The 230686-nt window shown below is 35.8% G+C and carries 186 protein-coding genes, 2 tRNA genes and 1 pseudogene (1 of these 189 only partly in view); 89 read left to right on the top strand and 100 right to left on the bottom strand.

All coding sequences use genetic code 11. The annotated features are described in order from the left end of the window. Nucleotides 1-23 precede the first annotated feature (23 nt). From F1003_RS09300 to F1003_RS09280, 5 genes are all read right to left on the bottom strand, one after another. Nucleotides 24-2192, bottom strand: coding sequence for a prolyl oligopeptidase family serine peptidase (locus tag F1003_RS09300; RefSeq protein ID WP_155089135.1), 2169 nt, complete (start codon nt 2190-2192; stop codon nt 24-26). Between the two features lie 185 nt (nt 2193-2377). Then, nucleotides 2378-3367, bottom strand: coding sequence for an aspartate-semialdehyde dehydrogenase (locus F1003_RS09295; protein ID WP_155089134.1), 990 nt, complete (start codon nt 3365-3367; stop codon nt 2378-2380). Between the two features lie 189 nt (nt 3368-3556). After that, nucleotides 3557-3958: a large-conductance mechanosensitive channel protein MscL gene (gene mscL / locus F1003_RS09290; RefSeq protein ID WP_155089133.1), complete on the bottom strand. Its 402-nt coding sequence runs from the start codon at nt 3956-3958 to the stop codon at nt 3557-3559. An 82-nt stretch (nt 3959-4040) separates the two neighbouring features. Further along, complete coding sequence (gene alr / locus F1003_RS09285; protein ID WP_155089132.1) at nt 4041-5150, bottom strand: alanine racemase; 1110 nt, start codon at nt 5148-5150, stop codon at nt 4041-4043. Next, on the bottom strand, nt 5143-5790 hold the full coding sequence (locus F1003_RS09280; RefSeq protein ID WP_155089131.1) for a thymidine kinase: 648 nt from the start codon (nt 5788-5790) through the stop codon (nt 5143-5145). The genes alr and F1003_RS09280 overlap by 8 nt, the downstream gene beginning before the upstream one ends. Before the next feature lie 171 nt (nt 5791-5961). Here F1003_RS09280 and F1003_RS09275 point away from each other — a divergent pair, with 171 nt between their 5' ends. After that, nucleotides 5962-6708 (top strand): DUF8457 domain-containing protein, encoded by a 747-nt coding sequence (locus F1003_RS09275; protein ID WP_155089130.1) that lies wholly within the window; start codon nt 5962-5964, stop codon nt 6706-6708. On the opposite strand, the gene F1003_RS09270 is transcribed toward F1003_RS09275, so the two are convergent. Further along, nucleotides 6705-10124: a DUF7933 domain-containing protein gene (locus F1003_RS09270; protein WP_155089129.1), complete on the bottom strand. Its 3420-nt coding sequence runs from the start codon at nt 10122-10124 to the stop codon at nt 6705-6707. The two genes, F1003_RS09275 and F1003_RS09270, sit on opposite strands and share 4 nt — an antisense overlap. Before the next feature lie 92 nt (nt 10125-10216). Here F1003_RS09270 and rsmI point away from each other — a divergent pair, with 92 nt between their 5' ends. Beyond that, nucleotides 10217-10885, top strand: a complete 669-nt coding sequence (gene rsmI, locus F1003_RS09265) for a 16S rRNA (cytidine(1402)-2'-O)-methyltransferase (protein ID WP_155089128.1) — start codon at nt 10217-10219, stop codon at nt 10883-10885. After that, the gene (locus F1003_RS09260; RefSeq protein ID WP_155089127.1) at nt 10885-11454 is read left to right on the top strand and encodes a uracil-DNA glycosylase family protein; all 570 of its coding nucleotides are present in this window, start codon (nt 10885-10887) and stop codon (nt 11452-11454) included. The genes rsmI and F1003_RS09260 overlap by 1 nt, the downstream gene beginning before the upstream one ends. Nucleotides 11455-11922: 468 nt before the next feature. Here the strand turns inward: F1003_RS09260 and F1003_RS09255 are convergent, their stop codons facing one another. Then, a complete protein-coding gene (locus F1003_RS09255) occupies nt 11923-12525 on the bottom strand; it encodes a carboxymuconolactone decarboxylase family protein (RefSeq protein ID WP_155089126.1) in 603 nt (200 codons plus the stop codon). 66 nt (nt 12526-12591) lie between these two features. Here F1003_RS09255 and F1003_RS09250 point away from each other — a divergent pair, with 66 nt between their 5' ends. The 19 genes from F1003_RS09250 to argH all read left to right on the top strand — a co-directional run bounded on the left by F1003_RS09250 (nt 12592) and on the right by argH (nt 36036). Beyond that, nucleotides 12592-13020: an OsmC family protein gene (locus F1003_RS09250; protein ID WP_155089125.1), complete on the top strand. Its 429-nt coding sequence runs from the start codon at nt 12592-12594 to the stop codon at nt 13018-13020. A gap of 215 nt (nt 13021-13235) precedes the next feature. Then, nucleotides 13236-14915 carry a dihydroxy-acid dehydratase gene (ilvD, locus tag F1003_RS09245; protein WP_155089124.1) on the top strand — a complete coding sequence of 560 codons (1680 nt, stop codon included), beginning with the start codon at nt 13236-13238 and terminating at the stop codon, nt 14913-14915. A 56-nt stretch (nt 14916-14971) separates the two neighbouring features. Further along, nucleotides 14972-16708, top strand: a complete 1737-nt coding sequence (gene ilvB, locus F1003_RS09240; RefSeq protein WP_155089123.1) for a biosynthetic-type acetolactate synthase large subunit — start codon at nt 14972-14974, stop codon at nt 16706-16708. Next, nucleotides 16708-17238, top strand: a complete 531-nt coding sequence (gene ilvN / locus F1003_RS09235; protein WP_155089122.1) for an acetolactate synthase small subunit — start codon at nt 16708-16710, stop codon at nt 17236-17238. The genes ilvB and ilvN overlap by 1 nt, the downstream gene beginning before the upstream one ends. A gap of 19 nt (nt 17239-17257) precedes the next feature. After that, entirely contained in the window at nt 17258-18757 is a 1500-nt protein-coding gene (gene ilvC, locus F1003_RS09230) for a ketol-acid reductoisomerase (protein ID WP_155089121.1), read from the top strand. A gap of 60 nt (nt 18758-18817) precedes the next feature. Beyond that, nucleotides 18818-20086, top strand: coding sequence for a threonine ammonia-lyase IlvA (gene ilvA, locus F1003_RS09225; protein ID WP_155089120.1), 1269 nt, complete (start codon nt 18818-18820; stop codon nt 20084-20086). Nucleotides 20087-20108: 22 nt separating this feature from the next. Further along, a complete protein-coding gene (thrA, locus tag F1003_RS09220; protein WP_162306942.1) occupies nt 20109-22556 on the top strand; it encodes a bifunctional aspartate kinase/homoserine dehydrogenase I in 2448 nt (815 codons plus the stop codon). A 4-nt stretch (nt 22557-22560) separates the two neighbouring features. After that, nucleotides 22561-23502 carry a homoserine kinase gene (locus F1003_RS09215; protein ID WP_155089119.1) on the top strand — a complete coding sequence of 314 codons (942 nt, stop codon included), beginning with the start codon at nt 22561-22563 and terminating at the stop codon, nt 23500-23502. Between the two features lie 36 nt (nt 23503-23538). Continuing rightward, nucleotides 23539-24837, top strand: a complete 1299-nt coding sequence (gene thrC / locus F1003_RS09210) for a threonine synthase (protein ID WP_155089118.1) — start codon at nt 23539-23541, stop codon at nt 24835-24837. A gap of 11 nt (nt 24838-24848) precedes the next feature. Beyond that, nucleotides 24849-26438, top strand: a complete 1590-nt coding sequence (locus tag F1003_RS09205) for an NADP-dependent glyceraldehyde-3-phosphate dehydrogenase (RefSeq protein WP_155089117.1) — start codon at nt 24849-24851, stop codon at nt 26436-26438. Nucleotides 26439-26863: 425 nt separating this feature from the next. Continuing rightward, nucleotides 26864-27487: a GNAT family N-acetyltransferase gene (locus F1003_RS09200; RefSeq protein WP_162306941.1), complete on the top strand. Its 624-nt coding sequence runs from the start codon at nt 26864-26866 to the stop codon at nt 27485-27487. Next, nucleotides 27484-28677, top strand: coding sequence for an argininosuccinate synthase (locus tag F1003_RS09195; RefSeq protein WP_155089116.1), 1194 nt, complete (start codon nt 27484-27486; stop codon nt 28675-28677). Before F1003_RS09200 ends, F1003_RS09195 begins: the two co-directional genes overlap by 4 nt. After that, nucleotides 28674-29648 carry an N-acetyl-gamma-glutamyl-phosphate reductase gene (argC, locus tag F1003_RS09190; RefSeq protein ID WP_155089115.1) on the top strand — a complete coding sequence of 325 codons (975 nt, stop codon included), beginning with the start codon at nt 28674-28676 and terminating at the stop codon, nt 29646-29648. The genes F1003_RS09195 and argC overlap by 4 nt, the downstream gene beginning before the upstream one ends. Nucleotides 29649-29728: 80 nt before the next feature. Then, on the top strand, nt 29729-30529 hold the full coding sequence (gene proC, locus F1003_RS09185; RefSeq protein WP_155089114.1) for a pyrroline-5-carboxylate reductase: 801 nt from the start codon (nt 29729-29731) through the stop codon (nt 30527-30529). Next, entirely contained in the window at nt 30526-31662 is a 1137-nt protein-coding gene (locus tag F1003_RS09180; RefSeq protein WP_155089113.1) for an aspartate aminotransferase family protein, read from the top strand. The genes proC and F1003_RS09180 overlap by 4 nt, the downstream gene beginning before the upstream one ends. Nucleotides 31663-31797: 135 nt before the next feature. After that, complete coding sequence (locus F1003_RS09175; protein WP_155089112.1) at nt 31798-32733, top strand: Rossmann-fold NAD(P)-binding domain-containing protein; 936 nt, start codon at nt 31798-31800, stop codon at nt 32731-32733. A 91-nt stretch (nt 32734-32824) separates the two neighbouring features. Then, a complete protein-coding gene (argB, locus tag F1003_RS09170) occupies nt 32825-33601 on the top strand; it encodes an acetylglutamate kinase (RefSeq protein ID WP_155089111.1) in 777 nt (258 codons plus the stop codon). Next, on the top strand, nt 33598-34659 hold the full coding sequence (locus F1003_RS09165) for a M20 family metallo-hydrolase (protein ID WP_155089110.1): 1062 nt from the start codon (nt 33598-33600) through the stop codon (nt 34657-34659). The genes argB and F1003_RS09165 overlap by 4 nt, the downstream gene beginning before the upstream one ends. A gap of 102 nt (nt 34660-34761) precedes the next feature. After that, nucleotides 34762-36036 (top strand): argininosuccinate lyase, encoded by a 1275-nt coding sequence (gene argH / locus F1003_RS09160; RefSeq protein WP_155089109.1) that lies wholly within the window; start codon nt 34762-34764, stop codon nt 36034-36036. 126 nt (nt 36037-36162) lie between these two features. On the opposite strand, the gene F1003_RS09155 is transcribed toward argH, so the two are convergent. Beyond that, entirely contained in the window at nt 36163-37629 is a 1467-nt protein-coding gene (locus F1003_RS09155; RefSeq protein ID WP_155089108.1) for a glutamate synthase subunit beta, read from the bottom strand. A 3-nt stretch (nt 37630-37632) separates the two neighbouring features. Then, nucleotides 37633-42129, bottom strand: a complete 4497-nt coding sequence (gene gltB, locus F1003_RS09150; RefSeq protein ID WP_155089107.1) for a glutamate synthase large subunit — start codon at nt 42127-42129, stop codon at nt 37633-37635. 440 nt (nt 42130-42569) lie between these two features. Between gltB and F1003_RS09145 the strand changes: the two genes are divergently transcribed. The 3 genes from F1003_RS09145 to F1003_RS09135 are packed head-to-tail and all read left to right on the top strand — an operon-like array spanning nt 42570 to nt 45221. Then, nucleotides 42570-43589, top strand: a complete 1020-nt coding sequence (locus F1003_RS09145; RefSeq protein ID WP_155089106.1) for a porin — start codon at nt 42570-42572, stop codon at nt 43587-43589. 55 nt (nt 43590-43644) lie between these two features. Then, entirely contained in the window at nt 43645-43983 is a 339-nt protein-coding gene (locus F1003_RS09140) for a P-II family nitrogen regulator (RefSeq protein WP_155089105.1), read from the top strand. Between the two features lie 5 nt (nt 43984-43988). Continuing rightward, a complete protein-coding gene (locus tag F1003_RS09135; protein WP_155089104.1) occupies nt 43989-45221 on the top strand; it encodes an ammonium transporter in 1233 nt (410 codons plus the stop codon). 121 nt (nt 45222-45342) lie between these two features. On the opposite strand, the gene F1003_RS09130 is transcribed toward F1003_RS09135, so the two are convergent. The 5 genes from F1003_RS09130 to F1003_RS09110 all read right to left on the bottom strand — a co-directional run bounded on the left by F1003_RS09130 (nt 45343) and on the right by F1003_RS09110 (nt 52293). After that, nucleotides 45343-47925, bottom strand: a complete 2583-nt coding sequence (locus tag F1003_RS09130; RefSeq protein ID WP_155089103.1) for a phosphoenolpyruvate carboxylase — start codon at nt 47923-47925, stop codon at nt 45343-45345. Nucleotides 47926-47928: 3 nt separating this feature from the next. After that, nucleotides 47929-49047 carry a 3-isopropylmalate dehydrogenase gene (leuB, locus tag F1003_RS09125; RefSeq protein ID WP_155089102.1) on the bottom strand — a complete coding sequence of 373 codons (1119 nt, stop codon included), beginning with the start codon at nt 49045-49047 and terminating at the stop codon, nt 47929-47931. A 6-nt stretch (nt 49048-49053) separates the two neighbouring features. Then, on the bottom strand, nt 49054-49644 hold the full coding sequence (gene leuD, locus F1003_RS09120) for a 3-isopropylmalate dehydratase small subunit (protein WP_155089101.1): 591 nt from the start codon (nt 49642-49644) through the stop codon (nt 49054-49056). 87 nt (nt 49645-49731) lie between these two features. Further along, a complete protein-coding gene (leuC, locus tag F1003_RS09115; protein ID WP_155089100.1) occupies nt 49732-51117 on the bottom strand; it encodes a 3-isopropylmalate dehydratase large subunit in 1386 nt (461 codons plus the stop codon). Then, nucleotides 51118-52293 (bottom strand): 2-isopropylmalate synthase, encoded by a 1176-nt coding sequence (locus F1003_RS09110; protein ID WP_155089099.1) that lies wholly within the window; start codon nt 52291-52293, stop codon nt 51118-51120. A 143-nt stretch (nt 52294-52436) separates the two neighbouring features. Here F1003_RS09110 and F1003_RS09105 point away from each other — a divergent pair, with 143 nt between their 5' ends. The 3 genes from F1003_RS09105 to F1003_RS09095 are packed head-to-tail and all read left to right on the top strand — an operon-like array spanning nt 52437 to nt 56971. Next, nucleotides 52437-53999, top strand: coding sequence for a hypothetical protein (locus tag F1003_RS09105; RefSeq protein ID WP_155089098.1), 1563 nt, complete (start codon nt 52437-52439; stop codon nt 53997-53999). Nucleotides 54000-54001: 2 nt separating this feature from the next. After that, complete coding sequence (gene recJ, locus F1003_RS09100; protein WP_155089097.1) at nt 54002-55693, top strand: single-stranded-DNA-specific exonuclease RecJ; 1692 nt, start codon at nt 54002-54004, stop codon at nt 55691-55693. A gap of 3 nt (nt 55694-55696) precedes the next feature. Next, nucleotides 55697-56971: an MFS transporter gene (locus tag F1003_RS09095; RefSeq protein WP_155089096.1), complete on the top strand. Its 1275-nt coding sequence runs from the start codon at nt 55697-55699 to the stop codon at nt 56969-56971. On the opposite strand, the gene F1003_RS09090 is transcribed toward F1003_RS09095, so the two are convergent. The 4 genes from F1003_RS09090 to F1003_RS09075 form a co-directional block, all read right to left on the bottom strand. Next, entirely contained in the window at nt 56968-57723 is a 756-nt protein-coding gene (locus F1003_RS09090) for a UDP-2,3-diacylglucosamine diphosphatase (protein WP_162306954.1), read from the bottom strand. The two genes, F1003_RS09095 and F1003_RS09090, sit on opposite strands and share 4 nt — an antisense overlap. Nucleotides 57724-57733: 10 nt before the next feature. Beyond that, the gene (locus tag F1003_RS09085) at nt 57734-58186 is read right to left on the bottom strand and encodes a 6-pyruvoyl trahydropterin synthase family protein (RefSeq protein ID WP_155089094.1); all 453 of its coding nucleotides are present in this window, start codon (nt 58184-58186) and stop codon (nt 57734-57736) included. A 114-nt stretch (nt 58187-58300) separates the two neighbouring features. Continuing rightward, complete coding sequence (locus F1003_RS09080) at nt 58301-59635, bottom strand: MATE family efflux transporter (RefSeq protein WP_155089093.1); 1335 nt, start codon at nt 59633-59635, stop codon at nt 58301-58303. Next, nucleotides 59632-60132: a GNAT family N-acetyltransferase gene (locus F1003_RS09075; RefSeq protein ID WP_155089092.1), complete on the bottom strand. Its 501-nt coding sequence runs from the start codon at nt 60130-60132 to the stop codon at nt 59632-59634. The genes F1003_RS09080 and F1003_RS09075 overlap by 4 nt, the downstream gene beginning before the upstream one ends. Before the next feature lie 36 nt (nt 60133-60168). Between F1003_RS09075 and F1003_RS09070 the strand changes: the two genes are divergently transcribed. Then, nucleotides 60169-60966 (top strand): universal stress protein, encoded by a 798-nt coding sequence (locus F1003_RS09070; RefSeq protein WP_155089091.1) that lies wholly within the window; start codon nt 60169-60171, stop codon nt 60964-60966. A gap of 103 nt (nt 60967-61069) precedes the next feature. After that, a tRNA-Ala gene (locus F1003_RS09065) sits at nt 61070-61143 on the top strand. Nucleotides 61144-61179: 36 nt separating this feature from the next. Here F1003_RS09065 and F1003_RS09060 read toward each other — a convergent pair. From F1003_RS09060 to F1003_RS09040, 5 genes are all read right to left on the bottom strand, one after another. Beyond that, entirely contained in the window at nt 61180-62019 is an 840-nt protein-coding gene (locus tag F1003_RS09060) for an alpha/beta hydrolase family protein (protein WP_155089090.1), read from the bottom strand. Then, on the bottom strand, nt 62019-64781 hold the full coding sequence (locus tag F1003_RS09055; protein WP_155089089.1) for a PD-(D/E)XK nuclease family protein: 2763 nt from the start codon (nt 64779-64781) through the stop codon (nt 62019-62021). Before F1003_RS09055 ends, F1003_RS09060 begins: the two co-directional genes overlap by 1 nt. A 63-nt stretch (nt 64782-64844) precedes the next feature. After that, nucleotides 64845-66242, bottom strand: a complete 1398-nt coding sequence (locus tag F1003_RS09050; RefSeq protein WP_155089088.1) for an OmpA family protein — start codon at nt 66240-66242, stop codon at nt 64845-64847. 127 nt (nt 66243-66369) lie between these two features. Further along, nucleotides 66370-67563 carry a glycine C-acetyltransferase gene (kbl, locus tag F1003_RS09045; protein ID WP_155089087.1) on the bottom strand — a complete coding sequence of 398 codons (1194 nt, stop codon included), beginning with the start codon at nt 67561-67563 and terminating at the stop codon, nt 66370-66372. A 42-nt stretch (nt 67564-67605) separates the two neighbouring features. Further along, the gene (locus F1003_RS09040) at nt 67606-70737 is read right to left on the bottom strand and encodes a UvrD-helicase domain-containing protein (protein ID WP_155089086.1); all 3132 of its coding nucleotides are present in this window, start codon (nt 70735-70737) and stop codon (nt 67606-67608) included. 113 nt (nt 70738-70850) lie between these two features. On the opposite strand from F1003_RS09040, the gene F1003_RS09035 reads away from it, so the two are divergent. Further along, on the top strand, nt 70851-71459 hold the full coding sequence (locus tag F1003_RS09035) for a superoxide dismutase (RefSeq protein WP_155089085.1): 609 nt from the start codon (nt 70851-70853) through the stop codon (nt 71457-71459). Nucleotides 71460-71938: 479 nt separating this feature from the next. Here F1003_RS09035 and F1003_RS09030 read toward each other — a convergent pair whose 3' ends face one another. The 4 genes from F1003_RS09030 to purN form a co-directional block, all read right to left on the bottom strand. Continuing rightward, nucleotides 71939-73837 (bottom strand): amidophosphoribosyltransferase, encoded by a 1899-nt coding sequence (locus F1003_RS09030; RefSeq protein WP_155089084.1) that lies wholly within the window; start codon nt 73835-73837, stop codon nt 71939-71941. 44 nt (nt 73838-73881) lie between these two features. Continuing rightward, entirely contained in the window at nt 73882-74808 is a 927-nt protein-coding gene (locus F1003_RS09025; protein WP_155089083.1) for a PfkB family carbohydrate kinase, read from the bottom strand. Nucleotides 74809-74887: 79 nt separating this feature from the next. After that, entirely contained in the window at nt 74888-75529 is a 642-nt protein-coding gene (locus tag F1003_RS09020) for a ribonuclease H1 domain-containing protein (RefSeq protein ID WP_155089082.1), read from the bottom strand. A gap of 56 nt (nt 75530-75585) precedes the next feature. Further along, nucleotides 75586-76149 (bottom strand): phosphoribosylglycinamide formyltransferase, encoded by a 564-nt coding sequence (purN, locus tag F1003_RS09015; RefSeq protein ID WP_155089081.1) that lies wholly within the window; start codon nt 76147-76149, stop codon nt 75586-75588. Between the two features lie 182 nt (nt 76150-76331). Between purN and F1003_RS09010 the strand changes: the two genes are divergently transcribed. The 5 genes from F1003_RS09010 (at nt 76332) to pyk (ending at nt 80616) form a co-directional block, all read left to right on the top strand. Then, a complete protein-coding gene (locus tag F1003_RS09010; RefSeq protein WP_008269813.1) occupies nt 76332-76565 on the top strand; it encodes an acyl carrier protein in 234 nt (77 codons plus the stop codon). Between the two features lie 13 nt (nt 76566-76578). Beyond that, the gene (gene fabF / locus F1003_RS09005) at nt 76579-77829 is read left to right on the top strand and encodes a beta-ketoacyl-ACP synthase II (RefSeq protein ID WP_155089080.1); all 1251 of its coding nucleotides are present in this window, start codon (nt 76579-76581) and stop codon (nt 77827-77829) included. Nucleotides 77830-77836: 7 nt separating this feature from the next. Next, a complete protein-coding gene (gene rnc, locus F1003_RS09000) occupies nt 77837-78580 on the top strand; it encodes a ribonuclease III (protein ID WP_155089079.1) in 744 nt (247 codons plus the stop codon). A 121-nt stretch (nt 78581-78701) separates the two neighbouring features. Then, on the top strand, nt 78702-79178 hold the full coding sequence (locus F1003_RS08995; protein WP_155089078.1) for an IPExxxVDY family protein: 477 nt from the start codon (nt 78702-78704) through the stop codon (nt 79176-79178). A 4-nt stretch (nt 79179-79182) separates the two neighbouring features. Then, nucleotides 79183-80616 (top strand): pyruvate kinase, encoded by a 1434-nt coding sequence (gene pyk / locus F1003_RS08990; RefSeq protein WP_412559501.1) that lies wholly within the window; start codon nt 79183-79185, stop codon nt 80614-80616. A 14-nt stretch (nt 80617-80630) separates the two neighbouring features. On the opposite strand, the gene F1003_RS08985 is transcribed toward pyk, so the two are convergent. Together F1003_RS08985 and dinB are read right to left on the bottom strand one after the other, a co-directional pair. Further along, nucleotides 80631-81608: a TolB family protein gene (locus F1003_RS08985; protein WP_155089076.1), complete on the bottom strand. Its 978-nt coding sequence runs from the start codon at nt 81606-81608 to the stop codon at nt 80631-80633. 46 nt (nt 81609-81654) lie between these two features. Beyond that, the gene (gene dinB, locus F1003_RS08980) at nt 81655-82767 is read right to left on the bottom strand and encodes a DNA polymerase IV (RefSeq protein ID WP_155089075.1); all 1113 of its coding nucleotides are present in this window, start codon (nt 82765-82767) and stop codon (nt 81655-81657) included. Between the two features lie 43 nt (nt 82768-82810). Here dinB and F1003_RS08975 point away from each other — a divergent pair, with 43 nt between their 5' ends. Together F1003_RS08975 and F1003_RS08970 are read left to right on the top strand one after the other, a co-directional pair. After that, on the top strand, nt 82811-83287 hold the full coding sequence (locus F1003_RS08975; RefSeq protein ID WP_155089073.1) for a CYTH domain-containing protein: 477 nt from the start codon (nt 82811-82813) through the stop codon (nt 83285-83287). Continuing rightward, on the top strand, nt 83284-83790 hold the full coding sequence (locus F1003_RS08970) for a YciI family protein (protein WP_155089071.1): 507 nt from the start codon (nt 83284-83286) through the stop codon (nt 83788-83790). The genes F1003_RS08975 and F1003_RS08970 overlap by 4 nt, the downstream gene beginning before the upstream one ends. Before the next feature lie 61 nt (nt 83791-83851). Here the strand turns inward: F1003_RS08970 and F1003_RS08965 are convergent, their stop codons facing one another. The 4 genes from F1003_RS08965 to F1003_RS08950 all read right to left on the bottom strand — a co-directional run bounded on the left by F1003_RS08965 (nt 83852) and on the right by F1003_RS08950 (nt 93168). Next, on the bottom strand, nt 83852-85768 hold the full coding sequence (locus F1003_RS08965) for an OmpA family protein (RefSeq protein ID WP_155089069.1): 1917 nt from the start codon (nt 85766-85768) through the stop codon (nt 83852-83854). 20 nt (nt 85769-85788) lie between these two features. Beyond that, a complete protein-coding gene (locus F1003_RS08960; RefSeq protein WP_155089067.1) occupies nt 85789-86700 on the bottom strand; it encodes a PorP/SprF family type IX secretion system membrane protein in 912 nt (303 codons plus the stop codon). A 26-nt stretch (nt 86701-86726) separates the two neighbouring features. Then, nucleotides 86727-92006 (bottom strand): FIDD domain-containing protein, encoded by a 5280-nt coding sequence (locus F1003_RS08955; protein WP_155089065.1) that lies wholly within the window; start codon nt 92004-92006, stop codon nt 86727-86729. A 211-nt stretch (nt 92007-92217) separates the two neighbouring features. Next, the gene (locus tag F1003_RS08950; protein WP_155089064.1) at nt 92218-93168 is read right to left on the bottom strand and encodes an endonuclease/exonuclease/phosphatase family protein; all 951 of its coding nucleotides are present in this window, start codon (nt 93166-93168) and stop codon (nt 92218-92220) included. Between the two features lie 73 nt (nt 93169-93241). Between F1003_RS08950 and hflX the strand changes: the two genes are divergently transcribed. After that, nucleotides 93242-94462: a GTPase HflX gene (hflX, locus tag F1003_RS08945; protein WP_155089062.1), complete on the top strand. Its 1221-nt coding sequence runs from the start codon at nt 93242-93244 to the stop codon at nt 94460-94462. Beyond that, a complete protein-coding gene (locus F1003_RS08940; protein ID WP_155089061.1) occupies nt 94462-96729 on the top strand; it encodes a transglycosylase domain-containing protein in 2268 nt (755 codons plus the stop codon). The genes hflX and F1003_RS08940 overlap by 1 nt, the downstream gene beginning before the upstream one ends. Nucleotides 96730-96789: 60 nt before the next feature. On the opposite strand, the gene F1003_RS08935 is transcribed toward F1003_RS08940, so the two are convergent. The 17 genes from F1003_RS08935 to F1003_RS08850 form a co-directional block, all read right to left on the bottom strand. After that, entirely contained in the window at nt 96790-97698 is a 909-nt protein-coding gene (locus tag F1003_RS08935; protein ID WP_155089059.1) for a DUF3078 domain-containing protein, read from the bottom strand. Nucleotides 97699-97837: 139 nt separating this feature from the next. Then, nucleotides 97838-98344, bottom strand: a complete 507-nt coding sequence (locus F1003_RS08930) for a DUF2480 family protein (RefSeq protein WP_155089057.1) — start codon at nt 98342-98344, stop codon at nt 97838-97840. A 1-nt stretch (nt 98345) separates the two neighbouring features. Continuing rightward, nucleotides 98346-98672, bottom strand: a complete 327-nt coding sequence (locus F1003_RS08925; protein WP_155089054.1) for a DUF59 domain-containing protein — start codon at nt 98670-98672, stop codon at nt 98346-98348. Between the two features lie 77 nt (nt 98673-98749). After that, complete coding sequence (locus F1003_RS08920; RefSeq protein ID WP_155089052.1) at nt 98750-99172, bottom strand: SufE family protein; 423 nt, start codon at nt 99170-99172, stop codon at nt 98750-98752. A 43-nt stretch (nt 99173-99215) separates the two neighbouring features. Beyond that, entirely contained in the window at nt 99216-99713 is a 498-nt protein-coding gene (locus F1003_RS08915; protein ID WP_155089050.1) for a hypothetical protein, read from the bottom strand. Between the two features lie 101 nt (nt 99714-99814). Further along, nucleotides 99815-100882: a zinc metalloprotease gene (locus F1003_RS08910; protein WP_155089048.1), complete on the bottom strand. Its 1068-nt coding sequence runs from the start codon at nt 100880-100882 to the stop codon at nt 99815-99817. A 150-nt stretch (nt 100883-101032) separates the two neighbouring features. Continuing rightward, nucleotides 101033-102247: an aminotransferase class V-fold PLP-dependent enzyme gene (locus F1003_RS08905; protein WP_162306953.1), complete on the bottom strand. Its 1215-nt coding sequence runs from the start codon at nt 102245-102247 to the stop codon at nt 101033-101035. 19 nt (nt 102248-102266) lie between these two features. Next, complete coding sequence (locus F1003_RS08900) at nt 102267-102578, bottom strand: hypothetical protein (protein ID WP_155089046.1); 312 nt, start codon at nt 102576-102578, stop codon at nt 102267-102269. Nucleotides 102579-102592: 14 nt separating this feature from the next. Further along, entirely contained in the window at nt 102593-103906 is a 1314-nt protein-coding gene (sufD, locus tag F1003_RS08895) for a Fe-S cluster assembly protein SufD (protein WP_155089044.1), read from the bottom strand. 76 nt (nt 103907-103982) lie between these two features. Further along, a complete protein-coding gene (gene sufC / locus F1003_RS08890) occupies nt 103983-104735 on the bottom strand; it encodes a Fe-S cluster assembly ATPase SufC (protein ID WP_155089042.1) in 753 nt (250 codons plus the stop codon). 1 nt (nt 104736) lies between these two features. After that, nucleotides 104737-105156: a hypothetical protein gene (locus F1003_RS08885; RefSeq protein WP_235898306.1), complete on the bottom strand. Its 420-nt coding sequence runs from the start codon at nt 105154-105156 to the stop codon at nt 104737-104739. A gap of 8 nt (nt 105157-105164) precedes the next feature. Then, nucleotides 105165-106613, bottom strand: a complete 1449-nt coding sequence (sufB, locus tag F1003_RS08880; protein ID WP_155089040.1) for a Fe-S cluster assembly protein SufB — start codon at nt 106611-106613, stop codon at nt 105165-105167. A gap of 55 nt (nt 106614-106668) precedes the next feature. Beyond that, nucleotides 106669-106998, bottom strand: a complete 330-nt coding sequence (locus F1003_RS08875; RefSeq protein ID WP_155089039.1) for a HesB/IscA family protein — start codon at nt 106996-106998, stop codon at nt 106669-106671. Nucleotides 106999-107490: 492 nt separating this feature from the next. Next, nucleotides 107491-108504, bottom strand: coding sequence for a cytochrome-c peroxidase (locus F1003_RS08865; RefSeq protein ID WP_155089035.1), 1014 nt, complete (start codon nt 108502-108504; stop codon nt 107491-107493). Between the two features lie 54 nt (nt 108505-108558). Then, nucleotides 108559-109326, bottom strand: coding sequence for an MbnP family protein (locus tag F1003_RS08860; protein WP_155089033.1), 768 nt, complete (start codon nt 109324-109326; stop codon nt 108559-108561). 1 nt (nt 109327) lies between these two features. Then, nucleotides 109328-110662 (bottom strand): hypothetical protein, encoded by a 1335-nt coding sequence (locus F1003_RS08855; protein WP_155089031.1) that lies wholly within the window; start codon nt 110660-110662, stop codon nt 109328-109330. A 1-nt stretch (nt 110663) separates the two neighbouring features. Continuing rightward, entirely contained in the window at nt 110664-112118 is a 1455-nt protein-coding gene (locus F1003_RS08850) for a choice-of-anchor B family protein (RefSeq protein ID WP_155089029.1), read from the bottom strand. Between the two features lie 108 nt (nt 112119-112226). On the opposite strand from F1003_RS08850, the gene thiL reads away from it, so the two are divergent. Continuing rightward, nucleotides 112227-113273 carry a thiamine-phosphate kinase gene (gene thiL, locus F1003_RS08845; RefSeq protein ID WP_155089027.1) on the top strand — a complete coding sequence of 349 codons (1047 nt, stop codon included), beginning with the start codon at nt 112227-112229 and terminating at the stop codon, nt 113271-113273. Here thiL and F1003_RS18460 read toward each other — a convergent pair. From F1003_RS18460 to F1003_RS08840, 3 genes are all read right to left on the bottom strand, one after another. Then, nucleotides 113270-113497 (bottom strand): DUF1660 family phage protein, encoded by a 228-nt coding sequence (locus tag F1003_RS18460; RefSeq protein WP_235898305.1) that lies wholly within the window; start codon nt 113495-113497, stop codon nt 113270-113272. The two genes, thiL and F1003_RS18460, sit on opposite strands and share 4 nt — an antisense overlap. A gap of 81 nt (nt 113498-113578) precedes the next feature. Continuing rightward, nucleotides 113579-113818: a DUF1660 family phage protein gene (locus F1003_RS18455; RefSeq protein ID WP_235898304.1), complete on the bottom strand. Its 240-nt coding sequence runs from the start codon at nt 113816-113818 to the stop codon at nt 113579-113581. Nucleotides 113819-113897: 79 nt separating this feature from the next. After that, nucleotides 113898-114674 (bottom strand): alpha/beta fold hydrolase, encoded by a 777-nt coding sequence (locus tag F1003_RS08840; RefSeq protein WP_155089025.1) that lies wholly within the window; start codon nt 114672-114674, stop codon nt 113898-113900. A gap of 209 nt (nt 114675-114883) precedes the next feature. On the opposite strand from F1003_RS08840, the gene F1003_RS08835 reads away from it, so the two are divergent. The 5 genes from F1003_RS08835 (at nt 114884) to F1003_RS08815 (ending at nt 120663) form a co-directional block, all read left to right on the top strand. Then, nucleotides 114884-116434 (top strand): serine hydrolase, encoded by a 1551-nt coding sequence (locus F1003_RS08835; protein ID WP_155089023.1) that lies wholly within the window; start codon nt 114884-114886, stop codon nt 116432-116434. Then, complete coding sequence (gene brnQ / locus F1003_RS08830) at nt 116435-117742, top strand: branched-chain amino acid transport system II carrier protein (RefSeq protein ID WP_162306940.1); 1308 nt, start codon at nt 116435-116437, stop codon at nt 117740-117742. Continuing rightward, nucleotides 117739-118443 (top strand): DNA adenine methylase, encoded by a 705-nt coding sequence (locus tag F1003_RS08825; RefSeq protein ID WP_155089021.1) that lies wholly within the window; start codon nt 117739-117741, stop codon nt 118441-118443. The genes brnQ and F1003_RS08825 overlap by 4 nt, the downstream gene beginning before the upstream one ends. A 123-nt stretch (nt 118444-118566) precedes the next feature. Continuing rightward, on the top strand, nt 118567-119895 hold the full coding sequence (locus F1003_RS08820; protein WP_155089019.1) for an aspartate kinase: 1329 nt from the start codon (nt 118567-118569) through the stop codon (nt 119893-119895). 78 nt (nt 119896-119973) lie between these two features. After that, a complete protein-coding gene (locus tag F1003_RS08815) occupies nt 119974-120663 on the top strand; it encodes a DNA adenine methylase (RefSeq protein ID WP_162306939.1) in 690 nt (229 codons plus the stop codon). Nucleotides 120664-120672: 9 nt separating this feature from the next. On the opposite strand, the gene F1003_RS08810 is transcribed toward F1003_RS08815, so the two are convergent. Genes F1003_RS08810 through F1003_RS08785 form a run of 6 tightly spaced genes read right to left on the bottom strand, consistent with a single transcriptional unit; the run spans nt 120673 to nt 127211 of the window. Continuing rightward, nucleotides 120673-121497: a protein NO VEIN domain-containing protein gene (locus F1003_RS08810; protein ID WP_155089016.1), complete on the bottom strand. Its 825-nt coding sequence runs from the start codon at nt 121495-121497 to the stop codon at nt 120673-120675. Then, entirely contained in the window at nt 121497-123257 is a 1761-nt protein-coding gene (locus tag F1003_RS08805) for a DEAD/DEAH box helicase (RefSeq protein WP_155089014.1), read from the bottom strand. Before F1003_RS08805 ends, F1003_RS08810 begins: the two co-directional genes overlap by 1 nt. Then, entirely contained in the window at nt 123250-124536 is a 1287-nt protein-coding gene (locus F1003_RS08800; protein WP_155089012.1) for a hypothetical protein, read from the bottom strand. The genes F1003_RS08805 and F1003_RS08800 overlap by 8 nt, the downstream gene beginning before the upstream one ends. Before the next feature lie 4 nt (nt 124537-124540). Continuing rightward, nucleotides 124541-124996, bottom strand: coding sequence for a BglII/BstYI family type II restriction endonuclease (locus tag F1003_RS08795; RefSeq protein ID WP_155089010.1), 456 nt, complete (start codon nt 124994-124996; stop codon nt 124541-124543). Next, nucleotides 124993-125901 (bottom strand): DNA-methyltransferase, encoded by a 909-nt coding sequence (locus F1003_RS08790; protein ID WP_155089008.1) that lies wholly within the window; start codon nt 125899-125901, stop codon nt 124993-124995. Before F1003_RS08790 ends, F1003_RS08795 begins: the two co-directional genes overlap by 4 nt. 20 nt (nt 125902-125921) lie before the next feature. Further along, nucleotides 125922-127211 carry an aminopeptidase P family protein gene (locus tag F1003_RS08785; RefSeq protein ID WP_155089006.1) on the bottom strand — a complete coding sequence of 430 codons (1290 nt, stop codon included), beginning with the start codon at nt 127209-127211 and terminating at the stop codon, nt 125922-125924. A 276-nt stretch (nt 127212-127487) separates the two neighbouring features. Between F1003_RS08785 and F1003_RS08780 the strand changes: the two genes are divergently transcribed. From F1003_RS08780 to F1003_RS08755, 6 genes are all read left to right on the top strand, one after another. After that, nucleotides 127488-130340, top strand: coding sequence for a VPS10 domain-containing protein (locus F1003_RS08780; RefSeq protein WP_155089004.1), 2853 nt, complete (start codon nt 127488-127490; stop codon nt 130338-130340). Between the two features lie 132 nt (nt 130341-130472). Next, nucleotides 130473-131708 (top strand): hypothetical protein, encoded by a 1236-nt coding sequence (locus tag F1003_RS08775; RefSeq protein ID WP_155089002.1) that lies wholly within the window; start codon nt 130473-130475, stop codon nt 131706-131708. Nucleotides 131709-131807: 99 nt separating this feature from the next. After that, on the top strand, nt 131808-132494 hold the full coding sequence (locus F1003_RS08770; RefSeq protein WP_155089000.1) for a succinate dehydrogenase cytochrome b subunit: 687 nt from the start codon (nt 131808-131810) through the stop codon (nt 132492-132494). Between the two features lie 13 nt (nt 132495-132507). Next, nucleotides 132508-134505 carry a fumarate reductase/succinate dehydrogenase flavoprotein subunit gene (locus F1003_RS08765; protein WP_155088998.1) on the top strand — a complete coding sequence of 666 codons (1998 nt, stop codon included), beginning with the start codon at nt 132508-132510 and terminating at the stop codon, nt 134503-134505. A 9-nt stretch (nt 134506-134514) separates the two neighbouring features. Beyond that, complete coding sequence (locus F1003_RS08760) at nt 134515-135261, top strand: succinate dehydrogenase/fumarate reductase iron-sulfur subunit (protein WP_155088996.1); 747 nt, start codon at nt 134515-134517, stop codon at nt 135259-135261. A gap of 134 nt (nt 135262-135395) precedes the next feature. Further along, entirely contained in the window at nt 135396-137168 is a 1773-nt protein-coding gene (locus tag F1003_RS08755; RefSeq protein WP_155088994.1) for a MutS-related protein, read from the top strand. A 159-nt stretch (nt 137169-137327) separates the two neighbouring features. Here the strand turns inward: F1003_RS08755 and rpmA are convergent, their stop codons facing one another. Continuing rightward, a complete protein-coding gene (gene rpmA / locus F1003_RS08750; RefSeq protein ID WP_155088992.1) occupies nt 137328-137588 on the bottom strand; it encodes a 50S ribosomal protein L27 in 261 nt (86 codons plus the stop codon). 41 nt (nt 137589-137629) lie between these two features. Beyond that, a complete protein-coding gene (gene rplU, locus F1003_RS08745; protein ID WP_155088990.1) occupies nt 137630-138334 on the bottom strand; it encodes a 50S ribosomal protein L21 in 705 nt (234 codons plus the stop codon). Nucleotides 138335-138631: 297 nt separating this feature from the next. On the opposite strand from rplU, the gene F1003_RS08740 reads away from it, so the two are divergent. Further along, nucleotides 138632-139951 carry a M16 family metallopeptidase gene (locus tag F1003_RS08740; protein ID WP_155088988.1) on the top strand — a complete coding sequence of 440 codons (1320 nt, stop codon included), beginning with the start codon at nt 138632-138634 and terminating at the stop codon, nt 139949-139951. A 19-nt stretch (nt 139952-139970) separates the two neighbouring features. Then, nucleotides 139971-142049, top strand: a complete 2079-nt coding sequence (locus tag F1003_RS08735; protein WP_202913889.1) for a M16 family metallopeptidase — start codon at nt 139971-139973, stop codon at nt 142047-142049. Between the two features lie 49 nt (nt 142050-142098). On the opposite strand, the gene F1003_RS08730 is transcribed toward F1003_RS08735, so the two are convergent. Further along, entirely contained in the window at nt 142099-142977 is an 879-nt protein-coding gene (locus F1003_RS08730) for a DMT family transporter (protein WP_155088986.1), read from the bottom strand. Nucleotides 142978-143073: 96 nt separating this feature from the next. On the opposite strand from F1003_RS08730, the gene F1003_RS08725 reads away from it, so the two are divergent. Beyond that, the gene (locus tag F1003_RS08725; RefSeq protein ID WP_155088983.1) at nt 143074-143586 is read left to right on the top strand and encodes a cation transporter; all 513 of its coding nucleotides are present in this window, start codon (nt 143074-143076) and stop codon (nt 143584-143586) included. 485 nt (nt 143587-144071) lie between these two features. Here the strand turns inward: F1003_RS08725 and F1003_RS08720 are convergent, their stop codons facing one another. Beyond that, nucleotides 144072-145493, bottom strand: coding sequence for a DUF5689 domain-containing protein (locus F1003_RS08720; protein ID WP_155088981.1), 1422 nt, complete (start codon nt 145491-145493; stop codon nt 144072-144074). Between the two features lie 35 nt (nt 145494-145528). Continuing rightward, the gene (locus tag F1003_RS08715; RefSeq protein ID WP_155088979.1) at nt 145529-148414 is read right to left on the bottom strand and encodes a TonB-dependent receptor; all 2886 of its coding nucleotides are present in this window, start codon (nt 148412-148414) and stop codon (nt 145529-145531) included. A gap of 135 nt (nt 148415-148549) precedes the next feature. Here F1003_RS08715 and F1003_RS08710 point away from each other — a divergent pair, with 135 nt between their 5' ends. Beyond that, nucleotides 148550-149629 carry an endonuclease/exonuclease/phosphatase family protein gene (locus tag F1003_RS08710; protein ID WP_155088977.1) on the top strand — a complete coding sequence of 360 codons (1080 nt, stop codon included), beginning with the start codon at nt 148550-148552 and terminating at the stop codon, nt 149627-149629. A 51-nt stretch (nt 149630-149680) separates the two neighbouring features. Here the strand turns inward: F1003_RS08710 and F1003_RS08705 are convergent, their stop codons facing one another. Beyond that, on the bottom strand, nt 149681-150112 hold the full coding sequence (locus F1003_RS08705) for a hypothetical protein (protein WP_162306952.1): 432 nt from the start codon (nt 150110-150112) through the stop codon (nt 149681-149683). A gap of 49 nt (nt 150113-150161) precedes the next feature. Next, nucleotides 150162-152513, bottom strand: a complete 2352-nt coding sequence (gene pbpC / locus F1003_RS08700) for a penicillin-binding protein 1C (protein ID WP_155088974.1) — start codon at nt 152511-152513, stop codon at nt 150162-150164. Between the two features lie 145 nt (nt 152514-152658). Here pbpC and F1003_RS08695 point away from each other — a divergent pair, with 145 nt between their 5' ends. Further along, nucleotides 152659-154887, top strand: coding sequence for a T9SS type B sorting domain-containing protein (locus F1003_RS08695; RefSeq protein WP_155088972.1), 2229 nt, complete (start codon nt 152659-152661; stop codon nt 154885-154887). On the opposite strand, the gene F1003_RS08690 is transcribed toward F1003_RS08695, so the two are convergent. The 4 genes from F1003_RS08690 to F1003_RS08675 form a co-directional block, all read right to left on the bottom strand. Beyond that, nucleotides 154884-155195 carry an antibiotic biosynthesis monooxygenase family protein gene (locus F1003_RS08690; RefSeq protein WP_155088970.1) on the bottom strand — a complete coding sequence of 104 codons (312 nt, stop codon included), beginning with the start codon at nt 155193-155195 and terminating at the stop codon, nt 154884-154886. The genes F1003_RS08695 and F1003_RS08690 overlap by 4 nt on opposite strands. A 126-nt stretch (nt 155196-155321) precedes the next feature. Then, nucleotides 155322-156182, bottom strand: a complete 861-nt coding sequence (locus tag F1003_RS08685) for an SH3 domain-containing protein (RefSeq protein WP_155088968.1) — start codon at nt 156180-156182, stop codon at nt 155322-155324. Between the two features lie 206 nt (nt 156183-156388). Further along, nucleotides 156389-161977: an alpha-2-macroglobulin family protein gene (locus F1003_RS08680; RefSeq protein ID WP_155088966.1), complete on the bottom strand. Its 5589-nt coding sequence runs from the start codon at nt 161975-161977 to the stop codon at nt 156389-156391. Between the two features lie 122 nt (nt 161978-162099). Then, entirely contained in the window at nt 162100-163167 is a 1068-nt protein-coding gene (locus tag F1003_RS08675) for an isoaspartyl peptidase/L-asparaginase family protein (protein WP_155088964.1), read from the bottom strand. A gap of 122 nt (nt 163168-163289) precedes the next feature. Between F1003_RS08675 and amaB the strand changes: the two genes are divergently transcribed. The 3 genes from amaB to F1003_RS08660 all read left to right on the top strand — a co-directional run bounded on the left by amaB (nt 163290) and on the right by F1003_RS08660 (nt 167520). Next, on the top strand, nt 163290-164843 hold the full coding sequence (gene amaB, locus F1003_RS08670; RefSeq protein WP_155088962.1) for an L-piperidine-6-carboxylate dehydrogenase: 1554 nt from the start codon (nt 163290-163292) through the stop codon (nt 164841-164843). A gap of 113 nt (nt 164844-164956) precedes the next feature. Then, a complete protein-coding gene (locus tag F1003_RS08665) occupies nt 164957-166330 on the top strand; it encodes a DUF1800 domain-containing protein (protein ID WP_155088959.1) in 1374 nt (457 codons plus the stop codon). A gap of 2 nt (nt 166331-166332) precedes the next feature. Beyond that, nucleotides 166333-167520: a DUF1501 domain-containing protein gene (locus tag F1003_RS08660; RefSeq protein WP_155088957.1), complete on the top strand. Its 1188-nt coding sequence runs from the start codon at nt 166333-166335 to the stop codon at nt 167518-167520. A gap of 210 nt (nt 167521-167730) precedes the next feature. On the opposite strand, the gene F1003_RS08655 is transcribed toward F1003_RS08660, so the two are convergent. From F1003_RS08655 to F1003_RS08645, 3 genes are all read right to left on the bottom strand, one after another. Further along, entirely contained in the window at nt 167731-168864 is a 1134-nt protein-coding gene (locus F1003_RS08655) for an ATP-binding protein (protein ID WP_155088955.1), read from the bottom strand. A 28-nt stretch (nt 168865-168892) separates the two neighbouring features. Continuing rightward, nucleotides 168893-169525, bottom strand: a complete 633-nt coding sequence (locus F1003_RS08650) for an HD domain-containing protein (protein WP_202913888.1) — start codon at nt 169523-169525, stop codon at nt 168893-168895. 100 nt (nt 169526-169625) lie between these two features. Next, nucleotides 169626-170489 (bottom strand): aldo/keto reductase, encoded by an 864-nt coding sequence (locus tag F1003_RS08645; protein ID WP_162306937.1) that lies wholly within the window; start codon nt 170487-170489, stop codon nt 169626-169628. 104 nt (nt 170490-170593) lie between these two features. On the opposite strand from F1003_RS08645, the gene F1003_RS08640 reads away from it, so the two are divergent. The 16 genes from F1003_RS08640 to F1003_RS08570 all read left to right on the top strand — a co-directional run bounded on the left by F1003_RS08640 (nt 170594) and on the right by F1003_RS08570 (nt 186954). Continuing rightward, nucleotides 170594-171157 (top strand): DUF4382 domain-containing protein, encoded by a 564-nt coding sequence (locus tag F1003_RS08640; RefSeq protein WP_162306936.1) that lies wholly within the window; start codon nt 170594-170596, stop codon nt 171155-171157. A 166-nt stretch (nt 171158-171323) separates the two neighbouring features. Beyond that, complete coding sequence (locus F1003_RS08635) at nt 171324-172130, top strand: DUF4382 domain-containing protein (protein ID WP_155088952.1); 807 nt, start codon at nt 171324-171326, stop codon at nt 172128-172130. Between the two features lie 151 nt (nt 172131-172281). After that, complete coding sequence (locus F1003_RS08630; protein ID WP_155088950.1) at nt 172282-173283, top strand: AAA family ATPase; 1002 nt, start codon at nt 172282-172284, stop codon at nt 173281-173283. Nucleotides 173284-173382: 99 nt separating this feature from the next. After that, entirely contained in the window at nt 173383-174249 is an 867-nt protein-coding gene (locus F1003_RS08625) for a DUF58 domain-containing protein (protein WP_155088948.1), read from the top strand. 38 nt (nt 174250-174287) lie between these two features. After that, nucleotides 174288-174947: a hypothetical protein gene (locus F1003_RS16935; RefSeq protein WP_235898303.1), complete on the top strand. Its 660-nt coding sequence runs from the start codon at nt 174288-174290 to the stop codon at nt 174945-174947. 56 nt (nt 174948-175003) lie between these two features. After that, a complete protein-coding gene (locus F1003_RS08620) occupies nt 175004-176014 on the top strand; it encodes a hypothetical protein (protein ID WP_235898302.1) in 1011 nt (336 codons plus the stop codon). Then, on the top strand, nt 176014-177018 hold the full coding sequence (locus tag F1003_RS08615) for a vWA domain-containing protein (protein WP_155088946.1): 1005 nt from the start codon (nt 176014-176016) through the stop codon (nt 177016-177018). Before F1003_RS08620 ends, F1003_RS08615 begins: the two co-directional genes overlap by 1 nt. After that, nucleotides 177011-178048, top strand: a complete 1038-nt coding sequence (locus F1003_RS08610; protein WP_155088944.1) for a vWA domain-containing protein — start codon at nt 177011-177013, stop codon at nt 178046-178048. Before F1003_RS08615 ends, F1003_RS08610 begins: the two co-directional genes overlap by 8 nt. 73 nt (nt 178049-178121) lie before the next feature. Further along, nucleotides 178122-178949, top strand: a complete 828-nt coding sequence (locus F1003_RS08605; RefSeq protein WP_155088942.1) for a tetratricopeptide repeat protein — start codon at nt 178122-178124, stop codon at nt 178947-178949. A 48-nt stretch (nt 178950-178997) separates the two neighbouring features. Further along, a complete protein-coding gene (locus tag F1003_RS08600) occupies nt 178998-180767 on the top strand; it encodes a BatD family protein (protein ID WP_155088940.1) in 1770 nt (589 codons plus the stop codon). A 1-nt stretch (nt 180768) separates the two neighbouring features. Further along, nucleotides 180769-181527: a tetratricopeptide repeat protein gene (locus F1003_RS08595; protein WP_155088938.1), complete on the top strand. Its 759-nt coding sequence runs from the start codon at nt 180769-180771 to the stop codon at nt 181525-181527. 99 nt (nt 181528-181626) lie between these two features. Further along, a complete protein-coding gene (locus F1003_RS08590; RefSeq protein ID WP_235898301.1) occupies nt 181627-181872 on the top strand; it encodes a hypothetical protein in 246 nt (81 codons plus the stop codon). Between the two features lie 101 nt (nt 181873-181973). Further along, complete coding sequence (locus F1003_RS08585) at nt 181974-183566, top strand: SulP family inorganic anion transporter (protein ID WP_155088935.1); 1593 nt, start codon at nt 181974-181976, stop codon at nt 183564-183566. Nucleotides 183567-183569: 3 nt separating this feature from the next. Next, nucleotides 183570-184346, top strand: coding sequence for a universal stress protein (locus tag F1003_RS08580; protein WP_155088933.1), 777 nt, complete (start codon nt 183570-183572; stop codon nt 184344-184346). A gap of 89 nt (nt 184347-184435) precedes the next feature. Next, nucleotides 184436-186298: a SulP family inorganic anion transporter gene (locus F1003_RS08575; RefSeq protein WP_155088931.1), complete on the top strand. Its 1863-nt coding sequence runs from the start codon at nt 184436-184438 to the stop codon at nt 186296-186298. A 26-nt stretch (nt 186299-186324) separates the two neighbouring features. Then, on the top strand, nt 186325-186954 hold the full coding sequence (locus F1003_RS08570; protein WP_155088929.1) for a carbonic anhydrase family protein: 630 nt from the start codon (nt 186325-186327) through the stop codon (nt 186952-186954). Between the two features lie 73 nt (nt 186955-187027). Here the strand turns inward: F1003_RS08570 and F1003_RS08565 are convergent, their stop codons facing one another. After that, entirely contained in the window at nt 187028-187546 is a 519-nt protein-coding gene (locus F1003_RS08565; RefSeq protein ID WP_155088928.1) for a CvpA family protein, read from the bottom strand. Nucleotides 187547-187664: 118 nt separating this feature from the next. Between F1003_RS08565 and F1003_RS08560 the strand changes: the two genes are divergently transcribed. Next, complete coding sequence (locus tag F1003_RS08560) at nt 187665-188021, top strand: hypothetical protein (RefSeq protein WP_155088926.1); 357 nt, start codon at nt 187665-187667, stop codon at nt 188019-188021. An 88-nt stretch (nt 188022-188109) separates the two neighbouring features. After that, nucleotides 188110-189129, top strand: a complete 1020-nt coding sequence (gene pheS, locus F1003_RS08555) for a phenylalanine--tRNA ligase subunit alpha (protein WP_155088924.1) — start codon at nt 188110-188112, stop codon at nt 189127-189129. Nucleotides 189130-189230: 101 nt separating this feature from the next. Here pheS and F1003_RS08550 read toward each other — a convergent pair whose 3' ends face one another. After that, the gene (locus F1003_RS08550; protein WP_155088922.1) at nt 189231-189632 is read right to left on the bottom strand and encodes a hypothetical protein; all 402 of its coding nucleotides are present in this window, start codon (nt 189630-189632) and stop codon (nt 189231-189233) included. Nucleotides 189633-189766: 134 nt separating this feature from the next. On the opposite strand from F1003_RS08550, the gene F1003_RS08545 reads away from it, so the two are divergent. Next, nucleotides 189767-190162 carry a hypothetical protein gene (locus tag F1003_RS08545; protein WP_155088920.1) on the top strand — a complete coding sequence of 132 codons (396 nt, stop codon included), beginning with the start codon at nt 189767-189769 and terminating at the stop codon, nt 190160-190162. 5 nt (nt 190163-190167) lie between these two features. Here the strand turns inward: F1003_RS08545 and F1003_RS08540 are convergent, their stop codons facing one another. Together F1003_RS08540 and F1003_RS08535 are read right to left on the bottom strand one after the other, a co-directional pair. Further along, nucleotides 190168-190611 (bottom strand): nucleoside deaminase, encoded by a 444-nt coding sequence (locus tag F1003_RS08540; protein WP_155088918.1) that lies wholly within the window; start codon nt 190609-190611, stop codon nt 190168-190170. Nucleotides 190612-190622: 11 nt separating this feature from the next. Beyond that, nucleotides 190623-191624, bottom strand: a complete 1002-nt coding sequence (locus F1003_RS08535) for an NAD(P)H-dependent glycerol-3-phosphate dehydrogenase (RefSeq protein WP_155088916.1) — start codon at nt 191622-191624, stop codon at nt 190623-190625. Between the two features lie 190 nt (nt 191625-191814). Here F1003_RS08535 and F1003_RS08530 point away from each other — a divergent pair, with 190 nt between their 5' ends. Next, nucleotides 191815-192759 (top strand): nicotinic acid mononucleotide adenyltransferase, encoded by a 945-nt coding sequence (locus F1003_RS08530; protein WP_155088914.1) that lies wholly within the window; start codon nt 191815-191817, stop codon nt 192757-192759. 81 nt (nt 192760-192840) lie between these two features. Here the strand turns inward: F1003_RS08530 and F1003_RS08525 are convergent, their stop codons facing one another. From F1003_RS08525 to mfd, 3 genes are read right to left on the bottom strand one after another with little or no spacing between them, the layout of a single operon-like run. Then, complete coding sequence (locus tag F1003_RS08525) at nt 192841-194142, bottom strand: TlpA family protein disulfide reductase (protein WP_155088913.1); 1302 nt, start codon at nt 194140-194142, stop codon at nt 192841-192843. 46 nt (nt 194143-194188) lie between these two features. Beyond that, nucleotides 194189-195052: a DMT family transporter gene (locus tag F1003_RS08520; protein WP_155088911.1), complete on the bottom strand. Its 864-nt coding sequence runs from the start codon at nt 195050-195052 to the stop codon at nt 194189-194191. After that, nucleotides 195045-198476 (bottom strand): transcription-repair coupling factor, encoded by a 3432-nt coding sequence (mfd, locus tag F1003_RS08515; protein ID WP_155088909.1) that lies wholly within the window; start codon nt 198474-198476, stop codon nt 195045-195047. The genes F1003_RS08520 and mfd overlap by 8 nt, the downstream gene beginning before the upstream one ends. Nucleotides 198477-198588: 112 nt before the next feature. On the opposite strand from mfd, the gene F1003_RS08510 reads away from it, so the two are divergent. Next, nucleotides 198589-199020: a tellurite resistance TerB family protein gene (locus tag F1003_RS08510; RefSeq protein ID WP_155088907.1), complete on the top strand. Its 432-nt coding sequence runs from the start codon at nt 198589-198591 to the stop codon at nt 199018-199020. A gap of 48 nt (nt 199021-199068) precedes the next feature. On the opposite strand, the gene fbp is transcribed toward F1003_RS08510, so the two are convergent. Then, on the bottom strand, nt 199069-200082 hold the full coding sequence (fbp, locus tag F1003_RS08505; protein WP_155088905.1) for a class 1 fructose-bisphosphatase: 1014 nt from the start codon (nt 200080-200082) through the stop codon (nt 199069-199071). A 226-nt stretch (nt 200083-200308) separates the two neighbouring features. On the opposite strand from fbp, the gene F1003_RS08500 reads away from it, so the two are divergent. The 3 genes from F1003_RS08500 to F1003_RS08490 are packed head-to-tail and all read left to right on the top strand — an operon-like array spanning nt 200309 to nt 203893. Beyond that, entirely contained in the window at nt 200309-200785 is a 477-nt protein-coding gene (locus tag F1003_RS08500; protein ID WP_155088903.1) for a GNAT family N-acetyltransferase, read from the top strand. Next, nucleotides 200785-202035, top strand: a complete 1251-nt coding sequence (locus F1003_RS08495; RefSeq protein WP_155088902.1) for an aspartate kinase — start codon at nt 200785-200787, stop codon at nt 202033-202035. The genes F1003_RS08500 and F1003_RS08495 overlap by 1 nt, the downstream gene beginning before the upstream one ends. Nucleotides 202036-202054: 19 nt before the next feature. Next, nucleotides 202055-203893, top strand: a complete 1839-nt coding sequence (locus F1003_RS08490) for a GNAT family N-acyltransferase (protein WP_155088900.1) — start codon at nt 202055-202057, stop codon at nt 203891-203893. Between the two features lie 48 nt (nt 203894-203941). Here the strand turns inward: F1003_RS08490 and F1003_RS08485 are convergent, their stop codons facing one another. The 12 genes from F1003_RS08485 to F1003_RS08430 form a co-directional block, all read right to left on the bottom strand. Further along, nucleotides 203942-204388 (bottom strand): TM2 domain-containing protein, encoded by a 447-nt coding sequence (locus F1003_RS08485; protein WP_155088898.1) that lies wholly within the window; start codon nt 204386-204388, stop codon nt 203942-203944. Between the two features lie 61 nt (nt 204389-204449). Then, complete coding sequence (locus tag F1003_RS08480; protein ID WP_155088895.1) at nt 204450-204836, bottom strand: VOC family protein; 387 nt, start codon at nt 204834-204836, stop codon at nt 204450-204452. Between the two features lies 1 nt (nt 204837). Beyond that, complete coding sequence (locus F1003_RS08475) at nt 204838-205296, bottom strand: DUF1801 domain-containing protein (protein ID WP_155088893.1); 459 nt, start codon at nt 205294-205296, stop codon at nt 204838-204840. Between the two features lie 28 nt (nt 205297-205324). Further along, nucleotides 205325-206320, bottom strand: coding sequence for a 2-hydroxyacid dehydrogenase (locus tag F1003_RS08470; protein WP_155088891.1), 996 nt, complete (start codon nt 206318-206320; stop codon nt 205325-205327). Nucleotides 206321-206411: 91 nt separating this feature from the next. After that, nucleotides 206412-206777 carry a cupin domain-containing protein gene (locus F1003_RS08465; protein WP_155088889.1) on the bottom strand — a complete coding sequence of 122 codons (366 nt, stop codon included), beginning with the start codon at nt 206775-206777 and terminating at the stop codon, nt 206412-206414. Between the two features lie 71 nt (nt 206778-206848). Beyond that, a complete protein-coding gene (gene mgtE, locus F1003_RS08460; RefSeq protein WP_155088888.1) occupies nt 206849-208237 on the bottom strand; it encodes a magnesium transporter in 1389 nt (462 codons plus the stop codon). 87 nt (nt 208238-208324) lie between these two features. Continuing rightward, a complete protein-coding gene (gene rsmA, locus F1003_RS08455; RefSeq protein ID WP_155088886.1) occupies nt 208325-209098 on the bottom strand; it encodes a 16S rRNA (adenine(1518)-N(6)/adenine(1519)-N(6))-dimethyltransferase RsmA in 774 nt (257 codons plus the stop codon). Between the two features lie 161 nt (nt 209099-209259). Beyond that, entirely contained in the window at nt 209260-209580 is a 321-nt protein-coding gene (locus F1003_RS08450) for a DUF4286 family protein (protein ID WP_155088884.1), read from the bottom strand. A 46-nt stretch (nt 209581-209626) separates the two neighbouring features. After that, on the bottom strand, nt 209627-211414 hold the full coding sequence (locus tag F1003_RS08445; RefSeq protein ID WP_155088883.1) for a tetratricopeptide repeat protein: 1788 nt from the start codon (nt 211412-211414) through the stop codon (nt 209627-209629). A gap of 405 nt (nt 211415-211819) precedes the next feature. Next, nucleotides 211820-213091 (bottom strand): serine--tRNA ligase, encoded by a 1272-nt coding sequence (gene serS, locus F1003_RS08440; protein ID WP_155088880.1) that lies wholly within the window; start codon nt 213089-213091, stop codon nt 211820-211822. 78 nt (nt 213092-213169) lie between these two features. After that, nucleotides 213170-214477 carry an HTTM domain-containing protein gene (locus F1003_RS08435; RefSeq protein WP_155088877.1) on the bottom strand — a complete coding sequence of 436 codons (1308 nt, stop codon included), beginning with the start codon at nt 214475-214477 and terminating at the stop codon, nt 213170-213172. Next, the gene (locus tag F1003_RS08430; RefSeq protein ID WP_155088875.1) at nt 214470-215378 is read right to left on the bottom strand and encodes a bifunctional riboflavin kinase/FAD synthetase; all 909 of its coding nucleotides are present in this window, start codon (nt 215376-215378) and stop codon (nt 214470-214472) included. Before F1003_RS08430 ends, F1003_RS08435 begins: the two co-directional genes overlap by 8 nt. Before the next feature lie 103 nt (nt 215379-215481). On the opposite strand from F1003_RS08430, the gene F1003_RS17245 reads away from it, so the two are divergent. Together F1003_RS17245 and F1003_RS08390 are read left to right on the top strand one after the other, a co-directional pair. After that, nucleotides 215482-220431, top strand: a complete 4950-nt coding sequence (locus F1003_RS17245; RefSeq protein WP_306461427.1) for a thrombospondin type 3 repeat-containing protein — start codon at nt 215482-215484, stop codon at nt 220429-220431. Between the two features lie 29 nt (nt 220432-220460). Then, nucleotides 220461-221363 carry a PorP/SprF family type IX secretion system membrane protein gene (locus tag F1003_RS08390; protein ID WP_162306935.1) on the top strand — a complete coding sequence of 301 codons (903 nt, stop codon included), beginning with the start codon at nt 220461-220463 and terminating at the stop codon, nt 221361-221363. A gap of 44 nt (nt 221364-221407) precedes the next feature. On the opposite strand, the gene pth is transcribed toward F1003_RS08390, so the two are convergent. The 3 genes from pth to F1003_RS08375 form a co-directional block, all read right to left on the bottom strand. Then, a complete protein-coding gene (pth, locus tag F1003_RS08385) occupies nt 221408-222040 on the bottom strand; it encodes an aminoacyl-tRNA hydrolase (protein ID WP_155088872.1) in 633 nt (210 codons plus the stop codon). 75 nt (nt 222041-222115) lie between these two features. Continuing rightward, a complete protein-coding gene (locus F1003_RS08380; protein ID WP_155088871.1) occupies nt 222116-222784 on the bottom strand; it encodes a 50S ribosomal protein L25/general stress protein Ctc in 669 nt (222 codons plus the stop codon). A gap of 207 nt (nt 222785-222991) precedes the next feature. Further along, nucleotides 222992-223933: a ribose-phosphate pyrophosphokinase gene (locus F1003_RS08375; protein WP_155088869.1), complete on the bottom strand. Its 942-nt coding sequence runs from the start codon at nt 223931-223933 to the stop codon at nt 222992-222994. A gap of 253 nt (nt 223934-224186) precedes the next feature. Here F1003_RS08375 and F1003_RS08370 point away from each other — a divergent pair, with 253 nt between their 5' ends. The 3 genes from F1003_RS08370 (at nt 224187) to F1003_RS08360 (ending at nt 226060) form a co-directional block, all read left to right on the top strand. After that, on the top strand, nt 224187-224444 hold the full coding sequence (locus tag F1003_RS08370) for a GIY-YIG nuclease family protein (protein ID WP_155088867.1): 258 nt from the start codon (nt 224187-224189) through the stop codon (nt 224442-224444). Nucleotides 224445-224447: 3 nt separating this feature from the next. Further along, nucleotides 224448-224529: transfer RNA gene (locus F1003_RS08365), tRNA-Leu, on the top strand. A 145-nt stretch (nt 224530-224674) separates the two neighbouring features. Continuing rightward, nucleotides 224675-226060: a tetratricopeptide repeat protein gene (locus tag F1003_RS08360; RefSeq protein ID WP_155088865.1), complete on the top strand. Its 1386-nt coding sequence runs from the start codon at nt 224675-224677 to the stop codon at nt 226058-226060. On the opposite strand, the gene metF is transcribed toward F1003_RS08360, so the two are convergent. The 4 genes and pseudogenes from metF to F1003_RS08345 all read right to left on the bottom strand — a co-directional run. Further along, a complete protein-coding gene (gene metF, locus F1003_RS08355) occupies nt 226057-227013 on the bottom strand; it encodes a methylenetetrahydrofolate reductase [NAD(P)H] (RefSeq protein ID WP_155088863.1) in 957 nt (318 codons plus the stop codon). The two genes, F1003_RS08360 and metF, sit on opposite strands and share 4 nt — an antisense overlap. 124 nt (nt 227014-227137) lie before the next feature. Next, complete coding sequence (locus F1003_RS08350) at nt 227138-229237, bottom strand: vitamin B12 dependent-methionine synthase activation domain-containing protein (protein WP_438695860.1); 2100 nt, start codon at nt 229235-229237, stop codon at nt 227138-227140. Between the two features lie 207 nt (nt 229238-229444). Beyond that, a pseudogene (locus F1003_RS17835) lies at nt 229445-230236 on the bottom strand (dihydropteroate synthase); the annotation flags it as partial. After that, a protein-coding gene (locus tag F1003_RS08345; RefSeq protein ID WP_155088860.1) for a homocysteine S-methyltransferase family protein crosses the window boundary here: on the bottom strand, nt 230236-230686 show its 3' portion. Its footprint extends 563 nt past the window's final position; 451 of the gene's 1014 nt are visible here — the last part of the coding sequence; its start codon lies beyond the right edge, outside the window; its stop codon occupies nt 230236-230238. The pseudogene F1003_RS17835 and the gene F1003_RS08345, both read right to left, overlap by 1 nt.

The following is a 230686-nucleotide window of genomic DNA, read 5'->3' as shown; positions in this document are numbered from 1 at the left end:
TTTGGTTAATAGCTAAAACGGTGTTACCCTTTTACTTTCTCTTTGGTTTTGCTCGGCAATACATCAAATCCCATATTGTAAAGTGTAAAACCGTAAATATCAGCATACTGCTCTATAGTCTTGCTGACAGGAGTTCCTGCGCCATGGCCAGCATCTGTTTCTATTCTTATTAAAACCGGATTGTCTCCAGCTTGTTTACTCTGTAATTCTGCTGCAAATTTAAAACTGTGAGCAGGTACAACCCTATCATCATGATCGCTTGTTGTAACCATAGTTGCAGGATATTCGACACCTTCTTTTACATTATGAACAGGTGAATAACCTTTAAGATAATCAAACATTTCTTTACTGTCTTCTGAAGTGCCGTAATCATAAGCCCATCCTGCACCTGCTGTAAACGTATGATAACGTAGCATATCTAAAACGCCAACTGCAGGTAATGCCACCTTCATTAAATCTGGTCTTTGGGTCATAGTGGCACCAACCAACAAACCTCCATTAGAACCACCTCTGATAGCTAAATAATCTGATGAGGTATATTTTGAGTCTATGAGATATTCCGCTGCTGCAATAAAATCATCAAATACATTTTGTTTTTTCATTTTAGTACCTGCATTATGCCATGCTTTTCCATATTCTCCACCTCCACGTAAATTGGCTACAGCATATATACCGCCTTGTTCCATCCATACGGCATTAGCAATACTAAAGCTTGGTGTTAGAGATATATTGAAACCACCATACCCATAAAGAATAGTTGGATTTTTCCCATTAAGCTCTATACCTTTTTTATGGGTGATTATCATTGGTACTTTTGTTCCATCTTTTGAAGTATAAAAGATTTGCTTACTCTCATAATCATTTGGGTTGAAATCTATATCTGGTTTACGATATAATTCTGAAGTACCATTTTCTATGTCGTATTTGTAAATGCTTCCTGGGGTTACATAATTGGTAAACGAATAATATAATTCCTTTTCTTCTTTTTTGGCACCAAAGCCACCAGCGCTTCCAACACCTGGTAATTCAACCTCACGAACTAAGTTCCCATCATAATCATATTGTAAGACTTTAGAAACAGCATCTACCATATATTCCGCAAAAAAGTAACCACCACCTGTTGACGGGCTTAAAACATTCTCCGTTTCAGGAATAAAATCCACCCAATTTTCTGGTGTAGGATTAGATGCATCTACCGTGACAATTTTTTGATTAGGAGCGTTAAGGTTGGTCATAATATATAGCTTAGAACCAACATTTTCTATAATATTAGAATCAGAATCGGTATGTCCTAAAATCTCAACTAAAGGTGCGTTTGGTACAGTTAAGTCTTTAATGTATAACTTGTTTCCAGAAGTTGAAACCCTTGGAGTAATCACTAAATAGCGATCGTCTTCAGTGACACCTCCATAAATATAACGGTGTTTTTCTTCAGGAGTTCCTCCGTAAATTAATTTGTCTTCAGATTGTTTAGTGCCTAATTTATGATAGTAAACCTTGTGCTGGGCGGTTTTAGCAGACAGCTCACTGCCTTTAGGCTTATCATAGCTAGAGTAATAAAAACCGTCATTTTTATACCAAGACATGCCACTAAACTTTATATCAACTAAAGTGTCTTCGACAATCTCTTTGGTTTCAGCATTCATTACCAAAACTTTTCTCCAATCGCTTCCTCCCTCTGATATGGCATAGGCTAAAACCTTTCCATTTTTTGAAAAGCTTACTCCTCCTAATGAAATGGTACCATCTTCTTTAAACGTATTTGGATCTAAAAACACTTCAGCATTTTTTGGGTCAGATCCTGTTTTATAACGATAGATGACATATTGGTTCTGTAACCCATTATTTTTATAGAAATAGGTATAATCTCCTTCTTTGAAAGGAGCACCTATTTTTTCGTAATTCCACAGTTTAGAAAGACGTTTTTTTAATTCTTCACGATAAGGGATATTGTCTAAATACCCAAAAGTTACTTCGTTTTGAGCTTTTACCCAAGCTTCAGTTTCAGTACTTCTATCGTCTTCTAACCAACGATATGGGTCTGGGACTTCTTCGCCAAAGTAATTGTCAACAACAGTATCAACTTTTTTTGTTTCAGGATAATCTACGGAAATTGGTTTCACCTTTTCAGTTTCGTTTTTACAAGAAACAAAAATACTTAGCACAACAGTAATTAGAAGTAATTTTTTCATAATTAGGTTTTTTGAATGATAACAATGTTAAATTCAAAGATAAGTATTTAACAAAACTGAATTTATCAAATTTTCTTAAAACTTAGGTAAAATGGAAGGCCAATATATAGATATTTACAACTAAAAAATTAATTAATTAGTTGAAATACAAAAAATTACTGCTGTTTCGAAAGACTTAAAAGATATTAAACCAACCCTTCTTTAACTAAATACTCCGCAATTTGAACAGTATTGGTCGCTGCACCTTTTCTTAGGTTATCACTAACCACCCAAAGGTTTAATGTGTTTGGCTGTGAACCGTCACGCCTAATACGTCCAACAAAAACATCATCCTTTCCGTTGGCATACATTGGCATTGGATAAACATTAACGTCTAAATTATCTTGCACGGTAACACCTTCGGTTTCACTAAGAAGTTGGCGAACCTCGCTTAAATCAAAATCATTTTCAAACTCAACATTAACAGCTTCACTATGTCCACCTGCTGTTGGTATTCTAACTGCTGTAGCAGTTACAGCAATGGTTTTGTCATCAAGGATTTTTTGGGTTTCTCTAACCAATTTCATTTCCTCTTTGGTGTACCCATTTTCTTCAAAAACGTCGCAATGAGGAATAGCATTCTTATGGATAGGATAGTGGTAAGCCATTTCGCCTTTTACACCAGCCATTTCATTTTCCATTTGTTCAACAGCTTTTACGCCTGTACCAGAAACCGATTGATAGGTAGAAACAACAATACGCTTAATTTTATATTTTTTATGAAGCGGTGCCAAGGCCATTACCATTTGTATAGTGGAACAGTTAGGGTTAGCAATGATTTTATCATTTTTGGTTAGTTGATTGGCATTAATTTCTGGGACTACTAATTTTTTTGATAAGTCCATTCTCCAAGCAGAGGAATTGTCAATTACCGTTGTACCAACTTCAGCAAACTTTGGAGCCCACTCTAAAGATGTGCTTCCACCTGCTGAAAACAAAGCAATATCTGGCTTTTTTTCGATAGCTGTCGGTATGCTAATAACCTCATAATCTTTTCCTTTGAAGTTTACTTTTTTACCAACAGAGCGCTCAGAAGCTACCAATAATAATTCATCTATTGGGAAATTACGCTCTTCTAACACTTTGAGCATTACATTTCCTACCAAACCAGTTGCGCCAACTATTGCTACTTTCATAATCAAAAAATTTAAACCACAAAATTATAGCATTTCTTCAACTAAATAAGGCTGTTTACCTATAAAAATATGATAAAAATTTACGTTTAAAATTATGGGTTTCATAAAAGAGAAGACTATAAAAGAAAAACCCAGACAAAATGCCTGGGTTTGGTTAATAATATATAATATAGCGGTGACGCTAATTTCTTATTTCTTTAGGGAATCTCTAATCTCTTGAAGTAGTTCAATTTCTGTTGGACCCGCTGGCGCTTCTGGTGCTGGCTCCTCCTTTTTCTTTGTTTTATTAACACCTTTTACTACCATGAACATTACAAATGCTACGATAATAAAATCGATTACGTTGGTTAAGAATGTACCGTATTCCAAGAAGACTTCTCCTGCCATTTCTCCTGCATCGTTTAGTTCGCCATCTTTTAGTTTGTACTTTAAATCCTTAAAGTCGGCATCGAAAATTAAACCGATTAAAGGAGAAACAATTCCTCCAGTGAATGAAGAAACTACTTTATTAAAAGCAGCACCCATTACAAAACCTACAGCAATGTCTACAAGGTTGCCCTTCATTGCAAATTCTTTAAATTCTTTCAACATAATTTAGTGTTTTTAAAATAGTTAGTATTTATGTTAATCTGACACTAAAGTAATTAAAAAGTCACAATATGTTAAAAAAACCTTAATCTGCGATTATAATCCGTTTAACTCGCTGAGATATGGCGGTTAAAATTTCATAAGAAATTGTTTGTGCAGATTCTGCTAAATCACTGGCTTTATACCCAGAATCAAATACCACGACCTCGTCACCCTCCTTACAATCAATATTAGTGATATTTACCATAACCATATCCATACATACATTGCCAATAATAGGAGCTTTTTTACCATTTATGAATACAAACCCATTTCCGTTTCCATAGATACGGCTTATACCGTCTGCATGTCCAATAGGTATGGTTGCTGTTTTTTCAAATCCTTTTGATTTGTATGCTCTATTATAACCAACAGTTTCGTCTTTCTCAATTTTATGTATTTGAGAAATTACAGATTTAAGCCTAGCAACAGGCCTTAAACTTTCATCCTCTTTTGCAGAATTACCAAATCCGTAAAGCCCTATACCACAACGCACCAAATCCAAATGAGCATCAGGATAGTTAATTACACCAGAGGTATTGCATAGATGTAACCAGGGTTTATAACCTATCTTATTTTCAAATGCTTTAGCTGTTGACTTAAAAGATTCAATTTGCTTATTTGAAAAGGAGACTTCATTCTTGTCTTCACTAGCCGCTAGATGAGAAAAAATGGATTTCACTATAACGGATTTTGTTTCTTGTAGTTTTGAAACAATATAATCCACATCATTTTCCCAAAATCCCAGACGGTTTAAACCTGTATTAAATTTAATGTGTACAGGATAATTTGATTGGTTATGCGCTTCTGCAGTTGCGATAAATTCTTTTAAAACCTTAGCGTTGTAAAGGCTAGGTTCTAAGCAACGCTCAATAATTGTCTCAAAACTTGTTGGCAAAGGGTGAAGCACTAAAATAGGTCTTGTGATGCCAGCGTCGCGTAACACAACACCTTCAGAAGCATAAGCTACAGCAAAATAATCTACATCTAAAGTTTGAAGATGTTTGGCTACTTCTACAGAATCACTTCCATACGCAAAAGCTTTAACAACGGCTAAAAACTTTGTACTTGGTTGTAGTTTAGATTTTAAATAATTGAAGTTATGGGTTAAGGCACCTAAATCAATTTCAAGAACTGTTTCTTTAGCTTTAGGCATTAGACTTTTTTTCTTTAGAATTTACTTCTTCAGCATCATTCACCTTCATTTGTCTTACTTTATCACGTAGCATGCTTTTATAGTAAGCGGCTCTACTTAATGGCTCATATTCATCGACTTCGCCAAGCAATACTAAATCGTCGCTTTTTGCTTTTCTGTAACTGTACTGCGCCAAATTTCCGGTTTTGGTACAAATAGCATGGACTTTGGTCACATATTCTGCAGTAGCCATAAGATAGGGCATTGGCCCAAAAGGATTGCCTTTAAAATCCATATCCAATCCAGCGACTATAACCCTTATGCCTTTATTGGCAAGGTCGTTACAAACCCTTACAATTTCATCATCAAAGAACTGTGCTTCATCAATTCCGACCACATCACAACCATCGGCTAAAATAGGAATATTGGCTGCTGCAGGTACAGGCGTAGATCGAATTTCATTAGCATCATGAGACACAACCATATCATCATCATAGCGCACATCTACGGCTGGTTTAAAAATTTCAACCTTCTGCCTTGCAAACTGAGCGCGTTTTAATCTGCGAATCAACTCTTCGGTTTTACCAGAGAACATCGATCCACAAATCACTTCAATCCACCCAAATTGTTCTTTATGATTTACCGTATTTTCAAGAAACATTTCGTAATTTTAGCACTAAAACGTAGTAATAATTCGTTTGTATAAAGGTCACGCAAATTTATTAAAAAACAAAAGTAAAATTCATGAAACATCTATGATTTGTTTACAAACGCTGTAAAGCAAAGATTAGGATGTTTCATGTGACTTTAAAAAATCAATAAAAATAAGCACATGAAAAAGAAATTAGAATCAGAATTGGTTAGCATAGCGCACAGGATTCTAAAACTAAAAGGCAGAGAAGATGTTGATAGAATGCACGAAGAAGTGTCTAAACTCTACGAAAAGCTTACGGTTTTAAAATTTGCTCAAGAGAATTTTGAAGATGATATGCCAACTATTGGCAACGACTCCTCATTTTTTGATATGCTAGACACGGCATTTAATAATAAAGTAAGCGACAATATTGAGGTTGGTAACAAGACCTATGTCAATTTAGATGAGGTAGAGGATGATGGCATTATGGAACCCGTAATGGAGAAAATTAAGGATATGGTAGCACAGATGCCCGAAGAAACCCAACAAGTTGATGTTATTGTTGAGGAAGCTGTTGCAAAGGAAAACCCAAATACGGTAGAATTTGAAAACATAAGCTCAGATTTTGCTGAAATCCCAGAGTTTGAACCTATTGAAGACGCAAAAAAACGTGAAGCAGAACAAGGGAAAAAATCTCTTAATGACAAGCTTAAGGGTAAAGGTTTAAAAATAGGCTTGAATGACAAAATCGCGTTTATAAAACACCTATTTGAAGGTAAAAACGAAGATTACGAGCGCGTGGTCTCTCAAATAAATACCACCAAATCATTTAGTGAGGCCAAAGCACTCATTCTAGATATGGTAAAACCAGATTACAACAATTGGGAAGGCAAAGAAGAATACGAAGAACGCTTTATCGAAATTGTTGAGAGCAGGTTTAATTAATAGTTGAGATAGACATATCCTTGTAACGGTTTTTCAAAATCCATAATTTCTAAAATATAGAAATAGGTGCCAACTGGCAATAATCTAGACGAATTTGGAACTCCCATATTTGCTCTCCCGTTCCAGTTGTTTATATAATTTTTTGCCTGATATACTTGCGTACCATAGCGGTTGTATATTTTAATAATGTTATTAGGATAAGCTTCAATACAAGGAATTACCAAGAAATCATTTTTTCCATCACCATTTGGTGAAATTCCTTCAGGAATAGATAAACAGTTAGAAATTTCAACAAGCGCACTGTCTTCATTATTGGTAGCGTCTCTATCAATTTCATTTACGCTATTTAAAAGAGCAACATTTAATAAATCGTTAGATGCTACCACTCTTGCAATCAAGCTTAGTGTAGCTGATTCGCTTGGGAATAGAGTTGAAATTGTCCATATAAAAGTACCCTCATCAAAAACACCCAAGTTGGTTGTGGCTGAAATAAATTCATAACCAATAGGTAGTTGATCCAAAGCTTCGATATCAGTTGCGTTGGTTGTTCCTAAATTAGTTGCTGTAATAGTGAAGATAACTTCCTCTCCAATAATAACTTCTGCTGGCTCGACTATTTTAGTAATTTCAATATCCACATTAGACGTGTCAGCTAAAACGTTTAATGCGGCATTGGTTTGAGAGGCATCAATATTATTGGTGTCCGAGAAATTCTCAAAGTTATTAAGATAATTTCCGGCGACATCAGCAGTTACCATCACCGAGAATGTACAACTTTCAACACCAGCTGGGAAAATTAAATCCGTAACACCTATGAAATCATCTCCTGGATCACCAATAAAATTAGCAGTACAGCCATTGGCCTCTACCCAATTTGGTACTTGAGTTATTACAACTCCAGTCGGTAAATTATCTGTAAACGAAATATTATTCTGTGTTGGGTTGTTAGCAATGTTATAAACGGTGAAAATCAACTCACTTTCGCCACCTTCAAAAATAGTGTCTGGAGAAAACATTTTTTCCAGAACGGGAGAAATAACCTGAACGCTATTAATGGAAATATTAGTTTCTGGCGTTAATTCTTCATTGTTTATAGCACTCGGAGTTGCTTCTGCAATATTATTATATGCACCTCCTAAGTTTGGAGCGATTACAGGAATACTAATCCTTACAGTAGAACCAGCTGCCATTGAAGGAATGATTCCAGAGATAAAATTACCATTGATGTTAAAATTGGTTATACACGTAGCATTGCCCGATGTAACAGTGCAGGTTGGTGTTCCGGCAATGTTGAAAACAGAATTTAGAGTATTTTCAAAAAGTACATCAACGGCATCAGCGCTTGTAATGCTATTACTAATATCTACAATCCAGTTAAAAGCTTGGCCTGTATCAACTTGAGTAAATTCAGGATACGTTTGAACCACCAAATCCACACATGGTGCAAAAAAAGTAGTTACATCATCAGCAATGAAAGAACCTACTTCATTTTCAGGGCCATCAGCATAACCAGCAAGAGCAGCATTAGAACCTGCCATAGGTTGATCTATGGAACATTCTGGAAGCCAGTCTACAACAACATGAAACGTTACAGAACTATTTGCGGGCAATACCCAATTGTCTTCCGGTAGAATTTCCCAAAACACATCTGACTCACCATCTTCAGGAACACCATCATAGGACACTCCTATATTAGCATTTTGAATGCTAAAACAAGATGCGGTTCCTGTAGTGCTTACGCAATCAACCGAAACCAATGATGCCATAATTGGAGCATAATTAGTTTCCAATATAGCCATGTAATCTTGTAAAAATAACATGCCATCATAGTCTCCTGTATTGGTTGCCGTTATTTCGTACGTTATCAAACCCCATTCTGCAGTGTTTTCTTCAGAACTTCCTATGGGTAACTCAGGACTTATTTGAGTTTTAGAGATTTCTAAACCAGAAAGACTAGGTCCATCACAGTTTTCTGGATCTGGAGCAGGAAGTTGTAAATGATTAAAAAACTGATTGTTATCTAAGTTGATATCTATGATCTGACTGTCTAAAATATTAATGGCACTACGATCAATGGCTTCAATTGGCACAGGGTTTTGAACACATTGAGGTTCTATGAATTTCAATATAGTTTCAATATTAATAGTTGTATTGCCTTGTAAAACAAAATCACTACTAACCCATAGCTGCCCATTATCTGAGGCGTTAATGTCAAAGTCAGTACAAGAAACAGGCCCTAATGTACTTGTGCAGTTTACAGATTCTAGCTCCCAAAGTACATCTCCAGCCGTTATATTCTGAAAAAAGAACCTTATAGGTGTTGGTGTAGAACTTGTGTTGCATACCGTTGTATTGAATGTAATCTCCTGGTCATAATCGAGAGTAGCGGATATATCTGGATTGGTTTGTACCGTTTCAATACAGATATCGGTTTCCGGACATGGATCTGCATTAAGCAAATTGGTAATAATGGTATTCGAGTTATTTGATGAAGCGTTATCATGCTCTAGCTCTATTTCTATAATACTATCAACATCTATAGGCATGGGATTTGGCGAACACGAGAAGTTGGAGTATTTGTAAACCATTTCAAACGTAATACTTCCTCCAGAAGTGATTTCAGTATCTATTTCAAAAATAAATACAGGAGTTGGCTGCGAGGCTACCACAACAGTTGTTCCTGTAAGGTCTGTTAAATCTGGGCACAATGTTCCATTGGTTGTCGCTATACATTCTAAAGATATAAATTGGGTAATTGGCTGACCATTATTTGGCAAAGTGTTTAATTTAATGTTTCCAAAAATTGTACTTACAGGAAAATCTACATCACTATTGTTGGTGATTGTAAATTGATAAGTCACTTCATCTCCCCAAGCGTTTATTGGAGTTCCTAAAGCTGGTTGTATTTGGGTTTGCGTAACTGAAAAATCTATAACGATATCCAAAACATCAATAGATATAATAGACTGATTGTTATTCGAGTTTGTGTCTGTCGTTCCTGTAGGAGGACTTATGGTTCCATTGGCTGCAATTCCACCTAGGTTTGTAGGAGCGGTAACTAAAACCAATAACTCAACACTAGAGTTGTTGGGCATATTATCAATAGAAGCGGTTAAGACATTTGCGACTACATTAATGTTAGAAATATCTGAAGCGCCATTAATGTTGTTCTGGGAGTTTGTTGAAATCAGGGCTAAATCGTCATCAAAATCAATAGAAATTGTAGCATCATTTACGGCATTACCAGAATTAGAAATGGTAATTAGATATTGAAAATCCTCATAAATATCAACCTGAGACACAGTAGTGCCATTTAAATCTTGAGCCTCAATAGTAATGGATAAGTCTGTAGTTTGCGCAGATAGCAGGCATGCGTTTACACAAAAAACGAACAAAAGGCAGATTGATTTTAACATTGATTGGTTTTATACTATAGATGTAGATTCTTACAAATGGTTGCGTAAAGAAATGCAAAAGATTGTAAATTTGAGGTGTAACAAACGCAAATATGAAGTTATTTCTGGTACCAACGCCAATAGGAAATCTAAAGGACATGACCTTTAGAGCTGTTGAAGTTTTAAATGATGTCGATTTGATTTTAGCCGAAGACACCAGAACTTCAGGAAAACTCTTAAAGCATTTTGAAATTTCCACCCAAATGCAAAGCCATCACATGCACAATGAGCATAAAACAGTGAAGGGTTTAGTTGAAAAACTAAAATCTGGAATGTCCATTGCGGTGATAAGCGATGCTGGCACTCCTGCCATTTCTGATCCAGGGTTTTTATTGGTAAGAGCTTGTATAGAAAATAATATAGAGGTGGAATGTTTGCCTGGAGCAACGGCTTTTGTACCAGCATTGGTCAATAGCGGATTACCTAATGACAAGTTTGTTTTTGAAGGCTTTTTACCTGTAAAAAAAGGGCGCCAAACTCGATTGCTATTATTGGCAGAAGAAAACAGAACGATGATTTTTTACGAAAGTCCTCATAAACTCATAAAAACATTAGGTCATTTTTGCGAGTATTTTGGCGAGGACCGATTGGTTTCAGTCTCTAGAGAGTTGACTAAGCTCTATGAAGAAACTATAAGAGGAACTGCAAAAGAGGTTTTAGATCATTATACCACCAAGCCACCAAAAGGAGAGATTGTTATTTGTGTTGCTGGGAAAAAGTGATGGAAGAACTATTCCACAACATAAGTCAATGCACTATTTGCAAAGCTCATCTTCCGCTAGGCCCAAGACCTGTTGCAACGGCACATCCAAATTCGAAAATTGTGATTATTGGTCAAGCACCAGGAACTAAAGTCCACGAATCTGGAATTCCTTGGGACGACCAAAGTGGAAAGAAACTAAGACAGTGGCTAAATGTTACAGACGAACAATTCTATAACACAGAAAATTTTGCCATTATACCAATGGGCTTTTGCTATCCAGGAAAGGGAAAAACAGGAGACTTACCTCCAAGACCAGAATGTGCTCCACAATGGCATGAGCAATTACTGGATAAAATGCCGAATGTTGAATTAATTATTTTAATTGGAGCTTACGCGCAGAAGTATTATTTAAAAGACAAGAAAACTTTGACTGAGCGTGTTAGCGATTACAAATCCTATTTGCCAAAGTATTTTCCGATTCCGCATCCATCACCAACCAACAGATTTTGGCGTGCTAAAAACCCTTGGTTTGAGGAATTGGCGGTGACCGAATTAAGTAATAGAGTAAAAACTATCCTGAACCTGTAATTGGATTATAGACTGTTTTTAAAATCGACATTATTTTCTCTGTTTGAAAGATAATTAAATAAAAAGTGATTAAGATTAAAGGAATTACTACAGTATAGACTAAAAACTTTAAACATTTTAGAGTATGTTTCCCTTTTAACTTTATATCAATAAACCCCATATTTCTAATATTTTCAACTTAAGTAAATCGCTATGCCCTTTGTTGCTGATGGTTTGCGCCATTCAAATAACTGTTATAAGTTTAAGAATCAGATTTGGCTATTTTACTTTAACTATAATAACGGTAACTAAGCTATTACAAAGGGTTAGAATAAAAAAGGACAGTAATAATAGAAACATTATTTCACTACTATTAACAGTTGTTTCAAGATGTTTTTATAAAAAAAACCTCACCAATTCTGGCAAGGTTCAATCTAATTTGTCTAAAAGTCTAACTATCTAGATTCCTCCCTTCGCAGGAATGGCAATCTAATACTGGCTTCCATCATGTTTACCTACTTCATAACCATGTTTTCCTAAGTATTTGTTTCCACTTTCCACAGCACCTTCTTCAATATCGGTTCCCATAGAGTCATTCCAACGGTTAAGATATCCGAAGAGCGAAATCACACCTAGCATTTCTACGATTTCACCTTCATCCCAATGCTTGTATAAGCGATCTTTAATTTCAGCATTAACGGCATTTGGTACTTGGCTTGCTGCCAAACTAAAATCCAATGCGGCACGCTCGGCATCTGAAAACGCAGGATGCGTTCTGTATTCCCAAATGTTGTCCAATTGTTCTTGTTCTGCACCATAGCGTTCTGCAGCTCTAATGGCATGTGCTTGGCAATAACGGCAACCTGTAGCATTGCTACTTACCCAAGCAATCATACGCTTAAGTGCTGAGGTCACACGACCTTCATTAGCCATTACGGCTTTATTTAAGTTTATAAATGCCTTACTTATTGCTGGTCTGCGCTGCATGGTTAATACTGAGTTTGGACAAAATCCAAGTGTCTCGTTAAAGAATTCTGCTAACGCTTTGGTTTCTAAATCATGCTCGGGAGATAATGGAGTCACTAATGCCATGGTTGTATTTTTAGTAGTATTTTTGAATGTACAAGATAGGAGTTATAACGTTTAATTTAAAAGAATATGGATCATAAAATCACAACACATTGGAAAGGCGGATTGACTTTTGAGTCGGATAATCCGAGTGGAAAATTTGTAACTATGGATACAGATGTTATGGGAGAAGAACGTAAAGGTCTCTCGCCAAAAGCCATGATGTTATCGTCCTTAGCAGGTTGCTCGGCAATAGACGTTATTTTAATGTTGGAGAAAATGAAAGTTGAAATCGCTGACCTTAAGATTGAGGTGTCTGGAGAGCTGACTGATGAACATCCAAAATATTACCATTCCGTTTTAGTTGATTATCATTTTTATGGTTCAGATTTAAATAAAAAGAAGTGTGAACGCGCAGTAAACTTATCCGTTGAAAAATATTGTGGTGTTATGGAGATGTTTAGACGTTTTGCAACAATCAATTTTAATATTCATTATCACATTGTGCTTACAAAATAATGACTTCACTTTATTACAAAAGCACTTTATGTGACTTTTTCTAATAAAATAAATTATTGGGCATCATAACAAATTTCATATAAATAATTGATTTTCAAACAATTAAAAAATTAACTCTACAATTGAATTTAGAGGTTAACCTATCTAACCTACCCTAAAGCCTTGCTCAAAAAGTAACTTTATCACTGCAATTGAGATTTTTGCACGATTTAGTTATGAGGCAATTAAACAAATACAGTAAAACCGTTACCCAAGATCCAACGCAACCAGCGGCTCAAGCCATGTTACATGCTATTGGATTAACAAAAGAAGATTTTTTTAAACCCATAGTAGGTATTGCTAGTACAGGTTACGAAGGTAATCCTTGTAATATGCACCTGAATGATTTGGCAAAACTTGTGAAGCAAGGCACACAAAACGAAGATGTGGTTGGGTTGATTTTCAATACCATTGGAGTAAGCGATGGTATATCTATGGGAACACCTGGTATGCGCTATTCATTGCCATCACGAGATATTATTGCAGATTCTATGGAAACGGTTGTACAAGCTATGAGTTATGATGGCTTGGTGACTGTGGTTGGATGTGATAAAAATATGCCAGGCGCATTAATGGCAATGATTCGTCTGAATAGACCAAGTATTTTGGTGTATGGTGGAACCATTGACTCGGGTTGTCACGAAGGAAAAAAATTAGATGTCGTGTCTGCTTTTGAAGCTTGGGGAAGCAAGGTTGCCGGAACCATGTCTGAGAATGAATATCAAAATATTGTTGAAAAAGCGTGTCCTGGTGCAGGTGCCTGTGGTGGTATGTACACAGCAAACACCATGGCATCAGCAATTGAAGCTTTAGGAATGGCTTTGCCATTTAATTCGTCCAATCCAGCATTGAGTGACGCAAAAAAGCAAGAGTCGGTGAGAGCTGGTGAAGCATTGAGAACATTGTTAGAAAAGGATATAAAGCCTTCAGATATTATAACAAAGAAATCCCTTGAAAACGCAGTTAGGTTAGTAACTATATTAGGAGGTTCGACCAATGCTGTTTTACACTTTTTAGCTATTGCTAGAGCAGCACAAATTGACTTTACACTTAAAGATTTTCAAGACATAAGCGATAACACACCGTTTTTGGCAGATTTAAAACCAAGCGGAAAATATTTGATGGAAGACGTTCATGCTGTTGGAGGTATTCCTGCGGTATTAAAATACCTTTTAAAGAAAGGATTAATTCACGGCGATTGCTTAACCGTTACAGGAAAAACAATTGCTGAAAATTTACTGGAAGTTGAAGATTTAGCCGAAGGACAGGACGTCATTAAACCTATAGAACAACCCATTAAAATTTCTGGGCATTTGAGAATGCTCTACGGCAATTTAGCAACTGAAGGATCTGTCGCGAAAATCACAGGTAAGGAAGGGCTGTCGTTTAAAGGAAAAGCTAAAGTTTTTGAGGGTGAATATGCTGCCAACGATGGTATCAGAGATGGGAAAGTTGAAAAAGGAGATGTCGTGGTCATAAGATACGAAGGTCCAAAAGGTGGACCAGGAATGCCAGAAATGCTCAAACCAACAGCTGCCATTATGGGAGCAGGTCTTGGAAAAGATGTGGCATTAATTACAGATGGAAGATTCTCAGGAGGCACACATGGATTTGTTGTTGGACATATCACGCCAGAAGCACAAGAAGGTGGAACCATCGCACTTGTAAAGGATGGTGATATGATTACAATTGATGCTGAGACCAATTCAATTTCATTAGAGGTTTCGGAAGATGAACTTCAAAAAAGAAGAGAAAAATGGAAAGCACCAGAACTCAAGTTTGAACGTGGTATTTTATATAAATATGCCAAAACAGTTTCCTCAGCATCTAAAGGATGTGTAACGGATGAGTTTTAAAATTGAAATGAGAATGTCACTCTGAGCGCAGTCGAAGAGTATTGAAAAATTAAAACATGAAAGAAGCTCAAACCATAAACAAGCAAGAAGAACAAGTGTTAACAACACAAAGAATCTCAGGAAGTGAAGCCGTAGTTAAATGTTTATTGGCAGAAGGTGTCGATATTCTTTATGGTTATCCAGGAGGAGCGATTATGCCTGTATATGACGAATTATATAAATATCAAGATCAATTACACCATGTATTAACACGACATGAGCAAGGCGCAACCCATGCAGCACAGGGATATGCTCGTATTTCGGGCAAGGTTGGTGTGGCGATTGCAACCTCTGGTCCAGGTGCCACAAACCTAATTACTGGAATCGCAGATGCCCAAATTGATTCTACTCCTATGGTTTGTATTACTGGTCAGGTCGGCTCGCATTTATTGGGAAGCGATGCCTTTCAGGAAACAGATATTGTTGGTATTTCTACACCTGTAACAAAGTGGAACCATCAAATTACCAAAGCTTCAGAAATACCAGAAGTTTTTGCTAAAGCGTTTTACATCGCAAAAAGCGGAAGACCAGGACCTGTGCTTATTGACATAACTAAAGATGCTCAATTTGAGGAATTTGATTTTACGTACAAAAAATGCGAAGGCATTAGAAGTTACAAACCCGTTCCAGAAACAGATGAAAAATCTCTTAAAGTTGCAGCAGACCTCATTAATAATGCCAAAAAGCCATTAATAGTTTTGGGACAAGGTGTCATTTTAGGAAAAGCAGAAGAAGAGTTTAAAGCAGTTATTGAGAAAGCGGGAATCCCCTCTGCATGGACTATTCTTGGAGCCTCAGCAATTCCGTCATCACATCCTTTAAATGTTGGTATGGTTGGTATGCATGGTAATTACGCGCCTAATGTTTTAACTAATGAATGTGATGTGTTAATCGCCATAGGAATGCGTTTTGATGATAGGGTTACGGGAAATTTAGCCACTTATGCCAAACAGGCAAAAGTGATTCATTTTGAAATTGACCCAGCTGAGGTTAACAAAAATGTAAAAGCAGACATTGCAGTTCTTGGTGATGCCAAAACGAACTTACAAGCTTTATTGCCATTACTGAATCCAAATTCGCATAGCGATTGGCATCAAAAATTCAAGGATTTATACAAAATCGAATATGAAAAAGTCATTAAAAACGATTTGCACCCAACCAAAGACGGTTTAACTATGGGTGAAGTGTTAAAAGAAATTAACACACAAACCAAAGGTGAAGCAGCGATTGTTACAGATGTTGGTCAACATCAAATGATTGCGTGTCGTTATGCAGATTTTAAGGTATCAAAAAGTAATATCACCTCAGGCGGACTAGGCACTATGGGATTTGCGTTACCAGCAGCCATCGGAGCAAAAATGGCCGCGCCAGATCGCGAAGTGGTGATGATTGCTGGTGATGGTGGCTACCAAATGACAATACAAGAGCTAGGTACTATTTTTCAACAGAAAGTTCCTGTAAAAATCGTGGTTCTGAATAATGAGTTTTTAGGAATGGTACGTCAATGGCAGCAACTATTTTTTGATAAACGCTATGCTTCAACAGAAATGGTAAATCCAGATTTCGTTGCCATTGCAAAAGGCTATGGTATTAAAGCGCAAAAAGTTTCAGAAAGACAAAATTTAAAGGATGCGGTAAAAGAAATGATAGACACTGATGGGCCATATTTTTTGGAGGTAAGAGTAGAAAAAGAAGACAATGTTTTCCCGATGATTCCTACAGGCGCAAGTGTTTCAGATATAAGATTAGAATAATGGAGGATCAAAAAAAACAATTCACGGTTTCGGTATATACAGAGAATAATATAGGGTTGCTGAATAGGCTTTCGGCAATTTTTCAAAGACGCCATATTAATGTGGAAAGCCTAAACACTTCGGCTTCAGAAATTGAGGGTGTTTCACGATTTACAATTGTCGTAAAAATAACGGAATCCCAAATGAAGAAAATCATTGGCCAGATAGAAAAGCAAGTTGAGGTGATAAAAGCTTATTACCATACCGAAGACGAAATCATTTATCAAGAATCGTGCTTATTCAAATTCAAATCAGATTTGTTATTTGATGAACGACAGATTCAGAATATCATAAAAGAAAGCAATGCTAGAATTGTGACCGTTAACAAAGAGTTTTTTGTGATAGAAAAATCAGGAAGAAAAGATGAAATAGATTTATTGTACAGAGAATTAAATGTTTTCGGGATAGGGCAATTCACACGTTCTGGACGAGTGGCAGTGACCAAGGATAAAATGAACATATCAAAGATGCTTGAAGCATTTCAGAATTAAAAAAATAAACTAAAAAACAATGGCAAATTATTTTAACACATTACCATTAAGAACACAATTAGAACAATTAGGAAAATGTAGATTTATGGATGCTTCAGAATTTGAAGATGGCGTAGATGTATTAAAAGGGAAGAAAATCGTAATTGTTGGTTGTGGTGCTCAAGGATTGAACCAGGGTCTTAATATGAGAGATTCTGGCTTGGATATCTCTTATGCATTAAGGCAAAATGCCATTGACGAAAAACGTGCATCCTATAAAAATGCAACCGAGAATGGTTTTACAGTTGGTACGTACCAAGAACTTATTCCTTCAGCTGATTTGGTATTGAATTTAACACCAGACAAGCAACACACCAATGTTGTAAAAGCGGTCATGCCTTTAATGAAAAAGGGAGCCACACTAAGTTATTCACATGGGTTTAATATTGTAGAAGAGGGTACAAAAATCCGTGAGGATTTAACCGTAATTATGGTAGCACCAAAATGTCCGGGAACTGAAGTACGAGAAGAATATAAAAGAGGATTTGGTGTACCAACGTTAATTGCAGTGCACCCAGAAAACGACCCTGAAAGTAAAGGTTGGGCACAAGCAAAGGCTTATGCTGCTGCAACTGGAGGACATAGAGCTGGTGTGTTGGAATCGTCTTTTATCGCAGAGGTAAAATCGGATTTAATGGGAGAGCAAACCATTCTTTGTGGTTTGTTGCAAACTGGTGCAATCTTGTCATTTGATAAAATGGTTGAAGAAGGTATTGAGCCAGGCTATGCAGCAAAATTAATTCAGTTTGGTTGGGAAACGATTACCGAAGCTTTAAAACATGGTGGTATTACCAATATGATGGATCGTTTATCGAATCCAGCAAAAATCAAGGCTTTCGAATTATCCGAAGAATTAAAAGATATTATGCGCCCACTTTTTGAAAAGCACATGGACGATATCATTTCTGGCCATTTCTCAAAAACCATGATGGAAGATTGGGCAAATGACGATAAAAATCTATTAAAATGGCGTGAAGCTACAGGCGAAACTGCGTTTGAAAAAACAGCATTGACATCAGACCATATAACAGAACAAGAATATTTTGACCATGGAGTATTGTTGGTAGCTTTTGTAAAATCAGGTGTGGAACTGGCCTTTGAAACCATGGTGAGCGCTGGTATAATTGAAGATTCTGCATACTATGAATCTTTGCACGAATTACCATTGATCGCAAACACCATTGCAAGAAAAAAACTATTTGAAATGAATCGTGTTATTTCAGATACTGCAGAATATGGTTGCTATCTATTCGATCATGCCTGTAAACCTTTGTTAATGGACTTTATGGAAAATGTTGACACGTCCGTTATTGGAAAACCATTTTCAAAATCAAACGGAGTAGATAATGTAGAATTGATTGCAATAAACGAGATCATTAGAAATCATCCCATAGAATCAGTTGGAAAACGATTACGTGCAGCCATGACTGCAATGAAAGCAATAAAAACTGAAGAAGTAAAAGAAACTACTTTAGCTTAAAAAGCCGACAAGTCTTTTAAGAAAAGAAAGAAGAAAGTCCCCTTAAGGGATTTTAGAAAAATGAACGAAACAAAAACAATATATAAGCCAACACTAAAAGCTGTTAAAGCTGCAGCAGAAAAACTTAGTGGAGTATCATCAGTAACTCCGTTAATTAAAAATGCGCAGTATTCAAAACTGTTTGGAGCCAACATCTATTTTAAAAGGGAGGATTTACAAGAAGTCCGTTCTTATAAAATCCGTGGTGCTTATAACAAAATCTCATCATTATCGGAAACTCAGGTTGAAAATGAAATTGTTTGCGCCAGTGCTGGAAATCATGCTCAAGGCGTTGCTATATCGTGTAAGCTTTTAAAAATAAAAGGTACCATTTTTATGCCTGCACCAACGCCAAATCAAAAGATTGAGCAAGTACAACTATTTGGTGAAGACTATATAGATGTAGTTTTAATTGGTGACACTTTTGATGATGCTTATGATGCCGCAATTGAAGAATGCGAACGATTGAACAAAACATTTATCCACCCATTTAACGACAAGAAAGTGATTGAAGGACAAGCTACGGTCGGACTGGAAATAATAAATCAGGCCAAGGTACAACCAATTCACTATGTGTTTGTGCCTGTTGGAGGAGGTGGTTTATCATCTGGATTGTCTTCAGTGTTTAAAATTTTATCTCCTCAAACTAAAATAATTGGAGCAGAGCCAAAAGGAGCACCATCTATGCGCACATCACTTAAGAACAATCGGGTTACAGAGTTGAAATCGATAGAAAACTTCGTTGATGGAGCGGCTGTAAAGCGTGTGGGTGATTTAAATTTTGAGATTTGTAGAGAAACATTACATGACGTAATTACGGTTGATGAAGGCAAGATTTGTCAGACTATTTTAGACCTTTATAATAAAGATGCCATTGTTGTAGAGCCTGCAGGTGCATTGAGTGTTTCCGCTTTAGAACAGTACACTGAGGATATCCATGGAAAAAATGTGGTTTGCATAATTAGTGGTAGTAACAATGATATTACAAGAACACCAGAAATTAAAGAGCGCGCCTTATTATACGCCAATTTAAAACACTATTTTATCGTTAAGTTTCCGCAACGTGCAGGTGCGCTGCGTGAATTTGTCAGCACTATTTTAGGTCCAACGGACGATATTACCCATTTTGAATACACTAAAAAAGTCAACCGTGAAAACGATGTTGCAGTCGTTGGTTTAGAATTAAAAAAACCAAGTGATTTAGAACCTCTGATTACAAAAATGAAACTTCATAATTTTTATGGAGATTATCTCAATGACAAACCAGATTTGTTTCAATTTTTAATATAATTGCTAAAAAGAATACAATCAGGTGAAAGTACTTAAGTTTGGCGGCACGTCAGTTGCAAATGCCGAAAATATATCAAAGGTTATAGTGATTCTTGTTCAAGAATCCAAAAAGCAAAATGTCGCTGTAGTGGTGTCTGCACTCGGTGGTGTTACTGATGCTCTAATTAAAACAGGAGAACTTGCTACTGAAAAGGATGTATCCTACATCACGGTTTTTGAAAATATTAGAGAAAGACATTTAGAAACCATACAATCTTTAATGTCAAAAGCTCAGTCAAATGCAGTAATTAAAACTGTTGAAGCAAAGCTAGAAGAGCTGAAAAATTTACTTCATGGCATTTATTTGATTAATGAATTTTCAGATAAAACTCGAGATAAAGTTTTAAGTTTTGGAGAGTTATTGTCCTCCTATATTATCTCTAAAGCCTTAAAATTAAAAATAGAAAAATCGTCTTTAAAAGATAGCCGAGAACTGATTGTAACCGATAACTTGCATTCACAAGCCAATGTAAACACTAACGAAACCAATATTAGAATTTCAAGTTTTTTTAAATCCAATAAAGATAAGGTGGTTGTATTACCTGGATTTGTTTCTAGAAGTGAAGAAGGAGAAACAACAACTTTAGGTAGAGGAGGCTCTGATTATACGGCAGCACTTATAGCATCTTCCTTAAAGGTTTCCGACTTGGAGATTTGGACAGATGTAAGTGGTATGTTTACTGCTAACCCTAAATTGGTAAAACAGGCATTTCCGATAGAAGAAATCTCATATCAAGAAGCTATGGAATTATCACATTTTGGAGCCAAGGTTTTGTACCCACCAACAGTACAGCCCGCTTTGCAGAAAAATATTCCTATATATATAAAAAACACATTTCAACCGGAAGCAAAAGGCACTTTAATTTCAAAAAAAGCAGCTTCAAAAAATGGACCAGTTAGAGGGATAAGCCATGTAGAAAATATAGCACTCGTAACGTTAGAGGGTAATGGTATGGTTGGTGTTCCTGGGTTTTCAAAGCGCTTGTTCTCTACATTATCCACAGCACAGATCAATGTGGTTTTAATTACCCAAGCATCTTCAGAACATTCCATTTGTGTTGGTGTTTATAGTGAAGATGCCAAGTTAGCTAAACGCATTTTAGACAATGAGTTTGCTTACGAAATATCACTTAAAAAAATAAAGCCATTATTGGTTGAGGACAACTTGGCTATAATTGCGGTTGTGGGAGACAATATGAAAAACCATCAAGGTATTAGTGGTAGAATGTTTAGGTCCCTAGGGCAAAATAATGTAAATGTTAGAGCCATTGCCCAAGGAGCATCAGAACGAAATATTTCAGCAGTAATCGCTCATAAAGATATTAAAAAAGCTCTTGTTTCACTCCATAATAGATTCTTTGAAAAACAAGTAAAGATCTTAAACTTATTTCTTGTTGGTGTTGGTAACGTAGGCTCAATATTACTAGATCAAATACTGCAACAACAAGAATATTTAAACGAAAATTTGTTGTTAAATATTAAAGTCGTTGGAGTTAGTAACTCTAAAAAAATGGTTTTTGATGAGGAAGGTATTAATTTAAGACACTGGAAAGACCTTATTAAAAAAGGACAACCGAGAACAAATCAAACATTTTTTAACGCAGTTAAAGAGTTTAATTTAAGCAACAGTATTTTTATAGATGTAACAGCTAACGAAGATGTTGCTAAAACCTATGCATCATATTTAAAGGAAAGTATATCAGTAATAGCGTGTAATAAAATAGCGTGCTCATCAACTTATAAGTCTTATAGAGAATTAAAGGACTTGTCTAGAAAATACGGAGCGTCCTTTCTCTTTGAAACCAATGTGGGCGCAGGATTACCAGTCATATACACACTAAACAATTTGATTAATTCAGGTGATAAAATTACTTCAATACAAGCTGTATTATCAGGAAGCTTAAATTTCATTTTCAACAATTTCAATGAAAACAATAGTTTCCACGGTGTTGTAAAACAAGCCCAAAAAGAAGGCTATACCGAACCAGACCCACGTATAGATTTAAGTGGAGTGGATGTTGCTCGTAAAATTTTGATTTTAGCAAGAGAAGCTGGTTATAGAATGGATTTAAAAGATATTAAAAACGAATCTTTTTTACCTAAAGGCAGTTTAGAAGCAAAGACCACAGACGAGTTTTACAAAACCTTAAAGGCAAATGACTCCCATTTTGAAACTATCTATGCAGAAGCAAATGAAAAGGATTGCCAATTAAAATACGTGGCAGAATTTAATGAAGGTAAAGCGGCAGTAGGATTGAAAGCTGTAGACAAAAATCATCCTTTTTACAATCTTGAAGGCAAGGACAATATCGTATTATTTTACTCAGAACGTTATGCACAACAACCTTTAATCATAAAAGGCGCTGGTGCTGGCGCAGAAGTGACTGCGTCAGGGTTGTTTGCAGATATCATTACCTTAGGAAGAAATTAAGACAATGAACCAAGTTAAAATATTTGCTCCGGCAACAGTAGCGAACGTATCATGCGGTTATGATGCTATGGGTTTTGCTTTGCAAGCTCTTGGTGATGAAATGGTTTTTACCAAAACGGATTCTAATGTGGTTACAATTTCAAAAATAGAAGGCGCCGAATTGCCTTTTGAAGCCGATAAAAATGTAGCAGGTGTTGTTGCAAAATTAATGCTAGAAGATAGTAAGTCTGATTTTGGAGTAGATATTCAAATTTTTAAAAAATTTATACCAGGCAGTGGTTTAGGAAGCAGCGCTGCCAGTGCATCTGGTAGTGCGTTTGCAATCAACCAATTGTTAGGAAACAAGTATTCAAACCTAGAGCTCACAAAATTTGCAATGCATGGGGAAGTTGTTGCTTGCGGTTCAGCTATTGCAGACAATGTTGCAGCAGCAATTTATGGAGGTTTTATTTTGGTGAGAAATTACCAACCTTTGGATATCGTTGAGATTCCATCACCTTCAGAATTAGTGGCTACAATCATTCACCCACAAATTGAAGTCAAAACAGAAGATGCTCGTAAGGTTATAAAACCAGAAATACCTATAAAAACAGCTATTGCACAATGGGCAAATGTTGGTGGACTCATTAGTGGATTACATACCTCAGATTTTGATTTAATAAGCCGCTCATTGGTAGATTATGTAGCAGAACCGGCAAGAAAACATTTAATACCGCACTTTGATGCTGTAAAAAATGCAGCTATAGAACAGGGTGCATTGGGAGCAGGAATTTCGGGTTCAGGACCATCAATATTCGCTTTGAGTAAAGGGGTAGAAACAGCAAATAATGTTGCAGAGGCCATGAATAAGATATATAAAGACAAAAACATAGATTACAAAATCTACATCTCTAGAATTAGCACTCATGGAGCAAAAATTATAAATTCAGTTAACGCTAGTTTATAATACATACACTAATCAATCTAGCTTAAAAAGTATCGAATGAACTATTATAGTTTAAATCATAAAGCACCTAAAGTTTCATTTGAAGAAGCTGTCGTCAAAGGTTTGGCACCAGATAAGGGCTTGTACTTTCCTGAGTCGATCACAAAATTACCAGACACCTTTTTTCAGAATATTGAAAAGATGGATAATGTTACGATTGCTTATGAAGTGATTCAGCAATTTATAGGCAATGAAATCCCTAAAAATGAATTAAAAGCTATTCTTGATGATGTATTGAATTTCGATTTTCCTATTGAAAAAGTTGAAGACGATATTTATGCATTGGAATTATACCACGGACCAACAATGGCGTTTAAGGATGTTGGTGCAAGATTTATGGCGAGATGTTTGGGTTATTTTAATAAAGACAAAAAAGAGAATAATGAGGTAACGGTTTTGGTGGCAACGTCTGGAGATACAGGTGGCGCAGTTGCCAGTGGGTTTCTTGGAGTAGATGGTGTTGAGGTTGTCATTTTATACCCAAGTGGAAAAGTAAGTGACATACAAGAAAGACAACTCACAACTTTAGGTCAGAATATTACGGCTTTGGAGGTTGATGGAGTTTTTGACGATTGCCAAGCGATGGTCAAACAGGCGTTTTTGGATTCTGATTATGAAGGAAAACGCGTATTAACTTCGGCAAACTCTATAAACATTGCACGTTGGTTGCCACAAATGTTTTATTTTTTTATTGCTTATAAAGCATTAAAATCTAAAAACAAAAAACTGGTATTTTCTGTTCCAAGTGGCAATTACGGAAATATATGTGCAGGAATGATGGCACAAAAATTAGGATTACCAATTCATCATTTTGTAACTGGCACCAATGCCAACAACGTAGTACCAAACTATTTAGAAACTGGTAAATACGTAGCAAAACAATCAGTACAGACCATTTCCAATGCTATGGATGTTGGTGACCCAAGCAATTTCATCCGAATAAAAGAATTGCACAACAATAATTTTGAAACATTGCGTAATAATCTTTCGGGTTACAGTTATTCCGACGCAGAAACAACGGAATCTATTGAGAACCTATATTCAAAATTTAATTATATCGCAGATCCTCACGGCGCTATAGGATATTTAGCATTAAAAGCTTATTTGAAAGACAAAACCCATACTCTGGGAGTGTTTTTAGAAACCGCACATCCAATAAAATTTTTGGATGTTATGCCTAAAACCATTGCTAAAGAAATTAAAATGCCACCTCAGATCGAAGCTGTTCTGAACAAGGATAAGAAACGGATTAAAATATCCAATTACAATCAACTAAAATCATATTTGTTGAGCTAAATAAAGTAATTATGAGTCTTAAAGTAAATATTCCAAAAGAATTTCAAATTGAGAAACCACTACACCAGGAGACCTATTTGGTTAATGGTGAATTACGGATATGGAGAGGACAAACTTCAGAAGTGTACTCTACGATTTCATCAACTGATGACTATAAACCAACACTGTTGGGCACTATCCCAACCTTAGGAAAAAAAGAAGCAATCAGTGCGTTGGACGCTGCGGTCAATGCCTATGACAACGGTCAAGGTTTATGGCCTACAATGAAGGTTGAAGACAGGATTGCTTGTATGGAAAAGTTTGTTTCACAAATGAAAACCAAACGAGAGGAAGTGGTTAAGCTTTTAATGTGGGAAATTGGTAAAAACCTGCCAGACTCTCAAAAGGAATTTGATAGAACGGTAGAATATATTTACGATACAATTGAAGATTACAAACAAATGGATCGCGATAGTGCAAAGTTTCATAAACATGATGGAGTTAGAGCACATATAAGAAGAGGACCATTAGGTGTTGTATTGTGCTTAGGACCTTATAATTACCCTTTAAATGAAACCTTCGCTTTATTGATTCCAGCTATCATAATGGGAAACACCACAATTTTTAAACCAGCTAAACATGGTGTATTGTTATTGTCTCCGTTATTGGAGGCGTTTCAAAATAGTTTTCCAAAAGGGGTAGTGAATATTTTATATGGAAGAGGTAGAACAGTGGCCGCACCAATTATGCAAACCGGTAAGGTTGATGTATTGGCTTTAATAGGAAATAGTAAATCTGCTAACGCGTTGCAAAACCAACATCCAAAAAGTAACAGATTGCGTTTGGTGTTAGGTTTGGAGGCTAAAAATCCTGCAATTGTTTTACCTGATGCAGACTTGGATCTTGCAATTACCGAATGTATTGCAGGCACCACATCATTTAATGGTCAACGCTGTACAGCATTGAAAGTGCTCTATGTGCATGAGGATATTGTGGAGGAATTCAACAAGAGGTTTTCAGCAATAGTAGATGCACTTAAGTTTGGAAACCCATGGGAGGAAGGTGTAAAACTTACGCCTTTACCAGAACCAGATAAGCCTGCTTATATTCAGGGCTTAATAGATGATGCTCTTGCGAAAGGTGCTATAATTATCAATGAAAAAGGTGGAGAAACTAGTGAAAATTATATTTTTCCTGCTGTACTTTATCCAGTGTCAAAGGATATGAGAGTATTTCAAGAGGAGCAATTTGGACCAGTAATTCCCGTAATTTCATTTAGTGATATCGAAGAACCTTTGGATGATATGGCAGAATCTAATTACGGACAGCAAGTCAGCTTATTTGGTAAAGATGTTAATACATTGGCGCCATTAATTGACACTTTGGTGAATCTGGTTTGTAGAGTTAATCTCAATAGTTCTTGTCAGCGTGGACCAGATGTTTATCCCTTTACCGGTAGAAAGGATTCTGCAGTAGCAACGTTAAGCGTTCATGATGCATTACGTTCGTTCTCCATAAGAACGTTTGTGGCTTTAAAAGACAATGCCTATAATAATGAGATTTTACAAGATTTGTTGGATTCTAAAGCCTCAAACTTTGTTAACACGGATTATATATTGTAAACGAAATAGCTTAAAAATGAGATATTTATAATTTATAGGCTCATAATTCATAAATTCATAAAAGTTCTAAGAAACTGATTTTTAAAGGTCTTTAATAGAAAATTAATTTATAGATTAGCCTCATGTTCACACTAAGACATAAATATAGAAGACCCAGACCCACAGAACTGAATCTGGAGAAACGCCGTCGCTAATTCTTCATTTTAGCAACAAACTCTATAGTCAATTTTATTTCTTTTACTGTGTACAACTCAATTTTCAATACCAATTTTTTATCACTAATTATCTCAACAGATAATAACAGTGCAGAGCGTCGCTTTTTTCCACGTCGCCCGTAAGGGTACATTTCTATTTACGGAACCTAGGTGAGTCCGGTTCTACTTTCAAAAACAACTTCAAAATTTTAATTTTTTAAATCGATTACAGTGAAAATTATCATTGCTGATAAGTCACATAGTATATATGCAGATATCATCTGCAAAACCATAGAAGATGCTGCGCAAGTTAGAGGAACTGGTATTGCCAAGCGTCAGCCAAAATACATCATCTCTAAGATGGAAAATGGTAATGCGGTTATTGCTTTAAACGGAGATGAATTTGCTGGTTTTTGCTATATCGAAGCATGGAGCCATGGCAAATTTGTAGCAAATTCTGGTCTGATTGTGCACCCAAATTATAGGAATCAAGGTCTTGCGAAAAAAATTAAGAAAGTAATTTTCGACCATTCAAGAACTAAGTTTCCAGAGGCCAAAATCTTCAGTATCACAACTGGTTTAGCGGTTATGAAAATGAATAGCGAGCTAGGTTATAAACCCGTTACGTTTTCAGAATTAACCGATGATCAATCCTTTTGGAAAGGTTGCCAAACCTGTAAAAACTTTGATGTTTTGACAAGAACAGAACAAAAAATGTGCTTGTGTACAGGTATGCTCTATGACCCAAATAAAAAAGAGATTTCAAAATCGAAAGAAAGAAAAATTGATAAAAAAGCTTGGACAAGATTGAAAAACATAAAGCAATCCATGTTCTTGAAAAAAGATAAAAAATGAAAAATAAAGGAAAACTTGTTATTGCCTATAGTGGCGGATTGGATACATCTTACTGTGCTGTTAGTTTAAGCAAAGCAGGATACGATGTTCACGCAGTGAGTGTAAATACAGGCGGTTTCACAGCTGAAGAAATAAAAACTATTGAGAACAATGCCTACAAAATGGGTGTTTCAACCTATAAAAATATTGATGCCATTGCTTCCTATTACGAAAAAGTAATCAAGTATTTAATATTCGGAAATGTGTTGAAGAACAACACCTATCCTTTATCAGTGAGTGCAGAACGTATCATCCAAGCCATTGAAATTATTCAATATGCAAAAAGTATTGACGCAAAATTTATCGCACACGGCAGTACAGGAGCAGGAAACGACCAAGTGCGTTTTGATATGATTTTTCAAACTTTGGCACCAGAAATTGAAATTATAACACCTATTAGAGACCAAAAATTAACCCGACAACACGAGATTGATTATTTAAAGAAAAACGGTATCGATATGTCTTGGGAAAAAGCGCAGTATTCTATAAACAAAGGACTTTGGGGAACAAGCGTTGGTGGTGCGGAAACCTTAACTTCAGAGAAACCTTTGCCAGATTCAGCTTACCCTTCACAATTGAAAAAAGAAGGTAAGGAACAAGTAACATTGACTTTTGAAAAAGGAGAACTAACAGCAATTAACGGAAATAAAAACAGACCAGAATTAAATATTGAGATATTGAACAATAGAGCATCAGCTTTTGCCATCGGAAGGGATATTCATGTTGGTGATACCATTGTGGGCATTAAAGGTCGTGTTGGTTTTGAAGCTGCTGCTGCTTTAATCATTATCAAAGCACATCATTTGTTAGAAAAACATACGTTGACCAAATGGCAATTACAACACAAAGAATACTTGTCTAGTTTTTACGGAATGCATTTGCACGAAGGACAGTATTTAGATCCTGTAATGCGAGATATGGAAGCCTTTTTTCAGAGTAGTCAGGACAAGGTTTCAGGTGATGTTTTTGTGACGCTAAAACGGTATCATTTCATTTTGGAGGGTATTGAGTCCAATCACGATTTAATGAATGCCAAATTCGGGAGTTATGGCGAGGAAAATAAAGGCTGGACAGCTAACGAAGCCAAAGGCTTTATAAAAATCCTAGGCAATCAAAACAAAATATATCAACAAGTAAATCAAAACGCATGATACAAGTAGGAATTATTGGTGGAGCTGGTTACACGGCAGGAGAGTTAATCCGATTGTTGATTCATCACCCAAAAGTGAATATCGATTTTGTTTTCAGTACATCAAATGCAGGAAACCACGTTGCTGAAGTGCATCAAGACTTAGTGGGAGAAAACATTAAGTTTTCGAGCGAAATCAATCCGAAAGTAGATGTGTTGTTTTTGTGTTTGGGCCATGGCAATTCAAAAGCATTTTTAAATGAAAATGAATTTTCAGACAATACAAAAATCACTGATTTGAGTAATGATTTCAGATTACAAAAGGATGAAATATTCAATGGTAAAACGTTTGTTTATGGTTTGCCAGAACTGAATAAAGACGCTATTGAAAATGCAAATTATATTGCTAATCCAGGTTGTTTTGCCACAGCCATTCAGCTGGCTTTACTACCATTGGCAAAGTCAGATTTGTTAAAAGATGATGTTCACGTCAATGCCGTGACAGGTGCAACAGGTGCAGGAACATCATTATCTGCAACCACACATTTTACTTGGCGCGACAACAATTTTTCACATTACAAAGCTTTTACACATCAGCATTTGGATGAAATAAATCAGACTGTGAAAAAATTACAAAGTGATTTTAAATCAGACATCAACTTTATGCCTAATCGCGGTAATTTTTCCAGAGGAATTTTTGCTACCCTTTATACCAAGTTTAGCGGTAGTTTGGATGAAGCAAAATGGTTGTATTCAGAATTTTATAATAATGCTGAATTTGTTGTGATTTCAGATGAAAATATTCATCTAAAACAAGTGGTAAACACCAACAATTGTATCCTTCATTTGCACAAACACAAAGATAAATTATTGGTAACGAGCATTATTGACAATCTCTTGAAAGGTGCTTCAGGACAAGCAGTTCAAAACATGAATTTAATGTTTGGTTTTGCAGAAACTGAAGGCTTACAATTGAAGGCGAATTACTTTTAAAAACGTCATTGCGAGGAACGAAGCAATCTGCTTAAAAAGATTATTTCAGTAACCTTCGTAATGACACAGAACATAAAAAGATGAAAATAGCAATCATAGGAACAGGAAACTTAGGAAAGTCCATCGCCAAAGGGCTTATAACCAATAATGCCATAACCACACTTTATTTAACCAAAAGAAACTTGAGTGATATTCAGGAATTAGATGGTTATAAAAATGTGATTTTAACAACAGATAATATCGAAGCCGTAAAGCAATCCGATATTTTGATATTTGCCGTTCAACCAGCGCATTTTGAAGCAATTTTAAATGACATCAAACCGCATTTGACCGAAAATCATGTCCTAATTTCAACGATTACAGGATTCCTGATTCCAAAAATTGAAAAAATTGTTGGAGAAGATATTTTCATTATTCGCGCTATGCCAAATACAGCCATAGCAGTTGGTAAATCCATGACCTGTTTATGCTGCAATGAAAAAGGTGAAAAGCGTATTAAAATTGCAGAGGCTATTTTCAATCGTTTGGGACATTCGCTGAAAATTCCTGAATCACAAATGCAAGCAGCTACTGTAGTTTGTGCTAGTGGAATTGCCTTTTGGATGCGGTTGATTCGTGCTACAACACAAGCTGCAATTCAATTGGGTTTTGATGCCAAAGAGGCTCAGGAATTGGCCATGTACACTAGTGAAGGAGCAGCAAATTTATTAATCACAAATGGTGATCACCCTGAAGAGGAAATAGACCGAGTCACCACACCAATGGGTTGCACCATTGAAGGTCTGAATGAGATGGAGCACAAAGGATTGAGTTCGTCGCTAATTCAAGGAATGGTGGCATCTTTTAAGAAAATAAATAGCATTAAAAAAGAACAGATATGAGCTTGTTCAACGTTTATCCATTATTCGATATTACACCTGTAAGAGCTAAAGATATCTACGTTTATGATCAAAACAATGTAGAATATTTGGATTTATATGGAGGTCATGCCGTCATTTCAATCGGACATTCCCACCCAAAATATGTTAAGGCAATTTCGGATCAAGTTGAAAAATTAGGTTTTTATAGTAACTCTATTCAAAATCCATTACAAGTTGATTTGGCCAATAAACTAGTAACTCTATCTAGTTGCAAAAACTATCAATTGTTTTTATGTAATTCTGGTGCAGAAGCTAATGAAAATGCTCTAAAACTAGCCTCTTTTCATAACGGAAAGAAAAAAGTTATAGCGTTTAAAAATGGATTCCACGGACGAACGTCTGCTGCAGTCGCAGCAACAGATAACCCTAAAATTATTGCACCAATAAATGCACAACAAGAAGTTGAAATTTTAAGACTAGGTGATTTGGACACATTAGAAAAAGCACTTGCTAAAAACGATGTTTGCGCTGTGATAATTGAATGTATCCAAGGTGTTGGTGGATTGGACGAAAGCACAACCAAATTTTATCAAGGCTTAGAAAATCTTTGCAGAAAATATAGCGCCTGTTTTATAGCGGACGAAGTCCAGTCTGGTTTTGGTAGAACTGGAGATTTTTTTGCCTTTCAAAAACACAATATTACACCAGATATCATATCAATGGCAAAGGGCATGGGTAATGGTTTTCCTGTGGGGGGAATATTGATTCACTCAAACATCAAACCATCTTATGGATTGTTGGGAACAACATTTGGCGGTAATCATTTGGCATGTGTGGCATCTTCAATCGTTTTGGGTGTTATTAAAGAAGAAAACTTAATGCAAAATGTAAAAGACATTTCAGCATATTTTATGGATAAAGCTAAAGGTATTTCAAAAATAAAACAGGTAAAAGGTAGAGGGTTAATGTTGGGTTTGGAGTTTGATTTTCCGGTTGCAGAATTACGAAAAAAGCTCATTTTTAACCACTATATATTTACAGGAAGTGCAAAAAATCCTAATGTGTTGCGGATTCTCCCACCTTTTACGATTCAGAAAAAACATATTGATGTGTTTTTTGAGGCTTTAGAAAAAGAATTAAAAATGAGAAAATAAATGATTTGAAAACACCCCTAAAGTCCCCTCAAGGGGACAATAGTACCTAAGTTGATTTGAGGATTGTCCCCTTGAGGAGACTTTAGGGGTGTAAAACGAGTTAAAAAAGTTAATCCTCTTTCGTGAGAAATAAATATGAAAAGCTACACCAAAATAAAAGACATACCCAACCTTTCAGAAACCATAAAGGATGCTATTTTATTAAAAATGAACCCTTTTGAATTTCAAGATTTGGGCAAAAACAAAACCTTAGTAATGCTCTTTTTCAATTCGAGTTTAAGAACACGATTAAGTACTGAAAAAGCAGCAAGAAACTTAGGAATGGAAGTAATGATTTTGAATGTAAACGACGCGTGGCAATTAGAATTTGAAGATGGAACCATCATGAATGCCAACACCCCAGAACATATCAAAGAAGCTGCGCAAGTAATTTCACAGTATGCCGATGTTATAGCTGTTAGGGCATTTTCAGCTTTAAAGGATAAAACAAGGGATGAAAGCGAATATGTTTTAAAAAGCTTTAAAAAATATGCAACAGTACCAATCGTAAATATGGAAAGTTCTACAGCGCATCCACTACAGGCTCTGGCAGATGCCACTACGATTTCAGAACTAACAGAAAAGGCAACACCAAAGGTAGTATTGTCCTGGGCACCTCATCCAAAAGCTTTGCCTCAAGCCGTGGCAAATTCTTTTGTAGAAATGATGCAATACTTGGAAGTTGATTTAACCATTACACATCCCAAAGGTTACGAGTTAAATAAAGAAATTACCAAGGAGACACCCATAAATTACGATCAAGAAGAAGCGTTAAAAGATGCCGATTTTGCATACGTTAAAAACTGGAGCAGCTACAATGACTATGGAACAGTATTGCATCAAGATGAAAATTGGATGATGACGAAAGCAAAGCTGGGAAATGCAAAATTCATGCACTGTTTACCTGTGAGAAGAAATGTTGTGGTTGAAGATGCCGTTTTGGATAGTGGCCAATCTGTGGTTATTCAGCAAGCTAATAACAGAACTTATGCGGCTCAAGTTGTTTTGAAGCAGATATTGGAAAATCTGTGATCATATTTCATTGTCATTCCTGCGTAGGCAGGAATCCATCTTAAATAATTGTGGATTCCCGTTTTCACGGGAATGACAAAAAAGGCAAAAAATGAAAACACTAAAAATCATAAAAATAGGAGGAAACATCATCGATGATAACGAAGCATTGCATTCATTTTTAAAAGAATTTGCCTCCATTGATGGACCAAAATTATTAGTGCACGGAGGTGGAAAATCAGCCACAAAACTCGCCAACCAAATGAAAGTTGAGGTTAAAATGATTGATGGAAGGCGTATTACTGATGCCGAAACACTAGATGTTATTACAATGGTTTACGCAGGGAAAATCAATAAAAATATAGTTGCTCAATTACAAGCAAGTAATTGTAATGCTATTGGGTTTTCTGGTGCAGATGGGAATGCCATTGTTTCAGAAAAACGACCAATTAAAACCATAGACTACGGTTTTGTTGGCGATGTAAAAAAAGTAAACACAAACGCTTTAGAGATTATACTAAACAACGCAATCATACCTGTTTTTTGCGCTATAACACATGATGGAAACGGACAATTACTTAACACAAATGCAGATACTATTGCATCAGCTTTGGCAATTGATTTATCAAATATTTTCAATACAGAACTGTATTATTGTTTTGAAAAAAATGGTGTTTTGGTCGATGTAAATAATAACGATTCTGTTATAGAACACATCAACTCACAGACCTATCAAGAATTAAAATCGAATGGAATTATTTATGAAGGTATGTTGCCAAAAATTGACAACTGTTTTCATGCCATAACCCATAATGTGAACAAGGTTTGCATTGGAAAACCTGAAATGCTTTTCAATGCAAAAACAAAATATACAACGATTACAAAATGATAGAAAGATTAACTACAAAGGCAATAAAATTGCTGAAGACACTCATTGAAACTCCCTCGTATTCTTCAGAGGAAGACCAAACGGCAACTTATATCGAGACGTGGTTTCGAGAACTGAACATGCCCTGTAAACGGATTAAAAATAATGTTTGGGCAACCAATAAATATTTTAAAGAAACCAAACCTACATTGCTTTTAAATTCGCATCACGATACCGTAAAACCAAATAATGGTTACACCAAAGATCCTTTTAAAGCTATTGTAGAGGATGGAAAATTATACGGTTTGGGTAGTAACGATGCTGGTGGTTGCTTAGTAAGTTTGTTGGCTGCTTTTGCGTATTTCTATGATAAAAAAGACTTAGCATACAATCTCGTAATTGTTGCTTCTGCAGAAGAGGAAAACAGTGGAGATAATGGTTTAAATAGTATGTTAAGCATTATTCCAAAAATTGATGTGGCCATTATTGGCGAACCAACATTGATGAATTTAGCCATCGCGGAAAAAGGTTTGGTGGTCTTTGATGCCGTTGTTAAAGGTACGCCAAGTCACGCAGCACATCCCAATGAGAATAATGCGATTTACAATTCCATTTCGGTATTGGATTGGTTTAAGAACTATACCTTCAAGAAATCATCAGAAGCTTTGGGAGATGTAAAAATGACCGTTACCCAAATTAATGCAGGGAAGCAGCATAATGCGGTTCCCGCAGAAGTAAATTTGGTCGTAGATGTTCGTGTTAATGACAAATATTCCAACCAGGAAATTGTTGATATTTTAAAGGATGAAGCACCATGCGATAGTATCATTCCGCGAAGTATAAAATTAAATTCGTCGTTTATACCAATTGACCACCCTTTGGTAGTCGCTGGTGTTGAAATAGGAAGAAGTACCTATGGTTCACCAACATTATCGGACCAAGCGGTTTTGAGTTGTCCATCGTTGAAGTTAGGACCTGGTGATAGCACGCGTTCACATAGTGCTGATGAATTTATTTATATCAATGAAATTGAAGAAGGGATAAAGATTTATATTGAATTGTTAGAAAAGATACTATAAACACTAATAAAAATGTCATTTTGAAGGTGGTGAAGCAATTTTATAATAAATAGACAGATTGCTTCGTCATTTTTCCTCGCAATGACAGTAAAATTGATAATTATGAAACTTTGGGATAAAGGATTTTCAATCGATAAAAAAATAGAACAGTTCACTGTTGGTAACGACAGGGAAATCGACCTACATATTGCAAAATACGATGTTCAGGCATCATTGGCACACGCGATAATGCTAGAATCAATTGGCATTATTACGTCGGAAGAATTACAGAAACTCAAAAGCGGATTAGGAGTAATTGCAGAAACCATTGAAAACAGAACTTTTGTAATTGAAGATTCGTTTGAAGATGTACATTCTAAAATCGAGTTTGAATTGACTAAAACCCTTGGTGAAGTTGGAAAAAAAATTCACACTGCAAGGTCTAGAAACGATCAAGTTTTGGTGGCGCTTCAATTATATTATAAAGAGAGTCTACAAATCATTAATGATAAAACTAAAACGTTTTTCGATACACTCTTAAGTCTAGCCGAAACACATAAATCAAAATTATTACCAGGTTACACACATTTGCAAGTTGCTATGCCGTCATCATTTGGATTGTGGTTTTCTGCTTATGCCGAATTGTTGATTGATGATGTTTATGTGCTGAATGCCGTTTCAAAAATAGTAGATCAGAACCCATTGGGTTCAGCGGCTGGCTATGGGAGTTCATTTCCCATTGATAGAAATATCACAACTGAGGAATTAGGATTTTCAACTTTAAAATTTAATGTGGTTGCAGCTCAATTGAGCAGAGGTAAATGTGAACGTGTTATTGCAAATGCTTTAGGCGGCTTGTGCAACACCATGTCACGATTCGCCATGGATATTTGTCTCTATATGAGTCAGAATTTTGGATTTATTAGTTTTCCAGATAAGCTGACCACAGGTAGTAGTATCATGCCACATAAAAAGAATCCTGATGTGTTTGAGTTGATTCGTGGGAAGTGCAATAAAATTCAAGCCTTACATTCCGAAATGTTGCTCATCACCAATAATCTTCCAAGTGGTTATCACAGAGATTTTCAATTGTTGAAAGAAAATATTATCAACGCTTTTGAAGATGTAAAAGACATTTTGGATATTTTCAATTATGCCATTCAGCAAATCATAGTAAAAGATATTGACTTGAATGACGAAAAGCACCAATACCTCTTTACGGTAGACAGTATTAATAATTTGGTAGTTGAGGGAATGAGCTTTAGGGAAGCATATCAAAAAATAGGAAACGAAGTTCAGGCAGGGACTTACAAACCAGATTTAGGAAAAGAACATTCCCATATGGGGAGTATTCATAATTTGGGTTTGGAATATATTAGGAAAAAGTTTCCTGAATAAATGTTCAAAACCTAATGTGATTGCTGCGAGACCATAAGAAATAAAAAAAGCATCTTAAACAAGATGCTTTAAATATTGCCACCAGAATTAATCCCCTAACCCTAAAACTAGCGACTTTTTTTAATTTTATATTCTCGGCAAATCATTGTCATCTTTTAATGGCAAATTGGATTCACCCATTAAATAGGCATCGACGTGATGAGCGGCTTGGCGGCCTTCTGAAATTGCCCAAACAATTAAGGACTGTCCTCTACGCATATCACCAGCAGCAAAAATGCCAGGCACATTAGTTGCATAATCCTTTGTTGATGCTTCAATATTGGTTCTAAAATCCATATTGAGACCAAACTGGTCTGCAAGTGTTTTTTCTGAGCCTGTAAAACCAAGTGCTAATAAGGCCAATTCACATTTCCATTCTCTTTCTGTGCCTTCAATTTCTTTCAGTTGTGGACGCTCACCGGGTTTAAAAATCCATTCTACCTCAACAGTTTTCAACCCTTTTAGATGACCATTTTTATTTCCTAAAAATTCTTTGGTCGAAATACTAAAAAAACGTTCTACACCTTCTCGATGAGACGATGTTGTCTTTAACTTCATTGGCCAATAAGGCCAAGGCTGATGTGCTGGGCGACCTTCTGTTGGCTTGCTTAAAATTTCAAAATTGGTAACCGATTTCGCTCCGTGCCGATTTGAGGTTCCAATACAATCACTTCCTGTATCTCCGCCTCCTATAACAATTACATTTTTGTCTTTTGCTGAAATAATATCTTCAAAATCCTTTAGGCCATCCACATACTCATTGTTCTGTTTTAGAAAATCCATGGCTTGAACAACACCTTTTAAATCGGCTCCAGGAATTGGGATCTGTCGCCTTACAGTTGCTCCTCCACATAACACTATAGAATCAAACTCATCTTTCAACCTATTGGCATCAATATTTCCACCAACATGAGCATTTGTTTTAAAGGAAATGCCCTCTTCTTCTAGTACCTTGAGGCGTCTGTCGATGATATGTTTTTCCATCTTAAAATCAGGAATGCCATAGCGTAATAAGCCACCGATCTTTTCGTCGCGTTCAAAAACGGTAACCGAATGACCTGCTCTGTTCAGTTGCTGAGCAGCTGCTAATCCTGCTGGTCCAGAACCAACAACGGCCACAGTTTTACCAGTTCTTGTTTTGGGAGGTTGTGCAGTAACCCAGCCTTCAGCAAAAGCTTGTTCAACAATATTTTTTTCGATGTTTTCGATGGTTACAGGATCTTCATTAATGCCTAGCACGCACGCTTCCTCACAAGGCGCAGGACATAAGCGACCCGTAAATTCTGGGAAATTATTGGTTTTGTGTAAAATCTCTGCGGCTTCTTTCCACTTGCCTTTGTAAACTTTGTCGTTAAAATCTGGTATTAAATTTCCAAGCGGACAGCCACTATGGCAAAATGGAATACCACAATCCATACAACGCGCACCTTGATTTTTCAACTTTTTTTCTTCAAGCGGAATGGTGAACTCCTTATAATTTGTAACGCGCTCTTGTGGCTTTACATAACTTTCGTTCTCTCGCTTATACTCTAAAAATCCTGTTAACTTTCCCATAATCTAAGCAGTTTCTAATAGTTCTTGTTCTAATCTCAACAAAGCTTGTCTATATTCCTCAGGAAGTACTTTTTTAAATTTTGATAGGCTGTTTTTCCAGTCATCTAAAAGTCGTCTTGCCAAAGGGCTTCCTGTTGCCAGGAAATGATTTTCAATCAATTGTTCCAACTGTACCTGATCTTCAATACTCTTAACAGGATCAATGTTTAAGTCCGCTCCATTGCAGTATTGCTCAAATGTGTTATCGCTATCCAATACATAAGCGATACCACCACTCATTCCAGCACCAAAATTTCGACCTACTTTCCCTAAAATAACAGCAACACCACCAGTCATGTACTCGCAACCATGGTCTCCAATGCCTTCTACAACGGCTTTGGCACCAGAGTTTCTCACGCAAAATCGTTCACCAGCTTTACCATTGATGTAAACCTCACCAGAAGTTGCTCCATAAAGTGTCACGTTTCCGGTAATAATATTGTGTTCAGGAATGATGGTGCATTTTTCAGGTACCTTTATGATTAGCTTTCCACCAGAAAGTCCTTTTCCTAAATAATCGTTTGTGTTTCCATGCACCGTAAATCTTAGTCCTTTAGTTGCAAAGGCACCAAAACTCTGACCAGCTGAACCAGTGAAATCTATATTTATAGTGTCTTCTGGTAACCCATCGGCACCATAAATTTTTGAAATTTCGTTACTCACTATGGCTCCAACAGCTCTGTCTATATTTGTGATTGGAAGCTCCAAATGTGTGTTTTGTCGTCTGAATAAAGCTTGATGTGCCTGCTTTATAATTTGAAAATCGAGATGTGATTCGAGAGCATGGTCTTGTAGCTCTGTATTATATAACTTCACATCTTCAGCTACTTTAACTTTATGTAGAATTGGAGTTAAATCAATTCCTGATGCTTTGTAATGCTCAATAGCTTTATTGCGATTTAGCTTTTGCACTTGACCAACCATTTCATTAACGGTTCTAAATCCAAGTTTTGCCATAATTTCTCGCAGTTCTTGAGCTACGAAATACATGTAATTGACTACATGCTCTGGTTTACCTTTAAACTTTTTACGCAACTCTGGATTTTGTGTAGCAATCCCAACAGGACAAGTGTTAAGATGGCACACTCGCATCATAATACAACCTGAAGCGACGAGTGGTGCTGTGGCAAAACCAAATTCTTCTGCACCTAACAAGCAAGCAATGGCTACATCTCGACCAGTTTTTAATTGACCGTCACATTCTAATACGATTCGGTTTCTAAGGTTATTCATAACCAACGTTTGCTGTGCTTCTGCAATACCAAGCTCCCATGGTAAGCCAGCATGTCGCAACGAAGTTAATGGTGAGGCACCTGTTCCACCATCGAAACCAGAGATTAAGACTACATCTGCCTTGGCTTTTGCTACACCAGCAGCGACTGTGCCAACACCAACTTCTGATACTAATTTCACATTGATTCTTGCGTCTCTATTGGCGCATTTCACATCGTAAATTAATTGTGATAAATCCTCAATGGAATAAATATCGTGATGAGGTGGTGGAGAAATTAATCCAACGTAAGGAGTGGAATTTCTTGTTTTGGCGATTTCAGGATTTACTTTTGGTCCAGGTAACTGACCACCTTCACCTGGTTTTGCTCCTTGAGCGATTTTTATTTGAATTTCGTTAGCGTTGGTCAAATAATTAGATGTTACACCAAAACGACCCGAAGCAACTTGTTTAATGGCAGAATTACGCCAATCTCCTTGCGAACTTTTATAAAAGCGTTCTTGGTCTTCGCCACCTTCACCCGAATTGGATTTTCCTCCAATTCTGTTCATGGCAATTGCTAAGTTTTCGTGCGCTTCTTTACTTATGGAACCGTAGGACATTGCACCTGTTTTAAATCGCTTGACGATTTCCGTCCAAGGCTCAACTTCATCAATCGGAATTGGGTCGAATTGATCGAATTCGAAAAGACCTCTAATAGTCATTAGATTTTTAGATTGGTTGTTTACCAACTCTGAATATTCTTTAAATGTTGAGGCCTTATTTGTTCTAACGGACTCTTGAAGTTTAGCCACTGTCAATGGGTTGAACATATGTTTTTCCTGGCCTCGTCTCCATCTATAATCTCCACCAATTTCAATATTAGGCTCAACGTTTTGGTTGAATGCTTTTTTGTGGCGCTTAACGATCTCCTGTTCAATTTCTCGTAATCCTATCCCTTGAATACGGGTTGGTGTATTCGGAAAATACTTGTCTACCGTAGCTTTATTGATACCAATACACTCAAATAACTGTGAACCTCTGTAAGAATTCAATGTTGAGATCCCTATTTTGTTCATCACTTTCAAAATGCCTTTTCCGATGGCTTTGTTGTAATTCTTAATGGCTTTGAGATATTCTAAATCTGTGACATCCTTATTATTAACTTGTTTCTGAACAATCTCATTAACGATATATGGATTCACGGCACTTGCTCCATATCCAAACAATAAGGCAAAGTGGTGGACTTCACGAGGTTCTGCCGACTCAATAATCAGGCTAATTTGTGAGCGTTTTTTTAATTTGTGCAAGGCATGGTTTACATAGGAGCAGGCCAAAAGTGCTGGAATCGGAGCGTGGTTTTCATCGACATATCGGTCTGAAAGTATAATGATGTTTGCTCCTTCATCAATAGCCTTGGACGCTTTTGTAACCAAATTTTCCAATGCTATTTCCAATTCATTTAAGCCTCGATTCACTTCGTATAACATGGAAATCGATTCGATTTTAAAATCTGGATTGGTATCATAATTCCTGATTTTATCTAAATCATGCTTAGATATTACAGGATTTTGAATTTTCAATTTTTTGCAATGCTCTGGACTTATATCAAACAGGTTAACATCGCTACCAAGTGTTAGACTGATGTCTGTAATCAACTCTTCTCTAATTCCATCTAAAGGCGGATTGGTAACCTGAGCAAACAATTGCTTAAAATAGTTATAAACTAATTGCGGACGTTCTGAAAGTACGGCAATTGGAGCATCGCTTCCCATGGAACCTATTGGTTCTTTGCCCAATTGGGCCATTGGTCTAATGATGGTATTTAAATCTTCTTCCGTGTAACCAAAAACTATTTCGCGCTTTTTTAATTCAATTTCATCATAATTTATTGGTCCTTTTTTGGCAGAAAGATTCCTTAGGTGTACCATATTCTCATTAAGCCATTTTCTATACGGATGCAAGGAGGCGATTTCCTCTTTTATTTCTTCGTCATTTACAATCCGGCCTTCATTCATATCCACTAAAAACATCTTGCCAGGTTCTAGCCTGCCATGGTGTTCTACGTTTTCTGGTTTTATATCTACCACTCCAGTTTCTGAAGACATGATAACATTACCCGATTTTGTAACTGTGTATCGAGAAGGTCGCAGACCATTACGATCTAGTACTGCACCTATATAATTACCATCTGTAAATGGAATAGAGGCAGGACCATCCCAAGGTTCCATTAGGCAAGAATTGTACTCGTAAAACGCTTTTTTGGCATCCGACATGTTATCGTTTTTCTCCCATGCTTCTGGTACCAACATCATCATAGCTTCTGGCAAGGAACGACCTGTCATCAATAATAATTCCACAACCATATCTAAAGTAGCAGAGTCTGATTTCCCTTTTAATACCGTTGGGATAATTTTCTTGATATCCTCGCCAAATAGAGGACTTTTCATTATTTCTTCTCGCGAAAACATTCGAGACACATTTCCTCTTAAGGTATTGATTTCGCCGTTGTGGCAGATGTATCTAAAAGGTTGAGCTAAATCCCATGTAGGAAATGTATTGGTTGAAAATCGCTGATGCACTAATGCTAATCTTGTATCTAATGCAGAATTGAACAAATCCAAATAATACTCATTAATATGTTCTGGTTTTAGCAACCCTTTGAAAATGATAATTTTTGTGGACAGACTTGGAAGGTAAAAGAATTTAGACTCTGATAATTTAGATTCGTAAATAGTATGCTCAGCAATTTTGCGCGCGGCAAATAATTTTAGATTAAAGTCTCTATCGGATTGATTTTTATCAGACTTGCCAATAAATACTTGTTTTATGGAAGGCTCAGTGACCGTTGCGATGGCACCTAGTATATCACTGTTAACAGGAACATCTCTCCAGCCAATTAATTTAAGCCCTTGGTTTTCAATTTCTTTTTCAAAAACATCTATACAATATTGACGCTGATTTTCCTTTCTGGGCAAAAAGACATTACTTACTGCATATTCGCCAGCTTCAGGCAATTCAAACTCACAGAAAATTTTAAAAAACTTGTGTGGAATATCTATTAAGATACCAGCTCCATCTCCTGTAACACCATCTGCACTTACGGCACCACGATGCTCTAGCTTCACTAAAATTTCTAGTGCTTTGTGTATAATGTCATTAGAGCGTTTTCCGGTTAAACTACAAATAAATCCAGCTCCACAATTATCGTGTTCAAATTCCGGTAAATAAAGTCCTTGTTTCTTCAGCATAATTCCAAGTGTTTTAGAGCCTTCTGTGCTCTATTTGAAAGGGTAATATATACTCTAATTATTGATTAAGAAAGAAGTGAAAAAACTTTTCACAAATCGATAATTCAAGGCTTTCTAAATGAAAATTCGATAAATGTACTGGGTATTATTTGCGAAATAAACAATGAAAAAAATTCAATAAAACTAAGATTGTATTGCGAAAACGTTTGCGAAAATATAGTTTAATTAATAATAATTTATAAAAAAGTAAAAAATGCAACAATAATTAAATTTTAAAATTACTGATTTGTCAAAATTTGATAATAAATAAATTTAACCCCTAAAAAAATGGGGTATAAATTTACAAAATGATAAAAATATATTTTTCACCCTATTTAATTAGGGGGTATTTTTAAAGTTTATATAGATTTGGCTCGTCTAACTAATAAAATAGATTTTTTATGAAACGATTATTTACTTTAATGTTATTATTAATGGTAGTAGTAACTAACGCGCAAGAAGACGAGGAAAAAAAGTCATTTGAGATAAGCGGAAGTATAGATGCTTATTATAGAGCAAATTTAACGGCTCCAAACGATGAGAACGCTATCGCACCTGGATCGTCCTTTGCTAACTTACCTGGCTTTGCATTGGGTATGGCAAATGTAATTGCCTCTTATGAGGGCGAAAAAGTTGGTTTTGTTGCGGATTTAGTTTTTGGCCCTAGAGGAACTGATGCCATATTTGCTTCTCCAATGTACTCCGCAACAGGAAACATTGTTAACCAGCTATATGCGTATTGGAATGTTAGCGAAAGTGTTACCCTTACTTTAGGAAACTTTAATACCTTTTTAGGCTATGAAGTTATATCACCAGTAGCCAACTTTAATTATAGTACTTCTTATTTATTTTCATATGGACCGTTTAGTCATACTGGATTTAAAGCTGACTTTGCCTTATCAGACGATTTAAGTTTAATGTTGGGTGTTTTTAATGACACTGATTTAACTGAGTTTAATCCAACAGGAGATTATGCAGCTGGAGCACAATTAGGCTATGCTGGTCAATATTTAAATGTACTCTACGATCCATCATTTTTTGAAATTGATTTTACAGGTGGGTTCGATTTATCGGATGAGTTCTTCTTGGGTATCAATGCCGCTTATTTGGCAGTTGAAGATGATGGTCCAGGATTCATGGGTGCAGCGCTTTACCCTCAATACACAATTTCTGATGATTTTACACTTGGCTTAAGAGGAGAATACTTCGCTGAAGACGGCAATTTTGGGGCGATAGGATCTGGCGTTGCAGATACTAGTGTAATTACCGCGACACTTACCGGAAGCTATACTGTGGATAATTTAATCATTAAACCAGAGTTAAGACTCGACAGTGCATCTGATGATGCCTTTATAGATAATGACCTAGCAGCAACTAAGAGTTTGGGGTCATTTTTAATAGCAGCTATTTATCAATTCTAACTAAATACTAATTAATAAAGATTTCCACCTGAGTGGAAACCAAAAACCAATTTTTATGAAAAAAGTTGAAGCAATTATCAGAAAATCCAAGTTTTCTGCAGTGAAAACCGCACTGCACGAAGTTGGTGTAAACTTCTTCTCGTATTGGGATGTTACCGGACTCGGTAATGAAAAAGAGGGACATGTTTACAGAGGTGTTACTTACAGCACAAGCGACATACAACGACGCTACCTTTCTATTGTAGTTAACGATGATTTTGAAGAGGTTACTATAAAAGCCATTCTAGAATCTGCTGCTACGGGAGATGTTGGAGACGGAAAAATATTCGTCTCTCACATTGAGGAAGTCTATAGAATACGAACGGGAGAAAAAGGAGGACAAACTTTAAAATAACTAACATGGAATTATTAACTACAAATAATGTATGGATGATGATCTGTACAGCACTCGTTTTCTTTATGCACTTAGGATTTGCATTTTTAGAAATCGGATTAACACGTCAAAAGAATACGATTAACATATTATTTAAAAATATATTTATTATCACAGTAGGTTTACTATTGTATTGCTTGGTTGGCTTTAATTTAATGTATCCAGGAGACTTCAATGGATTTTTAGGATTCGCAGGGTTTGGATTGGACTCACCACTTACAGATGCAGGCGCTTTAGATTTGGCCTATAATGAAGGTTATACCTACTGGACAGATTTCCTTTTCCAAGGTATGTTTGCTGCAACAGCTGCAACAATAGTATCTGGTGCCGTTGCTGAGCGTATTAAAATTGGTCCATTTATGTTATTTACAGTACTATATGTTGGATTAATTTATCCAATTGCAGGTTCATGGAAATGGGGTGGAGGCTTTTTACAAACTTTGGAAACTCCGTTTTATGATTTCGCTGGTTCTACGTTAGTTCATTCCGTTGGTGGTTGGGCTGCCGTTGTGGCCGTTTGTTTATTGGGCTCTAGAATAGGAAAATTTAAAGATGGAAAATTACAAGCTATTCCTGGTCATAATATTCCTATGGCAACAGCGGGAGTTTTAATCCTTTGGTTAGGATGGTTTGGTTTTAATGGTGGTTCTGTTTTGTCGGCAGATCCTGAACTAACCTCACTAACTTTAGTCACCACATGTTTAGCTGCTGCTGCCGGAGGCGTTGTAGCCGCTCTAGTTTCTACATTACGGTATAAAAATTTAGATTTAACTATGTTTCTTAATGGAATCTTAGGTGGCCTTGTTGGTATAACAGCAGGAGCAGACCAAATGAGCCCTACAGATGCGATAATTATTGGAGCAGTAGCTGGTGCGATTATCGTTTTTGCTGTGTCTCTAATTGACAGACTTAAGTTAGATGACCCAGTAGGTGCCATAGCCGTACACTTAGCTTGTGGTATTTGGGGAACTTTAGCAGTAGGTATTTTTGGGAATTTAGCGAGTGGAGCACAATTTGTTAGTCAGTTAATAGGTGTTGCCTCTTATGCTGCCATTTGTATTGTCTCATCTTTTATAATCTTATTTGTATTGAAAAAGACTGTTGGTATTAGAGTTTCTGAAAAAGAAGAATTAGAAGGGCTAGATGCCCATGAACATGGTATGGATGCATACCCGGATTTTAGACTAAACGAACATTGATAGATTGTTTTAAATTTGATTGTTTAGATCATTAGTTGTTAGTTAAAACCCTCTGAGCATTTGCTTAGAGGGTTTTTTATGTAGTAGATTCCTGCCTACGCAGGAATGACAAGTTTATGAATTAAGCCGAATTACGACTGGCATTAATATTTCCAAATAATGAACGTGTTACCATACTAGCATAGACCTTCATTTGTTCGTCATCTGGTTTTGCTCCAGATTTTTCTAGCTCTTGGATTTTCTTTAAAGCATATTGCTGAATGGTCAGTAGTGGCAACACAATTGATTCCCTCATGGCAATTGACGCCTTACCTGTAGGCTCTTCTTGCATCAATTCTTTATAGCCTGTAAGCTTTAAAATTAATCGTTTTGAAGTTTCGTATTCGTTATAAATAATTTTCCAGAATTCTCCGTATTCAGGATCTTCTGCCATATATCGTGTTAAATCAAAAAAGGATTTAGATAATGACATCATACTGTTTTCAATCAGTGTTTTAAAGAAATCAGAGGTTTTGAATAAATTTTTGACTTGTTCAAAATTCCCAGTTTCTTCATAATGTTTTAAAGCGGTACCAACTCCAAAAAAGCCTGGTACGTTTTGCTTTAATTGACTCCAAGAGCCAACAAAGGGAATCGCTCTAAGGTCTTCAAAAACTAAACCTTTGGATTTACCTCGTTTAGAAGGTCGGCTTCCTATATTGGTTTTTGCATAATATTTTAAGGTACTCATATGCTCCAAATATGAAATAAATTTTGGATGCGCTTTAAAGTCTGAATACGCCTTATAGCTTCTTTCGGAAAGATCTGTCATTACCTCTCGATTTTCTGGAGTCATGCTCAAATCCTTATTGCTAATACTGTTGTAAATTCCAGAACTTATGAGTTGCTCTAAGTTATATTGCGAAGATTCCAAGGTGCCAAAATTAGAACTAATGGTTTGCCCTTGTATAGTAAGCTGTACTTCTTTGTCCTCAATTGTAGGTCCAAGCGAAGCATAAAAATTATGGGTTTTTCCTCCTCCACGTGCAGGTGGCCCTCCACGTCCATCAAAGAATATAACTTTGATACCATGTGCTCTTGAAACTTTGGTCAGATTTTCTTTAGCTTTATAGATAGCCCAGTTTGCCATTAAATAACCACCATCTTTGGTGCCATCACTAAAACCAAGCATTATGGTTTGCTTGTTGCCACGAGATTTTAAATGCGCTGCGTATTCTGGATTGGTATATAGTTCTTCCATCACAGCAGGAGCATTTTCTAAATCGGTAATCGTTTCAAATAAGGGTCCGATATCCACGGTTAATTTATCATGAAAAGCTACCAATTTTAACATGGCAAACAATTGCATGACGTTTAATGTTGTTTGGTTATTACTGATTATATAACGATTTGCAGCCTTTTCTCCATTTGTACCTTGAATGGTTTTAATAACCTTCATGGTTTTTAGGGCTTTTAAGGTTTCATCATCCTTAATTATACCTAAATCAATTTCCCCTTCAACTTTAGATAAAATTTTTATCTGTTCTTTTTCTGATAAATCGTGATAGTTTTTTGGGAAAATTGTGCTGCCATTTTCAATCAATGCATTCACCATATCGTTGAAGAATTGGTTGTGCTTTCTACTATCTTGGCGGATATCTAAATTTGCAAAATGAAAACCGAACAGATGAATTTTGTTCAATAAACTATTGATTTCGGATACATAGAGCGACTGATGTTCTTTTGTAATGACATTTTTAATTACCTCTAATTCTGAAGCAAAGCTTTCTGCTGTTAAGTTTGAACTCTTGTTGGTAATAATTTTATAGAGCTCTTTTTCTAAAACATTTATTCGTTCTTCGACTCCGACAAAAGTCAATTTTCTTTTTAATCGACGTACGTCTCTATAATAGTTTTTTATAACTGTATCATGCAAACGTTTTGCGACATTCAATGTTATTTCTGGTGTTACAAATGGGTTACCATCTCTATCTCCACCTGGCCAAAAACCGATATTAATAATATCGTTATCAATCTGTTTCCCATCAAAAATATTTTGTTGAATGTAATCGTAAATCGTTCCGAAGGATTTGTAGAACACATTTTCCAAATACCATATTAAACTCACAGCTTCGTCAAAAGGTGTCGGTTTTTTATGTTTGAAAAAAGGTGTCTTTCCCAATTGTGCCAATAAATCATTTATTCTCAACAAATCGTTTTCGCGAATGGCCTCGGTTAAATCCGTTATTATACCCAAAACAGAACCAGGATAAAACTGGGTTGGATGTGCTGTAAGTACTATTCTAACCTTAAACTCCTCAAGATATTTTCTGAGTGTATCTAATTTATTTTCAGCCGTAACGGATTCCTTTAAACTTCTTAAGGTCCCGATACCATCCATGTTATTGACAATAGGAAATGCCGCATCCTCAATAGCATCAAACAATACAACTTGCCGCTCTATATATTGTATAAACCGAAACAATAAGTTAATCTGACTTTCTTTAGAGCGTCTCCCTTGATACTTCTTAAAGAATTCATTTACAATGGTCGTGGGATCTTCTTGATTAGCAAAACCCTTCTGACATGTTTCATGAAATAAAGGCAAAAGAGCTCCCGTCTTTGTAACATTATCAAAAGGCAAGGTCATAAATATACTGTTGTATATCTGATATTTTGACAATACATTTTGATTAAATCTCGTAAGCTTTGGCTGTGTAGGCATCAATTAAATAATTGTAGATTGTCCTAAGTGGATGTTTGTAAAATTCATGTTGGTGTCATTAGGGTTTAATATAAAATCCTCAATGAAATCACCAACCTTATCAGTTGTAACATTATCATATTTACTATTGATATCTGGTGTTGAAATGTTGAGTTTTAATGACTTGTCAACCGCCTCTTTAATTAACTCGGCTTCTTCAAATAGACCGAAGTGTTCTAATAGCATGGTTGCAGATAAAATTGATGCTATTGGGTTGGCTATTCCCTTGCCTGTGGCTTGCGGAAAAGATCCATGAATAGGTTCAAACATGGCATATTTATTTCCGACGGAAGCAGAAGCCAATAATCCTATGGAACCACCGATGACACTCGCTTCATCACTGATAATGTCACCGAACATATTCTCAGTTAAAATAACATCAAACTGTTTTGGGTTTAAAATCATTTGCATGGCTGCATTGTCTACAAACAAAAAATCCAATGTTACATCTTTATATTGCTCAGCTACTTCTCCAACCACTTTTCTCCATAATCTAGAGCTTTCAAGGACATTGGCCTTATCTACCAAGGTCACCTTTCTGCTTCGGGTTTTAGCAGCCTTAAATGCTAAATGTGTAATTCGCTCAATTTCTTCACGGGAATATTCGCATAAATCTGAAGCCACATTGCCGTCTTCACTCAAGTGCTTTTCTCCAAAGTATATTCCACCAGTAAGTTCTCTATAGATACTGATATCAGTGCCTTGAATAATGTTTTGTTTTAAAGGAGATTTATCTAAAAGTGTATCGTAAGCCTTTACGGGTCTTATGTTAGCAAACAGGCCAAGCTCTTTTCTTAGCTTTAACAACCCTTGTTCTGGACGTACTTTTGCCGTAGGGTCATTATCATATTTTGGATGCCCTATGGACCCAAATAAAATGGCATCACAGGATTTACATAAATCCAATGTAGCATCTGGCAAGGGGTTATTGTGCCTGTCTATGGCTACAGCACCTACATCAGCCGTTTTAAATGTAAACTTATGATCAAACATCAAAGCTATAGCTTTTAAAACTTTAATAGATTGATTTGTAACCTCTGGACCTATACCGTCACCTGGCAATACTGCAATGTTTAATTTCATTTTTATTTAGTATGTTTTTTGAGCCTCAAAAGCTTCAATTTGTTTTTTATTATTCACGAGATAATCAATATCGTCGTACCCATTAAGCATGCATGTTTTTTTGTAAGCATCTATTTCAAAATGTTCTGACAAATCTGAGTCCTGAATTGAAATGGTTTGGTTTTGAAGGTTTACCTCTATTACCGTCTTTGGATTGGACTCAATTTTCTGCAACAGGTCACTTAAAAACTCTTCAGAAACCTGTACTGGAAGAAGCCCGTTATTTAAAGCATTTCCTTTAAAAATATCAGCAAAAAAGCTAGAGACTACGACTTTAAAACCATAACCCACAATTGCCCATGCGGCATGCTCTCTACTAGATCCACATCCGAAATTATTGCCTGCAACCAAAATGCTACCAGAGTACTCTGACTTGTTTAATACAAAATCTGAATTTATAGAACCATCTTTATTAAATCTCCAATCTCTAAAAACATTGTCACCAAAGCCTTTTTTGTCCGTTGCCTTTAGAAACCGTGCTGGGATGATTTGATCCGTGTCAACATTCTCAATATTCAATGGAATTGCAGTTGACTTTAATGTTGTGAATTTTTCCATATTATTTACTGCGAAAGCAGGAATCTGTTTTTATTATCGTTCAAGACCTCACAGGTTTTAAAAACCTGTGAGGTCTCCTATCCAAAGTTAATTTAAATGTTTAGTAATATCTATTATTTTTCCTTCTACTGCAGTAGCCGCAGCCACCAAGGGGCTGGCTAAAATGGTTCTAGAGCCTTGTCCTTGTCGTCCTTCAAAATTTCTGTTGGATGTAGATACACAATATTCTCCTTGAGGTATCTTATCATCATTCATCGCTAAACACGCTGAGCATCCTGGTTGACGCAGTTGAAATCCTGCATTATCAAAGATGTCCTTCAGGCCTTCTTCAATGATTTGAACTTCTACTTGTTTGCTTCCTGGAACCAGCCAAGCCGTCACATTTTGGGCTTTTTTCTTTCCTTTTATATAATTGGCCGCCGCCCTAAAGTCTTCTATTCTAGAATTGGTACAACTTCCTATAAACACGTAATTAATGGGTTTGTTTATTAGACTTTCACCAGCTTCAAAATTCATATAAGCCAATGATTTTTTAAATGATGCATTCTCTTCTACAGGAATGTTTTCAGAAATTTTGATGCCCATTCCCGGATTGGTACCGTAGGTAATCATAGGCTCAATGTCTGAGGCATCAAAATGGTATTCTTTGTCAAAAACAGCACCTTCATCGGTTGGTAATGACTTCCAATAAGCTACTTTCTTTTCAAATTCTTCTCCTTTTGGAGCAAATTTTCGGCCTTTTATGTATTTAAAAGTGGTTTCATCCGGTGCAATCATGCCTCCTCGTGCTCCCATTTCAATACTCATATTGCAAACCGTCATACGACCTTCCATGCTCATTTCTTCAAATACATTACCTGCATATTCGCAGAAATATCCTGTACCTGAATTAGTGCCCAATTTTGAAATTATATAAAGTATGACATCTTTTGGCAAAACGCCGTTTTTGAGCTTACCATTTACTGTGACCCTTAAACTTTTGGGTTTGGTTAGCAACAAACATTGACTAGCAAATACTTGTGCAACTTGACTTGTGCCAATACCAAATGCAATGGCTCCGAATGCACCATGGGTTGATGTGTGACTATCTCCACACACCATTGTAATACCTGGTTGTGTAATACCCAATTCTGGAGCCATTACATGGACTATTCCATTATATTTATGTCCTAACTCATATAATGTAATATTGTTCTTTTTACAGTTTATAGAAAGTTGCTTTAACTGTTGCCTTGATAACGCATCTTTTACCGGCTGATCTTGATTTAAGGTTGGTGTATTATGGTCAGCGGTTGCCACAATTTGGTCTGGTCTGAATATTGGAATGCCACGTTCTTCCAATTCATTGAAAGCTTGTGGGCTTGTGACTTCATGGATTAAATGCTTGTCAATGTATAGAACCTGTGGCCCATTTTCTATTGTACTTACCACATGCGAGTCCCAAACCTTATCGAATAATGTTTTTTTTGACATCTAAGCAGAAATAATTTGTTGATAGACTTTGCTTGTTTCAATAATCTGATGAATATCATTATCATCAATCTCCTTCTTTCTATCTGCAAAAGTTAAGAAGTTGGCATAGACTTCATCTAGCTGAAGTTTGGTTAGCTCATATCCAACATTTTTGGCACGATATGCTAAAGCTGCTCGTCCACTTCTTGCAGTTAAAACTATTGCTGATTCTGTAACACCGACATCTTTTGGATCTATAATTTCGTAAGTTTCTCTATTCTTTATCACACCATCTTGATGTATCCCTGAGCTATGAGCAAAAGCATTTGCACCCACAATCGCTTTGTTAGGTTGGGTGTAAATACCCATACTTTCACTAACCAACTGACTCATACCATAAAGCATTGAGGTGTTAACATTGGTATCTAGATTAAGGTATGGATGTTGTTTTAAGACCATAACCACTTCTTCTAGTGCTGTGTTTCCCGCACGTTCACCAATACCGTTAATGGTACACTCTATTTGCCTTGCACCATTAATTACGCCTTCAATAGAATTAGCCGTAGCAAGACCTAAATCGTTATGGCAGTGACAAGATAAAATCGCCTTTTCAATACCTTTTACATTTTCCTTTAGGAATTTAATCTTTGCTCCATATTCACTTGGCAAACAATAGCCTGTGGTATCGGGAATGTTTAGAACTGTTGCTCCAGCTCTAATGGCTGCTTCACAAACTCTTGCCAAATATTCATTATCTGTACGACCAGCATCTTCCGCATAAAATTCCACATCTTCCACAAAGGATTTAGCGTATTTAACAGCTGCACAGGCACGCTCTAAAATGTCTTCTTGAGTAGTTTTAAATTTATGTACAATATGAGACTCTGAAGTACCAATTCCTGTATGGATTCTAGGCTTTTTTGCATACTGTAACGCTTCTGCAGCAACTCTAATATCATTTTCTACGGAACGCGTTAAGCCACAAACCGTTGCATTCTTTACTATTTTTGAGATGGACTGGACAGATTTAAAATCCCCTGGACTTGAGACCGGAAAACCTGCTTCGATAACATCAACACCTAAAATATCTAATTGCTCAGCAATCACTACTTTTTGTTTTGTATCTAGTTTACAGCCCGGAACCTGTTCACCATCACGTAGGGTTGTGTCGAATATTTGAATAGCGTTATTTGACATTTAACAAAATAAAGATTAGTATTGTCTAACGAAGTTATACTTTGATTTTTTCAATGACTTAAGCGTTAATTTGATTTTACGATGTTCAAAATCAAAAACATATATTAAAACGCATATAGTCAAGCAATTAAGACAAATTTGTATTGACAACTAAAGACCAAAAAGATAATCTATTTTCACTTGTTAAATCGCTGACTAAATCAGAGAAAAGGCAATTTAAACTCTATGTGGGTCGGTTAGGTGTGAATGCGGATTCTAAGTTTTTGAATCTTTTCAATCTTCTTGATAAAGCCAAAACCTACAATGAGGAGACTATTTTGCAGAGTAAAATAGTTAAGAAACAACAATTGGCTAATGTTAAAGCGCACTTGTACAAGCAAATACTAATAAGCCTAAAACTTAATCCATCACATCAAAATGTGCGCTCTCAAATAAGAGAGCAGTTAGATTTTGCTTCCATTTTATATCATAAAGGACTTTATAAACAAGGTCTGAAAATTTTAGACAAAGCAAAGGATCTAGCCATTGCTAATGAAGAAAAGAACTTGGCTTTTGAAATTGTTGAGCTCGAAAAAATAATAGAATCCCAATACATTACTAGAAGTATAAGCAATAGGGCTGATGAATTGGCAATACAAGCGCGTGATTTAAGTTCGCAAAATGTTATAGCGAGTAAGCTCTCTAATTTATCGTTACAGCTTTACAGCATTATACTAAAAACGGGTTACGTTAAGAACGAAGAGGAGGCTAAAATTGTCACAAAATATTTTAATGACAGACTTCCTAAAATTAAAAAAAAGAAATTAGGTTTTAGGGAGAAGCTATGGTATTATAAAGCACATTTATGGCATAGCTTTTTACTTCAGGATTTTTTGAACTGTTACAGATATGCTTCAAAATGGGTGGATTTATTTTATCAAAATCCCAAAATGATAAACGTAAACCCAGTGTTTTTCTTAAAAGGCAACAATTATCTTCTCGAAGCCATATTTTTTATAGGAAACAAACCAAGATTTGTAGAAAAGTTAAAGGATTTTAAAGCTACCGTTGATAATAAAAAATTCATACAAGACGAAAATGTTTCCACCTTAGTGTTTCTTTATACAAATTTTCATAGTATCAACCAACACTTCATTGACGGTAGTTTTGAAGAAGGGCTAGAGCTCATCCCTAATATTGAAAAAGAACTCGTTCAATTTGAAAGTCGTATTGATCCTCACCACAAAATGATATTTTATTACAAGTTTGCCAGCTTACATTTTGGTGCAGGAAATAATAAGGTGTGCATTGCCTATTTGAGCAAAATTATATCAAACAAATCTTTATCCATGCGTGAAGATTTGCTCTGCTTTTCTAGAGTATTAAATCTTGTTGCTCATTATGAAGCAGGATTGGATTATCATTTAGATACCCTTCTACGTAGCACTTATAAGTTTTTAATAAAAATGAACGATCTGCACGAAGTGCAAAAAGAAATGATAAAATTTATACGTGGGTTACAAGACATTTACCCTCATGATTTAAAGAATGCTTTTAAGGATTTACTTGAAAGGCTTAAGGTTTATGAAGATCACCCTTTTGAGCGTAGAGCTTTTTTATATCTCGATATTATTTCTTGGTTGGAAAGTAAAATTGAAAATTGTACTGTTCAAGAGATAATTAAGAGGAAATATTTAGTGTCTCAAAACAACGGAAGACTATTTTAACTATGCGTTGGACACTTAAACCAAAACCACAAATTTCAAAAGTTGAAGAGTTGAAAAAAGCACTTCAAGTCAATGATATTGTTGCCACATTATTATTACAACGCGGTATAGAATCTTATGAAGCTGCAAAGACGTTTTTTAGGCCAAGTTTTGAAGATTTGCACGATCCATTTTTAATGAAGGATATGGATAAAGCTGTTGCTCGCATTGAAAAAGCAATTGCAGACGGTGAAAATATCTTGGTGTATGGAGATTATGATGTGGATGGTACAACATCTGTAGCTTTAATGTCTTCGTACTTAAAAACAAGGTTGGATTCCGTTGCTACTTATATTCCTGACCGCTATGATGAAGGATATGGAATTTCATATAAAGGGATTGACTTTGCTCACGATAATGATTTCAGTCTCATTATTGCTTTAGATTGTGGAGTCAAAGCAGTTGATAAAGTCAAATATGCTAAAGACAAGGGTATCGATTTTATTATTTGCGATCACCACAGACCGGGAAACAAATTGCCTGAGGCTATAGCGGTTTTAGATCCAAAAAGAGATGACTGCGACTACCCTTTTAAGGAATTATGTGGCTGTGGAGTTGGTTTTAAACTGATTACGGCTTTGGCCTCCAAGGAAGGTCAAACGGTTGAAGATTTAGTAGAATATCTCGATTTGGTGGCAACAGCGATTGGTGCGGATATTGTTCCGATAGTTGGCGAAAACAGAGCTTTGGCACACATAGGCTTACATGTTATCAATACTGCACCAAGACCAGGAATGAAAGCCATTATAGCTGAGGTTAAAAAAGAGGAACTGACCATTACTGATGTGGTCTTTATCATCGCACCTCGCATTAATGCAGCAGGAAGAATGAAACATGGCAACCATGCCGTTACATTATTGACAGAAACTGATTTTAATCTCGCTGCAGAATATGCTGTGGATATCGATCAATTCAATACAGACCGAAAGGAAACCGACAGACGTATTACAGAAGAAGCATTGCTTCAAATTGAAGAAAACAATGAACAAGAAGGCTTTACCACAGTGGTCTATAATGAAAACTGGCACAAGGGAGTAATTGGGATTGTCGCATCAAGATTGATAGAAACCTATTATAGGCCAACTTTAGTGTTTACTAAAAGCCGAGAGAAACTAGCGGCTTCAGCACGTTCTGTAAAAGGCTTTGATGTTTATAATGCTTTGGAAGCCTGTTCAGAATATATCGAGCAATTTGGTGGTCATAAATATGCAGCAGGATTAACGCTACTACCAGAGAATTACGAGGGTTTTAAAACTAAATTTGAATCTGTTGTTAAAGCCACTATCGATCCCAAACTTTTGACACCAGAACTTAAAGTGGATTTAGAAATAGAGCTAAGTCAAATAGACCACAAACTATTTCGCATACTAAGACAATTTGCACCATTTGGGCCTGGCAACATGTCCCCAACATTTATGACGCAAGGAGTGAAAGATACAGGTTGGGGAAAATGTGTTGGAGAAGATGATAAACATTTAAGGTTTACAGCAACACAATCACCTCATGACAATATGGTTTGTATAGGTTTTGGTTTAGGTGACAAAATCGACTTTATAAAAGCCAGACAGGCTTTTAGCATAGCCTATTCAATTGATGAAAACCATTGGAACGGAAATACAAGCTTACAGTTAAAACTAAAAGACATAAAACCATAATCTTTGGCAAAAAACGACCCATACGCAGCACTTCGGTTTAAAGAGTTCAACATCTTTCTATTGTTGCGTTTTGCATTGGTTTTAGGTTGGTCTATGCAGTTTGTAGTTATCGAATGGCAGGTCTATGCATTAACTGAAGATCCACTTTCATTGGGTATCATTGGGCTTTGCGAATTTTTACCTGCATTTCTTTTAGCTCCTTTTGCTGGGCATATCGTAGATAAAAAAGAAAAACGTAACCTGTTTACCCTTTGTATTGCATTGTTTTCTTTAATAAGTTTTGGGCTGTTCTGGTTAACTTCAGAATATATAGAAGCTAATTGGGAAACGGGTTCCATTCTCTTAGGTATTTATGCGTTGGTGTTTTTTGGTGGTGTATTGAGAGCATTTTTCGGACCGACTATTTTTTCACTTATTGCACTTTTGGTACCAAAGCGAGCTTATCCAAATGCTGCCACTTGGAGCAGTAGCACATGGAAAGGAGCCAATGTTTTTGGAGCCTTGTGTGCTGGATTTTTGATTGCATGGATTGGAGTGCATTACACCCTTGGAATTATCTTTATATTGGTAATGTTTGCCTTATTGTTGGTGTTTAGAATTGGAAAAAAGCCTATTCTATACAAGGGAAATAACGAATCAGTAAAAGAAAGTTTAAAAGCCGGACTTAGTTTTGTCTTTAACGATAAAGTCATTTTGGGTGCATTGACCTTAGATATGATTGCTGTCCTATTTGGTGGTGCCGTAGCGATTTTTGCTGTTTTCGCCAAAGATATTTTAGACGCAGGACCTAAAGGATTTGGGCTGCTGAATGCAGCGCTTTCGTCAGGTAGTATTATAACTATGCTGGCCACCACATATCTGCCAATCACAAAAAACACAGGAAAAAAACTACTTGTTTCGGTATTTGGTTTTGGTGTCTTTATGATCATTTTCGGAGCTTCAAAATTGTTATGGTTGAGTGTTGTAGCATTATTCTTTTCTGGTGTCTTTGATGGTGTTTCCATGGTGATTCGTCAAACAATCCTTCAACTTAAGACACCAGATGAAATGCGAGGTCGTGTAGGGGCGGTCAATTCTATGTTTGTGGGATCTTCCAATGAACTTGGTGCGCTAGAGAGTGGTATAGCCGCAAAATTGTTTGGAGCTCCATTAGCGGTTGTGCTTGGAGGCACTGTAACATTGATAATAGCTGCAGTAATTGGAGTTAAAAATAAACCGTTACGAGAGTTGGATTTGCGTAAAGATATTGAGGAACACGAATTGGAGGAAATTCTCTAATATTCTTTTAATTTGAGAGTATCACCATCAAAAACACCATAGGTATAATACTGAATCCAATCTCCAAGGTTGATGTATTTAGATGACTGATTCAATTGTATTTCTAGTGGTAAGTGTCTATGGCCAAAAACAAAGAAATCGCGGTGCTTTTCTTCAAGTTTACGTTTGCAATAAAGTGCTAGCCATTCGTTGTCTTCACCCAAGAATTTAGCATCATCATCTCCGGATATCATTTTGTTTTTTACAGACATATAATGTCCAATCCGCATTCCAAAATCTGGATGCAACAAACGCCTAAACAACCATTTACACACACGGTTGGTGAAGACTTTTTTCATGCGTTTGTAGCCTTTATCTCCTGGACCCAATCCATCTCCATGACCGATAAAAAACGCTTTATTTCCAAGTTTGAATTCTTGCGGCTTATGATATACAGGAATGTTAAGTTCTTCTTCAAAATAGCCATCCATCCACAAATCGTGATTACCTACAAAATAATAAACAGGAATGCCAGAGTCCGTAATTTCAGCAAGCTTACCTAAAGTCCTTGTAAAACCTTTGGGGACAACTCGGCGATACTCCATCCAAAAATCAAACAAATCACCCAACAGAAAAATCGCTGCAGCATCTTGTTTAACGTCATCCAACCATGCTACAAATTTCTTTTCTCGAGGTAAAGAATCTTCGCGTGTAGGTGCACCAAGATGGTTGTCTGAGGCGAAATAGATTTTTTTTCCGTCAGGAATTTCTATGTGATGATTATTATTCATTATCCGAAGCGTACCATTCTGCAAAGCTGGTCGCTGTTTCTTGTAATTTTAGAGAATGCAGTTTGATATTATTGGGTAAGCGTTGCTTTATTTTTTCGGCAAAATCAATCACCATCATTTCACTGGTCGGTTGATAATTTACAAGGAGTACGTTGTGACCTCTGTCTTCCAATTCCTTTGCCAATTCCACATGTGGTGTATTTTTATTAAATACGGTTGCATGGTCGAACACTTCAACAATTTCTTCTTTCACAATTTTTTTTAAGTCACTAAAATCAATGACCATCCCATATTTTACATGAGAAGTGTCTGAAATAGGCTCGCCAATAACGGTCACATCCAATTTGTAACTATGACCATGTACGTTTTTACATTTGCCGTCATAGCCGTAGAGTGCATGGCCAGTTTCAAAAGAAAATTGCTTTGTTATGCGTATGTTACTCATTAACGTCTTTTATTTCTATTAACAAAATATACAATTATCAAAACGATTGCAAGAATTAAAAAAAGCATGTTTCCCATCATAGTTGCTAATGTTTACATTTTTGATGCAGTAAATTTAAGCGTTTTGAACTAGTGGTTTAAATGTTTTTCTGAATTTTATGATTAAAGGCAGTCCTCTTGCAATAATCCAAAGTGTAAAAGCAGTGAAGACTCCGAATAATTTGTAGTTTAGTTCATCCGTAATGAAAATTACCGGGACAAATACCAAAAGGGTCGAAAACAAGAGTACATTTCTAAGATAGCGCATCTTTCCTAAACCTTTAAAAACACCATCAAAGATAAATGCTAAAGCACATAAGGGTTGCATGGCCAATATAATCCAAAAGGTACTGTAGAACTCATCTAAAACCGCTTTATCGTCGGTAAATATGTTACCTATTGGGTAATACATAAGAGCACCAGCCAAAGCAATGACCAAGCCTACAATAATGCCATATTTAATAAGCTTATTACTGAGGTCTAAAAGTGTTTTATACTGTTTTGCACCAAATAGTTTGCCTGATAAAATATTACCAGCACTAGCATAACCATCTATTAAAAAAGCCCCTAAAAACCATAGGTTAATGGCAATGGTATAAGCGGCAATATATGTAGTACCATACTTTGTGGCATAACTGGTTCCAAAATATAAGGCAATGTTAAGAGCAATAGTTCTGATAAATAAATTGAGTATCATCAATACAAATCGCTTTATCTCTGGATTAAATGGAAATTTCACCAACAACGGAATATCAGTTTTTTTAAGGATATAAAATGCAGAAAGAACAGCCATTATGATTTGTGCCAATACACTGGCATAAGCTGCACCCTTTATGTGCATAGCAGGAATTACACCCTCTATACCATATACAAAAACAATATCTAGGATGATATTAGCAACTGCACCTGTAATGGCTATTAACATAGGATAGTATGTGTTTTGCAATCCTCTAAATGTGCCAAAAACTGCAATGGTAAATAAGGTAAACGGAAAACCAAAAACACGTATTTGATAGTAATCTACACTCAAATCTAAAATTGGGCCTGATGCATTATACAATTTGAAAATTTGAGCTGCAAAGGGAAATGTGACCAATATGATGAGTATACTTAAAGAGGTAATTAAGAAGATAGCTTGAGCGGGAAGGTTTTTAACTTCACTCAATTTATCAGCACCTAAATATTGTGATACAATGGATGAAATGGCACTGCGTGTTTGTCCTAAAACCCAAATGAGCATAGACAAGAATGTAGTAACAATACCAACAGCAGCTAGAGATTCTGTGGCATTGTAATCCATATTACCAATAATTGCTGCGTCGGTTAAAGACAATATAGGCTCAGACACACCAGAAATTAATGCTGGTATAGCAAGTTTATTGATTTGTTTTAATGTGATTGCTGCACTCAAAGGACTAACTCATAACAATGAAACGGAAATTCACTTTGTTTCGGAAAGTAAATATCTCCGAATCTTTTATAGCCGCGAAGTTCGTAAAACTTTTGATTTCTTTTGTTCTGCGAGAACGTATCTAATCGAATAGAACTATAGCCATTTTCTATAGCATAGCGTTCTGCAAAGTCCATTAATTGCTGCGCGTAGCCTTGCCCTTGTATATCTGGATGAATAGCTAAGCGATGGATATAGATATTGTTGTCATTTTTAGTCAACCATTTAATAGGGATATATTCGTTATCCATAAATGAAGAAATTACAATTGTGCCTTTTACCTGGTTGTCAATTTCTAGAACATACAGTTCGTTTCGCTTTACATCATTTATAAATGCAGATGGCTTGGGGTAGTGCTCATTCCATTGATAAATACCATTGGCAATCATGGCCTTAGCACAAGCCTTGGTTAAATTCATTATACTGTCTATATCTTCTAAACTACCTTTTCGAATCATTTATAATGTTTACTTTTGCATTTAAATGCATGTCTGATGAAAACAATACTAGTTCCTGTTGGATCCTCAAAAAACGCAAAATCGCATTTACAATATGCTATTGATTTTGCCAAAGCTTTTGGCGCCAAACTTTATGTGGTTCAAATATATAATGTTTACACCAAAGCAGGAACCATGATAAAGGTCGATCATATAATAGAACGTGAATCGAAACAGTTTTTGAAAGATCATGTGGCTTCGGTTGATACCAAAGGCGTGGAGGTGCATACCAAAACCTTTAAGGGAAAACTTGTGGATACTCTAGAAAAAGTTTGTGAAGCACTCGATGTTGACCTAATTATTTTAGAACCTCGTACCAATTCTATAAAAGACGAAGTGTATTTGGGCAAAACCTCAGGCAAAATCATTAAACAGACACAAATACCAGCCTTGATTGTGCCAGAAGGGTATACTTATAAGCCTATAGTGAAAATCTTGATGGCCGTTAAATCTGCCATTACCAAAAAGGAAGGCGTTTTAAGGCCCTTGCTGAATATAAAGAATCATTTTAAGGCAGTTGTTAATATTCTTTTAGTAAAAACTCCATATCATGTTGAGGCTGATTTTGAACTTAATGATGAGTTGAAAGACTTGGTAACAAATATTAAGTTTGCCGAGAGTCCAACAACGTTTCAGGCAGTTTTAGAACATTACAAATCTGATTATCCGGATTTATTATGTGTAGTGCGAAGAAAAAGAGGGTTTTTTAATAAGCTTTGGGAAGACGACACTATTTTGAAAAAAGACTTTCACAGTTCTAAAATGCCAGTTTTGGTATTGAGCGGATTAAAATAAAAAACTATATTCACGTCACGAAATGAAATTTCATTCCAGTGGTTGAAGACGGTAATACGGCAATGTTGGAATTTGTATTTTTACATATTAAATATTTTTGTTTGGGGCATTAGCTCAGCTGGCTAGAGCGCTACGCTGGCAGCGTAGAGGTCATCGGTTCGACTCCGATATGCTCCACAAAACTCGCCATAGTTTTAAACTACGGCGAGTTTTTTATTTCAAAAAGTCAATTATTGAATCAGTTACAATTTTGAGTTCGGGTGAAAGATTTTCTTGCTCCCAAGGATGCTTGGTGTTGAATACATGGTCAGCACCTTCAATTATTTTGAGTATACTGTCGGGATTCCATTGATGTAGTGAATAGGCTTCATCAACCTTTACTGAAGTGTCGTTATCTCCATGAATAATGAGATGTGGTATTTTAAGTTGTTTTTCGACTGGTTCTATATGAAGTCGCTTTTCATTAGCTTTAAAATCTTCATAGAATTGATAATAGTGTGGCATTTGTTGCTTGGTTCTACCATTGAGAACATACTTTACACCATTTTTTTTCCACTCTTCAAGATTACCAACAGTATAAGTCCTGGTGCCAAAATCACTGACACTGGCCAAAGTGATAAGTTTTGAAATTCTTTCGTCTTCTGAGGCTTTTATTATGGCAATACCACCACCACGACTATGGCCAATTAAACAGATTTGAGATGTGTTTACCCATTTATTGTTTTTGAAATGGTTTTGAGTCCAGTTGAGAACATCGTTTAAATCATCAAGTTCCTTAGTATAATTGTTATTCCCGAAGGCCTCTAAATCTGGAAAATCTATTGGATTTTCCATGGTGCCACCATTATGTGAAAAATTGAATTTTATAAAACAAAAACCTGCTTCAGCAATAGATTTTGCCATTAAATTCCAAGCTCCCCAATCCTTAAAGCCTTTATAACCATGACAAAAGATTATTATAGGTTGATTTTCTTTTGATTCAGGATAAAACGAGTCTAAAAGAATTGGCTTTTTGCCACTTCTTTCAATAACTATATTTTTATTGATGATCATTAATCTAGTTCTTTTTCAACAAAGTCAATATTTGGGTTGCAGATCTCTAGGATGAGTTTTTTAAGTTCAATTTCAAAATTCGCCAATGTTTCCTCTGTAATTATTTGAATTTTTGTTCTACTATAAGCCGATTCTTTTTTGCCAAATTTTAAAAAGCCGGCATTTAGATTTTTAAAAGATACAATACCAGCTTCTATAGGTAAATGTATCTTATTTTTTCGGTGCATCATATAGGCATAGCATAAGATCTGAAAGGATTTACTATACTTTTCATAATCAGTGGTTAAATCATTCCAATCTACTATCTCAACTTTATTTTGCTCAACCTTTCCAGATTTATAATCGATTACTCTGGTCACTCCATTAAACTGATCAATCCTATCAACTTTACCTGTAAGTTTAATAGAAAAATCCAAGCCATCAATTTTAAGTTCTACGTCTTCCTCTGTTTCGATAGCAATTATTTTAATTTGGTTACCGTTATTTAGATTTTTAATTTCTGAATTAATGAAATTAGAAATATAGCGCTGGGCAATTTCAAAAATAATGAGGTTTTTACCTTTGGAAAAATCACCTTCCTTGTATAAAATTTTAAAATGCTTGGTGACCGTTGCTTTTGTTTTAGTTTTAAATGTACTCAGATGCTCCACGGTCAAAAACTCACCCTCTAATGGTTTGTAAAAATCTTCAAGTGTATCATGGATAACAGAACCTAAGGTATTTGCCGCAATGTTTTCTTCTACGTCTTCAAACTCTTTTATACCAAGAATCTTTTCATAATAAAAATCAATAGGGTTTCTGATATAATTTGTTAAGGAGGATGGTGAAAATCCTTTAGAGGATAATTGTTTTAGCTTTTCTTGTACGGAATTTGTTTTTGTAATCTGTTTTAGCTTTTTTTCAATAGCGGGAACTTCTGGTGAAATAATGGAATGTTCAATATCATGAATACCTTCAACTTCTAACTGTGTAATAAACCTACTTTTTTCACCTCCCTTTAATGCGTCAACTTCAGTATTATATAATATATAGACATTTTTAGCACGCTGTAGTAGTCTATAGAAATGATACGTATAAACGGCATCTTTTTCTTTAAAAGTGGGTAAATTGTTTTCAATTTTCACATCAAATGGAATAAATGAATTGTTTGTCTTCCCAGACGGAAGAATGCCTTCGTTAACTGAACTTATAATTACAGTTTCAAAATCTAAAACACGAGATTCTAACATACCCATAATCTGTAAACCTTCTAAAGGCTCACCCTGAAAGTCTAAGGTTTCTGTGTTTAAAAGTTCTTTATAGATGCCATACAGCGCATTTACAGAATCAAGATATTTATAATTGGAGTTGAGCTCTGATAATTGGTTGAATAATGTGTTGAATCGATAGAGATATTCCAATTCTAAGTTATTAAGACGTTTATTTTTAGTGAGATTATCTTTTATTGCCAAAATAAGTTGAGAGCAATTTTCTAACGCTGTTTTTGGATTGTCTTTCCAAGAATTGAATAATAATCCTATAATGTTTTGATTGGGCTCATCAACAAGTCCTTTTAAATTTGATGGCGTTAAGTAAATTAAGTTGTTTTTTTGAATATGGTTTACAATATCAGTTGAGTAATTTGTTGATTCTAATTGAAATAGGCCATAAATTGACGGGTGTGAAATAATATCAACGACATCTTTATAGTAATACTTTTCAGGATTATTTTTATGGGTTGAAAATAATAGTTCGAACAATGAAGCTAAAGGCACAAACCTTAAAGGCGAGCCCATAGTAACATTAATATCGGTTATTGTTTTAGGGATAGAATTAATAACAGGAATTAATAGGTTTTCCTCACCCAAAACAACAGCAACATTAGTCAGTTTTGCATTATTTTTACTTAGCTTATCTAAAATTTGACCTATATATTTTGCCTGACCTATAAGTTTAGGAATTCCTACAGCTTTGATATTCTTCTTTTCGTTGTAGTGAGTCGTTATCCAATTAAAAGGGTTCTTTTTAAAATAATTCCAGTTGTTTTTATGCTGCCTGGTAAACAAACCAGCATCATGAATGTTATCCTCAATAAATGTTTCGTCAATATCCCAATAGATATTTGCTAAGTCACTTTGAAGCAACCCTTGTATGATTCTTGACTCTGATTCGTTTAGGGCGTTAAAACCTAAAAAAATGTGTTTTCGGTTGGTATTATTCTCTATGTAATATTCGAGGTTGTTGGCTGCCTCTCGGTAAATAAGACCTTGGTAGCCTTGTTTAGATTTGAGCAACTTTTCTGTAAAGACTAAATAATAGTCTTTTAACTTTCTCCAGAATTTTAAATGATTTTTAATTAAGTCCGTTTGCTGCGACTCGAGTGACCAATGATCTAATTCCTTTATGGCGCTTAAGTAATCGAATATTTTTTCATGCTCAACTAGATACCTATCAATTTCGTTAAAGTCTTGTAATAGGATTTGAGCCCATTTAGAAAACAACTCAAATGATTCGGTTTCAGATTTGTTAGTTAGAGATTTATAAGCTTCGTATAATTTAAAAAGCAATTCAGAGTTGGGTAAACTCTTTAATCCGGATAATTCTTCTACAAATTCTTCAATACTAAGGATATGAGGAGAAAATATAGGTTGGTTTAATACAGAAGATAGTTGGTGTTTTAAAAAAGTTCCAGCACGTTTACTGGGAAGGATAAAGTGTAAATCTTCGAGATTAAGGTTTTTTTTCTTAAGATTAACTAATACCGTTTGTATAAAACTTTCCATTATATAAAAATAAAAAACGCTCCGAATTTCGGAGCGTTTTTTAAATCTATTTTAGAGTATAAGTTAGTTTTTCAACTTAACTTCTACACGTCTGTTTTCTTTTCTTCCTGCTCTTGTTTTGTTGGTTGCAATAGGATTATCTTCACCAAATCCTTTAGCTTCTAATCTGTCAGCATCAATTCCATTGGCAATTAAATAATCTCTAACTGCATTTGCACGTCTTTCTGACAATGCTTGGTTCATTGAAGCAGAACCAGAGCTATCTGTATGACCTTCAATAGTAAAGTTAGCTCTAGGGTAATCCTTAAAGATAGCTACCATTGCTTGTAATACTTGGTCAGTCTCTTCTCTAAAAGAAGCTTTACCAACATTAAATAAAATAGTTCTAGCATAACTATTTAATTCTTCCATCACTTCTGCAGTTGGCTTAACTTCTGGACAACCGTTATTTGCAGCTGTACCAGCTTCGTTAGGACACTTATCATCTTTGTCTAAGATACCATCACCATCAGTATCTGGCCAAGGGCAACCGTTGTTTGCAGCAGGACCTGATTCGTTAGGACAGTTATCATCACCATCAGCAACACCGTCACCATCAGCATCTGGACAACCCATTAATGATTTTAAACCAGCAACAGTAGGACACTTATCATCCTTGTCCATTACACCGTCACCGTCACCATCAGGACAACCGTTGAACTCAGCTAAACCAGCAGTGTTAGGGCAATCATCTTTAGAATCTTGGATACCATCATTATCTGAATCTGGGCAACCATTAAAGATTTCTAAACCAGCTTCTTCAGGACAAGCATCATCTTGATCGTAGATACCATCGTTATCAGTATCAGTACCACCAAACTTAAAAGAAAGACCAACTGTGTGTTGGAAATGCTTAGGTAAAACATCCTCAAAAGAGTGCTTGTAAGTAGATTGAATATCTAAACCTAACTTTTCAGTAATCCAATATTTGAAACCTAAAGTTCCGTTTAGAGTTCCGGCACCTAAATCATCTAACCATGAATAACCACCACCAACACCTAAATAAGGGTCGAATTTGTTAGAGTTAATTAAATCCATAAGGCTGTATGAAACTCTACCGTCAATTCCAAAATATGTTAAATCTTCAACTCTATTTATTGACTCTTCACCAGTTAAAGGGTCAAAATTAGTACCAAATTTGTCGATTTTGTTTATAGAACCAGAAGCAGTAAAAGTAAAACCATCACTAAGATATCTAGAAACAGAAATCGTAGATAGTGAAGGATAAATATTCCAATGGTCTGTTACATTAAAGTATTCGTCAAAATAATCTCCTTGAGGCGAATCTTCTCCCACAGGGTAAAAATCAACTGCGTTTGCTCCAATTGTAAGAGCCCATGGATTGTTCTTGTCTTGAGCATGTGTAGTGCTAAAGCTTATAAGAAGCACTGCAACAAAAAGTAATCTGCTAAGATTTTTCATATTCTAATTAATTTTAATTTTTTTAAGTGTTAATTGTTGGCAAAAGTAAGTTGTTAAATGTTATTAACAAAGACAAATATATAAAAATATTGTTATAATGCCCTATAATAGTATGTTTGGAACGATTTTAAATAATTTCTAGCTCTTTACCAACTTTTATAAATGCCGCAATAGCTTTATCTAGCTGTTCTTTAGTATGCGCGGCCGATAACTGAACACGGATTCGGGCTTTATCTTTAGGAACAACAGGGTAAAAGAAACCTATCACATACACCCCTTCCTCTAATAGCATATTAGCCATGGTTTGAGAGAGCTTGGCATCATACAACATTACTGGTACTATAGCAGAATCACCATCCACAATGTCAAACCCAGCTTCTTTCATTCCCTTTTTAAAATATTTAGTGTTCCAATCAACTTTATCTCTTAGTGAAGTGTCGTTTTTTATCATATCAAAAACCTTAATAGAAGCGCCCACTATTGCTGGTGCTAAAGAGTTTGAAAACAAATAAGGTCTAGAGCGTTGACGTAAAATTTCTATAATCTCTTTTTTTGCTGTGGTGTAACCACCCATGGCACCACCCATTGCTTTACCAAGGGTTCCTGTGATGATATCTATTCTTCCTAAAACCCCTTTTTCTTCAAGAGTTCCTATTCCTGTTTCTCCAATGAAACCTGTAGCATGGCATTCATCAATCATTACCAAAGCATCATATTTGTCTGCTAAGTCACAAATTTTGTCTAAAGGAGCAACTAAGCCATCCATAGAAAACACACCATCTGTAACTATAATCTTAAATCGTGCACCATTTTCATTAGTTGCGATAAGCTGCTTTTCTAGATCAGCCATGTCATTATTTTGATAACGATAACGCGCAGCTTTGCATAACCTTACGCCATCGATAATAGAAGCATGGTTTAATGAGTCTGAAATGATAGCATCTTCTTTTGTTAACAGTGGTTCAAACACACCTCCATTTGCATCAAAAGCTGCTGCATAGAGTATAGTATCTTCTGTGCCATAAAAATCTGCAATTTTTTGTTCTAACTCTTTATGAATGTCTTGTGTGCCACAAATAAATCGTACTGAAGACATTCCAAAACCATGAGAATCTAAAGTATCTTTAGCTGCTTGTATTACATCTGGGTGAGAGGATAGTCCTAAATAATTATTGGCACAAAAGTTTAGAACTTTTTCACCTGTATTCAGTGTAATTTCTGCTCCTTGAGGAGAAGTGATTATACGCTCTTCCTTGTAAAGGCCTGCGTCTTTAATGGATTCTATTTCTTGTTGTAAGTGTGATTTTATACTTCCGTACATGTAATTTGATATTAGTTGTTGCGCAAAGATACTATCAATAAATTATACTTCAATGACTTCGACAGCATCATTTATATAAACAATATACTTGTGCTTTATGGAATAATTCATGACTTCAAGAATTGAAGCATAACTATTTAGCTGGGATTTATATGAGGTTTTTTGCTCACCAGTTTTGTAATCTATAATGATGGCTTCATTATTGGAATGAATATTTATACGGTCTGGTCTTAGGATTTGACCAGTATTGGTAATAATATCTCTTTCGTTATATATTTCGAATTCACTTGTAAAATATGGGCTTAATTTTTGGTGTTGTATTACTTCCATTACTAAATCTCTTAATTCTTTCTCCTCTGAGCTTAGAATATCCCCAGATACCACCAAGTCATTGATTGCGAAATCTACATCCTGGCTTGTTTTAATCTTAGATAGAATAAGATGCACTAGGTTACCACGTTCCATCGCTCTTTCTTGTTTTGTGTCCCAAAGTTGACCAGACTTGGTAATAATATTTAGGTTGTGATCTTCTTTGGGAACAGAAATGAGTCGAAGAGGCTCATTTTTATCTTCTGACTCTGGTCTTTCATGATTATTAATGAGTGAGCCGAAACTATAAGTTGATTGGTTATCGGACCACTTTCCTAAAGTCTGTAAATAAGAAATGAACATTCCAGCATAGGTGTTTTCAGCAACCACACCTTTATTATTTATGTCTTTTTTTGAAATTACATAAAGCTGCTCTACAGCTCTAGTAAGTGTAACGTACAACAGGTTTAAATTATCGAGTTCTAATTGTGATTGATGTGTGTTATATATGAGTTGTCCTATTTCTCCAAAATGCTCCGTGTCCTTATTGTAATTGAGCAAAAGAGTTTCAAAGCCATTATAGTCATTTTCCTCTACTGGAAACCATGTCTTTGGGTCTAACTCTCTGTAAATATTTAAATCCGCAAATGGAAATATGACCACAGGAAACTCTAACCCTTTAGACTTATGAATGGTCATTATCTGAACTGCATTCATGTTTTTTGGGGAAACAACACTAAGACTGTCCTTTTTCTTATCAAAATAGTCAATAAAAGCAGCTAGATCTGAATTTTGCTTTTGAGTAAATTCTAAAACAACATCTAAATAAAACATAAGATAGGCATCAGATGAATTATGAAGATTGAAGGTTCTTATGAGTTGCTCAACCAGCTCATAAAGCGACATGCGCAAAAGCTCGTTTTTTTCTAGAAATATATCTAAACTCTTTAAGCTTAAAAACAATTCTTCAATACTTGGTTTAAGGTGTGTTTCAAAAAACAAATGTTTATCATTGACGCTATGTTGTTCGGCTATGAATGATAAAATTTCAATCTTTAAGCTGTCATTATTAGGCTGTAGCAACAAGCGTAAAAACGAATCGAGAAAATTAACCTTATCAGAATTCTTTAAAAGCAAAGTCTCTGAAGATGTAATTTCTATACCATTTTCACTGAGATGGTTAGCAATGGCTACGCCTTCTTTTCGCTTTCTAACAATTATACAAATATCATTAAGTGAATAGCCATTGTTTTGACACTCTTTTATTCTGTTGAGCACCTGGCTTGCGTATAAATCAGTAGCATCATCATCTTTAGAAATATCTAAAAATTCGATTTTTACATAGCCTTCAATTTCATTATTTAAGTTTTGATTTGAGTTTTCGTAAAGTTCTGCATAACGGTTGTCGGTAAAATAATTTTCACTTAAAAACTTAAAAAAACCATTATTAAAATTGATAATTTCCTTTGCGCTTCTGTAATTGGTGTCGAGGGTTAAGACTTCAGCCTCTACCTGAAATGGATTTTCGGTTTTGTTATAAAGATCAATAAACTGTTCCGCTTCGCCACCACGCCATCTATAAATAGCTTGTTTGGCATCGCCAACTAACATCACAGAACCATGTGAAGTCGATAAAGAACTGTCTAAAAGCGAAATGAGGTTTCTCCATTGCATTTTAGACGTATCCTGAAACTCGTCAATAAAGTAATGCTTAAATTTCTCTCCCAGCCGTTCATAAATAAATGGTGTAGGTTGGTCTTTAATTTCGTTGCTTATGATTTTGTTAAACTCCGAAATGAGCAATTTATTCTGCTCTTCCTTGAGCATATTTAGTTCATTTTGAATAGCATTGAGAACTGATAAAGGCGTAATATTTTTATAAAATCCTTTTTTTAGCTTTAACTCTATAATTAAGGCCTTAGTTTTGAGAAAAGCCTCGGCCAAATCGGGTTGAACACTTTCAATCGTAGAGGCAATAATTTCTGTAACTCGTTTAGGGTAAAGTGTATTGCCCTCTGTTAAGTCGCTCTGCCAAGAAGAATCAAAAGACACATTAAAATTTCTAGAACTTAAATTCTCAAAATAATTTGGAAGTGATTTTCTGCTGAAATCATCAAACTGTAAACCACATTCATCTATTAAGGCTAAGGTTGTTTCTGCAATTTTTAAAATATCAACTTCAAGTTTAGTAATTTGTTGGCTTAAGCTAGATTTTAAAATTTTAAAATCAGCAATGGTTTTGTCTTTTAGGGTTTCTATAGCCGGCAAATCATTTTCACTGACCAAAAGCTTCGCTATTTTATTAAAATCGTAACTGATGTCCCAACTTTTGTCATCATCAGCTTTTTCAATGGCGAAATCTACCAGTACTTTTGTGAGTGCTTTATCTGTTCCTGCTTTGGCAATTAGACTGTCAACGGCTTCATTCAAAAGGCGTTCTTGGTCTAGTTCCACTTCAAAATTTACAGGTAATTTTAAATCGTGGGCAAAAGTTCTAATAACCCTATGCGTAAATCCGTCTATAGTAGAAATATCAAACGCACCATAATTATGGATAATATGTTTGAGTATGTGCTTAGACTTATTATGAAGGTTTTCAGCTGAAATGGACAACTCTTCACAGATAGCAGTAAACATAGGGTGCGGTTCTCTAAGGCTTTTTTCTTGAGAAAACAGCTTGAGCATCTCAATAATTCTTTCTTTCATCTCACCAACCGCCTTATTGGTAAATGTAATGGCTAAAATGGATTTAAACTGATCGTAATTTTGGGATTGGACCAATATTTTAATATACGATTTGGCTAACGTGAATGTTTTTCCACTACCAGCAGAAGCATTGTATATTTTAAAGGGTGAATTTGACAAAAGATAAATTTTATACCAAAATAGGGAATCTTAATAATTTATTTAGAACTTCTTGTTTTCAAAATCGTAAATTTGTTAGAATTGAAATATTAACCATTAAAAATAAATACATTATGGCTTTTGAATTACCAAAATTAAAATACGCTTATGATGCTTTAGTACCACATATTGATGCTCGCACAATGGAGATTCATCATTCTAAACATCATCAAGGTTACACTAATAAATTGAATGGCGCAATTGAAGGCACCGATCTTGAAGGAAAAACAATTGAAAATATCCTTATTAATTTAGATATGGATAACAAAGCAGTTAGAAATAACGGAGGTGGTTTTTACAACCACTCATTGTTTTGGGAAGTTATGAATCCAGAGGATAAAGGTTACCTTTCAGGGGATTTAAAGGATGCAATTGAGGCAGAATTTGGATCCAAAGAGGCTTTTGTCGATGCGTTTTCTAAAGCTGCTGCAACACAGTTTGGTTCTGGTTGGGCTTGGTTATGTGTCCATAAAGGAGGTAAGGTTGAAGTTTGTTCAACTCCTAACCAAGATAATCCATTAATGCCAGGAGTTGGTTGTGGTGGAACACCAATATTAGGTTTAGATGTTTGGGAACATGCATATTATTTAAACTACCAAAACAGAAGACCAGATTATATTGATGCCTTTTTTAAGGTAATTAACTGGAATGAAGTTGAGCGTCGTTACGCAGAAGCGAAATAAGTAGTGGCATAACACAAATAAAAAATCCAGGCTTGTCGAGCTTGGATTTTTTATGAATTAAAATGAAAAAAGGTGAACGAGAGTTCACCTTTTTTGCCCCAAATCTACCATAAACTTAACCTACTTATGTTATGGTGAGTCAAATATAAGTTCACATCATTTTAACTTCTGAATTTTTTGGATAAACGACCTATATATTAGTCTAAGCGTGGAAACTACTTTGATTACTTAGCTTTTAGTTAATAAATAACCCCTGGAAATTAAAAATTCAAGGATTTTTATTTTAATGGTATCCATAAAAAAAGGTGAACAGTGTTCACCTTTTTTTGCCCCAAATCTACCATGAACTTAACCTACTTATGTTATGGTGATACCAAAGTAAATGTTATTTGTTAAAAGAGTACATATATTGGACGAAATGCATCTTTCTTAGATTAAATACACATTTTTTCGGATTAAACGTTAATTTTGAGCGATAATTAGTAAGCACGCTCTTTATTTCCTTCGTAGAAATTTATAAATGCTCTATTCACTACTCTATTGCCTCCATCTGTTGGATAGTCTCCGGTAAAATACCAATCTCCTAAATTCTTTGGACAAGCCTTATGAAGGTTTTCAACTGGCTGAAAAATGATTTTCACTTCTGCGTTCACGTCTTCATCACTCAAAAGCTCTGCGATTTTATCAGAAATTTGCTCGTCAGTAAAATTGTTATAGATCTCTTTTACATAATTCACTACATTTTTATCATTTAGATGGACCTGCTCAAGACATTTTTTGTAAACGTCCTCTACAATGTGGTATTGGTCATTATCTCTTAATAATTCTAAGGCAGCTCTAAAAGCCACAAGACTTTCTAGGTTTGCCATATCTATACCGTAGCAATCTGGGTAGCGTATTTGAGGAGCAGATGATACCACAACAATCTTTTTGGGATTCAAGCGGTCCATCATTTTTATGATACTTTTCTTAAGTGTAGTGCCTCGTACTATACTATCATCTATAATCACTAAATTATCTGTGGACTTTATAACTCCATAGGTTACGTCATATACGTGGGCAACTAAATCATCCCTACTACTATCTTCAGTAATAAATGTTCTTAGCTTAACATCTTTAATGGCAATCTTTTCTATTCGCGGTCTTTCTGATAATATTTCTGTAACTCTTTCTGCTGAAAGTTTTCCGTTTCCATCTAAGATGGATTTAGTTTTTTTAGCATTAAGATGTTCTTCAACCGTATCAATCATTCCATAAAATGAAGTTTCAGCGGTGTTTGGTATAAATGAGAATACTGTGTTTTCAGTATCATTGCCAATAGCTTCAAGAACCTTAGGCATCAATAAACGACCTAATTCTTTTCTTTCTTTATAGATTTCTGCATCACTACCTCTAGAGAAATAAATACGTTCAAACGAACAAGCTTTACGCTCTAAAGGCTCTAGTATCTTTTTAATTTTAGTTTCACCAGATTTTTTTGTGATAATGGCATGTCCTGGATCTAATTCTTTTACATCTTCAAAAGCAACATTAAAAACGGTTTGTATTACAGGTCGCTCAGAAGCAACAACCACAACTTCGTCATCTTTATAATAATATGTAGGCCTGATGCCTGCAGGGTCTCTTAAAACAAATGAATCTCCATGACCTAATAAGCCAGCCATAGCATAGCCGCCATCCCAATTTTTAGCCGCGCGTTTTAATATTTTGCTCAGTTTTAAACGCTCAGCTATTAATGGCGAACATTCAATTTTTGAATAGCCTTCTTTTTTTAAGTCTTTATAAATTTTAGCGACAGCGTCATCTAGGAAATGACCAATTTTTTCCATTACAGTTATGGTGTCCGCTTTTTCCTTGGGATGCTGTCCCAAATCTATCAAATTATCGAAAAGCTCATTAACATTGGTCATGTTAAAGTTGCCAGCAACAATCAGATTTCGGTGCATCCAATTGTTTTGTCTCAGAAAAGGATGAACACTTTCAACACTGTTTTTCCCAAATGTGCCATAGCGTACATGACCCAATAACAATTCGCCAACGTAAGGAATATGCTTTTTTTGAAGTTCAGTGTTGTCTTTATACTCTGGGTGCTTTGTAATTTCCTCATTAATACGCTCATTAATCTGAGCAAATATATCTTGAATAGGCTGTTGCGCAATAGAACGCACTCTACTGATATAGCGCTCACCAGGGCTTGTGTCTAATTTAATACTTGCAAAACCAGCACCATCTTGTCCACGGTTGTGCTGCTTTTCCATCATTAGGTACATTTTATTGACACCATAAAAGGCACTCCCATACTTTTTCTTGTAATAATCTAATGGTTTTAAAAGTCTAATAAGTGCAATACCGCACTCATGTTTTAAAGCATCACTCATATTCTATAATAAAAAAACGCACTCATTTTCAGAGTGCGCTAGATTTAAGTTAATTCTATATCAAATTGTGTTAGACTCTTAAATTGGCCTAATCGTTTATGTACTTCACTTGCAGTGAGATTAAGCATTCGCTCCGTACCAAATTTTTCTACACAAAAGGATGCTAAGGTAGAACCATAGATCACAGCATTTTTCATGTTCTCAAAGGAGTAATCTTCAGTTTTGGCTAAGTAACCTGCAAAGCCACCGGCAAAGGTATCACCTGCTCCTGTTGGATCAAAAACTTCTTCTAAAGGTAATGCAGGCGCATAGAATACATTATCGTCATGAAACAATAGCGCTCCATGCTCACCTTTTTTAATCACTACATATTTTGGGCCCATCTCATGAATCTTTCTAGCAGCAACAACCAATGAATATTCTCCGGTTAATTGTCTTGCTTCCTCATCATTTATAGTGATAACGTCTATATGTTTTATAGTATTGTGTAAATCATCTAGGGCACAATCCATCCAAAAATTCATAGTATCTAGTATGGCCAACTTTGGCTTGGTCTCCATCTGGTTTAGAACACTCATTTGGGTTAGTGGATGTAAATTGCCGAGCATTACAACTTCAGCATCCTTATAATCTTCAGGAACTTTAGGTTCAAAATCGGCAAGTACGTTTAATTCGGTAGCTAAGGTGTCTCTAGAGTTCATATCATTATGGTACTTACCACTCCAAAAGAAGGTTTTGCCGTCTTTTACAATTTCAACACCAGAAATATCGATATTTCTGTCTGTCATTAAATCTAAGTACTCTTGTGGAAAATCGCCTCCAACCACAGACACAACTGCGGAATCAACATTAAAATTTGACGCAGCCAAACCTATAAAAGTCCCAGCACCACCAAGAATTTTATCGGTTTTGCCAAAAGGTGTTTCAATAGCATCAAAAGCCACTGTTCCGACAATTACTAATTTACCCATTAAAGTAAGTTTGAATTAAGGTGCAAAAGTACATAAAATATCTTCCTTGTGAAATAGCGTCCTAACCTAATAACAGAAATTATTTTCTCCCAAAATCTGCAGGAATTTCTCCCCAAGCCTTTGTTTCCCATTTTACTATGGTAGTAGAATAATTATTGATTTTCAACCATTTTACAGCTCTATCAACCAACTCAAACAAATCTTTGTTTTTGTTATTCCGCTCAAGTTTAGTATTGCAAGTTTTTTTTCGCACCCAACTCATGGCAGTTTTAGAATCTGTGTAGATAATCCTGTCACTTTTATGTTGTTTTAAAAAAGCCAAACCATGAACAATGGCCAAGAATTCGCCTATGTTATTAGTGCCTTCCTCAAAAGGACCTTGTATAAAAAGTTGTTTTTTGGACTTGGTATCTACACCACGATATTCCATTTTACCAGGATTGCCAGATGATGCTGCATCAACTGAAATAGAATTATAATTCGGTTGACCAATTTTTTTCAGTTGTTCGTTAGAAAGGTCACTTTTAAAACTTTTCGATTTTCCTATATAGTCTTTTGGTCCATCTCTATACGCTTTCTTTGCTGCGTCAAAAGTTGTGAAGGATTTATACTGTGCTCCTTTAAAGTCTTTGATTTGAGCCTTGCAATCGTCCCAAGATTCAAAGACTCCTGTGTTATGGCCTTTCCAGACGGTGTAATATTTTTTTTTATTTTTTGACATGAATTATTTTGACACGGATTTCACAGATCGTTTTGGAATTTAGTTTTTGAAATTTGTTAATTAATTAATTGCTGTACAACCTTCGGAAAATGTTCCATCTCCAACTCATGAATCTTTTTAGCCACATCTTCAGCAGAATCCGATGGTTCAACCTCACATTTAGCCTGAAAAATTATAGCTCCTTCGTCATAATTTTCATTTACGTAATGAATTGTTATCCCAGTTTCAGTTTCTTTATTTGCTACAACAGCCTCGTGAACAAAGTTTCCGTACATCCCTTTTCCGCCATATTTTGGTAGTAAAGCAGGATGGATATTTATCACTTTATTTTCAAAATCCTTGAGAATAAATTCAGGAAACTTCCAAAGAAAACCCGCCAAAACAATAAGGTCTGGTTGAGACGCTTTTAGAATATTCAACACGTCTTCAGATTTTGAAAAGGCAATTCTATTAAAGGATAAGGCGCTCACTTTCAATTTTTTACATCGTTCTAAGACTTTGGCATGAGGATTGTTAGTCAATACTTGAATAACAGACGCATTATCGCTGTTGTGAAAAAACTTAATTAAATTTTCAGCATTACTTCCACTTCCGGACGCAAAAATTACAATTCGTTTCATATACTTGCCATCATGTTCAAATTATTCAAACAAAAAAAAGAATAATAATTAACAATTAGGGCAAAACGGAATACTTCTATTTTATTTTTACTAAATTAAAAGCACATTTTATCGGTAAAGATGATTTTTAACGTAAAGTTTTTTATTTTTGCCATCTAATTAAAACTTAAAATTAAAAGATTATGTCAGACATTGCATCACGAGTAAAAGCGATTATCGTAGACAAATTAGGTGTTGATGAAAACGAAGTTGTAACTGAAGCGAGCTTCACTAACGACTTAGGTGCAGATTCATTGGATACTGTAGAATTAATAATGGAATTTGAAAAAGAATTTGATATTCAAATCCCAGATGATCAAGCTGAGAACATTGCAACAGTTGGTCAAGCTATCTCTTACATAGAAGAAGCAAAATAAGAACTTTATTTTTATGGAATTAAAGCGAGTCGTAGTTACTGGTCTAGGTGCTCTTACGCCAATTGGCAATACCAAAGATGAATATTGGAATGGTCTTGTTAATGGTGAAAGTGGTGCTGCTCCAATTACACATTTTGATGCTGAGAAGTTCAAAACACAATTCGCTTGTGAAGTAAAAAACTTTGAAGTTACTGACTTTATTGACAGAAAGCTGGCAAAGCGAATGGACAAGTTTTCGCAGTATGCAATGGTTGCTTCGGATGAGGCAATTGCAGACTCAAAACTAGATCTAGATTCATTAAACAAATATAGAGTAGGAGTTATTTGGGGAGCTGGTATTGGTGGTTTAGAGACATTTCAGGAAGAAGTGTTAAACTATGCTGCTGGTGATGGCACACCTCGTTTTAACCCTTTCTTCATTCCGAAAATGATTGCTGATATTGCACCAGGGAACATATCTATTAAATATGGTTTCATGGGACCAAACTACACAACGGTTTCTGCTTGTGCTTCTTCTGCTAATTCAATGATCGATGCCTTAAACACGATACGTTTAGGTCATTGTGATGTTGTAATTACAGGTGGAAGTGAAGCTGCGGTTACCATTGCTGGTATGGGAGGTTTCAACGCTATGCATGCTATGAGCACTCGTAACGATAGTCCAGAAACAGCTTCTAGACCTTTTGATGCTAACCGAGATGGTTTTGTATTGGGAGAAGGAGCGGGTTCTATTGTTTTAGAAGAGTATGAGCACGCCAAAGCAAGAGGAGCAAAAATCTATGCAGAAGTAGTAGGCGGAGGCTTATCTTCTGATGCTTATCATATGACAGCACCTCACCCAGATGGTATAGGAGTTGTTGCGGTAATGAAAAATTGTTTAGAGAATGCTGGTTTAAATCCTGAAGATGTAGATCATATTAATACACACGGTACATCCACACCACTAGGTGATGTTGCCGAACTTAAAGCTATATCTGAAGTATTTGGCAGCCATGCTAAAAACATAAATATTAATTCTACCAAGTCTATGACTGGTCACTTGTTGGGTGCTGCTGGAGCTATTGAAGCTATTGCTTCGATTTTGGCTTTAGAACATGGAATTATTCCACCGACAATTAACCACGAAACTCACGATGAGAATATAGACCCAGAATTAAATTTAACGCTCAATGAAGCGCAGAAACGAGATATAAAAGTCGCAATGAGTAATACATTTGGATTTGGCGGCCACAACGCTTGTGTATTATTTAAAAAAATAGATTAAATCCCGAATGACTTTCATTCGTAACATATTAAAAAATTCCCGTTCTCAAGGAGACGGGAATTTTTTTTTACAACTAAAAAATATTCTTGGCTTTAAGCCAAAATCTAAATCACTTTACATAAAAGCTTTTACCCATCGTTCTATGAATATTAGGGACAAAAAGGGCAACCCTATTAACTATGAACGTTTGGAGTTTGTTGGTGATGCCATGCTGAGCTCCGTTATTGCAGCTTATTTATACGAAAAAGTGCCCCATGGTGACGAAGGCTATCTTACAAAGATGCGCTCTAAAGTAGTAAGTAGGGAGCACTTAAATGAGCTTGGTAAAGAACTCAACCTCATTGACTTGGTGCAAAGTAGAATACCAAAGTCTAATTTTGGTAACAATATCCATGGTAACCTTTTTGAAGCTTTAGTAGGGGCCATTTATTTAGATAAAGGTTATAAAACTTGCGAAAACTTTATTTACAAACGTGTTATTAATCCTCATGTAGATATAGAGACCTTAGAAGGCAAAGTTATTAGTTATAAAAGTCTGTTGATTGAGTGGTGCCAAAAAGAAAAAAACACATTCGATTATGAAGTCTATGAGGACACAGGCAAAGATGAGTTAAAGCACTTTTCTGTTAAACTTAGTATTAATGATAAAGTGGTCTCAAAGGCCAGGGCAACTTCAAAAAAGAAAGCTGAAGAAAAGGCATCCAAACGCGCTTTTTTTGCATTTCAGAAGCAAATTACCAAGCTTATTTAATTCAAGAATTTAATTTTATTAAACTACAACGTTTTCGTAGATTTTAAGGGTTAAGATTAACCAAAAGTTAATAAATCTAAGGCATTTATATTCTATATTTACATTTCACAGTTATGACTATATGGCTTTACACAAACTTCTTGTTGACGATTTTTATGACGACACCTACAAACTCATTGCTATTCATTGTGGGCTAGAAGACTATCGTTTGGCTTATTTACTTAACCAAAGTTTAGAACTAAACTTAAAGCGTAAATCCAAAGATCTTGATTTTGAATATTTAACATCTTCGTACAGTATTTTTGAGTGGAATAACGTTTCACAATTTGTAACATGGAACTTGGTTTCTAACGTATGCAAAAAAGAGGAAGAGAGTCTATATAGTACAGGCTTATTTCAAACTAATGAAAAAGTATTAAAGACTTTTAATTTAGTCCCAGAGTACAAAAGGGTAGATTACTTTATAAAGATTTCTGATGAGATACAGAATGTAAACGAAAAATTAATCTTGGATAAACTGCAGAATATTCCGCAGATTGTAACAAGTTATTCTGTTAATCCGATACAATTAAAATCAAAAGACCATTTAATTTTTTGAATTGATGCTAAACAAAAAAACCAAAATAGTAGCCACATTAGGCCCAGCAACAAGTAGCAAGGACGTTTTAAAAGCCATGCTCGATGAAGGCGCCAATGTTTTTAGAATAAACTTTTCGCACGCGAATTATAAGGATGTTGAGGAGCGCATAAAAATGATAAGAGAGCTCAATGACGAGTTTGGATACAATGCTTCGATCTTAGCAGATTTACAAGGTCCCAAACTACGTGTTGGCACCATGAAAGGCGAAGTTGTTGTTAATGAAGGGGACGAAATTATTTTCGCAACTGGCAAACGATTTGAAGGAACTAAAGAACGTGTCTATATGACTTACGATAACTTTCCACAAGACGCTAAAAGAGGTGAAAGAATTCTACTGGATGATGGAAAATTAATTTTTGAAGTCGTTTCCACAGACGGAAAGTCTGAAGTAAAGGCAGAAGTTATACAAGGCGGTCCTTTAAAATCTAAAAAAGGGGTAAACCTTCCAAATACAGATATCTCTCAACCTGCTTTGACAAAAAAGGATATAGAGGATGCCATTTTCGCTATAGGACAAAAGGTGGATTGGATCGCTTTATCCTTTGTTAGGCATGCTGAGGATTTAATGCAATTGGAAGAATTAATTAAAGAGCATAGTGATCATAAAATTCCGATTATTGCTAAGATAGAAAAGCCAGAAGCTGTTGAAAACATTGATAAAATTGTTGCTTACTGTGATGGTTTAATGGTAGCGCGTGGTGATTTAGGTGTTGAAATACCAGCTGAGGAAGTGCCATTAATTCAAAAGAAATTAGTACTAAGAGCCAAACGCGCAAGAATTCCTGTAATCATAGCTACGCAAATGATGGAAACCATGATTACAAGCTTAACACCAACACGTGCTGAGGTCAACGATGTTGCCAATTCGGTAATGGATGGTGCTGATGCGGTAATGCTTTCAGGAGAAACCTCTGTTGGGCAATATCCTGTACAAGTGATACGCCAAATGGCAAATATTATACGTAGTGTAGAAGATTCTCCCTTAATTGAAGTGCCACAATCTCCTCCTCATATACGTACCAAACGGTATATAACTAAATCTATTTGTTATCACGCTGCTAATATGGCAAATGAGATCAATGCCAAAACCATTTCTACGTTAACCAATAGTGGTTACACGGCTTTTCAGATTTCTGCATGGAGACCACAAGCCCATATTTTAGTGTTTACATCTAACAAGCGTATTTTAACACAACTGAGTTTACTTTGGGGAGTAGAAGCTTTTTTCTATGATAAGTTTGTAAGTACTGACGAAACGGTTGGTGACATTAATAAAATTGCTAAAGAGCGAGGTTATCTTAAAAAAGGCGATATGGCCATTAGCTTAGCTTCCATGCCAATTACGGAAAAGGGGATGGTGAATACCTTACGTGTTAGGGAGATTACTAATGATTAGAGGTTTAAAAGTATTTAATTTCTAAACTCTACATGATAAATCCGGCTTGCGCCATTATCATATTTATTAATTTCAGAGATTAACTCCTCTGTATTGGTAAAACCATTTTCTTTTGATTCTATGCTACTTCTTCGGCTTGTAAAATAAAGTGTTCCGTTGTTTACAAAAGGACAAAATTCCATATACTTGGAATTAATGGGCTCTCCTAGATTTTCAGCAGTTGTCCATTCACCGTTTACGTTTCTGCTGATATACATATCACCAGATCCCAATGCATCTGGTCGTCTCCAACCTCCGAAAATGATATAAGATTCATCTGGTGCAATAAAAGCATTATACTCAGCACCTTTGGTGTTCACTCCCTCTCCTAAAATTGTTGGCTCTGCATAAGCGTTGTTTTCCCATTTGCTTACAAAGATGTCGTCTGCAGATTCTAGTTCTTCTTTAATAAGAGTAAAATATAGATTGCCATTTGCAGCCACAGCAGGATAAAACTCATCACCATCTGTATTTATTGGTGCACCAATATTTTTTGGTTTAGACCATGCCTCAGCTTTAGAGGAACGCTCCACATACCAAATATCCATATCTTTTGTGTTGGTGCTATCTTTTGAAACAGGTCTGTTAGATACAAAATAGAGCTTTAAATTATCGGGAGATAAAAAAGGTTCAAGATCTGTATATTGGCCTGAAAATCTACTAATTTCAGGATCTTGCCATTCATCATTTTTCTTTTCAATTTTCATGATTACAGAAAGCTCTCTTGCTGGACTTTGCAATGAAAAATAAGCCTCGGTTTCGTCATTATCCATTGTAAAATCCCTAACATTAGTAAACTGTGAAAAGATATGTTCTGCAAAGGGTTGTACACCGCCTTTTTCTTGGTTTTCCTTTTCTGGTTCAGAAGTTACTTCTTTTGAAGCTTCATTATCTTTACATGAAGAAATTGAGAGTAATATGACTACAGCGATTAGTACATTTAAGAATTTCATACGTGGTTGATTTAGTAGTTGACATAAACTTAACAAATTCAACGGATCAAAATTCGAACTTTAACTGAACGCTAACAGATTTTTTTTTGTCTTCCGAAGGCTTTGCTTTGACTGACTTATCTGTATTTAAGTTAGAGAGAGAAATTCCTAAAAGTCTCACCGAATTTTTTAGTTTGTCTTGATATAATAAATCTTTTGCAGTCTCTAAAATAACAACCTTATCGCTTACAAAATAGGGAAGCGTCTTACTTCGGGTCTGTAATGTAAAATCAGAGTATTTTATTTTTAATGTTATGGTTTTTCCTGCAACGTTACTTTTTTCAAGTCGCTTGGCGACTTCTTCTGCAATATGGTCAAGCTTTTCTAGCATAAAAATTTCAGAAGACAAATTTTCACTGAATGTGCGCTCGGCAGCTAGAGACTTGCGTATGCGATTAGGTTTTACTTCACTATTGTGAATGCCTCGCACTACATAGTAATAATACCGACCTGACTTTCCGAAGTTTTCGTCTAAATACTCAAGACTTTTAGCTTTTAAATCATTACCGGTAAAAATGCCTTTTTGATACATCTTTTCTGCGGTGACTTTACCAACACCATAGAATTTTCTAATGTCCAAATCTTCTAAAAATTGAAGCACGTCCTCAGGATTTACCGTTTTTTGACCATTGGGCTTATTGTAATCGCTCGCAACCTTAGCAATAAACTTGTTGATTGAAATACCTGCGGAAGCCGTTAAGCCAACTTCGTCAAAAATGCGTTGCCGTATCTTTTGGGCAATTAAAGTCGCACTAGGCAAGCCTATTTTGTTTTCCGTTACGTCAAGATAGGCTTCATCTAGCGATAAAGGCTCTACTAAATCTGTATACTCGAAAAAAATTTTCCGAATACGATTGGAGATGTCCTTATAACGTTCAAAATCTGTTCTAACAAAAATTAGTTCTGGGCATAGTTTTTCTGCCAAACGACCAGACATGGCGCTTCTTACACCATATTTGCGAGCTTCATAACTTGCCGCACTTATCACGCCTCTTTTTCCGCCACCTCCAACAGCTATTGGTTTGCCTTTAAGTTCAGGGTTGTCCATTTGGGCTATGGAAGCATAAAACGCATCCATATCCACATGAATTATCTTTCTTATTGGTAAATCGTTTAGCATGCAGTAAATTTAGGGATTAAATATAGTTTAAGTAGTATCGATAATGGCCGTAGAAATTGAGCGTAAGTTTTTAGTGACATCTGATGGCTTTAAAAAAGAAGCCTCAACGAGCTATAGTATTCAACAAGGTTTTTTAAACAGTCATAAAGAACGAACTGTACGTGTTAGACTGAAGGAGGATAAAGGCTATTTGACTATAAAAGGAAAATCTTCTAACGATGGTTTATCTCGATTTGAATGGGAAAAAGAAATTACTAGGGTAGAAGCTGAAAATCTTTTAGAACTATGTGAAGAATCCATTATAGATAAGAAACGCTACGAAGTCAAATATGGCAGCCATACGTTTGAAGTTGATGAGTTTTATGGTAATAATGATGGTTTAATTATTGCTGAAGTTGAACTACAATCTAAGAATGAAACTTTTGAAAGACCTAACTGGTTGGGTAAAGAAGTTACTGGTGATATAAAATATTATAATTCGCAATTAAGCAAACAACCATTTAAAAACTGGAAAGAATGAAAAATATACTAATAATTCTATGTGTATTTAGTTTACTATCATGTAAAAACGAAACAAAATCCAATGAGAAAACTTCAGAGTCCCAAGAAGAAAGTATTGAAACTATTAAAGAGCAATCTGTTGCTGAAATAAAAGCTAAACTTGTAGACGAGGGTTATGAGGTCTTTGATTATGTTGATGAGAAGACAAAGGATACTACATTAATGCAGCAATACTTTATAGCTTTTTTAAAACGCGGACCAATTAGAAATCAAAATGAAGAGAAATCCGCGAGACTTCAAAAAGAGCATTTAGCGCACTTAGGTAAAATGTACGAATTAGGTTATGCGGATATCTCTGGACCTTTTGGTGATGACGGTGATATTAGAGGTATCACAATTTACAACGTGCCAACTTTAGAAATGGCAGACAGTTTAGCAAATGCCGACCCAATGGTTAAAGCTGGACGATTAGTTAGAGAACTGCATCCTTGGTGGGCAGCTAAGGGATTTCCATTACGATAAAACAAAAACGCTCTGATAAGAATCAGAGCGCTTTTTATTATAATCTTAAACTCAATAAGACTTACTTCTGAGTCTCAGGAGAGCCACTCACTATTAAAAACTCTGAGCGTCTGTTTTGTTGGTGCTCTTCTTCAGTACAGTTTTGACCACATTTTACCTTAAGGTTACTTTCTCCTTTACCTTCCGCAGAGATTCGAGATTCGTCTATACCTTTGGAAATAACATATTGCTGTGTGCTCTTTGCTCTACGTTGAGAAAGCTTTTGGTTGTATGGCACAGATCCTCTACTATCTGTATGTGATGTAGCATTAATTACTAGATCTGGATATTTGTTCATTATCTGTACCAATTTATCCAATTCAAAAGCAGCTTGTGCTGTGATGTTGGACTTATCGAAATCAAAGTAAATAGGGTTTAATACTATTTCCTCTGGTGCAATAATTTTTTCTATTGGGTCTAACGAAATTTGAACCTCTAACTCTTCCTCACTTGTTCCGTTAACAGTGACTTTTTTGCTTTCAAAATCTTCCATCACTACTTCAAGCTCGGTATCTTGCTCACACTCTATTATAAATTCAGCAATACCCTCAGCATTAGTAGTTTTAGTTGCCATTTTGTTACCTTCCGCATCGTACAATGAAACAGAAGCACCATTTAAAGGATTTCTTGTTTCGTCATCCAATACTATTGCAGTAATTAAAACATCACAAAGCGGTTGTAGTTTTTTGAATGCATAAATATCATCACTTCCTTGTCCACCATCTCTGTTTGAAGAGACAAAACCTTCTTCAGCTTCTTCATCAATGGTAAATGCAAAATCGTCACCATTACTGTTAATAGGAATACCTACATTTCTTATTGGTGCCATTTTCCCATCTATTTCCCTAGTGTAGAACACATCCATTCCTCCGAGGCCTAAATGACCTGTAGAAGAGAAGTAAAGCGTATTGTTGCTACTTATAAAAGGAAACATTTCTTGACCTTCAGTATTTACTTTTTGACCTAGGTTTTGAGGCTCTCCAATAGTCCCATCATCATTAATTGGCGCTTTATAAATATCATATTTTCCAAAGCCACCAGGCATATTAGATGCGAAATATAAAGTAGAACCATCAGGACTAACCGAAGGGTTCTTTACAGAGTAATTTTCGCTGTTTATTGACAGGCTTTCTACATTATCAAAATCATCACCCAATTTAGTAGCCTTATAAAGATATAATTGACTGTAACGCACCTTACTTATGGAGTCTTTTTCAAAATCCTTTTCGAAATAGCTTTCCCTAGAAAAATACATAGTGTTACCATCTGGTGTGATTGAAACTAAACCTTCGTGATGTCTAGTATTTATCTGATCGTTCATTAAGGTCGCCTCAGAATATGACCCATCAGAATTTTTGGTCAGAGTGTAAATATCTAAAAATGGTTGCTCGTTCCAACCATAAGTTTTTCGGTTATCATTTCTGGCAGAAGTAATATAAAGTTTACCATTATGCATGGTTCCTCCAAAATCTGATTGAGCCGAATTAAAACCACCATCTTGTACATTAAACTTTTTACCTTGTTCTAAAATTTTAGGAAGGTAATTAGGGTTTTTTCTAAAGGCTGTTGCTCTATCATCGGATGGACGCATAGAAGCAAATTTTTCCATTTGCTGGTTAGATTCTTCATATTTTCCATTAGCCTTTAGCATTTCGGAATATTTGAAGATCATTTCTGGATCATCCATAGATTCTAAAGCTTTTGCATACCATTTCTCAGCCTCAACAGTATTGAAAATGTTATAATTGCTTTCTGCCAATTGAGCATAAACATAAGGAGATCCCTTACCGTTGTCTACGAGTTTTTTATAGCTTTCAGCAGCATCAACATATTCAAATCTGGCAAATTCCTTGTCAGCTTTCTTGGTGTCTTTGTTCTGAGCAGTTAAGCATAAACCACTCATCAACGTGATAAATAATAGTATTTTTAAGTTTTTCATAATTTGTTTAGCTTAACGGATTAAAAGTATCTAGGTGAACGAGAAACACGTTTCGGGAAATTAAGGTCAAATAACAGCATGACTTCATGCGATGCTGGCGCAAAAGCCTTAATGTCAGATGATACAGCATCATACGCATAGCCAACCCTTAATGATGGCGACAATGCAAAGTTAACCAATCCAGAAAATGAGTCATCCAATCTGTATGAAGCACCAATTTCAAATTTCTTAAAGAATCTTGCATTAAGGTTGACATCAAAAGATGTTGGTGCGTCAAAAGCAGACTTAACCATAAACGAAGGCTTTAATTCTGTGTTAGGTGATAAATCAAAAACATAACCACCTGTTACGAAATAATGTTGAGTTTCTGATCCAATTTTATTTCCGTTTGAGTCTAAATGAACAGATGACAAAAGATTGGGAACGGATAAGGATAAATAATATTTATCAGTATAATAAAAGAAACCTGCACCAATATTAGGTGTCGTCTCATTGATTCCGATACCGAAGAAAGGGTCATTCATATCTATTACATCTACATTTCCGCTGGTTAAATTTATATCATGAAATGTAGCTCCAGCTTTAACACCAAATGCCAAACGGTGCTCACCACCTAACCTAAGTGTATAAGATAGGTCAACATATGCGTTGGTTTCTTTTACAGGACCTATTTGATCTGCAATTAATGATACACCAAGGCCAAGGTTATTGCCAATTGGCGCGTGACCAAAAAATGTACCAGTTTCAGGTCCGCCATCTATTTTAGCCCATTGATTTCTGTACAATAATCCAAAAGATAGATTTTCCCTAGAACCTGCATAAGCTGGGTTCATAATATTCATATTGTACATGTACTGTGTGTACTGAGGGTCTTGTTGCCCATGCATTTGAAATGCTAAAAGCAAAACCGCTATTATCGAGAGTTTTTTCATTATAATAAGTTGATTCTGTTAGTTGATTATCTGTTAATATATACCCAAGCGCTCTTTTGTTTAGCACCGCCTTCATAGATCACTGTATAAAAATAAGTACCTACCGGAAGTTCTTCACCATCATTAGTTTGACCTTCCCATTCATCTGTATAGTTACTCTTAGAATATACAAGTGTTCCATTTCTGTTGAAAATTTCTAGTTTAACAACATCAAAGCTGCTTAAATCAAAACGGTCATTTTGTCCTGGACTAACACCTGGTGAAATTCCCTCTGGGAAAATACAATTATCGAGTTCTATTACAGTAGTTGTAACTGTATTGCTACAACCCGAAGCACTAAAAGTAATTTCAGCTGAATAGTCTCCCGAAACCAAAACGGTATCTAACATTAAACCACTAGCGCCAGATATTAGAGTTCCATCTAAGTACCAATTAACTGACACGTCAGCTGCTGAGAAGTTATCAGGAATTATCGCAATTGTAATAGGAACCGTTGCGTTTGGACAAACTTCATAATCTATGCTTTGATCAAATGTCGCTAGAGGAATAAGATTAACCACAAGATTGAATGATGTGGTCTGATAACATCCTGTTGCATTGTCTTCAGCTCTTACATATATGGTCTCTCCACCACTGTTGTGAGGGCTCGACAATGCAGCTGTACCACTCTCGGCATCCGCCTGAGATGAATGATAAGTAATTGTAACATCTGGATCTGTGCTTACTTCAGCATCTATTGAAGTTAAATCAAAATCTGTCATACCGTCAACAGCTCCATCCATATCATCGCAGACAACAAAATCTGCTGGTTGATTTACATCTGGTCTGGTATTAACAACCAATTCTACTTCAGATAATTGACGACACCCTAAGAAACCATCATTAGCCGCGTCTGCATCTTCTACTCTAATTATCAGTGTTTCACCAGATGAGGTATATGGAGAAGATACTGCATTCATTGCTTGATTTGCATCTGCTGTATTTGTATAGTATGACACAGTAAAATCAGCGCCAAAACCTAGAGAGGCAGTTAATGCATCTAAGTCAAATGCTTCAGAACCATCAGCTTCAGGGCCATCACAGACTGTTATGTTCTGTGGGTCAACCGTACCTGCATCGTCGTAAAAGTTTATTTGAACTAATGCTGAAAAATATTGCTCACTTTGGTCACAAATACCTCCTAAGACTTGAACTTGATAGGTTCCAGATTCAGTTGCAGTTAACATAGGGTCATTATAATCAGGAATAACGAAACCGTCTTTATACCACACATACTCATCTACATCGTAAAACGTTGTTGCCTCTAACTGAACGCTAGGGAAACCACAGTAATTAAAAGTGCCATCTGGTGTTCCAGGATCTTCAACAGTGTCTTCAACAGGACCACCTTCAAGGTTTAAAGTAACGTCGCAAACAACTTCACAATTGGTACCATCTGCAGGTCCAGAATCTTGCGTAAAGGTATAAAATCCTGGTTGTTGTGAGAAGTTTGTGATAAGGATAATATAAGTTGAATTCGCCGGGACATTGGTTAATGTTATAGTCTCACTTGCGGTTGCTGAATAACTACAATCTGCAATATTTTCAGTGAGTAATTCATAACAACCTTCTTGTTGATCTACAAAAGGGCCCCAAACTATAAAGTCAATATCCAATGGTGCTCCACCTGTACTGGTTTGATCTAAACTAAACTCATAATCTCCCGCGTCATCAAATTGTATTGTGTTCCATTGAGGGTCTGGTTGTGAGAACAGGCAGTCATAGTCCAAATAAGGAGGTGCTACTTGATCACCAACTATACTTTCGTATTGGATACTTGGATCAGCACAAATTGGTAAGGCATCTAAACAATAGGTTGGTGTTCCTAAAGTGCTGATACATAAATCAAAGCTACTTGTTTCACTCGTTGAACCAGCTGAGAATATTCTCACGTAATACGTATTGCCAACTACTAGAGAAGGTGTTAGGCTAAAAGTATCATCAGAGCAATATAGTTCTGTAAGACTACCACATGCACCTTCATATACTGCATGGTCTAAATTTGTGGTCCCACCAGTTATGTTTTGAATATCTATAATTTGCTGTTCTCCTAGTGCCGTAAATTGAAACCAAACGTCATCATCTGGTGAACCAGAACAACTACCGTTTGGTACACCAGACGGTGTTGCAGCTAAAATAGTACCTGAATTTACACTATCACATGATTCGTCTGCATTAACTACAGCAACGGTTGCCATATCACACTCATCATTTGCTGGTGGACAAGCTAATACTTCAAAGAACTCACTACTGATAACACAATTATTATCTTGTTCATTGGTTACAAATACTTTTACTGAATTGCCAAAAGGGAAAGGTCCAGCTTGATAAACTCCAACTGCAGTAGCTTGTACTGTAGAGGCATCAAAATCATTAGATATTTCTAGTGAAGTAGCATCACCTAAACTGGTAACATCAACATCAATAAAGAATTGATCGCTATTACAGTCAGTAGTAACAGAATAATTGGCTTCAGGTAACGTACAGGTTAATTCCTCAACATTTACTGTAAAGTCTAATGTTACACCCCAAGTACCATTGTAACAAGGGTTAGGTGTAGCTTGTCCTGAATCTGCTGTACCAATTCGCATTCTATGTTGGCCTAATGGTGCTGTTGCTGGCATAACAAAAGAGGCATCTAAAGTGGTTGGGTTTGCATTGGTAGATTCCCCTTGAAAAACTAATTCAGTTGCATTGTCAAAAACCAGATCGTCATTAAAGTCAATCCATATATTAGTACCATATGTAAAACCGGTCGCAAAAGTAACGGCCACATTTGTATTTATACCTTGAAATACGTTTACTACTGTGCCTGTATGGTTTTCATAAGTAACATCTCCAAAACTAGGAAAATCAGTAACTCCAATAGTTACGTTCGTTACACCATCACCATCATTACTGGTTGGTTCAGAAGCACAATAACCCGTGTAGAATGTACCAGGTCCGGTCCATGAACTTAAGTTTAGAGGGTCACAAACAGCCTGAACATAAAACTCATAATTAGTATCTGATGTTAATCCTGTAATCACATAAGGATTTGTTGTTACATCTGATACAACAGTTCCTGTACCTTGTACGAAGCCAGCAACTCCATATTCAATATTCCATGTTGTAGCTGTACCTGTTTCTGTCCATCCAACCTCTGTAGAGGTTAAACTTAAGTTAGTAGATGTTAAATCTGTAGGTTCAGGACAAGTAGGAATATTTCTTACTTGAAAATTATCTACAAATATATCATTGTCCTCAGGATCATCAATAGTACCTTCAGAACCTAAAATACCAAACTGTACGGTTTGACCAGCATAGGCCTCTAGCGTAACAACAGGATGTTCACCTGTAGGAGAAACTACAGATGTGCTGTCATAAACCAAAAGAGGTATCCATGTAGTACCACCATCATTGGTAATTAAAAGTTGAACAGTATCATCTGAACCTAAAGTGCCAGCTGTTGTAGAGCTACCAAATTGCATTATCCCAAAATCGAACTCAACTTGGAAAGGACCACCAGTTAAATCAAATTCTGGTGAAAGAATCCAGTCACTTTTAGAGGCTACCCATAAATTTATTTTATAAGCACCAGTAAATCCATTATTGAGAAAACCATCGGCTGTCCAAGATCCAGCTCCTAAATCTCCTGGCCCTGTAGTAGCATCGCCACTATCTGCTTCATCCCAACAGTTAGGAATGATGGTAGTAAAATCTTCTAAATAATCTGGCACAAAGACATCACAAGCTGTGGTGAAAGTAAAAGGACCATTGAAATCACTAGTATCTCCACCTCCACAATCTGCTTGAACATAAAAATCGTAATCTGTATTGGCCATAAGACTAGTCGCCGTATAAGGATTAGAAACTCCTGTAGCTGTTGGTGTTCCGGTAGGCGTATCACCAGATGGCACTATTTCAACATTCCACATAGTGGCGGATCCATTCTCTGTCCAACTTAAATCAGCTCCATCTATTGTAAAGTTATCTGCGGCTAAATCTGTAGGGAATAAACAAGTAGGGCCTTCCTCTATACATACGTCTGCGGTTCCGTCTTGTCCATCTCTCCATATAACTGCAACATATGTGTTGCCAGGAGTTAATCCACTTATAATATCAGAACTATCTCCAGCATCATAAATATTATTATCGCAATTTCCTATTGTAGTTCCTCCGCACATGTCTAATACCTCTAGTCCAATGCTATCTGCACCACCGCTGAAGTTAAAGACTACAGATCCTATTGCAGGTGCTGTAAAACTTACCCAATAACCCCAATTTCCGAATGCATCACAAGATGGATTCTCGTCAGCAGCATCTAAATCTTCAGCTATTGAAAAATCTAGAGTAACAGGTGTTGCTGCACTACAGTCTGTCTCTACAGTCATAGGAAATGCCGCAACACAACTTCCACCTGGTACAACAGTATTGAAAGTTGTTGGGCCAACGAAATTTGATGTTCCTGAACCTCCACAATCCGACTGGACGTAAAAATCATATGATGTACCTTCAGTTAGCCCTGTTAAATTAAATGTAGTAGACGTTAGACCAGATTCTAAAGTACCTGAGCCTGGAGTAAATCCAGCTATTCCCCATTCTAAATTCCACATAGTTGCAGATCCAGTTTCATTCCATTGCAAATCTGCACTGTTCTCTGTAACATTAGCAACAGTCAACATATCAGGATCTGGGCATGTAGGTGGAGATTGCGATGTAATGGTAGGAGAATCAAAACAAAAACCCCATTCATAACCTTCAGCACCACCTGGGCCATCATCATAAAAAGCAATTCTATACTGAAAACCAGAAAGCTGTGTAGGCGTAAAACCAGCTATATTTAGTTGGTTACTTGTAAAACTATCTCTAGTACCGCTACAAAAGTTATCAGTAGGTTGATCTGTACTGGCCGTAAATTGTTGCCATACCTCCCAAGTACTTGAATCAGCATCCCAATACTCTAAGTTAAGTACATCGGCCAAATCATTATAAGTATAGTCAGCATCAACAAATAACCATGTCTCACCAGCGGCAAAAGCAGCTGAAAGATCTATTATTGTTGACTCTGCAGCGATGTCATCATCACTACCAAATCCGGCGTCGTCGTCATCAAAGGCAAAGTTGCTAGTGACCGTAGGATCTGCTTCAAAAGCAGTAGGATCCGTGTTGTAAGTTCCTGTAACCGTCCAATTGGTATTTGGCCATGCTGCAGACTGATTTAAAACTTGAGCACTTAAGGAAAGAGTTAAGCACAAAAGAAATAAAAATAGAGTAATCTTTTTCATTATTAATCGGTTTGTTAGAAATTATTTAACCCTTTGTAACACGTTGATTACAAAGGATTTATTTTGTTTTAAATAAAATGAGGCTATTGCGAGCATTAATTACGTTGGTTGGTCGTTTTTTTTATGCCTATTCGAATATATAAAAAATGCCTATTAACATGATGTTAACATTGTTATAATAGACTAACTACATTATTAATCGACAAATGGTTTATGGGTTTTTGAGTTGTATATAAACTGGGAAATGATCACTATAACCACCTTTATATTTTTTACCCACATAGGTTCTAAATGGCTGTCCTTTATACTTACCATGATACTGAGTTAAATTCTTATTGTTGAAGACATTTGCACCATTAAAAGACAATGAAGATTTTGAGGATTCGAAAAAGTTTGTTGAAATTAAAATTTGATCAAACAGATTCCAGCCAAAATTATGATTCAAACTTCCTTTATCTCGAGACCAAACTGTTTTAAAGGGATTGTACAAACTGCTTTCCTTTTCGAGCAAAGAAAGACTCTTACTGTTAGGGTTGTCATTAAAATCACCCATAACAATAATCCTTGCATTTGCATCTTCCTTTTTTAGCATTTTAACAACAGAGTTTACAACGTTAGCTGCGGTAATACGTTTGTACTCCGTTTCTTTTTCACCTTCTCTTCTAGAAGACCAATGATTAACTATAATATTTAATTTTTCATTATTTAATTTACCTTGTACCAAAAGAATATCTCTTGTATAATCTTGCACTCCAAATTCATTTTGTAAATAAACTGAAAAGGTCTCTGAATTTTCAACTTTAAAGACATCACTTTTATAGAGTAATGCGACATCTATTCCTCTTTCATCAGAAGAGTCGTAGTGAACATAGCTATAGTTTTCTTCAATAAGATTTTTACTTCTTACTAAGTCAGACAGTACGGTTTTATTTTCTACCTCTGCTAGCCCAACAACTACAGGTGCAGCATCTGTATTTTCTTCACCTATTTTTGAAATTACAGAACCTAACTTTCGCAATTTGTTTTCGTAACGCTTGGATGTCCATCTTTTTCTTGAAGTTGGTAAAAAGTCATCATCATTGGTTAAAGGATCATTTTCAATATCAAATAGATTTTCAATATTATAGAAAGCTAAAGTGTAAGTTTTGGAATTGTTACTCATGGCAATAAATATAGGTTTTTAAAACATTATTAAGAAAAATCCATTTGCTTAACTTTGTACTTTAATAGTATATATGATAGAGAAAAAAGATATCAATTTAGAGAGCGTTGTTTTGATAGGGATAATTACGCAAGACCAAGATGAGGAAATGTCGAAGGAATACTTGGATGAGCTCGAATTCTTAACCTACACGGCAGGTGGTGATGTTGTTAAACGGTATACCCAAAAGATGACTATGCCAAATCCCAAAACTTTTATTGGTACTGGTAAAATGGAAGAGGTAAGGGAATTTGTGACTGAGAACGACATTGGTACGGTAATTTTTGATGACGAGCTTTCACCTGCCCAAGAACGAAATATCAGTAAAATACTCAATTGCAAGATATTGGATAGAACTAACCTTATCCTCGATATTTTTGCGCAACGTGCACAAACCAGTTATGCAAGAACACAGGTAGAACTGGCACAATGCGAATATTTACTACCGCGATTAAAAGGTATGTGGACTCACCTCGAAAGACAAAAAGGAGGTATTGGTATGCGTGGACCTGGTGAAACGGAGATTGAGACCGATAGACGTATCGTAAGAGATAAGATAGCATTGCTAAAGTCTAAGATTAAGACCATAGATAAGCAAATGGCTGTGCAGCGTGGCAACAGAGGGAAGCTGGTTCGTGTAGCACTTGTAGGTTATACCAATGTAGGGAAATCCACACTGATGAATGTCATTAGTAAAAGTGAAGTGTTTGCTGAAAATAAACTCTTCGCTACTTTAGACACTACGGTTAGAAAAGTAGTGATTGGTAATCTGCCATTTTTGGTTAGTGATACTGTTGGGTTTATTAGAAAATTACCTACTCAACTTGTAGAATCCTTTAAAAGTACTTTAGATGAGGTTAGGGAAGCAGATTTGTTGCTTCATGTCGTCGATATTTCGCATTCTAATTTTGAAGAACATATTGAATCCGTAAATCAGATTTTAGATGAAATTGAAAGTAAGGATAAACCAACCATTATGGTGTTCAACAAAATTGATGCTTATAAAGCCGTACCTTACGATGAAGATGATTTAATGATAGAACTCACTAAAGCTCACTATACCCTAAAGGACTGGAAAAAAACCTGGATGGCAAAACTCGGAGATAATGCCTTGTTTATTTCCGCTATTAATAAGGAGAATATGGATGAATTCAGAAAACGCGTCTATAAAGAAGTAAGAGAAATTCATGTCACACGTTTTCCGTACAACAATTTTCTGTATCCAGACGTTGAAGACCCGAACCTTTCTATTTAATGAAAACGTATTGGGAACATTTTAAAACTTGGTCTGCCAAGAGATGGCAAAACAAATGGGTGAAAACTGCGATCATTTCACTTTTAGCCGTTTTTATTTTTCTCATAGGACTGTACATCAGCATCTATTTCGGACTATTCGGTAAAATTCCAACAAAAGAAGATCTCAGTTCCATAAAACAGGAAGAAGCTACACAGTTATTAGATAGAAATGAAAAACTCATCGGTAAATATTACATCTTCGATAGGCAACCTGTGGCATTTGATGACTTCCCTAAACATTTAATCAATGCGCTCGTCGCAACGGAAGATGTTAGATTTTACGAACATGATGGTGTGGACAACATGAGCTTGATGCGCGTATTTATAAAAAACCTTTTAATGGGTGATGCATCTGCAGGTGGTGGAAGCACAATAACTTTACAACTAGCTAAAAATCTTTATGGTAGAAAAGATTATGCTATGTTCAGTATGCTCATCAATAAGTTTAAGGAATCCATTATTGCTAAACGCATCGAAACCGTGTATTCAAAGGAAGAAATTCTAACCCTTTACTTAAATACAGTTCCATTTTCTGACAATACCTATGGTATTGAAAGTGCTTCAAGAAAATTTTTCAATAAATCTGTAAATGAACTTTCTCAGCTTCAAGCCGCTACACTTGTTGGTACACTAAAGGCAAATAATTATTATAATCCAAGGTTGCATTTAGAAAGAAGCAAGGATAGACGTAACGTAGTGTTGGATCAAATGGTAAAATACGGTTACTTAGAAAAAGATTCATTGGATGTATTTAAGAATTCTGAGGTTGAATTAGACTATCGCTCCTTTAATCATGATTTAGGTATAGCGCCATATTTTCGTGAAACGGTTAAGAAGCAGTTGGCAGAAATTCTGGATTCCATCAAAAATCCCAATGGAGAAAAATACAATCTCAACAAAGATGGTTTAAAAGTTTATACCACCTTAGATTATAAAATGCAGGAGTATGCAGAAGCTGCAATGGAAGAGCACATGGCTAAATTACAAGTAGCTTTTGAAAATTCTTATGGGAAAAATGCACCATGGGAAACTAATAGTAGTCTATTGAAATTTGCAATCAAGAATACAATTCAATATAAGGCGTTACAAAGGCAAGGTCTTAATGAAAAGCAAATTGAAGATTCCTTGAAGGTAAAGCGACCTGTAGAATTATTCGACTGGAAAGGGGATACGATTAGAAATGTTTCAGCAATTGATAGCCTTAAGCACTTTTTGAAGTTTCTAAATACAGGCATGTTGTCCATAGATCCAAACGACGGAGCGGTTAGAGCCTATATTGGTGGCATAGATTATCGTTATTACAAATACGATCATGTTTCGCAAAGTAAACGTCAGGTTGGTTCTACATTTAAGCCTTTTGTCTATACGGCAGCCATTGAAGATGGTATGAAACCTTGTGAGTATTTTTCACTATCAAAAGTGACTTATACCAATTATGATGATTGGTCTCCTAGTAATTCTGGTGATAAAGAGGAAGATCCTTACATTAATTATAACTTAGAAAAAGCGCTAAGTAATTCTGTAAACACTATAGCTGTAAAGGTTTTTGATAAAGTCGGGATACCTAAAGTAATCGATCAAGTAAAGAAATTAAATATTTCAGAAGAACTTCCGGAAGAGCCTTCGCTTGCCTTGGGAGTTGCAGAAATAAACTTAATAGATTTAACAGGAGCTTATGCAAGCTATGTAAATAATAGTGTGCCTGTAGAACCTTATTACATTACCAGGATTGAAGACAAAGATGGTAATCTTATTTATGAGTATAAACCAGAAAACAAAATTAAAAAAGCCTATTCTGATTACACAAGACAAGTGATGCTACAATTTATGAAGGCTACAGTAAATAATGGAACCGCATCAAGATTGCGAAGTACTTACGGACTTAGAAATGCAATAGCAGGTAAAACGGGTACTACCCAAGATAATAAGGATGGTTGGTTTGTTGGAATTACGCCAAAATTAGTCACAGTAACTTGGGTCGGGAACGACAACCACAGTATAGGTTTTAAGACTACTGCTTTAGGACAAGGAGCGAATTCAGCATTACCAATTTTTGCTAATTTTTATAAGAAGCTGAATTCAGATATCGAGTTTAAAACCATTACCAATGCACAGTTTGAAAATCCCTCAAGAGAAGTTATCAATGATTTAGATTGCGAACCAGAAAAGCGTGATGGGTTATTTAAAAGAATTTTTAAACGAAAGAACAAGAAAAAGAAATTCTAATAAAAAAGACCTGACATTTTAAAATGTCAGGTCTTTTTTTAAATCAAATTCTATCTACAATTAGAAGCTGTAGCTTAAACCAATTGTATAATAAGATTGTAATTTATTATCAGCATCAGCTAAATCAACTCCTTGAAAATTAGCGGCTTCTTGTTGGTTGCTTCTTAAGGCAAAATCAAAACCAACACCAATCATCTTCCATAATGTGTAGCTAAAAGAGTTAGTCCACGTCCAGTTAGATAGGTCGCTAGACTTATAACTCTGGAAGGTAGAAAAGTTAGATTTAAATGAGATTTTACCAATTTGTCTTGTATAATCTGCAACAATTTTTGCACCAGCAGAAGACTCAAAAGCAGCATCATTTTCAGCAAATACAAAGTTGTAGTTTAGTGGGTGAATTACAACGATTAAATTGTCTAACGGTGTCCATGTAGCACCAACACCAACATCTAAAAATCCTGGATCATTAAAGTTGTCCAATAATGTGGTTCTATATTCTGCCAAACCAGATATGGCCCATTTATCGCTTATATTGCGACCATAAAGAGATGAAATATTAAATACATCTGTAGTTGGATTGAATTCATCACTGTCCGTATCAGTGTCCTTGTTGTCTAATTTTACCCAATTTAAGTTAGTTGTTAAAGAATTTCTCCAAAAGAATTTATCTTCAATTAGATTGGCAAAACCGTTAACGGTAATACCAATATTACCTGATGAGTTGTTAGGTGCTCCTTGCGCATACCAATTATTAAAGTTAGATAAGCTACCTCCAATAGTACCAAACGCGCCAGTACGCCAACCTGGCAATGCATCTATTTGTGCTTGTATAGCATCAGCTTCACTTTGAAACTTGTCTGCTTCGGCTTGTTTTTCTGCCTTTTGTGCTTGTAGCTCTTCTTTTGTTTGAGAAAAACTAATGGTAACCGCAAACATTAAGAATACAGATAAAAGTAATTTTTTGTTCATAATGAATTAAAATTTAGTAAATAATAGTTGTTATTAATTTGTAAATATAAGTGTTTGTTGATTTTGTTGAAATATTCAAATGTGCGCTATAATTACTCTTAAGACCTAGAAATAATTTAAAAGTCACATTTTTTAAAGATTATTTTCTTTTATAAAGGGGTACTGAAGAGCAAGCTTCACCAAACATTATAGATTTTGCGATAGGTTTCAGCTTTTGAGAAAGTAATATGAGAGCATTAGCAGGCACAGGCTTGTGAGAACACCCTTTTATAATCACAGGCATATCTTTGTAGACGTTAAGATCTAAATCTGAAATGATTGAAGTATAGATAATAGACTCTAGTTGGTCTAAGGGTCCAATTACTGTTAGTTTTGAAAATTCCTGAAGTTGTAAAGAAATAAGCATATAAGCCCAGTCTGGCACGATAGCATCTGTTGAGCAGTGCAAAGCCACATAGCAATCTTTATATTGCGACCAATCATGCTCAGAAACATGTTGTCTAAAATCTTTTTCCCTAAGCACCAAGCCTTCAAGCAACCAATCCTTAATATCAAATAGAACACGTTTCCCTTCAGGGTAGTAGTCTTCTAAATCAATGACTTTTAGTTTGCTGTTAGCAACTCTATTAATAATTTCTTGTGCCATATTATAGCATACCTAATTCTAACTTGGCTTCTTCGCTCATTAAATCTTGGGACCAAGGTGGATCAAAAGTAATTTCCACTTCAGCATCTTTAACCTCGTTAATGGATTTTACTTTCTCTTCAACTTCTAGTGGTAAGGTTTCCGCCACAGGGCAGTTAGGCGTTGTCAATGTCATTAAGATTTTTACATCATAATCTTCGTTCACAAAAACATCGTAAATAAGTCCTAATTCGTATATGTCAACTGGGATTTCAGGATCGTAAATCGTTTTTAAAACTCTTACAATTTTATCTCCAAGTACATTTGTATCTATAGTTGTTTCGCTCATAATATGCTGTTTAGATGTTAAGTTGTTTGTCGTTTAGTTGTATTTAGATTTAACGACTCCACAACAAACGACTCAACTTAATTAAGTTGTGTTTGGTATGCAATGGCATACATCTTTAATTGTTTAATCATACTTACCAAACCATTAGCTCTAGTAGGTGATAAATGCTCTTTCAATCCAATTTCATCAATAAAATCAGTATTGGCTTTAATGATATCGTCTGGATGTTGATTAGAAAAAACTCTTATTAAAATTGCAATGACACCTTTAGTGATAATAGCATCACTATCTGCAGTAAATTGCACCTTTTCATCATTCATTTCTGCATGAACCCATACCTTGCTTTGGCAGCCTTTTATAATATGGTCTTCGGTTTTGTATTGTTCTTCTATGAGTGGGAGTGTTTTTCCTAAATCAATCATGTATTGATAACGTTCTTCCCAATCCTCGAACATTGAAAACTCATCTACAATTTCGTTTTGAATCTCTTCAATTGTCATCTGTATTTTTCTTTTGCAATTATTTGTCAAAGATACGGCTTCCCTATTGTTTCTCAAACAATGACTTTATTGATAATATTTTTTCGATGATATCACTAATAGCTTTCGGTGGCTTACCGTGATCAAAACTTGGGCTCATAAATTTTTCATCACCTTTTGTCACCTTTAAAAATGCTGCTGGTGCTGCATCGTACTGATGCGTTTTTGAAGGGGCTTCTAATTCTGAAAGTGTGGTAATGTCCAATTCACTTAACAATCTATTAAATTCCTCTTTTTCTTCTGCTGGAATCGCAAAAGTGTTTATCCTTTTAATGTTATAATCATTAGTAAACGAAATAGAATCGCCTTTTATGGTTATAAGTTCGAAAAAACCTCTGGTTGAAGCTCTATATTCTATAACCATTTGATCATCAATAGAATCTTGCATTTTTTTATTCGAGACTGATGTTTCAGCCTCTCTAGTATTTAAAGTCGCTTCTTTTGTGGAATTGCAAGATTCGTTTAACATAATTATTGTGAGTAAACTAAATAGAAATTTCATATGTTCTAAGTTTTAAGTAAAGGTATAATATATAATAATCGAAATCTATGCCAAAATAAAAAAGGCGCCAATTAGGCGCCTTTTTTATTTAAAAATGAATATTAGTTTCCTGTAAACTCATCTCTAGGTCCTCCTGGTGCTAATACAGCACGCATTCTTACCTTTTGACCTTCGGTAAATAGTCCCATACAATCATCATCAGTGTAATCCATATAGTTTTCTACCATATCCACTGATCTACAATGTGTAACTGAGCCTGGACAGCCATAGTTTGGTCTATCTGATTTAGGAGTGTCAGAAACAAAATCATCTCTGTTGCATCTTCCGTCTCCCCAAATATGTCTTAGGTTTAACCAGTGTCCAACTTCATGAGTTGTGGTTCTACCACCGTCAAAAGGAGCTTGAGCTGTACCATTTGTGCCAAAATATTGGGGTGAAACTACTATACCATCGGTAGAAGCATTTCCTCCAGGAAACTGAGCATAACCCAAAATACCACCTCCAATATTGGCTACCCAAATTGTAAGATGCCCAGATTGCGCAGGATAAACAGATTTTACAGCATCATTAGTTCCCCATTGTGAAGTAGAATTTGCTCTTCTGTCTATGGTGGCAAGTGTAAAAGTTATGTCTGTATCTGCACCACTATCAGCATATAATGGATTTACATCATTAAAGTTTGTGTCATTAAAATCTGCATTTAAAACAGAAATTTGAGAATTGATTTGAGAGTCACTGATGTTTTGGCTACTATTTGCATAGACAACATACACGTATACAGGGATATTAATTGTTCCTAATCCATCATCAGTTGGTTCTCCACCACCATCTCCGCCGTCACCGCCATTATTGCCGTTTCCGTTGCCATTGCCGTTTCCGTTTCCAGGCCTTAAATTGTTTTCAAACTGTCTAGAACGTTTTTCAATATTATATATTTTTTGGTATAGACCAGGGTTTTCATTTAACTGACGGTTAAGAATCTCCATTGAGCTACAGTTTTTACCGTTCGCAGACCTATCTGCTGTGCCAGCTTCGTAGGGGTCTGTGTAGACATAAAAATCACTCATGTCAATTTCTTGTTGATCTGGGCTTTGAACTTGCTCCTGGTCATCATTACAACCTGTAAAAAGAGCCGTAATTACTGCTAGTCCTAAAATAGATTTTTTCATAAATAGTTGTTGTTTTGTTAAAAATTCTGTTGAATATATAACAATCTTTCAGAGTTTTAATAAATAAAATGATGCTTTCGATTAAGTGCAGAAAAAGAAAAACACCTTAAATTAGGTGCTTCACAAGATAACTTATTATGTTTAAGCTATTTAAGACAACATCATTACCGCCTTTTTAAGAGAAGCAATAAAGGTGTCAATTTCTTCTTTAGTATTATAGAACATAAAAGAGGCTCTAATAGTACCTGGAATTTTATAAAAGTCCATAATAGGTTGTGCACAATGATGTCCTGTACGAACGGCAATGCCCATTTTATCTAAAATGGTACCAATGTCATAAGGATGAATGTTACCTACATTAAAGGAAATAACAGAAGTTTTATTTTTAGAGGTGCCATATATTTTTAAGCCTTCAATTTGAAGTAGTTGTTCAGTGGCGTATTCTAAAAGCCCATGTTCGTATTGGGATATGCTGTCAAAACCTATTTGGTTCATATAATCTATAGCAGCACCAAAAGCAATGCCGCCACAGATGTTTGGTGTACCGGCTTCAAACTTGTGAGGTAAATCAGCGTAGGTTGTTTTTTCAAACGTAACTTCGGCAATCATTTCGCCACCACCTTGATATGGTGGTAATTTCTTCAGCCATTTCTCTTTACCGTAAAGCATGCCAACACCAGTTGGGCCACACATTTTGTGTGCAGAACAAACATAGAAATCTACATCTAGCTCTTGAACATCTGGTTTTATATGCGGGCAAGATTGTGCTCCGTCAACCAAAACAGCTGCACCAACCGAATGTGCTTTTTCAATAATGTCCTTAATGGGATTAATGGTGCCTAAAGCATTCGATATATGATTAACAAAAACGAGTTTGGTGTTTTCGTTTAAAAGTGAATTAAATTCCGAAAGAATTAATTCTCCATTTTCATTCATGGGAATCACCTTAAGTATTGCACCAGTCCTTTCGCAAAGCATTTGCCAAGGCACAATATTACTATGATGCTCTAAAGCTGAAACGATGACTTCATCACCTTTTTCAAGCAATGAGGAAAACCCATTGGCAACCAAATTAATACCATGTGTTGTACCCGAGGTTAAAATAACTTCATACGGATGCTTAGCATTAAAATGTTTTTGAATTTTAAGTCGCGCTTGCTCATATGCATCGGTTGCTTCTTGGCTTAAGCTGTGCACTCCTCTATGGATATTGGCATTATAGTTTGAGTAGTAATCTACAATAACATCAATGACCTGTTGAGGTGTTTGTGAGGTGGCTGCGTTGTCAAAATAAATCAAAGGTTTCCCGTTAACCTCACGATTGAGGATTGGGAAGTCTTTTCTTATGGCTTTAACATCAAAAATCACTTGGTTTCTTTTTTATTTATAAGTTGAAATTGTTTTCAATTTTTAATTTTTCAATTATAGTTTTTCCAATTTCCAAAAATGCTTCACACCACTCAATACCTTTCTTTTCTGAATAAATTGAAATTTGATTAGGCCATCCTTGATTCGACCCAAAAATCTCATATCTTGATTCAAGATAGGATTTTAATGCTGAAGTAAATATTTTGTTTCCAGTTCCGGCCTCAAATCCATATATAAAAGAAACAATAGTATCCCTATTAATTGGTTGAACCCACATCGAAATTCTATTTAAAAAGTGATACAATAGTCGAAATTGTTTTTCGGTCATCTCCAAAGAACAAGTTAAAGATCAAACCCAATATTAACACCCAATTTGTTGGCGATAATCTTTGTAATGCGGTTTTTAACCTCAGGAATTTTAACGGAATCCAGTACGTTATTACTAAAGGCAAACATTAATAAAGCTCTAGCTTCTTTTTCAGGGATTCCACGAGAACGCAGGTAAAACATAGCACTTTCATCTAGTTGACCAATAGTGCAACCATGAGAACACTTTACATCATCCGCAAAAATCTCTAATTGAGGTTTAGTGTTTATACTTGCTTTATCGCTAATTAAAATATTATTGTTGGCCTGAAACGCATTGGTTTTCTGGGCTTCTTTTTCTACAACGACTTTACCATTAAACACACCTGTAGAACTATCATCAAAAATACCTTTGTAGTCTTGGTGACTTTCACAATTAGGTTCTATATGGTGAACTAAGGTATTATGATCTACATGTTGTTTGTTACCTATTATGGTAATGCCTTTCATGGTAGAATCGATACGTTCTCCGTTTTGATAGAAATTAAGGTTGTTTCTTATAAGTTTTCCACCAAAAGAAAAGGTGTGTACCTTAGCTAAACTTTCTTGTTTTTGATTTACAAACGTATTGTCAATTAAAGATGCAGATTCCCTGTCATTCTGAATTTTGTAATAATCTACTATAGCACGTTTATTAGTGAATATTTCAGTAACACTATTGGTTAAAACAGGATTGTCCGTTAAACTCTGATGACGCTCTATAATCTGAACATGGGAATTTTCGTCAACAACCACCAAATTTCTAGGTTGAAGCATTAAAGCCGCTTCATTGCCTGTTGAAAAATGTATAATTTGTATAGGCTTCTGAACCAATTTGTTTTTCGGAATGTGGATATAGGCACCTTCTGCAGAAAACGCTGTGTTTAAAGACGACAAACCATCTTTTGAAGCAATTTTATTGAAATAATTTTCAATAATCAAGCGATATTTAGGTTTGCTAAGTGCCGAAGACATTAAGCAAACATCTATACCATCATGTGTGGTCTGTGATAAATGAGAGGCGTATTTACCATCGATAAAAATGATTTTATAGGCATCAATATCGTGGATGAAGTATTTTTTTACATCCTTGAATTCTATCTCATTTTCTTGCTTAGGAAACACACTATAATCGTGCTTTAAAACTGAATTTAAAGAGGTATACTTCCAAGCCTCCTGTCTTTTGGTCGGGAAACCTTCAGTTTCAAATGTCTTTATTGCTTCGGTTCGTATATCATGTATTGGTGAGTGCACATCTACTGTGTCCTCAAAAGCCATAAATGACGATACTAATTTTTCTTTTAATTCCATTTTTATCATTTGTTAGCCGTTAGTTGTTAGCCGACAGTAGCTTACTGCTAACTGTGGACTAATCACTGCCTACTAATTATGCGTTCACTTCTTCCTTAATCCAATCGTATCCTTTAGCTTCTAACTCGTGAGCTAATTCTTTATCACCAGACTTTACAATTTTGCCATCATGCAAAACATGAACAAAATCCGGAATGATATGGTCCAACAATCTTTGGTAATGGGTAATAACAATCACAGCATTATCTTTAGATTTCAGTTTGTTGACACCATTGGCTACAATACGAAGCGCATCAATATCTAAACCAGAATCTGTTTCATCTAAAATAGCAAGCTTTGGCTCTAACATTGCCATTTGGAAAATCTCGTTACGTTTTTTCTCACCACCAGAAAAACCTTCGTTAATTGAACGTGAAAGAAACTTACGGTCAATCTCCAACAGTTCAGATTTTTCACGAATCATCTTAAGCATTTCATTAGCTGGCATATCTTCCAAGCCTTTTGCCTTTCGTGTTTCGTTTATGGCTGTCTTCATAAAGTTAGTGACACTAACTCCAGGAATTTCTACAGGATATTGAAAAGATAAAAACACACCTTTGTGAGCACGTTCGTCTGGACCAAGCTCATCAATATTCTCTTCTTCTAAAAGAATTTCACCTTCTTCTACTTCATATTCTTCCTTGCCTGCAATAACAGCCGCCAAGGTACTTTTACCAGAACCATTAGGTCCCATAATAGCGTGTACTTCACCAGCTTTTACTTCTAGGTTTATTCCTTTTAAAATTGCTTTACCTTCTACACTTGCGTGTAAGTTGTTTATCTTTAACATGTTATTGATTTGATAATTTTATAACGTCTTCTTTATTTGGGTCAGGTGCTTCCACCTTTAAAATTTCTTTTACTTCTAGATTATATTTCCAGAGGGAATTTTCATTTCCGTTTTCTACCCTTTTTACCCGTATGGTAACAGGCACAGACGTGTATTGGTCTGTTTTAAAGGGTTCTACTTTTTCGTTTAGCTGATGTAAATTTTCATCTATAATTACACCATAGATTTCGTTAGATGTTTGCAAAACTGCAGCTTTTTTATCTGCGTCATATACAAAGTCACCCATCATGGTAATAAACCCATCATTGGCATCATACGACTTTGCACGATTTTCCTCTAAGTTAACTTCTGACTTTGTTTCATTTTTACAACTATAAAAACTAATAACAGCCAATAAAATAATTACAAGTTTTTTCATCATTTGAAAATTTATCCTACAGATCCTTCTAAACTGATTTCCAATAATTTTTGGGCCTCAACGGCAAATTCCATTGGTAATTTATTGAGTACCTCTTTACTAAAACCGTTTACGATTAGCGCAATGGCTTTTTCAGTATCAATACCACGTTGATTACAATAGAAAATTTGATCCTCACCAATCTTGCTTGTAGTGGCTTCGTGCTCTATCATTGCAGATTTATTTTTAGCTTCTATGTATGGAAACGTGTGTGCGCCACATTCATTACCCATGAGTAAACTATCACATTGTGAAAAATTTCGAGCATTGTCTGCACGAGAGCTAATCTGTACCAAACCTCTATATGAGTTTTGGGATTTGCCAGCAGATATACCTTTGGAAATTATGGTTGACTTGGTGTTTTTTCCTAAGTGAATCATTTTTGTACCCGTATCTGCCTGTTGGTAATTATTGGTAACAGCGATAGAATAAAATTCACCTACTGAATTATCACCTTTTAACACACAAGAAGGGTATTTCCAGGTTACTGCAGAACCCGTTTCTACTTGTGTCCAAGAAATTTTTGCATTGGTCTCGCAAAGCCCTCTTTTAGTTACAAAGTTGTAAACACCACCTTTACCTTCGGCATTTCCTGGGTACCAGTTTTGTACCGTAGAGTATTTGATCTCAGCATCATCAAGTGCAATGAGCTCTACTACGGCTGCATGCAATTGGTTTTCGTCTCTACTTGGTGCTGTACAGCCTTCAAGATAACTTACGTAACTGCCTTCATCTGCAATTACTAGAGTTCTTTCAAACTGTCCTGTACCTGCTTGGTTGATTCTAAAATAAGTTGACAATTCCATTGGGCAACGTACACCTTTTGGAATATAGCAGAAAGAACCATCACTAAATACTGCCGAATTTAAAGCCGCATAAAAGTTGTCTTTTTGTGGTACAACAGTTCCGATATATTTCTTCACTAACTCAGGATACTCCTTAATCGCTTCAGAAATACTCATAAAGATGATACCTTTTTCAGCTAATGTCTTTTTAAAGGTAGTTGCTACTGAAACAGAATCTACAACCACGTCCATAGCTACACCAGCCAACTTCTTTTGTTCGTCTAAGGAAATACCAAGCTTTTCAAAAGTGGCTAAAAGTTCTGGATCTACCTCATCGATACTATCATATTTTGGTTTGCTGTTTGGTGCCGAATAATAAGAAATGGCCTGAAAATCTGGCTTCTTATATTTTACATTCGCCCAATCTGGCTCAGCCATCTCTTTCCAAGCTTTAAAAGCCTCAAGCCTCCATTCCGTCATCCACTCTGGCTCTTCTTTTTTCTTTGAAATTGCTCTAACGATATCTTCATTTAGACCAACAGGAAATGTTTCAGACTCTATGTCTGTGTAAAAACCATATTCATATTCTTTGGTTTTTAATTCTTCCCTTAAATCGTCTTCAGTATATTTTGACATTTTATAATTCTGTGTTTAATTTTTTAAGTCTTCCCTTTGAGAAGATTTAGATGGCTTATAGTGAAAAACTCTCTCCACAACCACAAGTACGGTTTGCGTTTGGGTTATTGAACACAAACCCAGTTCCATTTAATCCGCCTGAATATTCTAGGGTTGTACCGATAAGATATAGGAAACTCTTTTTGTCCACGATGATTTTTACACCATTGTCTTCAAAAATTTTGTCCTCTTCTGCATGGGAGTTATCAAATTTTAAATCATACGACAGGCCAGAGCAGCCACCACTTTTAACACCAACTCTTACATAATCAGTAGTTGGGCTAAAGCCGTCTTCAGTCATAAGTTCTACGACTTTCTTCTTAGCTGATTCAGAAACTTTTATCATATTCTAATATAGATTAAATCTAAATTGAGGGCAAAGATACGATATAAGTCTCTTTTAACCATAGAACCTAACATTATATTAGGATATGGTTTTATAGTATATTTTTATAGGTGAATTAACCGAAAGACGGTTTATAAGCACGAAGTTTTAAATGGTATAATTTTCTTAACGTAGTTTGAAGATGTGTATTGGTCAGAGTTTCCTCCCTGAAATTGCCTTCAATATCTGTTGTTGCTATGTGGTTACAATGACAACATGTAAGTTCTGCCGTGTGATCAGAATTAGTTTTTGATTTCACATAATTATGACCAAACACAGCACAGGGCAATGCTTTGTTTGAAGTAGGTTTCATATATCAGTACATTAGGGAAATCCAATATAAACAAAACACTAATATTTGACGTTTATATGGAATATTTTTAGATAATGTGAATAATAATGAAAGAAAAAACCTTCATTTTGTGCTTTTCGTCGAGGTTTTTAATTGATATATTAATTCTGAAACTCTGGATTATTAATAAATGATGGATCAGAAAGCGATAGCAAAAAGGCTTTTAGATCTGCTTTTTCCTGAGTAGTGAGTTGCACACCTCCTTGGTCTAGTTGTTTCATTAAAGGATCAATTGTTGGTGAGTCTTGTAAACCTTCACTATAATGATTTATGACTTCGTCTAATGTGGCAAATCTACCATCATGCATATAAGGTGCTGTAAATGCTAAATTGCGCAAAGATGGTGTACGGAATTTGCCATTATCGTTAGGATCTCCGGATACAGCACCGAGACCTAAATCATCAAAAGTTGTATCGAGCCCATTATTGTGAAAGTCGTTATCTGTCCAAAGCGGATTGTTAGGATTACCATGACAATGAAAACAGTCCCCTTTATCTTCTCTTAGAAAAACATCTAAACCATTTAGTTCTTGTGCTGTTAATGAAGTTTGCCCTAAAGAATATCTATCAAATTTTGAATTGGCTGAAATTAAAGTCCGTTCAAATTGCGCTATGGCTTTAGTGGTAAGTTCTTTGGTAATGGTTGAGGTATTAAAAGCATGTTGAAATAACTCAGGATATTCAGGGTGATTCTGCAAGCGATCCACAACATCATCCCAATTACTGTGTAGCTCAATTGGGTTTTGTACTGGTTCTTCTGCTTGCCGTTCTAAACTCAATTCTTTCCCGTCCCAAGTAAAGCGTTCGCCATAATTCCAGGCCAAATTGAATAGTGGCATGGAATTTCGAGTACCAAAAACACCATCGATACCAGCACTTGTTGGTGTGTTGTCCGTAAAGGCACTTTGCGGACCATGGCAAGAAGCACAAGATTGTGTGCCATCAGCGGATAGAATTCTGTCAAAAAAAAGCTGTTTTCCTAGAGCAACTCCTTCCATGGTTTGTGGATTATCAGTAGGAATTACTGGAGCTATAATGTTGTCTGAGAAAATCTGTGGAATGTCTAAAGGTTGTGGAGTAGGCTCATAACCTGTGTCTTCGTCTGAGCAATTCAAACAAAGTAAAGTTATAAAAACCAAAAACACCCCTTTTTTCATTTATCATAGTTTTTATTGAAAAACCTCGCCTAAGCTAAACGCATCTTGGCCGTTTTCATACATCATTATTTGGGCAGTGGAATTTGGCATTAGCATTTGGTTATATACATTTAAATCCCATAGGTTTGGACTTTTAAACCATTCTGCAATGTTCATTTGCACTTCAATTTCCACATCATTGGTAACATTAATGGCACCAAGGTTAACAGTAAAAAAAGTGTCCTGTGGAAAAGTCGGATTTGCGCCAGGATTATCCACTGCTCTTATAGCATGATAGTTAAACCCTTGCTCTTGCATATTTGAATTGATAAACTTCCCATCGAACTGCATATAGTGGTAGCCGCCTCCCAGGTTGTCAGGGACATTGAAGGATGCCGAGTTTAGGTCTAAATGATTCTCAGAGTTATCTTCATTATCTAACCCAAATGTAAATGACACATTAGTATAGCTGCCAGGTGGAATTTGAGTCTCTGGAGTATACTCCATATTAACTTCATTTGTGAGGTCAACCAAGTTATACACGTCTAATTCTATTTGTTCGCCATTAGCTTTTGTGAACACAATGTCAGATATTAAATAGCGAAACCTTTCAAAACCTATAATATCACCATTGGCGTTTATGTACTGAATAGGGCCAAAATTATAATCGCGTATTAGAGCTCCATCCCAATTGTGAGTAAATTTAAATGTGGTCGAAACCGTAGGTGTTTCTCCATCGTCATTACTGCTACAAGATGTTAAGAGCATTATTGAACATAATAGCACAAATAGTCTATTCATTTTAATCAATTTTTACAATAAGTACATCTGCGAAACCTTTATTTTCTAAAATATCGCCATCACTGCTCGCAGTATCTCCAACAGCAATAATTGAGCCGTTACTTAATTCTGCAATTCCATAAGAAAAGTCAATATTAGAACCACCTACTGTAGTCTGCCATTCTAAATTTCCGTTGTCATCTACTTTTAGAATCCATGCGTCATTTTGACCCTTATTTTCATTAACGTCAAAATCGTTACTACGAGAACTTCCTGAGATTAAGAAACCGTCATTTTGAGATTTTACAATAGCTCTAGCCACGTCAAAACTTGAACCTCCTATGGTATTTTCCCAGATTAAATTACCATCTGGTGAAATTTTAATAAGCCATAAATCAGCTGCTCCTTTACTTATTGAAACGTCATTGTCACTACTTCTAGTATCACCTGCAATTAGATAATTGCCATCATCAGTTTTGGTGATAGCCCTCGCTTCATCAATTTGGTTGCCTCCAAAAGATCTTTCCCAAATTAAATTGCCTGATGCGGAAATTCTTATTACCCAAAAATCATAAGTACCCTTGTTGTTTGAGATATCTGTATCATTACTGTCTGAGCTTCCTGCAATAATGAACCCATTATCATTAGTTTGAACTACTCCTTGAGGTGTGTCCGTAAAATTCCCGCCAAAAAATCGACTCCATTCAATATCTCCTGAACTATTGAGCTTTAATGCCCAATAATCACCACCAGCATGTCTATTGGAATTTCTAGAAGTATTCCCTTGACCTCCTGAAGCAGTGACGTCAAGAACTCCTGTAATTAAATAACCTTGATCATTAGTTTGAATTACTGAAACACCAGAATCGGCACCTTGATAACCAAATGACTTTTGCCAACTTACAGCTCCATTAGCATCTAATTTTGCTAACCAAAAATCTTGAAGCCCAGCATTTTCAGTAACATCACCATTATTGCTGAAACTGTAGCCTAAAATAGCATAACCACCATCTTGGGTCTGGATGATAGCATTGCCTCTATCATCAGCACTCCCGCCATATGTTTTTTGCCATTGGAGTTGATCTTGGGCATCAAACTTTAAGACCCAATAATCAAAACTTTCATCTTGTTTATCGTTAATGTCTCCGTCGTTACTTTGAGTATAACCCAAAATTGCATAACCACCATCATTGGTCGCAACAACAGATTGTCCACTATCATTTTTCGTACCTCCGTAGGTTTTAACAAAAGTAATTTGCCCTTCTGTAGATGTGTTTGAAGAATCATCTTTGCTGCAACCCAATACCAAAAACAAAGAAAAAAACCTGAGTATGTGTATTGACTTTTTTAGCTTCATTCTATTGGCTACTTGGTCTAACGATGTATAAACCACCATCAATATCGCTTACTACAATATTACCACTTTCAAAGAAAGGATAGATATTCCAGGCACCATTAAAAGCTGTGTTATCATCAGGAATGTAAGTGTCAATAAAAGCTGTTTCAGTCATGATACCTGAGGCTAAATTTGAGATGTCAATAGCTCTTACACCAGCAGTATAATTTGCAACATAAAATGTATTGCCTACTACATAACCGTTATGGTCAATAGCAGCAGTTGGGCCTAAATATTCCATGTGAAAAATTGGATTGTCAAGGTCATTAAAATCAAAAACAACCGTTCTTGAATTGATGCCAAAGTTAATCTCATCAACTTCATCACCTAATAAAAAGTATTCCATATTATCAGTAAACCAACCTTGGTGTGTATAGCCTATATTATCATAACCTATCGTTGAGACTTGGGTGGGATTGCTTTTATCCGTAACATCTACAATAACAACCTCATTTTCATTACTTCCAATCAATATTTCTCTTCCTGTATAATCTGAATCAGGGCCGTTATAAGTCACCACTTGGGCATCGTGAGAATATGAATCATCGGCATAACCTCCGGCTGCAGTTGGCGAAGTAGGATTTTGAATATTTACAAAATGAGGTCCTCCACCAAATGTATCAGAACCAACAGCATAAGCAAAGCCACTATCTTCATTAATTACAATATTATGTGCGCTTCCAAACCCTGTATAAGTAGCATCTGCGGTAAAGGTTTCTGGCGGATTGGCTACATTTCTTAGTCGTGTTAAATCAAAAACCTGCATACCGTGTCCTCCTGCTTCACTTACTATAAAAGCATGGTTGTTGTACGTTTTAATATCTCTCCAAGGACTGTTAGAGGTAGCAGTTGGCAATACTCCTAAAAGTATCGGATTAGAGGGATCGGTTATATCAACAAACGCAGCATTTGTAGAAGTGCCTATCAATGCATATTCATTTCCTGTTTCTGGATCTGTCCATCCCCAAGAATCATTGCCCTCTGCACCAGCGCCTCCTAGCACATCAATAGGAATTTGACTCATTAAATCAAATCCATCGCATGGATGACCATTTGCAAACCCATTAATACAGGGAAACTGTGGAACAATTGTACTGTCATCACAAGCATCACCTATACCATCATTATCAGCATCTTCTTGGTTTGGATTTGGAAATAAAGGACAATTATCATCAGCATCTAAAATTCCGTCATCATCGTCATCGTCATCACAAACGTTACCCATACCATCATTATCTGTGTCCAATTGATCAGCGTTAGCAACAGACATACAATTATCTAAAGTATTGGCAATACCATCACTATCTATATCGGTATTGGTACTACTAGGCTCATCACTAGAGCAACCGTAAAATATCATTATTAAACTACAGAAAATAGTAAGGCAAAGCGATTTACAAAGGGCAGTAAATTTCATATTCTTTTTTTTAGCAATTTACAGTAATTTTTGCACTTCAATAAAAATGCTTTACAATTAACGCCAATATGCACGCAATTATTTAAAAAAGCATAATATTTTTGCACTATGATAGAAGACAAAAACCCAAAGCGAACTCCACTGAGTGAGTTAGGTGAGTTTAAACTCATTGAGCATTTGACAGAACATTTTAAGATTGAACAAAAATCAACCATAAAAGGGATTGGTGATGATGCAGCTGTTTTAAGCTATGGAAAAAAACAAATCGTGGTTACAACAGATTTGTTAGTAGAAGGAGTACATTTTGATTTGAGTTATGTGCCACTAAAGCATTTAGGGTACAAGGCTGTAATGGTAAACCTTTCAGATGTTTATGCTATGAATGCCAAGGCTACACAAATTACTGTCTCTATAGCAGTATCTAACCGCTTTCCTTTAGAAGCATTAGAAGAATTGTATGCTGGTATTTCAACGGCAGCGAAACTATACAATGTTGATGTTGTTGGTGGCGATACTACGTCATCAACCTCTGGACTAATTATATCTATTACTGCAATTGGTGAAGTAGAAAAGGGAAATGAAGTATTGAGGTCTGGAGCCAAACCAAACGATTTATTGGTAGTAACTGGTGATATTGGTGGAGCATATATGGGCTTACAGGTTTTAGAACGCGAAAAAGAGGTGTTTAAAGTCAATCCTAATTCGCAACCCGATCTATCCATGTACACATATATAGTAGAGCGTCAATTAAAACCTGAAGCACGCAAAGATATTGTTGAGCTTTTGAAGCAGCTTGATGTAAAACCAACGAGTATGATAGACATCAGCGACGGCTTATCGTCTGAAGTAATTCATCTTTGCAAACAAAGTAAGGTTGGAGTTGATGTGTATGAAAATAAAATTCCACTAGATCCTCAGGTAATTTCAACCTGTGAGGAATTCAATATAGATAGCACAACGGTAGCCTTAAATGGTGGGGAAGATTACGAATTGTTGATGACGATTTCCCAAGAGGATTTTCCAAAAATTAAAGGTAATCCTAATTTAACCGTAATTGGTTATATGACCGAGGAAGAAAGAGGTATGCACTTGGTGACAAGAGCAGAAGAAAAAATCCCGATTATTGCAAAAGGGTGGAACGCACTTAATGATTAATTAGACATTAAAAGTCTTTGACTTCTTTCTAATCGTTTGGTGTGAATTCGATTTAATACCGAGTTAATTTCTTTGAACTTTGGCGTCAACGGAATAAATTTTCCGCTACCATTAATAGTCATTTCGGATTTGCAGTGTTTGCATTTGTACTCTTTAACATGATAGGTTACAACTTTTGAAACTTTGTAATCATGTCCAAATAATGAGCAGTAAACATTTTTCATTTTAGCTTAGTAGTCTTATAGAGATTAAGATCGGTTAGGACTTCAATATAAGAAAACTACTTATTCACAGGTTATTAACAATCAACAAATCGATGAACTGATTGTTTTTTGCTTTAAACGCATCATCCTATTGTTATATATACGTTCTAAGGCTGAGTTAATCTCTTGAAATTTTGGAGTTAATTCTGTGAGTTTACCATTACTATTTGTGGTCAATTGTTTTTTGCAACACTTACAAGTGTATTCTTTAACGTGGTTGGTAACTTTTTTCGTCATTTGATAATTATGGCCAAAAAAGTCGCAGTAAAGTTTAGTAGGCATAATAGTAGATTTATTAATTGAGCTTTTTCTTTAGGTGCATAAACTTAAAAAAAAAAGACGCAAAAAACGTTAAAAGGATTTATTTTTCGATGAAATGTTTAATAATGTAAGTTAATTCTGATTTATTTTCAATGTGGCTCATATGGCCTTCGGAAAGTTCTTCTTGTACGATTGAAGTATTACTAATTTTTTCGGCTATCGTTTCAGGATCGATTAAGGTGTCTTTCTTTCCCGTGATAATAAGCTTTTCACCTTTTATGGCTTTAAAAGCTTCAAAACGATTCAGTCGCCGTTTCATCCCTTCTTGTGCTGCAATGTAGCCTTGTACTGGTGTTTGAAGGGCTGATTGCAGAGCGATATCATATGCTTGCTTAAATCTTAACTTACTTTCGGGAGCAAAGAGATTGGCAAAAGACATGCGCACCAAATTGTTATAATTGGTAGTTGCCATTTTTATGGCTCTTGTTCTTAAAAGTCGGCGCTCTTTATCGTCAGCTTCAAAGGTGGAATTCATTAAACACAACCCATTAAACAGTTGAGGTTCTTTTTCAGCCAAAGCTAAAGCCACATAACCTCCCATGGAGTGACCAACAAATTTTGCTTTTCCTATTTTAAGTTGAAACAAAACAGCGTGGACAGCGTCTGCCATATCTTCCATAGTATGCACGTAGCCTAAACATTCCGTTTTTCCGTGACCTAATAAATCGATGCTAATAATCTTGTGATTCTTGCACAGAACAGGAATTAAATCATTCCACATTTTTAAATTTTCAAGAAAGCCATGCAGTAGAACTACGGCTTCACCTTCACCTTCAACCGAATAATTTATTGAAATGTTTTTGTGTTTCAAGATCATAGCTGCAAAGATAATTTTTGAAATTGGTTCGCAACAGAATCGCTTTCATATTTGTTATATTTACCACGTATTCTAATAATACGAAGAGCGTATATATTTTTCAATTAATTCAAATCAAATTTGTCATTCAGAGCAAAGCGAAGAATCTTTTGGTTATGTGTTGTGAGATTTCTCACAAACGTTCGAAATGACATAAACCGATACTATTTATGAATTTAAAACAAATTCTTTCATTTATAATTATCATTTCAGCATTCAGCATTAATGCTCAAATTCAAGATCAACAACTCGATAAACTCATCCAGGAAACCTTAACGACGTTTGAAGTGCCAGGTATTTCAGTCGGTATATTAAAAGATGGTGACGTGGTATATTCAAAAGGTCATGGAGTCCGTTCGTTAACCACTAAAAAAGATATGACCGACGAAACCTTGGTTGGAGTCGCATCTAACAGTAAAGGTTTTACCTGCTTTGCTTTGGCCATGATGATTGACGAAGGCAAACTCAACTGGGACGACCCAGTGAGGAAACATATTCCCGAATTTCAATTATACGATCCTTGGGTAACAGCACATTTCACAGTCAGAGATTTGGTAACGCACCGAAGCGGCATGGGATTGGGAGCAGGAGATTTAATGTTTTTCCCAGAAGGGAACGATTTTGATGTTGATGATGTCATTAAAGGAGTCAAATACTTAGAACCTGAAAGTTCTTTCCGAAGTCAATTTGCCTATAACAACAATATGTTCATTATCGCAGGTGAGGTTTTAAAACGTGTTAGCGGATTATCATGGGAAGAATTCATCGAAACCAAAATCATGAAACCTGTTGGGATGAATGCTTCCAAAGCATCCTACAACAGAGTCACCGATAAATCGAATATTATTGATGCACATACACGAGCAGAAGGAGAAGTGATTCAAATTCCGCACGACTGGAGTCCAACGGCAAATGCAGCAGGAGGTATTGTGAGTAATGTTCCAGATATGTTAACTTGGGCAAAATTTTTAATGAATGGTGCGGTAACGGAAAGCGGAGAACGCCTATTGAGCGAAGATCAATTCCACGAGCTCTGGCAATTGCAAACACCGTTACGAGTTCGTGCAAATGATCCTTACGATTCCAACTTTAAAGGTTATGGGTTAGGTTGGTTTTTAACCGATGTAAAAGGTGGACATAAACAAGTGTATCATACAGGAGGACTCATAGGGACTGTAACACAGTTTACCATGATTCCCGATTTGGATTTGGCCATTGTGGTGTTAACCAATCAAATGAACGGTAACGCTTTCAATACGATTACCAATACCATTAAAGATTCGTATTTAGGCTATGAGGACCGAAATTGGATACAATCTTATGGTGAAAGAAATTCAGGTTATTTAAAATATAACGACAGCATAAAAGCTGAGGTTTTTGCACAAGTTGAAAAAATAAAAGACAGTCCAAAATTGCCAAAACCAGAACAAATTGTTGGGACGTATTCCGATGATTGGTTTGGAGATATCATCATTTCGCATGATGAAAATGGTTATGAAATTAAATCCGTACGTTCTTCAAGATTATTTGGTGAATTGTTGCCTTACAACGCCACAATCTATGTGGCTAAGTGGAACGATAGAAGTTACGATGCCGATGTGTTTGTAATGTTTACATTTAATGAAAAAGGGGAAGCCGTTTCAGCAACTATGAAATATATTGCACCCATTACCGATTTCAGTTTCGATTTTCACGATTTAGAACTTGTTAAAACCAACTAAGTGAACATTCAACGGAAAGAACTTTTAGTTACCAGCTTTGCCCTATTCTCTTTATTCTTTGGAGCGGGAAATTTGCTATTACCTCCATTATTGGGTTATAATGCTGGAGACGATTGGTTTTGGGTAGCCATCGGATTTATGATTACAGCCGTGGTGATTCCGATTATTGGTATTCTCGCTCACGCAAGATTACAAGGCACCTTGTACGACTTCGGAAAAAAAGTATCGCCAACGTTTAGTTTAATTTATTGTGTTTTAATCTATATCATTTCGGTTGCTATTCCATCGCCAAGAACAGCAGCTGCCACGCACGAAATAGCTATTCATCCAGCATTTGGTACAAGTCCATTATTAACCAGTGCCATTTATTTTGCGCTTGTTTTAGTCTTTGTATTGAACCGTTCAAAAATCTTGAATCTTATCGGAAAGTTTTTGACACCATTTATTGTATTAATGCTTTTGGCCGTGATCGGAATAGGTTTGTTTTCTTCAGAATTTACAACTGGCATTTCACAATTTGAAGCACCATTGGTTTCAGGAATTTTAGAAGGCTACCAAACATTTGATGCCATTGGAGCTGTTGTGGTTGGTGCTGTGATTATCGTGTCACTCAACTTCAAAAATATGGAAGTGGAGCAATACAGCTCTAAGCGTACCTTAATTCGAAAATCGGGTTTTATTGCTGGTTTTGGACTCTTTATCATCTATGCAGGTTTAATTGCCGTTGGTGCGTATTACAGTTCGGAAATTAGCATTAATGCCGAATTGAGCAACGACATGCAACGCGCCAATTTACTACGCGATATCAGCATAAAATCCTTGGGAGAATTTGGAAACACCGTTTTGAGCATCCTCATCTCATTGGCTTGTTTTACAACAGCTGTTGGTATTATTGCGGGTGCTTCAGATTATTTTAAAGGTTTGTTTAACAATTCGCAAACGGTATTTGTGGTGACGGCAATTTTCGGTTGTATTCTCGGAGTTGTCGTTGGACAGCTAAATTTTAATTCTATTATAATGGTGGCAATACCAGTGTTGCTATTTATCTATCCCATCACTATTGTATTGATTTTATTGAATGTGTTACCAGAAAAATTTTCAACCTCATTAATATTTAGAGCTGTAGTTTTAGTAACCTTTGTGTTCAGTATTCCAGATGTGATTGGTTTTTTAAATCCGTCTGAAGGTCTAGCAGAACTTACAAGTTATATTCCTTTTGCCAAACATAGCTTAGGATGGGTAGTGCCAGCGTTTTTGACATTTTTTATTACATTTCTTGTGAAACCTAAAAAAAAGTCTGTGGAATGAAGTACATGGGAAGCAAGGCACGCTTTGCCAAAGACTTATTGCCTATTATTCTGAAAGATAGAAAACCTAACCAACCCTATCTCGAACCCTTCGCAGGTGGCATGAATATGATAGACAAGGTAGATGGTATTCGGATTGCCAACGACCAACATCAAGAACTCATGGCCATGTGGCAAGCTTTGATTTATGACCATTGGGATCCGCCAAAATCCGTCAGTGAAGAAAAATACAAACACATTAAATACAATCAAGACCAATACCCAAAGCATTTAGTCGGTTATGTAGGATTTAATTCGTTTGGTGGCAAATGGTTTGCAGGTTACCGTCGCGATAAACAAGGTAAGCGCGATTATTGGTCTGAGCATTACCGAAACATCACCAAACAAGTCACGAATCTAGAAGGTGTTATGTTGTCCTGTAAATCGTATTTAGACTTGGATATTCCAGAACATAGCATTATCTATTGCGACCCACCTTATGCGGCTACAACCAAATACAGAGACAGGTTTGATCACGACCAATTTTGGGAATGGTGCCGCCAACAAAGCAAAGCAGGTCACCAAGTCTTTATAAGTGAGTATAATGCACCTGAAGATTTTGAATGTATTTGGGAAAAAGGATCAAAAACCACCTTTTCCTGGCATGCTGAAAATCTATCGACTAAAGAAAGCGTGGAGCGACTGTTTGTTTATAACCACTAAACCTACACTTACGCTACTTGATTTGTTATATAATTAACATTCTGTAAAAAATTGAACTAATTTTTGCATTTATATGCAAATCAAGACTTAGGTATATACATTTGCGCCCTAAAATTAAAGTACATGTTAGTATATAAGTTTGGAGCCACATCGGTTGGGTCGGTTGTCAATATGAATCACGTTAAGGATATCATAAGCAGTGATGAGCAGAAAATTGTAGTGCTATCCGCAATGTCTGGCACAACGAATGCCTTGGTTGACATTTCACAGTTAATAGAAGCAGGTGATCTTAAAACCGCTAAAGCCAATATTAATGCCCTAAACGAAACCTATAACAGTGTCATTTACGATTTACTACAAAACCAAACAATTCGTAAAGAGGTAAGCGACTATGTGAATACACGATTTCAATTTTTATTGCAATCCGTGAACCAACCTTATTCCCAATTGCTACACAATAATATTGTAGCCAATGGTGAATTGTTATCCACGTTTATGTTCAGTCGTTTGTTACAACAGGAAGGCTTTAAGGCCCAATTGTTACCTGCCTTGGATTTTATGCGGATTGATGCCACCAATGAACCTGATAATTTTTACATAAAGCAGAACTTAAATCGTTTAATTGAAGCTTCTGAAGACGCTGACATCTATATCACCCAAGGTTTTATCTGCCTTGATGCCGAAGGGCAAATCACCAACTTGCAACGTGGCGGAAGCGATTACACAGCTACCATCATTGGAGCTGCCATCGAAGCCGATGAGGTTCAAATCTGGACAGACATCGACGGATTTCACAATAACGATCCACGCTACGTGAATGACACTAAAGCGCTTTCGCATTTATCTTATGACGAAGCTGCGGAGCTCGCTTATTTTGGTGCCAAGATATTGCATCCACAGACCGTAATGCCAGTGCGAAGTGTAGATATCCCATTACGATTAAAAAACACCATGGCTCCAAATGCTCACGGCACGTTAATCACTAACCAAGTACATGGCGAAGGTATTAAGGCCATTGCCGCAAAAGACGGTATTACAGCCATAAAAATAAAGTCGGTACGTATGTTGCTGGCGCACGGTTTTTTAAAGAAAGTCTTTGAGGTGTTTGAAAAATACGAAACGTCCATAGACATGATTACCACGTCGGAAATCGCAGTCTCACTTACCATAGATGACACCACACATTTAGAGTCCATTACTGAAGAACTCGAAAAATTCGCCACAGTAGAAATTGACGATTATATGAGCATCGTTTGCCTGGTTGGTCACCACATTATTTACCACCCTGATACGCCAGAACTCTTCCAAGTGCTACAAGATGTTAATGTACGTATGATTGCCTATGGTGGTAGCAACAATAACATTTCACTGTTGGTCAATACCAGTGATAAACTGGAAACCTTGCAGAAGTTACAGCGTTATGTTTTTGAGGGTGAGGTTGTAGGAGTTTAGAATAAGGTGTAAAAGTTGATGGTCTAATAAAATTCTTATAATATTGTGCTTTCCTAAATTTATAATGCTATGAAATACATGGGAAGCAAAGCTCGCTTCGCTAAATTCTTATTACCTATTATATTAAAAGATAGACGGCCAAATCAAGTCTATATTGAACCATTTGCTGGAGGTATGAACATGATTGACAAAGTAGATGGTGTCCGTATTGCTAATGACCAACATAAGGAACTCATGGCTATGTGGCAAGCATTGATTTATGACAATTGGGATCCTCCTAAATCTATAACATATGATGAATATCAACATATGCGCTATAACCGAGAAGAATATCCAGATTATTTATTGGGTTACGTAGGTTTTAATTCATTTGGCGCAAAGTGGTTTGCAGGTTATAGACGAGATAAAATTGGGAAACGCGATTATTGGGGCGAACATTATCGTAATATCATCAAGCAAGTACCCAACCTAGAAAGAGTGAAACTCTCTTGTAAATCTTACACAGATTTAGAGATTCCAAAAAACAGTATTATCTATTGTGATCCACCTTATGCAGCCACAACGAAGTATAGCTTAAAATTTGACCATAAGCAATTTTGGGACTGGTGTAGAGAACAAAGTAAAGCAGGTCACCTTGTGTTTGTGAGTGAGTTTCAAGCTCCTAGTGACTTTATTTGTGTTTGGGAAAAAGTAGCAAAAACAAATTTACGTTATGATAAGGCCACTACGGGCACAAAGAGAATAACAGAAAAACTATTCGTTTATTAGCACTTGTAACTATAAAACCGACTTAAAGGGTATGCAAACAGACTCCCATTCGCCGTCACCTTTATTCTGAGATATATGCTCTTCCAGATTTTTAAAAGGTATAATATAATGTTCGGTCTGAGAATGTAAAACCCAAAGATGCAAGATGTAATTTTCGCTACTAAGAGCAACTTTCCATTCATTTTTTGTCAAATAAAATTTGGCATAATTTAGTTTAGAGGTACTGCTTTTTACTTCAATAAGCAAAAAAGATTTATCCTCTTTGCTTACAGTCGAAAGTAAATCATATCCACTTAAATTGGATTCAATAGCTTGCCATGTAGGTCTAATACCGGTTCTTTTAGTTTCATACTCCAAACTTAGTCGTTCACCAATCCTACCGGTTTCTAATTTTTGCTTATTACTATAATTCCGATATGCCAGTGATAATCTATCCCATACATCTATTAATTCACTGGTTAAATCGCCCATAAAACCTGCTTCTTTAAAACATTGTTTAGGTTCATCTGGTAAAAACCTTATGGTTTCAGACCTTCCTTTGGTAAGAAATGAAGCCCAATTTGGGTTGTATATGAGAATCATATCTTCTAATTGTTTTACCAATGCAGATCGATAATTAAGTTTTGAAATAACTTCTCCTCTCTTAGATAATTTTATTTGGCCATCAATACCTAAGTGAATCCAACCACACTCAGTAACCAGTTTTAAAACATTTGTGGCAGTATCAAATTGATATTTTTTGAAGGATAATAAAAATTCACTTGTAGTTAAGGTATTTTTGCTCGCTAAGCAAAGAAAATCTTTAGCTGAATATATAGTACTTACTGAAAACATTATTCTCTTAAGTGGTTTAATAAATCTTCAGCATCTTTTTCAGAAAACCCAGTTTCATCTAAATCAACAATTTCTGCTTCGACATTGATAGATGGGTCATTTAGAACATTTGCCATTCTTTGTATCTTGTGGTTTAAACGACAATCTATCCGTTCATCGATTGAGTCAGGGCTAAATAGAATTTCTATAGTTGTTTCTGTATTAGGTGGTAGACCAAGTCTATGTATTCTATCCTGAGACTGAAGATATCTAGCGGCATTATAGTCACGATCTAAATAAATCGCATAATGGCAAACAGTGTGTAAGCTTATACCTTCTGAACAAGCAGCTGGATTCGCAACTAAAACATTGCATTTATCATTGTCATGGAATTCTTTGATTATCCACTCCCTAGTTTGTTCTTCCTCATCACTTCCTGCCTCGACACCTCCATGGATATATTTAGCGCCAAGATCAATTAATCTATTAGCAATCAACTCAACATTTTCTACAAAACCAGACCAAACTAAAACTTTCTTTCCTTCACGAACTAATTTTCTAGTTTTGAAAATTACATATTCAATTTTAGCGCTATCACCGAATTCAATAGTATCTCTAAGTTCATCGCTAAAACCGTTTATTTTTCCAATCAATAAAGATGGATTACTGGAAATTTGAAGCAATCTCATATAACTGCGCCCTAATCTTCTTAAGTAAAACTTATCATTTTTATTTAACCCTTCGGCTTTCCTTAATTCTTCACTTCTTATTAGGTCATACAACCTTCTTTGAGGTTCAGTAAATGGAATGTGTGTAATTAAAATCTTAGGCTTATTTAATCCAAGTTCAGGTTTAGTAGTTCTAACGTATACTGGCTGAATTAAACTTGTAACATTTTCAGCTGTTATACCTCCTTGTTCAGGAAATAAGAATTTAAATTGAGGAACTAAATCCATTTCTTTATTTGGCATAGGGGTTCCAGACATAATTAATTTCCCAACGGGTAAATGGGATATAGATTGAACCTTTTGGCCTGTTTGCGAATAATCACCACCCTTTATTCTATGACTTTCATCTAAAAAGACGAAACTTTCCTTTTCGTGTAAGAAGGCTGATATTAAATCAGTCACTAAAATGAATTGTTGATAGCTTATTAAATATACATCACTTTTATTTCTTAACAGTTTGGAAATATTGGTTTTGCCTCCGGTGAGTCTTGTTATTGAAACCTTTTCTTTAATACATTCAACAAATTGTTCTTCCCAAGCTGGGAAAGCGCTTTTCGGGCATAAAACAACTAATTTTTGATTAGGTTTTCTTTTTAACCAATAAAATGAAATTGCTTCGGTGGTTTTTCCAGCTCCAGGAACAGAAAATGTAGCACCGGAGTTCAATCTACTTAAAATCGAAATATTTCTTTCTTGATGTGCTTTTAAATTTCTTTTGAATCCTTTTCCAATAAGAATATTTTGTACTTTGTTTTCAGGGATACCTTCAAAATCATTAATATTAATGTAAGAAGATCTTTTTTCTAAAGATTCTTTAATTAAGCCTAATGTTTTGTCATTAATTTTTAACTCTATATTAAACTTTCGAATAAAATACTTGAGAGTTTTAAAGCTAGAAATAAAAGAATGCCAGGGTAAATCAATCGAATTCGTACTGGTCACAAAGTCATCTGATATTTCAGAATAGCTAAGTTTTATGTGGTCCCAATTAGGATCATTAATATTACTTATCCTACATCTATGCTTATCTGTTATATAGTTAATTTCAATCATTTGTCAACCAATCCCTTAACTTAGTTACAACATTCTCTATATTGTCTAGTTGTTTCTCAATTCCATCTTTACTCGTTTCTGAATTTACAATATTGTAGGCTCCATTTAATTCTTTATTGGCCTTCTGTATTTTGATCAAAACCTCTTGTTTTCTCTTTTTTTCTCGCTTTAGTAGTTTGTGTTCGTCAACTTTGTCTAACACAATCGAAAATATAGAGTTCTCATTCTCTTGATTTTCAATTACTTTTAATACACCGAAACTATTATCATTATCAATATTAATTTCTGAGAATAAGTCTGTGTTTGGGTTGTCGTATTCAATTGTTTCTATTTCATTTGAGAACTCAGTTTCTATTTCTTCTTGTATGTCTTCTATTACTTCCTGAATTACAGGAATATTTTTATACATTCTATCACTTATTTGATCTTGATTTTTCAATGCTATAAATGACAGCTTTTGGAAAATATCTTTTTGCACAGGATTATCTAAAAACTTTTTTCTAGATTTCAATAATTCATTAAATGCATATTCGTCATTTTCGATTATATCATAAGCTTTGGAATTACCTCTAAAGTCTAAGTACTCTTTTGCTAATGAAAGTTTATTTAGTAGTGCTTCAATACTCGACTTTTTGACATTGGTTTTATTAGCTAAATCTTTAACAGAATAACCATGCTTTTTAAGCCTTTTTTCAAAACCTAAGGCTTTATTAGTCCAGGTGAATTCATCTTGAATATCGGGTTGCTGTTCAAAATAGTCTTCAATATATTCAATTTTTTCTTCTGTTATTTTAGGTAAAATAACAACTCTAATTCTCTCGAAATGCTTGTATTTTGACATTCCATTTTCCGAGTTGTAATACAGTTCTCTAAATGTACACAAACGTCTATTTCCTGATATAACAAATCCTTCATGAGTCAGAATTAGAGGGTCTGTTTGAATGTTTTTTGCATCTTGAAAATATTCTTTCAAGCCTTTTCTCTTAATTAATTTTGTTAAAAAACCGTGTTGTATTTCCTGTAGTTTATCAGATAATAAATTTGTTTCAAAGTAATCTTCCTTTAAATCATTACTAGCAATATATTGTTCTTGAAGCGCAATAGTTCTTGTATTGTTTAGTCTATATCGCGGTAGGTCAAGAGGTACTTCATAAACCTCAGTCAATTCTGGGATTCCATTAACAGGTACATGAAACTTATCTTTGCTCTCGCGTTCTTTGTTAAGAATTAAGTCAGTGAAATGCTGTTGTATTTCAGGGAGTGTATATCCTAATTTCATTATTTTATTTTAAACCAATAACATTTATTGGAATTGTTATTACTTTTTTAAATACGTCTAATTCATGCGTAAATCTATTAAAGTTTACAATATTAGACCCAAGTTTATTTGCGGCTTCTTTAGAGGGTAAAATATAAAAGGCACCGTTTAGTTTACCTTTTTTGTATAAATATTCAAGTTTTAACAAGTCGGCGTAAAATCTACTCATATTTCCAGTTTGTAAGCAAAGACCAAATCCTTTATTCATGGATGTAATATTGATTCTAGTATTTGCATCCAACTCTACTTTTTCCGACCAACCAAGTTTCATTAAATTATCTTTTAATATTTCTCGAAGTTTTTTGGAACATCCTTTGTAAAACTCGAAATTTAAATTTTCAATCACTTCATATATTCCATCCTTCAAATTAGGAGGAATATTCTGTGCTTCACAATTATGACAGTACTCTTCTATTTTCATTTTTTTGTAATAATTTCATTGAATGATTCTGGTTGTTTTGAAAGTTTTGATTTCGTATGATCATAAATTGGCTTATTAATTGGTCTAACTTTTAAATTATCATTTTCTAAAGCATCAATTCTTTTCTGGCCCTCCTTAATATATTTTTTGAATTTTTCAATACCTAAGGCTTTTCTTTCATTTTTAAGAGCAGACAACATTGTTGATCCTACACCAGCGAAAGGATCTAATACCCAGTCCCCAGGACTAGTCAGGGCTAACACACATCTCTCTACCAGTTCAATTGGGTATTGACAAGGATGTTCCGTTTTTTCGACATGATTTGCTTTTACATTTGGAATATCCCAAATTTCTTTTTCCCAGTCATTTTGTACAATATCCCATATGTCACTAGGATTTTTACCTTTAGGGTTTCCTGAATATTTCCCTTTTTTGGGGCCTTTAAAATGCTTTTTTCCTGGGTACCTCGATGGTATTCTAACATTATCTAAATTAAAAGTATAATCGTCGCTTTTAGTGAACCAAAGAATAGTTTCATACCTTCCTGAAAAGCGACTCGAAGAATGTAATCCATGTCTAAAATGCCAAATTATTCTATTTCTTAACTTAAGCCCGAACTCTTTGAATATTTTGTAATAAAAAATATCAAGCGGAAAAACCTCTTTTTCATGAATATAGTTACCTACTTGCCAGCAAATGCTTCCATTTGGATGTAATTTATCTACTAATAACTTAATTATTTTTTTTTGTTGGTTTAAATACTCTTCTATACTACTTTTAGATTCGTATTCTTTGCCAATATTATAAGGTGGAGAAGTGATAATTAATTTGAATTTGTTATTGTCTAGCTTTTTTAACTCTTTGCCAGAATCTCCGTGTATGTATTTGTATTCTTCTAAAAGCATTCTTTATTTGAATTATAATGTTAATTCATAATCTCCTCAATCTCCTCAGTCTCAATAGGAATATTACGCATCAAGTTAAAAGGCTCTCCAGACTCTTGGATTACGACATCGTCTTCTAAGCGGATACCAAAACCTTCGTCTGGGATATAGATACCAGGCTCAACGGTAAAGACTTGGTTGGCTTGCATCGGTTCGTGAAGTAAACCATAATCGTGTGTGTCTAACCCAATGTGGTGCGATGTACCATGCATAAAATATTTTTTGTACGCTGGCCAGTCTGGGTTTTCGTTTTGTACATCGGCTTTATCCAATAAGCCAAGACCTAACAATTCTGAGGTCATCAGTTTACCAACTTCAACATGGTATTGTTCCCAATACGCGCCAGGAATCAGCATTTTGGTTGCTTCGTTTTTCACACGATTGACTGCGTTATAAACCTCTTTTTGACGATCCGTGAATTTTCCTGAAACGGGAATCGTACGGCTCATATCACTAGAGTAGTTGGCATATTCCGCACCAGCATCAATCAAGATTAAATCGCCTGCTTTACACTGTTGGTTGTTTTCAATATAATGTAACACATTGGCATTGTTTCCCGATGCGATAATTGGAGTATAGGCAAAACCTTTAGAACGGTTGTTGAGAAACTCGTGCATAAATTCGGCCTCCAAATTATATTCCCAAACGCCAGGCTTTGTAAATTGTAAAATACGGCGAAAGGCTTTTTCGGTAATATCGCAAGCCTGTTGCATAATCTCTAGTTCTATAGGATCTTTTACAGAGCGTAAGCGTTGTAAAATAGGATTGCTTTTAGCGACACTATGCGCAGGATATTTGTCTTTTAATTTTTTTGCAAAACGCGCTTCGCGTGTTTCGGTTTCTACGCTTGCTCTGTAATGTTCGTTGGTGTTGAGGTAAACGGTGTCGCATTGTGTCATGAGTTCAAACAACACTTTTTCCATATCCTTTAACCAATACACGGTTTTAATGCCTGAGGTTTCAAAGGCTTTTTCCTTGGTGAGTTTCTCGCCTTCCCAAACCGCAATGTGCTCGTTCGTTTCTTTTAGGAATAACACCTCGCGATGCTTTTCTTTTGGGCAATCCGGAAAAATGACCAATACACTTTCTTCCTGATCCACACCACTGAGATAAAAAATATCGCGATGCTGTGCAAATGGTAAGGTACTATCTGCACCAGTCGGATAAATGTCGTTGGAATTGAATATCGCCAAACTGCTTGGTTGCATATATTTGGCAAAGTTTTTACGGTTTTTTATAAAGAGTTGTGAGTCTATTGGGTCGTATTTCATCGAAAAAAAGAATTTTTTTCGTTCCCGAGAAATCGGGAACTTTATTAATAAATTTAAAATGTCACACTGAGCGCAGTCGAAGTGCTTTTGAGAACTATATAAAAATTAAACGAGGCTTTCGACTGCGCTCAAGCTGACAGAATATTTCAGTTTCCCAAAAATAAACAAACAAAAACGCAAGCCAAAGCAACTTGTGATAATCTGTTAAACTTTGTTATTAAATTTTGAGGACGAATGAAGATTGGTTAATTTTCGTTCACTTTAAAACTAACCAACATGTCAAACACAAAATTCCTTTCCATTGTATTTTTTGTGAGCTCAATTTTTGTAAGTGCTCAGCAACCGTCTACGTCTGCCGAAACCGTAAAACAGGCTTTAGAACAAAAGCAAAAGATGACACAAGCGTCATTGGTAAAAAACGTCCCTTTTGAAAATATTGGACCAACCATTATGAGTGGTCGTGTGGTCGATGTGGATGTGAATCCAGAGAGGCCTTCTGAGTTTTATGTCGGTTATGCGTCGGGTGGAGTTTGGCATACCACTAACAACGGTACAACTTTCACTCCAATTTTAGATAATGCTGCCACACAAAATGTAGGTGATATTGCTGTCGATTGGAAAAACAGAACCATTTGGGTCGGTACAGGTGAAAACAACAGTTCGCGATCGAGCTACGCAGGTATTGGTATTTTGAAATCGTCTGATAACGGTAAAACCTGGGACCATCTTGGACTAGACGACTCACATCATATAGGTCGAATTCTAATTAATCCAAACAATCCAGACGAAGTGATTATTGGTGTCACGGGTCATCTGTATTCACCAAACGAAGAACGCGGTATTTACAAAACGACTGATGGAGGACAAACCTGGAATAAAACCTTGTTTGTAGATAGCATGAGCGGTATCATTGACGTGCAACACGCACCAGATAATTTTGATGTGCTGTTTGCAGCCTCTTGGACAAGAGATCGTAAAGCATGGAATTTTACAGGAAGCGGAAATAATTCAGCCATTTATAAAAGTACAGATGGAGGAGATACTTGGGAGAAAATTTCAACAAAAAATAGTGGGTTTCCAACAGGTGAAGGTGTGGGTAGAATTGGACTTGCCGTGTTTGATGAAAACACTGTTTATGCGTTACACGATAGTCAATTCCACAGAGAAGACGATGATGCTTCGACAAGCTCAGCACCCGAAAGAGGTTTAACAAAAGAGGATTTTAAGACCATGTCCACCAAAGACTTTTTGGCATTGGAAGACAAAAAATTAAACGCTTTTTTAAAGACTAATGGTTTTCAGGAAAAATACAGAGCTGAGAACGTCAAGCAAATGGTGCGTTCTGGTAATGTGAAGCCCATAGATTTAGCCAAGTATTTAGAAGACGCAAACGCCATGTTATTTGATACTCCTGTGATTGGAGCTGAGGTTTATAAAAGTACCGATGGTGGTAAATCCTGGAAAAAAACGCATGAGGATTATATCGATGGGCTTTATTACAGTTATGGTTATTATTTTGGCGAAATTAGAGTAGATCCACAAGATAAGGACGGTATCTACATTATGGGAGTTCCTATTTTGAAATCTAAGGATGCCGGAAAAAGTTTTACATCAATAGGACGTGAGAATGTGCATGCAGATCATCAGGCACTTTGGGTCAACCCTAAAATACAAGGGCATTTAATCAACGGCAATGATGGTGGATTGAACATGAGTTATGATGATGGTGAAAGTTGGATAAAGCTGAATTCGCCATCCGTGGGCCAGTTTTATGCCATCAATGTCGACAATGAACAACCGTACAATGTCTATGGAGGTTTGCAAGATAATGGTGTTTGGGTCGGAGCCCATAACGCAAGAGAAGATAAAAGCTGGCATCAAAGAGGGCAATACCCTTGGGAAGGCATCATGGGTGGAGATGGTATGCAAATTCAGATAGATAATAGAAATTCGGATATTGTCTATACAGGTTACCAGTTCGGAAATTACTTTAGAATCAATCGTGAAACAGGCGAACGTAAATACATTCAGCCAAAACATACCTTAGGCGAAAATCCTTATCGTTTTAATTGGCAAACACCAATTTTGCTGTCACCTCACAATCAAGATATTTTGTATTTGGGTGGCAACAAATTGATGCGCTCTATGAATCAAGGTAACGATTGGGAGGCCATAAGTGATGATTTAACCAATGGAGGTAAAAAAGGAAATGTGGCTTATGGTACGTTGACAACGATTTCAGAAAGTCCATTTCAATTTGGCTTGATTTACGCAGGAAGTGACGATGGAGTTTTAAGTGTCACCAAAAATGCAGGAGGTAGTTGGACGAAAATTTCCAATTCATTTCCAAAAGATTTATGGGTGAGCAGAGTCGTTGCGTCTCAACATAAAAAGGAACGTGTTTATGCAACTTTGAACGGTTATCGATGGGATGACTTTAAAGTCTATGCGTATATGAGTGATGATTACGGACAGACCTGGAAAGACATCAGCGGAAACATTCCGGCTTCTCCAGTCAATGTGATTAAGGAAGACCCAAAGAATGAAAATATGCTGTACTTAGGAACAGATAACGGAGCTTATGTGTCATTTAATATGGGACAATCTTGGGAAGTGTTTTCAGAAGGTTTACCGAATGTCGCTGTTCATGATATTGTTGTACAACCTGAAGCCAAGGATTTATTGTTGGGTACACATGGACGCAGTATTTATAAAGCGGATATTTCAGGATTACAGCAACTGGATTCAGATATGCAATCGAAGGCGATTACCATTTTTGACTTAAGTCCTGTTCGTTCTTCAAGACGCTGGGGAAGTTCGTTCAGCCAATGGTCAGATGCCTATGAGCCAGAGAAAACCATTCAATTTTATAGCAATGCATCAGGTAAAAAAACCATTAAAATTTTGTCTGAAAAAGGAACAGAACTTAATAGCATGACATTTGATGCTGACAAGGGATTCAACTATGTGGATTACAATCTAGAACTCACAGAAAAAGGCAAAAAAGCCTTAATGAAAGAAAATACAAGTGTAGATATTTCAAAAGCTGGCAATGGGAAATATTATTTGCCAAAAGGCGTATATGCGGTACAAATAGATAACGCGAAAACCAAGTTGGAGATAAAATAAAAGACTAAACTTTAAAGACTTTAGAATGATTACAAATTAGAGAACCTTAATGTTAAACTGAACTAAAAGCGTGGGTGTAACGTTAAAGTTCGAGGTAAATTTGCCGAAACTAAACTAAACCATCGCTAAATAATGCTAAAGTCCTCCACTTTATTAGTATCACTATTTTTATTTTTTAACCTAACCGCACAGAACGATTCTACTGAGCAACTTAAAATTTTTTTAGATTGTAACGTTTGTGATCAGACTTATTTAAGACAGAACTTAGGTAATGTTCAGTTTGTAAGAGATCAAGGACTTAGTGATGTACACTTATTTTTTGTGACACAGCGCAATGGTAGTGGTGGAAGAAGTTATGATGTTGAGTTTATAGGAAAAAAAGAATTTGAAGCCATTAATTATAAACTCAGTTTTTCTACAGATTCTAATATGACGCGAGATGATGAAAGGCGAAAGATTTTAGAAAACCTTAAGCTTGGATTGGTGCGTTTTTGGATTGCAAAAGGAACTACAGATGAGGTGACAATCAATGTACCAACGCCAGAGAATGAAGAAGAAAAAGTTGAGGAAAAAGACCCTTGGAATTATTGGGTATTTAGGCTTGGTGCCAGAGGGTTTTTTAATGGTCAGGAAACTAATAATTCCAGTAATTTAAACTTTAGTGTTTCGGCAAGACGTGTTACAGCAAAGAATAAGTTTTCTTTTAGACTAGGGTTTAGCGAAAACAAATCTACGTTTACATTCGATGGTGAAGATATCGTCGCTATTAACAATAGCAAGAACTTAAACGTTAGTGATGTAGTAAGTATTACTGAACATTGGTCTGCTGGTGTTTTTGGTAGTATAGGGACATCTACATTTAGTAATTATGAACTGTTTTGGAGATTAAGGCCCGCAATAGAATATAATTTCTTTAAATATTCAGAATCTGCAAAAAAGCAGTTGATCTTATCGTATCGAAATGGGTTAGTTTACAATGACTATATAGAACGTTCTGTATTTGCTGAAGAGGAAGAAACACTTTTTCAGCATTCATTATTACTTGGAACTAGTTTTAGGCAAGAATGGGGAAATATAAATGCTGAAGCGTCTTTCAATCAATTTTTGCATGATACAAGTTTAAAGTCCTATGGGTTTTTTCTAGGTGCAAATATTAGAGTGTTTAAAGGCTTTAATTTTAATGTAAGTGGTAATTATCGAATTACCAGAGACCAAATCAACCTACCTGCCGGAGATGTATCTTTGGAAGAGTTATTATTGCAACAACAGCAACTACAATCGGGTTATAATTATTTTGTAAGTGTTGGATTTAGTTATCAGTTTGGTTCTATTTACAATTCCATTGTTAACCCAAGATTCAATTTTTAGATTAAAATCATTCTAAATAATTAATTATACTATAGCGCAGTTGGGAATAACCCGTTTGCGCTGTATCTTTGTAACTCTAATTAGTTAACTAAAATTATAATGAGCGGAATTCTAAATTCTACGATTGGAAGAAAGTTTGCCATGGCACTTTCGGCACTCTTCCTAATGATTTTTTTACTTCAACATTTTGCAATTAATATTCTGTCTGTTTTCAGTGAAGATCTTTTTAATGAAGCTTCTCACTTTATGGGAACGTTTTGGGCTGTGCAATTCGTTTTACAACCTATTTTAATTTTTGGTGTTATTTTTCACTTTATTATGGGGTTTGTTTTAGAGTATAAAAACAATAAAGCCAGACAAAAGGGTTACAAAAGAAATAACGGGAATGCTAATTCTACTTGGATGAGTAGAAACATGCTACTCTCTGGAGCGGTTATACTAGCGTTCTTGGTATTGCATTTTATAGATTTTTGGGCTCCAGAAATTAACATTAAATATTTTAAAGGAGATATGAGCGGTCTGTTAGATCCAGATAATGTAAATAGTGGCTTTAGATATTATGAAGAACTCGTACACAAATTTGAAAACCCATTGCGTGTCGGAGCCTATGTATTAGCTTTTGTGTTATTGAGTTTACATTTATTACATGGATTTAGTTCAGCTTTTCAATCTATTGGTGCAAATAGCATCTATAAGAAAAGTATGAAAGGCTTAGCTCAGGTGTATGCAATTGGATTGCCATTAGGTTTTATTTTCATTGCATTGTACCATCATTTTAACCACTAAAATAATAGCTGATATGGCTTTAGATTCTAAAATACCAAAAGGCCCACTTTCAGAAAAGTGGACCAATCATAAAAACAACATCAATCTTGTTAATCCTGCAAACAAACGTAACATTGATGTTATAGTAGTTGGAACAGGTTTAGCCGGTGGCTCTGCTGCTGCAACGTTAGCGGAATTGGGTTACAATGTTAAAGCATTTTGCTTTCAAGATTCTCCACGTCGTGCGCACTCAATTGCAGCTCAAGGTGGAATTAACGCAGCAAAGAATTATCAAGGAGATGGAGATTCAACCTACCGTTTATTTTACGATACCGTAAAAGGTGGTGATTATCGTTCTAGAGAGGCAAACGTGTATCGCTTAGCTGAGGTTTCTGCAAATATTATTGACCAATGTGTGGCGCAAGGTGTGCCTTTTGCCCGTGAATATGGTGGATTATTGGATAACCGTTCGTTTGGTGGTGTACTGGTATCACGTACATTTTATGCGGCAGGACAAACTGGTCAGCAGTTATTGTTAGGCGCCTATTCTGCAATGAATCGTCAGATTGGTCGAGGTAAAATTAAAATGTACAATCGCCACGAAATGTTGGATGTGGTTATGGTCGACGGGAAAGCAAGAGGGATAATTGCCCGCGATTTGGTGTCTGGTAAAATTGAAAGACATTCGGCTCACGCTGTAGTGTTAGGTACTGGAGGCTATGGAAATGTATTTTTCCTTTCAACTAATGCGATGGGAAGTAACGTAACTGCAGCTTGGAAAGCTCACAAAAGGGGAGCTTACTTCGCCAACCCTTGTTATACTCAGATCCACCCAACTTGTATTCCGGTTTCTGGAGAACATCAGTCTAAATTAACTTTGATGTCTGAATCATTGCGTAATGACGGACGAATTTGGGTACCAAAAAAGAAAGAAGATGCTGAAGCTATTAGAGAAGGGAAATTAAAACCTACCGAATTAGCTGAAGACGATAGAGATTACTATTTAGAGCGTCGTTATCCTGCCTTTGGAAACCTTGTGCCTCGTGATGTTGCATCGCGTGCTGCAAAGGAGCGTTGTGATGCTGGTTATGGTGTAAATAAAACTGGTGAAGCTGTTTATTTAGATTTTGCTTCAGCATTTATGCGCTATGGAAAAGAGCAAGCACACGTTAAAGGTTTGGATGAAAATGATGATGCTCTGGTAAAGAAGTTAGGTCAGGAAGTTGTAAGGAAAAAGTATGGAAATTTATTTCAGATGTATGAGAAAATTGTAGATCAGAATCCGTATGAGACGCCAATGATGATTTATCCTGCGGTACATTACACAATGGGAGGACTTTGGGTTGACTATAACTTACAGACTACTATACCAGGATTGTACTGTATTGGTGAAGCTAATTTCTCTGATCACGGAGCCAACAGACTTGGTGCTTCAGCATTAATGCAAGGATTGGCAGACGGTTATTTTGTATTACCCTATACTATTGGTGACTACCTGTCTAATGATATTAGAACTGGTGAAATTCCAACTGATACCAAAGAATTTGATGATGCTCAAAAAAGAGTTGAGGACAATATAAACCATCTCATAAATAATAACGGTAAACATTCTGTAGATCATTTCCACAAACGTTTAGGAAAGATTATGTGGAATAAATGTGGAATGGCACGTAATGCCGAAGATTTAAAATCGGCAATAACAGAAATTTCTCAACTAAGAGAAGAATTCTGGAAAGATGTTCTTGTACCAGGAACTGCAGATGAATTTAACGAAGAACTTGCAAAAGCGGGTCGTGTTGCAGATTTCTTAGAATTAGGTGAATTGTTTGCTAAAGATGCATTGCAACGCGAAGAGTCTGCTGGAGGCCACTTTAGGGAAGAATACCAAACTGAAGAAGGAGAAGCGATGCGTAGAAAAGAATTTCAATACGTATCAGCTTGGGAATATAAAGGAGAACCAAAAGATGCAGTACTTCATAAAGAAGACTTGCAGTATGAAAATATAGAGGTTAAAGAAAGAAGTTATAAATAAGAGGATAATATGAATCTTACACTCAAAATATGGCGTCAAAATAACGCTAATGACAAAGGAAAAATGGTTGATTATAAAATCAATGATGTATCGCCAGATATGTCTTTCCTTGAAATGTTAGATGTGTTAAATAACGAACTAATTACCAAGGGAGACACACCGGTTGCATTCGATCACGACTGTAGAGAAGGTATTTGTGGCTCCTGCTCACTATTTATTAATGGTCGACCTCACGGTCCTGACAGATATATTACGACTTGTCAGTTACATATGAGGTCTTTTAACGATGGTGACACCATCACCATTGAACCATTTAGAGCTACGGCATTTCCTGTGATAAAGGATCTTATTGTAGATAGAAGCTCTTTTGATAAAGTACAGCATGCAGGAGGATTTATTTCTGTTAATACCTCTGGTAATACAATTGATGCCAATGCGATTCCTGTTAACAAACACGATGCGGACGATGCCTTTAGTGCTGCAACCTGTATTGGATGTGGTGCATGTGTGGCAGCTTGTAAAAATGCTTCGGCAATGCTATTTGTTGGCGCTAAGGTTTCTCAATTTGCATTGTTACCTCAAGGTCGTATAGAAGCAACAGATCGTGTGTTGAACATGGTAAAGCAAATGGATGAAGAAGGTTTTGGTAACTGTACCAATACCGGAGCTTGTGAAGTAGAGTGTCCTAAAGGAATTTCCTTGGAAAATATTGCACGTATGAACCGAGAGTATCTTTCCGCTACTGTGAAAAAATAATATCGTTCAGAACTGTCGGACTAAACTGAGCAACGCCAAAGCGAAACTGTCTGCCGAAAGTTAGTGATCTTGAAAAAATATGAACTCCCAAGGTAAAATCTTATCTTGGGATTTTATTTTGAACCCAATCTTAAATGCAAAACCCAAACCAATTTTATAAGACTCAGTCAGAGAAGCACAAAGCAGAATCAAAACGCATTTATAAACAGATGGGTTTGTTAAGCACACTTAGACTTTTGGTTTTCGGATTAACAGCATTCGGAGTTTATATGTTGTTTCAGAAGTGGCAAATAGCTATAGTAATTGCAGCTGTAGGCTCAGCCATCTTTTTATTTTTACTGTCTAGATATACAGATTTAAAAGCACAGAGAGCATTACATAAACGTCTCGCAATTATAAATGAAGACGAACTTAAAATTGCTGCAGGTAATTTTCACGCTAGGCCAGACGGCAAAATGTTTCAAAATCCCAAGCATTATTATAGTTTAGATATCGATTTATTTGGGAGAGGCTCTTTCTTTCAGTTTATCAATAGAACAACCATAAAAGAAGGGACTAAATCGCTTGTAAGCTGTTTATTGGCAAATGACATTTCCAATATTGAAGCTAGGCAACACGCCATAAAAGAATTGGCCGAGGAGTCAGAATGGCGACAATACTATTCTGGTGTGGCGCAAGGTGTAGAGGTAGAATATTCAGTAGAATCTATCATTACATGGTTGAAAGACTACAAGCCTTTTTTAAGCTCTACCATTTACTGGTTTACTATCGCTTTTAGTGTAGCTTCTTTAGCAATTTTGGTCTTAGGTATCACCGAAGTTATCCCAATAGAATATGTGGGTTACTGGTTGCTTTTAGGTTTGGCAATTACAGGGCGATTTTTAAAGAAAATAAACACGGTGGCCCAAAACACCGAACGCACCAAAGACACCTTTAGGCAATATGCACTATTGCTCAATCAGATTGAACAAAAAGAATTTCAGTCGGATTTACTAAAGCAAAAACAAGAAAAAATACAGTCCGAAGGGTTGAAAGCCTCTCAGATATTTTCAAAATTTTCAAAAGCTTTAGATGCATTAGACAATAGAAACAATTTTATTTCTGCTATTTTCGGGAATGGTTATTTGCTTTGGGACATAAGGCAAACCTATCATGTAGAGCAATGGATAAGTCACTATGCAGATAAAGTAGAAGATTGGTTTGATGTCGTCACGTTTTTTGATGCCTATAATACTTTAGGAAACTATGCTTTTAATCATCAAGACTTTACTTATCCTGAAATTATTTCTGAAAGTATAACCATTAATGCTAAAGATCTAGGACACCCCTTATTACATCCTGAAAAGCGTATTGATAGTGATTTAGAGTTGCAGGAAGAGCAATTTTTCATTGTTACTGGAGCAAATATGGCCGGCAAGAGCACCTTTCTTAGAACGGTTGCGCTACATATCGTAATGGCAAATGTAGGATTGCCTGTTTGTGCAAAAGAAAGTAAATACAAGCCGATTAAACTTATTACGAGCATGCGCACTACGGATTCCTTAACGGATGATAGCTCGTACTTCTTTAGTGAATTAACACGATTAAAATTTATAGTTGATACGATTGCTGAAGACAAGAATTATTTTGTGATTTTAGATGAAATCCTAAAAGGAACAAATAGTACAGACAAAGCCATTGGCTCAAGAAAATTTGTAGAAAAGTTGGTAAAGCAAAATGCCACGGGAATTATCGCCACGCACGATTTAAGCCTTACGGAAATTGAAGCCGAATTAGAAGCCGTAAAAAACTACTATTTTGATGCAGAAATCAAAAACGACGAACTCTTTTTTGATTACAAGCTTAAGAAAGGTGTTTGCCAAAATATGAATGCTAGCTTTCTGTTGAAGAAGATGGAAATAGTGTAAAATGTTTTCTATAGTGTCACACTGAGTGCAGTCGAAGTGTAATAACAGAGTTTCTAACTTTAATCTCTATGGAAGATTTTTTGCTTCGTATTTAATGATAACAAAAAACCCTCACTGTTTCCAGAAAGGGCTTTAAAATATGTATTAAGAAGTTATGTCTTAAGCCTCAAATGGTGCTATAGAAACATAAGACTTATTGTCTTTCTTCTTAGTAAATTGTACAAGGCCATCAACTTTAGCGTGTAAAGTGTGGTCTTTTCCTTGATACACGTTTTCACCTGGGTGATGTGTATTACCTCTTTGTCTTACGATGATGTTTCCAGCAACAGCAGCTTGTCCACCAAATATCTTAACACCTAAGCGTTTCGATTCTGATTCTCTACCGTTTTTAGAACTACCAACTCCTTTTTTATGAGCCATTGTCTTAAGGTTTTATTTTGTTAATATTAAAGGATGAAAATTTATTTTCTTCCTCCGTCTAAATTATCTTGTAATTCTTTAAGCTCGTCCCATTTTCCATCAGCAGCTAATTTAGCTTGTTGTGGCCATGTATTAGCTACTAAGTGTGCTAATCTAGAACTTGCTTCAGCCAAAATTGCTTCAATGTCTTCTGGCTTAGCTTTTGCTACTTTCGCAAAAGTATCTAATCCAGCATTAACCATAGCTTCAGCAGCCTTTGGTCCAACACCTTCAATTTTCTTTAAATCATCAGCTTTACCTGTTGCTTTCTTTGCAGCTGGTTTAGCTTTTGGTGCTGCCTTCTTAGCTTCTGTCTTAGCAGCAGCTTTAGGTTCAGCTTTCTTTGTTTCTTTCTTCGGTGCAGCTTTTTCAGCTTTTTTAGCTGGCTTAGCTCCAGAAGCAGTAATGCCTTCAATTACGATTTCGGTTAAGGCTTGTCTGTGACCGTTTTTAACACGGTAACCTTTACGTCTTTTCTTTTTGAAAACAATTACTTTGTCACCTTTAAGGTGCTTTAAGACTTTAGCACTTACTTGTGCTCCGTCTATAGCTGGGGCGCCTAAAGTAGTTTTGTCACCATCACCTATTAAAAGAACGTTATCGAAAGAAACTTTCTTACCTTCTTCAGTAGATAAACGGTTAACAAAAACTTTTTGGTCTTTTGCAACTTTAAATTGCTGCCCTGCTATCTCTACAATTGCGTACATAGCGTAACGTTTTTATTAATTTGTTTAAAATTATAAGCTTCCTTCTCAGAAAGCGGATGCAAATATAATTCTAAATTCTTAATCTACAAACGTTTTCAGGCTTTTTGAACTCTTTTAGGAATAGGATTTTGATATCTCAATAAAATGAATTGGAATTTTACGGGATTAAATAGAGTTTTTATACTTTATTATGTTAAAAAGTGGAATCATTCCTTATTTTTGTAAGGCTTTGTGTAACAATGTAAACTTAACATAGACAAACACTAAAAACAATTTAAACACTAAACACATTTAATAATGAAAAAAAGCTTTTTTACTCTAGTGCTCTTGTTGTTAGTTGGTTTTCACTCCAACGCGCAACAGGTAGAATTTGAAGAGTACGATTTAGATAATGGTATGCACGTTATCTTGCACCAAGACAATTCGGCTCCTGTAGTAACAGTATCTGTAATGTACCATGTTGGTGCAAAAGACGAAGACCCAGAACGCACAGGATTTGCTCACTTTTTTGAGCATCTTTTATTTGAAGGTACGGAGAATATTCCACGCGGAGAATGGTTTAACATTGTAACGTCTAATGGAGGAAGCAATAACGCCAATACTACTGACGACAGAACTTACTATTATGAAGTATTTCCTTCTAATAGTGTAGAACTAGGTCTTTGGATGGAGTCTGAGCGTCTTTTACACCCAGTTATCAATCAGATAGGTGTAGATACGCAAAATGAAGTAGTAAAGGAAGAAAAAAGACTTCGTGTAGATAATCAACCTTATGGAAACATATTGGCTGAGATTAAAAAGCGCATGTTTAAAGTACATCCTTATAAAGGGACTACGATTGGTGAGATGGAGCATTTAGATGCTGCTACCTTAGAAGAATTCCAAGCATTTAATAAAAAATACTATGTACCAAACAACGCTGTTTTAGTAGTTGCTGGTGATATTGACAAAGCTGAGGTAAAGAAAATGGTTCAGGATTATTTTGGCCCAATTCCAAGAGGTGAGGATATTGAAAGAAACTTCCCTAAAGAAGAGCCAATCACTGAATCTATGAGAGATAAGGCTTACGATCCTAATATTCAAATTCCTGCTGTAATTGCAGCATACAGAACTCCTTCTTTTAAAGATAGGGATTCTTATGTGTTAAATATGATTTCTCAATATTTAAGCGGAGGTAAAAGCTCAGTCTTATACAAGAAGATGGTAGATGAGCAAAAGCAAGCTTTACAAGTACAAGCAGTAAACATAAGCCAAGAAGATTACGGTATGTACGCTTTGTTTGGTTTACCACTAGGTGATGTATCATTAGATACTTTAATTACGGAAATGGATGAGGAAATCGCTAAGATTCAGACAGATTTAATTTCTGAGCGTGATTATCAAAAGCTTCAAAATCAATTTGAGAATCAATTTGTAAACTCTAACTCGAGTGTAGCAGGAATTGCCAATTCATTGGCACGTTACTATATGTTGTATGATGACGTAAATTTAATCAATAACGAAATTGATATCTATCGTTCCATCACCAGAGAAGAAATGAGAGACGTTGCCAAGAAGTATTTAAATCCTAATCAGCGTTTAATACTAGAGTATTTACCTAAGAAAGATGATCAATAAAATAAAAATGAATAGTAACATGAAAACTAAAATATCAGCATTTATTGTATTGTTTTTAATGGCAGTAGGTGTAAATGCACAAATAGACAGATCTAAGCAACCTGAGCCAGGTCCAGCTCCTAAAATAACATTAGAGAAGCCAGGTGAGTTTAAGTTAGATAATGGGATTGAGGTCCTTGTTGTAGAAAACCATAAATTACCTAGAGTATCTTACTCTTTAACCATAGATAACAAACCGATTAGGGAAGGTGAAAAAGCAGGTGTCTCTAGTATCCTCGCTGCCATGTTAGGTAATGGAACAACTAATATTCATAAAGATGAATTTAATGAAGAAATTGACTTCTTGGGAGCGAGTTTAGGCTTTGGTGCTCAAGGAGCTTTTGCAAGTTCATTATCTAAATATTCTGACAGAATCATTGAATTAATGGCTGATGCGGCAATTAATCCATTATTGACTAAAGAGGAATTCGAAAAAGAGAAAGAGAAGCTTATTGAAAATTTAAAGTCTCAAGAAAAGAGCGTAGATGCTGTTGCTGGTAGAGTTGGTGGCGCATTATCTTATGGGGCAAATCACCCAAGAGGTGAATTTGTTACAGAAGAAACTGTTAACAATATTGAGTTTGGAGATGTATTGGCATTTTACGAAAAGTATTTCAACCCTAACAATGCTTACTTAGTTGTTGTTGGTGATGTTGAGATCGGTAATGTAGAAAGACAAATTAAAAATCATTTTGGGAAATGGGAAAAATCAGCTGGTGTAGATATTACTATTCCAGAGCCAAAAGCCAATGCTCAGTACACGCAAATTAATTTTGTGGATATGCCAAACGCAGTACAATCTAACATCTCTTTGACGAACAATGTTGATTTTAAAATGAATGATGACGATTACCATTCAGTTTTAATTGCCAACAAGATTTTAGGTGGTGGTTTCGGTAGTTATTTAAACATGAATCTACGTGAAGAACACGGCTATACCTATGGTGCACGTTCTAGCATTGGAACCAGCAGATGGAACGCTTCTCGTTTTACGGCTGGTGCTGCGGTAAGAAACGCAGTTACGGATAGTGCTGTTGTAGAAACGCTTAAGGAAATCAACCGTATTAAAACTGAGCCTGTAGATTCTGAAGATCTAGCTAATGCAAAAGCTAAGTATGTAGGTGATTTTGTATTGGCATTAGAGCGTCCGCAAACAATTGCTAATTATGCTTTAAACATTAAATTAAATGACTTACCAGAAGATTTCTACACCACTTATTTAGAGAAAATAAATGCGGTGACTAAGGATGATGTAATGCGCGTAGCAAATAAGCATTTTAAGACAGAAAATGCGCGTATAATTGTAGTTGGTAAAGGAAGTGAAGTATTAGAGAATCTTGAAAAAACAGGAATTCCAATCAAGTATTATGATAAATATGCTAAACCTACTGACAAGCCTGTATATTCTAAACCATTACCAGAAGGTTTAACGGCAGAATCTGTTGTAAAGACATATGTAGATGCCGTTGGAGGTGAAGAAAACCTTAGAAGTGTAAATTCGACTTTAACAACTGCAGATGTAACTATTCAAGGAGCGCCATTTAAGCCTATAGCAATATTGAAGCAAATGTCTCCGAATAAGTTTTCTATGGAAATGATCGTTGAAGGCATGGGTACTGTAATGAAGCAAAATTTTGATGGTGAAACTGGTTATATGGAACAACAAGGGAGAAAAATTCCTATGGACGAAAAAGATATCGCGTCTAGAAAGTCCGAAAAAGGTTTGTTCCCAGAATTATTTATGGAATCATCTACCTTAACTTTAGATAGTAAAACTACTATTGATGGCACAGATGTTTACAAAATAAAGGTAACTAAAGACGGTAAAGAGTCATTTAGATACTATGACGTTGAGACAGGCTATTTATTAAGAGCAGAAGAAACTAACGAAACTGCTGGGCAATCCGTAACCACTGTTACAGATTATTCTAATTACAAAGAAGTAAACGGTGTTATGATGCCTTACACTTGGAAAATAGCAACAGGGCCTCAAGTTCTTAACTTAGAAGTTACTGAGATTAAAGTAAATGAAGGCGTAACAGCAGAAGATTTTAATTAAAACCTTTAATTTTTATAAAATTAAAACCGAAGTGAAAGCTTCGGTTTTTTTATGCTTTGCGTTTATGTGATAAATACACACCAACTAAGATTAACAATGAAGCCATAGCTTGGATTAAACTAAAAGCTTCACCATCCAAAACTCCCCAAATTAAAGCTATAATGGGCATAATATACGTAACAGAGGATGCAAAAACAGGGGTAGAAATCTGAACCAATTTATTAAAGACCACTTTGGCTAAAGCGGTACCAAATACAGATAAAATAATAACATACAATAGAGCACTCGGTAAATCAGGATTGTTAAGTCGTTCAGATGAGAAGAAATCTGTAAATAATAGTATGACTAACGCAGGAATAACAATAAAAATGTAATTACCAGCCGCGATTGCTAAAGGTTTTACATCCTGTAAATAACGTTTTATAATATTTACGTTAGCACCATACATCAAAGTTGAGGCAATCACAAAACCAGCATATAAATAGTTTTGATTTGGGTTGAGTTCAGATCCTTTCATAATTAAAATGGAAGTACCTATAAAACCAATAATGACACCTAAAACCTGTCGTTTTGTTGAGGCGATTTTAAAGACTGCAAAACCCAATAATATGGTGTTTAGTGGCACGAGAGAATTTAAGATGGATGCCACAGCACTATCTATTTCTGTTTCTGCAATCGCAAAGAAGAAAGCAGGAAAGAAAGAGCCTAAGAATCCTGAGATGCATAACCATTTCCATTTAGATTTTGGGATGTCTTTTAATTGAGAATAACCGAAAGCCAAAAGGATTATTCCCGTAATAATAGTTCTCAAAGCTCCAAGCTGATAAGGAGTCAGTCCTAATAAAGATTTCTTAATTAATATGAACGAGCTCCCCCAAATTATGGAAAGAATTATAAGATAAATCCACTTAACGTTAGGGTTTTTCATACTAAGGCTTTGTAAAAGAATCACAAAATTCGTTAATTCTTATGTAAGAAACACCAATATTTATTAGTTTTAGCCAAAATTTAATAGTTTAAATCTATGAACACATTAAAGAGTATATGTATCATCGCAGTTATGACTTTGGTTTTTACATCATGTAAAAATGAGACTCAACCAGAAGTTAAGACTGTAGATGTAGAAGTTACTAATAAAGATGTTTCCAAAACCCTAGACCCTAATGCTACTTATGCCAAAGTAGAATTTAGTATTGATGGTATGACCTGCGCTATGGGTTGCGCAAAGACCATTGAGAAAAAGATGGCAAAAATGGAGGGAGTAAAATCTGCAAAAGTAGATTTTGATAAGCGTTTGGCTATGGTTGAGTTTGATGAGGCCAAAGTGACACCAAAATCCCTTGAAGATGCAGTGACTGGCGTTGCTGAAATTTACAAGGTGAAAGATTTAAAATTAGTAGATGATTTTGGAAAAGAGAAAACGTGTAAAGCGGACTGTAAAATGGAATGTTGTACAGGTGATGCAAAAAAAGATAAAGCTGCTTGCATGAAAGATTGTAAAAAAGCATGTTGTTCTGAAGAGAAGAAATCAGAATAAGATTATAATAGAAATATAATTTAGAAACGCTATCCAGTTGGGTAGCGTTTTTTTATTGTACCTGCAGTAAAACAAAAGCAATTAGTAAACATCCTATAGGAAGAAACCATAGCAGGAATATAGAAATTGACTTCGCTTTTAATTTAGCATTGAGAACATTCCTTTTTTTTCCATTATACCGCATCCAGTTCTTAAAGATTATAAATAAGGAAACGATACCCAGTAGTATCCAGAATTTAGTTGAAGCGATAGTTAAGACCCTCATCTGACTGGCAAAGGCCTTAAAAAAAGCAGCTAAAGCGAATAAAATAGAAAGCTCTAGCAAATTAATATACAATAATGCCAACGTAAGACTCCGTTTGCCTAAGGTCTTTTTGTAGTAGTTAAACACGGAAATATAGTAGTGATCTAACATAAGCTTATCTATAAATAAAAAGCCACACCTTAAACTCTTAAGATGTGGCTCAATATAAAATTATTTAATTTTAGTTGCCAGTAACAACAACATTATCTAAATGATATCTTGTCGTCGCACTAGGATCAGAACCTTCATAGAAGAATCCGATAACTGCGTTACCATCTACACAAGAAATATTGATAGGGCCAACAGTTTCAAAGTTACCAAAGGTACTTGCCGGACCAATAGGAATTGTTGCGTCTAAGATAGACCATGTTGCTGTTGTTGGGTCACCTGCATAATCTGTAGACACCCAGGCTGTTAAGTTAGTACCGTTATCAAAGTTAGCTTGTATATCAAAAGATAATTCTTCACCTGTAGTAGCATCCATGTTAATAGCAGGAGTAACCAACCATACATCAGCTTCGTCATTATCTGAGTTAAATGCAGAAATACGAGAATAGAAGTTACCACTAAAACTACTGATAAACCAATCCGTATCAGTACCACTGATATTGATATTATCCCATCCTTCAGAATCATAGGTTCCGAAACCTTCAAAGTCTTCCGCGAAAATTGCAGAACCTCCACCAGAAGCGCCTGTACATTCTAAAAAGTCTGGGTCGCAACGGTCTGTACTATCAAAGTTGATATCTTCTGGAGTGTTTACTACAACGTTAAATACTTCACCAAAGAAATCCTTAGTTAAAATAGCACTCATACTTCCTCTTCCAGAAGGTAGCGTCAGACCTTTAAAGTCTGCGAAGGTACTTGTACTAAAAATTACAGATGCAGAAGTTGCACAACTCTCTAAAGTACGTTCACCATCAAATTGATCTGATTCTTCTGATGCAAAAGATTGTGGGTTATCTCCAGTAGCCTGATTTCTGTTGAATTGCACATCTTGTAGCTGAATAAATAAATTTGTTTTATCGTCGCTAAAATCTGTAAAAGCTAAAGGAAGCGGGACTAAGTCCATCTTCTCTGCCGATCTAAAAATAACATCATTTTCTGATGCAGATGGCACTTTATCAACCTCATTTCCATTTAGCGCACCAAGAGTTAAAACACCATTTGTAATGCCGACAGCAAGACCATTTAATTTAACATAAACCTTTCTACCTTGCTCATAACGAACAAATAACGGATTTACATCAATCAATAATTTGATACCAATGGTTGGGTTTTCAAAATTATCTTGAATGATAATCTCCTCAAAGAAATTTCCACCTTCATCTGTTGAAACAACATAACCTTCCATAAACAAATCATTTTCATTAAATGTATAAGAATATGTGGTGTCTTCATCAGAATAGTCTAAAGAACTGTTCCCTTGCGCTTGAGCTAATTCACCAGCTAATGCACTAATTTGTACTTTAGCACTATCAGGAATATTAGGTTCGCTTATTGTTGTGTCTGGTGTGCTAAATTCGTCATCCTCAACACAGCCATTAAATACTACTAAGCCTATAAGTAATAGTATTATTTTGTTAATTTTTAAAGTTTTCATTTTTTGTATTTTATTTTGTTCTAACATAGCTTTTATTAAAATCTTACATAAACGTTAAAGTAATATGTCGTACCGTTACCGAAGAAATATCTAGGACCAAATATAGGGCCGTTTTCTCTTGACTTATCTTCACTGATACGTCTAAAGTTTGCTAAACGCGATTGCTCAAAACCACCGGTTTTATACTCTTGGTCAAATACATTATTTATGGTTGCAAAGAACCCTACAAAGTAATCATTTATTTTCCAAGATTTACCACCAAGGATGTTAACTAACATATAATCATCAAACTGCTCTTGCTTTAGTAACTCTTTAGCAAGGTCAGGATCATAATCGTTAAATGTGTTTCCATCAAAATCCGAGGTAAAGTTAGCTGATCTTGCCAAGTTGCTTACATCTAAATACGCATTAGAAAAGAAGTTACTTGTTACACCAACATTCCAAAAATCTGGATCTCTATATTCAAACCCTATTTGAAATGCACGTTCAGGTCCACCAGAAACATGATAGCCATCTAACTGTGTTGTACCATCACCAAAAGTAACTTGAGGATCAATATCACTTCTATTTAAGAAATCCACACTGGTTAAATATAAATTAGGATCGTTCTGAAAAGTAAACTGTCCAATAGAAGCAGCACCTTTTAATTTAATAGTTGGTGTTACTTGTGCTTCTATACCCAATTCTACACCAACATGTCTTCTTTCTATGTTGGTCATAATTTCCTGTACAAAAGCATCTCCTGTATCTACACCTAAACCAGCCAAATCTTCTGTGAAATAAAAACCGATGTCTGACCCATCTTTAAACCCTGAATAAAAACCAGTAACTCTAGCCTTTACTATTGGTGATCTAAATATATAACTAACATCTACAGATTGTATTTTTTCACTTTCTAAGCCAATCACTTTTGCATTAGATTGTCTTGCGTTACCAAAAGAATTTCTAATGCTTGGTGCCTTTGTAAAGTAACTAGCGTTAACATCAATTAAATGTTTACCCGTAACTTTATAGGTAAATCCACCTTTAATACCATAATTAGAGAAGTCTAATTTATCGCTTTCTCCAAACGAACCATCGTTGCCTCCACCTCGAAAGAAACCACTTTCATATAGACCAACTCTTTGATAAGTTGTTTGAGAAACATTTAGTCCAGCATAAAAATCTACTTTGTTATACTTAAATTGTGCTTGGGCAAATGCAGAAATAACATCAGCATGCATCTCATAATTATATTTATAACGATCACCTTCAGTAACAATTCTGTTAGGGTTTCTAACATCACTTTGAGCAAGATTTGCTGCTACCTCATCACTGATTGTTGAGTTGTCATCTTCCTCTGCAAAGAAGTCTACATCTAAATAGCCAGTTCCTCCAAGAAGATCTTCCATACGAGCAAAGTTTTCACTTTTTAAGTTTCTATAACTTACCGCTGCGTTTAATTTAATATTGTCGGTTAACTCCGCATCTAAAATAGAATTAAAAGTTAGCTGTTGATCTTTTACCACATCAGATTGTATAGCGTATAGTGAGTTGCCGCCATCAGCTCTAAGTGCTGCATTGGCTTCATACATTCTGTACCAATCCAACTGACCATCATTAATAAAAGCTTGCTGTGCTAAATAGGCTTGTTGATAATCATAAGCCGTAGGATTATCATCTTGTAAAAAGAAGCTAGGTAAATTTTGGTAATATTCTGGCGTTGGGTTTCTAGCTCCACCAATATAAGCGGTTTCACCGTTAAATTCCACCAGTCTTGTTCCACCATTATCAATTCTACTGTTGGCAATTTCTCCAAACTGATAAGCCACATTATTATTCAAGCGAACTTTATCTGAAATCTGCCAGTAATGATTAAGCATTAAAATAGGTTCATTGGTTTCTCGCATTCTAGCATTACGCTGTTCACCATTAAGCTCTCCCCAAAAAGGGTTGTACTCACGTCCTTTCAACTCAAATACTTCTTGCGTTATAGCTGTAGAACGACCACGTCTATTCTGAGCATAAATACCAGTAAAGTTTAAACTATGGTTTTCATTCAATTGCTTTTCAACTGCAACAAAAAGTGAGTTGGCATCGTAAAGTGTACCATCTCTAAAACCTTCTTCTCCATAACGTCGAGAACCTAAAACAGAATACGACCAACCTCCTTCTAAAAGGCCAGAACTATAACTCGCCATGACTCTGCCAGTATAACTACGGTTAGCTGATGCATACGAAATACGTCCGCCTCTTCTATATTTAGAAGCACGCATTATAATATTGTTTGTACCTGCTAAGTCACCAAAAGTGTAATCGTTAGGCGACATACCCATAGTAAACACACGGTTACGCTGTACGTCATTTAAACCTCCCCAATTTGCCCATTGTGGTCTTCCGTTAAATTGTTTGTTCATTTCTACACCATTGATAAGAACCTTACCATTGGCATTGTCTAAACCTCTAGGCCTAAAGAATGTGGCACTAAAGTCAAATGCTGCTGCATTAAGAAATACATCCCTTGAGGCTTGTAATAAACCAGAAATGTTGTCCGTAAGGCCATCATCTTCACTATTCAAATTGTCGTCTGAAATTGAAATAATGAAAAGGTCATCCTTATCACTTTGATCATAGTCTAATGTCATCCCGCTAATGTCAACAGTTTGTCCTTCGTTAACAATAATCGGGTAACGTTTTGTAACATAGCCTACTTTTTCCACCTTTAAGACTTGTTCGCCAAGAGGAACGTTTTGGGTAAAACTAAATTCACCTTTACCGTCCGTGTTTTGGGTTTGTCCGGTTTCTTCAATAGTAATTGTTACATCAGGAATTGGTTCTCCTGTCGTTCCGTCCAAAACACTTCCCTTAACAATAGTTTGCTGAGCAAAACCCGCTAATGAAAAGACAATTCCGAACAGAAAAATTAAAAAACTTTTTTTCATGCTTAATATTAAAATTGATTGTTAATAGGTTAAAAAATGGTTATTTAAGGGTTGCAAATGTACGTTATTTATAATAATTACATACTTTTGGCAAGCAATTTGCTTAGGATATAACGATTACATAATATAACCAAGATGAAATTTTTAAAATCCCTTCTAATTTTAACTGCTATTGTAAGTTTTACAAGCGTTTCTGCCCAAAAGGAAAAACGTTTTAAAATCCATACTGTAGCATTTTACAATTTAGAAAATCTATTTGACACTATCAATGATCCATTAAAATTTGACGAAAGAAGTCCGATAATGGAAATGAAAGCTAATCGTTCTGAAGTCTATAAACAAAAGATAAAGAACATGGCACGCGTAATTGCCAATATTGGTGCTGATAAAGCCAATAACGCACCTGCAGTAATTGGAGTTTGTGAAGTTGAGAACAGAAAAGTTCTAGAAGACCTAGTTAATGATCCCTTACTTTTAGGAAAAGATTACGGCATTATTCATTACGATGGTCCAGATGCAAGAAGTATTGATGTTGCTTTATTATATCAAAAGGCATTGTTTAAACCAGTCGATTCTAGTTCTCATGAATTATTGATTTACGATGATGCAACAAGAAAACGCGTTTATACTAGAGATCAGTTATTGGTAAAAGGTGAGCTAGATGGAGATTTAATTCATATTCTTGTTAGTCACTGGCCATCTCGAAGTGGAGGTGAAGCTCGCAGTCGATTTAAAAGAGTTGCTGCGGCTAGGTTGAACAAACGTTTAATAGATTCCTTACAGTCTGTTGATCCATATGCTAAGATTTTTACGATGGGTGATTTAAACGATGATCCAACAAACGAGAGTGTAAAAGAAGTTTTAAAAGCTAAGAAAGAAAAGAAGGATGTGCCATTAAAAGGGCTCTATAATCCTTATGAAAAAATGTTTACCGAAAAAGGTTGGGGAACTACGGCTTATAGAGATGCTTTAAGTTTATTTGACCAAATCATAATTTCACAGCCTTTACTTGAAGATGACTATTCGTCTTTCAGGTTCTGGAAAGCAGGTATTTATAACCCAGCGTATATGTTCAATAAGCGTGGACGTTACAAAGGCTATCCCTTAAGAAGTTTTGCCGATGGTGGTTTTACGGGTGGTTTTAGTGATCACTTCCCTGTTTATGTCTATCTCATTAAGGAAGTAGAAGAGAACGAAGATCAAGAGGAAGATTAATTACAAAGATTATATATTAAAAAGGCGCAAACTCAGTTTGCGCCTTTTTTATTAGTTGAACCAAAGATTCCAAGGTATCATATATAATACCAATGCTAAAGCTATAGTATAAAAAATAGCCACCACCTTAAATTTTGGTTTAGAAACAAGTTTTTTCTTATGTTTAGAATACCCAATGGTTACCAATGCAACCGCTATGAGCATGGTTACGGGATGTTCAATCGCTAATTTTCTAACCGCCTCGCTTTTCATCACTTCTCCAACCGTCATTTCATCAAAATAACCTTTAGTAAACCATAAAATTAGCCCTAATAAAAGTTGAATATGCATTGTAATTAACGTAAACAATGAAATTCTAAAATCCTTTGCGTCGAATTCCTTGTCACCAAAAAATTTGACTAAGGCATTTAAGGTTGCAAGTATTAATACGAGTAGAACTAAATAAGCCCAACCCGAATGTAAAAATTGTAAAGTCTCCATAATTGATAGTTGATTTATGAGGACAAAAATAAGGATTTGAAGATGAATGCGATTATTCTGAAATAGTAATTTTATGCTTTAACTCATTTCCCATTTCATCTACAACGGTAATCATATGCTCTCCTTCCGATGGTAAAACAGCCATATCGTGAATATCCTTTGTGGTTCCGATATATTTACTATCTACATACCAATACAGCTCTAACTCGGGTTTAGAATGTGCAACTTTCAGTACCAAGTCATTGGTGTTGCCATCAAAATCCTTAGGAAGGAAAATAGTACTTTGTTGATTGGGATAAATAAATTCCATTGAAATTCCTGAAGACTCAACACAGTCATTTCTATAAGGAGGAAGCGGTTTGTAAAATGGATTTTTATTCTGAAAATAATACGCTTGCAAAGGTGGTAATACAAACCAAGACGTGTTTTTAATTCTTGAAACAGCTTCACAAGATGAATTCACTTGAAATCGTTCCGAAGCATCTAAATGTACTAACTGATGAAACGGACACGGTGCAGTTTTTTGTCCGCTTTTTTGAATGTGTTGCAGTTCCGTATCATCACAAATTGAAGACGCTCTGTAGCCACTCTTTTTGCAAATGCTGACTTCTAACATTTCGTCATAAGGTTTTGCAAACCAATCACTTTTTGGTAGTACATCAAACACATCAAATAAAATAGGTGCCGCTGTTTGCACACCAACCAAACCTGGTCTTCCTTCACCGTCAGCATTGCCAACCCAAACACCAACCACGTAATCTTTAGTGGTCCCTATTGCCCAAGCATCCCTAAACCCGAAACTGGTTCCTGTTTTCCATGCAATCTCTTGGGACGAATCGTAGAATTCCCAACTCTCGTCGCTTTCTGGTCGGTTGACTTGATTCATACTTTCAAACGTGAGGTAAATGGAAGCCGCATCAAAAACGGTTTTTTCATTGGTTAGTTTTCCGAAGTTAATTTTCGATTCAGAATTATAAATGGGTTGAATAAACTCCTTTGTATAATACTGACTCGAATTATCATTAAAATGATTTAAAGTCGAAGCCATTGCAGCATAACTCTTGCACAAATCCCAAAGGTTACTTTCTGCACCTCCAAGAACTAGAGATAGTCCATAATGATTGGCATTGTATTTTAAATCTTTAAGTTGAAGTTGCTTCAAATAATGATAAAACCGATCCAATCCAAAACCTTGTAGCATTCTTACGGCAGGTACATTTAATGAGCGCGATAAAGCTTCATTGGCATGGACAGCACCATCATAAGACTGATTGAAATTTTCAGGTTGGTAGCTCCCAAACTGTGTTGGTACATCAGCCACTAAAGTGTTTGGCAGTAAATCGCCAGCATCAAGCATGGATGCATAAAGAAAGGGTTTTAAAATACTTCCTGTACTTCTGGGTTTATCAATAATATCTACACTTCTTTGATGCGTTCTGTCAGTTGGTGAATTACCGATGTATGTTAAAACTTCTCGTGTGTTGATATCTAAAACCAATACGGAAATATTATAAATTTCGTTTTGCTTTAACTGATTGTAATGTTGCTTTACAATAAAATTTGCCTGCTCTTGTAGCGATGATTTTACGGTTGTTTTAATCCGTTTACCTTTATGGATTTTAGCCACTTTTTGAAGCAAGTGCGGTGCAATTTGTGGTAGCGGATAGGGTTTTTGTGGTAAGCCTTCAGCAATGGACAAATCATAAGTGAGTTCATCAATTGTTCCGTTTTCGTAGAGTTTTTTCAATAGGCGATTGCGCTTATCCAATAATCGCTTTTGGTTTTTTCCGGGATAAATTAAGCTTGGTGCGTTGGGTAATACAGCCAGTGTGGCACTTTCGGCCCAAGATAAATTATGAGCACTACGATTAAAATATCTCCATGACGCAGCATCAATACCAACCACATTGCCACCAAACGGAGCATGGCTCGCATACAGGTTTAGGATTTCATCTTTTGATAATCTGAATTCCAATCGTGTGGCAAGAATGATCTCTTTAATTTTTTCAAGATATGTTCGCGATTGCCCTTTACGTGATAGGCGAATCACTTGTTGTGTAATGGTACTTCCACCGCGTTTTACTGAACCAGAACTCCAATTGTCTTTTAATGCTTTAAAAATGGAAACCGGATTGAAACCAGGATGCTTGTAAAAATATTCATCTTCAAACTGAAGAATACAGGTTTTGAATTTACCAGGAATACTATCACTCTCTGGGAATCTCCACTGTCCATCTTCAGCAATTAACGCACCCAATAATTCATTAGATTGACTTGTAATTACAGTTGCTGTAGGATCTTTAAATAACTGTTTTGGCAAACAGAAATAATACGCAACGAGAAGCACAAAAATCACTAAAGATTTTATTCTATTTCGCTTAATATATCTGATTAACCTATACATGGACTATACAAAAGTAGGTTTTATGGTCTTTTCGTCGAAAAGTTAAAACTATTACACTAACTTATCTATATATTTAAACGTGCAAAACCCTCGCTTAGATCTTAAATTACTTATAATTTTATGCTTTTCTTTTCTTTCAAAAGAGATGCAGGCGCAATTGGGTTTCTGCCAAGGCAACTCTGGTGATCCTATTTTTGTAGAAGATTTTGGTACGGGTTTACAAGATACAGCACTACCACCTGGCACTACAACTTACACGTATGCGAATGGGCAACCACCAGACGATGGTCTTTATACCGTAACAAGCAACACTAATTATTTTGATTGGTTTGATACTGATGACCATACACCAAACGATACCAATGGAAGAATGTTGATTGTAAATTCCAGTTTTAGCGCTGGTGAATTTTACAGGACAGAAATAACGGGTTTGTGCGAAAATACGACCTATGAATTTTCGTCATGGCTATTGAATTTAACTCCTGCAAACGGGTTCTGTGGTGCTGGTGCAATACCTGTTAATGTAAGGTTTGAAATTTGGGATAGTACGGATACCAATCTTTTAGCTTCTGGCAATACAGGAAACATAAATGGTACTCTGACACCCACCTGGGATCAATACGCTCTAGTGTTTCAAACTATACCTGGTCAGACTTCTATTATTTTGAAGATGATAAACAATAGTTCTGGTGGTTGCGGTAATGATGTAGCCATTGATGATATTGTGTTTAAAAGTTGCGGTGATACCATTTCGGTAGAAGATAGTAGTAATAGCGATAATATTACAACTTGTAGCACACAGCCATTTTCAGATACGATAACTGCAGTACCTGATAATGCGGTTTTCAGTTCACATTTTTACCAATGGCAAGTAAGTACTGATGGTAACACATGGACAGATATAGCTGGTGAAACTAATGCTTCTATTACGGTAGTTGGGATTGCTACCACTACGTATTATAGAGCTAAAGTTGCTGAATATCAGGCAAATTTGAATAACTCGGATTGTATAACCCTTTCTGATGTGTATCAAATTATCGTAAATCAAGCTCCACCACCTCCAACTATAGAATGTTGGGAAACTGCAACATTTGATGATGCCTCGTGTAGTTGGATAGTAACTGGAACACAACCAGCTGAACCATCTGATTTGGAGTGCTGGGAGACAACAATGTTTAATGATGTTACTTGTGCTTGGGAAGTTGCAGGCACGCAACCCTCACAACCTACAACAGAATGTTGGGAGACAGCAACATTTAACAATACGAGCTGTTCTTGGGAGGTTTCAGGCACACAACCTACACAACCATCTGTAGAATGTTGGGAAACAGCGACGTTTAATAATACAACCTGTTCATGGGAAGTTACAGGTACACAACCTGCCGAACCAACCGGATTAGAATGCTGGGAAACTTCAACTTTCAACAATACAATATGCGCATGGGAGGTTTCAGGTACACAACCAATGCAACCAACAACGGAATGTTGGGAAACAGCGATATTTAATGATTCAACTTGCTCCTGGGAAATTACTGGTACGCAACCAGAGGCACCGTCTAATTTAGAGTGTTGGGAAGATGCTACTTTTGATGACAACTCATGCAGCTGGGTAGTTTCTGGTACACAACCCGAAGAACCAACCGATCTAGAATGTTGGCAGACCACATCGTTTAATGAAGAAACTTGCGGGTGGGAAATTGAAGGTACGCAGCCGTTAGAATTTAGAGATGAATTTGTAACGCTTTGCGAAGATAATGACGTAATGCTTACCGCTACTTCAGATATTTCAGACCCACAATATCAGTGGGCTTCTGGTGAAATGTCCCAATCCATAACCATTGACGCTGAAGGTATTTATGAAGTTGAGGTAACTGATGGTTGTCTAACAGAAATCATAACGTTTACAGTCACGGAAATTGAAAATCCTATTATTGATAGTATAGTAACTGAGGGAAGTTCCATAATAGTCAACTTGGCTAATACAGGGAATTTTGAATATTCACTCGATGGTGTAGATTACCAGTTTAGTAATGTGTTTAACAATCAACCAAGTGGATTATATACCATTTATGTGAGGTCTAATGAATGCGATGTTGTGGTAACCCAAGAGCATTTTCATTTTTATATCCAGAAATTTATGACACCTAATGATGATGGTGTTAATGATTTCTTTTCTTTAAATATTACTCAATTTTTCTCTTCTACTGAAGTGTACATTTTTAATCGCTATGGAAAATTATTGTACTCGGCTTACAACACGGATATAAATTGGGATGGCACTTTTATAGGTAATGAGCTTCCAACCTCAGATTATTGGTATCGCATCGTTTTAGATGGACAAGTAATTAAAGGGCATTTTACTTTGAAGCGTTAGTCTAGTTTAAATTCATACTCACGTTCAACTTTACAAATTCTCACATTATACCAATTATACCATTGTTCGCGCCCTTTTTGTTGGGCAAATAAGTGTTCTGTGTTGGCTTTCCAATTTTTTATGGCTTTTAGACTCTCCCAATAGCTAACCGTTATTCCAACTTTATTTTTAGCAGATTCTATTCCTAAATAACCTTTTTGTTGTTTGGCCAAGGCTTCCATTTTTTCAGCCATTTTTGTGTAGCCTTTAGTGTCTTCTGTTTGTGTTGAGGTGAAAATTACGGCGTAGTATGGTTTGAAGTTTTTCATATTTTATTTCCCATGAAAACGGGAGTCTCTTAAATTAATATTTTTTGTCAGGTTGAGCGCAGTCGAAACCTATTTGAAGTTAATAAGTTTCAAAACCTTTCGATTGCGCTCAAGGTGACAATTATTTTACTTAGAACCTTTAGGTATCTCAAATTCTATTATTTTCTCTGTGATATTATCTTCAAAATCCGTCAAGATAAATTTAATAAAAACACGGTTTGTAGAAACACTCACAGGGAAATCTTTTACATTCTCTATGGTCTTAACATAAGACAACCAATCTTCACCACATTTATCAACGACTTCATCTTTTAAGTCCTTAGTGGCAGTTTCTATAAAGTCAATCCAGTCTTTTTCTGTATAAGTTGAGGTTTCAAAAGTGTTAGACTTTAATTGTTTTAGCGGCTTCCATTCGGTATCAAATTGTTTCCATTCGTTGCTGCTACAATTAGCATCAGCACTCATAAAAGAAAAACTATTTTCGTAACGTTGAAATAAACTGACTTGCTTATAGTCGTTATCAACTAAAACAATATTCTTCCCTTCTGGTGAATCGCTAACATCAACGTTGATTGTTGCCTTATCCTCATCTTTTAAATCATGGGTGCTTTTGTAATCACTGGTTGCTAGATTTTTGATTTCAACCTTAACGTCATCAAGATTTAATCGTATTGTTCTGGCAATTTTATTTAGCGATAAATACCCGTTGAACACATAACCAATATGGTTTCTGGTTTCTACCTTAACCCATTTTCCGCTAATTTTCTCTCCTCCATCGAGTACCACCAAATTTTTATCGGTTTCTTCTAATACACCAATAGCTTCGCCATAGGCTAATTTTGTTAGCATATTTCCGCTAACATCTGGTTGATCTCTTAGGGATAAACCACTTTCTGCTGCTACATAAGCTTCTTTTTGTTGTTGAGCAGTTAGTACTGCTAGATTGAATACGAATCCGATCGCTAAAATCATTTTTAAATAGTTCATAATTACTTGTTTTTAAGATTAAACATTTTAGCGGTTTATGTTTAGGATTCTTGTCTTCCGGACGACAAGTTTTAATTTGTTTATTAGTGTCATTGCGAGTCTGACTTTATTGTCAGCCGTAGCAATCTGTTTAATTTTAGTTCTCATTACAGAGAGATTGCCACATCATTCGTTCCTCATTCCTCGCAATGACAGTATCTTTTATGTTATTTCTCTACTGTAACCCATTTCCCTTTATTCCTCACCAAGTAATCATCATTATCGTACATAGCTTCGGCTTGTGCGCCAGGTAAATAATAGGTGCCTAAGTATGATGCATTCAACATTACAGTGAATGTTTTAGTACCATACTTTCCTTTTCTATTCATGTCAAAATAGAAGTTAACGCGATCATCTCTAATATCTGTATATCTGGCTTGGCTTACTGTGGTATCTCCAAAATCGGTAAATCTTGTATTCACAATATCCCAGCCAGATGGGAAAATTTGGGTCAATGCCACATCATTTACGTTATTACTGGTTAAGTTTGAAATGCTAACCGTTGCTACAAAATCCTGTCCTTGTTGCAACTTGGTCACATCAATCTTGTTGCCTTGTAAATCTTTATAGACTGTTGAAATGGACAATCCACGTTGTTCAGCCAATTCTTCTCCGAGTTTTAATTTTCCTGAATTGAGAATCCTTACGTAAACCAGATTATCTCTCTCATTGGTAATCGCAATTTGATTTGATTCTTCTTTTATAGGAATGTTGCGCTGTGCGATGCCATTTTTAGTATCAATGGTTTCTGTTTTACCATTGATGCTATAGGTCAGTTTTAAATCTTTACCACCATTTTGCATAATCAGTTTTCCCATGGCCAATAAACTATATGCTGTGGTTTGTGTACTCATCCAACGGTCACTAGATAATGATTTTGCAATGCTCTTTCCGAGTTCTACCTTTTCAGGATGATTGGTCAATAACATGGTTTCTAATGCCATAGCTCTATTTCTATGTAGTGAGCCATAAGTGTAAGCGTTGGATTGTGGTGGCTGAAAATCGATATTAGCCGTTTTTGAAATCGCTTCACTGGCTTCCTTTTGACCAGCCAATGCATAAGCCGCAGCCAATCTCCATTTAGCATCATTTGATATTTCATCAAACTCTCTCAATCGGTTCATACTTGCCAAATCCGGACTACCAGCTAAGGCCAAGGTATAGAGTCGATACGCTTGCGCTAAGTCGCTATGATACACGCGGTAACTCGGTCTCCAATTACGAGCTGCTTGTCTTTGATAAGCAATCCAATTACTTTTGAATGTTAGTGGTAAAACGAATCCTTTTTTCTCGGCTTCTATCATAAAATGTCCAGCGTAACTTGTTCCCCAATCATTGGCTGTATTTTCTCCCATCCAATAACCCAATCCGCCATCAGCATTTTGAAAACCTCCTAATCTTCTAATCCCATTTTCAATATTACGTTGTACTTCTTTTTTCTTTTTATCCGTTAGATCGAAAACCTCTGCCAAGAACAATTGTGGAAATACACCAGATGTGGTTTGTTCTACGCAACCATGAGGATAACGAATAAGGTAAGCCATACGTCTCGAAAAATCCATTGGTGGTAAGGTTGAAAACTCTACCGTTGCTGAATTTGTTCCAGGCTCTCCAAAGGTGTTAAAGCTAACGGTTTCTTTTGCATTGGCTTGTAGTTCGTTATCAATAACACGATAGGTCATTGGGTTCGGATTTTCAACATCAATCTCTACTTTGTAGGTTGATTTTTCGCCATTTCCTGTTGCAACAACTTCAATGGTATTGATGCCTTTTGCTTTGGTAACATCCAATTCAAAATAGACCATTTTTTCATCCGGTTTGCTGAATTGTAGTGATTGAGTTTTATTGCCTTTTACGGTGATTCCGTCACTGAGTTTTAATGATAGATTGACATTCTTAACCTTATTTTCCATAGCGAAAACGGTTACAGGAAGTGTTACTTTTTCGCCTGGACTCAACTTACGAGGTAAGGTTGCCAAAACCATGAGTGGTTTTTTAACCTGTACTGATTTTTCAGCACTACCATAAGCTTCTTTATTGTTATTGCCAGCGACAACCATAGCTCTAACAGCTCCAACATAGTTTGGCATTTTAAGCTGATGAGTTTTTGTTTGCCCTTCCTTCAACAAAAATGGCCCTAGATATGTCACAACGGGTTTAAACCGATTCGCTTTTTTGTTTTTGCCTTTAGCGGCAGCACCATCTCCACCAATGGCGAAGACTTGGTCTATACTGCCAGAGTAGGCTCCAATAACATCATCGAAAATATCCCAGGTTTTTACGCCTAAAGCTTCACGAGCGTAGAAACTATTCCAAGCGTTTGGTGTTTTAAATCGGGTTAAATCCAATAAACCTTCTTCCACAACAGCAATGGTATAGGTCATTGGTTTGTTGTTCTTTTCAGATACTTTTATTTCATAGGATTGTTCTGGTTTAATAGCATCTGGCATATTGATTTGTGGTTCTAACTTCGTTGCAGGATTTTCTACCATCATAGGAATGACGCCATACAAACGAATCGGTAAATCGTTGGACGTGATAGCGTGTGGCTGCAACAATGAAATATTGATGAACACGTTTGGTGCCATTTCGGCCGTGACAGGAATATCGACTGTGGTTTCACCTGGGCTTGTTTTTATCCATTGGTGTTGCAACACTTCAGTACCATTTTCAATGCTAACGAGTGCTCTACCTTCACTACCAGATGGGAACGTTAATTTTGCAGTGTCACCAACATTGTAGTTGTCTTTATCGGTTGAGAAGACCAACATTTTAGCGGCTTCCTTATCTCCCGCTGGCGAGTTGGACCACCAGTTTTTATAGAAATAAGCCGTACGACCAGTAGCGTGTCCACTCACAGGATCAACCACTCTGATTAAATAACGACCTCTGTCGTTTTCTGGAATGTTGACTTTAAAACTAGCTTTTCCATTGGTATCTGTATCGATTTCATATTGCTGAACAGGTCTGTGGTAATTGCTAGATACGTAACTTGATAGGTTATCGTAAGACGAATTCCACCACCATCGCCATTCAATTTTATAAACTTTGACTTCTAGTTTTTTTCGTTGAATGGGTTTGCCTTCAGCTGTAACCGTTGCGATATCAAAAGTGTGGTTTTCATTTGTAAAATAAGAACCATAACGACTCCCTTCTGGTGAACGCAAACCAACAAAACTCTCGTAAGGTGCGTAAGGCATTGTGAATGCGTCGAGTGAAAAATCACCACCATTCTCAAAAGCTCTTACCAAAAATTGAGCGGTTAACATGCCTGGTGCATTTTTGCCAATATTAAGCTTTGCATCTACTTTCGCATTTCCGTTCGCGTCTAAATAACCTTCAAAAACATTGGTTTCTTCGGTGTTGAATCGTTTTGTAGGGTCATTGAAAATATAGTTTTTGTACCCTTTAAAGCTTGTATTTGTGGTTGTGAATTTTGCTTTTATTTCAGCTTTTAGGTTCTTTGCTGGTGCACCATGTAACCAAGCCACATTAAGGTCGCCTTGTAATGGTTTGTTGTTAGTCAGCACATCATCTTCAAAATCAATTTTAATTTTTAGACGATTCGGTTTTACCGTTTCAATTTTTAAATTTTTCGTGAAATTAGCACCACCAACAGAAACTTTTGCATTGTAATTTCCGGTTTTGTAATCCGATGAGGTGGGTACTTTAAAATCATAGAAGTTGTTGATGTTATCCACAGAAACCTTTCTGTAAACGAGCTTCCCAACTGGGTCTGTGATTTCGAGTTTTACAGGATGGCGTTTTGGTAGTTCATTGGCTTTGTCATTCAGCACAAAAGTTAAAAACAAACTATCACCTGGTCGCCAAACTCCACGTTCTCCATAGATATAGCCTTTTAGGCCTCGTTGCAATCTGCTACCAGACACATCGAACTTACTTAGAGATAACGAATTACCGTCCAACAGTTTTACATAGCTCACATTTTTTCCTTTTGAAACAATAGCAAAAGCCGCACGTTTTTTCGCATCAATTTCTAAAATTCCGTCACCACTTGTGATGCCTTTTGCTAACTCTTGTTGCTGGTAATTGTACAAGGTGACTTTAGCGCCTGACTCTGGATTGGTAGACAAGATGTTGGTCACAGCAAAAAAGTAAGTGTTGTTATTACCTTGCTTTGCAATCACACCAAGATCTGAACCGATTAGGTTTGCAGCAACCGTTCTGTTACCATAGTTAAAATAGGATTCGGTACATGGATTGTCCCTGTCGCGATATCTGTAATTATTATTTCTGTAGCTATAGGTTAAATTATCCCAATAACGCTCTTCCCTTAATTCTTGCTCTTCTTCACTGATATCATTGGCAGCATAAAAATCCTCTTCGTAGTAATCATCATAATAGTCATCGTAATAATCGTCTTCTTCTACTTCAGTCGTTTCGGAATTAGACGTGCAATCGTATAGCGAATAATCGTGCTTAAAACTCAATTCTACTCTATAAATAGCACCAGGATCTGCAGTTAAATATTTAGATAAATCAATGCTGTAAGCTTTCCATTTGCCTGTATTTTGGGACTCATTTTGAATTAAGGTGATGGTTTCTTTTGCAATCCGACGGCCAACATGTTTTATGTGATATTCATTGTTACTATTGATGTTGTTTTCTTGCAGAAATTGCAATACGTTATCTTCATAGATTTTAATGATTCTTACATCGACTTTACTCAAGTTAACCGCTTCAAAATTGAATTTTAAATCTTTTGAATTTGGCAAAATAGAACCATTACTTATCAACCGTACTTGTGGTGTTAATTCTTCAAATGTTAGGGTTTGGGTAAATGCATTTTTGAGTTTGAAACCATCTGTGTTTTTGATTCCTGTGAAGACATCAACTTTTATATCTCCAACTAATTTGTTGTCTGGATAAACTTTTAAGACGTTGCCATCAACAATATACTTTGGATTTTTCACATTCTGAATGGTGACTAAGCCTGCAAAGTTCTGCTGCTTTTTTAGTGGGTCTGAAAAATTGATGGATAAATACTGCTCTGGATTTTGAATCACATTGGTTTCTACAATAGTAAAATTGTTCTTTCCTGGAATGTCGATAGAGTTTTTACCTTTATTATCTGCTTTTATGGCTTTGCCATTCCAAGACACATCAACCTTACTATCTTCAATATAGCGTTGAATGCTGTCTATTTTGAATTCGAAATATTTTGAACGTTCGTTATTTTCTAACCAAACAATATTTAGGTCATTTTTGTTTTGTGAAGCCGATACCAGTTTTTTGGCATCATTAAGTGAAATAACATCTGCGGACTGCAACACACCTGATACATATTGCCATTCTTTGCTATAGGATTGTAGGTTGTTGGTGATAATGTTGAAGCTAGGTTTTATGGTTTTAAACTGAAAGGTGTAATACTCAAAATCTTTGGGAATGTTGGTGTAAATATCATCTAGCTTAACGGTGACCGTATATTCTGTATTTGGCTCTAATGGTTCGTCTGGTGTAAATAAAAGGGTGTGTTTATTGAGGGGCTTTAAAGTTCCTTGCACATAAGGATGGATCTTTACCAGTTTGTCATCTAGCTCTTGCTCTGCCTCCCAAGTCTCTACTTTTTGTGCAAGATTAATCTTAATTGGCTCTTCAACAGATACACGTCCAGAAGTTGTATAACTGATATAATCTCTGTATTTAAAAATATTATCGGTTTCAACAGGTTTCTTTTTACAGGAAAAAATGATTGAGAAAAGGCATAGGAGGACAAGATGCTTTTTGATGTGCATGATGATGAATTTAAAGGTAAAACTTCGACTTAAAAAAGAGAGAGTAGGTGCTTTCTTGTTAAATATTTACGCCAGTTTTTAAACGTTTAGACTTTAGTCGAATGTTAAAGTGTTCACAAAAATTATTTCTCATAAATTCCAATTTCCAACTCACCCTTGTCATTCAGGGTTGCTCTATACATACCAGCGGTATTAAACTCAGCCACCATATTACCATTTTTATCTACAGCAACAATACCTCCATCACCACCTAAATCTTCAACTTTGTCCAATACAATTTTTGCAGCCTCTTTGAGGCTTAACCCTTTGTAATCCATGAGTGCCGAAATATCATGCGCCACTTGTGCTCTTATAAAATATTCACCCCAACCTGTACTCGATACAGCACAAGTTTCGTTGTTAGCGTATGTACCAGAACCAATAATCGGAGCATCACCAATTCTACCATAACGTTTGTTGGTCATACCTCCTGTTGAAGTTCCTGCGGCGAGATTTCCATTTTTATCTAATGCTGCACAACCAACCGTCCCGAATTTTGAATCTTTAATGGTTGGATCGTAAAATGCCGTTTTAGCATCATGGTCTAATTCTGTTTTTTCTCTGTCCTTAATGCGTTGTAAGGATTGAAATCTATTTTCAGTAAAGAAATAAGAGGGTTCTACAATGGCTAAGCCTTGTTCCTCAGCAAAGATTTCTGCACCTTTACCAGAAAGCATCACGTGTTCTGAATTATCCATAACAGCTCTGGCTAAATCAATGGGGTTTCTAACGGTTGTTGTGCCAGCCGAAGCTCCAGCGTTTAAGGTTTTTCCATCCATAATAGACGCATCGAGTTCATTGGTTTCTGCATTGGTGAACACTGCACCTTTGCCCGCATTAAAAAGTGGTGAATCTTCCATTACATTGATGGTTTTGGTAACTGCATCTAAGCTGGTTCCTCCGTTTTTCAGCACGTCGTAACCGACTCTAATGGCTTCTTCAAGCTTAGCTTTATAGGCGGCTTCTTTTTCAGGTGTCATGTTCTTTTTTAAAATTGTACCAGCTCCTCCATGGATAATGATGGCGAACTCTGGTTTTTCAGAGTTCATTTCGTTGGTTGTTTCTGCTTGCGCAGTCTCAATGGATGATTTTTCATTTTTACAAGCAAAGCAAAGAAATAATACGAGGATAAAAGGAATAAGTTTCTTCATGATTCAATATGATTTATAAGCGCTCTAAAGTTACATATTTTAAGAGAGTTGAGCTTCGACTAACTAACAAATTATTAGTAACTTCGCGTCAAAATTTAATAATTCATAAAATTTAAACATATATGGAAGCAGTAGCTACCGATTTCGGAATAAAAGAAGCACTTCAACAATTGGGTGTAAAAGATATAAATGAAGGATCTTCAACAGGGTCTAATAATTTTTCTAACGGAGAAATTATTGAATCTTATTCGCCTGTTGATGGTCAATTAATTGGAAAAGTAAAGTCAACAACTAGAGAAGACTATGACAAGGTGATGAATGTTGCTACTAAAGCATTTCTAACTTGGAGAGATGTACCGGCTCCGCAACGTGGTGAAATTGTACGTCAGTTTGGAAATAAATTAAGAGCGTTGAAAGAACCATTAGGCAAGTTAGTGTCTTATGAAATGGGAAAATCTTTGCAAGAAGGTTATGGTGAAGTTCAGGAAATGATAGATATCTGTGATTTTGCTGTTGGATTATCAAGACAATTAAACGGACAAACAATTCCGTCTGAACGTCCAGGGCACGTTATGCGTGAGCAATGGCACCCACTTGGTGTTGTTGGTATTATATCGGCATTTAATTTTCCTGTGGCTGTTTGGGCATGGAATACGGCATTAGCATGGGTTTGTGGTGATGTTTGCGTGTGGAAAGCTTCTGAAAAAACTCCATTATGCGCAGTAGCTTGTCAAAATATTATTGCTGAAGTTTTAAAAGATAACAATATGCCAGAAGGTATTTCTTGCATTATCAATGGAGATTATAAAGTAGGTGAATTTATGACCACGGATTCTAGAATTCCTTTAGTTTCAGCTACTGGGTCTACTAGAATGGGACGCATTGTTGGTAAGACTGTTGCTGAACGTTTTGGAAAATCGTTGTTGGAATTAGGAGGAAATAACGCCATCATCATCACACCAACTGCTGATTTAAAAGTGGTGGTTCCTGGTGCTGTTTTTGGTGCTGTTGGAACTTGTGGACAACGTTGCACATCAACCAGACGATTAATTATTCACGAATCAGTTTACGATAAAGTTAAAGATGCCATCGTTGGAGCTTATAAGCAATTAACGATAGGAAATCCTCTTGATGAGAAAAACCACATAGGACCATTAATCGATAAAGATGCCGTTGACACGTATTTAACTGCGATTGAAAAAGCAAAAGCTGAAGGCGGTAACGTATTGGTTGAGGGTGGTATATTAGAAGGTGAAGGTTATGAAAGTGGTTGCTATGTAAAACCAGCAATTATTGAAGCTGAAAATGATTTTGAAATTGTACAGCACGAAACATTTGCACCAGTTTTATACCTAATGAAATATTCTGGTGATGTTGAAAATGCCATTGCAAAACAAAACGGTGTTGCTCAAGGGTTATCTTCAGCTATTATGACAAACGAAATGAAAGAAGCAGAAAAATTCTTGTCTTACGCTGGTTCTGATTGTGGAATTGCAAATGTAAACATAGGAACTTCAGGAGCTGAAATTGGAGGAGCTTTTGGTGGTGAGAAAGAAACAGGTGGAGGACGTGAGTCTGGATCTGATGCTTGGAAAGTGTATATGAGAAGACAGACAAATACTGTAAACTATTCAGATGAGTTGCCATTAGCGCAAGGCATTAAGTTTGATTTGTAGGGCATTGGTTTAATAAAAGTGATTTAAGACCGTTTCATAATGAAAGGGTCTTTTTTTTTAGGCATAATCATTGTTGCAATTAAACCATAAAGCCCTTACTTAGTCTAATTTACATGAATCAAAAAGAACTTCAGCATCTATACTGGCGTGCAGGTTTCGGGATGCTGCCAAAAGTGTATACTGCGAATTCTAAGAGCAGAAAGGATGTTGTGGATGCACTTTTTGTAAATTCTAAGGCCATTTCTCCCATACATATAGACCTGTCTTATCTCGATGGGATCAATCCTATGGATTTTAAAAAATATCCATCCTTAGCCAAAGAAATCAATGAAAAAAACATCAAGTCTATACTAGAACTTAATTATAAATGGATTGAACAGTTAATACAACCAAAAGAGGTACTAAGAGAACGCATGACTTTGTTTTGGGCTAACCATTTTGTGTGTAGAGATCGAAACCCTAAATATGCACAGCAATACAATAATACGTTGAGATATTATGCCTTGGGTGATTTTAGAGCCTTTGTAAAAGCGATTTCTAAAGAAGCTGCCATGCTGAGGTATTTAAACGGAAAACAAAACAGAAAGCATAAACCCAACGAAAATTTTGCACGTGAGTTGATGGAATTGTTTACTCTAGGTGAAGGACAATATTCCGAAAAAGATATTAAGGAAAGTGCAAGGGCATTTACAGGTTATAATCATGATTTTGAAGGGAATTTTAGACTTAGAGAGTTTCAGCATGACAATGAATCCAAAACATTTTTAGGCCATATAGGTAAGTTTGATGGTGACGATATAATCGATATTATATTGGAAAACAAACAATGTGCACTATTCATCTCAGATAAAATCTATCGCTATTTTGTAAATCCAGTACCCAATAAAAACCATATTGAAGCTATGGCAGATGTGTTTTTTAAGGATTATAATATCGAAAACCTAATACGCTTCGTATTTATGTCAGACTGGTTTTATGATGAAGTAAATATAGGAGCGAAAATAAAATCACCAATTGAGTTTTTGGTAGGTATGGCAAATACCATTCCTGTTGAATTTGAGAATAAAAAAGATCTTATAAAAATTCAAAAACTTCTCGGGCAAACCTTATTGGATCCGCCAAACGTAGCAGGATGGAAAGGCGATAAGGCATGGATAGATGCTAATACTATTATGGTTAGGTTAAAACTAGCATCGTTGTTGTTTAACAATGCTGTTATTTCACTAAAAGAGCATGGTGATTTCAATGACAGTTTTAGAGAGAAATACTTTAAGCGAAGCAAAGATAAATTGCCTTTTAAGACTTTGCCAAACTGGGAAGCTTTCTTGGACAATTTCAACTCTATTGAAACAGAAAACCTACATGAATATATCATTCAAGGCAACTTAAATAAAGGCACGGCTGATTATCTAGAATCGCTAAGCAAAAAATCGAAACAAGATTATTGCATTCAGTTAATGTCATTACCAGAATACCAAATGTGTTAGTTATGGATAGAAGAAAATTTATAAAAGATTCAGCATTGGCGAGCAGCTTGTTCTTTGTGCCAAGTTTTGTAAAGGCCTTTGAGTCTGTAGCTGCCGCACAATTGGGTTACAAACGATTGGTTATTGTTCAGCTTGCTGGTGGTAACGACGGATTAAATACTATTATTCCACACAATAACGATATTTATTACAATGCCAGACCACGCTTAGCTATAACAAAAGACATCATAAAGCTGAATGATGATTTAGGCTTTCACTCGAGTTTATCACCATTAAGAGCGCTGTACGACAATGGTGAACTATCCATTTTAAATAACGTAGGTTACCCAAATCCTGTGCGTTCTCATTTTAGATCCATGGATATTTGGCAAACAGCCAGTGATTCTGACGAGTATTTGCAGAGTGGTTGGCTGGGACGTTATCTCGATGCGCATGGTAAAAAACCATACAACGCCATTGAAATGGACGAGCAATTAAGTCTAGCAATGAAAGGCGAGCATTTTAATGGTATTGCCACAAATGATTATAAAGTTTTATACAGAACGGCTAAAGACCCTTATTTTAAGAATGTGCTTAACCATTACAACGATGCGCATTTAAGTGAACACAATTTGGGTTATCTCTACCAAACTTTGATAGAGGCCAAATCTTCTGCCAAGTATATTTACGAAAACACCAAAGTGAGGTTGTCTCAACAAGAGTATCCTCAGAATAAATTTGCCAAACAACTTAAAAATGTGGCACAGTTTATCAACTCTGGTTTAGAAACCAAAGTGTTCTATACTTCGTTAGGCGGCTTTGATACGCACGCCAATCAGCAAAATAAACAAGCAAGGCTATTAAAACAATATGCAGAAAGCGTCTCGGCCTTTGTAAAGGACTTAAAACAAAACGGAACTTTTAATGACACATTGATTTTAACCTTTTCTGAATTTGGAAGGCGTGTTAAACAAAACGCAGCAAATGGTACAGACCACGGAGCCGCTAATAATGTGTTTATCATAGGCAAGAATCTAAAAAAGGCAGGATTCTACAATAGCTTGGCAAGCCTCAGTGATTTAGATACAAATGGGGATTTAAAATATGAAATTGACTTTAGATCAGTTTATGCAACCGTATTGTCTAAATGGATGAATGTTTCTACGGAAGGAATTATCAATTCAAAACAAAAAACCTTAAACTTTATTTAAACAAAAAAACCTCGTTTCAGTTTTTGCATTTGCAATAGTGAAACAAGGTTATATAATTGATTAATAGCATATCAAAGATGCAAGATATTTTGCTTTGTCCTTAAAATTTTTGATGAATGGTCGAAAAAAATGTATAATCTGTAGTGTTTTTGTAGGTACTTCGATAAGATGCAGAAATCAAGGATAAAATATTCAATAAATTCGACGAACCTAATTATACTTCACTTTCCGCAGAATCCTAATGGTTTCTTTGTAAGACCTGTAGAGTTCAGAATTATAGCCTTTTATATATGGCTTAGCAGATTCTAACTTTAGCAAAGCATCGTCAAAGCCATTGAGATAACAAATTAGGTAACTGGCAGCTAAATTTTCTAAATCAACAATCTCATGATTGGCGAGCCTAACACCTTTTTCAAGTTTTGCAAGAATAACATTGTTGGTGTTATAAATATGATGGAGTATTTTTTTATCAAATTGCGGTGGCTCAAAAATGAGATTTGCTTCTATGGAATAATTGGCATTATCATCAAAATGAATGATTTTTTCTTCGAGCTTATAATACTTATGAGATTGTTGAAGACCAAGTCTAACGTATTCTACAATCTTAAACGAGTCTTTATTATAAGAAATGGAAACCTCATCTAGAGCAGAATAAAACAGCCTAACTTGTTCATTTATCAATTCTATATCTACGCGAGAATAAAATACTTCATCCTTAACGTATTTTTTTTGCCCTGACCAGCATAACACAAAATACTCTTTAAAGACCCTATACTGAGGGTTGAAATCTTGACGTTTGTTCATAAAGTCAAACACACCATCGAGTGTCAATTCAATATTGTTTTGTGCGTGATTTTCAATAGCTGAAACTATATCGGAGTTGACGTCTTTTATTTCAACATCAAAAACTTTTGGCATACTCATACTCCCATCCCTAAAAAATACCGAGCCTCCATAGTATTTCCATATATTTTTCCTTAGTGAGGTGATTTTATCAATTGATCTAATGGTAACAAGACCAACGACCTTGTCATCTGGCAAATGTGGAAATGGAATATTCTCGTACTGAACAATAGGTGGATTGGTTAAATACGCATTGATGAGGTTTTGAATTTTGCTGTCATCAAAAAAATCGACACCAATAATTTTATTGTCCTCGTCTTCAACACCAATAACGATATACGAATTGTTTTTTGGATTACTATTAGATAGTGCGCAAATATGCTTTAAAAACTTCGCCTTACCTTCTTTATGGCTAATGTCAATCTTTCGTTTTTTATCATAGAAACTGTTCTCATCGTTGTGAGCAAGTAGGTTTTTAATGAGTAGGCGTTTATTGATCATAAGCCCATAAATCCCCAAAGAGGACTTTTTATAATAGCTTTAATTCTTTTATTATATTCTCTCTAGCTTGAGTTTCAAACTTATCCTGATATACTTCTGTAAAATACAACGTTTCACGTTCTAAAAAATGTTGAAGCACTTTTTTTCTCCCTGGCTTATACATAAATTCAGGATAGATTTTATATTCCTTTCTGATTTGTTGTGTATAATTTTGATAGGTTTTCCAATCACTCCCTAGAATTGATGAATCAAAATCCAAAAGATAGGCATTATCATCATTTTCATCTAAAATGATTTGATGCTTTTTAGTCGAAATAATCAAATTTTCAATGTTTTCAATCCTTTTTTCATTAAAATTCAATGATTTTAAAGCTTTTTTGGCGAAAAGTGCACTTTTTACTTCGTTATCCTTTTTAGTGGATTTGTAAATAATGTCATGATACCAGATGGCGAAAACTAAAACATCATAATCCTCTATATGGCTTTTAAAGTCTTCTGCTTGACTCAGCATATTTTGAATGTGATCGAGATTGTGGTAATATCTATTTGTATTGGAATAATGATCTACAATATCTTTCCAAAGCGAAGCAACAATTGCTTTTTTATCGGTATAATTTGAAACTAAATCAACCCACTTGGGCTTTAGCTCAGTTCTCTTCATGGTTTTGTAGTTCTTATTTTCTCGATGATGCCAAAACTAGACTGCAACAGAGCACTGCCAACTTTTCCCCTTTTAGGAAATGTCCATAGGACAAAGGGACTTATGGCACCTTATGCCCTTGACTTGCCACCAAAATCAAAAACCAATCCTCTAATTCAAGTTCAATTTTTGAGGCTTCTACGGCTTGTGTTAATCGCTTTTTATTTGTGGTCCCAACCACAGGATGAATCCCAGCAGGATGTTTCATTATCCAAGCCAATAACAATTGGTCCTCAGTGGCATTATACTTATCCATCAACCCACCTAGCTGTTTATGAATACGCCTGGTTTGTTCATTGTCTTCTCTAAAAACTGAGCCCAATGGTGACCAAGCCATGGGCTTTATGCCACAAGTGGTCATATAGTCCAAAGTACCATTGTGCATTGCGGAATGTTGCGTTAGTGAAAATTCAATCTGATTGACATCAACATCCATACGAAGACTGATCATATCCATTTGAGATGGTGTAAAATTAGATACTCCAAAATCTCTGATCTTTCCATCTTTTTTTAGAATTGAAATCGCTTCTGCAATGTCCTCGGCAACCATCAATGGACTAGGTCTGTGTAACAGTAATAAATCCAAATACTCTGTGTTTAAATTCTTTAGTGATTCCTCAACCGACCAGATAATATATTCCTTGCTGTAGTCGTAATGTTTAACCTTGTTGTTTCGATTGTCGCTGAGATACTGAATACCACATTTAGAAATCAGTTGAATATCTTCGCGCTTAATTCCAGAGTCTATAAAAGCTTTTCCAAAATCCGCTTCAGTGGTGTAGGCACCGTAAATATCTGCATGGTCAAAAGTAGTAATGTTATTGGTAATACAATGGTGCATTAAAGCGTCCATTTCTTTTTTCGAGAGCTGTTTTCCCCAGCTTCCCCAGGTCATAGTACCTGCAATTAATCGAGAATATCTCACTTTTTTTTCGGTTTATATTGGTTTTTATGCAATTGGTGTATAAAAATACTCAAAACCATAAGATTACGGTATTCTTGTTATGTAATTATTCCATACCTCAAATCATGAAACATTTACAAGCTATTAACCCGTTACTTTATTCCTTTTTTCTTTTAATCTGTTTCACCAGTTGTACAAAAGACGATGTTAATGCTGAGTTCACCAGTATTACGGTAAAGTTAAAAAGCACATCGCAAGAACATGATAAAGTTTTTATAGATATTGAAGATGTTCAGTTTAAAGTAAAAGAAGACGATAATGAACCCAATGCATGGATGAGTCTTAATGCCATTAATCAAGGAACTTATAATGCATGTAATTTAAATGAGGATTCCGCTTTATTGCTGGTAGACCATATAGAAATCGAATCCACCTTTATACATGAAATAAGGTTGGTGCTAGGCGATAACAATTTTATGGATGTCAATGGCTTATTGATGAGTTTGGAAGTGGAGAACTTAGGTAATGCAACACCTTCAAATTTGGTAAAGTCAGAATTGATTTCCAACAGAAGCTACGAGTTTGTGATTGATTTGGATATTGATTCATCCATAAGTTTCAATGACGAAGAAAACATAATGGTTTTTAACCCAAAATTATATACCTCAATACGACAATATGAATATTAATTATCCTAATCCGTAATTAACGAAGATAAAAGAGCAATACTACGGTGTTGCTCTTTGTTTTTTTAACTAAAGCTTAATACTATTCTGATCAGAAACTATTAGATTAAGACGTCTAAATACACATTAGGTGCGTATATCTACATGTAACCTTAAAATCTAAAAAATCATGAAATATTTAAAACAAACATTGCTTCTACTTATAGCAATATTTACCTTTTCCTGTAATAATTCTGACGAATCAAGTAATGATGGTACTGCAAGACTATCCGTAAAATTAGTGGATGAGCCTGGTGATTATGAGCATGTATTTATAGAGGTTGTAGATGTTATGGTGAAGTATGATGGTGAAAGTGATGATGACGAAAATGGATGGCAATCAATAGGAATTATTAATCCTGGTGTATACGACTTATTGGAATTGACTGGTGGTGTAAGTTTAGAACTTGTAGATAATGAAGAAATTGAAGCTGGTCTTCTTAAACAGATACGATTAGTTTTGGGAGATGATAATTCTGTTGTCTTAGAAGGCGAAACAGAACCACGTCATTTAAATACACCAAGCGCACAACAATCAGGCTTAAAAATAATGGTCAATCAAGAGATTGTTGCTGGTCTTAACTATGATTTTATATTAGATTTTGATGCTGACGAATCCATAGTGATGGCTGGTAATTCAGGGAATATTAACTTAAAGCCTGTCTTAAGAGCAAGTTTAGAAGTCAACTCAGGTAGTTTGTCAGGTACTGTATTACCTGCGGATGTGGTAGTTGCTGTAGAAGCAACAAACGGAATTGAAACCGCATCAACACTTACAGATGATTCAGGGAATTTTCAAATTTTAGGATTGTCACCAGGAGTTTATACAGTAACAATTACTCCAGATAATGATTCCATGTTAAATGCAGTAATAATTGAAGATGTTGAGATAGTTATTGGAGAAACCACAAATTTGGGCACAATCACGCTAGAGTAGCATTATTTAAGAGTTTATAGAAAAGCGCAAGTTCATTAGAACTATGCGCTTTTTTTTTAACCAATTGTTAACAGCAACTCCCGAAAAATTTTAACATTTTGCAACCTCGAAAAAATTATTATAATAGTTTCGTTCTTAAACCCTTAAAAAAATGGAAGAAGCGAGTACAATTGATATTAAATCGATTAATGAAAAGATAGAAAAAGAAAGTGCCTTTGTTGACCTACTTACCTTAGAAATGAATAAGGTCATTGTTGGACAAAAACACATGGTTGAGCGTTTGCTCATTGGTTTGCTTGGTCAAGGTCATATTTTGTTAGAAGGTGTTCCTGGCTTGGCAAAAACTTTAGCCATTAATACCTTGTCTAAAGCTATTGATGCCAGTTTTAGTAGAATTCAGTTTACACCAGATTTATTACCGGCAGATGTTGTTGGTACCTTAATCTACAATATAAAAGAAAATGATTTTTCAATTAAGAAAGGGCCGATCTTCGCCAACTTCGTTTTAGCGGATGAGATCAACAGAGCACCAGCAAAAGTGCAATCTGCTTTGTTGGAGGCTATGCAAGAAAAACAGGTGACTATTGGTGACGAAACATTTGTACTGGACAAACCATTCTTGGTAATGGCTACCCAAAACCCTGTTGAGCAAGAAGGAACTTATCCATTACCAGAAGCACAGGTGGATCGTTTTATGCTAAAAACTGTAATTGATTATCCAAAACTAGATGAGGAGCAACTAATCGTAAGAGCCAATCTAAAAGGAGCTTATGAAAAAGTAAATCCAGTGGTTTCTACGGCTCAGATTTTAAGCGCACAAGAGGCGGTTAGAGAAGTTTACATGGATGAAAAAATTGAAAAATATATTCTAGATATTGTTTTCGCCACACGTTATCCTGAAAAGTATAAACTTCCAAGTTTAAAGCCATTGATATCATTTGGTGCATCACCTCGTGGTAGTATCAATTTGGCGACTGCTGCAAAATGCTATGCGTTCATAAAGCGAAGAGGTTATGTGATTCCTGAGGATGTTCGTGCAGTTGTGCATGATGTTCTACGTCATAGAATAGGCATCACTTACGAAGCGGAAGCAGAAAATGTGACTTCAGAAGACATCATAAACAAGATTGTAAACGAGATTGAAGTACCATAAATAGTTGACAGTAAATCAGTCTTCAGTTAGCAGTCGCTCACTCGAAAACTGATTGGAATATACTGCGAACTGAAGACTGCATACTGCATACTGAAAAAAATGGATACCAAAGAACTTCTAAAAAAAGTACGAAAAATAGAGATCAAGACACGTCGTTTGTCCGATCATATATTTGGAGGCGAATACCACTCGACTTTCAAAGGTCGTGGTATGACTTTTTCTGAAGTCCGTCAATATCAGTATGGTGACGATGTAAGAAATATTGATTGGAATGTTACGGCACGTTACAATGAACCTTACATTAAGGTTTTTGAAGAAGAACGAGAACTTACCATGATGCTCATGGCAGATGTTTCGGGCAGTAAGTTTTTTGGGACACAGAATCAATTTAAAGACGAAATCGTGACCGAAATTGCAGCGACATTGGCATTTTCGGCCACTCAGAATAATGATAAAATTGGTCTGATTTTATATTCAGATGAGATTGAGCTTTACATTCCGCCTAAAAAAGGTCGTTCACATGTATTGAGAATCATTAGAGAGCTATTAGAGTTTAAACCAAAGAGCAAGAACACCAATATAGCAGAGGCTTTTAAATTTTTATCTAATGTGATGAAAAAGAAAGCGATTGTGTTTATGTTATCAGATTTCATTGCAGACGACTATAAACAAAACTTAAAAATTGCGTCAGGCAAGCACGATATTACAGGTATTAGAGTTTACGACAAACACGAAGAATCCATTCCAAACATAGGGATGGTGCAAATGCAAGATGAAGAAACAGGTGAGTTGCTGTTGGTAAATACGGCTTCTAAAAAAGTACGCCAGAATTACGGAAAATTCTATAATGAGAAAGTAAATTATTTCAAGGATAGTTTCACTAAATCGGGAGCAGGTACCATAGATTGTCGCGTGGACGAAAGCTATGTAAGAAAACTGTTGGCTTATTTTAAAAGAAGAGGATAATACGCACAAAGTGCGAAGTGTAAAGTAAAAAGTGTAAAGTGATAAAGTGTATTCTAAATAGAATTAATACCACGTCAAGAACCAAAGAAACAGGCTACAAGCTAAAAGTTCGCGGAATCGTACTGGCTTGTACTTTGTACTCCATACTTTGTACTTCATACTTACAAAGTCAAGTCAAAACCGAGGTTGATACCACCAAAATTCGAATAGGAGAACAAATCAACTATAAAATCAAGGTAGAAGCAGATTCTTCTGCATTGGTTGTGTTTCCAGAAGGGCAAACCTTTATGCCTTTAGAAGCAGTTGAAGCTTCAGAAATAGATACTACAAAGAAAAACGCCAATTTTTTACTATCTCGAATTTACAAGCTTACCCAGTTCGATTCGGGTTCTTATACCATTCCAAGACAGAAAGTAATCATAGGAGATAAATCGTTTTTCACAGATTCTCTAAGAGTGGATGTCAATACTATTGAGGTAGATACCACTAAACAGAAACTATACGATATCAAACCCATTATCGAAGTTGAAAAGTCAGGTGGCAATTGGTGGAAGTGGTTATTGGGAATTTTAGCAGCTATCGCATTAGTAGCATTTTTACTCTGGTGGTTTATCTGGAGGCAAAAGCCATTAACCGAAGAGGAAGAAATTGCCCTAGTGCCTCCATACGATAGAGCTAAGCTAGCATTAAAAAATTAGACGAGAGTCAGTATTTAATACGTTCTGAAGTCAAGGAATATTATTCTCAACTGACTTTGGTCATTAGAAAATATCTTGACGAAAAAGTTTACGACCGTTCATTGGAAAGTACAACGGAAGAGTTAATATCGAGACTTCAATTATTGAAAGAAGGCAATCAATTCAACTTTTCAAAAGAGACATTAAACAATCTTGAAACCATTCTCAAACGTGCCGATTTAGTAAAATTTGCAAAGTCTGCACCAGATGCTGCGCTTATTGAAATGGATAGGGCTACTATTGAGAAGGAAATAGATAGTGTAAAGGCAGTGTTGCCAGAACCAACAGAGGAAGAAAAGCTTTTAGATCAGCAATATAAAGAAGAACAAGAGCGCAAAAAGAAACGTAAAAAAGTAATTCTTACGGTTGCTATTTCCCTATTCTTGCTTATTGCTACATTCGTTGGCTTCGGCATTAAATATGGTTTTGGTTATGTTAAGGATACCGTTATTGGTCACGAAAGTAAAGAACTATTAGAAGGTGAGTGGGTAGAAAGTGCCTATGGTTTTCCGCCAATTTATATTGAAACACCAAAAGTGCTTAAACGACAGGAAACTGAACTTCCGGAAGGGTTTGAGGACAAAGCGGAAATAACAATGTTTGGTTACGGTAGTTTAATTGAGCGCTTCTACATGGTTACAGGGACTACTGTTTTAGATATTCCGAAGGGTCAGGGTGATGATTCGGATCAGCAGAAAGCTATCAACTTAAACACTGTTGTTGAAGGAAGCTTGAGTAATTGGGAGCAAAAAGGTGTAAGAAACATCATTACAAAGAATGAACAATTTATTACGCCAAATGCTGCAGAAGGTTTAAAGACTTTTGGTACAGCTGAGTTTCCTGGTTTAAAACCTGGCACCTATGAAGGTGGTGAATATATTATCTTAAGTTTTACTTCGGAAAATGTTGTTCAACAAATTGTAATTGTATGGAGATCGGATGATAATTATGCAAGCGATATAGTAGACCGAATTGTAGATTCCATTGAGTTGAATCCAGATGAACCCGTTGAAGAAGAGGAAGAATAATGTTTGAAAATATAGAATTTTTAAATAAAGAACTATTTTGGTTTCTATTGCTTTTGCCAATAGCCATAGCTTGGTATGTATTTAAGCGAAATCAGCAAACAGCAGAGCTTAAGATATCGAGCATAAAAGGTTTTAAAACATCGTCTTCTTTCTGGTCTAAATTTAGACATGTTTTATTTGCCTTACGAATCATTGCCTTAGGACTTTTAATTACTGCTTTGGCAAGACCCAGAACAGTTGATGTTTCAACAAAGACTAAAACAACAAGAGGTATAGATATTGTAATGTCAATCGATGTATCTGCAAGTATGTTGGCTAAAGATTTACGACCAAATCGACTAGAAGCCTTAAAAGAAGTTGCTGCAGATTTTATAGATGGCAGACCTAACGACAGAATTGGTCTGGTAGAATATGCTGGAGAAGCGTATACAAAAACACCAATTACAAGTGATAAATCGATTGTACAACGCTCACTGAGAGATATTAAATACAATACTATTATTGAGGGAGGAACAGCCATTGGAATGGGCTTAGCAACTTCCGTCAATCGCTTAAAAGACAGCAGAGCAAAGAGTAAAGTCATTATTCTTTTAACCGATGGTGTCAACAACGGAGGATTCATAGACCCAAAAATTGCTAGTGAGTTAGCTTTAGAGTATGGTATTAAGGTTTATACCATTGGACTGGGAACAAACGGTATGGCATTGTCACCTATGTCCATTAATCCCAATGGTACTTTTAGATATGGGAGACAGCAAGTAGAGATAGATGAGGAATTATTGAAAGAGATTGCAGAAGTCACAGGTGGAAAATATTTTAGAGCGACCAACAATAAAAAACTAGTTGAGATTTATAAAGAGATCAATAAGCTCGAAAAAACCGAAATAGAAGAAAAGAAGTATTATAACTATGAAGAAAAGTATAGACCTTTAGTCTTATTGGCTGGGTTATTGCTTTTAATAGAATTATTATTAAGAAACACAATATTTAGAAGCTTTGTTTAGACTAGACGAAAAAATATGGTTTTGGACATTACTGGTAATTCCGGTAATAATGCTCTTGTTTGTGTTATTGCAAATTTGGAGGCGCTCTGCACAAAAAAAGTTTGCGGATAGTAACTTATTAAGACGATTAAGTCCTAACCAATCTGTATTTAAGAGTGTTTTAAAAGTATTGGTACTTTGTGGAGCATTTGCGTGTTTGTCCTTAGCATTGGTCAATCCAAAAATTGGTACAAAACTAGAAACCGTTAGAAGTCAAGGAGTGGATATCGTTTTTGCAGTAGATGTATCTAAAAGTATGCTGGCAGAAGATATTGCGCCGAATCGCTTAGAGAAATCAAAGCAATTGGTACGAGAGATTATAAATAGTTTGGCAAGTGATCGAGTTGGTATTATTGCCTATGCAGGTAAAGCCTTTCCGCAATTACCAATTACTACGGATTATGCATCAGCTAAAATGTTTTTGCAAAACATGAATACGGACATGCTATCATCTCAAGGTACAGCAATCCACGAGGCCATTCAATTAGCAAAGACGTATTATGATGATGAAGAACAAACCAATCGTATTCTAATCATTATTTCAGATGGCGAGGATCACGAAGGTGATGCTGCAGATATTGCAGAAGAAGCAAGTGAAGAAGGTATTAGGATTTTGACCATTGGTGTAGGAAGCACCAAAGGTGGCCCAATACCAATAAAAAGAAACAATATTATACTCAATTATAAGAAGGATAATAAAGGTGAAACTGTAATTACCCGTTTAGACGAAACCACTCTAAAAGAAATTGCTGAAGAAACCAACGGAGTCTATATTAATGGAAGCAATACAGCGGAAGTCGTTGAGGCAATTAAGGATGTATTGGATGAGACCGATAAAAAAGAATTTGAGTCTAAACAGATTGCAGATTTTAAAGATCAGTTTCAATGGTTTTTAGGTCTGGGAATCTTGTTATTGTTTATAGATATATTCTTTTTAGAACGAAAAACAGCTTGGCTTAAAAGGTTAAACCTGTTTAATGAGAACTTTTAGACTTTCTTTAACTGTAAGTCATGGCATGGTTTGCTAACTTTAAAAATATTATTAAGCATAAAAAATGAGTAAGATGAAATTACAAATATTGGCTATAGCATTATTGGTGTGCTTTTCAAGCTTTGCTCAAGAAGGAGATAAAGCACGGTTAAAAGCAGAAAAGAATGCAGCTAATCTCGTTTACAAGGCTAATGAGTTGCTCGAAGAAGAAAATTATATTGAAGCAGAAATGGAATATAGAAGAGCCATTTCTAAAGCGCCAAATAAAGCGGTTGGTGCATATAACTTAGCCAATTCCTATTACAAGAAAGGTAATTATGGCGAGGCACTGTTTAGAACTGAGGAAGCTGCAAAAAATGCTACTACTAAAGAAGAAAAGCATAGAGCCTTTCATAATTTAGGTAATATATTGATGCAAAAAGAGATGTGTAAAGAAGCCGTTGAAGCTTTTAAAAACGCTTTGCGAAATAATCCAACAGATGAGGAAACGCGATACAATTTTGCTTTAGCAAAAGAATGTGCCGAGCAGCAACAAGACGGTGGAGGAGAAGACGACAAGAAAGACGAAGATAAAGAGGAGGAAAAGGACAAAGAAAACGAAGAAAAGAAGCAAGACGATAAAAAAGAAGACCAAGACAAAAAGGACGAAGGAGATAAAGACAAAAAAGACGGAGATAAAGAAGAAGACGAAAACGGAAAGCCTAAAGACGATAAAAAAGATGGTAAAGGAGATGATGAAAAGAATAAAGATCAAAAACCGAAACCAAAACCAGGGCAGATGTCTCCTCAACAGATAAAGAATATTTTGGAGGCGATGCAAAATCAAGAGCAAAAAGTTCAGGAAAAGATAAATGCAGAAAAACAAAAAGGAGCCAAAGTAAGAACAGAAAAAGATTGGTAATATCGTAAGTAGTTGCAGTCTCAGTTTTTAATATCCTGTAAGGTTTTAATGAAATTCACAATACACATATCAACATTATTTTTCTTACTAACTTCAAGTTTAGTATCAGCCCAGGTAAAATTCGAAGCTAAAGTCAGTAAGAAAAATCTTGGTGTCAATGAGCGTTTGCGTATTGATTTTGAAATGAACAAAGATGGTGACAATTTTGTGCCGCCCAGCTTTGAAAATTTTACCGTTGTTGGTGGCCCTAATACGTCTGTGAGCAACACATGGGTCAACGGAAAGCGTTCTTACACCAAAACTTACAGTTACTTCTTAGCACCAAACAAACGTGGTAACTTCACCATTAAACAGGCGACTATAGAAATTGAAGGCGAAATCTATAAAACGTTTCCTGTAACCATAAATGTTACGGCTGCTGTAGATCGGCCAAATGGCCCACCTGATGCTTCTGATGTGGCCTCAGAGAATATTCATTTAGTAGCAGAAGTATCTAAGACCAATCCTTACCTTAATGAAGGGTTCACGGTAGTATACAAGCTCTATGTGTCCCCAGAAACAGGAGTTAGTAATTGGCGTGAAAAAGATAATCCAAGATATAACGATTTCTGGAGTCAGAATATAGAAATTAAGGGATTGAATATTCAGAAAGGTCTATACAAAGGAGAAGAATATCGTTATGTTGTCTTGAGGAAAACGGTATTGTATCCTCAAAAAACAGGCAAACTAAAGTTAGAACCTTTAGTGTTGGACATTACTGTTGAGGTACCTTCTGGTAGAGCTGATATTTTTGGGCGTCAAATCATGACCAAAGTTCCAAAAACGGTTACTGCTGGCAGCAGAACCATAGATGTTAGACCATTACCGGAAGAAGGAAAACCTTCAGACTTTAAAGGAGCTGTGGGAGACTTTCAGTTTAGTGTAACAACATCAAAAACTGAACTTAATGCTACGGAATCACTTCAAGCTAAAATTGAGGTTTCTGGTAAAGGGAATTTAAAACTATTTGAACTGCCTAAGTTAACCACACCTAGTTCACTTGAGGTTTATGAACCAGAGCACAATGAAAATGTGAATACCAACCTCACTGGTATGCGTGGACGTATTTCAGACACTTATACCATTGTACCACAATTTAGAGGAAAGTATCCTATTCCTTCTATTTCATTTTCTTATTTCGATTTAAATACCGAAAGTTATAAGCGCATCACATCAGATGAGATTGTTATTGATGTTTTAGAAGGCCCAATGGCATCTAATACTAATGGAAATTCGACTGTATCTAATACCAAACAGAATGTAGTACCAAACACTAATACTTTTGCATTTATAAAAACATCATCTAATTGGTCTAGTATAAAAAGCGAACCATTTTTTAAATCCACTACATTTTGGACCTTGTTATTAGTGCCTTTTTTATTGATTCCACTAGCAATTGTTATCAGAAAAAATAAAGATAAACGAGATGCAGATGTACAGGGCAACCGTATTAGAAAAGCAGATCGCTTGGCAAGAAAATACTTGAGTGAAGCTAAGAAAAACCTAGGGCAGAAAGAGACGTTTTATGAGTCTTTAGAAAGAGCACTTCATAATTACTTAAAGGCAAAATTGAATATTGAAACCAGTGATTTCAATAAAGAAAAAATAGAAAGTTTACTTACGGCACGAAATGTAGAAAGTAGCATAGTTTCAGACTTTATTTCAATATTAGAAAGCTGTGAACTTGCAAGGTACACTCCAATTACACAAGTGACTATGCAGAATGATTATGATAAGGCGGCAAAGACCATTTCAATAATTGATAAACAATTAAGATAGTATGAGAGCAATTTTATGTCTTTTGGTTTGTTTTTTGAGTTGGTTTGGATTGTCTCAAAATAATCAACGTTTTGAAGATGCAAATGCTTTATATAACCAAGGTAAATATGCTGAAGCCATTGATAAATATGAGGCCATTTTAGATACAGGACAACATTCTGCTGAGCTATATTACAACTTGGGCAATGCAAATTATAAGTTAAATAACATTGCGCCAAGTGTCTATTACTTTGAAAAAGCATTGTTGCTCAATCCAAATGATGAGGACATAGTAAATAACTTGGCTTATGCCAAGAAAATGACAGTTGATGCCATAGATAAAGTGCCGCAAGTTGGCTTTTCTAGAATTATAAATAATATGGTCAATACACTCAAGGCAGATACATGGGCAAAAGTGGCGATAACAGGAGTGTTTCTGTTTGTCTTACTATTCTTAATGTATCACTTTTCTTATACAACTTCAAAGAAGCGCATATCCTTTGTGATAAGTATTTTAGGGCTATTGTTGGCTTGCTTTTCTATTGGCATGGCATTTCAAAAGCAAAGTTTAGATAAAAAAGATAATCCCGCAATTGTATTCGCTCAAGAAAGTAGAGTAAAAGCCGAGGCTAATAAAAGCTCAGAAGAAGTGTTTAGATTGCATGAAGGCACTAAGGTACAAGTCTTGGAAGCCTATGAGGATTGGCGCAAAATTCAACTCTCAGATAATTCCGTGGGCTGGATTCCAGAAGAGGACATCAAACTGTTAAAGACTTTTTAAATATTATTTAACAAACCTATAATTTTCAATTATTATATTTGCGCTTCTATGTTTGAAAAGTTAAGATACAGGACATCAATATTCTTCACCATTATCTTTATGGCGTTGATATCAGCACCAACTGTTATTCTGTCGATAGACGATTCAACAGATGTCTCAATTTTTTACAGCATAACCGAAGAAGAAGAAAGCGAAAAGCTCAAAATTGTAGTAGAGGATATTTCTCCAGATAATGAAGGATTATTTTTAAATGAAAACCAGTCTAAAATAGATGGCTATACCTACAAAAAATACGCTAAGCCGCACCTAAACTTAATTTCTCCACCTCCAGAATTCATTTTATAAATTTTATCGTTTTAGGACAGTCCTACTGTTCTTAACTAACTAATTAAATGTTAAAAATTAGCTTTTGAGAAGTATCTCATTGGCAAAAAATGAATTTATACATGTTTAAAACATTAAAAAATGACATACCAGCGAGTATTGTCGTATTCTTTGTTGCACTACCCTTATGTTTGGGTATTGCATTGGCCAGTGGTGCGCCGTTATTTTCAGGATTAATTGCCGGAATTGTTGGTGGTATCATAGTCGGATTCTTAAGTGGATCGCAAATTGGCGTTAGTGGTCCTGCTGCTGGTTTGGCAGCTATTGTATTAACGGCAATTACTGCCCTTGGTGGTTGGGAAAATTTCCTAGTTGCTGTAGTATTGGGTGGCGTAATACAGATACTTTTTGGAGTTTTGCGATTTGGTATTATTGCTTATTACTTCCCGTCTTCTGTAATTAAAGGAATGCTTACGGGAATCGGAATCATAATTATTCTTAAACAGATTCCGTATTTCTTTGGGATTGATAAAAACGCCGAAGGAAACTTTGCGTTTTTAAAGTTAGAAGGAAAAAATGCCCTTACTGAGTTATTGAATAGCCTGAACGCCTTATTTAGTGGAAACTTTGATAATGGAGCTACGATAATAGCACTCATTGCAATGGCAATATTATTGCTGTGGAGTAATGTGTTGAGCAATAAGGGGAAGTTTTTTCAACTTGTACAAGGACCTTTGGTAGCAGTTGTAGCTGGTATTGTATATTTCCTGCTTACAAGAGATTCAAGTTTAGGATTGAGTGGAGACAACTTGGTGTCTGTGCCAGTACCAGAGAGTTTTTCTGACTTAAAGGCACAACTTGCTTTTCCAAATTTTAGTGTCATAACAAGGACAGATGTTATAGTTGCAGGATTTACCATTGCTTTGGTGGCATCTCTTGAAACCTTATTGTGTGTGGAAGCAACCGATAAGTTAGACCCTCAAAAAAGAGTAACACCTACCAACCGTGAATTGTTAGCGCAAGGTACAGGTAATATTGTATCTGGATTAATAGGAGGTTTACCAATTACACAGGTAATTGTTCGTAGTTCTGCTAATATTCAATCGGGTGGACGCTCAAAAGCAAGTGCTATTATTCATGGATTTTTACTGTTGATTTCAGTAATGACCATTCCTCATATACTCAATTATATTCCACTTTCAGTATTAGCTGCAGTTCTATTCATTGTAGGCTATAAATTGGCAAAGCCAAAATTATTTAAGCAGATGTATGAACTTGGCTGGAAACAATTCATTCCATTTACAGTTACTGTGGCAGGAATAGTATTCACGGATTTATTAACGGGAATTGGTATGGGACTAGCTGTTGGTATTGTTGTTATTTTAATTAAGAGTTACCAGAATTCGCATTTCCTTCATATTGAAGATAAGAGCAACGGAAAGCACAAAATTAAAATGACTTTAGCAGAAGAAGTAACTTTCTTTAACAAAGGAGCGATTCTCAAAGAACTAGACAGTTTACCAAGAGACACTGACTTAGAATTAGATGTAAGAGATACAAGATATTTGGATAATGACATTATAGAGATCCTCGATGATTTTGCCTTTAAAGCTAAGGAGCGAAACATTGACATAAAGCTAATTTCCGAAAGAGGAGTGGTGGAAAACCCAGATAGCTTTATTGAATTTTTTAGACTTAGACCTAAAGCAAGTTAAATCATGGAAAATAAAAAATATAAAATAGTGGTACTTTCAGATTTAAAAAGTACTACGGTTTCGTTAATAAAGAATACCGTCGGATTAGCCAAAATGATAAATGGCGACATTGAACTTTTTCACGTAAAAAAGCCAACTGAGATTGTTAAAAGAGAAAGTCAACTTTCCGCAGTAAGGGATATTAATGAACAATCCCTAAATACACATAATCAGTTAAAAAATCTATTGGAACCAATTGCTAAGGATTATGATATTAAGTTGAGTTATAAATATGCCATCGGTAATGTTAAAGGTGAAATAGAAAGCTATATCAAAGAAAGCTCTCCTGATATTATAGTTTTAGGAAAAAGAAAGCCAAGTGCAATTCGTATCGTTGGTGACAACTTAGCGGATTTTGTTCTCAAAAAATTTGAAGGTCCGGTTTTGATAACGTCAAACGATGATTTGTTAGCGTCAAACAAAATGCTGTCAATGGGTATATTGAATGACTTTGGAAAATCCTTAAATACTAGTTTGACAGAAAACCTTATCAATAACACAAAAGAACCATTGAAGAAATTCAAAATAGAGGGACTTGCTGAAAGTGAGAAAGCTTCGGATTTGTACCAAAACAGAAAAATTGTTGAGTACGTGTTCAACGATGGTTCAAGAACAATTGAAACGATTTCGGATTATGTCTCCAAAAGCAATATAAACTTATTGTGTTTGGATCGTAATTACAAAGGAAGCCTTACAAAAAAGGCTATCAATAAGGTGAACGTTTCTTTGTTGGTGACCTAGAAAGCTAGAAATCTTTTCTAAAAGAATGTGGGATCATAATTTCACATTATTTAAAATTTAAGTTAACTTAGAAAAGTTAAAATCAATATATGAAGAACTTATTTAGCAACATCAAAGGAGATGCATTTGGTGGGATTACAGCAGGAATTGTAGCATTACCACTAGCATTGGCCTTTGGAGTATCCTCTGGCTTAGGCCCTAGCGCAGGATTATATGGAGCTATTTTTATAAGTTTCTTCGCGGCACTTTTCGGGGGAACCAACACACAGATATCTGGTCCTACTGCACCAATGACAGCCGTTAGTATGGTAGTCATTGCAGGTATTGTTGCGGCAAATGATGGCGATGTCAATAAAGCATTGCCAGCAATTTTGACCGTGTTTTTGCTTGCCGGATTAATGCAAATTGGCCTTGGTGCCATTGGGTTGGGAAAATATATTAGGTATATTCCTTATCCTGTGGTTTCAGGTTTTATGACCGCTATTGGTGTGATAATATTGGTGACTCAAATTCTGCCGGCAGTAGGATATTATCCTAAGGAAGATGTTGATTTGGTCACTCAATTTAAACCACAAGCAGAGGAAATCATTTTAGAAAACATCCTAAAAGAAGAAGCTGGGGAAGGTATTCTTGTATTAGAGGATTTTGAAGAGACGATTAAGCGTGCCCAACTGACAACTCAAGATGATATAGCTAAAGAGTCGCAGACATTGGCAAAATCTGCAAGTTCTGGAGTTTTAGGAACATTTAAAGTACTACCTAGAGCTTTAAAAAATATAAACTGGTTAGAGCTTATACTGGCCTTAGCCACTATATTTATTGTATATGGCTTTAAGCGCATAACTACCAAAGTACCGAGTGCTTTAGTGGCGTTGATCGTAGTTTCTGGCATAGCGTATGGTTTTGGGATGGACTATAGACCAATTGAGGAAATCCCAACAGGATTACCGGTCCCTAATCTGGAGATTTTCACAAATTTTAGCTTGGGATCGATTACACCTTACATTTTTACGGCTCTAACTTTAGCATTGTTAGGAGCAATAGATTCTTTATTAACAAGTGTTGTTGCAGATAATATGACTAAAACTAAACACGAACCCAACAAAGAATTAGTTGGTCAGGGTATTGGTAATAGTATAGGTGCAATATTTGGAGGAATACCAGGTGCTGGAGCTACGATTCGTACGGTTGTAAATATAAATTCTGGTGGTAAAACCAGGCTGTCAGGTATGATTGCAGGTATTTTATTACTGGTTATATTATTAGCCCTCGGACCTGTAGCTTCAAAAATTCCGGCAGCAGTGTTAGCTGGTATTTTAATTACAGTAGGTATTGGTGTTATGGATTATAAAGGTCTTAGAGCTATACCTTCGTTGCCAAAAGATATTAAATTAGGCCCTTTTAAACTCAGTTCTGAAGTTTTAATTATGCTAGTTGTATTAGTGCTATCAACAGTTTGGAACTTAGTATATGCCGTTGGTATAGGGTTGGTCATTGCTTCATTAATGTTCATGAAAAAAATAGGAGATTTAACAGCAGAACGCTCAGATGTAAAATCTTTAAAAGAAGAAGCATGGCAAGATGAAACCGGTTTTCCTTCGAGCTTAAAGGAAGAGGTGTTTGTTAAACACATTAAAGGACCATTGTTCTTTGGTTCCACAAGTGATTTTCAGGCTTTGGCATTACAAATTCCTATTACAGCCAAAACTGTTATTATGCGATTAGACCGAATGCAATATATGGATCAGTCTGGATTGTATGCTATGGAAGACATGCTACAAGATCTGAAACAGAAAAATATTCAGGTTTTATTTGTGGGATTATTGGAACAGCCAAGGTATATGATGGAACGGATTGGCATTATACCAGAATTTATACCAAACGAACACATCTTTAAAAGCTTTAAAAAGTGCATAGCTTGGGTAAAAGAAAATGTAGAAGACAAATATTAATTATAAAATTAAAACAAAAGATAAAAATGAAAAATACAGCAATAACTAAAGACGTACAAAGTAGATTAACCCCAAATAGTGTATTAAAGGATTTACTTAATGGTAACGAACGTTTTGTAAATGGTAATCTTGAAGGTGCAGATAATGCTGCATTAGTACAACAAACTACTGGTGGGCAATTCCCAAAAGCAGTGGTTTTATCTTGCATCGATTCACGTGTGCCAGTAGAAACCGTATTGGACCAAGCCATTGGTGATATTTTTGTTGCAAGGGTTGCAGGTAACTTTGAGAACACGGATATTTTAGGAAGTTTAGAGTATTCTTGTAAAGTCGCTGGAAGCAAATTGGTCTTAGTATTGGGTCATGAAGCTTGTGGAGCAGTGAAAGCAGCTTGTGACGGTGTAGAGCTAGGAAATATCACACACCTTCTAAGCAACATTGCACCAGCGGTTAAAAAATCTGCTGATGAAGTTGAAGGAGAAGCAAACTCTTCTAATGCAGAATTTGTGGCTAAAACTGTAGAAAACAATGTAAAACTGACCATAGATAGAATCCGTGAAAAAAGTCCAATTTTGAAAGAGATGGAAGATAAAGGTGAGATTTCTATTGTTGGTGCAGTTTATAGTTTACAAACAGGTAAAGTAGAAATGATATAAATTGTTAATCTGAGCTAAAACTAAGATTCTCAACATAAATTAACTAAAAAGCCATTCAAACGAGTGGCTTTTTTTATGCGTCACTTTCTGTGGTTTCTTCCTCTTCTAATTCGCTTTTTATAATATTTGGAAATAACATTGGAGCCAGAGATTTAACAGGTTCGTAGAGTACACTTTCCTCCAGATCCTCTTCTTCCATAAAAGGTAATGTGTTGTTTAGTTTGTTGAATACAATCAATAATACACTAAGAATCAAACCGATTTTAAGAGCTCCAAAAACACCACCTAAGAGCTTGTTTAATATACCCAATGCGGCAAAATCTGCAAGTTTCGTTAAAGCCTTTCCTGCCAAACTGATGGCTAAAACAATAATGACAAAAGTTATGGCAAATGCTACAATATTGATGGTTTCTTCATTCCAATCGACCTTAGAGTCTAATAAGTCGGCAGCAAAATAACTGAAGTGAATAGCACCATAAATGCCGAGTACTAATGCCAATAACGAAGCAATTTCAACAAAAAGGCCTTTAAATAGCCCTCTTATAAACCCAAAAAGGAGAAGGGCAGCTAGGATAATATCAATAATACTCATAGTTAGTAGCGGTTTAGGCAAAAGTACACGAAATTTCGCCAATTTATAGTAATAACGTAAATCATGAGGTTTTAGTTTATTAACTTTGAACCTTGAATTTTAGAACTTTAAATAGGTAATGGCAAGGGACGAACAACTTAAAGAACGATGGGACTTAGTGGTAGAAAAGCTTTCTAACCAGTTTGCGGATGGTGATACCTTAGATTTAGATTCAATTATCTATTTAATAGGCGTACAAGAGCTTGGGCAGATTCATCGAGACTATAAAAAAGATCATAAGTTAGACTTAATGCATATCGCTATTTGTAAGCTTTTAGAACCTTATGGGTTTTACGAATTCGATTATGTAGATGATGAAGGTTGGCCACATTATAAAGTAAAAGAGCAATTACCCTTTTTAAAGGCTGGTGAGCAAAGCGTATTAATGAAAGAAGCGATTGTGAACTATTTTGTAGAAACCGAATATATCGATTAGCTTAGACTGCGCTGAGCTACCAATACTAACAAAAAAAACTTAAATTTGCCGTCTGAAAAAGAAAGGTACTGAATAAATTCAGCATAAAATGATAGACAAGCTAAAAGAACTCATTGCAGAAGCCGAAGCATTTACAGCCCAATCCAAGGATGAGGTTGAACAGTTTCGTATCAAATATTTAGGCTCAAAAGGATTATTGAAGCAATATTTTGCTGAGTTTAAGAATGTGGCAAATGAGCAGAAGAAAGAGTTCGGGCAAACGATCAACCAGCTTAAGAAAACTGCTGAAGATAAGGTCAACACTTTAAAGGAAGAGCTTGAAAGCAAAGAAGAGGATAAAGGGATCTATGGTGACTTGTCTAGGCCAGGCGAACCGATTGCTATTGGTGCTCGTCATCCGATTTCGATTGTAAAAAATCAAATTATAGATATTTTTTCGCGTATTGGTTTTAACGTGAGTGAAGGTCCAGAGATTGAAGACGATTGGCATAATTTCACGGCATTGAATTTACCAGAATACCATCCCGCTCGTGATATGCAGGACACTTTCTTTATTCAGACTGATCCAGATATTTTATTGCGTACACATACCAGTTCGGTACAGGTGCGTTATATGGAAAACAACAAACCTCCAATCCGTACGATTTCACCAGGTCGTGTGTATCGTAACGAAGCCATTTCTGCACGTTCGCATTGCTTTTTTCATCAAGTGGAAGGTCTTTATATTGATAAAGATGTAAGCTTCGCGGATTTAAAGCAAACGTTACAATACTTTACTACTGAGATGTTCGGGAAATCTAAGATTAGATTGCGTCCATCCTACTTTCCATTTACTGAGCCAAGTGCTGAGGTAGATGTATATTGGGGACTTGAAACCGAAACCGATTATAAAATCACCAAAGGTACTGGCTGGTTAGAGATTATGGGCTGCGGTATGGTAGATCCTAATGTATTGGAAAACTGTGGTATTGACTCAAAAGAATACTCGGGTTTTGCTTTTGGAATGGGTATCGATCGTATAGCGATGTTACTCAACCAGATTAGTGATATTCGTTTATTGAGCGAAAATGATGTTCGGTTTTTAGAGCAGTTTAAGTCGGCTCTATAATGTCATTCCTTCGAAGGCAGGAATGCCATTATTAATTACAATAGCTAAAATTGTTGTTATCCTGAACTTGTTTCAGGATCTCATAAACCTTTAATTGAGCTTTACTCCAAATGCTGTGCTCCCTCAACTACAAAAACCGATTTTCTAAATTCAGAAGGTTCTTTTTCGTTTAATAATTTTAAAGCACCTTTTTCTTTAATGAGTTCAGAAAAGTGAGCTTCTCTTTTATCATATTGTGCTTTATCGGAATACGTAGTGATTAACATTAAATGAAACGGTGTTTCATCGCTGTATGTGGTTTTAAGAAATTGAAACGAATGAATATAACCCTTTTTAACAGCTTTTATTCTTAATTGTTTCCAGTTGTTTTGAAAGTAGTAAATGGCCTCTTCTGAATTGTTATTTAAAATTTCTACGGTTTCAATTGTAGTGATTTTTTCATTGCTCTGCCCAAAGCTTAAACAGCAAAAGAGAAGTGTTGCAAGAAGGAATTTTAATTTCATGATTTATGGTTTTTGATGATGCGTTTTTAATTTAAGGATTTTGCTTTTTATACTTTTGCTTTTAAATTATAATTAACAATTAAAAACCTTCCCTTTGGGAAGACCTGTCTGCCGATAGGCAGGTTTAGACGACTATGAAAAAAGACATAAAAATCCCAGAAGTAAAAGATGTTCACGTTGCCATAGTGCAAGAAGAACACCTAGAATATAAAACCCAAGATTGGAATGCCTATATCATTAACAATAGTGATGCGGATTTAGATACAGTTCTAATTGTGTCGCAAGGTAAATCAGAGAGTAAAATGACACCTCCTATGCGTCATACGATTTCAAAATTACCAGCTAGAAGTTATGCTAAGATTGAGTATTTACAGGAGAAAGTTCTAGAACTCAATAATTCGTTTAAAGTGACTTTCTTTAAAGGCAACCAAATGTTTGATAAAACCTACCTCTTTAGAAAAAACACTATCAACGAAAAAGCTTTACAGAATCTTCCATTGATACAGTTGAAAGGGGTTTTGGTGAAATAATTAAACTATTCACCGATATCCTCGTTCCATAATTCGGGTTTATTATTTATAAAGGTGTTCATCATGTCGATACATTCTTTGTTATTCAAAATATGTACTTCTACACCTCTAGATTTTAATAAATCCTCTTCACCAAGAAATGTTTTGTTTTCTCCAATAATCACTTTGGGAATTCCATATAAAAGAATGGTGCCAGAGCACATAGAACAAGGTGACAGCGTGGTGTACAATACACACTCTTTGTAAACGGAGGCTTTTTGTCTGCCTGCGTTCTCTAAGGCATCCATTTCGCCATGTAAAACCACACTACCTTTTTGAACTCTTTTATTGTGACCTCTACCAATAATTTTATTATTATGAACAATGACAGAACCTATAGGAATACCACCTTCTTGCAATCCGATTTTTGCTTCTTCAATAGCTTCCTTAATAAATACATCATGGTTCATAGTTAACTTATCTAATCCAACTTCTCGGTCAGTTTCTTGAAGACTTTTTTTGGATTCTTGTTTTCGTAGAGAATCCCGTAAACTGCATTGATAATTGGGAGTTTCGTCTTTTTGGCATTCTTCTCATTTAATAAGTAGGCGCTTTTTGCGGCATAGAATCCTTCGGCAACCATATTCATTTCCATTTGGGCAGATTTCACCGTGTATCCTTTTCCAATCATATTGCCAAACATGCGGTTTCTCGAAAACACAGAATAACCCGTTACCAACAAATCCCCCAAATAAGCCGAGTTGTTGATGTTGCGTTTCATCTTGTGCATCTTTTTAATAAAACGCTTCATTTCTCTTATGGCATTGCTCATCAGTACACTCTGAAAATTATCACCATAACCCAAACCATGTGCAATTCCTGCAGCGATAGCATAGATGTTCTTTAGCATTACAGCATATTCCACACCAATAATATCATCACTTGTTTTTGTTTTAATATAATCACTCGCTAAATTATTGGCTATGGCCTGTGCTGTAACGGGATCCGCACAAGAAATAGTAAGATAGGATAAACGTTCTAGTGCAACCTCTTCAGCATGGCAAGGACCAGCAATAACGGCAATGTTCTCAAACGGAATTTTGTAAATATCATGGAAATGCTCACCAACTAAAAGTCCAGATTCAGGAATAATACCTTTTACAGCCGACACCACTATTTTTTCACCGATATCTGTGGTGAGTTTTTCTAATTCAGAATGCATAAAAGCGGAAGGAATCACAAAGATGAGTACATCTGCCCAATCTGCAATTTCATTAATATCGTTACTTAGCTTCAGTTGTTCGGTATGAAACTCAACAGAGCTTAAATAACTAGGGTTATGCTGTTCTTTTAACAGATGTTCTTTGGTATAAACACTGCGCATATACCAACCGACTTCATCTAAGTTTTCGCAAAGCATTTTTACAATAGCAGTGGCCCAACTTCCTGCTCCAAAGACAGCATATTTTTTGGTGTCGCTCATAGGATATGATATCGTTTAAGTCTTTCAAAAATAAGGAATCTTTTATGGAATGGCTAATGTAATTATAGGCTTTAAATAAAGGCGTTAGCGCTTGTCTGAGATTCTGAAACAAGTTCAGGATGACAAATTTCTAAAATCTTGGCACACGTTTTGAAATGCATTAGATAATAACCCTAAAAACCGTTGAATTATGAAGACATTGAAATTACTCTTAGGATTTGCGCTTAGTGCAACATTGTTTACCTCTTGTTACACAGAGGAAGTACATATAAATGATAATGGCCCAACAATTTCGTTGAATCAGCTATTACAATCTTACGATTTGTGGTATGTAGATATCAATGCTACTCAAGGTTTTGGTGAAACACCGTTTATGGAAATTGCATTCACTATGTCGTTTAGTAACGGTCGTGTGTATGCCAATAATAATTTGGTTGGTATCGGTAGCCAAGGTGGAGGATATGGAGTACAGATAGGAAACTATGATGCTTATGACATGATACTGGATATAGACCATGTTATTGATGGATTTAACAGTTTTGATGTGTACCAAATAGACAGCAACACTATAGAATTGTACAACCCATTTAATGATACGTCTTACTTTTTAGATGGTTATCAGCAATCTAATTTCGATTACGATTTTGTGTTCTATGATAACATTCATTATTTCTTGCAAGAGTATGAGGCTTGGGAAAAAGTTTATACCAGTGAGTATGGTGCTATAAATGAGTTTGACAACGAAAACTACTTACAGTTTTTATCTGGTGGAAACGACTCTACATTTAGAAGTTCTCAAGATGCCAATGTGAACAACCCTAATAATATTTATTGGGATTATACAGGAGTTTACGGTGTAGGAGATGTATCAGGAAATATGTATCTAAAAACTTTAACGTTAGATTATGATTTCTTTGACAATGAATTCTTTGAACTCAGCGTTATAGATGATGGAACAATAGAGTTGTACCATGCAGACTCAGGAACAGCTTACGAGTTTGAAGGTAGAGGATACATAGCTTACTATAGAAGTTCTGATACGCAAGGTCGTGTGACCAAGGATGAAAACAAGCTGAAGAAACGTAAACAAAAAACACCTAAGGTAGATAACCCTAGGGAAAATACTCGAAGCTAAATTTTGGTTGGTTATTTAGTTTCAAAACGCTCAGTTAAAGCACTTGCTTTACTGGGCGTTTTTCTTTTATTGTTATAAGCTTTACAAACCCTTCAAAACCACTTCTAAATCCTCAAAAGCATAAGGTTTGGCGATAATAATCTTAGAGCTGCTTAATAAAAAGTACATTGGTGTTGCAGCAATACCGTAAGTTTTAACGATCGGGTTTTCCCACTTGCCTAAACCAATAGTATGTGTAAAGTTTGGATACTTTTTTATTTCTTCTGTCCACTTGGTAGGTTCTTCTTCCAACCCAAAAGCAACAACTTTTAAGTTCGGTTTATTGGCAACAAGTTCTTTTACTTTTGGCAATTCATTTAAACAATGTCCACAACCACTACTCCAAAAAATAAGCAAGTAGTAGTCTGAGCCTTCCAAATCGTGTAGAGTTGTAGTGTTTTGGGTTGAAGCAATCTCAAAATTTGGTGCTTTGGTACCAATTGAGGTGTTTTTATAAGATGTAATGGTTTCTGCTAAAACTCTGTTTTCAGATTTATTTGCCAATTCCAATAGGTAATTATCAGTGATATAGTTAGCTAATTCATGGTTTTCTAGAGCGACAAAACGTTGCCATAAAATTTCGATAAGACTGGTTTTTATCTTTAAGTTATCATCACTAATGGTATTGGCAACATCATCAACCAATTGTTTATACTTAGTGTTACTTGGATTTTCCACCAGGTTAAAGACATAACCAGTAACACGGTCCACCAAGAACGAAGAACTTTGTAGTAAGTAGTTGCTGAAATCTATCTGACTCAAAAAATGTTGTTTCAGGTTGTTTGAATAGGTAGTGATGTCTTCATATTGCTTTGGAATATACGGTCTGTTTGCTGTAATAAAAGCAGATACAAGTTTGCCATTTGCAGATTCCTCGTATGCCAATTGAGTGTCCTTTACAACCTTGAAAATTGAGTTAAACCCTTCTTTGTCCGTCTTGCCTTTAGAATAGAAATTACTAATGGTTTGGTTGACCATAGCCATACTGTTTAGGTAGGAATTCCAGAGTTTGTTTTCTTCTGATTTGGTAAACTCTACGCCATTATCATAGCTAAAGTTAAACGCAACAGTTTCCTTACCATCGTAAATAAAATCAAAGTTATTTTCTTCTGGCGGAATGGCGTATACAATTTTATAAATGCCTGGTGCTATGGTTGAGTCCAAAGGAATCTCAAAATTACCGATACTATCTAATTTCCCTCTATTGACATAGTTGGCACCTTCTGGTGTAGCTTGATATAAATAGGCAAAAGAAAAATCTTCAGCAGGAGAAAATGTGCCTTTTACACTTTGGCTAAATGCTAGAAGAGGTAATATAAAAAGTAAGAGTGTGAATTTTTTCATTTCAATAGTGGGTTTTGTCTACTTATTTTCTTCAATAATTAAGCCATTATTTGTTTTTAGACCTTATACTTTCAATGACTACAGTGGCTAAAATCAAAGCACCTCCAACAAATGTATGTATTGTTGGTATTTCATTCAAGAAAAAAAATGCAATTATAATCCCAAAGACAGGTTGCGTACTAGAAATGATACTCGCTGTACTGGCTTTAAAATATTTAAGGCTATTTACAAATAACGTATGACCGATTGCTGTGGTTAATAGTGCCAATAAAATGACATAAGGATATTGGGTTTTAATATTGCTGGTTTCCATATAATATAAAGCGGGAAGTAGAATTATGCTCAGCAATGCAACTTGATAAAACATAAGCATGGTGCCATTATATTGCTTTACATGTTTTTTAAGAATTAATATGCGAATTGAATAGCATACAGCTGATAATAAACCAAATAGCACTCCTTGTAAGTGAGTGTTCTTTAAATTAAACTCAGGTGCTAGGATATAAATGCCTAAAAGCACAAAAAAACCAAGTACAATATGAATTGGGTCGAATTTTACTTTTGAAAACAACGGCTCTAAAATTGCCGTAATTACAGGAAATGTAAAAAGTGATAGCATCCCAATAGCAACATTAGACAGTTTTAAAGCATAGAAATAGGTAATCCAATGTGCTCCCATAAAAACAGCAGCAAGAATGAAGGTCCAACGGTCTTTATGACCGTATATTTTCAAGTTTATTTTTTTGTAAAGACAGAATATAAACAGAAAAACTGCCGCTAAAGCAGAGCGCCACCAAATAATCACTGGTGTTGGCATATCTATGAATTTGCCCAATGCACCAGAAGTACTGATTAATATTGTGGCTATGGTAAGCCACAGTAAATGATTTAAATGACTTTTCTCATTCATTTATTTTAGAAAGTGCATCCAATGCCTGCTTCGTGGATTTTATTTTTTCAAACGTAATGAGTAATCGCAGACCATTTCGGGTTTGTTTCTCTTTCATCTTACATGTGCCTGCGTTCATTTGCACAAACTGAAGCACTTTGGTAAAGGCATCACTTTGATAGAATTTACTTTGCTGATCTTGAATAAAGTAACCAATCATCTTCCCTTTTTTCATTACCAGTTTTTCAATACCCATTTTTGTGGCTATCCATTTCAATCGCACACTATCAAATAAATCCTCGACTTGTGTTGGCAATTCACCAAAACGATCAATAATATCGCTTTCAAATTTATCGAGATCTTCTTCAGACTTAATATCGTTGAGTTTTGTATAAAGATTTAGTCGCTCAGTAATATTGTTAACGTAATCGTCTGGGAACAACAGTTCAAAATCCGTATCTATGGTAATATCCTTAACGTATTGTTTTGGCTTACCATCGTCTTTGTATAGGTCTGCAAATTCAGATTCTTTTAATTCTTCAATGGCTTCATTTAGGATTTTTTGATACGTATCAAAACCAATATCATTGATAAAACCGCTTTGTTCTCCGCCCAATAAATCTCCTGCTCCGCGAATTTCCAAATCTTTCATGGCAATATTGAATCCGCTACCCAATTCGGTAAATTGTTCTAATGCTGTAATGCGTTTGCGAGCATCATTTGTCATAGCAGAATACTCTGGCGTTATAAAATAACAAAAGGCTTTTTTGTTGCTACGACCAACACGTCCTCGCATTTGATGCAAGTCACTCAGTCCAAAATTATTGGCGTTATTGATAAAAATGGTATTGGCATTTGGTACATCTAACCCGCTTTCAACGATTGTCGTGCTCACCAACACATCAAATTCACCATTCATAAAGGCAAGCATTAGGTGTTCTAATTTTTTACCATCGAGTTGCCCATGACCAATACCAATCTTTGCATCTGGCACCAAACGCTGAATCATGCCTGCAACTTCCTTTATGTTCTCAATTCTGTTATGAATAAAAAACACTTGTCCACCACGTTGTATCTCATAGCTAATGGCATCTCTGATTGTTTCTTCATTAAGTCGTACAACATGACTCTCAATCGGATAGCGATTGGGAGGCGGAGTCGTAATAACAGATAAATCGCGTGCTGCCATTAAACTAAATTGTAGCGTTCTTGGAATTGGAGTAGCTGTCAATGTCAATACATCCACATTTTCTTTAATGGTTTTTAGTTTTTCCTTTACGGCAACACCAAATTTTTGTTCTTCATCAACAATCAGAAGTCCTAGATCTTTAAACTTCACATTTTTATTTGCGAGTTGATGCGTGCCAATAATAATGTCAACGCTTCCTTTTTCGAGACCTTCTAAAGTTTCGCGTTTTTCCTTGGTGGTTCTAAAACGATTGACATAATCCACGGTCACAGGAAAATCTTTTAAACGCTCTGTAAACGTTCTGTAGTGTTGATAAGCCAAAATGGTGGTGGGCACCAAAACCGCAACTTGCTTTCCATTATCCACAGCTTTAAATGCAGCTCTTATAGCAACTTCAGTTTTACCGAAACCAACATCACCACAGACCAAGCGATCCATTGGTCGCTCACTTTCCATATCGGCTTTTATATCTGCAGTAGACGTAATTTGATCTGGTGTATCTTCATAAACAAAAGAGGCTTCAAGCTCATGTTGCATATAACTATCTGGCGCATATTGAAAGCCTTTTTTTAGCTTTCGTTTAGCATAGAGTTTAATAAGGTTGAATGCAATTTCCTTAACACGAGATTTTGTCTTTTGTTTAAGGTTTTTCCAGGCCTTACTTCCTAGCTTATATACTTTGGGTGGCTTGCCATCCTTACCATTAAACTTGGTGATTTTATGTAAGGAATGAATACTCAAATACAGTACATCACGCTCTCCATAAACCAATTTTATGGCTTCTTGTTTTTTGCCTTCAACATCTATTTTTTGGAGACCACCAAATCTTCCAATACCATGATCTATGTGCGTAACATAATCGCCAATTTCAAGATTAGTGAGTTCCTTTAAGGTAATAGCTTGCTTCTTGGCGTAGCCATTTTTTAAGTGGAATTTATGATAACGATCAAAAATTTGATGATCGGTATAAACGGCAATTTTATGTTCTTCATCAATAAAACCTTGATACAACGAAAGAACTACGGTTTTGTAATGAACATCTTCCTCAACATCGTCAAAAATATCGTGAAATCGCTTAGCTTGTTGCTCGCTAACACACGCAATGTAATTGGTAATGCCCTTGTTGTGATTTTCATTGAGGTCGTCAATCAACAAATTAAATTGCTTGTTAAATGCTGGTTGTGGTTTGGTGTTGTATTGAATTATACTGTCATTGCGAGCCTGCCTGTCGGCAGACAGGGAACTTTTTTGTGACGTGGCAATCTCTTTGTTAGTGACAGATTGCTTTACTTCGTTCGCAATAACGTTTGTAAAAAAAGCCGAAGTACCAAACTCAACCAAATTATAATCCAAAAACTGACGCTTCAATAATTCTGAATTACAAAACAGTTCTTCAGGCGATGCATGTTTGACTTCAGATGATAGACTTTTAAAAGCCTCTTCTGCTTTACTGAAAAACTCATCAATTCTTGAAAATATCAATGATGAATTCTTGGTAAAAACAACAGTTTTGTTAGAAATGTATTTCAGAAAACTTTCACGTTGCTCTGCAATTTGCTTATTGGCAACGTTTGGGATAATACTGACTTTTTTGATGCGTTCCGTGGACAACTGCGTTTCAACATCAAAAGTTCTTATACTATCCACTTCATCACCAAAAAATTCAATACGGTAAGGTTCATCGTGCGAAAATGAAAACACATCAATAATACCTCCACGTACAGAAAACTCACCAGGTTCGGTTACAAAATCTACACGTTTAAATTTGTATTCAAACAAGACTTCGTTCACAAAATCGATACTCAATTCATTCCCAACGGAAATTTTAAGAGTGTTTTTTTCGAGTTCTTTTTTCGTGACAACTTTTTCGAATAAAGCATCAGGATATGTAACAATGATGCAAGGCTTTTTTCGTGAATTGATTCGGTTGAGAACTTCGGCACGTAATAGCACGTTGGCATTGTTGGTTTCTTCAATTTGATACGGTCTTCTGTAACTCCCAGGATAGAACAGTACATCCTTATCATTGATAAGTTGCTCTAAATCGTTGAGATAGTATGCGGCTTCTTCTTTATCATCAAAGACAAGCAGAAAAGGTTTTTCAGCCGTTTTAAATGCTTCGGAAACTACTATTGACAATGATGAACCAACGAGACCTTTTAAGTGTGTATTTTGGTCAGTTTGGGCAATAGCCGTCTGCAGATTTTGCAGTTGCAAAGTCTGTAAATAGGTTTGGGTAATCTGTGTTTTACTCAAGTTCCTTTAATTGAGGTGCAAATATAAAATTTTTGAAGCTTTGTTTATGGTAAAAACTATGAATAGATTTATATTTGCTTAGTTAATAGTAACAAGACTTAAAACCATATATATGTCATTTTCAGATTTATTCGATAGCGGATTTAAAAAGCGTAATGAAGACCACTTTGCCTCAATAGTTAGAGTAGCAATGAGCGATGGTATCATTACAGATACCGAAAAAGCATTTTTAGACCGTTTAGCTGTGCGCTTAGATGTTACAGAGAGCGAATACAAGCAAATATTAAAAGATTATAAAAGTCATCCTATAAATCCACCTACGTCTTACGATGTACGTTTAGAGCGTCTGTATGATTTAGCACGTATGGTATGGGCTGATGATATTGAAGGCCCTAACCAGCATTGGTTATTGGAAAAATTATGTATTGGTTTAGGCTTTAATTCTGCAAATGTAAAATACATTGCTGACAAAGCATTGGTATTGGCTCACGATAAAGTAGATTTGGATACATTTATAGATGGTATCAAATCCATGAATGAGTAATGTAATATTTCAATAAAAAATTAAAGCGAACAGAGATGTTCGCTTTTTTTATTCAGCATTGCGCATAAATTCTTCAGCCTTTTCAACCATATTTTTACTACCACAAATAAAAGGCACACGCTCATGGAGTTCAGTTGGTTCAATGTCCATAATACGTGTAAAGCCATCACTGGCTTTACCATTGGCTTGTTCAGCTAAGAATGCCATAGGATTACACTCATAGAGCAATCTCAATTTTCCTTTAGCATTCAATGAACTTTTAGGATACATGTATATGCCTCCTTTAATCATATTTCTGTGAAAATCAGATACTAACGATCCTATGTAACGTGAGGTGTATGGTCTGTCACCTTCTTCCATTTGGCAGTATTTTATATAATCTTTAATGCCTTTAGGAAAATGAATATAATTCCCTTCATTAACGGAATAGATTCTGCCATCTTCAGGGAATTCCATATCAGGATGAGATAAATAAAATGTTCCTATGGCTGGGTTTAAAGTAAAGCCGTTAACACCATGGCCTGTTGTATAAACCAACATTGTCGATGTTCCATAAACCACATAACCTGCAGCAACTTGCTGATTTCCTTTTTGTAAAAAATCGTCAATGGTTACAGGCGTTCCAACAGGTGTTACACGTCTGAAAATTGAAAAAATAGTACCGACGGAAACATTTACGTCGATATTAGAAGATCCATCCAAGGGATCAATCAAAACCACATATTTGTTCTGGTTGTTCTCATCCTGGCTGTTAATTGCAATAAAATCATCTTCTTCTTCACTGGCAATACCACAAACAATGTTTCGTTTGGTCATCGTCTGTATAAACTTATCATTGGCGTAAACGTCTAATTTTTGTTGGTCCTCGCCTTGTATATTGGTATCACCTGCATTTCCAATGATATCTACCAAGCCAGCTTTGTTTACTTCGTGGTTGACGACTTTTGCAGCTAAACGAATGGAATTTATTAATCTAGAAAGTTCACCAGAGGTATATTTAAAAGACGCTTGATTTTCTATGATAAATTCACCTAAGGTTTGGTTTAATTTGGAATTGGCCATGAAGCATTTTATTGATTAGATGGGACAAATATCGCATTTTTTAGCAAACTACAACGTTTTCGTAAAATGTAAACGAAATTAGATAAAGCTCAACTTTAAATATTTTAAGAGGTTACTGCTATTATAAGTAATACTCCATAGGTTTCAATCTCAATTATGATAAAGATTAATTATAAAGTAAAGCGAGTTTTAGGTTATATTTGAATTCCTTTTTTTAAAACCAAAAATGAACCAACCAAGATTAGCTACAAAACAAGACATGCCAAGGGTTTTAGAACTCATAAAAGAGTTGGCTGTTTACGAAAAAGAACCCGATGCCGTTGAGGTAACAGTTGATATGTTAGAGTCTGATGGATTTGGTGAGCATCCTAAATTCACTTGCTTCGTAGTAGAAGTTGATGGCAAGGTTGAAGGCATGGCGCTGGTTTATATGAGATATTCTACATGGAAAGGAGAGGTTTTACATCTTGAAGATTTAATAGTAAGTCAATCACAAAGAGGTAAAAATTTAGGTACTAAACTTTTGGACCAAGTCGTTAAGTACGGAAAAGATTTAGGTGTAAAACGAATAAACTGGGAAGTTTTGGACTGGAATGAATCGGCCATTAAATTCTACGAAAAAAAAGGTGCAAACGTAATGAGAGATTGGGATGTGGTACAACTCAATGAGAAAGGAATTGAAAACTATTTAAACAAATTATAATGCGTGTTTTTAAATTTGGTGGTGCTTCGGTAAAAGATGCCAAAGGTGTTAAAAACTTAGTCTCGGTATTAAAGACAACAGGTCACGATAAAACATTGGTTGTAGTGTCGGCAATGGGCAAAACCACCAATGCAATCGAAGTAGTGATTAAAAACTATTTTGAAAATAAAGACGAATTACAGAGCTCTATCCATGATGTTATAAAGTTTCACAATGAAATTCTGTTGGATCTGTTTGCTAATGAAAGACACCAAGTCTTTGCGGACGTTAAGGCTTTTTTTGATGAACTGACCATGTTTTTTAAAAGCAACAAGTCACCGGATTATAATTATGTTTATGATCAAACCATTGGTTTTGGCGAATTAATTTCCACAACAATAATAAGCCACTACTTGAATGAAGTTGGCCTAAAAAATAATTGGTTAGACGTAAGAGAATATATTAAAACCGATAATTATTATAGAAGGGCAAATGTAGACTGGGAGCAGACCCAAGAACAAATTTCTTCAAACTTTAATAAGTCAATTCTAAATATCACTCAGGGATTCTTAGGTAGTGATGCGAATAACTTTACCACAACGCTAGGCAGAGAGGGTAGTGATTACACAGCGGCAATTTTCGCTTACTGTTTAAATGCCAACAGCGTAACCATTTGGAAAGACGTGCCAGGTGTATTAAATGCCGATCCACGATATTTTGAAAATGCTCAGTTATTACATCAGATTTCATATAGGGAAGCTATAGAGCTGGCATTTTATGGAGCTTCGGTGATACACCCAAAAACACTTCAGCCTTTACAGCGCAAGGAAATTCCGTTGTATGTAAAATCGTTTTTAAATCCTAAAGAAAATGGTACATGCGTTAGCAAGGGAAAAGCTATTGAACCCGAAATCCCTTGTTTTATAGTTAAGAAAAACCAGATTTTAATTTCGTTGTCATCTTTGGATTTTTCATACATCGTAGAAGAAAATATAAGTGAGATTTTTAGCCTGTTGCACTTGTATAAAATGAAGGTAGATGTGATTCAGAATTCAGCCATTAGTTTTTCGGTTTGTATAGACAATATTTACGATAATCTCGAAAAATTATTGCAGCATTTAAAAGCCAAATTTAAAGTAACATCTCACGAAAATGTGAGTCTTTATACTATTAGACACTATAGTGATGCTTCAATAAAAGAAATGGAAAAAGATAAAACCGTATTGTTGAAGCAGTTAACAAAAGAAACGGTGCAAATCGTTACTAAATAACATTTACTACATTTGTTACATGGGGAAATCATCTGATACAGGATTAGTTACTGCCAAAGAAGTTGCCAAGGCTATTCATGCAGATAAGTACGGTTTCTTTGGGACTTTTTTCGGATGGATAATGATGAAAGTTCTCAAAATTTCTACATTAAACAGAATCTATAACCGAAACAAACATCTAAGCGAACTCGAGTTTTTAGATGGTATTTTAGATGAATTTCAGATTAAGTTCGAAATTCCTGAAGAAGACCTCAAACGACTTCCTAAAGATGGATCCTACATTACCATTTCTAACCATCCACTAGGTGGTATCGATGGTATTTTGCTTTTAAAGTTAATGCTAGAACAACGCAATGATTTTAAGATCATCGCCAATTTTCTGTTGCATCGTATAGAACCCTTGAAACCATATATAATGCCAGTAAATCCTTTTGAAGACCGAAAGGATGTAAAGAGCAGCATTTCAGGATTTAAAAACGCTATAATGCATTTAAGGGAAGGACATCCTTTGGGTGTATTTCCGGCAGGTGAAGTGTCAACCTACAGAGACGGAAAATTAGTAGTGGACAGACCTTGGGAAGAGGCTGCTATGAAACTGATTAAAAAGGCAGAAGTGCCTGTGGTGCCTATTTATTTCCATGCTAAGAACAGTCGATTGTTTTACCGATTGTCTAAAATCAGTGATACGTTAAGAACAGCGAAATTACCTTCAGAACTCTTAACTCAAAAGCGTAGAACGATAAAGGTTAGGATAGGGCGACCAATTTCTGTGAATGATCAAAAAGAACATGAAACACTAACGGATTTTTCAGATTTTTTAAGACGAAAAACCTATATGCTCTCAAAAACTTTTGAGGACAAGCCAAAGATATTAGATAATATTCAGGCACAGTTAAAAGTACATAAACCACCAAAACGTATCGTTACTCCGATAGCGACAGAAATTATGGTCTCTGAAGTAGAAAACCTTAGAGAAAAGGATTGCAGACTTTTGGTGAGTAAAAATTATGAGGTGTTTTTGGCCGAAGCTAAAGAGATGCCTAATATATTGAGGGAACTGGGAAGGTTACGTGAAATCACTTTTAGGGAAGTTGGAGAAGGCACTAATGAAGCTACCGATTTAGATACCTTTGATACGTATTATCATCATATGTTTTTATGGGATAACGAAAAAAATGTAGTTGCTGGTGCCTATAGAATGGGCTTGGGATCACATATTTTTGAACGTTTTGGTATAGACGGTTTCTACTTACAGGATTTGTTCCGTTTTGAACCAGAACTTTACAAAATGATGAGCCAATCCATTGAAATGGGACGTGCATTTATCATAAAGGAATACCAACAAAAACCAATGCCATTATTTTTACTTTGGAAAGGTATTGTACACACCACATTGCGTTATCCAGAGCACAAATATTTAATTGGTGGCGTGAGTATCAGCAATCAATTTTCAAACTTCTCAAAAAGCTTGATGATTGAGTTTATGAAATCGCATTACTATGATCCTTATGTAGCACAATATGTGCATCCTAAAAAAGAGTTTAAGGTAAAATTAAAAGATGCCGATAAGGAATTTGTTTTTGATGAAGCCGAAGCCGATTTAAACAAACTCGACAAACTGATCGACGAGGTAGAACCAGGAGCATTACGATTGCCTGTTTTGCTTAAAAAGTACATAAAGCAGAATGCTAAACTTGTGGCATTTAACGTAGATCCGTTATTTAATAACGCTGTAGATGGTTTAATGTATATAAAAATTGCTGATTTACCAGAAAGTACAGTTAGACCTGTGATGGAAGAATTTCAGGCTGAGTTGGAACGCAAGTTTATGAACGGTAACGGAGATGATGACAAATAAAAAACCCAGAACTCTCGTTCTAGGTTATCTGTCTATGTTTTTTATAGATTAGAACCAAGGTTTTTTACCCACCTGATAGGTGTTGTAAAATTCTGCATCAGATTTGGTAAGATAGATAATACCTTCAATAAGTCCGATTATACTCATAATCCAGACAACAAAAACTCCAACTCCAACACAAGATAGAATTATGCCAACCAAAGTAATCCCTAGCATAATACCACCTTCTTTGTTGTAACCTAAAATGAACTTATGTATTCCAAGGCATCCAAAAATAATTGCAAGTACACCAGCTAACACTTTTTTGTTTTCACCAGTTGATTTCTCGAACACCTCTTTTGCTCCATCCGAAAACTCTTGCGCACTTTCTTTAGCCTCGTTAGAAAATTCCTTTGCCTTTTGGCTAATTTTATCTCCTGTTTTTTTAGCACCGTCCTTGGCGTCGTCTAACATATCGTTAAGATCGTCACCCAAATCTTTATTATCGTCTGACATAATTTTAAATGGTTTTAATGATTAATAGTCTTCGCTAAAATTAATAAAAAAACAGATGCAATTATTGAAAAGCGGCATCAATGGGTTCCCACAGTTCAATTTTGTTGCCATCATTATCCATTATCCAACCAAATTTACCATAATCGTATTCTTCCATTTCACCAACTATAGTAACACCTTCTTCTTTCAGTACCTTTAAAAGTTCTTCAAGATTTTCAACTCTGTAGTTAAACATAAAGTCTTTCTTAGATGGCTCATAATACTTGGTGTCTTCGGCAAATGGACTCCATTGTGTAGAACAATCGTTTCCTTCCTTGTCTTTCCACCAAAAGGTACAGCCATAATCATCTGTATTAAAACCCAAGTGTTTTTTATACCAATCTTTTGAGGCTTTTGGGTCTTTGGTTTTAAAGAATAGACCTCCAATTCCTGTTACTCTCTTTTTCATCTTATTTTTTCTTTAAAGCGGTTTCATAAATATCTATCCACTCCTCACAAGTCATTTTTCTGGTAAGTTCGCCTATAAGCTCAAAAGGAATTTCATCCAATTTTTTGAATCTGATACAGCTCTTGCCCATATCTAATTTGCGTTTACAATGTTTTGGATATTCGTTGACAAACCAATCATGTAACTCGGGTTTTGCATAAATACCACTATGATATAAATTCACTGAGTTTTTTTGAGATGCAAAACTCATAAATGGTAGTGGAACCTCAGGGCTGCAATGATAACCATCTGGATATACAGAATGTGGCACATAATAACCAATCATTTTGTAGATCATGCCTTCTTGAAAATCTTTAGGTAGATTATCATTGATGACTTTGCGTAATTTTTTTAAAGGCTCTTGTCGTTCTTCAGGTACTTGGCTTATATAGTCTTCTGGTGATGTTGCGTCGTATTGCATAGTTTGATTGATTTAGTAGGTATCTAAGTTAACAAAATTTTACTTTTATCTTATCTACAATGGTTTGGGCCAATTTTATGTTGCTTTCAACGGTCCAACCTGCAACATGAGGTGTTAACAACACATTATCTGCGTAAATTAAATATTGAAAGGCTTCTGGTGCTTCGACTGCGCTCAGCAACCCAGTCTTTTTTCTTTTTCGCATCCATCTGAATCTTGGTTCGGCTGTTTTAAATAAATTTTCGAATGATGACTTTTCATATTCTAAAACATCAAGTCCAGCTCCTAAAATTTTACCAGTATCTAATGCACTTACTAAATCTTCGGTGATTACACTTTTGCCACGCGCAGTGTTAATCAGCCAAAACGGTTTTTTGAAGCTATTGATGAATTCAGTATTCACCATGTTTAAAGTCAATGGTGTTTGTGGTGTATGAAGACTTAGCACATCAGCTTTTTCTTGAAGCTCTTCTAACGAAACTTGTTTACAATTTTCATCTCCAACGTTGTCTTTAATGTCATAACAAAGTACCTCTACATCAAACCCTCTTAGTTTTTTAGCGAAAGCTTTTCCCATATTCCCGTAGCCGATGAGTCCAACGGTTTTACCATCGAGTTCCAATCCACGATTGGCTTCTCTTTTCCATTTGCCTTGCCTAACTTCTTGGTCTGCTTTATTGAGCTTATTGAAAAGTGAAAGCAACATTCCTAAAGCATGTTCACCAACGGCATTTCTGTTGCCTTCTGGAGCCGAGATAAGATAGACTCCTTTCTGCTCTGCATAATCGCAATCTATGTTTTCCAATCCTGCACCAACACGACCAATAAATTTTAGGTTTTTTGCTGCGTCTAAAAATTGCTTATCAATTTTGAAACGACTGCGGATAACGATACCATCGTAATCAGATATTTTTGCTTCAACTTCAGTTTTAGAAGAGGTGTAATCTTCATCATTGGTAAAGCCTAAATCGTTGAGTTGATTTATGAGTAAGGGATGGTTGGTATCTAAGTGGAGAATCTTCATAGGTGTCATTCTGAACTTGTTTCAGAATCTTTTGTATGTTATCAATTTAAAATGAGGTGCTGAAACAGTTCAGTATGTCAAATCGTTAGTATTAAATTTCGGGATATTCAGTTTGCGTCATTTCATCTTTTACATTGCCAGTATGCGCTGTGTTCAATTTTTCAAACAGCATAAGGTGTACTTCTTCGCCATCTTTTGTTGACGGATTATGTTCAACACCTTTTGGAACTACAATGATCTCGCCTTCTTTAACGACCTCTGTACGGTCACGGAACTGCATATATAGGGTTCCTTTGATCACTTGAAATAATTCATCTTCCTCATCATGGCTATGCCATACAAATTCACCTTTGATTTTTGCCAGAATCACTTGCATATCATCTACAGTTGCAATACGATGTGGATGCCATTGTTTTGAAAACAAAGCGTGCTTGTCTTTAATGTTTATTGGTTTCATTCTATAAAATTAAACAATAAAAGATGCTGAAACAAGTTCAGTCTGACAAAGGAATAAGCAAAATCTAGAATTTAGATTCCCAAAATCATTTTAGCAATCCAGAAGTAAATCAATATCCCGAAGATATCATTACTTGTAGTAATAAAGGGACCTGTAGCAATGGCAGGATCAATGCCTCTTTTGTCTAAAAATAAAGGTACGAACGTGCCAATTAAACCTGCTACAATGATGACGGCAATCAATGATACGGAAATAGCAAGCGCTGTACTAAAATCTCCTTTGGTTGCCCATACAAATAAAAACAAGAATAAGGCTAAAATGGTTCCGTTTAATGCCGCTAATAACATCTCTTTTATTAATCTACTATTAACGCTGCCTTTAACATCGTCATTTGCTAAACCTTGTACGATAATAGCGCTTGATTGTACTCCTACATTACCAGCCATCGCAGCAATTAAAGGTGTAAAGAAGAATAAAACAGCATACTTATTAAATGCATCCTGAAAACCTTCCATAATTAAAAAGGCACCAACTCCACCAACTAGTCCTAAAAACAACCAAGGTAAACGTGCTCTTGTTAACTGAAGGATGCTGTCGTCCGCTTCTACACCTTGGGTAATACCTGCCGCTAATTGGTAATCCTTATCGGCTTCTTCCTTAAGGACATCTACAATATCATCGATGGTGATTCTTCCCAATAAGGTCTGGTTATCATCAACAACTGGGATGGCCTCTAAATCGTATTTCGCCATTACTCTTGCAACATCTTCTGCATCGTCGTTAACGTTTACCCAATCTACATTCTCTTTAGCGATTTCAGCAATTTTCTGTTCGCTTTTGGCAACGATCAAATCTTTTAGCGATAGACGGCCAATCAGTTTTTCGGCTTTATCAACGACATAGATAGAGTGCACGCGAGTAACATCTTTGGCCTGTCCTCTTATACGACGCAAACAACCAGCAACCGTCCATGTTTCATAAACCTTAACAAGTTCTTTTGCCATCAATCCACCAGCAGTATCTTCATCATAAGCTAATAGCTCTTCAATTTCGGCTTTATGCTCCTGGTCTTCAATTTTTGAAATGACATCATCTTTACGATCTTCAGGCAGTTCTGCAATGATATCTGCAGCATCATCCGTGTCTAATTCCTCAATTTCTTCAGCAATTTCTTTGGCAGAAAGGTGTTTTAAGATATTTTCTCGATTGTCCTCATCGAGTTCCATTAAAATATCTGAAGTCAATCCAGAGTCTAGCAGTTTTATAATATACACGGCATCTTCAACATCTAGCTCATCTAAAATCTCTGCTATATCTGCGTAGTGATACTCATTTAAAAATAGTTTTATCTCTTTATCGTTTTCGTCTTCGATAAGAATTTCTACTTTTTCTATGAGCTCATCAGTAAGCTGAAACTGTATGTTGTCTTGGATGTCTTCCACGTGATGGTTTTTTGTCATTACGAGAACGAAGGACGTGGTAATCTCATTAAGTTAAGTATTCTATTTAACAGATTGCCGCACTACGTTCGCAATGACGATACATTACTAGATGTCATTTTCTATAAGCGACGTCAGCTCAATAAACTGTGAAACACTTAATTGCTCTGGTCGCTGCCCAAAGATAGTATTTGCTTTTAAATTATCGGAAAGATTGAAGCTTTTTAAACTGTTGCGCAATGTTTTTCGGCGTTGTTGGAATCCGGTTTTCACGACCCTGAAAAATAGTTTCTCGTCACAAGGCAACTTATAATTCTCTTTTCGCTTTAGAAGTAGCACTCCAGAATCTACTTTTGGTGGTGGATTAAAAACATTTGGTGGCACGGTAAATAAATACTCAGCATCATAAAAAGCTTGGGTCAATACGGAAAGAATGCCATAAACTTTAGACCCTTCTTTTGAACAGATGCGCAGTGCAACTTCCTTTTGAAACATCCCGGAAAATTCTGGAATTTGACTTCGCATCTCTAAAGTCTTAAATACAATCTGCGAAGATATGTTATAGGGAAAATTACCAATGATAGCGAAGGGTTGATCCTTGAAAATTTGGGTTAAGTCGTATTTTAAAAAATCCTTTTCATAGATTCTATTAGAAAGGTTGAGGTAGTTATTTTTTAGATACTCAACGGATTCTGTATCGATTTCTATGACGTGTGTGGTGATGTCTTTTTTGAGCAAATATTTAGTCAGCACTCCCATACCTGGGCCAATTTCCAAGACATCATTATAGCCATCCAAGGATAAGGTGTCGGCTATTTTTTGGGCAATGTTTTCGTCTTTAAGAAAATGTTGTCCTAGATGTTTTTTTGCTTTTACTGACATAAGATATTGATTCTCGCAAAGTCGCAGAGGCACAAAGCGGTGTTTTGATGTATTTCTACAAAGATACGCAGAGCTATACAGAGATTTGTTGAGATCTGTTTTTAATTCACAAAAGAGTGACGTGGACGAACTTTGCGTTTTAGCGGCTTTGTGTGCATGGTTTAATTAAAATCCACAGAATACTCATCAATAACTTCCAGTTCTGTTCTAAAGGCTAACATTTTATCTGCAAATTTTTCTAATCCTGCTTTTCTGAGCCCTTCTGCATCATTGGCATAATAATCTTCTAAAGCCTCTCTACTGTGCGCTCTGTATTGAATGGAATACGTATCCGCATCGTCATCTTCTACCAAAACCTTGGTGAGCTTAGCTTCTTTGAATTTACCAGTTGCCAATACTTGTGGAATGTGTTCTTTTATCCACTCTAGCCATTCTGCTTTAATACTTTTATCTATGTTTACGGTGACGTTGTAAATTATCATAATTTTCAATTTCTAATTTTCAAATTCCAAATAGCGCAATTGGAATTTAGTTTATTGTATCACCTCTAAGCATCCTAAACTTCTTTCGCGCTTCAATAAAATAAATACTGTCCTCAAACTCAAAGATGATTTTTTCGTAAAGTTGTTTGGCCTCTTCGGGTTTTGCCAAATGGGTGTTGTAAAGTTCTGCCAAATAGTAATGTGCGTCGTCCGCTAATATGTCTTCTTTCCAGTCTTTAATAATAATAAGATAATTCGCTTCGGCTTTGTTGTATTGCTTTTTCTTTTCAAAGAGTTTAGCTTGTTTAAACAAGGTTTGGTCAATGATACTTTCGCCATCGTGTTCTTCTAGGATTTTATCCAATAGCGAAATAGCTTCATCTGTTTTATTCTGAAAGGCATACAAATCTGCTTTGGCATAATGTTTTAGTGCGGTTTGTAAGCTGTCTTCAAACTTATTATCAGAAATCAGAAGTTTTAAATCCAGCGCATCATTGGCAATCAATTGTGAGGTCGAGGATTTCAAAATCTTAAGTTGGGATTCTGCCCAATCAAAATCCCCTTTGTAATAACTTGTTTTGGCAACTTTGAATCGTGCTTCTTGAGAAATGGTACTGTTCTTTAAACTCAGTTGAATTTGAGAATAGAAAATTAAGGCTTCATTAAAGCGTTCTTGTAGCACCAAAATATCAGCCAACAGTAATTTTACTTTCGCTTCCTGGAATTCGGAAATATTCAACTTTAAACTTTGGCGCAAAAAGGCTGTTGCACTTTCTGTATCTTTTTGATGAAACGCTAAAAATTCACCATAAGCGAGTTGCAAGGGTAAGGTCAGTTCTGATTTTCCGTAGTCTTCAAATAAGGTTTTGAAAGCGTCATCAATTCGATTGAGTTCTTTTTCCGAAGTCGCATTTTTGGTATCAATTTCTAAAATATATTGGTGTGCCGTCAACGCTGTACTGGCATCTTGCGTGGTTTCTAAAATGAAATTGAAAATATCTTTAGAGGTTTCGTCGTCATTGTCATTTAGTGCTGTAACAGCAAGTTCTATGATACGATCTAAACTTTCAGGATTACGTTTGTAAAGCGCCTTTTCTTGAATAAAGGATTTGTTATAGGCTTTTTCCTGGACATAGAGCCAACTTAATAAATCGTACCAATATGGGCTCGGCTCTTGCTGAATTTTCTTTAGCAACAAGCGTCTTAAGTAGATGTTATTTTCGTTATCCTTATTTTCGGATATGAAATCGCTAACGGCTCGCTTAATGTTGTTGAGGTAGTTGGGTCTATAGGCAACATAATCGATGTAGTTTTCAAACATTTTTTCAATCTTACCTTGGTCACCATAAATGCGTGCTAATTGAATGCTGTAGTTTTTATCCGGAGTTAATAATTTGCTTCGGTCATACACTTGTATGGCTTCATCTAAAAGCGAATGATCTTCGAATTTTTTTGCAATGCTATAGATGTAATTCGGGTTTTCATCAACAAAAGCAATGGCTTCATTATATAATTTTTTTGCTCTGGCTAAACTATCCTGAAGTTGATAATTATAACCTAATTCTACAATTAGAGTTGGATTTCGTCGTTTGGCTAAACGTTGTACAAGTATATTTTCGGCTTCCTCAAATTGCTCTAACTGCTGATGCGTTTCAACAAGTTTATAGACATATTTGTAACTATACGGCTTTTCTTTATTAAGATTTTGGTAGATGACAAGTGCTTTTTTAAACTCACCTTTTTTATAATAGCTGTCAGCAAGCACCTCGCTATTTTGACCAAAACCAAAATTGAGTGCGAAAAGGAATACTATGAATAAAAAAATCTTTTGCATTGAAGCGTTTTTGTAAATATAACTAATGCGGATTTTAGATATTGTGAAATCTTAGTTAAATCAGTTTATAAAAAAATGCCTAAACGTACGTTTAGGCATTTTGACCAGCAAAATAAATGTGCTATTAACCATTATTCGTTATAAATATGATTCAATTACTTTGTCTAGGTGTTTTTACTATTTTTAATATTGTTACTAATTATAGTTAAAACAAAACTTTGCTTACCATAACAACTAATGCAACGAGTAATACAATGCGTTTAATGTTTTTCATAATTAGGTTATGTGTCGATTTGGAATGCTAACATAGCCGAAAATAATTAAAATAAACGAAGAAATACACTAAAATTCGATAAAAAGCACTTTTTTTTAACAATTCAGTCAGAATCACTTAAGTTTCAGTAATTAGGAAATCATGTCAAAACCAGTATATGGCACTAATACTTCGGGGATTTTAATACCGTCTTTGGTTTGGTAATTTTCTAAAATTCCTGCTAATACTCTTGGTAATGCTAATGAACTTCCATTAAGTGTATGGCAAAGTTCATTTTTACCTTCGTTGTTTTTGAAACGTAATTTTAAGCGATTGGCTTGGAAAGTTTCAAAATTTGAAACCGAAGAAATCTCTAACCATCTGTCTTGTGCTGTTGAAAACACTTCAAAGTCATAGGTTAATGCAGACGTGAATCCTAAATCGCCACCACATAATCTTAAGATTCGGTATGGTAGCTTTAATTCTCTTAAAATACCCTTTACATGTTCTACCATGCCATCCAAAGCGCTATAGGAATTATCTGGATGCTCAACTCTCAATATTTCTACCTTATCGAATTGGTGTAAACGATTCAATCCTCTAACATGCGCTCCGTAACTACCAGCTTCTCGTCTAAAACAAGGTGTGTAACCTGTAATACTTTTTGGCAAATCACTTTCGTTTAAGATGGTATCCCTAAAAATATTAGTTGCAGGAACTTCGGCCGTTGGGATTAAATACAGATTATCTGCCGTGACATGATACATTTGTCCTTCTTTGTCTGGCAACTGACCAGTACCAAAGCCAGATGCTTCATTTACTAAATGAGGTACTTGAATTTCTGTATAACCAGCTTCAGTATTTTTATCTAAGAAATAAGTAATAAGGGCACGTTGTAACTTTGCTCCTTTGCCTTTATAAACTGGGAAGCCAGCACCTGTGATTTTGTTACCTAATTCAAAATCTATGATGTCGTATTTTTTGGCGAGTTCCCAATGCGGTAAAGCACCTTCATATAACTTTGGCACATCTCCTTCTCTAAACGTTTCCTCATTATCTTCGTCTGTGTTACCAGCTGGCACCATGTCATTGGGCACATTAGGTATAAGATACAACAGCTGAGAAAGCGCATCTGCTTTATCATTGAGTTCTTGCTCTAAGGTTTTTGTTGTTTCCTTGAGTTGGGTTGTCTTCTCTTTTAAGAGATTTGCTTTTTGTGCTTCACCAGACTTAAACAAATTGCCTATTTCCTTTGATAACGTGTTAGATTCTGCTTTTACATTATCTAATTTAGTTTGAAGTGCTCTGCGTTCTTCATCTAAAGTAATAGCGTCATTGACCATTTGAGTAGCATCAATATTTCGTTTGGCTAAACGTTTTATGATATCTTCTTTATGTTCTCTAATAAAGGCAACTTGTAACATAGTTCTAAATTTGAAATTACGCCAATTAGCGCAAGAAAAACAAGCCACAAAAGTAATAAGATTTTAAGCGGATAAAAACTATTTTGAAGGCAATATCCAGTCGTGATGTTTAAAATGATGCCATTCTTCGCTGGCGAGGTCAACTTTTGGATCTATAAGTTGTTTTGCAGGTTTACCATTTACGCTAACGTAAGACCTTACATATACCTTAACCGATTTCCCTTTTTTGGCAAAATCTTCTTTTAATCGTTGAGCAAATTGCCAAATAATGTCAGGTTTTGCACTTGCACCACGTTGTTGTTTTTTGGTAAGATAATCATCTAATTTTATAGGGATTAGTTGATTAGTTGCTTCATCAATAACCCTATACTTTGTGGAGCCACTCTTTGCCCTTAGCATCATTCTCCAAGACAGACGATGCCCTTCTTCTGTCCATAACACATCATCCTTAAAAAAGTGATGGCGAAGTGGAAGCGCAATATGAATTAAAAAGTAAATTGAAAAAAACCAAACCAAAACATTGCCGTACTTTGGCACAATCACTTCGTCGGAATTATAATAAGGTTTCTTTTTCAAGAATATATCCCTAATAGTTTTAGGTTCAAAAAAGAACAGACTAAAGGCTAAAGATAAATACGGGAAAATACCAATTTGAAACACTATGGAGTTAAACAGATGAAAGAATATAGAAGCAAAAAAAGCATACTTTCTTGTAGGTTTAAAGAGCAATAACGGAATAATTAATCCATCAAACAAAATGCCACCGTAAGCGATGCCGTAATGAACCCAGCTTTGCTGTAATAAATCACCAATTAAAGGGTAATCGGCCTTGCTTTTCATCAGTAGTGCAGGTACAGAAGCATCTAACCAATCTGGATATAATTTTGCAATAGAAGCATACGTATAAAGGATAAATAGCTGAATGATAAAAACCCACTTACACCAACTGGGCATGGATAATCGTTTTAACGATGGATTCAATTTTACGTCCAGAGAGGCATAGCGATTGGCAGGCAAAAACACCATTAAATAACTGAGGATAAATAACAAGTAGTAATGGTTGTTGTATGATGATTTCTGCATCAGGTAGGTGGCCGTCCACATAGTAGCGAACATAAACATGCTAAAGCGATATTTGTAGCCAACCATTATGAGCAAACCGAATATGCCCATAACTATATAATAAACATACATCCAATCACCTGGTAAAGGTTGCAGCCATTCAAAGCCGATGAACGAAAAGGTAAATTCTGGTTCAACAAGCGTACGTCGAATCCAACCTGTGAACACAGCACCAATGGCTTCTAAGGCGCAAAGAAACCCAAAGACAATTCTAAATACTATAAGACCAGAATTGTCAATATGTTTAAATAGAAAGTTATTCATTTTGCTTTTCTATATAATCCTTGGTGTTGTGCATATCCTCATGCAACTGTGTTTTAAGAGCTTCTAGGTTATCGAATTTTTGTTCACTTCTTAAACGTTTGAGGAATTCAATTCTTAATTCCTGATTGTAAATATCTTTTTTGAAGTTGAAAAAATGAACCTCAATAGAACGCGCTTTACCACCTACAGTAGGATTGGTGCCAATGTTCATCATGCCATACACAGTAGAGTCTCCAATCATTGATTTAACCACATATACACCATCACATGGAATTAATTTGTAAGACTCCTTAATGAATATGTTAGCTGTTGGAAAATCTAATGTACGCCCTAAACCTTTACCTTTGATTACATTCCCAGTAATAAAATAATTATAGCCCAAAAACGAATTTGCAATAGCTACTTGTCCAGTTTCCAGTGCATTTCTAATTTTAGTTGAGCTCACAGTGACATCTTCAATATCTTGAGCTGAGATTTCTTCAACTTTAAAGTTGTACTTTTTTGCATAGGTTTTTAAGTCGTCAATATTGGCACTTCTGTTTTTTCCAAAATGATGGTCATAGCCGATTACAATTTGTTTAATATTTAGTTCATCGACCAAAATATTCTTCACGTAATCTTTAGCTGAGAGATCTGCAAATTCTTCAGTAAATTTTTTAACTACTACCTCTTCAATGTCAAATGACTTTAATAATTCTATACGTTCATCAATTGTGTTGAGCAATTTAATCTTGTCATTTTTTTTCAGAACCATTCGTGGATGTGGGAAAAGTGTTAAAACCACTGGTGTGTAGTCATTTGCTGTAGCTAGATTTACAACACGTTTTAGTATTTTTTGATGTCCAATATGGACACCATCAAAGGTTCCGACAGTAACAATTTTTGCTGAATTCGCAATCAAGAGCTTAATCTTATGAAGTTCTAATATTTTTTTTAATAATCTAATTTGTCTTTGTTAAAAAAACCATAAATTCGAGGAATTTTAATTTTCTACACAAAAACTTATGAAAACAAAGCTACATTTTGTTTTGTCATTATCCATGTTTTTATCGGTATTTTCTGCTTTAGCTCAACAGGGTTATTGGCAGCAAACGAATGGAATAGATTTAAACAGTAATGATGAAAAAACGACACTAAATCAAAAATTTTATCAGACATATCAATTAGATTTGGATGCTTTTAAAGCTCAACTTGTAAATGCTCCATTGCGTTCTGATGTGACGACGTCGTCAAACGCAAGGGTTTACCTTCCCAATGTTAAGGGTGAACTTGAGCAATTTATGGTTGTTGAAGCACCTGTATTATCAGAAGAACTCTCTGAGTTGTATCCTGAGATAAAAACTTACATAGGATACAGTATGGAAAACCCAGGAACCAGAGCACGTTTTAGTGTTACACCTCAAGGAGTGCAAACTCTAATATCCTATCCTAACGAACCAATGAACTTTACGGTGCCGTTAAGTAAAACTGATAATGGTTCATACATCGTTTACAGTAGAGAAGTAAGAACGGAGGGCTTAAAAGATTATGAGTGCCTCACTGAAAATGAGTTTTTGCCTATTGATACAAGGGGACTAGCAAGTAGAGATGCGGATGACCAAACCTTGAGAACGTTTAGAATTGCGATTTCAACTAATGGTGAATATACCAACTTTTGGGATGATGGAGATAATTCTAATGGAGATGCACAAGCAGATGCGCTTGCCCAAGTCGTTTCTACGTTAAATAGAAGTAATGAAGTATTTGAAGTAGATATGGCAGTAACATTTACCTTAGTAACAGGTACTGAAATTATATATCCAGATGCTTCTTCAGATCCATATAGCGGAAATTTTAATAGTGAATTACAGTCAACCTTAACAGCAAATGTAGGTGAAGCCAATTATGACATAGGACACCTATTCGCTTTTGGAGGTAATAACGGTAACGCGGGTTGTATTGGATGTGTCTGTGTAGATGGACAAAAAGGAAGTGGATTTTCATCTCATTCATTTCAAGATAATGATGGAGGGCCTTATATGTCAGACTTCTTTGATATTGATTATGTACCACATGAAATTGGTCACCAGATGGGTGGAAATCATACTTTTTCTCAAGGTAATGAAGGACAAGGTGTAAATGCGGAGCCTGGTAGTGGTACAACCATTATGGGTTATGCTGGTATTACTGGTGCTAATGATGTACAAGATCATTCAGATCCTTATTTTCATTATTATACAATTCTTCAGATTTTAACCAATTTAGAAACTCGAACTTGTTGGGTTGGTACTGCTATTAGTAATAATCCACCAGTGGCAGATGCTGGCTCGGATTATACAATTCCAACAGGAACAGCATTTGTTTTAAGAGGTGCAGCTACTGATGCTGATGGAGGCGACATCTTAACTTATACTTGGGAACAAATTGATGATGGTACAACCACATCAGGAAATTTTGGGCCTGATAAAACTACAGGTGCTGTTTGGCGATCTAGACCACCAAATACATCACCAGATCGTTATATGCCAATTATAGAGCGTGTAGTTGCTGGTCAATTGACAGAAACGAACCCAGTGGAAACTGTGGATAATACGTCTTGGGAAACAGTCACTAATGTTGGAAGAGCATTAAATTTTGCATTAACGGTAAGAGACCGAAGTGAAGCAAATGGTGTTGGACAAACGCCACAGAGCGACTATGATACTATGACAGTGAATGTAGAAGGTACCGCTGGGCCATTTGTAGTTACTTCTCAAACCACCAACGAAACTTGGGATGCTGGTTCAAACCAGACAGTAACTTGGGATGTAGCTGGTACAGATGGAGGTGCTGTAAACACTCCAACTGTAAATATTCTATTATCAACCGATGGAGGCTTTACCTATCCATTTGTAATGGCAACAGACGTACCAAATGATGGTTCGCATGATGTAACTGTACCTATTACAGGAAGTGACTCTTCAACAGCAAGAGTTAAAGTAGAAGGGAATAACAACATTTTTTACGCTATTAATTCAACAAACTTTACGCTACAAGAATCAGAATTTGTATTAAATGTAGCAGATAGTTCAATTGATGTTTGTACGCCAGATGACGTGGTATATAACTTTACTTATAACACCTTCCTTGGTTTCACAGATGAAACCACTTTTAGTGCTACTGGATTGCCAGCTGGTGCTACTGCTGTGTTTTCACCGACATCAGCAACAGCTGATGGAACTGCAGTAACTGTAACAGTATCAGGAACTGGCAGTTTAGCTATTGGCAACTATCCTTTTACCTTAGTTGGAATCTCAGGAGGAATAACTAAAACAGCTGATGTAGAGTTTAATGTTTATGACTCTAATTTGGCGACACTTAATATATTGACACCTGCTGATGGTGCTACAGATGTTGATGCATCTAACGGAGTAGTATTTACATGGGATGCTGATCTAAATGCAACTGCTTACGAAATAGATGTTGCTACAGATGCTGCTTTTACAAACATAGTAGCAGGTACAGTGGTAAATGACCCAACATTTACAGCAACAAACTTAAATATTGTAACAGAATATTTTTGGAGAGTTAGAGGAGTTAATGATTGTGGTACAGGAGCTTATTCAGAAGCTAGTTTTACTACAGCAAATATTATTTGTGGATCTTTTGATTCTACAGACACACCTATTAATATCCCAGACTCCAACACATTTGGGGTTAATTCAGTAATCAACGTTTCGACCACATCTATAATCTCAGATGTAAATGTAACTGTAAATGTATCTCACGAATGGACAGAGGATATTACGCTGAAGTTAATTGCACCAGATGGAACGGAAGTTTTACTCACGGCAGGCAATGGTGCAGATGGTGATAACTATACAAATACAGTTTTTGATGATGAGGCATCTACTCCTATAGGAGCTGGTACTGCTCCATTTACTGGGAGTTTTCAACCCGATGGAGATTTATCTGTTCTTAACGGAGGATTCTCTGGTGGTGATTGGACCTTAAATGCTTCAGATACTATAGCTTTTATTGCAGGAACATTAGATAGTTGGTCTTTGGAAATCTGTGGAATTCCTCAAGCAGATAATGATGATGATGGCATTCCGAACGATGCAGATAACTGTCCAGATGTTGCAAATTTTGATCAGGAGGATTTAGACAACGATGGAATAGGCGATGTTTGTGATGATGATATTGACGGTGACGGAGTATTAAATGTTGATGATAACTGTCCTTTGATTGCTAACGCTGATCAAGCAGATGAAAATGGAAATGGTATAGGAGATTTATGTGATACATTATGTGGAACTTTTGATTCTGCTGATACACCTGTTAACATACCAGATAATTTTGAAGGTGGAGCGGATTCTAACATTGATTTTTCTGGCGCCTATGAAATTACAGATGTCAATGTTACAGTAAACATAACACACACATTCGATGGCGATTTAACATTAGTGTTAACGAGTCCATCAGGCACTTCAGTGATTTTATCAGACCAAAACGGTGGAGGTGGAGACAACTATACTGCTACGGTATTTGATGATGATGGAGATACGGCTATTCAAGCTGGCGCACCACCATTTACTGGGTCTTTTATACCTGAAGAAGCTTTATCTACCTTTAATGGTGAACCTTCGGGTGGTGTATGGACACTTAATGTTGCTGATGGATTTGGAGCTGATACAGGTACAATTGATAGTTGGACACTAGAAGTTTGTGGATTTGAGCAAGATGATAATGACAGTGATGGTATTCCTAATGCTGAGGATAACTGCCCTGATACTGCCAATACAGATCAAGCAGATTTAGATAATGATGGAATTGGTGATGTCTGTGATGATGATATAGATGGTGATGGAGTATTAAATGTTGATGATAATTGTCCAGAAAATGCTAACCCAGAGCAAACAGATTTTGATGGCGATGGTATTGGTGATGAGTGTGACGAAGAGTGTACCAATGGAACTTCACTAGATACACCAATTGATATTGCTTCTTCAGGAGATGATGCAGATTACTTTGCTACTATTGATATCGTGGAAAGTTTAATAATCACAGACGTTAACGTAACAATCAATATTGAGCACGATTGGGATGCGGATTTAGATATTTCTATAACAAGTCCTGATGGTGTAACGGTTGATTTATCCTCTGGAAACGGTGGAGGTGGCGATGATTATATCGATACGGTATTTGATGATGATGCAACTTCACCTATCACAGCTGGATCACCACCATTTACTGGTTCTTTCCAACCAGAAGGTGATTTAAATTCATTTAATGGTGACTTTTCAAACGGAGTTTGGACGATTACAGTTTCTGATACATTTGGAGCGCTTGATGGAGGTGTGATCAATTCATTGTCAATTGAGGTTTGTGGAACAAGAGACCCAAATGATTTTGATGGTGACACTATTTTAAATGATGATGATAACTGTCCGTTAGTTGCGAATACTGATCAGTCTGATATAGATGGTGATGGAATTGGTGATTTGTGTGATGATGACATGGATGGCGACGGTATTTTAAACGTTGATGATAATTGTGCAATGATACCTAACCCAGACCAAGCAGATAACGATCTTGATGGTATAGGAGATATTTGTGACGATGATGACGATAATGATAATGTGTTAGACGAAGAAGATAATTGTCCTTTGGAGGCTAACCCTAGTCAATCAGACCTTGATGGAAATGGAGTTGGTGATGTTTGTGATAATATGTTGCCTAACGATGTGTTAACACCTAATGGTGATGGTATTAATGATACCTGGATTGTCATTAATGCTGAAAGATTCCCAAGCGCATCTGTTAAAGTTTATAATAGATGGGGTAATAAAGTATATAGCACTAAAGGATATAGTAACGATTGGAATGGATCTTATAATGGTGAAACTTTACCAACAGGTTCTTATTACTATTCTATAGACCAAAACGGTGATGGTACAGTGGTACTTACAGGATGGATATATTTAACTCTTTAATAGCATATAACTTAAATAAAATGAACACAATGAATTTTTATAAAAACACTTTAATAATAGTTGCAATTCTTTTGTTTGGGTCTGTATATGCTCAACAAGAACCTAACTATACCTTGTATAGATATACAATGAATGTTATAAATCCTGCTTATGCAGGTGCCGATGGTAAAACGAGCCTTACATCAAATATTAGAAGTCAATGGGTTAATGTGGAAGGTGCGCCAGAAACTCAGAGTTTCTTTTATTCTCAGCCTATTGGTGATAAAATAGGAGTAGGTGTGTCATTGGTAGCAGATCAAGTATTTATTGAAAGTCAAACGAGTTTTAATATTGATTTTTCTTATCGACTGCAAATCTCAGAAGCTACAGACCTGTTTTTGGGTTTAAAGGCTGGTGGAAGTACATATGATATAAATAGAGATAATCTATCGAATTTTGGTTTTCAATCCGATCCGGCATTAAGTAATATAGATACTGGTTTTAGACCAAATTTTGGAGCTGGTGCATACTTAATGAACGATGATTATTTTGTTTCTCTTTCTGTACCTAGTATTCTATCTAGCGAAAGAATTGATGAATCAGAAGGAAGAGTAACTCAAGCTACAGAAGAGGCTCATGTGTATTTGTCTGGTGGTTATAATTTTTCCATAAGTGAAAACACAGAGTTTAGACCTTCTACTATTATTAGATATGTAAGTGGTACGCCATTGTCTGCGGATATTACTGCAGCTTTTAGATTTTACAAGAGGTTTGAAGTTGGAGCTGCTTATAGAACAGATGAAGCTTTCGCTGGATTAATGATGGTTAACTTAGCCGACTGGATGGATATTGGCTATGCTTATGAAAGTTCTACTAGAGATGATATTTCTAATATGAGTAATGGGACACATGAAGTTTTAGTGAGATTTAATTTTAAGAATAAATCTGATTAAGACAGTTCTTATAAAATAAAAAAGACCGCAATTTGCGGTCTTTTTTATTTTCCATTAAATTGGTTCATGGTAATGTTTACGCCTGCCAGAGCAAAGGATTTTATGAGTTCAACAGATGTTTTTAAACGTTCATTGAGCTTCGCGTTTTCTTCATCACCCCATTCACCTAAAACATAATCTACCTGTCTTCCTTTAATAAAAGCATCACTTATACCAAACCTAAAACGATTGTATTTAGTGGTCTGTAATTTATCTTGTATATCCTTGAGACCATTGTGCCCACCATCACTACCTTTTGTTTTTAACCGTAAAGTACCAAAAGGTAAATTGAGATCATCGGTAATAACGAGTAGATTTTCTAATGGAATTTTTTCTTTCTCTAACCAATATTTTACGGATTTTCCACTTAGATTCATATAGGTACTTGGTTTTAGAAGAATTAGAGTTCTCCCTTTTACTTTTAGGGTAGAAACATCACCCAGCTTTAATGTTTCAAAAGAAATATCTTCTTTATCTGCCAGGTAATCTAAAATCTTAAAACCGATGTTATGTCTGGTATTGCTATATTTTTCGCCAATATTACCTAAACCAACAATTAAGAATTTTTTCATGCTGTCTTCTTCATTTTGCTCAATAGTATTGCTAAAACCAAGCCATTTTTTTAAAAACCTAAACATCTTGTTCTATTTGTGTAAAAATAAAAAAAGCATCCTTGTTAAAGAATGCTTTTCAATATCTAATATCAGGAAAATTTATTCCTTTACAGCAGCAACGTCATCCGTTTCTGTTGCTGGCACCTCTCCTGCTTCTGTTCCTTCTTCTCCTTCAACTCCTTCTTCATCTTCGTCCTCATCAACTGCATCAACAATGGCCAACCTACTACGTCTTACTTGACATACAACTGTATTTTCTGGGTGAATTAAATCGTAATCATCGTTCTTTAAGTCGCCAATGTAAACCTTATCTCCGATTTTTAAAGGTGTAATATCTATCTCTATAAAATCTGGTAATTTAGAAGGAATAGCTTTTACTCTTAATCTTCTGTAAGGCATTCTTAAGTTTCCACCATTCAGCACTCCTTTTGATACACCTTCTGTTTTGACAGGAATTTCCATGGTGATGGTCTTGTTTTCATAGATTTCATAAAAATCTATATGAAGGATTCTGTCCGTTACAGGATGAAACTGAATGTCTTGCATTACAGCATTAAAACTGTCTCCGTTATCTAGTTTTATCACAACCGTATGCGCATTTGGTGTGTATACGAGTTTTGAAAACGCTAGTTCTGGCGCTGCAAAATGCACTGGCTTAGCTTCTCCTCCGTATAATACGCAAGGAACCTGACCAGCATTACGTAAGGCTTTTGTTGACGTTTTGCCCACGCTTTCTCTTTGAGATCCATTGATTGTAATTGATTTCATTTTAGAAATTTTAATTTATATTATTAATTACCTCATTTTGAGGGTTTGTCCTCTCTAAGCAGATCCTGCGTTAGAGGGCTGCAAATTTAAAAATATAATACGGAAATACTAGCGTTTAAGCACTATTTTTTAGTACTTGAAAAAAAATGATAAGAAAAAAGACATTTTAACTAGAAAAAAGATGTTATCAAGGGCTAAAAAAACCAATTACATCACAAACTTATTACTAATGGATTTGTTATGATGCACATTATACATAACCTCTGCAAACAATTCAGCACAATTTAAAACTCTTAATTTTTTACTTTCTTGTTTTAGAGGAATAGAATTAGTAACGATTAACTCTTCAAGTTTGGAGTTTTCTAATCTTTCGTAAGCACTACCAGATAAAATAGGATGTGTACATATTGCCCTTACACTTTTAGCTCCGCGTTCCATCATTAAATCAGCAGCTTTCGTCAGCGTACCTGCAGTATCTACCATGTCATCTACCAAAACCACATTTTTACCTGTAACATCTCCAATGAGTTCCATGTGTGAGATAACGTTAGCTTTTGCACGTTGCTTATAACAAATAACAACATCACTTTTTAATGCTTTAGAATAAGCGTAGGCACGTTTAGAACCTCCCATGTCTGGTGATGCAACTGTTAGGTTATCTAAGTTAAGACTTTTTAAATATGGTAAAAATATAGTGGAAGCGTATAAATGATCTACAGGCTTTTCGAAAAAGCCTTGTATCTGATCCGCATGTAAATCCATTGTAATGATACGAGTTGCACCAGCAGCTTCAAGCATTTTTGCTACTAATTTAGCAGCGATTGGTACTCTTGGTTTATCTTTTCTGTCTTGTCTCGCCCATCCAAAATAAGGCATCACAGCTGTAATATGTCTTGCAGATGCACGTTTGGCAGCATCTATCATTAAAAGCATTTCCATAAGGTTTTGTGGACCTGGATGTGTAGAACCGATGATGAAAATTCGAGTTCCTCTGATAGATTCTTCATAAGATGGTTGAAACTCACCATCACTATATGTAGATGTTATAACCTTACCTAATTTAACTCCATAGGCGTCAGCAATTTGTTCTGCTAAATCTTTACTTTGGGTACATGGAAAAACCTTGGCTTCTATGGTATTATTCGGCATTGCGATGAGTAATTAAAAAGAGTTGTTAGTTGTGTTTTTAGCTAGGGTCAAATTTAGGAAAATTATTTGCTAGGGAATATATAAAACCTAGTATTTTTAGTTGGTTAGCGAAAAATATTTTCTATTTTTGCTGTCCAAAATTTGCTCAAGTGCCTATCTTCGATAGGTAAAGCGGATTAACCTACCGAAGGTAGGATTGGTAGACCTGTCTGCCGACAGGCAGGTGCACTTGGAAGATTAGTTCTTTAGGATTATGTTTTATATTTATGCATTGTCAAGTATTAATAGAAATTACATCTATGTAGGGATGACAGAGGACTTAGATGCCAGAGTTGACAGACATAATCAAGGAAGAGTAAAAACGACAAGAGCGTATAGACCTTTTGAGCTCATCTATTCTGAAGAGTTGGATGTTGAAAGGACTGAAGCTAGAAAAAGAGAAAAATATTGGAAATCTGGTGTTGGTAAAGAAAAGCTGAGACAGATTAGAGATAAAAATTTACCAAAATAAATTGCTCAAGTGGCGGAATTGGTAGACGCGCTGGATTCAAAATCCAGTTTCTTCGGAAGTGTGGGTTCGATTCCCACCTTGAGTACTAATAGCTTCAACGTATGTTGAGGCTTTTTTATTTGCTTTAATTGGGGAAATCTCTCTTATGCGGATATAGTGTTGTCTTACAGGTCTTTTGGTATGTTTTTTGTGACTTTTTTGGTTAGAGACTAACTACAATCAACTACATTATGTCAAGAAAAACAATCCTTGTTTATACCTTTTTGCTAATTGGTACAGGAATCACCAACGCCCAAACAGATATAGAGTGCCAAACTAAGCTTTCAAACTTTCATGAATCGGTTAAAGCTAAAAAATACGACGCTGCCTATGAGTCATGGTTGTACGTAAAAACCAATTGTCCAGATTTAAGCTTAGCAATTTATGCGGATGGCGAAAAAATTCTAAAACACAAAATTGATGGAGCCGTAGGTGACGAAAAGAAGAGTTTTATTGAAACCCTTTTGGTTTTATGGAAAGATAGAAGCCAATATTTTGCCAGTAATACGCCAAAGGGTGAATATGACGCTAAAGCATGCCAGTTACAATATGATTATAAAGCCGAACTAGGAAAAAACAAGGAAAATTTATACGAATGTTTCAATAAAGCATTTAATGCAGACAAAGCATCGTTTACACACCCTAAAAGCTTATATACTTATTTTTATTTAATGGTAGAATTGTTTGATGAGGGCAAAAAATCTGCAACTGAATTGTTTAATACTTATGACGATGTTAGCGAAAAGATTGATGTTGAAGTTCAGAACTATTCTGAAAAACTTAATGTACTCATTTTAAAACTTGAAAGCGGAAAAACCCTTACAAGAAAAGAAAAAAACAAGAAAAGAGCCTATGAGAGCTATCTTAAAAATTATGCGCTCATTCAGAATAATATAGATGCCATAGCGGACAAAAAAGCTAATTGCGATAATTTAATTCCGTTGTATTCTAGAGACTTCAAAATTCATCAAAATGATAGCGTATGGCTAAAACGTGCTGTCAACAGAATGTACCATAAACAATGCACGGACGATGCGCTTTATGAGAAGCTTGTAAAACAATACGACAAGGTAGCACCATCTGCTGATACCAAAATTTTTGTGGCAACGGTTTTATATAAAAATGGAAAGGATGAAGAGGCCTATAAATACCTTGAGGATGGCTATAAATTAGAAGCCAGACCTTATAAGAAATCTAATTTAGCCATTAGAATTGGTGTTATCCTTAAAAATAAAAGACAAAACGCTAAGGCAAGAGTGTTTTTATGGGAAGCTGTAAAATTAAACCCATCAAACGGAAAGCCACATTTAATAATTGCTGAAATGTATAAAAGTAGTGCAAAGAACTGCGGCAAGGACAATTTTCACCAACGCGCAGTCTATTGGTTAGCGGTTAAAGAAGCAAAAAAAGCGTCTAGAGTTGACCCAACATTGCAAAAACTGGTCAATCAATCTGTTGCCAACTATATGGCAAAAGCACCAACAAAAGAAGAAGTATTCTTAAAAACTATGCAGGGAAAAACAATAGAAATAAAATGTTGGATTAATAGATCTGTTGTCGTTCCCAAACTCGATTAAAACAACGCGCTAGCAATAGTCCTAATATTATCACTTTTACCCATGGAATAGTAATGTAATACAGGAATACCAGCTTTTTGTAACTCCTTGGATTGTTCAATACACCACTCAATACCAACTTGTCTCACTTCCTTATTGTCTTTACATTTTACAACAGCTATAATAAGATCCTCTGGTAAATCAACATGAAAGCGATGTGGAATTAAATTCAGTTGTTTTTTTGTGGATATGGGTTTTAATCCTGGGATAATAGGTACGGTAATACCTTCCTTTCTACATTTTTTCACAAAATCAAAATACTTTTGGTTGTCAAAAAACATTTGGGTGACGATGTATGTAGCACCATTTTTTATTTTCTTTTTCAAAAAATGGATGTCGCTATCTAGGCTAGGAGCTTCCATATGTTTTTCTGGGTATGCCGCAACACCAATGCAAAAGTCGGTTTTAGAACTATTCAATAATTCTTCGTCTAGGTAAACACCTTTGTTTAAATCTTCAATTTGCGCAACCAGTTCATTGGCATAATTGTGACCCTCTTTTTCAGGTTTAAAATAAGTTTCACTTTTTACCGCATCACCACGTAATGCCATCACATTTTCAATGTCCAAAAAATCTAAGTCAATCAAGAGATTTTCGGTGTCCTCTTTAGTGAAGCCTCCGCACAAAATATGTGGAATGGCATCCACACCATATTTATTCTGTATAGCTGCACAAATACCCACTGTGCCTGGTCGTTTTTTAACTACTTGTTTTTTCAATAACCCATTTTCAACTTCTTTAAAAACGTATTCTTCGCGATGATAAGTGACATCAATAAATGGAGGTTTAAATTCCATTAAAGGATCAATATTATCAAAAATAGACTGTATATGTTGCCCTTTTAAAGGTGGCAATATCTCAAAGGAAAATTGTGTTTTTCCGTTGGCTTTTTTTATGTGTTCTGTTACTTTCATCTTGTGCCTGCGAAAGCAGGTATCTCATTAAATTATTATTTTTGGCGTTACCACAAGGGTCGCGCTTTCCGTTATATCTTTTTCTCGTGCCTCAAAAAAGGATGCCACTGCAATCGCTAACGCGCTAATCCGCTAAATTCGGGCTCAACCATTTTATAGCTTCTTCCTCGCTAATGTCCCTGCGTTTGGCATAATTTTTAATTTGGTCTTCTTTAATTTTCCCTAACCCAAAATATTTAGCTTCAGGATTTGCAAAATAGTAGCCACTTACACTTGCTGCTGGCCACATGGCCAAACTATCCGTAAGCTCTACTCCAATAGCTTTTTTTACATTAAGAAGTTTCCAAATGGTTGTTTTTTCCAGATGATCTGGACAAGCGGGATAACCTGGTGCTGGGCGAATTCCTTTATAATTTTCCTTAATCAGTTCTTCATTGGTTAGATTTTCGTTTTGGGCGTAATTCCAGTGCTTAGTTCTTACTTCTTTATGTAAATATTCAGCAAAAGCCTCTGCCAATCTATCGGCAAGCGCTTTAATCATTATAGCGTTGTAATCGTCATTGTCCTTTTCAAATTGTGCTGCTAGTTCTTGGGTTCCAAATCCTGTGGAAACACAAAAACAACCCATATAATCTTGTTTGCCTGTTGCTTTTGGTGCAATAAAATCTGCTAAGGCTAAGTTTGGTTTGCCTTTTGCTTTTTTGGATTGTTGGCGAAGGGTTAAGAATGTGTCTATTGTATTTCCGACCTCATCTCTAATCTCAATATCATCGTCATTAATTGTATTAGCTTCAAATAATCCAAAAATAGCATTAGCCTTTAATAGCTTTTCATCAAAAATACGTTTGAGTAAAACTTGAGCATCAGTAAATAATTCTTTGGCTTGTTCTCCAACAATAGCATCAGTTAAAATCGCTGGATATTTACCATGCAAATCCCAACTTCTAAAAAATGGTGTCCAATCGATAAAATCTTCAAGCTTTGTAATGTCAAAATCTTCTATAACCTGAACTCCTAATTGTTGCGGTTTTATAATTTCTGAAGTGTTCCAGTCGATTTTAAATTTATTCTTACGAGCATCTTCAATGGTGAGGTATTCTTTCTTTTTACCTCGTTTCATGAATTGTTCGCGAAACAAATTATACTCTTCTCTTATTTGGTTTTTATAAACTTCACTATCTTTTTGAAGTAAATTACCAACAACTGTTACAGCTCTTGAGGCATCATTAATATGAACAACCGTATTACTGTAATGTGGTGCAATTTTTACTGCGGAATGTGCTCTAGAGGTTGTAGCGCCACCAATAATTAATGGAATCTCAATATTCTGTTTTTCCATTTCTTTTGAGACGTAAACCATTTCATCTAGTGAAGGTGTTATTAAACCACTTAAACCAATGATGTCCACTTTTTCTTTTATAGCCGTTTCTATAATTTTTTCAGGTGGCACCATTACTCCTAAATCTACAATTTCGTAATTATTACAGCCTAAAACGACGCTTACTATATTTTTACCAATATCATGAACATCACCTTTTACGGTAGCCATTAAAATTTTGCCGGCATATCTGGCCCCTTCCGTCCCCAAAGGGGAAACTTCTAGCGCTTCTTTTAATCTTTCTAGTACATCATCAAGATTTGATAAAACTTCATCATTTGTAAATCTAACTACTCTATAACCTTGTTCGTTTAGCCATTTTGTTCGTTCTTCATCTGAAGCTTTATTTTCAGGTAATTGATGTATTAGCCCATCAATTTCGACAATTAAACCTTTTTTTAAACAAATAAAATCTGCGATATAACTCCCGACAATATGTTGTCTTCTAAATTTATGATTATCTAATTTTTTGTTGCTTAAAACATCCCATAACAAAGCTTCTGCTTCTGTCGGTTTATTTCTCATTGTTTTGGCATGTTCTTTCATCAAACCGTACAAAAAAGGGTCTGCAGTTTTCCAGTAAAAACTCCCCTTTGGGGATTTAGGGGCTTTTTTCGCTTCTTCAATAAAAGGTTGGAGGTAAGCCACGGCTTTTTTCATTACACGTGCCGATTTCACCACTTGTGGTAAAAACATTTTTCCGCTGCCAAATAAATCTCCTACCACATTCATACCAATCATTAAATGACCTTCTATAACATCAATTGGTTTTTTGGAAGCCAATCGAGCCTCTTGAACATCTTCTATGATAAAGGCATCGATACCTTTTACCAAAGCATGCGTGATTCTATCTTGTAGAGGGTCGTTTCTCCATTCCTGTACTGCTGCATCTTTACTTGTTGAGGTTGAACCTTTTGCCTTAAGTTCTTCTGCAAAATCCAATAAGCGTTCTGTGGCATCATCGCGTCTATCAAACAACACGTCTTCAACGAGTTCTAATAACTCCTTGTCTATTTCGTCATAAATTTCGAGCATGGTTGGGTTAACGATACCTAAATTCATTCCATTTTTAATGGCATGATATAAAAACGAAGAGTGCATTGCTTCACGAACAATGTTGTTTCCTCTAAACGAAAAAGAAACGTTACTCACTCCACCAGAAACATTGGCATAAGGTAAATTTTCACGAATCCATTTTGTGGCTTCAAAAAAGTCGATGGCATTTCTGCGATGCTCATCCATACCTGTTGCCACAGGAAAAATATTAGGGTCGAAAATGATATCTTGAGGTGGAAAATTAACCTCGTTAACCAGAATATCGTAAGAGCGTTTACAAATCTCTATACGTCTGTTGTAATTATCTGCTTGCCCAGTTTCATCAAAAGCCATAACTATAACAGCGGCTCCGTAACGTTTCACCAATTTTGCTTGACGCTTAAATTCGGCTTCGCCTTCTTTTAAACTTATAGAGTTGACCACACATTTTCCTTGTGCAACTTGCAAACCAGCTTCGATAATTTCCCATTTAGAGCTATCGATCATTAATGGGATTCTAGAAATATCTGGTTCAGATGCGATGAGGTTTAAAAAGGTCGTCATGGCATGGACTCCATCGAGCATACCTTCATCCATGTTAACATCTAGAATCTGTGCGCCACCTTCTACCTGATCTCTAGCAACATCAAGGGCTTCATCGTATTTTTCTTCTTTTATTAAACGTAAAAATTTTCGGGATCCAGTTACGTTTGTTCGCTCTCCTACATTTATAAAATTGCTTTCTGGAGTTACAACGAGTGGTTCTAACCCAGATAGCGTTAAATATTTCTTACAGTCACTTTCTGCCATTATGCAAATTCTTGAATTAATCTTGGTTCGTATTTCTGAGCAACTTCAGCAATAGCTTTGATGTGCTCAGGACTTGTGCCACAACAACCACCAATTATATTGATGAGGCCATCCTTAAGATAGTCTTCAATAAAGCCTTGCATCTGTTTTGGTGATTCATCATATTCTCCAAAAGCATTAGGTAAACCTGCGTTGGGATGTGCTGAGGTGAAAAATTCAGTTTCGTTAGAAAGCCTTTGTAAATATGGTTTCAATTGTTCTGCACCAAGTGCGCAATTAAAGCCAACACTCAATAATGGAATATGAGATATCGACGTTAAAAAAGCTTCAACCGTTTGACCAGATAAAGTTCTACCCGAAGCATCTGTAATCGTACCCGAAACCATAATCGGAATGTCTATGTTTCGTTCTTCCTTAACTTCTTCAATAGCGAATAATGCTGCTTTTGCA

Origin of the sequence: Winogradskyella ouciana (assembly GCF_009709615.1) — a bacterium.
In the GTDB taxonomy this organism is placed as follows: Bacteria; Bacteroidota; Bacteroidia; order Flavobacteriales; family Flavobacteriaceae; genus Winogradskyella; species Winogradskyella ouciana.
This window is presented reverse-complemented; position numbering and strand designations above follow the sequence as displayed.

Bases quoted from the DNA above. Each gene is read 5' to 3' on its own strand.
- F1003_RS09300 (WP_155089135.1), bottom strand. From the start codon at position 2,192: ATGAAAAAATTACTTCTAATTACTGTTGTGCTAAGTATTTTTGTTTCT.
- F1003_RS09295 (WP_155089134.1), bottom strand. From the start codon at position 3,367: ATGAAAGTAGCAATAGTTGGCGCAACTGGTTTGGTAGGAAATGTAATG.
- mscL (WP_155089133.1), bottom strand. From the start codon at position 3,958: ATGTTGAAAGAATTTAAAGAATTTGCAATGAAGGGCAACCTTGTAGAC.
- alr (WP_155089132.1), bottom strand. From the start codon at position 5,150: ATGCCTAAAGCTAAAGAAACAGTTCTTGAAATTGATTTAGGTGCCTTA.
- F1003_RS09280 (WP_155089131.1), bottom strand. From the start codon at position 5,790: ATGTTTCTTGAAAATACGGTAAATCATAAAGAACAATTTGGGTGGATT.
- F1003_RS09275 (WP_155089130.1), top strand. From the start codon at position 5,962: ATGAAAAAGAAATTAGAATCAGAATTGGTTAGCATAGCGCACAGGATT.
- F1003_RS09270 (WP_155089129.1), bottom strand. From the start codon at position 10,124: ATGTTAAAATCAATCTGCCTTTTGTTCGTTTTTTGTGTAAACGCATGC.
- rsmI (WP_155089128.1), top strand. From the start codon at position 10,217: ATGAAGTTATTTCTGGTACCAACGCCAATAGGAAATCTAAAGGACATG.
- F1003_RS09260 (WP_155089127.1), top strand. From the start codon at position 10,885: ATGGAAGAACTATTCCACAACATAAGTCAATGCACTATTTGCAAAGCT.
- F1003_RS09255 (WP_155089126.1), bottom strand. From the start codon at position 12,525: ATGGCATTAGTGACTCCATTATCTCCCGAGCATGATTTAGAAACCAAA.
- F1003_RS09250 (WP_155089125.1), top strand. From the start codon at position 12,592: ATGGATCATAAAATCACAACACATTGGAAAGGCGGATTGACTTTTGAG.
- ilvD (WP_155089124.1), top strand. From the start codon at position 13,236: ATGAGGCAATTAAACAAATACAGTAAAACCGTTACCCAAGATCCAACG.
- ilvB (WP_155089123.1), top strand. From the start codon at position 14,972: ATGAAAGAAGCTCAAACCATAAACAAGCAAGAAGAACAAGTGTTAACA.
- ilvN (WP_155089122.1), top strand. From the start codon at position 16,708: ATGGAGGATCAAAAAAAACAATTCACGGTTTCGGTATATACAGAGAAT.
- ilvC (WP_155089121.1), top strand. From the start codon at position 17,258: ATGGCAAATTATTTTAACACATTACCATTAAGAACACAATTAGAACAA.
- ilvA (WP_155089120.1), top strand. From the start codon at position 18,818: ATGAACGAAACAAAAACAATATATAAGCCAACACTAAAAGCTGTTAAA.
- F1003_RS09215 (WP_155089119.1), top strand. From the start codon at position 22,561: ATGAACCAAGTTAAAATATTTGCTCCGGCAACAGTAGCGAACGTATCA.
- thrC (WP_155089118.1), top strand. From the start codon at position 23,539: ATGAACTATTATAGTTTAAATCATAAAGCACCTAAAGTTTCATTTGAA.
- F1003_RS09205 (WP_155089117.1), top strand. From the start codon at position 24,849: ATGAGTCTTAAAGTAAATATTCCAAAAGAATTTCAAATTGAGAAACCA.
- F1003_RS09195 (WP_155089116.1), top strand. From the start codon at position 27,484: ATGAAAAATAAAGGAAAACTTGTTATTGCCTATAGTGGCGGATTGGAT.
- argC (WP_155089115.1), top strand. From the start codon at position 28,674: ATGATACAAGTAGGAATTATTGGTGGAGCTGGTTACACGGCAGGAGAG.
- proC (WP_155089114.1), top strand. From the start codon at position 29,729: ATGAAAATAGCAATCATAGGAACAGGAAACTTAGGAAAGTCCATCGCC.
- F1003_RS09180 (WP_155089113.1), top strand. From the start codon at position 30,526: ATGAGCTTGTTCAACGTTTATCCATTATTCGATATTACACCTGTAAGA.
- F1003_RS09175 (WP_155089112.1), top strand. From the start codon at position 31,798: ATGAAAAGCTACACCAAAATAAAAGACATACCCAACCTTTCAGAAACC.
- argB (WP_155089111.1), top strand. From the start codon at position 32,825: ATGAAAACACTAAAAATCATAAAAATAGGAGGAAACATCATCGATGAT.
- F1003_RS09165 (WP_155089110.1), top strand. From the start codon at position 33,598: ATGATAGAAAGATTAACTACAAAGGCAATAAAATTGCTGAAGACACTC.
- argH (WP_155089109.1), top strand. From the start codon at position 34,762: ATGAAACTTTGGGATAAAGGATTTTCAATCGATAAAAAAATAGAACAG.
- F1003_RS09155 (WP_155089108.1), bottom strand. From the start codon at position 37,629: ATGGGAAAGTTAACAGGATTTTTAGAGTATAAGCGAGAGAACGAAAGT.
- gltB (WP_155089107.1), bottom strand. From the start codon at position 42,129: ATGCTGAAGAAACAAGGACTTTATTTACCGGAATTTGAACACGATAAT.
- F1003_RS09145 (WP_155089106.1), top strand. From the start codon at position 42,570: ATGAAACGATTATTTACTTTAATGTTATTATTAATGGTAGTAGTAACT.
- F1003_RS09140 (WP_155089105.1), top strand. From the start codon at position 43,645: ATGAAAAAAGTTGAAGCAATTATCAGAAAATCCAAGTTTTCTGCAGTG.
- F1003_RS09135 (WP_155089104.1), top strand. From the start codon at position 43,989: ATGGAATTATTAACTACAAATAATGTATGGATGATGATCTGTACAGCA.
- F1003_RS09130 (WP_155089103.1), bottom strand. From the start codon at position 47,925: ATGCCTACACAGCCAAAGCTTACGAGATTTAATCAAAATGTATTGTCA.
- leuB (WP_155089102.1), bottom strand. From the start codon at position 49,047: ATGAAATTAAACATTGCAGTATTGCCAGGTGACGGTATAGGTCCAGAG.
- leuD (WP_155089101.1), bottom strand. From the start codon at position 49,644: ATGGAAAAATTCACAACATTAAAGTCAACTGCAATTCCATTGAATATT.
- leuC (WP_155089100.1), bottom strand. From the start codon at position 51,117: ATGTCAAAAAAAACATTATTCGATAAGGTTTGGGACTCGCATGTGGTA.
- F1003_RS09110 (WP_155089099.1), bottom strand. From the start codon at position 52,293: ATGTCAAATAACGCTATTCAAATATTCGACACAACCCTACGTGATGGT.
- recJ (WP_155089097.1), top strand. From the start codon at position 54,002: ATGCGTTGGACACTTAAACCAAAACCACAAATTTCAAAAGTTGAAGAG.
- F1003_RS09085 (WP_155089094.1), bottom strand. From the start codon at position 58,186: ATGAGTAACATACGCATAACAAAGCAATTTTCTTTTGAAACTGGCCAT.
- F1003_RS09075 (WP_155089092.1), bottom strand. From the start codon at position 60,132: ATGATTCGAAAAGGTAGTTTAGAAGATATAGACAGTATAATGAATTTA.
- F1003_RS09070 (WP_155089091.1), top strand. From the start codon at position 60,169: ATGAAAACAATACTAGTTCCTGTTGGATCCTCAAAAAACGCAAAATCG.
- F1003_RS09060 (WP_155089090.1), bottom strand. From the start codon at position 62,019: ATGATCATCAATAAAAATATAGTTATTGAAAGAAGTGGCAAAAAGCCA.
- F1003_RS09055 (WP_155089089.1), bottom strand. From the start codon at position 64,781: ATGGAAAGTTTTATACAAACGGTATTAGTTAATCTTAAGAAAAAAAAC.
- F1003_RS09050 (WP_155089088.1), bottom strand. From the start codon at position 66,242: ATGAAAAATCTTAGCAGATTACTTTTTGTTGCAGTGCTTCTTATAAGC.
- kbl (WP_155089087.1), bottom strand. From the start codon at position 67,563: ATGTACGGAAGTATAAAATCACACTTACAACAAGAAATAGAATCCATT.
- F1003_RS09035 (WP_155089085.1), top strand. From the start codon at position 70,851: ATGGCTTTTGAATTACCAAAATTAAAATACGCTTATGATGCTTTAGTA.
- F1003_RS09030 (WP_155089084.1), bottom strand. From the start codon at position 73,837: ATGAGTGATGCTTTAAAACATGAGTGCGGTATTGCACTTATTAGACTT.
- F1003_RS09025 (WP_155089083.1), bottom strand. From the start codon at position 74,808: ATGGGTAAATTAGTAATTGTCGGAACAGTGGCTTTTGATGCTATTGAA.
- F1003_RS09020 (WP_155089082.1), bottom strand. From the start codon at position 75,529: ATGTCAAAAAATAAAAAAAAATATTACACCGTCTGGAAAGGCCATAAC.
- purN (WP_155089081.1), bottom strand. From the start codon at position 76,149: ATGAAACGAATTGTAATTTTTGCGTCCGGAAGTGGAAGTAATGCTGAA.
- F1003_RS09010 (WP_008269813.1), top strand. From the start codon at position 76,332: ATGTCAGACATTGCATCACGAGTAAAAGCGATTATCGTAGACAAATTA.
- fabF (WP_155089080.1), top strand. From the start codon at position 76,579: ATGGAATTAAAGCGAGTCGTAGTTACTGGTCTAGGTGCTCTTACGCCA.
- rnc (WP_155089079.1), top strand. From the start codon at position 77,837: ATGACTTTCATTCGTAACATATTAAAAAATTCCCGTTCTCAAGGAGAC.
- F1003_RS08995 (WP_155089078.1), top strand. From the start codon at position 78,702: ATGGCTTTACACAAACTTCTTGTTGACGATTTTTATGACGACACCTAC.
- pyk (WP_412559501.1), top strand. From the start codon at position 79,183: ATGCTAAACAAAAAAACCAAAATAGTAGCCACATTAGGCCCAGCAACA.
- F1003_RS08985 (WP_155089076.1), bottom strand. From the start codon at position 81,608: ATGAAATTCTTAAATGTACTAATCGCTGTAGTCATATTACTCTCAATT.
- dinB (WP_155089075.1), bottom strand. From the start codon at position 82,767: ATGCTAAACGATTTACCAATAAGAAAGATAATTCATGTGGATATGGAT.
- F1003_RS08975 (WP_155089073.1), top strand. From the start codon at position 82,811: ATGGCCGTAGAAATTGAGCGTAAGTTTTTAGTGACATCTGATGGCTTT.
- F1003_RS08970 (WP_155089071.1), top strand. From the start codon at position 83,284: ATGAAAAATATACTAATAATTCTATGTGTATTTAGTTTACTATCATGT.
- F1003_RS08965 (WP_155089069.1), bottom strand. From the start codon at position 85,768: ATGAAAAACTTAAAAATACTATTATTTATCACGTTGATGAGTGGTTTA.
- F1003_RS08960 (WP_155089067.1), bottom strand. From the start codon at position 86,700: ATGAAAAAACTCTCGATAATAGCGGTTTTGCTTTTAGCATTTCAAATG.
- F1003_RS08955 (WP_155089065.1), bottom strand. From the start codon at position 92,006: ATGAAAAAGATTACTCTATTTTTATTTCTTTTGTGCTTAACTCTTTCC.
- F1003_RS08950 (WP_155089064.1), bottom strand. From the start codon at position 93,168: ATGAGTAACAATTCCAAAACTTACACTTTAGCTTTCTATAATATTGAA.
- hflX (WP_155089062.1), top strand. From the start codon at position 93,242: ATGATAGAGAAAAAAGATATCAATTTAGAGAGCGTTGTTTTGATAGGG.
- F1003_RS08940 (WP_155089061.1), top strand. From the start codon at position 94,462: ATGAAAACGTATTGGGAACATTTTAAAACTTGGTCTGCCAAGAGATGG.
- F1003_RS08935 (WP_155089059.1), bottom strand. From the start codon at position 97,698: ATGAACAAAAAATTACTTTTATCTGTATTCTTAATGTTTGCGGTTACC.
- F1003_RS08930 (WP_155089057.1), bottom strand. From the start codon at position 98,344: ATGGCACAAGAAATTATTAATAGAGTTGCTAACAGCAAACTAAAAGTC.
- F1003_RS08925 (WP_155089054.1), bottom strand. From the start codon at position 98,672: ATGAGCGAAACAACTATAGATACAAATGTACTTGGAGATAAAATTGTA.
- F1003_RS08920 (WP_155089052.1), bottom strand. From the start codon at position 99,172: ATGACAATTGAAGAGATTCAAAACGAAATTGTAGATGAGTTTTCAATG.
- F1003_RS08915 (WP_155089050.1), bottom strand. From the start codon at position 99,713: ATGAAATTTCTATTTAGTTTACTCACAATAATTATGTTAAACGAATCT.
- F1003_RS08910 (WP_155089048.1), bottom strand. From the start codon at position 100,882: ATGAAAAAATCTATTTTAGGACTAGCAGTAATTACGGCTCTTTTTACA.
- F1003_RS08900 (WP_155089046.1), bottom strand. From the start codon at position 102,578: ATGACCGAAAAACAATTTCGACTATTGTATCACTTTTTAAATAGAATT.
- sufD (WP_155089044.1), bottom strand. From the start codon at position 103,906: ATGGAATTAAAAGAAAAATTAGTATCGTCATTTATGGCTTTTGAGGAC.
- sufC (WP_155089042.1), bottom strand. From the start codon at position 104,735: ATGTTAAAGATAAACAACTTACACGCAAGTGTAGAAGGTAAAGCAATT.
- F1003_RS08885 (WP_235898306.1), bottom strand. From the start codon at position 105,156: ATGATGAAAAAACTTGTAATTATTTTATTGGCTGTTATTAGTTTTTAT.
- sufB (WP_155089040.1), bottom strand. From the start codon at position 106,613: ATGTCAAAATATACTGAAGACGATTTAAGGGAAGAATTAAAAACCAAA.
- F1003_RS08875 (WP_155089039.1), bottom strand. From the start codon at position 106,998: ATGATAAAAGTTTCTGAATCAGCTAAGAAGAAAGTCGTAGAACTTATG.
- F1003_RS08860 (WP_155089033.1), bottom strand. From the start codon at position 109,326: ATGAATAGACTATTTGTGCTATTATGTTCAATAATGCTCTTAACATCT.
- F1003_RS08855 (WP_155089031.1), bottom strand. From the start codon at position 110,662: ATGAAGCTAAAAAAGTCAATACACATACTCAGGTTTTTTTCTTTGTTT.
- F1003_RS08850 (WP_155089029.1), bottom strand. From the start codon at position 112,118: ATGAAATTTACTGCCCTTTGTAAATCGCTTTGCCTTACTATTTTCTGT.
- thiL (WP_155089027.1), top strand. From the start codon at position 112,227: ATGATAGAAGACAAAAACCCAAAGCGAACTCCACTGAGTGAGTTAGGT.
- F1003_RS18460 (WP_235898305.1), bottom strand. From the start codon at position 113,497: ATGAAAAATGTTTACTGCTCATTATTTGGACATGATTACAAAGTTTCA.
- F1003_RS18455 (WP_235898304.1), bottom strand. From the start codon at position 113,818: ATGCCTACTAAACTTTACTGCGACTTTTTTGGCCATAATTATCAAATG.
- F1003_RS08840 (WP_155089025.1), bottom strand. From the start codon at position 114,674: ATGATCTTGAAACACAAAAACATTTCAATAAATTATTCGGTTGAAGGT.
- F1003_RS08835 (WP_155089023.1), top strand. From the start codon at position 114,884: ATGAATTTAAAACAAATTCTTTCATTTATAATTATCATTTCAGCATTC.
- F1003_RS08825 (WP_155089021.1), top strand. From the start codon at position 117,739: ATGAAGTACATGGGAAGCAAGGCACGCTTTGCCAAAGACTTATTGCCT.
- F1003_RS08820 (WP_155089019.1), top strand. From the start codon at position 118,567: ATGTTAGTATATAAGTTTGGAGCCACATCGGTTGGGTCGGTTGTCAAT.
- F1003_RS08815 (WP_162306939.1), top strand. From the start codon at position 119,974: ATGGGAAGCAAAGCTCGCTTCGCTAAATTCTTATTACCTATTATATTA.
- F1003_RS08810 (WP_155089016.1), bottom strand. From the start codon at position 121,497: ATGTTTTCAGTAAGTACTATATATTCAGCTAAAGATTTTCTTTGCTTA.
- F1003_RS08805 (WP_155089014.1), bottom strand. From the start codon at position 123,257: ATGATTGAAATTAACTATATAACAGATAAGCATAGATGTAGGATAAGT.
- F1003_RS08800 (WP_155089012.1), bottom strand. From the start codon at position 124,536: ATGAAATTAGGATATACACTCCCTGAAATACAACAGCATTTCACTGAC.
- F1003_RS08795 (WP_155089010.1), bottom strand. From the start codon at position 124,996: ATGAAAATAGAAGAGTACTGTCATAATTGTGAAGCACAGAATATTCCT.
- F1003_RS08790 (WP_155089008.1), bottom strand. From the start codon at position 125,901: ATGCTTTTAGAAGAATACAAATACATACACGGAGATTCTGGCAAAGAG.
- F1003_RS08785 (WP_155089006.1), bottom strand. From the start codon at position 127,211: ATGAAATACGACCCAATAGACTCACAACTCTTTATAAAAAACCGTAAA.
- F1003_RS08780 (WP_155089004.1), top strand. From the start codon at position 127,488: ATGTCAAACACAAAATTCCTTTCCATTGTATTTTTTGTGAGCTCAATT.
- F1003_RS08775 (WP_155089002.1), top strand. From the start codon at position 130,473: ATGCTAAAGTCCTCCACTTTATTAGTATCACTATTTTTATTTTTTAAC.
- F1003_RS08770 (WP_155089000.1), top strand. From the start codon at position 131,808: ATGAGCGGAATTCTAAATTCTACGATTGGAAGAAAGTTTGCCATGGCA.
- F1003_RS08765 (WP_155088998.1), top strand. From the start codon at position 132,508: ATGGCTTTAGATTCTAAAATACCAAAAGGCCCACTTTCAGAAAAGTGG.
- F1003_RS08760 (WP_155088996.1), top strand. From the start codon at position 134,515: ATGAATCTTACACTCAAAATATGGCGTCAAAATAACGCTAATGACAAA.
- F1003_RS08755 (WP_155088994.1), top strand. From the start codon at position 135,396: ATGCAAAACCCAAACCAATTTTATAAGACTCAGTCAGAGAAGCACAAA.
- rpmA (WP_155088992.1), bottom strand. From the start codon at position 137,588: ATGGCTCATAAAAAAGGAGTTGGTAGTTCTAAAAACGGTAGAGAATCA.
- rplU (WP_155088990.1), bottom strand. From the start codon at position 138,334: ATGTACGCAATTGTAGAGATAGCAGGGCAGCAATTTAAAGTTGCAAAA.
- F1003_RS08740 (WP_155088988.1), top strand. From the start codon at position 138,632: ATGAAAAAAAGCTTTTTTACTCTAGTGCTCTTGTTGTTAGTTGGTTTT.
- F1003_RS08735 (WP_202913889.1), top strand. From the start codon at position 139,971: ATGAAAACTAAAATATCAGCATTTATTGTATTGTTTTTAATGGCAGTA.
- F1003_RS08730 (WP_155088986.1), bottom strand. From the start codon at position 142,977: ATGAAAAACCCTAACGTTAAGTGGATTTATCTTATAATTCTTTCCATA.
- F1003_RS08725 (WP_155088983.1), top strand. From the start codon at position 143,074: ATGAACACATTAAAGAGTATATGTATCATCGCAGTTATGACTTTGGTT.
- F1003_RS08720 (WP_155088981.1), bottom strand. From the start codon at position 145,493: ATGAAAACTTTAAAAATTAACAAAATAATACTATTACTTATAGGCTTA.
- F1003_RS08715 (WP_155088979.1), bottom strand. From the start codon at position 148,414: ATGAAAAAAAGTTTTTTAATTTTTCTGTTCGGAATTGTCTTTTCATTA.
- F1003_RS08710 (WP_155088977.1), top strand. From the start codon at position 148,550: ATGAAATTTTTAAAATCCCTTCTAATTTTAACTGCTATTGTAAGTTTT.
- pbpC (WP_155088974.1), bottom strand. From the start codon at position 152,513: ATGTATAGGTTAATCAGATATATTAAGCGAAATAGAATAAAATCTTTA.
- F1003_RS08695 (WP_155088972.1), top strand. From the start codon at position 152,659: ATGCAGGCGCAATTGGGTTTCTGCCAAGGCAACTCTGGTGATCCTATT.
- F1003_RS08690 (WP_155088970.1), bottom strand. From the start codon at position 155,195: ATGAAAAACTTCAAACCATACTACGCCGTAATTTTCACCTCAACACAA.
- F1003_RS08685 (WP_155088968.1), bottom strand. From the start codon at position 156,182: ATGAACTATTTAAAAATGATTTTAGCGATCGGATTCGTATTCAATCTA.
- F1003_RS08680 (WP_155088966.1), bottom strand. From the start codon at position 161,977: ATGCACATCAAAAAGCATCTTGTCCTCCTATGCCTTTTCTCAATCATT.
- F1003_RS08675 (WP_155088964.1), bottom strand. From the start codon at position 163,167: ATGAAGAAACTTATTCCTTTTATCCTCGTATTATTTCTTTGCTTTGCT.
- amaB (WP_155088962.1), top strand. From the start codon at position 163,290: ATGGAAGCAGTAGCTACCGATTTCGGAATAAAAGAAGCACTTCAACAA.
- F1003_RS08665 (WP_155088959.1), top strand. From the start codon at position 164,957: ATGAATCAAAAAGAACTTCAGCATCTATACTGGCGTGCAGGTTTCGGG.
- F1003_RS08660 (WP_155088957.1), top strand. From the start codon at position 166,333: ATGGATAGAAGAAAATTTATAAAAGATTCAGCATTGGCGAGCAGCTTG.
- F1003_RS08655 (WP_155088955.1), bottom strand. From the start codon at position 168,864: ATGATCAATAAACGCCTACTCATTAAAAACCTACTTGCTCACAACGAT.
- F1003_RS08650 (WP_202913888.1), bottom strand. From the start codon at position 169,525: ATGAAGAGAACTGAGCTAAAGCCCAAGTGGGTTGATTTAGTTTCAAAT.
- F1003_RS08640 (WP_162306936.1), top strand. From the start codon at position 170,594: ATGAAACATTTACAAGCTATTAACCCGTTACTTTATTCCTTTTTTCTT.
- F1003_RS08635 (WP_155088952.1), top strand. From the start codon at position 171,324: ATGAAATATTTAAAACAAACATTGCTTCTACTTATAGCAATATTTACC.
- F1003_RS08630 (WP_155088950.1), top strand. From the start codon at position 172,282: ATGGAAGAAGCGAGTACAATTGATATTAAATCGATTAATGAAAAGATA.
- F1003_RS08625 (WP_155088948.1), top strand. From the start codon at position 173,383: ATGGATACCAAAGAACTTCTAAAAAAAGTACGAAAAATAGAGATCAAG.
- F1003_RS08615 (WP_155088946.1), top strand. From the start codon at position 176,014: ATGTTTGAAAATATAGAATTTTTAAATAAAGAACTATTTTGGTTTCTA.
- F1003_RS08605 (WP_155088942.1), top strand. From the start codon at position 178,122: ATGAAATTACAAATATTGGCTATAGCATTATTGGTGTGCTTTTCAAGC.
- F1003_RS08600 (WP_155088940.1), top strand. From the start codon at position 178,998: ATGAAATTCACAATACACATATCAACATTATTTTTCTTACTAACTTCA.
- F1003_RS08595 (WP_155088938.1), top strand. From the start codon at position 180,769: ATGAGAGCAATTTTATGTCTTTTGGTTTGTTTTTTGAGTTGGTTTGGA.
- F1003_RS08590 (WP_235898301.1), top strand. From the start codon at position 181,627: ATGGCGTTGATATCAGCACCAACTGTTATTCTGTCGATAGACGATTCA.
- F1003_RS08585 (WP_155088935.1), top strand. From the start codon at position 181,974: ATGTTTAAAACATTAAAAAATGACATACCAGCGAGTATTGTCGTATTC.
- F1003_RS08580 (WP_155088933.1), top strand. From the start codon at position 183,570: ATGGAAAATAAAAAATATAAAATAGTGGTACTTTCAGATTTAAAAAGT.
- F1003_RS08575 (WP_155088931.1), top strand. From the start codon at position 184,436: ATGAAGAACTTATTTAGCAACATCAAAGGAGATGCATTTGGTGGGATT.
- F1003_RS08570 (WP_155088929.1), top strand. From the start codon at position 186,325: ATGAAAAATACAGCAATAACTAAAGACGTACAAAGTAGATTAACCCCA.
- F1003_RS08565 (WP_155088928.1), bottom strand. From the start codon at position 187,546: ATGAGTATTATTGATATTATCCTAGCTGCCCTTCTCCTTTTTGGGTTT.
- F1003_RS08560 (WP_155088926.1), top strand. From the start codon at position 187,665: ATGGCAAGGGACGAACAACTTAAAGAACGATGGGACTTAGTGGTAGAA.
- pheS (WP_155088924.1), top strand. From the start codon at position 188,110: ATGATAGACAAGCTAAAAGAACTCATTGCAGAAGCCGAAGCATTTACA.
- F1003_RS08550 (WP_155088922.1), bottom strand. From the start codon at position 189,632: ATGAAATTAAAATTCCTTCTTGCAACACTTCTCTTTTGCTGTTTAAGC.
- F1003_RS08545 (WP_155088920.1), top strand. From the start codon at position 189,767: ATGAAAAAAGACATAAAAATCCCAGAAGTAAAAGATGTTCACGTTGCC.
- F1003_RS08540 (WP_155088918.1), bottom strand. From the start codon at position 190,611: ATGAACCATGATGTATTTATTAAGGAAGCTATTGAAGAAGCAAAAATC.
- F1003_RS08535 (WP_155088916.1), bottom strand. From the start codon at position 191,624: ATGAGCGACACCAAAAAATATGCTGTCTTTGGAGCAGGAAGTTGGGCC.
- F1003_RS08530 (WP_155088914.1), top strand. From the start codon at position 191,815: ATGAAGACATTGAAATTACTCTTAGGATTTGCGCTTAGTGCAACATTG.
- F1003_RS08525 (WP_155088913.1), bottom strand. From the start codon at position 194,142: ATGAAAAAATTCACACTCTTACTTTTTATATTACCTCTTCTAGCATTT.
- F1003_RS08520 (WP_155088911.1), bottom strand. From the start codon at position 195,052: ATGAATGAGAAAAGTCATTTAAATCATTTACTGTGGCTTACCATAGCC.
- F1003_RS08510 (WP_155088907.1), top strand. From the start codon at position 198,589: ATGTCATTTTCAGATTTATTCGATAGCGGATTTAAAAAGCGTAATGAA.
- fbp (WP_155088905.1), bottom strand. From the start codon at position 200,082: ATGGCCAATTCCAAATTAAACCAAACCTTAGGTGAATTTATCATAGAA.
- F1003_RS08500 (WP_155088903.1), top strand. From the start codon at position 200,309: ATGAACCAACCAAGATTAGCTACAAAACAAGACATGCCAAGGGTTTTA.
- F1003_RS08495 (WP_155088902.1), top strand. From the start codon at position 200,785: ATGCGTGTTTTTAAATTTGGTGGTGCTTCGGTAAAAGATGCCAAAGGT.
- F1003_RS08490 (WP_155088900.1), top strand. From the start codon at position 202,055: ATGGGGAAATCATCTGATACAGGATTAGTTACTGCCAAAGAAGTTGCC.
- F1003_RS08485 (WP_155088898.1), bottom strand. From the start codon at position 204,388: ATGTCAGACGATAATAAAGATTTGGGTGACGATCTTAACGATATGTTA.
- F1003_RS08480 (WP_155088895.1), bottom strand. From the start codon at position 204,836: ATGAAAAAGAGAGTAACAGGAATTGGAGGTCTATTCTTTAAAACCAAA.
- F1003_RS08475 (WP_155088893.1), bottom strand. From the start codon at position 205,296: ATGCAATACGACGCAACATCACCAGAAGACTATATAAGCCAAGTACCT.
- F1003_RS08470 (WP_155088891.1), bottom strand. From the start codon at position 206,320: ATGAAGATTCTCCACTTAGATACCAACCATCCCTTACTCATAAATCAA.
- F1003_RS08465 (WP_155088889.1), bottom strand. From the start codon at position 206,777: ATGAAACCAATAAACATTAAAGACAAGCACGCTTTGTTTTCAAAACAA.
- mgtE (WP_155088888.1), bottom strand. From the start codon at position 208,237: ATGACAAAAAACCATCACGTGGAAGACATCCAAGACAACATACAGTTT.
- rsmA (WP_155088886.1), bottom strand. From the start codon at position 209,098: ATGTCAGTAAAAGCAAAAAAACATCTAGGACAACATTTTCTTAAAGAC.
- F1003_RS08450 (WP_155088884.1), bottom strand. From the start codon at position 209,580: ATGATAATTTACAACGTCACCGTAAACATAGATAAAAGTATTAAAGCA.
- F1003_RS08445 (WP_155088883.1), bottom strand. From the start codon at position 211,414: ATGCAAAAGATTTTTTTATTCATAGTATTCCTTTTCGCACTCAATTTT.
- serS (WP_155088880.1), bottom strand. From the start codon at position 213,091: ATGTTACAAGTTGCCTTTATTAGAGAACATAAAGAAGATATCATAAAA.
- F1003_RS08435 (WP_155088877.1), bottom strand. From the start codon at position 214,477: ATGAATAACTTTCTATTTAAACATATTGACAATTCTGGTCTTATAGTA.
- F1003_RS17245 (WP_306461427.1), top strand. From the start codon at position 215,482: ATGAAAACAAAGCTACATTTTGTTTTGTCATTATCCATGTTTTTATCG.
- F1003_RS08390 (WP_162306935.1), top strand. From the start codon at position 220,461: ATGAATTTTTATAAAAACACTTTAATAATAGTTGCAATTCTTTTGTTT.
- pth (WP_155088872.1), bottom strand. From the start codon at position 222,040: ATGTTTAGGTTTTTAAAAAAATGGCTTGGTTTTAGCAATACTATTGAG.
- F1003_RS08380 (WP_155088871.1), bottom strand. From the start codon at position 222,784: ATGAAATCAATTACAATCAATGGATCTCAAAGAGAAAGCGTGGGCAAA.
- F1003_RS08375 (WP_155088869.1), bottom strand. From the start codon at position 223,933: ATGCCGAATAATACCATAGAAGCCAAGGTTTTTCCATGTACCCAAAGT.
- F1003_RS08370 (WP_155088867.1), top strand. From the start codon at position 224,187: ATGTTTTATATTTATGCATTGTCAAGTATTAATAGAAATTACATCTAT.
- F1003_RS08360 (WP_155088865.1), top strand. From the start codon at position 224,675: ATGTCAAGAAAAACAATCCTTGTTTATACCTTTTTGCTAATTGGTACA.
- metF (WP_155088863.1), bottom strand. From the start codon at position 227,013: ATGAAAGTAACAGAACACATAAAAAAAGCCAACGGAAAAACACAATTT.